Origin of the sequence: Thalassobacillus hwangdonensis (genome assembly GCF_042675915.1) — a bacterium.
In the GTDB taxonomy this organism is placed as follows: Bacteria; Bacillota; Bacilli; order Bacillales; family Halobacillaceae; genus Thalassobacillus_A; species Thalassobacillus_A hwangdonensis.
Window position 1 is genome coordinate 1,205,058 of the sequence record NZ_JBHTKL010000001.1, and the last position, 230,686, is coordinate 1,435,743.

Annotated in this window: 229 protein-coding genes, 2 tRNA genes, 1 other RNA gene and 7 other annotated features (2 of these 239 only partly in view); of the genes, 37 read left to right on the forward strand and 195 right to left on the reverse strand. The window is 44.2% G+C overall.

Annotated elements, in window-relative coordinates:
- The 6 genes from ACFQ2J_RS06465 to ACFQ2J_RS06490 all read left to right on the forward strand — a co-directional run.
- Positions 1–955: the 3' portion of a Na+/H+ antiporter subunit D gene (locus ACFQ2J_RS06465; RefSeq protein ID WP_386057642.1), read on the forward strand. 527 nt of this gene lie to the left of the window's left edge; the window shows 955 of its 1,482 coding nt (coding positions 528–1,482); its start codon lies off the left edge, out of view; it ends in the stop codon at positions 953–955.
- Between the two features lie 6 nt (positions 956–961).
- The gene (locus ACFQ2J_RS06470; RefSeq protein ID WP_386057644.1) at positions 962–1,438 is read left to right on the forward strand and encodes a Na+/H+ antiporter subunit E; all 477 of its coding nucleotides are present in this window, start codon (positions 962–964) and stop codon (positions 1,436–1,438) included.
- A gap of 56 nt (positions 1,439–1,494) precedes the next feature.
- Positions 1,495–1,749, forward strand: a complete 255-nt coding sequence (locus ACFQ2J_RS06475; protein WP_386058369.1) for a Na(+)/H(+) antiporter subunit F1 — start codon at positions 1,495–1,497, stop codon at positions 1,747–1,749.
- Positions 1,730–2,116, forward strand: coding sequence for a monovalent cation/H(+) antiporter subunit G (mnhG, locus tag ACFQ2J_RS06480; protein ID WP_386057646.1), 387 nt, complete (start codon positions 1,730–1,732; stop codon positions 2,114–2,116). The genes ACFQ2J_RS06475 and mnhG overlap by 20 nt, the downstream gene beginning before the upstream one ends.
- A 157-nt stretch (positions 2,117–2,273) precedes the next feature.
- Positions 2,274–3,005 (forward strand): RNA polymerase sporulation sigma factor SigK, encoded by a 732-nt coding sequence (gene sigK, locus ACFQ2J_RS06485; protein WP_386057648.1) that lies wholly within the window; start codon positions 2,274–2,276, stop codon positions 3,003–3,005.
- A gap of 46 nt (positions 3,006–3,051) precedes the next feature.
- Entirely contained in the window at positions 3,052–3,195 is a 144-nt protein-coding gene (locus ACFQ2J_RS06490) for a hypothetical protein (RefSeq protein ID WP_386057650.1), read from the forward strand.
- 57 nt (positions 3,196–3,252) lie between these two features.
- On the opposite strand, the gene ACFQ2J_RS06495 is transcribed toward ACFQ2J_RS06490, so the two are convergent.
- The 3 genes from ACFQ2J_RS06495 to ACFQ2J_RS06505 all read right to left on the reverse strand — a co-directional run bounded on the left by ACFQ2J_RS06495 (position 3,253) and on the right by ACFQ2J_RS06505 (position 4,987).
- Entirely contained in the window at positions 3,253–3,501 is a 249-nt protein-coding gene (locus ACFQ2J_RS06495) for a YrhC family protein (protein ID WP_386057652.1), read from the reverse strand.
- A gap of 67 nt (positions 3,502–3,568) precedes the next feature.
- Positions 3,569–4,258, reverse strand: coding sequence for a 5'-methylthioadenosine/S-adenosylhomocysteine nucleosidase (gene mtnN, locus ACFQ2J_RS06500; protein ID WP_386057654.1), 690 nt, complete (start codon positions 4,256–4,258; stop codon positions 3,569–3,571).
- Positions 4,259–4,294: 36 nt separating this feature from the next.
- Positions 4,295–4,987, reverse strand: coding sequence for a YrrS family protein (locus tag ACFQ2J_RS06505; RefSeq protein ID WP_386057655.1), 693 nt, complete (start codon positions 4,985–4,987; stop codon positions 4,295–4,297).
- Positions 4,988–5,622: 635 nt separating this feature from the next.
- On the opposite strand from ACFQ2J_RS06505, the gene ACFQ2J_RS06510 reads away from it, so the two are divergent.
- Positions 5,623–5,871: a KTSC domain-containing protein gene (locus ACFQ2J_RS06510; protein ID WP_386057657.1), complete on the forward strand. Its 249-nt coding sequence runs from the start codon at positions 5,623–5,625 to the stop codon at positions 5,869–5,871.
- Positions 5,872–5,886: 15 nt separating this feature from the next.
- Here ACFQ2J_RS06510 and ACFQ2J_RS06515 read toward each other — a convergent pair whose 3' ends face one another.
- From ACFQ2J_RS06515 to ACFQ2J_RS06595, 17 genes are all read right to left on the reverse strand, one after another.
- On the reverse strand, positions 5,887–7,620 hold the full coding sequence (locus ACFQ2J_RS06515; RefSeq protein WP_386057659.1) for a peptidoglycan D,D-transpeptidase FtsI family protein: 1,734 nt from the start codon (positions 7,618–7,620) through the stop codon (positions 5,887–5,889).
- A gap of 142 nt (positions 7,621–7,762) precedes the next feature.
- Entirely contained in the window at positions 7,763–8,239 is a 477-nt protein-coding gene (gene greA, locus ACFQ2J_RS06520; RefSeq protein WP_386057661.1) for a transcription elongation factor GreA, read from the reverse strand.
- A 223-nt stretch (positions 8,240–8,462) separates the two neighbouring features.
- A complete protein-coding gene (udk, locus tag ACFQ2J_RS06525; RefSeq protein WP_386057663.1) occupies positions 8,463–9,101 on the reverse strand; it encodes a uridine kinase in 639 nt (212 codons plus the stop codon).
- A 45-nt stretch (positions 9,102–9,146) separates the two neighbouring features.
- Positions 9,147–9,776: an O-methyltransferase gene (locus ACFQ2J_RS06530; RefSeq protein ID WP_386057665.1), complete on the reverse strand. Its 630-nt coding sequence runs from the start codon at positions 9,774–9,776 to the stop codon at positions 9,147–9,149.
- A gap of 159 nt (positions 9,777–9,935) precedes the next feature.
- On the reverse strand, positions 9,936–11,066 hold the full coding sequence (gene mltG, locus ACFQ2J_RS06535; RefSeq protein WP_386057667.1) for an endolytic transglycosylase MltG: 1,131 nt from the start codon (positions 11,064–11,066) through the stop codon (positions 9,936–9,938).
- A 134-nt stretch (positions 11,067–11,200) separates the two neighbouring features.
- Complete coding sequence (locus ACFQ2J_RS06540) at positions 11,201–11,488, reverse strand: DUF1292 domain-containing protein (RefSeq protein WP_386057669.1); 288 nt, start codon at positions 11,486–11,488, stop codon at positions 11,201–11,203.
- Between the two features lie 13 nt (positions 11,489–11,501).
- Entirely contained in the window at positions 11,502–11,918 is a 417-nt protein-coding gene (ruvX, locus tag ACFQ2J_RS06545; RefSeq protein WP_386057671.1) for a Holliday junction resolvase RuvX, read from the reverse strand.
- Between the two features lie 8 nt (positions 11,919–11,926).
- Positions 11,927–12,187, reverse strand: a complete 261-nt coding sequence (locus ACFQ2J_RS06550) for an IreB family regulatory phosphoprotein (protein WP_386057672.1) — start codon at positions 12,185–12,187, stop codon at positions 11,927–11,929.
- A gap of 65 nt (positions 12,188–12,252) precedes the next feature.
- Positions 12,253–14,889: an alanine--tRNA ligase gene (alaS, locus tag ACFQ2J_RS06555; RefSeq protein ID WP_386057674.1), complete on the reverse strand. Its 2,637-nt coding sequence runs from the start codon at positions 14,887–14,889 to the stop codon at positions 12,253–12,255.
- 91 nt (positions 14,890–14,980) lie between these two features.
- Positions 14,981–15,191 (reverse strand) — a binding site (T-box leader).
- A 47-nt stretch (positions 15,192–15,238) separates the two neighbouring features.
- Positions 15,239–16,300 (reverse strand): AI-2E family transporter, encoded by a 1,062-nt coding sequence (locus tag ACFQ2J_RS06560; protein ID WP_386057676.1) that lies wholly within the window; start codon positions 16,298–16,300, stop codon positions 15,239–15,241.
- 7 nt (positions 16,301–16,307) lie between these two features.
- Complete coding sequence (locus ACFQ2J_RS06565; protein WP_386058371.1) at positions 16,308–16,511, reverse strand: hypothetical protein; 204 nt, start codon at positions 16,509–16,511, stop codon at positions 16,308–16,310.
- A gap of 325 nt (positions 16,512–16,836) precedes the next feature.
- Positions 16,837–19,158 (reverse strand): SF1B family DNA helicase RecD2, encoded by a 2,322-nt coding sequence (recD2, locus tag ACFQ2J_RS06570; RefSeq protein WP_386057678.1) that lies wholly within the window; start codon positions 19,156–19,158, stop codon positions 16,837–16,839.
- Positions 19,159–19,189: 31 nt separating this feature from the next.
- The gene (locus ACFQ2J_RS06575) at positions 19,190–19,861 is read right to left on the reverse strand and encodes a tetratricopeptide repeat protein (RefSeq protein WP_386057680.1); all 672 of its coding nucleotides are present in this window, start codon (positions 19,859–19,861) and stop codon (positions 19,190–19,192) included.
- Positions 19,862–19,950: 89 nt separating this feature from the next.
- Positions 19,951–21,057 (reverse strand): tRNA 2-thiouridine(34) synthase MnmA, encoded by a 1,107-nt coding sequence (mnmA, locus tag ACFQ2J_RS06580; RefSeq protein WP_386057682.1) that lies wholly within the window; start codon positions 21,055–21,057, stop codon positions 19,951–19,953.
- Positions 21,058–21,087: 30 nt separating this feature from the next.
- A complete protein-coding gene (locus ACFQ2J_RS06585) occupies positions 21,088–22,227 on the reverse strand; it encodes a cysteine desulfurase family protein (RefSeq protein WP_386057684.1) in 1,140 nt (379 codons plus the stop codon).
- Positions 22,228–22,246: 19 nt separating this feature from the next.
- The gene (gene cymR, locus ACFQ2J_RS06590; protein ID WP_386057686.1) at positions 22,247–22,666 is read right to left on the reverse strand and encodes a cysteine metabolism transcriptional regulator CymR; all 420 of its coding nucleotides are present in this window, start codon (positions 22,664–22,666) and stop codon (positions 22,247–22,249) included.
- On the reverse strand, positions 22,620–23,303 hold the full coding sequence (locus tag ACFQ2J_RS06595) for a YczE/YyaS/YitT family protein (protein WP_386057688.1): 684 nt from the start codon (positions 23,301–23,303) through the stop codon (positions 22,620–22,622). The genes cymR and ACFQ2J_RS06595 overlap by 47 nt, the downstream gene beginning before the upstream one ends.
- 118 nt (positions 23,304–23,421) lie before the next feature.
- Between ACFQ2J_RS06595 and ACFQ2J_RS06600 the strand changes: the two genes are divergently transcribed.
- Both ACFQ2J_RS06600 and ACFQ2J_RS06605 read left to right on the forward strand, forming a co-directional pair.
- Positions 23,422–24,693, forward strand: a complete 1,272-nt coding sequence (locus ACFQ2J_RS06600; protein WP_386057690.1) for a replication-associated recombination protein A — start codon at positions 23,422–23,424, stop codon at positions 24,691–24,693.
- A 111-nt stretch (positions 24,694–24,804) separates the two neighbouring features.
- Positions 24,805–25,485, forward strand: coding sequence for an RsfA family transcriptional regulator (locus tag ACFQ2J_RS06605; protein ID WP_386057692.1), 681 nt, complete (start codon positions 24,805–24,807; stop codon positions 25,483–25,485).
- Positions 25,486–25,545: 60 nt separating this feature from the next.
- On the opposite strand, the gene ssrS is transcribed toward ACFQ2J_RS06605, so the two are convergent.
- The 3 genes from ssrS to hisS form a co-directional block, all read right to left on the reverse strand.
- Positions 25,546–25,738, reverse strand: a non-coding RNA gene (ssrS, locus tag ACFQ2J_RS06610) — 6S RNA.
- A 104-nt stretch (positions 25,739–25,842) separates the two neighbouring features.
- Positions 25,843–27,609: an aspartate--tRNA ligase gene (gene aspS / locus ACFQ2J_RS06615; protein WP_386057694.1), complete on the reverse strand. Its 1,767-nt coding sequence runs from the start codon at positions 27,607–27,609 to the stop codon at positions 25,843–25,845.
- Positions 27,609–28,889, reverse strand: coding sequence for a histidine--tRNA ligase (hisS, locus tag ACFQ2J_RS06620; RefSeq protein ID WP_386057696.1), 1,281 nt, complete (start codon positions 28,887–28,889; stop codon positions 27,609–27,611). The genes aspS and hisS overlap by 1 nt, the downstream gene beginning before the upstream one ends.
- Positions 28,890–28,962: 73 nt before the next feature.
- Positions 28,963–29,188 (reverse strand) — a binding site (T-box leader).
- Positions 29,189–29,376: 188 nt separating this feature from the next.
- Here hisS and ACFQ2J_RS06625 point away from each other — a divergent pair.
- Complete coding sequence (locus tag ACFQ2J_RS06625; RefSeq protein ID WP_386057697.1) at positions 29,377–30,861, forward strand: N-acetylmuramoyl-L-alanine amidase; 1,485 nt, start codon at positions 29,377–29,379, stop codon at positions 30,859–30,861.
- Between the two features lie 33 nt (positions 30,862–30,894).
- Here the strand turns inward: ACFQ2J_RS06625 and dtd are convergent, their stop codons facing one another.
- The 7 genes from dtd to ACFQ2J_RS06660 all read right to left on the reverse strand — a co-directional run bounded on the left by dtd (position 30,895) and on the right by ACFQ2J_RS06660 (position 39,857).
- Positions 30,895–31,341 (reverse strand): D-aminoacyl-tRNA deacylase, encoded by a 447-nt coding sequence (gene dtd / locus ACFQ2J_RS06630; protein ID WP_386057699.1) that lies wholly within the window; start codon positions 31,339–31,341, stop codon positions 30,895–30,897.
- Between the two features lie 13 nt (positions 31,342–31,354).
- Positions 31,355–33,556, reverse strand: a complete 2,202-nt coding sequence (locus tag ACFQ2J_RS06635; RefSeq protein ID WP_386057701.1) for a RelA/SpoT family protein — start codon at positions 33,554–33,556, stop codon at positions 31,355–31,357.
- Between the two features lie 178 nt (positions 33,557–33,734).
- On the reverse strand, positions 33,735–34,247 hold the full coding sequence (locus ACFQ2J_RS06640) for an adenine phosphoribosyltransferase (RefSeq protein WP_386057703.1): 513 nt from the start codon (positions 34,245–34,247) through the stop codon (positions 33,735–33,737).
- Positions 34,237–36,570, reverse strand: coding sequence for a single-stranded-DNA-specific exonuclease RecJ (recJ, locus tag ACFQ2J_RS06645; protein ID WP_386057705.1), 2,334 nt, complete (start codon positions 36,568–36,570; stop codon positions 34,237–34,239). Before recJ ends, ACFQ2J_RS06640 begins: the two co-directional genes overlap by 11 nt.
- Positions 36,571–36,648: 78 nt before the next feature.
- Positions 36,649–36,960: a LapA family protein gene (locus ACFQ2J_RS06650; protein ID WP_386057707.1), complete on the reverse strand. Its 312-nt coding sequence runs from the start codon at positions 36,958–36,960 to the stop codon at positions 36,649–36,651.
- A gap of 110 nt (positions 36,961–37,070) precedes the next feature.
- The gene (gene secDF, locus ACFQ2J_RS06655) at positions 37,071–39,347 is read right to left on the reverse strand and encodes a protein translocase subunit SecDF (protein ID WP_386057709.1); all 2,277 of its coding nucleotides are present in this window, start codon (positions 39,345–39,347) and stop codon (positions 37,071–37,073) included.
- A 216-nt stretch (positions 39,348–39,563) separates the two neighbouring features.
- Entirely contained in the window at positions 39,564–39,857 is a 294-nt protein-coding gene (locus ACFQ2J_RS06660; protein ID WP_386057710.1) for a post-transcriptional regulator, read from the reverse strand.
- A 126-nt stretch (positions 39,858–39,983) separates the two neighbouring features.
- Between ACFQ2J_RS06660 and spoVB the strand changes: the two genes are divergently transcribed.
- Positions 39,984–41,537: a stage V sporulation protein B gene (gene spoVB, locus ACFQ2J_RS06665; RefSeq protein WP_386057712.1), complete on the forward strand. Its 1,554-nt coding sequence runs from the start codon at positions 39,984–39,986 to the stop codon at positions 41,535–41,537.
- Between the two features lie 376 nt (positions 41,538–41,913).
- Here spoVB and ACFQ2J_RS06670 read toward each other — a convergent pair whose 3' ends face one another.
- Positions 41,914–42,561: a DUF421 domain-containing protein gene (locus tag ACFQ2J_RS06670; RefSeq protein ID WP_449343031.1), complete on the reverse strand. Its 648-nt coding sequence runs from the start codon at positions 42,559–42,561 to the stop codon at positions 41,914–41,916.
- A 90-nt stretch (positions 42,562–42,651) separates the two neighbouring features.
- Positions 42,652–43,944 carry an ArsB/NhaD family transporter gene (locus ACFQ2J_RS06675; protein WP_386057716.1) on the reverse strand — a complete coding sequence of 431 codons (1,293 nt, stop codon included), beginning with the start codon at positions 43,942–43,944 and terminating at the stop codon, positions 42,652–42,654.
- A 125-nt stretch (positions 43,945–44,069) separates the two neighbouring features.
- Between ACFQ2J_RS06675 and ACFQ2J_RS06680 the strand changes: the two genes are divergently transcribed.
- Entirely contained in the window at positions 44,070–44,456 is a 387-nt protein-coding gene (locus ACFQ2J_RS06680) for a TIGR04086 family membrane protein (protein WP_386057718.1), read from the forward strand.
- Positions 44,457–44,487: 31 nt separating this feature from the next.
- Here the strand turns inward: ACFQ2J_RS06680 and yajC are convergent, their stop codons facing one another.
- The 47 genes from yajC to ACFQ2J_RS06915 all read right to left on the reverse strand — a co-directional run bounded on the left by yajC (position 44,488) and on the right by ACFQ2J_RS06915 (position 88,891).
- On the reverse strand, positions 44,488–44,751 hold the full coding sequence (gene yajC / locus ACFQ2J_RS06685; RefSeq protein ID WP_386057720.1) for a preprotein translocase subunit YajC: 264 nt from the start codon (positions 44,749–44,751) through the stop codon (positions 44,488–44,490).
- A gap of 15 nt (positions 44,752–44,766) precedes the next feature.
- The gene (gene tgt / locus ACFQ2J_RS06690) at positions 44,767–45,906 is read right to left on the reverse strand and encodes a tRNA guanosine(34) transglycosylase Tgt (RefSeq protein WP_386058374.1); all 1,140 of its coding nucleotides are present in this window, start codon (positions 45,904–45,906) and stop codon (positions 44,767–44,769) included.
- A 38-nt stretch (positions 45,907–45,944) separates the two neighbouring features.
- Entirely contained in the window at positions 45,945–46,970 is a 1,026-nt protein-coding gene (gene queA / locus ACFQ2J_RS06695) for a tRNA preQ1(34) S-adenosylmethionine ribosyltransferase-isomerase QueA (protein ID WP_386057722.1), read from the reverse strand.
- Positions 46,971–46,988: 18 nt separating this feature from the next.
- Positions 46,989–47,189, reverse strand: a complete 201-nt coding sequence (locus ACFQ2J_RS06700) for a DUF2905 domain-containing protein (RefSeq protein ID WP_386057724.1) — start codon at positions 47,187–47,189, stop codon at positions 46,989–46,991.
- Positions 47,186–48,187, reverse strand: a complete 1,002-nt coding sequence (gene ruvB, locus ACFQ2J_RS06705; RefSeq protein ID WP_386057725.1) for a Holliday junction branch migration DNA helicase RuvB — start codon at positions 48,185–48,187, stop codon at positions 47,186–47,188. Before ruvB ends, ACFQ2J_RS06700 begins: the two co-directional genes overlap by 4 nt.
- 17 nt (positions 48,188–48,204) lie before the next feature.
- A complete protein-coding gene (gene ruvA / locus ACFQ2J_RS06710) occupies positions 48,205–48,822 on the reverse strand; it encodes a Holliday junction branch migration protein RuvA (protein ID WP_386057727.1) in 618 nt (205 codons plus the stop codon).
- 141 nt (positions 48,823–48,963) lie between these two features.
- Positions 48,964–49,497: a BofC C-terminal domain-containing protein gene (locus ACFQ2J_RS06715; protein ID WP_386057729.1), complete on the reverse strand. Its 534-nt coding sequence runs from the start codon at positions 49,495–49,497 to the stop codon at positions 48,964–48,966.
- A gap of 77 nt (positions 49,498–49,574) precedes the next feature.
- On the reverse strand, positions 49,575–50,327 hold the full coding sequence (locus ACFQ2J_RS06720) for a YebC/PmpR family DNA-binding transcriptional regulator (protein WP_386057731.1): 753 nt from the start codon (positions 50,325–50,327) through the stop codon (positions 49,575–49,577).
- A gap of 97 nt (positions 50,328–50,424) precedes the next feature.
- A complete protein-coding gene (locus ACFQ2J_RS06725) occupies positions 50,425–51,000 on the reverse strand; it encodes a YhcN/YlaJ family sporulation lipoprotein (RefSeq protein WP_386057733.1) in 576 nt (191 codons plus the stop codon).
- Positions 51,001–51,065: 65 nt separating this feature from the next.
- Positions 51,066–51,809 (reverse strand): NAD(+) synthase, encoded by a 744-nt coding sequence (gene nadE, locus ACFQ2J_RS06730; protein WP_386057734.1) that lies wholly within the window; start codon positions 51,807–51,809, stop codon positions 51,066–51,068.
- 37 nt (positions 51,810–51,846) lie between these two features.
- Positions 51,847–52,776 carry a phosphotransferase gene (locus tag ACFQ2J_RS06735; RefSeq protein ID WP_386057736.1) on the reverse strand — a complete coding sequence of 310 codons (930 nt, stop codon included), beginning with the start codon at positions 52,774–52,776 and terminating at the stop codon, positions 51,847–51,849.
- Positions 52,777–52,795: 19 nt separating this feature from the next.
- A complete protein-coding gene (gene safA / locus ACFQ2J_RS06740; protein WP_386057738.1) occupies positions 52,796–54,217 on the reverse strand; it encodes a LysM peptidoglycan-binding domain-containing protein in 1,422 nt (473 codons plus the stop codon).
- Between the two features lie 278 nt (positions 54,218–54,495).
- Complete coding sequence (gene pheA / locus ACFQ2J_RS06745; protein WP_386057740.1) at positions 54,496–55,344, reverse strand: prephenate dehydratase; 849 nt, start codon at positions 55,342–55,344, stop codon at positions 54,496–54,498.
- Positions 55,345–55,359: 15 nt separating this feature from the next.
- Positions 55,360–55,809, reverse strand: a complete 450-nt coding sequence (locus ACFQ2J_RS06750; RefSeq protein ID WP_386057741.1) for an ACT domain-containing protein — start codon at positions 55,807–55,809, stop codon at positions 55,360–55,362.
- A 25-nt stretch (positions 55,810–55,834) separates the two neighbouring features.
- Entirely contained in the window at positions 55,835–57,115 is a 1,281-nt protein-coding gene (gene obgE, locus ACFQ2J_RS06755) for a GTPase ObgE (protein WP_386057743.1), read from the reverse strand.
- Positions 57,116–57,120: 5 nt separating this feature from the next.
- On the reverse strand, positions 57,121–57,663 hold the full coding sequence (locus ACFQ2J_RS06760; protein WP_386057745.1) for a Spo0B domain-containing protein: 543 nt from the start codon (positions 57,661–57,663) through the stop codon (positions 57,121–57,123).
- A 489-nt stretch (positions 57,664–58,152) separates the two neighbouring features.
- Entirely contained in the window at positions 58,153–58,443 is a 291-nt protein-coding gene (rpmA, locus tag ACFQ2J_RS06765; protein ID WP_386057747.1) for a 50S ribosomal protein L27, read from the reverse strand.
- Between the two features lie 14 nt (positions 58,444–58,457).
- On the reverse strand, positions 58,458–58,787 hold the full coding sequence (locus ACFQ2J_RS06770) for a ribosomal-processing cysteine protease Prp (protein ID WP_386057749.1): 330 nt from the start codon (positions 58,785–58,787) through the stop codon (positions 58,458–58,460).
- 11 nt (positions 58,788–58,798) lie between these two features.
- The gene (gene rplU / locus ACFQ2J_RS06775) at positions 58,799–59,107 is read right to left on the reverse strand and encodes a 50S ribosomal protein L21 (protein ID WP_386057751.1); all 309 of its coding nucleotides are present in this window, start codon (positions 59,105–59,107) and stop codon (positions 58,799–58,801) included.
- Between the two features lie 13 nt (positions 59,108–59,120).
- Positions 59,121–59,191, reverse strand: a sequence feature (ribosomal protein L21 leader region).
- A 36-nt stretch (positions 59,192–59,227) separates the two neighbouring features.
- Positions 59,228–60,613, reverse strand: a complete 1,386-nt coding sequence (locus tag ACFQ2J_RS06780) for a ribonuclease E/G (RefSeq protein ID WP_386057753.1) — start codon at positions 60,611–60,613, stop codon at positions 59,228–59,230.
- A 9-nt stretch (positions 60,614–60,622) separates the two neighbouring features.
- Positions 60,623–61,477 (reverse strand): site-2 protease family protein, encoded by an 855-nt coding sequence (locus ACFQ2J_RS06785; RefSeq protein ID WP_386057755.1) that lies wholly within the window; start codon positions 61,475–61,477, stop codon positions 60,623–60,625.
- The gene (locus ACFQ2J_RS06790) at positions 61,464–62,237 is read right to left on the reverse strand and encodes a peptidoglycan DD-metalloendopeptidase family protein (RefSeq protein ID WP_386057756.1); all 774 of its coding nucleotides are present in this window, start codon (positions 62,235–62,237) and stop codon (positions 61,464–61,466) included. The genes ACFQ2J_RS06785 and ACFQ2J_RS06790 overlap by 14 nt, the downstream gene beginning before the upstream one ends.
- A gap of 224 nt (positions 62,238–62,461) precedes the next feature.
- Complete coding sequence (minD, locus tag ACFQ2J_RS06795) at positions 62,462–63,259, reverse strand: septum site-determining protein MinD (protein WP_386057758.1); 798 nt, start codon at positions 63,257–63,259, stop codon at positions 62,462–62,464.
- The gene (gene minC / locus ACFQ2J_RS06800) at positions 63,252–63,938 is read right to left on the reverse strand and encodes a septum site-determining protein MinC (RefSeq protein WP_386057760.1); all 687 of its coding nucleotides are present in this window, start codon (positions 63,936–63,938) and stop codon (positions 63,252–63,254) included. Before minC ends, minD begins: the two co-directional genes overlap by 8 nt.
- Positions 63,939–63,976: 38 nt before the next feature.
- Positions 63,977–64,504 carry a rod shape-determining protein MreD gene (gene mreD / locus ACFQ2J_RS06805; protein WP_386057762.1) on the reverse strand — a complete coding sequence of 176 codons (528 nt, stop codon included), beginning with the start codon at positions 64,502–64,504 and terminating at the stop codon, positions 63,977–63,979.
- Entirely contained in the window at positions 64,504–65,391 is an 888-nt protein-coding gene (mreC, locus tag ACFQ2J_RS06810) for a rod shape-determining protein MreC (RefSeq protein ID WP_386057764.1), read from the reverse strand. The genes mreD and mreC overlap by 1 nt, the downstream gene beginning before the upstream one ends.
- Positions 65,392–65,403: 12 nt before the next feature.
- On the reverse strand, positions 65,404–66,444 hold the full coding sequence (locus ACFQ2J_RS06815) for a rod shape-determining protein (RefSeq protein WP_386057766.1): 1,041 nt from the start codon (positions 66,442–66,444) through the stop codon (positions 65,404–65,406).
- A gap of 179 nt (positions 66,445–66,623) precedes the next feature.
- A complete protein-coding gene (radC, locus tag ACFQ2J_RS06820; protein ID WP_386058376.1) occupies positions 66,624–67,295 on the reverse strand; it encodes a RadC family protein in 672 nt (223 codons plus the stop codon).
- A 54-nt stretch (positions 67,296–67,349) separates the two neighbouring features.
- Positions 67,350–67,925, reverse strand: a complete 576-nt coding sequence (locus ACFQ2J_RS06825) for a Maf family protein (RefSeq protein ID WP_386057768.1) — start codon at positions 67,923–67,925, stop codon at positions 67,350–67,352.
- 187 nt (positions 67,926–68,112) lie between these two features.
- Positions 68,113–69,012 (reverse strand): SPOR domain-containing protein, encoded by a 900-nt coding sequence (locus ACFQ2J_RS06830; protein ID WP_386057770.1) that lies wholly within the window; start codon positions 69,010–69,012, stop codon positions 68,113–68,115.
- 97 nt (positions 69,013–69,109) lie between these two features.
- Complete coding sequence (locus ACFQ2J_RS06835) at positions 69,110–69,877, reverse strand: hypothetical protein (protein ID WP_386057771.1); 768 nt, start codon at positions 69,875–69,877, stop codon at positions 69,110–69,112.
- Positions 69,858–70,451: a hypothetical protein gene (locus tag ACFQ2J_RS06840; RefSeq protein ID WP_386057772.1), complete on the reverse strand. Its 594-nt coding sequence runs from the start codon at positions 70,449–70,451 to the stop codon at positions 69,858–69,860. Before ACFQ2J_RS06840 ends, ACFQ2J_RS06835 begins: the two co-directional genes overlap by 20 nt.
- A 21-nt stretch (positions 70,452–70,472) precedes the next feature.
- On the reverse strand, positions 70,473–71,441 hold the full coding sequence (pilM, locus tag ACFQ2J_RS06845) for a type IV pilus biogenesis protein PilM (RefSeq protein ID WP_386057774.1): 969 nt from the start codon (positions 71,439–71,441) through the stop codon (positions 70,473–70,475).
- Between the two features lie 15 nt (positions 71,442–71,456).
- A complete protein-coding gene (locus tag ACFQ2J_RS06850) occupies positions 71,457–72,212 on the reverse strand; it encodes a prepilin peptidase (RefSeq protein WP_386057775.1) in 756 nt (251 codons plus the stop codon).
- A 79-nt stretch (positions 72,213–72,291) separates the two neighbouring features.
- Positions 72,292–72,711, reverse strand: coding sequence for a prepilin-type N-terminal cleavage/methylation domain-containing protein (locus tag ACFQ2J_RS06855; protein ID WP_386057777.1), 420 nt, complete (start codon positions 72,709–72,711; stop codon positions 72,292–72,294).
- Positions 72,712–72,882: 171 nt separating this feature from the next.
- Positions 72,883–74,088 (reverse strand): type II secretion system F family protein, encoded by a 1,206-nt coding sequence (locus ACFQ2J_RS06860; protein ID WP_386057779.1) that lies wholly within the window; start codon positions 74,086–74,088, stop codon positions 72,883–72,885.
- Positions 74,088–75,128 (reverse strand): type IV pilus twitching motility protein PilT, encoded by a 1,041-nt coding sequence (locus tag ACFQ2J_RS06865; protein ID WP_386057781.1) that lies wholly within the window; start codon positions 75,126–75,128, stop codon positions 74,088–74,090. The genes ACFQ2J_RS06860 and ACFQ2J_RS06865 overlap by 1 nt, the downstream gene beginning before the upstream one ends.
- 15 nt (positions 75,129–75,143) lie before the next feature.
- On the reverse strand, positions 75,144–76,769 hold the full coding sequence (locus ACFQ2J_RS06870; protein ID WP_386057783.1) for a GspE/PulE family protein: 1,626 nt from the start codon (positions 76,767–76,769) through the stop codon (positions 75,144–75,146).
- Positions 76,770–76,799: 30 nt separating this feature from the next.
- Positions 76,800–78,191, reverse strand: coding sequence for a hypothetical protein (locus ACFQ2J_RS06875; RefSeq protein ID WP_386057785.1), 1,392 nt, complete (start codon positions 78,189–78,191; stop codon positions 76,800–76,802).
- A gap of 33 nt (positions 78,192–78,224) precedes the next feature.
- Complete coding sequence (locus ACFQ2J_RS06880; protein WP_386057786.1) at positions 78,225–78,965, reverse strand: PRC-barrel domain-containing protein; 741 nt, start codon at positions 78,963–78,965, stop codon at positions 78,225–78,227.
- 27 nt (positions 78,966–78,992) lie between these two features.
- Entirely contained in the window at positions 78,993–80,417 is a 1,425-nt protein-coding gene (locus tag ACFQ2J_RS06885) for a hypothetical protein (RefSeq protein ID WP_386057788.1), read from the reverse strand.
- A gap of 25 nt (positions 80,418–80,442) precedes the next feature.
- Positions 80,443–82,020 carry a hypothetical protein gene (locus ACFQ2J_RS06890; protein WP_386057790.1) on the reverse strand — a complete coding sequence of 526 codons (1,578 nt, stop codon included), beginning with the start codon at positions 82,018–82,020 and terminating at the stop codon, positions 80,443–80,445.
- A gap of 5 nt (positions 82,021–82,025) precedes the next feature.
- Positions 82,026–82,532, reverse strand: coding sequence for a prepilin-type N-terminal cleavage/methylation domain-containing protein (locus ACFQ2J_RS06895; protein WP_386057792.1), 507 nt, complete (start codon positions 82,530–82,532; stop codon positions 82,026–82,028).
- Positions 82,529–82,939, reverse strand: coding sequence for a type IV pilus modification PilV family protein (locus tag ACFQ2J_RS06900; protein WP_386057793.1), 411 nt, complete (start codon positions 82,937–82,939; stop codon positions 82,529–82,531). The genes ACFQ2J_RS06895 and ACFQ2J_RS06900 overlap by 4 nt, the downstream gene beginning before the upstream one ends.
- Before the next feature lie 128 nt (positions 82,940–83,067).
- Positions 83,068–84,798 carry a sensor domain-containing diguanylate cyclase gene (locus ACFQ2J_RS06905; RefSeq protein ID WP_386058379.1) on the reverse strand — a complete coding sequence of 577 codons (1,731 nt, stop codon included), beginning with the start codon at positions 84,796–84,798 and terminating at the stop codon, positions 83,068–83,070.
- A gap of 98 nt (positions 84,799–84,896) precedes the next feature.
- Positions 84,897–86,183 (reverse strand): bifunctional folylpolyglutamate synthase/dihydrofolate synthase, encoded by a 1,287-nt coding sequence (locus ACFQ2J_RS06910; RefSeq protein WP_386057795.1) that lies wholly within the window; start codon positions 86,181–86,183, stop codon positions 84,897–84,899.
- A gap of 65 nt (positions 86,184–86,248) precedes the next feature.
- Positions 86,249–88,891: a valine--tRNA ligase gene (locus ACFQ2J_RS06915; protein WP_386057796.1), complete on the reverse strand. Its 2,643-nt coding sequence runs from the start codon at positions 88,889–88,891 to the stop codon at positions 86,249–86,251.
- Between the two features lie 44 nt (positions 88,892–88,935).
- Positions 88,936–89,166, reverse strand: a binding site (T-box leader).
- Positions 89,167–89,302: 136 nt separating this feature from the next.
- On the opposite strand from ACFQ2J_RS06915, the gene ACFQ2J_RS06920 reads away from it, so the two are divergent.
- The gene (locus ACFQ2J_RS06920) at positions 89,303–89,491 is read left to right on the forward strand and encodes a hypothetical protein (protein WP_386057798.1); all 189 of its coding nucleotides are present in this window, start codon (positions 89,303–89,305) and stop codon (positions 89,489–89,491) included.
- On the opposite strand, the gene ACFQ2J_RS06925 is transcribed toward ACFQ2J_RS06920, so the two are convergent.
- The 8 genes from ACFQ2J_RS06925 to hemA all read right to left on the reverse strand — a co-directional run bounded on the left by ACFQ2J_RS06925 (position 89,488) and on the right by hemA (position 97,973).
- A complete protein-coding gene (locus ACFQ2J_RS06925) occupies positions 89,488–90,510 on the reverse strand; it encodes a phosphotransferase (RefSeq protein ID WP_386057800.1) in 1,023 nt (340 codons plus the stop codon). The genes ACFQ2J_RS06920 and ACFQ2J_RS06925 overlap by 4 nt on opposite strands.
- A gap of 98 nt (positions 90,511–90,608) precedes the next feature.
- Positions 90,609–91,568: a LysM peptidoglycan-binding domain-containing protein gene (locus ACFQ2J_RS06930; RefSeq protein WP_386057801.1), complete on the reverse strand. Its 960-nt coding sequence runs from the start codon at positions 91,566–91,568 to the stop codon at positions 90,609–90,611.
- Between the two features lie 175 nt (positions 91,569–91,743).
- Positions 91,744–93,030, reverse strand: a complete 1,287-nt coding sequence (gene hemL / locus ACFQ2J_RS06935; protein ID WP_386057803.1) for a glutamate-1-semialdehyde 2,1-aminomutase — start codon at positions 93,028–93,030, stop codon at positions 91,744–91,746.
- A gap of 22 nt (positions 93,031–93,052) precedes the next feature.
- Complete coding sequence (gene hemB / locus ACFQ2J_RS06940) at positions 93,053–94,030, reverse strand: porphobilinogen synthase (RefSeq protein ID WP_386057805.1); 978 nt, start codon at positions 94,028–94,030, stop codon at positions 93,053–93,055.
- Between the two features lie 6 nt (positions 94,031–94,036).
- The gene (locus ACFQ2J_RS06945) at positions 94,037–94,813 is read right to left on the reverse strand and encodes a uroporphyrinogen-III synthase (RefSeq protein ID WP_386057807.1); all 777 of its coding nucleotides are present in this window, start codon (positions 94,811–94,813) and stop codon (positions 94,037–94,039) included.
- Entirely contained in the window at positions 94,813–95,742 is a 930-nt protein-coding gene (gene hemC / locus ACFQ2J_RS06950) for a hydroxymethylbilane synthase (RefSeq protein WP_386057809.1), read from the reverse strand. Before hemC ends, ACFQ2J_RS06945 begins: the two co-directional genes overlap by 1 nt.
- 17 nt (positions 95,743–95,759) lie before the next feature.
- On the reverse strand, positions 95,760–96,578 hold the full coding sequence (locus ACFQ2J_RS06955) for a cytochrome c biogenesis protein (RefSeq protein ID WP_386057811.1): 819 nt from the start codon (positions 96,576–96,578) through the stop codon (positions 95,760–95,762).
- Between the two features lie 18 nt (positions 96,579–96,596).
- A complete protein-coding gene (gene hemA / locus ACFQ2J_RS06960) occupies positions 96,597–97,973 on the reverse strand; it encodes a glutamyl-tRNA reductase (RefSeq protein WP_386057812.1) in 1,377 nt (458 codons plus the stop codon).
- A 239-nt stretch (positions 97,974–98,212) separates the two neighbouring features.
- On the opposite strand from hemA, the gene ACFQ2J_RS06965 reads away from it, so the two are divergent.
- Positions 98,213–98,695, forward strand: coding sequence for a LiaI-LiaF-like domain-containing protein (locus ACFQ2J_RS06965; protein ID WP_386057814.1), 483 nt, complete (start codon positions 98,213–98,215; stop codon positions 98,693–98,695).
- 78 nt (positions 98,696–98,773) lie between these two features.
- Here the strand turns inward: ACFQ2J_RS06965 and ACFQ2J_RS06970 are convergent, their stop codons facing one another.
- The 24 genes from ACFQ2J_RS06970 to ACFQ2J_RS07085 all read right to left on the reverse strand — a co-directional run bounded on the left by ACFQ2J_RS06970 (position 98,774) and on the right by ACFQ2J_RS07085 (position 121,986).
- On the reverse strand, positions 98,774–99,028 hold the full coding sequence (locus tag ACFQ2J_RS06970; protein WP_386057816.1) for a hypothetical protein: 255 nt from the start codon (positions 99,026–99,028) through the stop codon (positions 98,774–98,776).
- Positions 99,029–99,247: 219 nt separating this feature from the next.
- Positions 99,248–99,970, reverse strand: a complete 723-nt coding sequence (locus ACFQ2J_RS06975; RefSeq protein ID WP_386058382.1) for an amino acid ABC transporter ATP-binding protein — start codon at positions 99,968–99,970, stop codon at positions 99,248–99,250.
- Between the two features lie 35 nt (positions 99,971–100,005).
- A complete protein-coding gene (locus ACFQ2J_RS06980) occupies positions 100,006–100,665 on the reverse strand; it encodes an amino acid ABC transporter permease (protein ID WP_386058385.1) in 660 nt (219 codons plus the stop codon).
- Between the two features lie 75 nt (positions 100,666–100,740).
- Positions 100,741–101,559: a transporter substrate-binding domain-containing protein gene (locus ACFQ2J_RS06985; RefSeq protein ID WP_386057818.1), complete on the reverse strand. Its 819-nt coding sequence runs from the start codon at positions 101,557–101,559 to the stop codon at positions 100,741–100,743.
- A gap of 478 nt (positions 101,560–102,037) precedes the next feature.
- On the reverse strand, positions 102,038–102,622 hold the full coding sequence (gene yihA / locus ACFQ2J_RS06990) for a ribosome biogenesis GTP-binding protein YihA/YsxC (RefSeq protein WP_386057820.1): 585 nt from the start codon (positions 102,620–102,622) through the stop codon (positions 102,038–102,040).
- Positions 102,609–104,942 carry an endopeptidase La gene (lon, locus tag ACFQ2J_RS06995; protein ID WP_386057822.1) on the reverse strand — a complete coding sequence of 778 codons (2,334 nt, stop codon included), beginning with the start codon at positions 104,940–104,942 and terminating at the stop codon, positions 102,609–102,611. The genes yihA and lon overlap by 14 nt, the downstream gene beginning before the upstream one ends.
- A 254-nt stretch (positions 104,943–105,196) precedes the next feature.
- Complete coding sequence (gene clpX, locus ACFQ2J_RS07000) at positions 105,197–106,474, reverse strand: ATP-dependent protease ATP-binding subunit ClpX (protein WP_386057825.1); 1,278 nt, start codon at positions 106,472–106,474, stop codon at positions 105,197–105,199.
- Between the two features lie 413 nt (positions 106,475–106,887).
- On the reverse strand, positions 106,888–108,177 hold the full coding sequence (gene tig / locus ACFQ2J_RS07005) for a trigger factor (RefSeq protein ID WP_386057828.1): 1,290 nt from the start codon (positions 108,175–108,177) through the stop codon (positions 106,888–106,890).
- Positions 108,178–108,349: 172 nt separating this feature from the next.
- Positions 108,350–109,330, reverse strand: a complete 981-nt coding sequence (locus ACFQ2J_RS07010; protein ID WP_386057830.1) for a tetratricopeptide repeat protein — start codon at positions 109,328–109,330, stop codon at positions 108,350–108,352.
- Positions 109,331–109,529: 199 nt separating this feature from the next.
- Positions 109,530–109,606 (reverse strand) — tRNA-Arg (locus ACFQ2J_RS07015).
- Positions 109,607–109,683: 77 nt separating this feature from the next.
- A tRNA-Gly gene (locus ACFQ2J_RS07020) sits at positions 109,684–109,757 on the reverse strand.
- Between the two features lie 330 nt (positions 109,758–110,087).
- A complete protein-coding gene (locus tag ACFQ2J_RS07025) occupies positions 110,088–110,612 on the reverse strand; it encodes a metallophosphoesterase (RefSeq protein WP_386057833.1) in 525 nt (174 codons plus the stop codon).
- A 16-nt stretch (positions 110,613–110,628) separates the two neighbouring features.
- Positions 110,629–111,225: an XTP/dITP diphosphatase gene (locus ACFQ2J_RS07030; protein ID WP_386057835.1), complete on the reverse strand. Its 597-nt coding sequence runs from the start codon at positions 111,223–111,225 to the stop codon at positions 110,629–110,631.
- Positions 111,222–111,995: a ribonuclease PH gene (rph, locus tag ACFQ2J_RS07035; protein WP_386057838.1), complete on the reverse strand. Its 774-nt coding sequence runs from the start codon at positions 111,993–111,995 to the stop codon at positions 111,222–111,224. Before rph ends, ACFQ2J_RS07030 begins: the two co-directional genes overlap by 4 nt.
- Positions 111,996–112,118: 123 nt before the next feature.
- Complete coding sequence (locus ACFQ2J_RS07040) at positions 112,119–113,240, reverse strand: GerMN domain-containing protein (protein ID WP_386057841.1); 1,122 nt, start codon at positions 113,238–113,240, stop codon at positions 112,119–112,121.
- Between the two features lie 138 nt (positions 113,241–113,378).
- Positions 113,379–114,179 carry a glutamate racemase gene (gene racE / locus ACFQ2J_RS07045; RefSeq protein WP_386057844.1) on the reverse strand — a complete coding sequence of 267 codons (801 nt, stop codon included), beginning with the start codon at positions 114,177–114,179 and terminating at the stop codon, positions 113,379–113,381.
- A 26-nt stretch (positions 114,180–114,205) separates the two neighbouring features.
- Positions 114,206–114,658, reverse strand: a complete 453-nt coding sequence (locus ACFQ2J_RS07050) for a MarR family winged helix-turn-helix transcriptional regulator (RefSeq protein ID WP_386057847.1) — start codon at positions 114,656–114,658, stop codon at positions 114,206–114,208.
- A 195-nt stretch (positions 114,659–114,853) separates the two neighbouring features.
- Positions 114,854–115,078, reverse strand: coding sequence for a helix-turn-helix domain-containing protein (locus tag ACFQ2J_RS07055; protein WP_386057850.1), 225 nt, complete (start codon positions 115,076–115,078; stop codon positions 114,854–114,856).
- A 93-nt stretch (positions 115,079–115,171) separates the two neighbouring features.
- Entirely contained in the window at positions 115,172–115,825 is a 654-nt protein-coding gene (locus ACFQ2J_RS07060) for a response regulator transcription factor (RefSeq protein ID WP_386057853.1), read from the reverse strand.
- Complete coding sequence (locus ACFQ2J_RS07065; RefSeq protein ID WP_386058388.1) at positions 115,822–118,137, reverse strand: sensor histidine kinase; 2,316 nt, start codon at positions 118,135–118,137, stop codon at positions 115,822–115,824. The genes ACFQ2J_RS07060 and ACFQ2J_RS07065 overlap by 4 nt, the downstream gene beginning before the upstream one ends.
- Positions 118,138–118,221: 84 nt before the next feature.
- Entirely contained in the window at positions 118,222–118,683 is a 462-nt protein-coding gene (locus ACFQ2J_RS07070) for an acyl-CoA thioesterase (RefSeq protein ID WP_386057856.1), read from the reverse strand.
- 92 nt (positions 118,684–118,775) lie between these two features.
- Positions 118,776–119,540 (reverse strand): succinate dehydrogenase iron-sulfur subunit, encoded by a 765-nt coding sequence (gene sdhB, locus ACFQ2J_RS07075; RefSeq protein ID WP_386057859.1) that lies wholly within the window; start codon positions 119,538–119,540, stop codon positions 118,776–118,778.
- 14 nt (positions 119,541–119,554) lie between these two features.
- Positions 119,555–121,306 (reverse strand): succinate dehydrogenase flavoprotein subunit, encoded by a 1,752-nt coding sequence (gene sdhA, locus ACFQ2J_RS07080; RefSeq protein ID WP_386057861.1) that lies wholly within the window; start codon positions 121,304–121,306, stop codon positions 119,555–119,557.
- Positions 121,307–121,365: 59 nt separating this feature from the next.
- Positions 121,366–121,986, reverse strand: a complete 621-nt coding sequence (locus ACFQ2J_RS07085; RefSeq protein WP_386057864.1) for a succinate dehydrogenase cytochrome b558 subunit — start codon at positions 121,984–121,986, stop codon at positions 121,366–121,368.
- A 291-nt stretch (positions 121,987–122,277) separates the two neighbouring features.
- Between ACFQ2J_RS07085 and ACFQ2J_RS07090 the strand changes: the two genes are divergently transcribed.
- Positions 122,278–122,715: a YslB family protein gene (locus ACFQ2J_RS07090; RefSeq protein WP_386057867.1), complete on the forward strand. Its 438-nt coding sequence runs from the start codon at positions 122,278–122,280 to the stop codon at positions 122,713–122,715.
- Between the two features lie 23 nt (positions 122,716–122,738).
- Here ACFQ2J_RS07090 and uvrC read toward each other — a convergent pair whose 3' ends face one another.
- The 12 genes from uvrC to zapA form a co-directional block, all read right to left on the reverse strand.
- Positions 122,739–124,535: an excinuclease ABC subunit UvrC gene (uvrC, locus tag ACFQ2J_RS07095; protein WP_386057870.1), complete on the reverse strand. Its 1,797-nt coding sequence runs from the start codon at positions 124,533–124,535 to the stop codon at positions 122,739–122,741.
- A 488-nt stretch (positions 124,536–125,023) separates the two neighbouring features.
- Positions 125,024–125,338, reverse strand: a complete 315-nt coding sequence (gene trxA, locus ACFQ2J_RS07100; RefSeq protein WP_386057873.1) for a thioredoxin — start codon at positions 125,336–125,338, stop codon at positions 125,024–125,026.
- Between the two features lie 414 nt (positions 125,339–125,752).
- On the reverse strand, positions 125,753–126,730 hold the full coding sequence (locus ACFQ2J_RS07105) for an electron transfer flavoprotein subunit alpha/FixB family protein (protein WP_386057876.1): 978 nt from the start codon (positions 126,728–126,730) through the stop codon (positions 125,753–125,755).
- Between the two features lie 28 nt (positions 126,731–126,758).
- Positions 126,759–127,532 carry an electron transfer flavoprotein subunit beta/FixA family protein gene (locus ACFQ2J_RS07110; protein ID WP_386057879.1) on the reverse strand — a complete coding sequence of 258 codons (774 nt, stop codon included), beginning with the start codon at positions 127,530–127,532 and terminating at the stop codon, positions 126,759–126,761.
- A gap of 17 nt (positions 127,533–127,549) precedes the next feature.
- A complete protein-coding gene (locus ACFQ2J_RS07115) occupies positions 127,550–128,323 on the reverse strand; it encodes an enoyl-CoA hydratase (protein ID WP_386057881.1) in 774 nt (257 codons plus the stop codon).
- Between the two features lie 17 nt (positions 128,324–128,340).
- Positions 128,341–128,925, reverse strand: coding sequence for a TetR/AcrR family transcriptional regulator (locus ACFQ2J_RS07120; protein ID WP_386057884.1), 585 nt, complete (start codon positions 128,923–128,925; stop codon positions 128,341–128,343).
- 175 nt (positions 128,926–129,100) lie between these two features.
- The gene (locus tag ACFQ2J_RS07125; RefSeq protein WP_386057887.1) at positions 129,101–130,801 is read right to left on the reverse strand and encodes a long-chain-fatty-acid--CoA ligase; all 1,701 of its coding nucleotides are present in this window, start codon (positions 130,799–130,801) and stop codon (positions 129,101–129,103) included.
- A gap of 327 nt (positions 130,802–131,128) precedes the next feature.
- Positions 131,129–131,536, reverse strand: a complete 408-nt coding sequence (locus tag ACFQ2J_RS07130) for a DUF350 domain-containing protein (protein WP_386057890.1) — start codon at positions 131,534–131,536, stop codon at positions 131,129–131,131.
- Positions 131,537–131,562: 26 nt separating this feature from the next.
- Positions 131,563–133,908, reverse strand: a complete 2,346-nt coding sequence (locus ACFQ2J_RS07135) for an endonuclease MutS2 (RefSeq protein ID WP_386057893.1) — start codon at positions 133,906–133,908, stop codon at positions 131,563–131,565.
- Positions 133,909–133,923: 15 nt separating this feature from the next.
- The gene (polX, locus tag ACFQ2J_RS07140; RefSeq protein ID WP_386057896.1) at positions 133,924–135,648 is read right to left on the reverse strand and encodes a DNA polymerase/3'-5' exonuclease PolX; all 1,725 of its coding nucleotides are present in this window, start codon (positions 135,646–135,648) and stop codon (positions 133,924–133,926) included.
- A gap of 81 nt (positions 135,649–135,729) precedes the next feature.
- Complete coding sequence (locus ACFQ2J_RS07145; RefSeq protein WP_386057899.1) at positions 135,730–136,278, reverse strand: CvpA family protein; 549 nt, start codon at positions 136,276–136,278, stop codon at positions 135,730–135,732.
- On the reverse strand, positions 136,271–136,558 hold the full coding sequence (zapA, locus tag ACFQ2J_RS07150; protein WP_386057902.1) for a cell division protein ZapA: 288 nt from the start codon (positions 136,556–136,558) through the stop codon (positions 136,271–136,273). The genes ACFQ2J_RS07145 and zapA overlap by 8 nt, the downstream gene beginning before the upstream one ends.
- Positions 136,559–136,710: 152 nt before the next feature.
- Here zapA and rnhC point away from each other — a divergent pair, with 152 nt between their 5' ends.
- Positions 136,711–137,640, forward strand: a complete 930-nt coding sequence (rnhC, locus tag ACFQ2J_RS07155) for a ribonuclease HIII (protein WP_386057905.1) — start codon at positions 136,711–136,713, stop codon at positions 137,638–137,640.
- Positions 137,641–137,868: 228 nt separating this feature from the next.
- Here rnhC and ACFQ2J_RS07160 read toward each other — a convergent pair whose 3' ends face one another.
- From ACFQ2J_RS07160 to ACFQ2J_RS07185, 6 genes are all read right to left on the reverse strand, one after another.
- A complete protein-coding gene (locus ACFQ2J_RS07160; RefSeq protein ID WP_386057907.1) occupies positions 137,869–139,131 on the reverse strand; it encodes a glutamate-5-semialdehyde dehydrogenase in 1,263 nt (420 codons plus the stop codon).
- A 17-nt stretch (positions 139,132–139,148) separates the two neighbouring features.
- Complete coding sequence (gene proB / locus ACFQ2J_RS07165) at positions 139,149–140,279, reverse strand: glutamate 5-kinase (protein ID WP_386057910.1); 1,131 nt, start codon at positions 140,277–140,279, stop codon at positions 139,149–139,151.
- A gap of 63 nt (positions 140,280–140,342) precedes the next feature.
- Positions 140,343–141,182, reverse strand: a complete 840-nt coding sequence (gene proC / locus ACFQ2J_RS07170; protein ID WP_386057913.1) for a pyrroline-5-carboxylate reductase — start codon at positions 141,180–141,182, stop codon at positions 140,343–140,345.
- A gap of 365 nt (positions 141,183–141,547) precedes the next feature.
- Entirely contained in the window at positions 141,548–143,974 is a 2,427-nt protein-coding gene (gene pheT, locus ACFQ2J_RS07175) for a phenylalanine--tRNA ligase subunit beta (protein ID WP_386057916.1), read from the reverse strand.
- 12 nt (positions 143,975–143,986) lie between these two features.
- Positions 143,987–145,021 (reverse strand): phenylalanine--tRNA ligase subunit alpha, encoded by a 1,035-nt coding sequence (gene pheS, locus ACFQ2J_RS07180; RefSeq protein ID WP_386057919.1) that lies wholly within the window; start codon positions 145,019–145,021, stop codon positions 143,987–143,989.
- 330 nt (positions 145,022–145,351) lie between these two features.
- Complete coding sequence (locus ACFQ2J_RS07185) at positions 145,352–146,089, reverse strand: TrmH family RNA methyltransferase (protein ID WP_386057922.1); 738 nt, start codon at positions 146,087–146,089, stop codon at positions 145,352–145,354.
- Between the two features lie 352 nt (positions 146,090–146,441).
- Here ACFQ2J_RS07185 and sspI point away from each other — a divergent pair, with 352 nt between their 5' ends.
- On the forward strand, positions 146,442–146,657 hold the full coding sequence (gene sspI / locus ACFQ2J_RS07190; RefSeq protein ID WP_386057924.1) for a small acid-soluble spore protein SspI: 216 nt from the start codon (positions 146,442–146,444) through the stop codon (positions 146,655–146,657).
- 70 nt (positions 146,658–146,727) lie between these two features.
- Here sspI and ACFQ2J_RS07195 read toward each other — a convergent pair whose 3' ends face one another.
- From ACFQ2J_RS07195 to ACFQ2J_RS07205, 3 genes are all read right to left on the reverse strand, one after another.
- The gene (locus ACFQ2J_RS07195; protein ID WP_386057926.1) at positions 146,728–147,024 is read right to left on the reverse strand and encodes a hypothetical protein; all 297 of its coding nucleotides are present in this window, start codon (positions 147,022–147,024) and stop codon (positions 146,728–146,730) included.
- Positions 147,025–147,081: 57 nt separating this feature from the next.
- A complete protein-coding gene (locus ACFQ2J_RS07200) occupies positions 147,082–148,167 on the reverse strand; it encodes a M42 family metallopeptidase (protein WP_386057929.1) in 1,086 nt (361 codons plus the stop codon).
- Between the two features lie 81 nt (positions 148,168–148,248).
- Complete coding sequence (locus ACFQ2J_RS07205) at positions 148,249–148,731, reverse strand: dUTP diphosphatase (RefSeq protein WP_386057932.1); 483 nt, start codon at positions 148,729–148,731, stop codon at positions 148,249–148,251.
- Between the two features lie 117 nt (positions 148,732–148,848).
- On the opposite strand from ACFQ2J_RS07205, the gene ACFQ2J_RS07210 reads away from it, so the two are divergent.
- Positions 148,849–149,262, forward strand: a complete 414-nt coding sequence (locus tag ACFQ2J_RS07210; RefSeq protein WP_386057935.1) for a sigma-w pathway protein ysdB — start codon at positions 148,849–148,851, stop codon at positions 149,260–149,262.
- Between the two features lie 269 nt (positions 149,263–149,531).
- Here the strand turns inward: ACFQ2J_RS07210 and ACFQ2J_RS07215 are convergent, their stop codons facing one another.
- From ACFQ2J_RS07215 to citZ, 26 genes are all read right to left on the reverse strand, one after another.
- The gene (locus tag ACFQ2J_RS07215; protein ID WP_386057938.1) at positions 149,532–150,104 is read right to left on the reverse strand and encodes a TVP38/TMEM64 family protein; all 573 of its coding nucleotides are present in this window, start codon (positions 150,102–150,104) and stop codon (positions 149,532–149,534) included.
- A 33-nt stretch (positions 150,105–150,137) separates the two neighbouring features.
- Positions 150,138–150,419, reverse strand: coding sequence for a DUF1294 domain-containing protein (locus ACFQ2J_RS07220; protein ID WP_386057940.1), 282 nt, complete (start codon positions 150,417–150,419; stop codon positions 150,138–150,140).
- A gap of 60 nt (positions 150,420–150,479) precedes the next feature.
- Positions 150,480–150,836 (reverse strand): 50S ribosomal protein L20, encoded by a 357-nt coding sequence (gene rplT / locus ACFQ2J_RS07225; RefSeq protein WP_386057942.1) that lies wholly within the window; start codon positions 150,834–150,836, stop codon positions 150,480–150,482.
- A 42-nt stretch (positions 150,837–150,878) separates the two neighbouring features.
- Positions 150,879–151,076 (reverse strand): 50S ribosomal protein L35, encoded by a 198-nt coding sequence (gene rpmI / locus ACFQ2J_RS07230; protein ID WP_386057944.1) that lies wholly within the window; start codon positions 151,074–151,076, stop codon positions 150,879–150,881.
- Between the two features lie 35 nt (positions 151,077–151,111).
- The gene (gene infC, locus ACFQ2J_RS07235) at positions 151,112–151,615 is read right to left on the reverse strand and encodes a translation initiation factor IF-3 (RefSeq protein WP_386057947.1); all 504 of its coding nucleotides are present in this window, start codon (positions 151,613–151,615) and stop codon (positions 151,112–151,114) included.
- Between the two features lie 69 nt (positions 151,616–151,684).
- Positions 151,685–151,805 (reverse strand) — a sequence feature (ribosomal protein L20 leader region).
- Between the two features lie 142 nt (positions 151,806–151,947).
- Positions 151,948–152,211, reverse strand: a complete 264-nt coding sequence (locus tag ACFQ2J_RS07240) for a CPBP family intramembrane glutamic endopeptidase (protein ID WP_386057950.1) — start codon at positions 152,209–152,211, stop codon at positions 151,948–151,950.
- Between the two features lie 479 nt (positions 152,212–152,690).
- A complete protein-coding gene (gene thrS, locus ACFQ2J_RS07245) occupies positions 152,691–154,637 on the reverse strand; it encodes a threonine--tRNA ligase (RefSeq protein WP_386057953.1) in 1,947 nt (648 codons plus the stop codon).
- Positions 154,638–154,695: 58 nt separating this feature from the next.
- Positions 154,696–154,913, reverse strand: a binding site (T-box leader).
- A 62-nt stretch (positions 154,914–154,975) separates the two neighbouring features.
- Positions 154,976–155,821, reverse strand: coding sequence for a sporulation protein YtxC (gene ytxC / locus ACFQ2J_RS07250; protein ID WP_386057956.1), 846 nt, complete (start codon positions 155,819–155,821; stop codon positions 154,976–154,978).
- Between the two features lie 103 nt (positions 155,822–155,924).
- Positions 155,925–156,863: a primosomal protein DnaI gene (dnaI, locus tag ACFQ2J_RS07255; protein WP_386057958.1), complete on the reverse strand. Its 939-nt coding sequence runs from the start codon at positions 156,861–156,863 to the stop codon at positions 155,925–155,927.
- Between the two features lie 19 nt (positions 156,864–156,882).
- On the reverse strand, positions 156,883–158,241 hold the full coding sequence (locus ACFQ2J_RS07260) for a replication initiation and membrane attachment family protein (RefSeq protein ID WP_386057961.1): 1,359 nt from the start codon (positions 158,239–158,241) through the stop codon (positions 156,883–156,885).
- Between the two features lie 71 nt (positions 158,242–158,312).
- Positions 158,313–158,774 carry a transcriptional regulator NrdR gene (gene nrdR / locus ACFQ2J_RS07265; RefSeq protein WP_386057964.1) on the reverse strand — a complete coding sequence of 154 codons (462 nt, stop codon included), beginning with the start codon at positions 158,772–158,774 and terminating at the stop codon, positions 158,313–158,315.
- 32 nt (positions 158,775–158,806) lie between these two features.
- Entirely contained in the window at positions 158,807–159,211 is a 405-nt protein-coding gene (locus ACFQ2J_RS07270) for a cytosolic protein (protein WP_386057967.1), read from the reverse strand.
- Between the two features lie 239 nt (positions 159,212–159,450).
- Positions 159,451–159,822, reverse strand: a complete 372-nt coding sequence (gene speD / locus ACFQ2J_RS07275) for an adenosylmethionine decarboxylase (RefSeq protein ID WP_386057970.1) — start codon at positions 159,820–159,822, stop codon at positions 159,451–159,453.
- Positions 159,823–160,061: 239 nt separating this feature from the next.
- Positions 160,062–161,096 carry a glyceraldehyde-3-phosphate dehydrogenase gene (locus ACFQ2J_RS07280; protein WP_386057973.1) on the reverse strand — a complete coding sequence of 345 codons (1,035 nt, stop codon included), beginning with the start codon at positions 161,094–161,096 and terminating at the stop codon, positions 160,062–160,064.
- A gap of 204 nt (positions 161,097–161,300) precedes the next feature.
- On the reverse strand, positions 161,301–161,900 hold the full coding sequence (gene coaE / locus ACFQ2J_RS07285; RefSeq protein WP_386057976.1) for a dephospho-CoA kinase: 600 nt from the start codon (positions 161,898–161,900) through the stop codon (positions 161,301–161,303).
- Positions 161,901–161,911: 11 nt separating this feature from the next.
- The gene (gene ytaF, locus ACFQ2J_RS07290; RefSeq protein ID WP_386057979.1) at positions 161,912–162,526 is read right to left on the reverse strand and encodes a sporulation membrane protein YtaF; all 615 of its coding nucleotides are present in this window, start codon (positions 162,524–162,526) and stop codon (positions 161,912–161,914) included.
- Positions 162,527–162,590: 64 nt separating this feature from the next.
- Complete coding sequence (gene mutM, locus ACFQ2J_RS07295; protein ID WP_386057982.1) at positions 162,591–163,415, reverse strand: DNA-formamidopyrimidine glycosylase; 825 nt, start codon at positions 163,413–163,415, stop codon at positions 162,591–162,593.
- A gap of 18 nt (positions 163,416–163,433) precedes the next feature.
- Positions 163,434–166,073 carry a DNA polymerase I gene (gene polA, locus ACFQ2J_RS07300; RefSeq protein ID WP_386057985.1) on the reverse strand — a complete coding sequence of 880 codons (2,640 nt, stop codon included), beginning with the start codon at positions 166,071–166,073 and terminating at the stop codon, positions 163,434–163,436.
- A gap of 399 nt (positions 166,074–166,472) precedes the next feature.
- A complete protein-coding gene (hflC, locus tag ACFQ2J_RS07305; RefSeq protein ID WP_386057988.1) occupies positions 166,473–167,405 on the reverse strand; it encodes a protease modulator HflC in 933 nt (310 codons plus the stop codon).
- On the reverse strand, positions 167,398–168,372 hold the full coding sequence (gene hflK / locus ACFQ2J_RS07310) for an FtsH protease activity modulator HflK (protein ID WP_386057992.1): 975 nt from the start codon (positions 168,370–168,372) through the stop codon (positions 167,398–167,400). The genes hflC and hflK overlap by 8 nt, the downstream gene beginning before the upstream one ends.
- Positions 168,373–168,779: 407 nt before the next feature.
- On the reverse strand, positions 168,780–170,531 hold the full coding sequence (gene pnpS, locus ACFQ2J_RS07315) for a two-component system histidine kinase PnpS (RefSeq protein ID WP_386057995.1): 1,752 nt from the start codon (positions 170,529–170,531) through the stop codon (positions 168,780–168,782).
- On the reverse strand, positions 170,532–171,224 hold the full coding sequence (locus ACFQ2J_RS07320; RefSeq protein WP_386057997.1) for a response regulator transcription factor: 693 nt from the start codon (positions 171,222–171,224) through the stop codon (positions 170,532–170,534).
- A gap of 339 nt (positions 171,225–171,563) precedes the next feature.
- Complete coding sequence (locus tag ACFQ2J_RS07325) at positions 171,564–172,040, reverse strand: MaoC/PaaZ C-terminal domain-containing protein (RefSeq protein ID WP_386058000.1); 477 nt, start codon at positions 172,038–172,040, stop codon at positions 171,564–171,566.
- Between the two features lie 77 nt (positions 172,041–172,117).
- On the reverse strand, positions 172,118–173,056 hold the full coding sequence (gene mdh / locus ACFQ2J_RS07330) for a malate dehydrogenase (RefSeq protein ID WP_386058003.1): 939 nt from the start codon (positions 173,054–173,056) through the stop codon (positions 172,118–172,120).
- A gap of 37 nt (positions 173,057–173,093) precedes the next feature.
- Positions 173,094–174,419 carry an NADP-dependent isocitrate dehydrogenase gene (gene icd, locus ACFQ2J_RS07335; protein ID WP_386058006.1) on the reverse strand — a complete coding sequence of 442 codons (1,326 nt, stop codon included), beginning with the start codon at positions 174,417–174,419 and terminating at the stop codon, positions 173,094–173,096.
- A gap of 102 nt (positions 174,420–174,521) precedes the next feature.
- Entirely contained in the window at positions 174,522–175,637 is a 1,116-nt protein-coding gene (gene citZ / locus ACFQ2J_RS07340) for a citrate synthase (RefSeq protein WP_386058009.1), read from the reverse strand.
- Positions 175,638–175,949: 312 nt separating this feature from the next.
- Between citZ and ytvI the strand changes: the two genes are divergently transcribed.
- A complete protein-coding gene (ytvI, locus tag ACFQ2J_RS07345; RefSeq protein ID WP_386058012.1) occupies positions 175,950–177,068 on the forward strand; it encodes a sporulation integral membrane protein YtvI in 1,119 nt (372 codons plus the stop codon).
- Positions 177,069–177,166: 98 nt separating this feature from the next.
- Here the strand turns inward: ytvI and ACFQ2J_RS07350 are convergent, their stop codons facing one another.
- The 8 genes from ACFQ2J_RS07350 to dnaE form a co-directional block, all read right to left on the reverse strand.
- Positions 177,167–177,559, reverse strand: coding sequence for an FxsA family protein (locus ACFQ2J_RS07350; RefSeq protein WP_386058015.1), 393 nt, complete (start codon positions 177,557–177,559; stop codon positions 177,167–177,169).
- A 106-nt stretch (positions 177,560–177,665) separates the two neighbouring features.
- Positions 177,666–179,426 (reverse strand): pyruvate kinase, encoded by a 1,761-nt coding sequence (pyk, locus tag ACFQ2J_RS07355; protein WP_386058391.1) that lies wholly within the window; start codon positions 179,424–179,426, stop codon positions 177,666–177,668.
- 37 nt (positions 179,427–179,463) lie between these two features.
- On the reverse strand, positions 179,464–180,423 hold the full coding sequence (gene pfkA, locus ACFQ2J_RS07360; protein WP_386058017.1) for a 6-phosphofructokinase: 960 nt from the start codon (positions 180,421–180,423) through the stop codon (positions 179,464–179,466).
- 257 nt (positions 180,424–180,680) lie between these two features.
- Complete coding sequence (gene accA, locus ACFQ2J_RS07365; RefSeq protein WP_386058020.1) at positions 180,681–181,646, reverse strand: acetyl-CoA carboxylase carboxyl transferase subunit alpha; 966 nt, start codon at positions 181,644–181,646, stop codon at positions 180,681–180,683.
- Entirely contained in the window at positions 181,643–182,500 is an 858-nt protein-coding gene (gene accD, locus ACFQ2J_RS07370) for an acetyl-CoA carboxylase, carboxyltransferase subunit beta (RefSeq protein ID WP_386058023.1), read from the reverse strand. Before accD ends, accA begins: the two co-directional genes overlap by 4 nt.
- 94 nt (positions 182,501–182,594) lie before the next feature.
- Positions 182,595–183,197 carry a FadR/GntR family transcriptional regulator gene (locus ACFQ2J_RS07375; protein ID WP_386058025.1) on the reverse strand — a complete coding sequence of 201 codons (603 nt, stop codon included), beginning with the start codon at positions 183,195–183,197 and terminating at the stop codon, positions 182,595–182,597.
- A 77-nt stretch (positions 183,198–183,274) separates the two neighbouring features.
- Positions 183,275–184,513, reverse strand: coding sequence for an NAD(P)-dependent malic enzyme (locus ACFQ2J_RS07380; protein WP_386058028.1), 1,239 nt, complete (start codon positions 184,511–184,513; stop codon positions 183,275–183,277).
- A 169-nt stretch (positions 184,514–184,682) separates the two neighbouring features.
- A complete protein-coding gene (dnaE, locus tag ACFQ2J_RS07385; RefSeq protein ID WP_386058031.1) occupies positions 184,683–188,036 on the reverse strand; it encodes a DNA polymerase III subunit alpha in 3,354 nt (1,117 codons plus the stop codon).
- Positions 188,037–188,174: 138 nt separating this feature from the next.
- Here dnaE and ACFQ2J_RS07390 point away from each other — a divergent pair, with 138 nt between their 5' ends.
- From ACFQ2J_RS07390 to ACFQ2J_RS07400, 3 genes are all read left to right on the forward strand, one after another.
- The gene (locus tag ACFQ2J_RS07390) at positions 188,175–188,507 is read left to right on the forward strand and encodes a YtrH family sporulation protein (RefSeq protein WP_386058033.1); all 333 of its coding nucleotides are present in this window, start codon (positions 188,175–188,177) and stop codon (positions 188,505–188,507) included.
- Positions 188,507–189,004, forward strand: coding sequence for a sporulation membrane protein YtrI (gene ytrI, locus ACFQ2J_RS07395; protein WP_386058035.1), 498 nt, complete (start codon positions 188,507–188,509; stop codon positions 189,002–189,004). Before ACFQ2J_RS07390 ends, ytrI begins: the two co-directional genes overlap by 1 nt.
- Before the next feature lie 108 nt (positions 189,005–189,112).
- Positions 189,113–189,304 carry a hypothetical protein gene (locus ACFQ2J_RS07400; protein WP_386058037.1) on the forward strand — a complete coding sequence of 64 codons (192 nt, stop codon included), beginning with the start codon at positions 189,113–189,115 and terminating at the stop codon, positions 189,302–189,304.
- Between the two features lie 106 nt (positions 189,305–189,410).
- Here ACFQ2J_RS07400 and ACFQ2J_RS07405 read toward each other — a convergent pair whose 3' ends face one another.
- Entirely contained in the window at positions 189,411–190,355 is a 945-nt protein-coding gene (locus tag ACFQ2J_RS07405) for a DHH family phosphoesterase (protein WP_386058040.1), read from the reverse strand.
- 131 nt (positions 190,356–190,486) lie between these two features.
- Between ACFQ2J_RS07405 and ACFQ2J_RS07410 the strand changes: the two genes are divergently transcribed.
- Entirely contained in the window at positions 190,487–190,780 is a 294-nt protein-coding gene (locus ACFQ2J_RS07410; RefSeq protein WP_386058043.1) for a YtpI family protein, read from the forward strand.
- Between the two features lie 97 nt (positions 190,781–190,877).
- Here ACFQ2J_RS07410 and ACFQ2J_RS07415 read toward each other — a convergent pair whose 3' ends face one another.
- From ACFQ2J_RS07415 to ACFQ2J_RS07455, 9 genes are all read right to left on the reverse strand, one after another.
- Complete coding sequence (locus ACFQ2J_RS07415; RefSeq protein WP_386058046.1) at positions 190,878–192,191, reverse strand: DRTGG domain-containing protein; 1,314 nt, start codon at positions 192,189–192,191, stop codon at positions 190,878–190,880.
- A gap of 459 nt (positions 192,192–192,650) precedes the next feature.
- A complete protein-coding gene (locus tag ACFQ2J_RS07420) occupies positions 192,651–193,331 on the reverse strand; it encodes a metal-dependent hydrolase (protein ID WP_386058049.1) in 681 nt (226 codons plus the stop codon).
- A gap of 43 nt (positions 193,332–193,374) precedes the next feature.
- A complete protein-coding gene (locus ACFQ2J_RS07425) occupies positions 193,375–194,925 on the reverse strand; it encodes a polyamine aminopropyltransferase (protein ID WP_386058052.1) in 1,551 nt (516 codons plus the stop codon).
- Between the two features lie 69 nt (positions 194,926–194,994).
- Positions 194,995–195,390: a DUF350 domain-containing protein gene (locus ACFQ2J_RS07430; RefSeq protein WP_386058055.1), complete on the reverse strand. Its 396-nt coding sequence runs from the start codon at positions 195,388–195,390 to the stop codon at positions 194,995–194,997.
- Between the two features lie 15 nt (positions 195,391–195,405).
- Positions 195,406–196,077: a DUF4247 domain-containing protein gene (locus tag ACFQ2J_RS07435; protein WP_386058058.1), complete on the reverse strand. Its 672-nt coding sequence runs from the start codon at positions 196,075–196,077 to the stop codon at positions 195,406–195,408.
- 120 nt (positions 196,078–196,197) lie between these two features.
- Positions 196,198–196,866 carry a PspA/IM30 family protein gene (locus ACFQ2J_RS07440; protein ID WP_386058061.1) on the reverse strand — a complete coding sequence of 223 codons (669 nt, stop codon included), beginning with the start codon at positions 196,864–196,866 and terminating at the stop codon, positions 196,198–196,200.
- A gap of 13 nt (positions 196,867–196,879) precedes the next feature.
- Positions 196,880–197,392 carry a DUF4178 domain-containing protein gene (locus ACFQ2J_RS07445; RefSeq protein ID WP_386058064.1) on the reverse strand — a complete coding sequence of 171 codons (513 nt, stop codon included), beginning with the start codon at positions 197,390–197,392 and terminating at the stop codon, positions 196,880–196,882.
- A gap of 209 nt (positions 197,393–197,601) precedes the next feature.
- On the reverse strand, positions 197,602–198,720 hold the full coding sequence (gene ald / locus ACFQ2J_RS07450; RefSeq protein WP_386058066.1) for an alanine dehydrogenase: 1,119 nt from the start codon (positions 198,718–198,720) through the stop codon (positions 197,602–197,604).
- A gap of 142 nt (positions 198,721–198,862) precedes the next feature.
- Positions 198,863–199,642, reverse strand: a complete 780-nt coding sequence (locus ACFQ2J_RS07455; RefSeq protein WP_386058069.1) for an SDR family oxidoreductase — start codon at positions 199,640–199,642, stop codon at positions 198,863–198,865.
- Positions 199,643–199,696: 54 nt separating this feature from the next.
- Between ACFQ2J_RS07455 and ACFQ2J_RS07460 the strand changes: the two genes are divergently transcribed.
- Positions 199,697–201,019, forward strand: coding sequence for a purine-cytosine permease family protein (locus tag ACFQ2J_RS07460; RefSeq protein ID WP_386058072.1), 1,323 nt, complete (start codon positions 199,697–199,699; stop codon positions 201,017–201,019).
- On the opposite strand, the gene ACFQ2J_RS07465 is transcribed toward ACFQ2J_RS07460, so the two are convergent.
- Entirely contained in the window at positions 201,016–201,165 is a 150-nt protein-coding gene (locus ACFQ2J_RS07465) for a hypothetical protein (RefSeq protein WP_386058075.1), read from the reverse strand. The two genes, ACFQ2J_RS07460 and ACFQ2J_RS07465, sit on opposite strands and share 4 nt — an antisense overlap.
- A 120-nt stretch (positions 201,166–201,285) precedes the next feature.
- Between ACFQ2J_RS07465 and ACFQ2J_RS07470 the strand changes: the two genes are divergently transcribed.
- Complete coding sequence (locus ACFQ2J_RS07470) at positions 201,286–201,741, forward strand: universal stress protein (RefSeq protein WP_386058078.1); 456 nt, start codon at positions 201,286–201,288, stop codon at positions 201,739–201,741.
- Entirely contained in the window at positions 201,741–202,049 is a 309-nt protein-coding gene (locus tag ACFQ2J_RS07475; protein WP_386058081.1) for a hypothetical protein, read from the forward strand. Before ACFQ2J_RS07470 ends, ACFQ2J_RS07475 begins: the two co-directional genes overlap by 1 nt.
- Before the next feature lie 36 nt (positions 202,050–202,085).
- Here ACFQ2J_RS07475 and ACFQ2J_RS07480 read toward each other — a convergent pair whose 3' ends face one another.
- From ACFQ2J_RS07480 to ACFQ2J_RS07510, 7 genes are all read right to left on the reverse strand, one after another.
- Positions 202,086–202,595: a MogA/MoaB family molybdenum cofactor biosynthesis protein gene (locus ACFQ2J_RS07480; protein ID WP_386058084.1), complete on the reverse strand. Its 510-nt coding sequence runs from the start codon at positions 202,593–202,595 to the stop codon at positions 202,086–202,088.
- Positions 202,576–203,424: an EcsC family protein gene (locus ACFQ2J_RS07485; protein WP_386058086.1), complete on the reverse strand. Its 849-nt coding sequence runs from the start codon at positions 203,422–203,424 to the stop codon at positions 202,576–202,578. Before ACFQ2J_RS07485 ends, ACFQ2J_RS07480 begins: the two co-directional genes overlap by 20 nt.
- Positions 203,425–203,639: 215 nt before the next feature.
- The gene (locus ACFQ2J_RS07490; protein WP_386058089.1) at positions 203,640–204,833 is read right to left on the reverse strand and encodes an acetate kinase; all 1,194 of its coding nucleotides are present in this window, start codon (positions 204,831–204,833) and stop codon (positions 203,640–203,642) included.
- A gap of 121 nt (positions 204,834–204,954) precedes the next feature.
- Positions 204,955–205,944 carry a class I SAM-dependent methyltransferase gene (locus ACFQ2J_RS07495; RefSeq protein WP_386058092.1) on the reverse strand — a complete coding sequence of 330 codons (990 nt, stop codon included), beginning with the start codon at positions 205,942–205,944 and terminating at the stop codon, positions 204,955–204,957.
- A 169-nt stretch (positions 205,945–206,113) separates the two neighbouring features.
- Positions 206,114–206,614 (reverse strand): thiol peroxidase, encoded by a 501-nt coding sequence (tpx, locus tag ACFQ2J_RS07500; protein WP_386058095.1) that lies wholly within the window; start codon positions 206,612–206,614, stop codon positions 206,114–206,116.
- A 119-nt stretch (positions 206,615–206,733) separates the two neighbouring features.
- A complete protein-coding gene (gene ytfJ / locus ACFQ2J_RS07505) occupies positions 206,734–207,216 on the reverse strand; it encodes a GerW family sporulation protein (protein ID WP_386058098.1) in 483 nt (160 codons plus the stop codon).
- Positions 207,217–207,234: 18 nt separating this feature from the next.
- On the reverse strand, positions 207,235–207,819 hold the full coding sequence (locus ACFQ2J_RS07510) for a DUF2953 domain-containing protein (protein ID WP_386058101.1): 585 nt from the start codon (positions 207,817–207,819) through the stop codon (positions 207,235–207,237).
- Positions 207,820–207,955: 136 nt separating this feature from the next.
- Here ACFQ2J_RS07510 and ACFQ2J_RS07515 point away from each other — a divergent pair, with 136 nt between their 5' ends.
- Entirely contained in the window at positions 207,956–208,765 is an 810-nt protein-coding gene (locus ACFQ2J_RS07515) for an NAD kinase (RefSeq protein ID WP_386058103.1), read from the forward strand.
- 47 nt (positions 208,766–208,812) lie between these two features.
- Here ACFQ2J_RS07515 and ACFQ2J_RS07520 read toward each other — a convergent pair whose 3' ends face one another.
- The 6 genes from ACFQ2J_RS07520 to ezrA all read right to left on the reverse strand — a co-directional run bounded on the left by ACFQ2J_RS07520 (position 208,813) and on the right by ezrA (position 215,388).
- A complete protein-coding gene (locus ACFQ2J_RS07520) occupies positions 208,813–210,408 on the reverse strand; it encodes an amidohydrolase (protein ID WP_386058106.1) in 1,596 nt (531 codons plus the stop codon).
- A gap of 102 nt (positions 210,409–210,510) precedes the next feature.
- Positions 210,511–210,711: a small, acid-soluble spore protein, alpha/beta type gene (locus ACFQ2J_RS07525; protein ID WP_386058109.1), complete on the reverse strand. Its 201-nt coding sequence runs from the start codon at positions 210,709–210,711 to the stop codon at positions 210,511–210,513.
- Between the two features lie 106 nt (positions 210,712–210,817).
- A complete protein-coding gene (thiI, locus tag ACFQ2J_RS07530) occupies positions 210,818–212,020 on the reverse strand; it encodes a tRNA uracil 4-sulfurtransferase ThiI (protein ID WP_386058112.1) in 1,203 nt (400 codons plus the stop codon).
- 6 nt (positions 212,021–212,026) lie between these two features.
- Entirely contained in the window at positions 212,027–213,166 is a 1,140-nt protein-coding gene (locus ACFQ2J_RS07535; protein WP_386058115.1) for a cysteine desulfurase family protein, read from the reverse strand.
- Between the two features lie 189 nt (positions 213,167–213,355).
- Positions 213,356–213,679 carry a hypothetical protein gene (locus ACFQ2J_RS07540; protein WP_386058117.1) on the reverse strand — a complete coding sequence of 108 codons (324 nt, stop codon included), beginning with the start codon at positions 213,677–213,679 and terminating at the stop codon, positions 213,356–213,358.
- A gap of 17 nt (positions 213,680–213,696) precedes the next feature.
- Entirely contained in the window at positions 213,697–215,388 is a 1,692-nt protein-coding gene (gene ezrA / locus ACFQ2J_RS07545) for a septation ring formation regulator EzrA (protein WP_386058119.1), read from the reverse strand.
- Between the two features lie 154 nt (positions 215,389–215,542).
- On the opposite strand from ezrA, the gene hisJ reads away from it, so the two are divergent.
- On the forward strand, positions 215,543–216,349 hold the full coding sequence (hisJ, locus tag ACFQ2J_RS07550) for a histidinol-phosphatase HisJ (protein ID WP_386058122.1): 807 nt from the start codon (positions 215,543–215,545) through the stop codon (positions 216,347–216,349).
- On the opposite strand, the gene refZ is transcribed toward hisJ, so the two are convergent.
- Positions 216,313–216,948 (reverse strand): forespore capture DNA-binding protein RefZ, encoded by a 636-nt coding sequence (gene refZ / locus ACFQ2J_RS07555; RefSeq protein ID WP_386058125.1) that lies wholly within the window; start codon positions 216,946–216,948, stop codon positions 216,313–216,315. The genes hisJ and refZ overlap by 37 nt on opposite strands.
- A 124-nt stretch (positions 216,949–217,072) precedes the next feature.
- Between refZ and ACFQ2J_RS07560 the strand changes: the two genes are divergently transcribed.
- The 3 genes from ACFQ2J_RS07560 (at position 217,073) to ACFQ2J_RS07570 (ending at position 218,302) form a co-directional block, all read left to right on the forward strand.
- Positions 217,073–217,558, forward strand: coding sequence for a GAF domain-containing protein (locus ACFQ2J_RS07560; RefSeq protein WP_386058128.1), 486 nt, complete (start codon positions 217,073–217,075; stop codon positions 217,556–217,558).
- 85 nt (positions 217,559–217,643) lie between these two features.
- On the forward strand, positions 217,644–217,988 hold the full coding sequence (locus tag ACFQ2J_RS07565; RefSeq protein ID WP_386058130.1) for a DMT family transporter: 345 nt from the start codon (positions 217,644–217,646) through the stop codon (positions 217,986–217,988).
- Positions 217,988–218,302, forward strand: a complete 315-nt coding sequence (locus tag ACFQ2J_RS07570) for a DMT family transporter (RefSeq protein ID WP_386058394.1) — start codon at positions 217,988–217,990, stop codon at positions 218,300–218,302. Before ACFQ2J_RS07565 ends, ACFQ2J_RS07570 begins: the two co-directional genes overlap by 1 nt.
- A gap of 43 nt (positions 218,303–218,345) precedes the next feature.
- Here the strand turns inward: ACFQ2J_RS07570 and ACFQ2J_RS07575 are convergent, their stop codons facing one another.
- The gene (locus ACFQ2J_RS07575; RefSeq protein ID WP_386058133.1) at positions 218,346–220,211 is read right to left on the reverse strand and encodes a sensor domain-containing diguanylate cyclase; all 1,866 of its coding nucleotides are present in this window, start codon (positions 220,209–220,211) and stop codon (positions 218,346–218,348) included.
- Between the two features lie 379 nt (positions 220,212–220,590).
- On the opposite strand from ACFQ2J_RS07575, the gene rpsD reads away from it, so the two are divergent.
- Both rpsD and ACFQ2J_RS07585 read left to right on the forward strand, forming a co-directional pair.
- Positions 220,591–221,193 (forward strand): 30S ribosomal protein S4, encoded by a 603-nt coding sequence (gene rpsD, locus ACFQ2J_RS07580; RefSeq protein ID WP_386058136.1) that lies wholly within the window; start codon positions 220,591–220,593, stop codon positions 221,191–221,193.
- Positions 221,194–221,304: 111 nt separating this feature from the next.
- Positions 221,305–221,691 carry a VOC family protein gene (locus tag ACFQ2J_RS07585; RefSeq protein ID WP_386058139.1) on the forward strand — a complete coding sequence of 129 codons (387 nt, stop codon included), beginning with the start codon at positions 221,305–221,307 and terminating at the stop codon, positions 221,689–221,691.
- A 131-nt stretch (positions 221,692–221,822) separates the two neighbouring features.
- Here ACFQ2J_RS07585 and tyrS read toward each other — a convergent pair whose 3' ends face one another.
- The gene (tyrS, locus tag ACFQ2J_RS07590; RefSeq protein ID WP_386058142.1) at positions 221,823–223,091 is read right to left on the reverse strand and encodes a tyrosine--tRNA ligase; all 1,269 of its coding nucleotides are present in this window, start codon (positions 223,089–223,091) and stop codon (positions 221,823–221,825) included.
- 75 nt (positions 223,092–223,166) lie between these two features.
- Positions 223,167–223,373, reverse strand: a binding site (T-box leader).
- Between the two features lie 128 nt (positions 223,374–223,501).
- On the opposite strand from tyrS, the gene ACFQ2J_RS07595 reads away from it, so the two are divergent.
- The 4 genes from ACFQ2J_RS07595 (at position 223,502) to ACFQ2J_RS07610 (ending at position 229,373) form a co-directional block, all read left to right on the forward strand.
- Positions 223,502–226,540, forward strand: a complete 3,039-nt coding sequence (locus tag ACFQ2J_RS07595; protein WP_386058145.1) for a transglycosylase domain-containing protein — start codon at positions 223,502–223,504, stop codon at positions 226,538–226,540.
- A gap of 358 nt (positions 226,541–226,898) precedes the next feature.
- Complete coding sequence (locus tag ACFQ2J_RS07600) at positions 226,899–227,549, forward strand: GNAT family N-acetyltransferase (protein ID WP_386058148.1); 651 nt, start codon at positions 226,899–226,901, stop codon at positions 227,547–227,549.
- A 1-nt stretch (position 227,550) separates the two neighbouring features.
- Entirely contained in the window at positions 227,551–228,198 is a 648-nt protein-coding gene (locus ACFQ2J_RS07605) for an acetoin utilization AcuB family protein (protein WP_386058152.1), read from the forward strand.
- Entirely contained in the window at positions 228,195–229,373 is a 1,179-nt protein-coding gene (locus ACFQ2J_RS07610) for an acetoin utilization protein AcuC (protein WP_386058154.1), read from the forward strand. Before ACFQ2J_RS07605 ends, ACFQ2J_RS07610 begins: the two co-directional genes overlap by 4 nt.
- Positions 229,374–229,410: 37 nt before the next feature.
- On the opposite strand, the gene motS is transcribed toward ACFQ2J_RS07610, so the two are convergent.
- Together motS and motP are read right to left on the reverse strand one after the other, a co-directional pair.
- On the reverse strand, positions 229,411–230,217 hold the full coding sequence (gene motS / locus ACFQ2J_RS07615; protein WP_386058156.1) for a flagellar motor protein MotS: 807 nt from the start codon (positions 230,215–230,217) through the stop codon (positions 229,411–229,413).
- Positions 230,207–230,686, reverse strand: partial view of a flagellar motor protein MotP gene (gene motP, locus ACFQ2J_RS07620; protein WP_386058159.1) — the 3' portion only. The gene runs 342 nt beyond the window's last position; the window shows 480 of its 822 coding nt (coding positions 343–822); its start codon lies off the right edge, out of view — the gene reads right to left on this strand; it ends in the stop codon at positions 230,207–230,209. The genes motS and motP overlap by 11 nt, the downstream gene beginning before the upstream one ends.

Below are 230,686 nucleotides of genomic sequence, written 5' to 3' on the forward strand. Positions count from 1 at the left end.
CATCTCATTCCTGTACTCCATGCTGGGAACAGTGAATATGGCACAGCTAGGAGAACGGATCCAGCAAGTGGAAGACCAAGGGACATTGACCATCATCGGAATACTGCTTTTCTTCGTCTTTGCTACGAAAGCAGCTATCTTCCCGTTATATTACTGGTTGCCAAAGTCTTATATCGTACCTAACCCAGTCGTTTCTGCCCTGTTCGGTGCATTATTGACCAAGGTAGGAATCTACTCGATCATCCGTGTATTCACAGTGATATTCGTTCACGATCAAGGAATTACAAGTCCGTTATTCATCTACCTCGCAGGATTTACGATGATTTTCGGTGTGATTGGCGCTTTATCTACCAACAACGTAAAGCTGATCATCGCTTACAACATCATTCCTGCAGTAGGCTTCATGTTGATGGGAATCGGAATTTTCACGGAAACCTCCCTAAGCGGAAGTGTCTACTATCTTGTCCATGACATGATCATCAAGGGTGCATTATTCTTCCTTGTCGGTGCACTCGTCACTGTTGCCGGTACATCCGACTTGAGAAAAATGGGCGGATTGATCCATCAATATCCAGTCTTCGGCTGGCTTTTCTTCCTGGCTTCGCTAGTCTTAGCAGGCATCCCTCCATTCAGTGGATTTATTGGGAAACTTCTCCTGCTAAGAGGTGGACTTGCGCAGGGAGAGATAGGAATCGTCATTGTCGGATTGATTACCAGCCTATTGATCCTGTTCTCGATGATCCGTATTTTCATCGGAGCATTCTGGGGCGAAGCTGATGCCTCCCCTAAGAAAACGATCAAACCGATCAACGGATATATGTGGCCGGTAGCAGCATTGCTGGCACTATCGGTTCTGCTGGGAGTCGGCGCAGAAGGCGTTTACCCGACAATCCAATCCATCGCTGAATACTTGATGGATCCAGAACTCTATATTGATTCTGTGTTAAAGGAGTAAATGACTATGCCCTTTCAAATTGTATTAAATATCATTATTGCCCTGATGTGGATGTTCCTGAGTGAAAGTTACACGTTCTCCACCTTCTTCGTCGGATATTTACTGGGGATCATCCTGTTGTTCTTCATGCAGCGCCTGATCCCGGATGCATTTTACATGCGTCGGGTGTTCAAGATCGTTGCATTGATCTTCCTGTTCATCCGTGAGCTCGTGTTATCCAACATCGACATCGTCAAGTGGGTGTACAAACCTAAATTGGATGTAGAGCCAGGCATTTTCGCTCTTCCAACTGAGCTGAAAAGCAATTGGGAAATCACATTGCTCGCAAATCTGATCTCGTTGACTCCTGGTACACTTTCGATTGCTGTCAGTCATGACAATACTACGATCTATATCCATGCGATGGATATCCCGGATGTAGAGCAATCGATCAATGAAATTAAAGAAACCTTTGAAAAAGCGATTATGGAGGTGACACGATAATGGCTGATATTCTGAACACGTCACAATCCGTAATCCATTACGTTTCGATCTTTTGTATGTGTGTCATTTCCATATCGATCATCATGCTTTTGTATCGTGCAGTCAAAGGTCCGACGAATCCGGATCGTGCAGTTGCACTGGATGCAATCGGAATCAATCTGATGGCACTTGCCGGGTTGATTGCAATCAACCTGTTAACGACGCAATTGAACGATGTTGTGCTATTGATCGGTATCTTACTATTCATCGGAACTATTGCCATTGCAAAATTCATAGAAAAGGGTGTTATCATTGAACGGGATCTGGATTAACCTACTAATCGACATCATTGTATGTGTATTCTTATTGAGTGGTACATTCTTCATCCTTTCCAGTTCGATAGGTATTTTGCGATTCCCTGATGTCTATATGCGGCTGCATGCGACGACGAAAGGAGCCACGTTAGGTGTGGCAGGTATCATGATCGGTGCTTTTTTATTCTTGTATCTTGAGCATGACATTGTCAGTGGTAAGCTGATACTTGGTCTGATTTTCGTATTACTGACCGCCCCTGTTTCGGGTCATATGATTTCAAGGGCGGCCTACCGGAGTGGTGTCAAGCTATCAGATAAGAGTGTTAAAGATGATTATGCGGATGCACTAAAAAAAGAGAGACAGAGACAACAGCAGAACAGCTGAAGAAAAAGCAGGATTGCCACATCGGCAATCCTGCTTTTTTTCGTCGCTCCCCCCGACTACAGTTCGTTCCAATTCGCTCTGGACAGACACTATTCCGCATCTCCTCACATAAAGTAAGTAATAGGTGAAAGCCCAATCAATGAGGAGGTCTGAGTAAATGTCCAGCATACTCGGTTCACTGATTTATCTGTTTAAAGAAACATTGGTATTCATTTCCTACGTCAAGAATCAAGCATTCCCTAACCCACTCTCCTCAGATGAAGAAGCGAAGCAGATCGCTTTGATGAATCAGGGAGATGCACACGCGAGAGACCTATTGATTGAGCATAATCTACGGCTCGTTGCCCATATCGTAAAGAAGTTCGAAAATACAAAAGAAGACACAGAAGACCTCATTTCAATCGGAACAATCGGACTGATCAAAGGGATTGAGAGCTATTCCCCAGATAAAGGAACGAAGCTTGCGACCTATGCAGCGAGATGTATCGAGAATGAAATACTCATGCATTTACGAGCGTTGAAAAAGACGAAGAAAGACGTTTCCCTCCATGATCCGATCGGGCAGGATAAGGAAGGAAATGAAATAAGTCTGATCGATATCCTGAAGGCGGAACATGTCGATGTTGTCGAGCAGATTCAGCTCGATATGGAACTGGAGAAAATCAAAGATTTCATCGGTGTATTGGATGGTCGCGAAAAAGAAGTGTTGATCTCGAGGTATGGATTGAACGGAGAAAAAGAAAAGACACAAAGAGAAATCGCCAAAGAGCTTGGTATTTCGAGAAGTTATGTATCAAGGATCGAAAAGAGAGCGTTAATGAAAATCTTCCATGAGTTCTACAAGCATGAACGTGCAAAATTGGGTATCTCCCCTATATCTAATCCATGACACAAGCATAGGATAATGTAAATACCGTAGTCAGGGGGCATTACCTATGTATGGTTACTACCCACCTCCATATCCTCCTTATCCTTATGGAGGAGGACAATGGTATGGTGCACTGATCGTCGTCTTGCTGATCCTGCTAATCATTTTGGGTGGTTTCTGGTTCTACAACAATCACTATAAGTATTTTTAATTGAATATGCTCGCAGAAACCTAGTAGGCGATGCAAAAGTAAAAGCAGGTGAATGATCTATTCACCTGCTTTTTCATCTAGTTCATACAATTGTTTTTGAAAACGGCTCACTTTCAAAGTGAAATAGAACGCAACACCAAGCCCTGTTACCGTAAGGGCCATCATCAGTCCTTCAAGACCGTTCTTATACTCGTACATACTGATCAGCGTTCCTATGAATAAATAACTGCTCAAAATGAGTAATGTCATAATAAATCGTTTGAAATCATCTATTTTACCTTTAAGTTCTTTGACAGGATTCATCATCTGTCCACCTCCTGCAAGTTTCATTGTAACATGGTCTATGAATCTTACAGGTGGTAATTACTGTAAACTACAAGTTTCTGATCATCGTCATGATGATTGTAGCTGCATTTTCTGCGGCTTTGACAAGGAATTGATCAAAGGATAGCGAAGATTCCTTCCCTGCAATATCAGATAACGCCCTGATGACGACAAACGGTGTGCCGTATTTGAAGCATACTTGAGCAATCGCAGCTGCTTCCATTTCAGCAGCAATCATTTCAGGGAATCTTTTTCTAACCATCCCTACCCGCGCTTCTTCCTGCATAAAGGAATCTCCTGTTGCAATGATCCCTTTGGCCGCTTTTGCATCAGTATTCTTAACAGCTTCCATTGCCTTTTCCATCAATGTTTCATCAGCAGCGTACATAGCAGGCATTCCCGGCACTTGACCATACTCATATTTGAATGCAGTAACATCCACATCATGGTGAGTCACTAATGAGGAGATGACCACATCCCCCACTTCCAATTCCTTTGCAAACCCGCCGGCAGAGCCTGTGTTGATGATCTGCTCCGGCTGATATCGTTCATGAAGGACCGTAGCAGCAACCGCAGCGTTCACTTTGCCGATCCCGGATTTCAATAGGACGACATCCTTCCCATGAAGCCTCCCTTTTATAAATGGGGTACCAGCTACTTCCTCTTCCTTCTCTACTTCGATGTTCTGTTTTAATAGTTCGATTTCTTCATCCATTGCTCCAATGATTCCGATTGTCATGTGTAATCCCCTTCCAGTTCTCTGTGTTGTCTGTAATTATTTTTTATCGTTTTCTACGAGTTCTTCCACCTTGGTAGGTTTATAGCCCTGACCATCGACCCACTCGACGTAGACACGGTAAGGCTGCGTTTCAGCACTGTCTGTCACTGTCACATTTACTTTCTGAGGACCCATGCCATCGATCCACCAGACGATCATGTCGCCAGAACTGATACCTGTCGCTTTACTTACTGCCGCCAGCATTTCGTTCCGGTCCTGTGAGCCTTCATCCCAACTTACCGTATGCTCTCCTTGCTGCTCCGTACCTACCGGCTGCCAATCTTTTTTAATGACGCGGGAGACATTTTCGTCGTCACTTTCCTCGATGACCGTCTCTCCCTCTTCTTCACTTCCGGACTCTTCCGCATCTTCATCAGTACCGGCTTCATCTTCTTCATTGGTGCTCTCTTCATCCTCTGAACCCGATTCTACTTCCAGGTCTTCGTCAGCCTCTTCTGTCTGTTCTTGATTTTCATCCTGCGCTGCTTCCTCTTCTTCTTGCTGTTCCGCAGCATTATTTTCGTCTCCTCCAGCAGATGGTGATTGCTCTTCATCTCCATTGACGAAAAACATTCCCAGCAGAACAAGAATGAGGATTCCACCTCCACTAATAATCCATTTCATGAGGATGCTGCCTTGTTTTCGCTTCTCTCTACGATTCATCCGTGTATATGTATCTTTGCGATCCATAACGACCACTCTCCTTTTTTTCCTGATTTCATTATACAAGAATCGAGCGTTGTTACCAATCCTTCAATTCTTACATCTTCTTATCAAATAGACTCTGTAAAAGTCGTTGTTTCATCAAATGTTTATTCAACATTAGTACCGAATATTGGACGAGCCACTTTCGAAAATTATAGATCGGTGCCAAATTACCGGAAAGGGCGGCTGGTAAACTACTCGCTTTCCTGTGGGGGAGCTGGCGAGCCTCCTCGGTCGTTTTACTCCCTGTGGGGTCTCGCCTAGGCCCTTCTCCCACGGGAGTCGAGCAGTTTCCCAGCCGCCCTCTTTGTATTTCGTGAACAACCCTCACCCTGCATGATTTTCAAAAAATTAGTTCCATGTTACGAATGTAGGCACTTTTCAAGATTGAAGAACTGTAAATCGATTTTCCCGTCACCTCCAAGGCTCATACCTGACAAGGAAACAACTTACCTTAAGTCTTCAGCAAAAGGAACCATTACCGGAAAATCTACATGAGATATACCAGTGCCATCATATAAAAATTTCTTTTGTCGATTATTCACTAGTTTTGGAATAGTGGAAGGAAGTTTTACATATCTATCTAATAAATAATTACTAGGATGATGAGGTGATGATAATTGAATTTCGCAACATTCGATTCTGTACTGTGGGGGAATGAGAGCTTTGAGCAGATCGGATATGACAAGACTGGGAAACAGCTACATATTTATTTTGTCAATGGATTGATTGGTCAGTTTGAAGAAGTGGAAGAGATGACAGTTTTCCATTTCCTTATTACGACAGAGAAAGAAGCGTTTATAAAAAAAGTCTTGATGCCAAACTATTCCTATCAACTGATGAACAATCCATTGACTGCGCAGCAATGAACGTACATCCGGCAACTATTGGACGGAATGGTCGTCGGATGTATCTGAAACAGCATGTACAATCTTCGAATATGTGTCGTAAAGGGACTGATCTGCTGGTTTCTGATTCAGTTCCACAAGTGCGAGTGCATATTTCGGGTCTTTCCTCGGAAAGTAACCTGCAAACCAGTAATGGTTTGTATTTTTTTTGCCTGTCTCTGCGGTTCCTGACTTACCTGCCACTTCAACATTTGCCAAGTAAGTGCCCGTGCCTGCATCGACTACCTGCTCAAGCAGCTGCTGCAGCTTAACGGCAGTCACAGAGGAGAAACGCTGTTCTGGTTTCGTTTCGAATCGGTACATCATTGAACCATTATGATAGGCAATTTCATTTACCGCTTTCACATTTTTATAAACTCCGTCTTCAGCGATTGTTGCCATCATATTGGCTACCGCAAGCGGAGTCACTTTCACATTTTTCTGGCCGATTGCTGTCTGTCTGATCGCATCTTCCACTCCTGGGTCATACCCATCCCCCCAAATGGTCCCAGCACCTTCTTCAGGAAGCTGGCGAAAGGCGTCATAGTGAAAGAGCTGACCAGACCAACCCACACGGTCCATCAATCCAAGTTTATCTGCATACAACGAGATTAAATTGCGATCCATGGAAGCAAGTTCATTCGCAACCTGGCCAAACGTATAATTACAGCTTTGTGCAAAGCTGTCCGTGAAGCTTAAAGAACCAAGCTGTCGCTCTGCCCCGGGCTTTCCATATAAATCAAGATTACAATCATACGTTTGTAAAAGGGCTTCAGGATGATTTTCCAATGCAGCAGCTGCAATGACGGTCTTGAATACGGATCCAGGGTTGAATGGCATCAACATCCTATTCGAGGCATTATTATTCGCATATGGGTCCTGTTTGTTAATGGATGGAAGACTCACTAATGCCAACACTTCCCTCTTCTCGACATCAAGAAGTACTGCCCCCCCTTCTTTCATATTAGACTGAAGCACAATCCTCTCCAGCCTTTCCTGAAGGTTCTTATCAAGTGTCGTTCGTAACTCAAGCGGATAAAAGGTATCCTCCATGCTTCTCAGCCTCATATCCATTCCCAATAAAGGATTCCCCATCGCATCCACATGGTATTGCAGGACTTGTTCCCCTTTCCCTGATAGAAAAGGATCAAATGCTTTCTCCAGGCCTGTCAGTCCATACTCAACAGGGGTCTCACCTTTCCGTTCAGGATATCGCTGATCAAACCCCTCTTTATCACTTCTTGTGATACCGAGAAGGTGATCTGCACCACCCTCGTCCACTTCAGACTTTCTCTCGACTGCTATCAGACCAGGCAGCTTCAATTTTTCTACTTCATCATACATCGTATCAGGTATTGCCATCCATTTGTCTGATAGGAAAAACGGCTGCTTCTCATCAGTGAACCAAGTATTCCACTCCTGTTCTGACACGCCCAATCGTTCACGGATGGTATGTGAAAGATCCGTTACCCCCTGAACGAAAGGAAAGACCACTATATCTTTCTTCGAAGTATAGTGAAGCGGAGATCCATTTCGATCGACGAAAACTCCTCTTCCATCAGAAAGTGTAATTTTCGAGGAGCGTTGATTGACACTTTCTTCTAATAAATTGACACTTGAAGGTCCGTAATCCTCTGCATGGAACAATTGGATATCCATCAACTTATAAATCAACCCTGCAAATCCTGCTATTAAACAAATCATCCATATGTATAATCGTTTCCTTCTCATGTCGGATCACCTCCTCTTCTTTAACATTATGGAACGATTTCCCCATAAATAAACCAGAGTGAAGGGTGACCTTTAGATGTGGAGTGAGTAATTTCGACGAAAAAAAGCTGCCAGGCTAGCTGGCAGCTTTCAAGTCATTCCTTTATTTAACACTTACAATTTTCACTTCGATTTCTCCGCCTGGAGTAACTACGGATACCTGTTCACCAATTTCATGACCGATCAGGCTTTTTGCCATTGGAGACTCGTTGGAAATTTTCCCTTCGAACGGATCTGCTTCTGCACTTCCTACAATCATGTAAGTCTCTTCATCACCATCAGGCAGTTCGTGGAAGGTGACTGATTTTCCGAGGGAAACCATATTTGGATTCTGGTTATCATTTTCAATGATGACTGCATTGCGGATCATCGTTTCCACTTGTGAGATCCTGGATTCGACGAAAGCCTGCTCGTCCTTCGCAGCATCGTACTCGGAATTCTCGGAAAGGTCTCCGAACCCACGAGCAATCTTGATTCGCTCGACTACTTCCTGACGACGCTCCGTCTTCAGGTAATGCAGTTCTTTTTCTAGTTTCTCTTTACCTTCCTGGGTCATATAATAACTTTTTTCTTCAGCCATTTAACCTACACTCCTTTTGTCACGAAACTATCATTCCTCATATTCTGCCTTACATACTTCAATGGGTCAAGAAAGAACGCTTTCCTGTATGAAAGTATAAAAAGAGAGGCACATTTGATGTGCGCTCTATAAGGATATATTTCAGTTTATCGTGGAATTGGTTTGTCTAGAACTTCTAACATAAACTATGCCAAATTTCATATGACATTTCAACTCTTTTTTATTATTGCTGCTGGGTTTGGCGTTGAAGGATGGTCTGTATTTTAGTCGTCATCAGATCGATGGCGACATGATTCTGTCCGCCTTCCGGAATGATGATATCCGCATACCGCTTCGTCGGCTCGACGAACTGCAGGTGCATCGGGCGTACGACATTGATGTACTGATCGATGACTGAGTCTATCGTACGACCACGTTCTTTGATGTCACGCATCAAGCGTCGGATGATCCTTACATCAGCATCCGTATCGACAAACACCTTGATATCCATCAAATCACGCAAACGTTCGTCCTCAAGCACCAGGATCCCTTCCACGATGATGACTTCTTTAGGTTCTACTTCGATCGTTTCATCCGACCGCGTATGAAGCTTGTAATCATAAACAGGTTTCTGTACCGTCTCCTCCTCCATCAACTGTTGGAGGTGCTCGATCAGCAAGTCATTATCGAACGCCAATGGGTGGTCGTAGTTCGTCTTCAAACGCTCTTCAAAAGGAAGGTGACTCTGATCTTTATAGTAATAATCCTGTTCGATCATCAGGATCGTTTTATCTGCAAAGTTCTGAATGATGGAACGTGTAACGCTAGTCTTTCCAGAGCCGGTACCACCAGCTACTCCTATTACTACAGGTCTATCAGACATTCTGTATGTTTCTCCTTTCCACTTGCATCCATATGATTGCTAACACTATTTTTTCACACTTATTGCAACACCATCACCGATCGGGACGATGTTCGTTTCAAAATCATCCTGCTGCATAAGCCATTGGTTGTAGGCATCTATTTTCCGGCCGATTTTGTGCATCTTCTTATTGTCGTCCTCCCGGCCATGAACATAACCTTTGAACAGGACGTTATCAGATACAATCATTCCTTTATCCGCCAGCATCGGGGCAAACATTTCAAAAAATGTCTGATACTTCCCTTTGGCAGCATCAATGAATATGAGGTCGTACGGAGCCTGTGCTGCGATTTGCTCTTTCACTTCCAATGCATCGCCGTAGACAAGGTTGATCTGCCCTTCTTTATCCAACGAATCAAGGTAGCGCTTTGCTGTCTCATAACGGTCCTGATCTCGCTCGATGGTGACGATTTCAGTCTCGGGGTACGCTTCTTTCATTCGTAAGGCAGAATAACCGATCGCCGCTCCGACTTCAAGTATTTTATCAGGCCGTTTGATCCTGATCAGCTGCATCAAAAAATGGATGCCTGTCGGTTCCATAATTGGAATATGATGTTGTTCTGCATAACGCTCCATATCTTCAACCCAGGGAGCTCCAGAAGGAAGCAGACTTGCCAGATATTCATTTTGTTCCATGTGCAAGACTCCTCATGTTCTTTTGTCTTCGCTTTTGCAACCCTATTATTTTAACATAAAAACATTGTTCATTTCACCTGGAATTTCAAGGTTGTCAAAGATATCTACGATGGAAAAAAAGAATGTACACGTCTGTCTGTACATTCTTTTTCGTATGAATTAATTGATATGTTCCGCCTTCAACTTGTTATGCTTCTCCAAAGTCTCAGCGTAGTAGACCGTTCCATCTTCACTGCTCGCAAGGAAGTACAGATACTCGTTCTCAGCAGGTTCAGCTGCAGCTACGAGTGCATTTTTGTTGAAGTTGGAAATCGGACCGACCGGAAGACCTTGGATCTGATACGTATTATATGGGGATTCCACTTCCAAATCCTCGTAAAGGACACGGTCTTTATGTTTGCCTAACGCATATAGTACTGTCGGATCCGTTTGTAGCGGCATTCCTTCATCCAGACGATTATAGAATACGCCTGCAATTTTCTTACGGTCTTCTTCACTTCGAGCTTCATTCTCAAGTAAGGATGCAAACGTGATCCCCTCGTGAATGGTCATGTTCTTATCCTCAAAGGCATTCTTGTACGGAACTACCACATCTCTCGTCTGTTCCAGCATCTTTTGGATGATTGCTTCGATACTAGGGTTATCACTGTAGAATTGATAGGTAGACGCGAATAAATACCCTTCCAGTGGATAACGGATGTCTTCCTGCAGAATTTCATCTGTCAATAGACTCGGAAACTGGCTCTTCAATGATTGTACATATTCTTCATCGTTTGCCCTTTCCATGAATTCAGCCTCAGAGAAATTCGTATTTGGAGATTCTGCGTAGATTGCAGCTATTTGCTCCAAGTTTCTGCCTTCCGGTATGGTCACTTTGAATAATGGATCCCTGATGACCTTCCCTGTTTTCAATGATTCAATGATCTGATCGAACGTCATAGCAGCAGAGAAGCTGTATTCTCCAGCCTGGAAGCCGGATTCGTTCTTGAATTTCGTATAAAAACGGAAAATGAGGCTATTTTCAATTACTCCGTTTTCTTCTAGAATTTCAGCTATTTGAGAAGTTGATGATCCCATCGGTACATTGATTGCAATTTCGGAATTATCGGATGCGTCTACAGGCTGCATTGCTGATTTGACATATAGATAGCCTGACACCCCTCCACCGATTATGATGACCAAAAGGATAGTAAGTATAGTAATGACGATTTTTCTTACAAGGCTTGCTTCATCTCCGCGCTTTTTTGCACGGTCTTTATATTTCTTTTCGAAGTTATTTGAATCAGACATAAATGATCCTCCTCACCCGGTACATTATACTACAAATTCCGAGTGCATTTCCATACTATTCAAATTAATTTCACGTTTTCCTTACCTATGTAAAGTGCGCTTCCCAAGTTGGAAAGCGCACTGTTAAAGCGGTGTTACTCTTCTTCTTCCGTCAACGTATTCAGCATTTCTTCGACCATTTCCCACTCTTCATCGGACTCGATCTGGAATAGTGCTAAATCATCTTCATCGCCTTCGCCTTCTTTTTCTTCATATCGGAATGCGAACACTTCAACTTCTTCGTCGTCCTTCTGCTCAGCAGGAACGACTGCCATATAAGAGTTGCCGGTCTGATCCACATCAAATGTGAACAGTACCTCAAATAAATGTTCTTCTTCGTTTTCATCAGGAATGATGATTCTCTCACGTTCTTCGATTGGCATTGATGAATCCTCCTTATTGATTGGCATCCAGATAACTTTGTAAAATCATTACTGCTGCCATCTTATCAATTACTTTCTTCCGCTTCTTGCGGCTGACATCTGCATCAAGCAGGACACGTTCAGCTGCCATTGTGGTCAAGCGCTCGTCCCATAAAGCTACTGGGATGTTGAAAGCAGCTTCCAGCTCTTTTGCGAAAGTCTGACTTGCTTCTCCTCTTGGACCGATTGTTGCATTCATATTCTTAGGAAGACCGATTACTGCCTTTGTGATATCATGCTGATCGATGATCTTTTGCAGTTCATCTTTGGCAGTAGCGAAATCCGGCTCTTCCCATTTCAATGTCGTCAGTCCTTGAGCAGTCCACCCGAGTGCATCCGATACCGCCACTCCGATGGTTTTTGAACCTACGTCTAACCCGATTGTTTTCATAGTTGTAGTTATTTGTTTCCTTCCAAGTAGTATTTGACCAATTCCTCGATCAATTCATCGCGCTCCATCTTACGGATCAGATTTCTCGCATCGTTGTGGCGAGGAATATACGCAGGATCCCCGGATAACAGATACCCTACAATCTGATTGATCGGATTGTAGCCCTTCTCTTTCAACGCTTCATGGACCGACAACAAGACGGACCTTACATCCTGATCGAACGGTTCTTCAGAAAAGTTGAACTTCATCGTTTTATCCATCGAACTCATCGTCAACACCTCGCACCTTTTCAGAGTTTATCTACATTATATACCTTAATTGGACAATTGGAAAATCAAGCGTTTGTTTCGACATATTCTTTTGCAAAATCAAGCGCTTCCTGAATCCTGGATGGATCCTTTCCACCTGCCTGAGCCATGTCTGGACGGCCACCACCGCCACCGCCACAACGGGATGCTGCTCCTTTGACAAGCTGCCCAGCATGGAATCCTTTTTCGACAAGGTCTTTGGAAACTCCTGCAATCAGCTGCACTTTATCACCATTTGGTGTTGCAAGCAGGATGATGCCTGAGCCTACTTTCTGCTTCAGTTCATCCATCATACCACGTAAGGCATTCACATCTTTTACATCCACTTGTTTAGCAAGCACTTTGACTCCGTCCACTTCTTCGACATCATCGAGGATGGAGCTCGCTTCCATGTTCGAAAGTTTTTGTGCAAGTGAATCGTTTTCCTTCTGGAGGTCTTTCATCTCCTGGAAAAGGGTTTCAATTCGTTCTGGTACTTGATCCTGCTTCGTCTTCAGGCGATCTGCTGCCTCTGTCAGGACAGACAGTTTGCCGTTCATGAATTCATATGCACCTTTTCCTGTCACTGCTTCAATCCTGCGAGTACCTGCTCCGATTCCGGATTCAGATGTAATTTTGAACAAACCGATTTCAGCTGTGTTCCGTACATGACAGCCTCCACACAGTTCCAGGCTGTAATCTCCAACGCGAACGACACGGACGACGTCTCCATACTTTTCTCCGAAAAGTGCCATTGCGCCCATCTCTTTCGCTTCTTCCATCGAATGATTGCCGATGGTTACCACGATCGACTCCCATACCTTTTCATTGACGATTGTTTCAATACGGTTTCTTTCTTCCTCGGAAACCGATCCGAAATGAGAGAAGTCAAAGCGAAGACGATCCGGCGCGACAAGTGAACCTGCCTGATTGACGTGGTCGCCAAGTACATCTTTCAATGCCTGGTGCAAAAGGTGTGTTGCCGTGTGATTCTTGACGATGAAGGAGCGGGATTTTGCATCAACCACTGCTGTTACATTTTCCCCTTTTTCTATCGTTCCTTCGACAACAGTAGCTTCATGCATATGCTGGCCATTCGGTGCTTTCTGGACGTTGTTCACTTCTATCGTTGCATTCGTTGCTTTAAGTGTTCCTTTATCTGCAATCTGACCACCACTTTCCGCATAGAATGGTGTCTCTTTCAGGAACAGATAGACCGTGTCACCCTGCTCTGCCTTGTCTGCGAAGTTTTTTCCTTTGATCAACTCCACGATTTCTGTATCTGCATTCAAGCGGTCGTAACCGATGAAGGTGCTTGCCACTTTTACATCACCAAGGACACCTTCCTGAACCTGCATGGAGTCGGACTTTGCCCGTGCGTTACGCGCACGTTCCCTCTGCTTTTCCATTTCTTCCTGGAACCCTGCTTCGTCAATGATGAAGCCTGCTTCATCGACGTATTCCTCAGTAAGCTCCTTCGGGAATCCATAGGTATCATACAGGCGGAACACCTCTTTACCAGGGAAGACATTGCTGCCTTTCTCTGTCTCCTGTTTGATGATATCAGACAGAATAGCTAGTCCATCATTCAATGTTTCATGGAAGCGGTCTTCTTCCGTTTTGATGACATTCTGGATGAAATCATGCTTCTCTTTGATTTGAGGGTAAAAGTCTACCATGACATTACCGACAACACTCACCAATTGATACATAAACGGCTTCTCAATGCCAATCTGCTTCGCGAATCGAACCGCACGACGGAGCAGACGACGAAGGACATATCCACGTCCTTCATTGGATGGAAGTGCCCCATCACTGATGGCGAAAGCAACGGTACGGATATGGTCGGCAATAACCTTGTATGCGACATCTCCCTCGACACTTTCTCCATAAGGTGCAGTTGCGAAAGCTTCTGTTTCTTTGATGATCGGCAAGAACAGATCGGTTTCAAAGTTCGTTGGCGTATCCTGCAGTGCACTTACTACACGCTCAAGCCCCATGCCAGTATCGATGTTTTTCTTAGGAAGCGGTGTGTACGTGTCATCCGGATTATGGTTGAACTGGGAGAAGACGAGATTCCAGATTTCCAGATAGCGCTCATTTTCACCACCCGGGTAAAGTTCAGGGTCCTGTGGGTCATTTCCGTATTTCTCTCCACGATCGAAGAAAATTTCCGTATTCGGACCACTTGGACCTTCGCCGATGTCCCAGAAGTTCTCTTCCAAACGAATGATCTTGTCATCAGCAAGGCCGACATTTTCTTTCCATATGTTCCGTGCTTCATCGTCTTCGGGATGGACAGTGACAAACAGCAGCTCCGGATCAATTCCAAGCCATTTCTCACTCGTAAGGAATTCCCATCCCCACTCGATCGCTTCCACTTTGAAATAGTCACCGATGGAAAAGTTACCAAGCATCTCAAAGAACGTATGGTGACGCGCCGTCTTTCCTACGTTTTCGATGTCGTTGGTACGGATCGATTTCTGTGCGTTCACAATCCTTGGATTTTCAGGAATCACCCTGCCGTCGAAATATTTTTTCAGTGTTGCAACACCACTGTTGATCCATAGTAATGATGGGTCTTCATGTGGAACGAGGGATGCGCTCGGTTCCACGCGATGCCCTTTTTCTTTGAAGAAATCAAGGTACATTTGTCTTACTTCAGATGAATTCAGTTTTTTCATGGTTTCCTACCTCCAGTTACAAGTGATTATCCGTATTCGAAAAGCCTCAAGTCGACGTCGGAACAATAAAAAAATCCCGTCCCTGCTATTAAGCAGGGACGGGATTGAATCCGCGGTACCACCCTGGTTATGGAAGGGAGTCCCTTCCATCACTCCATTTGCGTTAACGGTGCAACACCGGTGGGGATTAGCCACACTCCAGAATAGCTTCGATGACCCTTCATTTGAGTTTCCTTCCAGCCTGATGGGAACCTCTCTCTTTAAATGGTCTGTCATCTACTCGTTTCCTTCTTCGCTTTCATTCGAATGACGTTGATATGCGCTATTATAGATAACTATACTGAGTATGTCAATCACGACCTGTCAATGGCCAGAGGTGCTGAACCACGACTTTTACACAGGTCAAAATCGGTACTGCAACAATCATTCCAAAAATACCTGCCACTTCTTCCCCGACCAATAGAGCGAAGATGATAAGAATCGGATGGATGTGTGTTGTGCGTCCCACAACGTACGGAGAAACAAGATTTCCTTCAGCAATTTGGACGACAACAATGACGATCACTACGAAAAGCACCATCTTTCCAGAAGTGATGAGTGCGATGATCACTGCAGGTACGGCGCCGATCAAGGGACCGAAATAGGGGATGATGTTTGTAGCACCGACGATGACACCGAGCAGAAGCGGGTAATCGATCCCGATCACCCAGAACCCGATGAACGCAAGCACCCCGACGATGAGACATACGAGCAGCTGCCCTCTGATATAGCCGCCAAGGGATGCGTTCATTTCTCGAAGCATGTCTTTTCCTTCAGGCTGGAACCGCTTAGGTGTCAACTTTTTCATCACACGCTTGATCAATTCGAAATCCTTCAGAAAATAAAAAGTCAGTACAGGGATCACTGCTGCGATGATCACTACATCCATGATCCCGGTGAAGCTGGTGATGACTCCATCCAGCCTTGAGGTTGACCACTCCTGCATCCGATTTAATGACCGGTCCAATTGATTGTGAAATCCTTCAGGGAGAGCGGCAGTTTTTTCATAGAGTTGATAGATGAAGGAGCGATATTGCTCCGTCAAAGCCGGAATCTGCTCATTCAGCTGCTTCATTTGCCTGATCATGTGCGGCAGACCTTTGTACAATCCGTAACCGATCAGTCCAAAGAAGGATAGGTAGATGATCAGTATTGCTGTCCATCTCGGCATCGGAAATGCGTGCAGTTTCTCAATTACAGGATGAAGCAGAAATGCGATGAACCCTGCAATGAGAAAGGGCAGGAGCACTCTCCAAATGATGACTAGCAATCCTTTATAATATGGGAACAGTTTGGCAAGAAGGAACAGACATAATAATAATAGAATCGTAAGCAGAATCTTGGAAAATAACTTTTTCGTACGTTCCTCCATCAGTGGTTCATTCTGCTTCCTGGTAGAATAGATCGTTCAGCGAGCTCAAGCTGCCGTCCTCTTCAATCTGGTGGACATTCACCCTGCCGCCTTCCAGCGATAGTTCTATATAGCAATTCCAGCAATAGTATTGATTCGTGCCGACTTTACCGATGTCTTTTCTACGACAATTTGGGCAAATCACTAGAAAAAACTCCTTTTTAGCACGTATGTTGCCCAATCGTATGGAAATATATACAATGTAATCTTTGACAGATATGCCGAATCAGTGGAAAGGGCGGCTGGGAAACTACTTGCTTTCCTGTGGGGGAGCTGGCGAGCCTCCTCGGTCGTTTTACTCCCTGTGGGGTCTCGCCTAGCCCCTTCTCCCACGGGAGTCGAGCAGTTTCCCAGCCACCCCTCCCTGAACGTGCAACTCTAAATCGCTAAATGATTAACCGAATCTAAAAAATAATCAATCATCAAATACTCACAAATCTCTTGTTTTGTTGAGAAATAAAAAACCCGGTTCCTCTTTGGTTTGAGGTTCCGGGTTGTTACATGAAGTCGTATGGGGATAGTTCTTCTTCTTCATTCTCATCGAATGGGGTTGCGTTGTTGTCCATCAGTTTCTCTTTTAATCTTGTATAGCGTGTGTTGGTGTCTTCGGTTTTGATTCCTTCGAGGAATGCCTGTCTGTCACCGCAAATAATTAGCGACTGTTTACTTCTTGTAATTGCCGTGTACAGCAGATTTTTGCGGAGCATTCTCCGGTAGCTGCGGACGACCGGAAGAATGACGATGGAAAATTCGCTTCCCTGCGATTTATGAATGGAAGTACAATACGCATGCGTAATGTTGACCAGGTCTTTTTTCGGATAGACGACTTCTTTTCCATCAAAATCGATGACGACCTGCTCAACCTGGTCGACATTTTCTTCCGCACGGAAAATCGCTGCCACTTCACCAATGTCGCCATTATATACACCTTCCTCCGGCTGGTTGACCAGCTGAATCACTTTGTCCCCTTTACGATAGGTGACATCTTTGAATGTGATGTCCCTTTTTTGATTACTTTTAGGGTTGACCAGCTTTTGGATTTCTTCGTTGAGCCGATGGATGCCGACTTGTGTTCGGTACATCGGTGCAAGGACCTGTACCTCCCTCACTTCAATTCCTTTATCCAACGCCTTCTTCACAATTTTTGTGACGAGATCGACCAATTGGAGTTCTGTTGCAGGTAAAAATGAAAAGTCTTGTGCCTTTTCCAATGAATCAATCGTACATCGGTCGTTTTTAATATCATGAGCCAACTGTATGATCTTGGATCCTTCCTTTTGACGGAAGACTTCATCCAGTTGAACGGAAGGCAATTGCTCTGAGCCGAGCAGATCACTCAGCACCTGGCCTGGACCGACGGATGGCAGCTGATCCTCGTCCCCAACGAGCAATACTTGCATACCAGATGGCACCGCACGCATCAGTTGGTTGGCCAGCCACATATCGACCATCGAGAACTCATCGACGATCAAAAGTTTCCCTTCCAGCTGGTTGTTCTGATTTTTCTCGAACGTCTGCTTACCGTCCCACCCCAAAAGTCGGTGGATTGTTCTTGCAGGAAGGCCTGTTGATTCATTCATCCGTTTGGACGCCCTTCCCGTAGGTGCCGTCAGAATAAAAGGGAAAGGCTCGTCCTGATCGTAATCCTTCGGGTCAAGCGACAAATCGTTCAGCTCTGCATAAGCACGGATGATTCCTTTGATGACCGTGGTTTTCCCTGTCCCAGGACCTCCGGTCAATATCATCACTTTCGATTTCAATGCCTGTTCAATCGCATGGAACTGGTTCTTTCCATAGCTTAATGACTCTTCTTCTTCCAATTGACCGATGATCTTAAGCAGCTCTGCCTGCGTGAAGTTCCCATCTACTTCTGTGCCGGTAATACGATCCAGTTGATGACAGAAACCATTTTCCGCATAGAATAACGACGGTAGATAAACCCGGTCATCTTCGACCATCAACTGTCCTTCTTCGCCCATTTTTATAATTTCAGAAGAGATTACATCATACTGGACAGCTTGTCCATTGGCATTCAATAACCGTTCAACTTTCGTCAATGTATTCTCGGTCGGGAGATAGACATGGCCGGACTGGATGCTTTGCTGGAGTACATAAAGGCAACCTGCACGTATTCTGGTCGGATGATCCAATGGAACTTCATTCACGCGAGCAACTTCATCCGCCCGCTGGAAACCGAAGCCTTCCACATGAAAAACCAGCTGATAAGGATCCTCCTGCAGGATCGTCAATGTCTGGTCTTTAAACACCTTATAAATCTTTTGGGCGAGCTTCAGACCAAATCCATACTTCCCCACATGGATGACCACATGTTCAAACCCCTGGTGTTCTCGAAGCGCAGTGTACAGCTTGTCTGCAGTTTCTGTTTTCAAGCCGGGAACGCTACTCAGAACAGATCGATCTTCAAGAATCTCCGACACTGCCCCTTCACCTAGATGTCCGACGATATTTTCGGCTGTCTTTTTCCCTACTCCATGGAAAAGATCACTGGACAGATAGGCCACAAGCCCATCTTTTGACTCCGGCAGCATGCGTTGATAAAAGTCCACTTCATACTGTTGGCCAAATTTAGGATGTGTTTTTACATTTCCCTTGAACAGGTAGGTCTCTCCCTCTTCCAGTGGAGAAAAGTGCCCCTTTATGACTACATCTTTTTCACCGAAAGTTTCATTGGTCTCCGAGATACGGACGGAAGCTATGGAGAAATGTTCTTCATCATTGTGAAAAATCATCCGATTAAGCTTCCCTTTGATATAGCTAGCTTCTTCTTGACTCTGTTCTACATCCTCCTTCACTTCCATCCGTGTCCCTCCTTTTTATCGAACCAGTTTGTTAATCCTGGTCATTATGAAGCACTTGCTCAATTTGTTTCTTTCCATTTGCCGCCAAGGCATGTTCAGGCTGAATCTCTATTGCCCGATCAAAATATTCCAATGCCTGGATCGGATTTTCTTCATACAGTGCGATGACACCCAGATTGTAATAAGCATCACTATGTTCACTTTCCAGTTCAAGCACCTTCAGCATCGTAGCCTTCGCTTGTGCAATTTCACCAGCTTGGGCAAGGCACAGTCCGTATTGGAATTGGATATCTACATCATCTGAGTCAAGTTCTGCAGCTCTTAACAGATACGGAAGTGCCAACTTGTGATGGTCCTGGTGAACGAAAGTCATGCCAAGCATGAAATAAACGTCTGCTTCCTCAAGACCAGTCTCGACTGCTTTTGAGAACTGCTCCTGTGCCTGTGGATATAATGACTGCTCATAATACGTATTTCCAAGTCCGAAATATGCGGTAGCTGCATGCTCATCAAGCTCGATTGCCCGTTCGAAAAAACGCTGAGCCCTTGAGTAATCAGACATATGAAGAAGGAGATTTCCGAAGTTGATATATCCGATTGGATTTTTCGGTTCTTCATCAATCGCCTCTGTGAAAAGTTTTGCAGCTTCTTCAAAGTTCTGGTTCTGCATTTCCTTGATCCCTTGTTGCAATTTACTCACCATTACTACCCCCTATTTATTATCAAATCGGTGGAAGCACTAAAAAGACCACGCATTTGCATGAACAGATGCCATGGTCTTTTTTGATGCAATCACCCTACATACGTCAACGTTTCTTCATTTTTCAGGATTTCATCGATCGTAGCGCCGCCGATACACACATCCCCTTGATAAAAGACGACTGCCTGTCCTGGTGTTACTGCTCGTTCAGGCTCATGGAATTCCACTTTCAATTTCCCATCCTCCAACGCATGGACCTTCACTTTGCTGTCTTCCTGACGGTAACGGAATTTAGCCGTACATTCCAAAGGCAGGTCGACATCGTTGATCCAATTGACTTGATCTGCAATCAGGCCATCCGAATACAACGCTTCGTGATGGAACCCCTGTCCGACATAGAGGACGTTATCTTCCAGATTTTTTCCGACGACGAACCAAGGGTCGCCTGCGCCACCAATTCCAAGACCTTGACGCTGACCCAACGTATAATACATCAGACCATCATGCGTGCCTTTTTTCTCTCCATCAAGCGTCTGCATTTCGCCAGGCTGTGCAGGGAGGTATTCACTAAGGAAATCTTTGAAATTCCTCTCCCCGATGAAACAAATGCCTGTGCTGTCTTTTTTCTTCGCAGTAGCAAGCCCATGTTCTTCTGCAATCTTACGTACTTCTTTCTTATCCAGATGACCGAGTGGGAACATGACTTTCGCCAACACATCCTGTGAAAGCTGATTAAGGAAGTAGGTCTGGTCCTTATTATGGTCGTTCCCCCGTAACATTTCATATTGATCCCCATCTTTACGGACTTGCGCATAATGGCCGGTCGCCAGATAATCCGCTCCAAGAGACATTGCATGGTCCATAAACGCCTTAAACTTGATTTCTTTATTGCACATTACATCAGGGTTAGGCGTGCGCCCTGCTTTATATTCTTCGAGAAAGTACGTGAATACTTTATCCCAATATTGCTTTTCGAAATTCACTGCATAATAAGGGATGTCCAATTGGTTGCAGACCTTGATGACATCTTCATAATCTTCCGTCGCTGTACATACACCGTTCTCATCTGTATCATCCCAGTTCTTCATGAAAATCCCTACGACGTCATACCCTTGTTCCTTCAGTAGCAATGCGGATACAGAAGAATCCACACCGCCGCTCATTCCTACTACTACTCTTGTATCTTTCGGTTCCTTCATGTTGTCACCTTCTTCCATTAAATTGTTCGCTTACATTAACCGATGAATAATCGAAGCAACCTTCTCTGCTGCTTCTTTCACATTTTCCTCTGTATTTGCCATTCCGAAGCTGAATCGGATCGAGTTTGTCGTCCGTGGATCCCCGGATCCATACATTTCCGACAACACGTGTGACGGCTCAACGGATCCGGCAGTGCATGCACTGCCACTTGATGCAGCGATACCGGACAGATCGAAGTTCGTCAGCAAAGTTTCTACATTCATTCCAGGAAAACTGAGGTTCACGATTGTGTCCACCATCTTATCCGGGTCACCGTTGACAGTAAAGGGAACTTCCCTTTCCTTTAATGTGTGAAGGAAAAGATGTTTGTAATTCTGATAGGAATCTTTTCTCTCTTCCATTTCTTCTGCCATGCGTTCGACAGCCACCTGCAACCCTTTGACTGCCGGTACATTTTCCGTACCTGGCCGACGCTTCCGTTCCTGCTCTCCGCCGAATTGTAAGGTGTTGATCAATGTTCCTTCTTTTATATATAGAAAACCTATACCTTTAGGGCCATTGATTTTATGTCCTGAAATCGACAGAAGATCGACGTTCAATGCTTCCACCTTTACTTCGATCGTACCGAATGCCTGGACAGCATCGGTATGAAAATAAGCTTGATGTTCCTGCAGTAATTCTCCGATTTCGCTGATTGGCTGGATCATCCCTGTTTCATTGTTGACCATCATGATGGACACGACGATCGTCTGATCCGTCAATGCCATTTTGACATCTTCTGAAGCGATCAACCCATTCGAATCAGGCTTAAGATAGGTGACGTCAAATCCGTTCTCCTCCAGGTATTGAGCTGCATGGAGGGTCGCATGGTGCTCCATCGATGTCGTGATGATATGGTTTCCTTTATCTTTATTTGCAAACGCAGTACCGATCAAGGCAAGGTTGTCCGCTTCGGTTCCACCACTAGTAAATACGATTTCCTTATCACTGGTGCCGATTTGATCTGCAACACTCCGCCTTGCTTCGTCAAGGATCCTTCTTGCTTTCCTTCCGAATTGATGGACGCTGGAAGGGTTACCGAACACCTCATGATACACTGGTGTCATTGCTTCAATGACAGCAGGGTGCATTGGAGTCGTTGCTGCATGATCTAAATAGATTGCATTCATAAGCTCACCTCCACCAAAATCAAATGTAGAACATATACGCATCCTGAGTCTGATCATCGACATGATCTTTCAGGTCTTCCAAAGTCGTTGTATCCAACACTTCTTTCACTGCATCTCTGACACGCTTCCAAAGCGCTTGTTTTGCCGGTTCCTCATCCTCGATGCCCTCGACAGGAGTGATTGGTCCTTCCAGTACACGGATGACATCTCCCGCTGTTATTTCAGCAGGTACCTTTGTCAACATATATCCACCGTAGGCACCTCGGACACTCTTCACAAGCCCTGCATTCCTTAACGGTGCAATCAACTGCTCCAAATAATGCTCAGACAGGTCATTTTCTCTGGCAATCTGTTTCAGTGAAATCGGACCTTCTCCGTGCCTTTTTGCTAATTCAATCATGATTGTCAGCCCATAACGGCCTTTTGTCGATATTTTCATTATGTTCACCTTTCTTCATTGAATACTCGAGTAACTTCCTGGACTGAGGTAAAGTGTGACCAACAAGGGTACCAAGGAAAAATGCGATAAATACCGTCCCTGCTCCCAGAGGTCCACCTAGCATCCATCCTAGAAGGAATACTGTGATTTCTATTAGATTTCTAATCGTAGATACTTTAAGCCCGGTAAGATCGGTAAGCACAAGCATCAAACTGTCTCTCGGACCTGCTCCAAGGTTTGCTGCGACATAGATTCCGATTCCGTATGCCATCACTACGGTACCTGTCACGAAAACGATCAGCTCCGCCAAAAGTGTTTCTGGTTCAGGCAGCAGCCAGTTGAATAAATCGATGAATACACCGATTAGGACCATATTCAATATGGTACCGATCTGTGGCCACTCTTTCAGGAACAAGGCCGAAAGCAGAACGATGAGAAGCCCTGTAATGATCGACCACGTTCCTACCGTCAACCCCAACTGCAGGAACAATCCGTAATGAAAGACATCCCATGGACCAATACCAAGATCCTTCGCCTGCATCGTCATTGCTATTCCAAAACCTAAGATGAGCAATCCGCTGAAAAAGAAAGCCCATCTCAAGATATTCTGTTTAATAGTCATTGATTGTTTAGACATGATTTCTCCTACTCTCATTATAACAAACGCTATTATAGCATGAATGTCTAGTTCCTTGCATTTTAGTCGAATCGTGATTAGTCTTAATTCTATAAGTTTATAAAAAGGGGAACTCCACATGAAAAACCAACCGCTCGCATTTCGAATGAGACCAGAAAATATCGATGAAATCATCGGTCAGAAACACTTAGTTTCAGAAGGTAAAACCATCAGGCGAATGGTGCAGGCGAACCGGCTGGCATCGATGATCCTGTTCGGGCCTCCCGGGACAGGGAAAACGTCGATGGCGATGGCCCTCGCCAAAAGCCTTGGACTTCCTTTCAAATTGTTGAACGCGGTGACTGATAAAAAGAAAGACCTTGAAATTGCGGTGGAAGAAGCCAAGATGCATGGCCAGATGGTCATGATCCTTGATGAAGTGCACAGGCTTGATAAAGGAAAACAGGATTTTCTATTACCACATCTCGAAAGTAATCGGATTACTTTAATCGGCTGCACGACAAGCAATCCATATCATTCGATCAACCCAGCTATCAGGAGCAGATGTCACCTGTTTGAGCTTTACAGCCTTGAAACAGAAGATATCAAGGATGCGTTGAAGCGGGCGATCGACGATCAAAAGTCTGGGCTTGGTGACTTGAACATAGAGATTACGGATGAGGCGATGGATCATTTTGCAAATGCATCCAATGGTGACCTGCGCTCCGCAATGAACGGATTGGAATTGGCTGCATTTTCTACTCCAGATGATGATAATGGAAAAATAGAAATCGACCTTGGAACTGCCGAAGAGTGCATGCAAAAGAAAAGCTTTTCCCATGACAAAGATGGAGACGCACATTATGATGTTCTGTCCGCGTTCCAGAAGTCGATAAGAGGAAGTGACATCAATGCATCACTCCACTATTTAGGCAGACTGATCGAGGCTGGCGATCTCGACAGCATTGCACGAAGGCTTGTAGTGATTGCCTATGAAGATATCGGACTGGCAAACCCCCAGGCTGGACCGAGAGCGCTCGCTGCTGTCGAGGCTGCCGAACGACTCGGATTTCCCGAGGCAAGGATTCCGCTTGCGGTGGCGGTATCTGAACTCGCTTTATCTCCGAAATCCAACAGTGCCTACAAAGCCCTTGATGAAGCTTTGGCCGACATCCGAAAAGGCAATAGCGGGGATGTACCTTTACATCTAAAAGATGCACATTACAAAGGTGCAAAAGAAATGGGACGGGGAATCGACTATAAATATCCGCACAATTATGAGAGCGGATGGGTGGAGCAGCAATACTTGCCGGATAAAATAAAACAACGGAAATACTATGCTCCGAAGACGACCGGAAAATTCGAACAGGCGATGAAACAAGTCTATGACAAAATAATGAAGCGTAAATAAAATCGATAGCCAGGTATATTTCCTTTAAACCTTGGTCACAATAAAACTAAAAATTAAAAACTAGTTTTGTTAATTTACTAGAAATGATCAAAGGATAAAGGAGTGAACCCCATGGCTAAAGTAAGACAAGATGCATGGTCACATGAAGATGACCTTCTATTAGCAGAGACGGTTCTCCGTCACATTCGCGAAGGCAGTACACAATTGAGGGCATTCGATGAAGTCGGAGATGCATTGAACCGCACTTCTGCAGCATGTGGATTCAGATGGAATGCGGAAGTAAGGCAGAAATACGATCAAGCGATCGATATCGCTAAGAAGCAGCGTAAAGAAAAGAAGCGGGCAGAGGCACGCGAGCAGACGAACAGTCCTGCTCCAAGCTTTTACAAGGAGACCCCTTCACCTACCACTCATCAGGAAACAAGCGTAGAAAGCCACAACGAAGTGCCTGTCCAAGTGATGCAAAAACCGGAAGAGCCTTCTATCAATTTGAAAGACGTCATTCAATATTTGAAAAACCTTCAGGTGAATATGAATTCTAGTAAACAGGATCGTTCGAAACTTGGTAAATTCGAACAGGAGAATCAACAGCTTCGTGAGGAAAACGATCGACTACAGAAAAACTGTCTTCAGTTGCAAGCCCAGATGGAGACCATGCAGGACGACTATCAAGCATTGATCCAAATCATGGACAGAGCCCGTAAAATGATCGTTTTCGATGAGGATGGCAATTATGCAAAGCCACAGTTCCGCATGGAGCGTAATGGAAATCTGGAGCAGGTAGCGCGTTAAAAGTTAATGGTATAGAAAAAAGCTTCGAGGATAACCTCGAAGCTTTTTTAATATGTACGAACCAATCCCAATCGTGCCGTTGTATCATGAGTTTTGAACCCGCTCCCAGCAGGTGGGTGCCCTGTTTTACACTTCTTGCTTCCTCTTCAACTGTTAAGTAACGAGGCATGCATTCCATGTAAAAACACCAGGCTCCCGTTCAAAAAATGTTCGGTCAAAACGTACATTAGAACAACGAACACATCAGGATTGATTCATTTACTTTGTATCCAAATAATAGCATAGAATCACGGAACATTCAACCGTTTCATTGTATCTAAATGGTTACAATTATTACAGTAAGACTACATAGGTCTATTACTTTTTAGGATTTGTTTTCAAGTGTAGTTCTTCCAGTTGCGCTTGACTGACGCCGCTCGGTGCCTGGGTCATCAGGTCTGATGCGGATGCGGTTTTAGGGAACAGGATCGTATCACGTAAATTGTTGCTGCCAGACAGCAGCATTATTATACGGTCAAGCCCGAGTGCGATTCCTCCATGTGGAGGTGCACCATATTCCAATGCATCCAGCAGGAATCCGAACTGCTCCTGTGCTTCTTCTTCGCTGAAGCCAAGGACTTCGAACATCCGGTCCTGTACTTCTTTTTTATAGATACGAAGGGAACCTCCACCTAATTCATATCCATTGAGCACTAAGTCATACGCCTGTGCGTGGACCTCTCCAGGAGCTGAAGTCAATTTTTCCATGTCTTCCTCCACCGGCATTGTGAATGGGTGGTGGGCTGCAAAATAACGCCCTGCTTCTTCGTCATATTCAAGGAGTGGCCAATCGGTCACCCAAAGGAAATTGAATTTGCTCTCGTCGATCAGTTCAAGCTCTTTTCCTAGTTTCAGTCGCAACGCTCCAAGGCTTTCCTGTACGACGGATACTTGATCGGCTACGAACAACACCAGATCTCCTGCTTCTACCTCAAGTGATTGACGAAGTGCATTTTGTACAGATTCGTCAAGGAACTTGCTGATCGGACCTGCCATTGTGCTTTCCTCTGCCTTCAGCCAAGCTAGCCCTTTCGCTCCGAATCCTTTGATGAAGTCGGTCAGTTTATCCAGGTCCTTACGGGAGAAGTCTGCAGCAGCACCTTTGACATTCAATGCGCTTACCTGACCCCCGGATTCAACTGCACCGGCAAACACCTTAAATCCGGAATCTTTGACGATTTCCGACACGTTCACCAGTTCCATTCCAAAACGGGTATCCGGTTTGTCGGAGCCGAAACGTTCCATCGCTTCTTCATAGCTCATACGTGGAAGCGGCGTCTCCAATTCGATTCCTTTGACCTCATTCATCACTTTCTTCATCATGCGTTCGGTCATGGCCATGATGTCCTCTTGTGTCATGAATGATGTTTCAATGTCGATCTGAGTAAATTCAGGCTGACGATCCGCCCGCAAGTCTTCATCACGGAAGCAGCGTGCTATCTGATAATACTTTTCAAACCCGGACATCATCAATAATTGTTTGAACAACTGAGGTGATTGTGGCAATGCGTAAAATTCTTCGGGATGTACACGGCTTGGAACAAGGTAGTCACGAGCTCCTTCTGGTGTACTCTTCGTAAGAATCGGCGTCTCCATCTCCAGATATTCTTCCTCATTAAGGAAGTTTCGGATGACCTGGTTTGTCTGGTGGCGCAGTTTGAACGTTTCCTGCATCGGTTTTCTGCGCAAGTCAAGGTAACGATACTTCAGACGCAGTTCCTCTGCTACATCCGTTTCATCTTGGATCATGAATGGTGTCGTTTTTGCTTTGTTGATCACTTCCAGGCTTTCGGCGTGAACTTCAATCATACCTGTTGAAATGTTCGTGTTCTGCGTACCTTCACTTCTTGCAAGCACTTCTCCTTCAATTTCCAGCACATATTCACTTCGCACATCCTCAGCCTGCTCCAGGGCAGCCTTGGATACTTCGGGGTTGAAGACGACCTGCACGATTCCTGAACGGTCACGTAAGTCGATGAAGATCAACCCGCCCAGGTCACGGCGCTTCTGCACCCAGCCTTTCAATAATACTTTCTCTCCGATTTTCGATTGTTCTAAGTGTCCACAATGGTGTCGTTCCATCATCATTCTCCTCCTGCCAGTTCCTTTTTCATATGTTCGGTAATGTTTTCAAAAGCGATTTGCACTTGATCGCCGGTGTCCATATTTTTCACATTGATTTTTTGTTCGGCAAGTTCATTCTCACCCAAGATAAGCACGTATTTAGCATTGTAACGATCAGCAGCCTTGAATTGCGCCTTCATTTTCCGCTGCATGTAATCTTTGTCCACTTGAATGCCTGATTTTCTCAGCTCATAAGTCAATTTCAAAGCTTGCTTTTCCGCTTCTTCTCCAATGGCGATAAAATAGCAATCCAACGCATCATCCAATGGTAGTTCGATTCCTTCTGCTTCCAGTGCCATAAGAAGACGTTCGATACTTAATGCAAAACCGATACCCGGTGTTTCCGGACCTCCGATTTCTTCGACAAGCCCGTTATAACGGCCACCGCCACTCAACGTCGTAATTGCCCCGAAGCCTTCAGCATCACTCATGATTTCAAATGCAGTGTGATTGTAGTAATCAAGACCTCGGACAAGATTTTTATCTACAACGTAATTAATGCCCATCGTATCAAGATTCGCTTTCACCTGTTCAAAATAATTCCGCGAATATTCATTCAAGTGTTCAAGAATGGATGGGGCGGTTGCCATCGCCGGATGGTTGCGATCTTTTTTACAATCCAGCACACGTAATGGGTTCTTATCGAGACGGACCTGACAGTCTGCGCATAACTCCTCACGGTGTGGGTCGAAATGATTGACCAGTGCCTGCCTGTGGCTCTCACGGCTTTCTGTATCTCCTAAGCTGTTGATGACAAGCTTCAGTGACTTAAGCCCGAATTCCTGATAGGCACTCATTGCAAGTGCGAGTACTTCTGCATCTACACCTGGATCAGCACTTCCAAGCGCTTCGATTCCAAACTGGACGAATTGCCTCGTTCTTCCCTGTTGCGGTCTTTCATAACGGAACATTGGCCCGATATAGAATAATTTCGTCGGCTGGTTCGGTAGACCGAATAGTTTATTTTCAACAAAAGAACGTACGACAGAAGCTGTTCCTTCCGGTCGAAGGGTAAGGCTTCTCCCCCCTCGATCTTCAAAGGTATACATTTCTTTCTGAACGATATCTGTCGTATCCCCGACACCTCGCTGGAATAATTCCGTGTGCTCAAACAACGGAGTACGGATTTCCTTATAGTTATATCTGTTGCACAAATCCTTCAGATTCTCTTCAATGTATTGCCATTTCTCTGAATTACCAGGAAGTATATCCTGCGTACCTCTTGGGAGTTTCATACTCATTTTTCATATCCTCCTACGAATGAAATGTAACGAATTGGAAACAATTGCATATAAAAAACTCCCGTCCCTAAAAATAAGGGACGGGAGTTATACCCGCGTTGCCACCCTGGTTGAGACGTCGTTCATGACATCTCCACTCAATACAGTTAACGCCTGCATACGTCTGTATCTACTCGGCTTTCGACACAGAACCTAAAGAACGTCTTTCACCGGTGCATCGCGTGGAAATACTTTCAGCCAGTGGCATTTCCTCTCTGGACGGATGGGGTTCCGGTTACTCTTTCCATCATCGGTTTTTTTCGAATCATTTTTTGAATTGATTATTATCATATGACGGACAAAAGCCGATGTCAAGAACTTTACTATTTTTTCTCTCAGCTATTCACTGATTCATCATTTCAACCGATAGATAGATTAAAGGATATTTCATCTGTCCTGTCGAATAAGGGAAGTTAATCAAGTACTGAAAAAAGGAGGTAGGTAATCGTTGTCCCGTTTCAAGTTTCTGTTATCATTCGTAGTTTTTTCTTGTTTATTCCTTGTTGTTTTACAGGAACAGCCTGTTGAGGCGAGTGAAGCCACTGTGAAGGTGGACAAGCTCAATGTCCGTTCCGGTCCTGGACTGAATCATTCACGTATTGGCCAGGTGGAGCGAAATGATACTTTTAAGATTATCAATGAAAAGAACAATTGGGTCCAGCTTCAGCTCCCAGCCAAAACCGGTTGGGTTGCCAAGTGGCTCGTTACCATTGAGGGGACGGAGCAAATCAAATCGGATGTGAATTACTTGAGAGTACGGGCAGATGCAACAACCAGCTCGACCATCCTTGGACATCTGATGAAGAATGAGAAGGTTCACAAGGTTACAGAGAGAGGTAAGTGGCTGCAGGTTGCATGGAAAGGAAAATCCGGGTGGGTACATAGGGACTTTACAAGCTCTGTTTCTAAGCCTGTTCATACAAGTCAACCGTCAACACCAACCCCTTCTCAGCAGGAAGTCATCGGAACCGTAGTCGTGCAGACTCCGATTCTTAATGTAAGGGATGCCGGTTCACTGAAGGGAAAACGGATCAGCCAAGTCAGAAAAGGGGATGAACTTGCCCTTCTAAAGGAACAAAACGGCTGGTACCAGATCAAGCTTTCAAACGGAAGCACTGGTTGGATAGCAAACTGGCTGGCAAAGAAAAAGCCTGCTCAGGAACAGGCCTCAACCTTGTTGACATTGAATTATAATGCAACTAATTTACGGAGCGGCCCCTCAACAAGCTATACCATCGTCGCAAGAGGTAACCAAGGGGATCAGTACCGTGTGATCAGCAAGCATGATGAATGGTACAAAATCCAGCTGACAAACGGCAAAGACGCCTATGTAGCAGGATGGATCGTGTCATTGAATAACGGAGGAAGCTCCTCTCCTGAACCGAAAACAAACGGATTGAAAAATAAACTCATCGTCATTGATGCCGGTCATGGCGGACGGGATGTCGGTGCAATCGGCATCAGTGGAGTGTTCGAAAAAGATGTCACGTTCTCGACCGCTTCCAGGCTGAAAGAAAAGCTGGAACTTGCAGGTGCGAAGGTCATTCTTACCCGTGATTCTGACAGATACCTATCCTTATCAGGAAGATCCGTTCTTTCCAACTTATCGAAAGCGGATGCCTTTTTGAGTCTCCATTACAATAGCGCACCACAATTTCCAAGTGCCAGTGGGATAGGAACCTACTATTACCACAATCACAATCGAGCACTTGCACAGACGCTCCAGACAGAAATGGTCCGAGCTACCGGGCTCCGGGATCGTGGAGTAACACACGGAAACTTCCACGTCGTAAGAGAAACAAGTGGAGCAGCAGTACTACTGGAATTAGGTTTTATTTCCAACAGACTGGAAGAACAACTTGTACAGACATATGGATATCAGTCGAAGCTTGCTTCAGGTATCGTCAAAGGATTGGAAAACTACTTCAACTAGTAAAAGAGGATGGCGGCTGCCATCCTCTTATTTTTATCTTTCATTGCTATCCAAAATGAGTGTTACAGGTCCAACGTTATTCAGACGTACATCCATCATTTCACCGAATACGCCTTTTTCCACAGCCACACCCGCTTCCGTCACCAGCTCATTGAACCGCTCATAAAGCTTAGCTGCTATTTCTGGCTTGGCAGCTGCCATAAAGTTCGGTCTTCTTCCTTTTTTGCAATCACCATAAAGGGTGAACTGCGATATCGATAACACTTTGCCACCGACATCCTTCAGGGACAGATTCATTTTTTCCTGCTCGTCCTCGAAGATTCTGAGATTGGTAATCTTATTCACAAGATAGGTTGCGTCTTCTTCCGTGTCTTCATGTGTTACCCCAAGCAGGACGACCAAACCATCATCGATTTGGCCGCTCACTTCCCCATTGACGGTTACTGAAGCATCTTTCGCACGTTGTATGACAGCTCGCATCGCTCAAAACCCCTTATTGCATCATTCTTCTTACCGTATAGACTTCAGGAATCTGTTTTATTCTTTCAACGATTTTACGTAAATGATTGATATTCTGGATAAGAATCGTAATGTTGATCGTGGCCATTTTGTTACGATCCGATTTGCCTGATACTGCAGTAATATTCGTCTTCGTTTCATTTACAGCCTGCAGCACTTCATTCAACAATCCTCTTCGGTCGTATCCGGATATTTCCAAGTCCACATGGTACTGCTTTGTAATCGTACCGGTACCTTCCCATTCGACAGGCAGCAACCTCGTCTGGGCATCCTCGGTTAGGACATTCGGGCAATCCGACCGGTGGACGGAGACACCTCGTCCTTTCGTAATGTAACCGACGATTTCATCCCCTGGTACAGGATTGCAACACTTTGATAAGCGTACAAGCAGGTTATCGACACCTTTCACCCGTACGCCTGAATCGCGTTTGGATGAAGGTCGATCCTTCGCTTCCGTCTTGACCTCCTCCAATGTCTGTTCAAGGTTCTGCTCTTTTTCCATTTTTTGACGGAGCTTCTCTGTCAGACGTGTCGCAATCTGGGCAGCCGTAATCCCCTGGTAACCGACAGCAGCATACATATCTTCTTCAGTACTGAAGTTGAACTTCTCTGATACGCGCTTGATATTCTCAGGGATAAGCACATCTTTCGGCGCGATATCCATTGCTTTGATTTCACGCTCGACCGCTTCTCTGCCTTTGGAGACATTCTCATCACGTCGCTGCTTTTTGAAGAACTGCTTAATCTTATTCTTCGCCTGTGACGTCTGTGCAAGTTTAATCCAGTCCTTAGATGGCCCATAAGAGTGCTTGGACGTCATCATTTCGACGATGTCACCTGTCTTCAATTTATAATCGAGCGGTTCCATCTTGCCGTTGACCTTCGCACCGATGGTATGATTGCCTACTTCCGTGTGGATACGGTATGCAAAATCGACCGGTACGGAACCGGATGGCAATTCGATTACGTCGCCTCTCGGAGTGAAGACGTAAACCATATCGGAGAAAAGATCCATTTTCAAGGATTCCATGAACTCTTCCGCATCATGGGTTTCATTCTGCCACTCAAGAATCTCACGGAACCAGGTCAACTTATCTTCGAAAGACTTTTTCGTCTGGTTGAGCTGGGAACCTTCTTTATACGCCCAGTGTGCAGCCACACCGAATTCAGCAATTTCATGCATCTCTGCTGTACGGATCTGAACTTCGAGCGGATCCCCTTTTGGACCGATCACTGTCGTGTGCAGCGACTGATAAAGGTTCGGTTTCGGCATCGCGATATAGTCTTTGAAACGACCTGGCATCGGTTTCCAGCATGTGTGGATGATACCAAGTACCGCATAGCAGTCTTTGATACTATTGACAATGACCCTTACAGCAAGCAGGTCATAAATTTCATTGAACTGCTTGTTCTGAATGGCCATTTTACGATAAATACTGTAAAGATGCTTCGGTCGCCCTGAAATGTCCGCATTGATGTTCACTTCGTCCAGACGATCCTCGATTTCCTTCATGACATCTTCGATATAAAATTCGCGTTCGTTACGCTTTTGTTTCATCAAATGGACGATACGATAATATTGCTGTGGATTCAAATATCTTAATGCTGTATCCTCAAGCTCCCATTTGATAGTGGAAATACCGAGCCGATGTGCAAGCGGAGCAAAGATTTCCAACGTTTCATTCGAAATCCTCCGTTGTTTTTCGGGTGGCAAATGCTTCAATGTACGCATATTGTGGAGGCGATCCGCGAGTTTGATCAAGATGACACGCATATCCTTCGCCATCGCGACAAACATTTTCCGATGGTTTTCTGCCTGCTGTGCCTCTTTTGACTTGTACTTGATCTTTCCTAACTTCGTTACGCCATCAACTAGCATCGCCACTTCTTTATTGAACTCTTCCTCAATACGTTCAAGTGAAATCTCGGTATCTTCGACGACATCATGAAGAAAACCACTCGCGATGGTTTCTGGGTCCATCTCCAAATTGACCAGGATTCCTGCTACCTGGATCGGATGGATGATATAAGGTTCCCCGGATTTGCGGAATTGTTCTTTATGTGCCTCTTCAGCAAATTCATAGGCACGACGAATAAAATCGGTACCTTCCTCTGGTAAATACCGACCTGCTTGTTCAATTACCTCTTCCGCAGTTAAAATATTGTCTTTCGACATGTTATCACCCTGGTTTCATTACTTACTTCCATACTCTTTGATGCGCTAAATTAGTAGTTGTCTTCCATTATCGAAAAAAGAATGCCAAATGTAAAGCGAAAAATTTTCCCACATTATGTCGAAACCTGCTGTTTCAATGTATAAACAAGGAGTACTCGTAACGAGCACTCCTCTTTTATCAGTATTGCATCAAAGTAAGGACGTCATGTCCTTCCAGCTTTTCACGACCATTCAGGTAGGTTAGTTCAATCAGGAATGCACATCCCGCTACAACCCCACCAAGCTCTTCAACAAGCTTGATTGTTGCATCAATCGTTCCTCCTGTTGCAAGAAGGTCGTCGATGATCAACACACGTTGACCAGGCTTGATTGCATCCTTGTGAATTGTAAGTACGTCCTTACCATACTCCAGTCCGTAATCCATTTTGATCGTTTCTCGAGGAAGCTTACCTTCCTTACGTACCGGCGCAAAGCCGATTTCCAGTGCGTAGGATACAGGACATCCTACAATGAATCCTCTTGCTTCCGGGCCAACGACCAAATCGATATCTCTGCTTTTAGCATATTCGACGATTTCGTCGACAGCTGCTTTGAAAGCTTTACCGTTATCCATCAAAGGCGTAATGTCCTTGAATTTGATTCCCTCTTTGGGCCAGTCTTCCACTATTGCAATATGTTCTTTAAAATCCACTTGTTACTTCCTCCTTAACGGATGGCTCCGTTTCCTCCATATACTTATCAAACCAAGTCTTCAGTTCTCGATAGCTTGAATAGTAGAGTGTCTTCTCGACTTGAAGTTTCCGTTGTTTGTTCTGATAGGTGATCGATTCGCTAAGATCCTTCTTAGAAGGAGTAGGATGAACCGAAATGAGTCCATTCTCTATTCTAACAAATTCTAAATCAAAAAACACCTTCGAGATGAAATCTATCGTAGATGGACTCCATCCTCTCCGTGCTGCAAGTTTGTCTCCATCCTTTTCTAAATCGAATGATCCTCGTTTCATGAGCATGGCATAAAACCACTTAAAGTGCTCCCGTGTCGGCAATTCATTGAGAAATGCACCATCTGTCACCCGGTAACAGGCATATACTTTATTCGGCTTGTGAGACTGTAGAACGGATGCCAAATCTTCAAGTGAATCCGGCAGGTCAAGTAAAATAAGGCTGTCCACTTCACTATCTATGACAGATTCTTTGGTAAGCACCGGTAAATCCAAAGGAACATGTCCATCATCTTCAAAAATAACAGCGTAATCTCTTTCATCGTCTAGGCCAGGAAGCTTTTTCTCAATATCCCTTGCTCCGCGATGATCGAACAACTGCCATTCTGAAACACGTACATCCTTTATCATGATTTGCGGTTTTCGCCGCCCGTTCCATTCATTTATATTCAACTCACCGATTGCTTCAAGCTTTGAGGAAGGGGCGATACATGTGTAAAGGTCCCCCATCCCGAACGCAATGCCATCAAGCATGCTGCCGTTCTTCGTGAATTGGAACTTCAAATGATTCTTTTTACTGCCAATCTGCCTAACTTCCTTCATTTCATTTTCAATATGAAAGATAGGCTTAGGATTCCCCATACCGAATGGGCTCAGCTTATCGATTTCTTCAATCTCTTTAGTGGATAGGCTTTCGATGTCCACTGTACCTTGAATATCCATCGATTGCTTGAAATCTTCCTCACTGAGCTGCTGCTTTGCGAGTAGGTTAAGCTCATCTCTCAACATATCAACATTTTCAAGGGGAAGTGTCATTCCGGCCGCTTGGGAATGCCCACCGAAATGCTTGAACACATGCCTGACTTTCATGCAATTGACAAACAAGTCGAAGGCATCGATGCTTCGGGCGGAGCCTTTCGCTTCACCTTTCTCCGCATCGAATCCTAATACGATTGCAGGCCGGTCATATTTATTTGTAAGACGGGAGGCTACGATACCCAACACTCCCGGGTTCCATCCTTCTTTGCCTACTACAATAACAGCATCATTATCTCCACTTTGATCGTCATCCATCATCTTCTCTGCTTCTTTGGCGATATCCGCCACAATCTTTTGCCGTTCCTTGTTCAATTGATCAATTTCTGATGCTAATTCCGCTGCTTCTTCAGCATCTTGTGTAAGCATCAAGTCAACCGCTGGCGAGGCATCCTGTAGCCGGCCGACTGCATTGATTCGTGGACCGATCATGAATCCGACCGTTTCTTCACTGATCGGACCGTCGATGCCGCAAATATGCCTAAGCGCCTTGACGCCCGGTCGCTCGGAGTTTGACAAAGCTTTCAATCCAAAGTGTACCAGTACCCGGTTCTCGTCCGTCAACGTGACAAGGTCGGCCACCGTACCGATTGCAACCATGTCCAGCAAATGATGCGGGATCTCTCCTGACAGAGCCTGTGCGAACTTGAATGCCACCCCTACACCTGCCAGCTCCTGAAAAGGATAGCCAGCGGAAGTTTTCGGATGGACAATCGCATACGCATCCGGAAGCTGCTCCTGCACTTCGTGGTGATCCGTGATGATCAAGTCGATTCCAAGTTCTTTTGCAACCGCTGCTTCATCTACAGCTGCAATCCCGGTATCAACGGTGATGATCAATGAGAATCCACGTTCATGTGCAAGTCGGAATGCTTGCTCATTTGGTCCATACCCTTCGGTGAACCGATTCGGAATGTAGAAATCACAATCTGCTCCTGCTTCTCTTAAAGCTTGTACCATTACAGTCGTCGCACTAACTCCATCCGCATCATAGTCCCCGAATACGAGGATTTTTTCTTCCTGTTGAATGGCAAGCCGGACGCGGGCAATCGTTGCTTCCATCCCGTCCATCAAGAATGGGTCATGAAGGTCATCCAGTGATGGAGATAAGAAGCGTCGAACCGCGTCGATATCCCGGACGTTCCTTTGCCATAACAGTCGTTGCGTCATTGGAGAGAGGTTCAAATCCGGTAGAAAGGACTCGGTCTCTATTTCATCGCTATATGTAAATTTCCAGTTCATTTTGCTATTCAGCATACTTTCACCCCTGACCCACTCATTATACTAGAGCAAATCAGGGGTAGCAAATGGGTAATTCCTAGCAATCCACCACGCTTATCCTTCTACTTTTGAATCGTTGATGTCTTTTTCCTTTTCTTCTTTCCCGGAAGTTGGGCGTGCGGTTGGTGTGGTCTGTTGGGACTTGAGTGCCTTCACTTCCCGCTGGAGCCGGAAGACCCGGACTGCCCCGAAAGCTCCTGTTACAAGGCCACCCATAAGCACAGAGAAAAGAATGACGAGGATCAATGGTGCTTCACCAGTGCCGAATAAGTAATTGACTTCCACAGGATCAACATTAATGACAGCAAAAATCGCAATTACAAGCGCAAAAATCAGAGCGAAAATGAAATAGGATTGCCCTTTCATAATAAGATTCCTCCTTATTAAGAGAATACGATACCTATCTATATTCTTACCCTCATTCCCATTTTTCCAATCAAAAAGGCTGCCTCGTGATGAGACAGCCTTTTCATCTATCAGACCTGAGGTCCGGATGGTTTTTTCTTTTTCACAAAACTTAATGGTTTCGTTTTGATTGACTTTCCTCTCCAAACGAGCCACAGCTGAGCTGCGATGAATAGTGAAGAGTAAGTACCTGCAATCAGCCCGACTACCAGCGCGAATGCAAAGTTGGTAATCGAGGACGCTCCGAAGATCAATAGCATCAGTGCTGCAAAGACGACAGTAATGACTGTATTGATACTTCTTGCAAGTGTCTCCATCAAGCTTTTATTTACGATTTTTGCAAGTTCCCCAAAGGACTTGACTCGCTTCTTCAATTTGATATTTTCCCTGATACGGTCGAAGGTGACGATCGTATCGTTGACGGAATACCCGACAATCGTAAGAATCGCGGCGATGATGGTAATGTCGAACTCCAATCGCGTAATCGCAAATAGCGCAATGATAAAGAATGCATCATGCAACAACGCAATGATCGCTGTCAAAGCAAAGAAGATTTCGAAGCGGATCGTCACATAAATGATGATACCGATCGATGCGTACAGGACAGCTAAGGCTGCATTCTTCGCGAGTTCTTCTCCTACGATTGGCGAAACCGTACTGACATTCGGTTCGCTGCCATATTTATCGTTGTAGAAGGATTTGATTTCCGCAATCTGATCCTTGCTGAGTTGGGATTCGAAGCGTACATTGGCAATTTCATTGTTGTCCCCACCATGAACGAGCTGCTTCGGTGTTTCATTGAACTCTTCTTCGAATTCTGTTTCGATTTCTTCCAGCGACACATTGTTTTCAGCAAGGATGGAAACACGTGACCCAGCTGTGAAATCAATTCCCAGATTCAAACGGAAGATCGCCAGTGCCAATGCGCCTGCTGTGATCAGTATGATCGAGAGTGCAAAGAACCGTTTGCGGTATTTGACAAAGTCGAATTTACGATTCATGAAGGTAGCGTCGACTTCATCACCTTCCGCGATATCATTGATTTGTTCTTTCTTGACGCCGAACCAGCCTGGACGTTTATTCAAGTAACGGCTCTTGATCCAGAGACCAAGGAGCAGTCTGCTTCCATACACCGCAGTGATGAAACTGACCAGGATGCTGACGATCAGCATCGTAGCGAACCCTTTTACCGAGCTTGTACCGAAAATGAACAAGACGACAGCCGCAATCAACGTCGTGATATTGGCATCGAGAATTGTGGCAAGAGAACGACTGTTACCAGCTTTGAAGGCAGACATTGGTGTTTTGCCGGCTTTCAGTTCTTCTTTTATCCGTTCATAGGTGATGATATTGGCATCTACCGCCATACCCACACCAAGGATCAACGCAGCGATACCAGGCAGGGTCAGCACGCCATTCATCAACTCGAAAACGAGCAGAATCAAGTAGATATAGACACTTAGAGTCACCGTGGCAATCACGCCAGGGAATCTGTAATAGATCATCATGTAGATGAAGATAATGGCAATACCGATGAACCCGGCAAATACCGTTTTGTCCATTGCCTGCGCACCGAATTGCGCACCTACAGAGTCGGAATACATTTCATTAAGTTCGACCGGCAATGAACCCGCATTCAGAATATCTGCCATCTTTTTAGCAGAATCTACAGTAAAGTTACCGTCGATTTGAACATTCGTACTTCGAATCGGTCCATCTTTAAAAATAGGCGCAGAAACGTATGCAGGGTCTTCTTTTCCATACTCTTCTGCATAGGATGTATCTTCGTCATAATCCAGCCAGATCACCATTGCATTTTCCGGGTATGGTGTCGTAGGATCATCTTCTATGTTATAGATTTCCTTAGATACTTCATAAAATTTAGAAGCACTTTTCAGTTTCATCGTGACCATAGGTTGGTTATTTTGGTCGAAAGACTGTGCGGCACTGCCTCCGACAAGATCCGAACCGTTCAAGTACTCTTTCCCTTGATAATCACGGAAGGACAATTGAGCAGTGGTGGAGAGCAGTTCACGTGCTTCAGACTGATCTTCCACTCCAGCAAGTTGGACTCTGATCCTGTCGTTGCCTTCGATATCAATGCTCGTTTCACTGATACCTAGGACATCGACACGTTCTGTCAATGCCTGGACCGTCGCTTCCATGACGTTACGGTTCACTTCCTGATCATCATTCAGAGGTTCTACCTCATATAGGATTTCAAACCCACCCTGTAGATCGAGTCCGAGTTTGATATCTTTGGTTACTCCTGTGATCGTTGTTCCGATTGTACCAGCAAGTAGCAGTACAATGAGAAAAAATGCAACGATGCGACCTCTTTTTACCACTTCGTGTTCCTCCTTTAATAATGCAACCTCTACTATGTGACGATTTCCTTTAAATCCACCGCAACATAAATAGGGTACAAGGAAGAGCCTCATGTTGTTCTTCATCCTATGTGTAATGGGTTCCTCGTACCTATGGTCTGATTATGTAATTGTTCACCTTTAATATGAACCATTATAGAAATCTTTGGCAACACCTGTCAATGCCAGGCCTTGCAGCTATTCTTCATTACCTTCTGTCAGTGCGGCAATCGACTTCATCAAATCATCGTCTTTATACGCGCTGACCGTCAAATAGCTGATATATGTAGTGGTGTTCAGACGCATGATCTCCTGCGTGATTTCATATAACCGCTTTTCCGGGTCACCTTTCCATACCTTTTGCCGTAAACATTCCCACACGTCCTGTTTCGTCGTTTTCGGGTACCCCATAATTTTGAATTCATCCGCTTTACTTTGTAAGAGCGGGCTGACATGTGCCTTCCACTGACTTACTGTCTGCACCAATTCCATTGACATTGCCTCCTCCACTTGCAGGCCTGTGTACTAGAAGAGAAAAGTGTCATGCTTGTACACCTGCTGTGCATATACATTCATTGTATATGAATTTAATCACTTTGAGAAGGCGGGTCCTATCACATGACCAAGCAAACTTTTCTGCAGGGCACGTTGATTCTTATTGCAGCGGGTATGGTGACTCGGTTCATGGGGTTCATCAACCGCATCGTCGTTGCAAGAATCATGGGTGAAGAGGGTGTCGGGCTCTATATGATGGCTGTTCCGACATTGATCCTTGCCATCACATTGACACAGTTCGGGCTTCCGGTCGCCATTTCAAAAATGGTCGCAGAGGCAGAAGCAAAATCAGATTTGAAAAAAGTGAAAATGATCCTCATCATGTCACTCGTCATAACCGGAATGTTAAGTGTAATTTTTACAACGTTGATGATTCTGTTCGCCCCTTGGGTAGCAACAAATCTTCTGACAGATGAAAGGACAGCAGTACCGCTGGTTGTCATCGCTCCGATCATACCGATCGTGGCAATCTCGGCCGTCATCAGAGGATATTTCCAAGGCAGACAAAATATGAAACCTCAAGCCTATTCTCAAGTCATTGAGCAATTCGTCCGAATCATTTCCGTTGCTTTCCTGACAAAATTGATGCTCCCTTATGGTGTCGAATATGCAGCTGCTGGGGCTATGGTTTCTGTCATACTAGGCGAATTCGTTTCACTGATGTACATGCTTCGGATGTTTTCTATTAAAAAGCGGTTCAAAGTCCGGAAACGTTTCCTTGTCTATTTGCAAAACGGCAGGTCCACGTTACGTGAATTACTATCGATTGCTGTTCCTACGACCGGCAGTCGAATGATCGGATCTGTTTCTTTTTTCCTTGAGCCGATTCTGGTAGCGCAAAGCCTGGCACTGGCAGGGATCACAGCAACTCTTGCGACGAAGCAATATGGAGAGCTGACCGGGTATGTCCTCCCGCTGCTGTTGCTGCCTACTTTCATCACCCATTCATTGTCGGTGGCACTAGTCCCATCAATCAGTGAAGCAGAAGCAAACAAGAATAACAAACTGGTACATTACCGCATTCACCAGTCCATACGGCTTTCTTTCGCTTCAGGAGGACTGGCTACGATCGTGTTGACAACGTTCGCCGCCACCATCTTGCAGTTGATGTACGGGACAAGCCATGCTGCTTATATGCTCGCACTGATGGCTCCCTTTTTCCTTATGCATTATATCCAATCTCCCCTCCAGGCTGCCCTGCAGGCGCTCAATTTTGCGCGAGCTGCCATGTGGAACAGTTTGATCGGCGCTGTCGTAAAATTTGCAGTACTTATCGGATTAGCTTCACAGCCATCTTTCGGAATACAAGGTGTAGCAATCGCCATTGTGACAGGAGTATTGGTAGTCACCCTCCTCCACCTGGCTACATTGATGAAAGCGATCGGTTTCACCATTCCTTGGGCAGATATTATGAAGATGCTCATATTGGTAGCTGCTACCTGGTTCATGGGGGCCCAGTTAAAGTCATTGATCCATTTTGAGATTGGGGAGAGTATGGGATTTGCTCTTATTTGTGGACTGCTGACGATCATCTATATCATTCTTCTATTTATACTCAGGTTCATCACAAAGGAAGAATTGAAACAGCTGCCATTCTTAAAGAAATTCGTGAAATAGAAATACGTTCCTATTATGGAGAAAGACCCGATCAATTCAGATTCGAATTTGATCGGGTCTTTTTATTTTTGATATATTTAAGGGACATTGCCGAATCAGCGGAAAGGGTGGCGGGGGAACTACTCGCTTTCCTGTGGGGGAGCTGGCGAGCCTCCTCGGTCGTTTTACTCCCTGTGGGGTCTCGCCTAGGCCCTTCTCCCACGGGAGTCGAGCAGTTCCCCCGCCACCCTCTATTTGTTTGGTGAACGACCTTGGCACTGCATAATTTTCAAAAATCAGGACTAGGATACGGGCGTGTTCAAAGTAACTATTCTTTAGGTCTACTTTTATAAAATGTTTTCATAGCCTGACAAATATAAGCTTACATATACTGCTACTATGAATATTGATCTTTATCGTCAATGTACAAGTCTCCAGTCTCGTCCATTGAACAATAGGAGATCTCTTTTTCAGAATCGTAGCCTTTTTTCTTCAGCTCATTCAACAGCCAGCTCTTGTTCTTCTTTATCCTCTGGAGGGAATCATACTGGATCAAACCGTCTGCAATGAGTGAAATTGAATAGCCCTGAGAGCGGTCAGGAGAATTCTCATCCTTTTCAAGCACGGACAGCTTGCCGTTCGGCTCAAGGATAGCGTACTCGACATCCTTGATACTGAAGACGCCTTTCTCCCTCAACTGTGTCAGAAGATCATTGAAATTATACCGCTGCTTGCGCATTTCTTCCTCGTCTATTTTCCCGCCTTTTACGATGATTGAAGGTTTTCCATCGAACCAGTCCCTGAATCGCTGGTTTTTCAAAGATAAAAAGGCACTCAATCGTTGAATGATTAAAAGCACTGTCATTGGAACGATTGCATGTACGAGGGATTTGTCGGGTTGTTCAATCGTGAATACGGCAATTTCAGCAAGCATGACAAATACAACTAAGTCAAGAATACTCAGCTCTCCGATTTCCCTTTTTCCCATAAGACGAAATACAAATAAAATTAAAAAATAAGTGAAAATCGTCCGCGCAATGACCATCAATATCTCTACCAAATCCACTTACGTTGCCTCCTCCACTGCCCCTACCTGTTTTAAGCTCTAGACTTAAGGTGTCCAGAAGCTGGAATATTATGATAGGAACGGAACGAGGAACCGGAAGTACACATAAATGGTCGAAATAATTAGTGAAACGAGCAGGACTGGAATTCCATATAACAGGAATCTGACAAATGAAATCGAATGGTTTGCACTTGCTGCAAGTCCAGCTACGACAACGTTGGCTGATGCTCCGATTAGTGTACCATTACCGCCAAGACAGGCCCCAAGCGCCAACGACCACCATACCGGATCCAAGTTCATCATGCCATATCCCTGCAGTTCATGAACGACTGGAATCATCGCTGCCACGAATGGGATGTTGTCGACGATGCCGGAAAGCAGCCCTGAACTCCAGAGTACGATGATCGCTGTAGTGGGAAGGTCTCCGCCTGAAACCCACATCATCCCCCTGGCGATTTCATCGATAACCCCAACTTTGATAAGTCCGCCAACGAGCATGAACAGTCCCATAAAGAAAAACAGCGTGACCCATTCGACTTCTTCGAACACTTTTTCACTTGAGTACTCTTTATCTGTCAAAAGCAGCAACAGCACCGCGGCACACACAGATACCGTCGTCAGTTCCACATGGATGATCGGATGCATGAGGAAACCGACGATCGTCATGCCTAGGACAGCGAGCGATTGGTAAAGCATCGGTGTTCTTTTCAAGTAAGATTCCGGCTCGATCTTCATCAGCTCTGCAACCTTGGTCGAATCAAACTTCAATTGGTTCCGGAATACGAATACCATTCCTGTAATGATGATCGTAAACAGAATAAGGACCAATGGCCCCAGGTTCCAGACAAACGATAGAAATGTAAAGTGTTTGACCGCCTGTCCAATCATGATATTCGGCGGATCTCCGATCAGCGTTGCCGTCCCTCCAATATTCGAGCTGAAAATCGTTACAATCAAAAACGGAAATGCGGGAAGGGAAAGCATGTTCGTCAGCGTAAGCAGGATAGGGACAAACAGCAGCACAGTCGTAACGTTATCGAGAAAAGCAGAACCTACAGCCGTCAAAATAGCTGTTCCGATCAATAATGGTACCGGTCTCCCTTTGACGGTCTGTGCAAACTTTATCGCCACATATTCAAAGACGCCGGTTTTCTTAGTAATGGAAACAAGTACCATCATGGAAAACAGTAAGGCGATCGTGTCCCAGTCAATGTACTTGGTGAACGCTTCCTCCCAATCATAGACACTTGTCAATAATAATAGGACGCCTCCACCTACCGCTACGAGTGCACGATTGAGTTTCTCTGTCATGATCATGATGTAACTGATGAGGAATATCAAGATTGCCATTGCTGTAATCATAACCTGTCCCCTTTTTACCCTTTTCTATGATGTTTATTCAACAGAAGTACCAAATAGGTATGTCTATTTGAGCATTTTGCTTCATATAGATAGAAGGACAAGTACAGGAAACGGAGGGAGAATCGATGGTAAAGGAAAACTGGAAAGCTATGGGGTATGGGCTGGCAATGATCGTCGTTTTAATGTTATCCTGCAGTTTCGTTTTCGCCTTACTTTTGAGATTCACAAGTATTGATACAGGTATCCTGAATTGGATGACATTGATCACCGCTTTGCTTATCCTGTTCATCGGAGGAGCCGTCGCTGCATTCCGCGGGCAGGAAAAAGGCTGGATGTATGGATTGATCACTGGAGGCGCATTTCTATTGTTCGTCATACTTTATCAATATCTCGGACTCCAGAAAGGGATGTCAATCGCTCAACTGCCTTACTTCGCAGGCATGATGGCAGCAGCTCTAATCGGAGGTATGCTCGGGGTGAACCTGAATCCTGCTGCGCGAACAAAAAAATGAGGATGTCGCTATGACATCCTCATTTTTTATGTTAGTTGTTCACGACGTCGCGAATTGCACTGCGATCGAATTTCAGTTTCGTACCATCTTCGATTACGATGACTACAGTTCCCTCATCGAGCGCATTGATCTTACCATGCAGCCCTCCGATTGTCACGATATCATTTCCCTTTTGCAAATCCGCCTGCATCTGTTGAATCTGCTTCTGTTTCTTTTGCTGTGGACGGATAAGCAAGAAGTAGAAAATTACGAACATGGCTACGATAGGTAATAAACCTAATAGGCCTCCTTCCATGTCCTTTCCCCCTCTCTAAAAGTTCTTCGCATTTGGTTTGTTGAAACCATATTGTTCAAAAAATTCTTCTCTGAAATCGCCTAGGCGATCTTCTCGAATGGCTTCACGTACATGCTCCATCAATTTTAACAGAAAATAAAGATTATGGTAAGTAGTTAGTCGGAAACCAAATGTTTCATTGGCTTTGACCAAATGACGGATATATGCACGTGAATAATTACGGCAAGTGTAGCAATCACAATTTTCATCGATTGGACGGAAATCGCGGGCAAACTTTGCGTTTCTCACGACAAGTCGACCATTGGAAGTCATGCATGTACCATTTCTGGCAATCCTTGTCGGCAGCACACAATCAAACATATCAATCCCACGGATCGAACCATCGATCAGTGAATCCGGTGATCCTACTCCCATCAGATAGCGAGGTTTGTTATCGGGTAACAGCGGTGTCGTGAAATCAAGCACACGATTCATGACATCCTTCGGCTCCCCAACAGACAGGCCACCAATCGCATAGCCAGGAAAATCGAGTGATACGAGATCTTTTGCACTTTGGCGACGCAGCTCTTCATATTCGCCTCCCTGGACGATACCGAACAATCCCTGACGGTCCGTACGCTTATGCGCTTCAAGACATCTCTCCGCCCAGCGGCTTGTCCGTTCCACTGACTTTTTCATATAATCATATTCTGCAGGGTATGGAGGACATTCATCAAATGCCATCATGATGTCAGCTCCAAGGGAATTTTGAATATGCATTGCTTTTTCAGGTGACAGGAACAGCTTTTCCCCGCTGATATGGTTGCGGAAGTGGACACCCTCTTCTTCGATCTGCCTTAAGTCACTAAGACTGAAAACTTGAAAGCCACCAGAATCAGTCAGGATCGAGCCGTCCCAATTCATGAAGTCATGCAATCCTCCAGCTTCCTCGACGATATCTTCTCCAGGACGAAGCCAAAGGTGGTACGTATTGGAGAGAATGATGTTCGCCCCCATACGCTCGAGCTCGTCCGGGCTCATCGTCTTCACAGTGGCAAGTGTGCCGACCGGCATGAAAACAGGCGTCTCGAAAGATCCATGCGGAGTGTGGACTTTACCAAGTCTTGCTCCGGTCTGTTTACACGTTTTGATTAATTCATAGGTTACTGCCATTATTTTAAAACCCTCTCTTTTTACCTACTAATATATCCTGCTCAAAGAATCAGCATTGCATCCCCGAAACTGAAGAAACGATAACGTTCATCGACCGCTTCTCTATAGGCTTTCAGGATGAAATCCCTTCCGGCAAGGGCGCTGACCAGCATGATCAAGGTCGATTTCGGCAAGTGGAAATTGGTGATCAGTCCGTCGATCGCCTTCAATTGATAAGGAGGATAGATGAAAATATCCGTCCAGCCTTCCGCTTTGACAAACGTACCATGATCTCTGACGATCGTCTCCAATGTTCTTGTCGATGTTGTTCCTACCGAGATGATCCGGCTGCCTCTTGCACGAACGTCATTCAACTGCTGTGCTGTTTCCTCTGACATTTGATAGAATTCGGCATGCATATCATGCTCCTCCACATCTTCCACACTTACCGGGCGGAACGTACCAAGCCCTACATGGAGGGTGATGTACGCAATCTCCACCCCTTTGTGGCGGATCTTTTCCAGTAATTCTTCTGTGAAGTGAAGCCCGGCAGTAGGTGCAGCAGCTGAGCCTTCTTCTTTAGCATAGACGGTCTGATACCGTTCACGATCAGGAAGCTGCTCCTTGATATAAGGAGGAAGCGGCATTTCTCCCAAGGATTCCAATACTTCAAGGAAAATGCCTTCATATTCAAATTTGACGACTCTGCCGCCATGTTCCTTAAGACCGGTGCATACAGCAGCAAGCTTGCCATCACCAAAAACGATCCTGGTGCCTTCTTTCACTTTTTTCGCTGGCTTGGCAAGCACTTCCCACTCATCCTTTTCCGATTGATGCAAAAGCAGCACTTCCACTTTTGCTCCAGTATCCTCTTTCACTCCATAAAGCCGAGCTGGAAGGACGCGGGTATCATTCAGGACAAGACAGTCGCCTGCATCCAAGTAATCGATGATGTCATAAAAGTGCTTATGATCAATCGATTCTTTCTCTTTATTCAAGACCATCAACCTGGAAGCCGTCCGGTCTTCCAGCGGGGTCTGGGCAATCAATTCCTCTGGCAGGTCGAAATCATATTGCTTGATATCCATAGTAAACTCCTATTCGTGCTAACTTATTTTGCCGATAAAATAAAAAATCAATGATAAGATGATACTCACCACGATGGAGGTCATGATCGGAAAATAAAAGGTGACATTGCCTTTCTTGAAGGACAAGTCCCCGGGAAGCTTTCCAATCACACTCCACAGGATTCCGACAATGATAAAAACAATCCCTATTACAATAAATATTTTTCCGAACCCGGTCAAGCCTCAGGCACCTCCCGGTGGAAGTGCTGATACGCTTTTGGAGTCACGACGCGTCCTCTCGGGGTACGTTGGATGAAGCCCTGTTGCAGCAGGAAGGGTTCATATACGTCTTCAATCGTCTGGGATTCCTCCCCGATCGTGGCCGCAATCGTATCCAATCCGACAGGTCCACCACGGAATCCATCGATGATTCCGAGCAGGAACTTGTGGTCGATATGATCAAGTCCGGCAGGGTCGACCTGAAGCATCTCAAGTGCTTCCTGGGTCGTATCGAACAGAATTCTGTCCATCCCCTTGACCTGTGCCATGTCACGCACCCGCTTTAACAGGCGATTGGCAATCCTCGGGGTTCCTCTTGAACGTCTGGCGATCTCGATCGCTGCATCTCCATCGATACCGATATGAAAAATATCCCCTGTCCGCTGTACAATCGAACACAAATCTTTCGTATCATAAAAATCAAGCCTGCTCAATACACCGAAACGATCCCGTAACGGAGCGGACAAAAGACCCGCTCTGGTCGTTGCTCCGATCAACGTGAATGGTGGCAGGTCGAGACGAACAGATCTCGCACTGGGGCCACTGCCGATTACGATATCGAGACAAAAATCTTCCATAGCCGGATACAACACTTCCTCGACAGAACGAGGAAGACGGTGGATCTCATCGATGAACAGGACATCCCCTGCTTCTAATGATGAAAGGATCGCCGCAAGATCTCCCGCCCGCTCGATCGCAGGGCCGGAAGTTGCACGGAACTGTACCCCCATTTCGTTTGCGATGATCGAGGCTAATGTCGTTTTACCAAGTCCTGGCGGTCCATAAAGGAGGACATGATCAAGCGGCTCGTTTCGCATTTTTGCCGCCTCGATGAAAATCCGCAAGTTCTCTTTCGTTTTCGTTTGACCGATATATTGATTCAGGTTTGCTGGTCTTAAACTGAATTCAATACTTGAATCGTCTTCCTGTAGTTCATTGGAAACCATTCGCTCTTCCATCACTCACAGTCTCCTTCCTAATTTTTCATCATGAGCTGCAGCCCTTTGCGGACATAATCATCCACATTCTCACAGTTTTCCTTATTCAGCTTCGGACGCAGTGCAGTCAATTCACGATCAGAATATCCTAGCGCCTTCATTGCTTCCAGCGCCTCATCGACTGATTTCCGTTTTGCAGAAGAGGATGTCTTATCATCATAGAAAATCGATTGCTCATTCTCTTCATCAGGAAGCCAGACGAGCAGCTTTCCTTTCAAATCCAGAATCATCTGTCGGGCCGTCTTTTTCCCTACACCAGGGAATTTCGTCAGGAACTTCTCATCTTCCTGTTCGATTCCAGTTACGAAATCCGTCACACTGGTCGATGCCAAAATAGCCAACGCCCCTTTTGGACCGATTCCGGAAACATTCAACAGTTTCGCAAACAATGATTTATCTTCTTTCTTTTTGAACCCATACAACGTCTGGGTGTCTTCTCTTACATAATGATATGTATGGACCTGTATTTCTTTATTCATGTATGCCTGAAAAGCATATGGATTTGCGCAAATCACTTCATAGCCTATTCCATTTGTTTCGATTACGACCGATTCATCATCGACGACGGTCAAATTCCCTCTGATATATGCAATCATTGGCTTCGTTTCCCCTCTACCATGTCAAATTCTCCATCTATTGTAACACACAAGCACATGTTCGTATAAGGGCATTTGACTCAGAAATGCCTTGACGCCAAAAGAGCCAAAGGAAGGCGTGCTCCCTTTGGCTGTGTGCATTCAATATTTTTCTTTCTCACCAGAAAATTCAGCATAGGTTTCCATCACGTGCTGGAACTGCTCTTTATCGGTGATTTTGATTCCTTCCTTCAATGCCTTCATCCGCGATGACTCCAGTTTTTCGACAGGTATGGAATAAAAGGATTCGATTACATCTCCATTTGCCGGCTTACCTCTGAAGATGCTCAATTGATTGTTCAAATCGATTCCAAAATATCCATCCTTCTTAACGGAAGGGGAGATGTCAGTGGAGGCTTTTTCGAAAGTGACGAATCCTTCGCCCATCTCTACAAATTGCCAATCACGATATTGAGCCCAGAAATCTTCCATCGACCAGATGGTCTGGACGGTTTCATCCACTTCACTCGTTCCATCGATATAAGTGGTCTTCTCTTTCACTGTCAATTCCATAGGTTCACTAGCAACCGGAGCAGCACGATCGTCTGCATTGACATTGATCAGATCCTGAGGTCTGGTATAGATCAGACAACCGATGACAAGAAGGAAAGTCAATGTATATCTTAAAGGTCTCATAGTTATCACCTCAAATAAAAATAGCTTCCATTTCCAGTTTGCCCAGAAATAGAAGCTATTATTATGAAAGGTGGAAATCAGGACAGTTTCTCAAGCACTTCTTCATTCGCTTCGAAGTTATGATAGATGTCCTGAACATCGTCATCATCTTCCAGCATGTCGATCAGCTTCAGCATCTTAGCTGCCTGCTCTTCATCCAGTTCATTATAGGTCTGAGGAATCATCGTCAATTCAGCCGTCTCAAACGTGTACCCGGCAGCTTCGAGCGCCTGTTTGACCGAAGTGAACTGATCCACTTCTGTATAGATTTCAAAGGTTTCATCGCTGGTTTCCATTTCCTCAGCTCCCGCTTCGATTGCTTCGAGCATCACTTCTTCTTCATCCTGCTCATGCATATCACGATCGATGACGAGATAGCCTTTTCGGTCGAACATATACGATACGCAGCCGTTTTCTCCGAGGTTCCCATCATTCTTATTGAATGCATGGCGCACTTCCGCTGCTGTACGGTTTTTATTATCTGTAAGCACTTTGACCATGACAGCTGCTCCGCCCGGTCCATAGCCTTCATAATAGAACTCTTCATAATTGACGCCGTCCAGATCACCGGTCGCTTTTTTGATGGCACGATCGATGTTATCGTTTGGCATATTGCTCGCTTTAGCCTTATCGATGACCATTCTCAACCCTGGATTCATTTCCGGGTCCCCACCGCCTTGTTTTGCTGCGACAAAGATCTCTCTGGCAAGTTTCATAAACACTTTACCACGCTTGGCGTCCTGCGCATTTTTACGTCTTTGAATATTCTTCCATTTAGAATGACCAGCCATCGGACATTCTCCTCTCCATCAAACAAATGTGATTCCACTTTCACTATATCATAACCATTTGTTTGATTGAAGCAGTGCGGCTAAGGCTGGGTGACAGCTATTCTCCGCCAAAACGGTCGATGAATTCATTGATCTGCTCTTTCACTTTTCCAGGTGCCTGTTCTGCTTTGAGACGAGCATTCAAGTCTTTCATATGATCCCACCGGTTGTTGTTCGTGTATACGTACACTTTTTTTCCGTTGGCCATCTTTTCTACTTTATGTCGGACTTTCTGTGCAACAGAATGATCTCTTTGATCATATGGGTTGATCATCACAGCAACCATGATGCGGTCTTCGGTAGCAATCGCCTGGGTCATCGTCACTTCTTTTATTTCATTGACAGCTTCCGTGATTCTGAGAGATTCTTCATTATAAAAACCGTTATCATGGCTGCGATTGGATTCACCGTATTGGGTGTTCCGGATCTCTCTCGTTTCATCCCGTTTATGATAAGGGCGATTCCCATAATCAGGATCAGGTGTTTCCACTTCATCATTCTGTTCCCCAGATTTCATCGGCTGATATAGATTTTCAGTGTCATTCTGCTGTTTTTCTTGAGCCTGATCGTCCTGTCCACATCCACCAAGGATGAACAAGGAAACAACCATCAATAAACCTATCCATCTGTACATAAAAAAACCTCCTTTGCCTTTAAGATGAGGCAAGGAGGAAATTTTCATTCTGTAAAATTATTTCCTTATTTCAATGGTTCCGGCCCAGGCGCAAGTGAGCGTTTATGTGCTGATTTGCGATGCATCGCTTCAATGATCTCTTTATCTTTTTCAGGGATTTCTTCCCCTTTGATATGCTTATCGATCATATCATAACTTGTTCCCATTTCATTCTCATCGGTCTGACCTTCCCAAAGTCCAGCGCTCGGCTGCTTATTGATGACTGCTTCAGGAACATTCAGATATCCAGCCATTTCACGAACTTCACCTTTCGTAAGGTTGACCAACGGTACAAGGTCCACACCGCCATCTCCATACTTTGTAAAATATCCGGTGTACCACTCAGCAGCATTATCTGTACCTACTACAAGGTAATTGTGATTGGTCGCTATCGTATAAAGTGTACTCATACGCAAACGGGCCCTCAGGTTGGCGTCCGCAAGCTTTTCATTCGCTTCATTAAGCGTACCTGCCGCTTTCAACTGTTCTTTGATTGCTCCGAACATCGTGTTATGAGTGTCGGTCAGATCGACCGTCATATGATCGATCCCACACTCCTCGATGACCTGATGGGCATGATCGGCATCACTTGACTGACTCTTACATGGCATGATGACTCCGAGCGAGTTTTCCGGAAATGCTTTTTTGATCAAATTGGCTACGACTGCTGAATCGATTCCGCCACTAACTCCAACGAGCATCCCTTTTACGTTCGCTTCTTCGCCTTTTTGCTTCAACCATTCTACTATGTGTTCGATTTGTTTTTCCATGTCGTCGTATGCTCTCCTTTTTCACGTATAGGATGTCTTATGATAGCATATCCAGAACTTTCTCAACAAATCTTTTCCTCTCCTGCCACATTTGCTCATATTCCACCAATTCAGCATCCATTCTTCGGTAGTCATCTTTGAACCGTCTAGTCAAATGAATCCATTCCCTCATGAAGTCACTCGGGACAAGGAGTCCTTTCAGCCACTGTTTCTTATTTGGAACATCCCTGAAAAGACTGGTCAGTTTACTCCATGAATGATCGATATGGTGTAAATAACGCTGCCCTAGTTGAATGAACTCATAAACCTCCGGCCCCATTTGCAGAAGGTCAAAGTCAATCAGCTTGATTTCCCCTGTGTCCGTCCGAATGAAATTATGGTGCGCGACATCCCCATGAATCCACGATTTTTCTGTATGCGCTTTTTCATGAATTCCTTTCCAATTTTCATTACGGAACGCTCTTAAGGTGATGTCGCACACTTCCGCAATATCCTCATAAAGGTGTTCTCTACCCAAATTACGGAAAAGCGGACGGGTATCGTTGAACACTTCAGCCCTTCGCTCGAATTTAATATAAAGCGGCGACCGCTGAATGATCGGCTTCGTCGTCCCGCGGCAACTGGTGTGAAAAGCATAAAGAAACTTCAGTGCTTCCTGGCGGTCTCGTTTATACCTGAAGTTCAGTGCTTCTCCATCAATCCATTCAAAAAGCCCCCAATGATCCTTCCCATCTTCTACATACCGCAGACCATTCGGAAAAGCGATAGGTGCTGCACCATACGAGGAAGACGCTTCCCATTCTTTGAAGAAAAGATGTTGTTGTTCGAGCTTGGCAGGGTTACTATACGCTTTAAGTGCAAAAAACTGATTGCCACAACGAATCTTGAATACATGCAATTTCATCGCTTTGATATCATCGATCCCTAGAGCCCCATGTTCATGCATAAAAGAAATGAGGCGATTCATGTAGGAATCGCCCCGCCTCTTAATCTTCATCGCTTTCCCAGTCATAGGAATTGCTCAGCCCGGGATAATTCCCCCACGTTTGCTGGTTCTGTCCCGCAGAACCCGGCATCATTTGCTGCCCGCCTTGACCCCATGGCATCTGTTGTCCGGAGCCCGGCATCATCATTTGCTGCCCTTGTGTACCTTGGTTACCTTGACCTGAACCGGAAGGCATCTGTTGACCCTGACCTGGCATCATCTGCTGGCCTTGGCCCCATGGCATCTGCTGTCCCTGACCCGGCATCATCTGCTGGCCTTGGCCCCATGGCATCTGCTGTCCCTGACCTGGCATCATCTGCTGGCCTTGGCCCCATGGCATCTGTTGACCCTCACCCGGCATCATTTGCTGGCCTTGGCCCCACGGCATCTGTTGACCATAGCCTGGCATCATCTGCTGACCTTGACCCCACGGCATCTGTTGACCATAGCCTGGCATCATCTGCTGGCCTTGACCCCACGGCATCTGTTGACCGTAGCCACCACAGCCACAGTCATCCATTTGTGCTCCTGCTACCTGGTCACCATCGCTGCTCGAATCCCACATTTCCTGCATGCCTGCTACTTGATTATCATCTTCGCACATATACTGGCTATCCACCAACTGGCCTTGTGGCATCATAGGCATCGGTGGACAGTAGACCGGTTGGAACGGCGGACATGGCGGTAGATGCTGAGGCATCATCATCGGCATTGGCATTGGCATCGGCATCGGCTGGTACTGAGCTCCTTGTACCTGTGGCATTTTCTGCTGGGACTGGGTTCCTTGTACTTGCGGTATCTTCTGCTGGGACTGGGCTCCTTGTACCTGCGGCATCTTCTGCTGGGACTGGGCTCCTTGTACCTGCGGCATCTGTTGAGGTTGCATTTGCGGCATTTTGTTCGGCTTCTGCTTTTGAGTCTCTTGCGGCTTTACCGCTTTTGGCGCTTGAGGTTTTTGTACCCCTTTGACTTTTTCTTTCTTTTTCTGCGGCATGGCTGGCATTGGAGGAAGATTGAAGGTGGTGTAGTAATTTTGCAATTGCTGATCGACAACCGGCATATGGAAAGGCATGTTCATTTGGATCGGTTGTTTCGGCTGTACAGGCATCATCGGTTTTTCTTTCGGTTTCACTTCATCTTCAACGACCTTCGGAATCGGCTTCGGTGCTTCCTTTTTATATGGCTGATACTTCGGCATTTCTTTCTTAACAGGCGCTTGGTTATTTACAGGCGCTTCTTTCTTTTTCGGTGCCTCTTTCTTAACTGGTTTCGTTCCTTGAGGTACTTTGATCTTCATGCCTGGCATGATCATGTCGGGATTGGATAATTGATTGTTCATATTCTTCAGCTCGGTAAAATCTACGCCGTACTTCTGGGCAATCTTCCAAAGCGTATCACCTTTTTGTACAATGTGAATTTTCAACTTAGATACTCCCCTCTTTATGCAAATAGACCAATTGGTCAAGATTCTTCCTATACAACTTATGCAACGGGGAGAGAAAGGTTGATGATTTTGCCCAAACTTTTTGTGGGAGGGAGGTCATTTGCTTATATTCGTGGGAATTATGAAGCATAGGTCCAATAATCTGATATTACTTCCGTTTTCGTGTGTTTAGGTTCGTAATGCTGAGATTCTGTTCAAATTCTATGGGATTCCAATCCATAAAAAAAAGCCAGAGCGGCTTCGATGAGCCCTCTGACTTATAGATTAAAACTTGGATAAGTACCCAGCAGCTTCAAGGAGCATCCTAATGCGGTAAGCTCTGCTTCTACTCCTGGAAATAGGATCTGATCATAGGCCTGGTCGACATCGATAATGAAAAAATAATTACCGAGTCCGGTTTTCATCGGCCGGGATTCAATCTTTGACAGGTTCATTTTTCTCCACGCAAAAGCCGCCAGAACCTGGTGCAACGCTCCTGCATAATCCTTCGGCAACGTGACCATGACAGTCGATTTGTACTTGCTTGGTTGAAAATCATTGATTTGCAGTGTCTGCTTCGTTTTCTGGACGACGGCAAACCTTGTATGGTTATTTTCATAGTCATGGATATCCTCCGACCGGATATGAAGGCCATATTCCTTCCCAGCCAACTGGTTGCCGATTGCTGCGCATGCGCCATCCTTTTCAGCTACAAGCTCCGCTGCTCTCCCGGTGGATGAAGTGTAATGCAGCTCCGCATCGGGATAGTGTTGATGTAGGTGTTGCTGACACTGGGCAATCGCGTGACTGTGAGAATAAATGTGCTCGATTTCCCCATCAAGATGATTCTTTTTTACCAGCAGATGCTGGCGAATTGGAACAGACAGTTCTGCGACAATCGAAACGTCTACATGATGAGTCATATAATCTGTAGTTAAATGTACAGATCCTTCGATCGCATTTTCCAATGGTACGACACCTGTTTGAATCTCTCCGGCTTCCACCGCATCGAGGCAGGCTGGAATGGTTTCATAACTGATGAAGTTGCCTTCCGAAAAGAATGCATTGACAGCCATTTTCGTGAAGGTGCCTTTCGGTCCCAAATAACCGATTCGTTGATGTGACAATGGCTAATCCTCCAATCATGCACCTGTGCTTAATAAATCCACTCTGATGATGAAGTCCACTTGATTCAGTCGGTGAATCAGTTCATTGATGGACATCGCCATGCCGGATGTATTCAATGACAAGGTGACGTTCGCTTTCCCCTGTAAAGGGATGGACTGATGGATCGTCAGTACATTGCACCCCGCCTCTGCGACTGCGGCCAATAGGCTCGAAAGCGAGCCGCTCCGATCCTCCAGATAGAAGAAAAGTGTGATCATCTGCTCTTTCACCATTTCATGAAACGGATAAACCGCGTCCCTGTATTTATAGAACGCACTTCTGGACAGATCCACCCGCTTCACTGCTTCAAAGATGGATTCCACTTTTCCAGCTTCAAGAAGTTCCTTCGCATCGATCGTCTTCTTCATCGCCTCTGGTAATACATCACTTCTGACAAGGTAAAATTGTTCTGTCTCCATCCTCATCCCCCCAACACGTGTTGCACTATAATCATTCTACAAATTCAAATTCATGATCAAGCAGTCTTACCGTATCTCCATCCTTGGCACCGCGCTTCCGCAATGCATCATCAATTCCCAACCCGCGCATCTGACGTGAAAATCTCCGGATTGATTCATCATGGTTGAAGTCGGTCATCTTGAAGAGCTTTTCAATGTGATCCCCTGAAAGTACAAAAGCTCCATCTGGATCTCTGGTGATCGTGTAATCCGTTTCATCTTTCTCGTATCGGTAAACGACTCTTTCTTCTTTTTCTTCCAGCGGTGTTGTGTCTTTTGGAATGCGAGCAAGCGTATCTGCCACTTCGAACAGCATTTCACTCAACCCATTTCTCGTCAATGTGGAGATTGGGAAGACTGGATATTCCTCTTCTAATCTTTCCTTGAAGGTAGCTAACTGTTCCTCTGCTCCGGGCATATCCATTTTATTCGCTGCAATGATCTGCGGTCGTTCCTTCAGTCGTTTATCATATTCGAACAGCTCTTGATTGATCGTCAAATAATCTTCATACGGATCTCTGCCTTCCGTAGCTGCCATATCTATGACATGGACGATTACACGTGTACGCTCGACGTGACGCAGGAATTGATGCCCAAGACCTACTCCTTCGTGAGCACCTTCGATCAATCCTGGCAAATCAGCCATGACAAAGCTGCGCTGGTCAGCAGTTTCCACTACACCCAGGTTCGGAGCTAGGGTGGTGAAATGATAATCAGCAATTTTCGGTTTTGCTGCAGATACTACAGACAATAACGTCGATTTACCGACACTTGGAAAACCGACCAGCCCGACATCCGCAATCAGCTTCAGTTCGATCTGAATTTCCCGCTCCTGTCCCGGTTCGCCGTTTTCCGCCATTTCAGGAGCAGGGTTTCTTGCTGTAGCAAACCTGACATTCCCTCGGCCGCCACGGCCACCTCTCGCAATGACCGACTGCTGTTTATGCTCGACCAGGTCAGCAATCACTTCGCCAGTGTCTGCGTCTTTTACTGTAGTGCCTGGTGGTACAGGAATCACATAAGGACTCGAATTCTTTCCATGCTGTCCTTTACTCATTCCATTCTCTCCACGCTGCGCTTTAAAATGACGCTGGTAGCGGAAATCCATCAATGTATTCAGGCCTTCGTCGACTTCAAAAATGACGTCTCCGCCATTTCCTCCATCCCCACCGGCAGGCCCACCCAGTGGTACATATTTTTCACGGCGGAAAGCAACTAATCCGTTTCCTCCATCGCCGCCTTTGACATAAACCTTCACCTGATCGACAAACATGTCCATCACCTCTTAATTTCTACATTCAATTTCATCGACAACTGCTGTTGATGATCTGCGTCTTCCAATTTTGCTGCTGTTAAAAATTCCAATTGCTCAAGCTCTCCGATGATGTTTTCAGTATTTGCATAATTACCCGAGAATACCATCGACACCTCAACATTGGATGGCTGCTGTTTATAAATCACGAGCGTCCCTTCATACAGGGACTCCGGATCACTTTGTGACTCCAGTATCCGGATCGTCTCCTCACAATAAGCAAGTAAAGTTAGATCCTTATAGGAAAGATCTTGAGATTCCATATCAATTTTAAACTCCAGCCGATGATTCTCATGGCTCCAATTAAATGATAGCAGCCAAAGTGTCAGATAAGGCACATTCAGATTCATCAATTTCTGCTCTTCCTGTGATGTCTCAATGGTCTTTTGAATGGTCGCATGTACCTTTTCTGTTTTGCCCATCGTTGTGTACCCTTGAATCAGCTGTAATTGATTCATCCAATCATGCCGTTTATGTCTCAATAATTGAATCACTTCATTGACCTGCATCCCCAACACCGCTCCCTTTTTTATTCAGGTCTTATATTCTCAAATATCTTAGGTTAATTTGATAATGTGAGGTGGCCGAAAACATTGTGGATTTGGGCTGGATGAGAAAAGACTCGCTTTCCTGCGGGGAACTGGAGAGCTTCCTCAGGCTTCGCCTTGCGGGATCTCGCCTAGCTCCTTCTCCCGCGGGAGTCTCGCCTTTTCTCATCCAGCCCACCTGAACACCATGTTTGGCCCGTTTGACCAATCTACCTCTGAAGAAGAATTGGTTCCTATTTCATTAATTGCGGTGTACCTGAATCGTTTATTTGAGAGATGAACCTTACAATGTAATGCGAATCTTTATGAAAAGTATAGCAAACATTACCTGTAGATGTGAAAGATTATCTTGTTGTAGTGGGGATGAGCATTGCTGCATCATTTAACAATGAAAAAACCGCGCATATGCAAATGCACAGCGCGGTTTATTAATTGAATAGGTATCGTTGCTTAAGCTTCTTTCGCAACTGGATAAACGCTAACTTTTTTGCGGTTGCGTCCGTAGCGTTCGAATTTGACAACACCATCGACTTTAGCGAATAGCGTGTCATCTCCACCACGACCTACGTTCTCTCCTGGATAGATCTTCGTTCCGCGTTGGCGGTAAAGGATAGATCCTCCAGATACGAATTGTCCGTCAGCACGTTTCGCACCAAGTCTTTTGGACTCAGAGTCACGGCCGTTTTTCGTACTACCTACACCCTTCTTTTGGGCGAAGAACTGCAAATCTAGACGTAGCATGGGTTTGCACCTCCTTATTTTTCAGAGATGGTAATATATTGACTATAATCTCGTTCAATGGTCTGGAGTGAAACCAGCATCCCTTCAAGAAGCAGTGAAGCTTTATCCAACTGATCTTGTCCCAGATCTTCCGGAAGTTCGATCCGAAGGTAACCGCCTTCTCCTCCTTGCTCGATCGCAGGTTCACATTCACTTAACCGTATGACAGCATTGACTGCTCCGAAAGAAACAGCTGAAACTGCAGCACATACAAGATCATGACCATGAGGGCCACTCTCTGCATGTCCAGAGATTTCAAAGCCAGTCATATTGCCATCTTTACGAAGAATCATTACTCGAATCATACCATCAAGCCTTATGCGTTGATTTTTTCAATCGTCAACTTCGTGTATGGTTGACGGTGACCTTGTTTACGCTTGTAGTTTTTCTTAGGTTTGTATTTGAATACAGTGATTTTCTTCTGACGGCCTTGTTTTTCAACTTTAGCAGTCACTGAAGCACCGTCTACAAATGGAGCTCCGACTTTAGCGTCGTCTCCACCTACGAAAAGTACGTTTTCAAAAGTGACAGAATCGCCAGCCTCGCCGTTGACTTTCTCAACGTAGATGGATTGACCTTCTTCCACTTTGAATTGCTTACCACCAGTTTCGATAATTGCGTACATACTTGCACCTCCTCATTAAACTCAGACTCGCCATCCCAGGTACCTTAAGGTTTAAAAACCTGTTCTGTGCGGTTGTAGCAGTCGGGTGCTACTAGAATAACATATTGATACTATCACAAATCAAAAGCCCTTGTCAATATGAAAACCGCGACTTGCCACTATTTCTCGAACTGTTTCGACCGATCCTGTTTCAAGCGAAAATGTGCTTGAATTGGGGTCGATGTAAAAAAACAGTTCCTGTGGAATTTTACTAGAGATGCCAGAAGAAATCAATCGGTTTTTGAGACATTCCCACTCTTTCGGCAAACCGATCAGAACCGCTTCGTGCGCACTGTTATTTAAAGATAGGATCGCCCGCTCCAGTTGGAAGAATGTTGTCGTATCTGAATAGTGGAAGTCATGCGCACCAAGGAAGCTCTTCCATGATGGCTGCTCTTTTTTCCTAGTTACTTCAAGCAGCCCTAACCTCGTGAAACCATGGACGTTCAGGAACAGACCGTGCTGCTTTGCGGTACGTTTGAATGCTTGGAGAACCTTGGACTCTGATTTTTTGTCATCCATATTAATAAAATCGATCAGAATGATACCAGCAAGTCTCCTTAGCCTGATTTCCTCGACAATTGCCACGACTGCCTTCATATTCGTCTGCAATGCAGTCTGCTGTTTATTCGATTTACCTGTATAAGCTGCACTGTTCACATCAATGACGACCATCGCTTCTGTTTCATCGATGTGCAATGATCCCTCGACGACAGGGTTAACGATTCGTTCCTGAACGCTTTGAACAGTCGTTCCGAGTGCCGCTTCAAACTCTCGCTCCCATTTAATATGATCAGTGTAGGATGGAAAACTTTTTTTCCACTCTTTTGAAGTGGCTGCATCATCTATAATAATTTGATCAAACGTATGGAGAGGGTAGTGTTGCAATACTTGATCGGGAATAACTGCAGTCGAATGGACAAGCCCTGGTTCGTTCCTTACTGTTCGGTTCTTCCACTTGTGCCTAAGATACGTCCACTCTTCAATGAGCGATTCCTTTTGCATATTTACAGCAGCCGTCCTAAGAATGACTCCCTCTTCCCCTTCCAGCATATCTACAAAAAAGCTACGTAATTCCTGCTGTTGATCATCCGTAAGTTTTCTGGATACATGTACTTGCTTCCCAACAGGTAAATAGACGAGATTTGCCGCACCGATAGAAAGATCGGTGGTCAATACAGGTCCTTTACTGCCAATAGGCGCTTTTTTAATTTGAACCAGGATTTTTGCACCTTCGACGGGAGGCTGATTGCAGTCGGAAAGATGCAAAAAGCCATTAGTTTCGGTACCAATATCAACGAAAGCTGCTTTTATCCCTTTTTCAACATTCGTTACCTTGCCTGAATAAATGGCACCCACCTGTGGTGTACGCTCCGGACGTTCGAACCACACTTCGGTAATGCGCCCGTCTTCTTTCAATAGGGCAGTTTTTTCCGTAGGAATGTGGTTGATGAATAACTGTCGCATGGTCGGATCCTACTTTCTATCTGAAATCAGCTCATAAAGAAGTAAATGGGGATTTCCCTGCTGGAAGAAAGAATCAAGACAATCTTTCTCTTTAACGACTTTCCCCTCGTCCACTAGATAGTTGTATTGCCGGTCACTTCTGATATTCGTCAGAACCTTCCAGACTGTCCATTGACTATCTAAGTGGATTGTCCTTACTTCTTTCATGCGTTCTGCCATCCGCTGCCTGAACAATAAGAAGCGGATGAACGTGTAATAGCGCTGCTTCCATTCTAGACGATTTTCGACCAGGAGAAAACAAGCAAGTAGAATGCCGTGCAATGTGAAAAGTCCGGTCGTTGCGAAAAACAGGATCAGACATATGAGAAATCCTATCGAGAATAAGATGATGGTGTGGTGGGCGGTCCGGTAAGGGATCCATCTTGAAAAAAAGTAAAAAGCAAGCTTTCCTCCATCAAGTGGCCAGACAGGGAGAAGGTTGAACCCTAAAATCAGCCAGTTATAAAAAATCGCCAGGTGGATCAGATGATCGACTTGTGGCGATACGAACGGGATAAGACCATATAAAGCCAGAAGCATCCACACATGCTGAAGAGGGCCAGCCAGCGTGACGAGAAGCTGTTCTTTGAAAGGCCTGCTCCCATGCTCATCACACACCATCGTTCCTCCAAACAGCCACAACGTCACTTTTTGAATCCGCCATCCAAATCTTCGCGCCATCCAGAAGTGACCATACTCATGGATGGATACCGTTACAAATAAAATCAGGAGCTCGAAGAAAGCCCCTGTCCAAATCGACGTCAGTACGAACAAAATTAATATAGGATGAAGATGGATGAGCGGATGGAGCTTAAGGTTGTTCATCAACTTGAATCACCTGAATGGGATCGATGAAACGGTCATCCTTTTCAATGGCGAAAAAGAAAGTGCTTGTGCTTCCCTGCTCCGGACTGATTTTGCCGATTGTGGCATTTGCAGCAACGGATTCATAGAGATGTACATCAATGGAAGAAAGGTAACCGTACACACTTTTTGAACCATCCGCATGCTGCAGGATGATCGTCTGATCAGTCTGAGAGTCTTTACCGGCAAATACGACCGTTCCTGAATCCATAGCAACGATGTCCGCAGGCTCATCCGCTGTCATGACGACACCTTTGCCATGAGACTGGAAATTCTCACTGACGGTCCCGTTGACAGGCAATGCTGCCGGCTGACCTGGCGTCGTCTCATCTCTCCGGACAAGTTCAAGCGGCTCCCCGAAACGCTCTTTATACCAGGCTGTAGCGGCTGCAAATGGGAAGTCCTCCTCCATCTTGTCCACCACCCATCCCTTTGGCTTCTCAAGCCATGTTACTTCTGTCTGGGACAGAATGGCGACAACGAAAAATAGGCATGCAGCAATGATTACCCGAAGCAGAAGCAGGTTCAGCCGGTTTTCAGGTGAACGTCGAGCTTGTCCAAGTGTATCGGTTGAAAAGGGAGAGTATCCATGCTTTTCTTCTTCCTGCAGTTGAAAAGGCATACGGTTGTTGTACTTCCCCGAGGAACTACTGCTGAATGATTTCTTGTCTCTTTTACGGTCGTTTATATTCTTACGAATTCGATCAATGTCTCTCCGCATAATGGCTTCCATCCCTTACTTGAGTTTGTACAAGTCTATGACCCAAGCAAAGAATGTATGAATGATAATTGGAGAAGGTCGCACTTCACCGCATTACCGTGGTGAGGGACAGTCCCCCGGGGGTTTAACGCGGTGATGCGGCGGGGGACTGTCCCTCAATGCGTTAAAGTAAAAAAACACTTGGTGCTGTGCACCAAGTGTTTGTGGGTGTTTCTATTAATTTATCATACTCTCAGTCCGAAGAATTTCTTGACCTTTGTAAGCATACCTTTTTCTTCATCCAGGTTCATCAATGGAACAGACTCCCCAAGAATCCGTCTTGCAATATTCCGATAAGCCATCGATGCTTTCGTGTCCGGCTGAAGGGCAACAGGTTCACCATGGTTGGATGCTTTAATGACTTCATCGTCATCCGCTACGATTCCAAGAAGGTCGATGGATAATACCGATGCGATATCTTCCACTTCCAGCATGTCACCATTTTTCACCATATGCGTCCGTATCCGGTTCACAATCAATTTTGGAGGCTCGATATCCTCTTGTTCCAATAGTCCGATGATCCGGTCTGCATCACGCACACTGGATTTTTCAGGAGTGGTCACGACAATCGCTTTGTCTGCACCGGCCACTGCATTCTTATAGCCCTGTTCGATGCCAGCAGGACAATCGATCAGCACATAGTCGAATTCCTGCTTCAGTTCATCGATGATCTTTTTCATCTGTTCCGGATTCACTTCAGACTTATCGCTTGTCTGCGCTGCCGGCAGCAGGCTCAGGCATTCGAAACGTTTATCCGGTACGAGTCCCTGCTTCGTCTTGATTCGGCCATGAGCGACATCAACCAAATCGAAAATGATACGATTCTCCAGACCCATCACGACATCGAGGTTGCGGAGACCGATATCTGTATCGACCAGACATACTTTCTTATCCAACAATGCAAGTGCTGTACCAAGGTTTGCGGTCGTAGTAGTTTTCCCCACTCCGCCCTTTCCCGAAGTAACGACGATTGCCTCACCCATTTAACATTCTCCTTTCAAAACTGCTGATATCCGGCCTGCGCTTAACGATTTCCTGAAGCCGATCCATCCGGATTTTATCTTCTTCCTCATCGAAGTAACCACATTCCATGTAGACACCATCGGATTCATAATCCGGAGAGCGGCTGATATACTCAGCAATTCTAAGTTGATTCGGTTGCATATAAGAGGCGATGATGACCGCATCGCGATTGCCATCCACTCCGGCGTGAGCAATCCCTTTCAAGCTTCCAAGGATGAAAATGTTCCCTGTCGCCATCACTTTTCCGCCAGGATTGACATCCCCGATCAGCAACAGGTCTCCTTCGATATTGATGACCTGTCCAGAACGGATCATCCTTACCATCGATTTGACTTCGGTATTCCGCTGCCATTCGAGCGCCTCTTCCTTGGTGATGACAGCTGATTCGAATGCCTCCACCTTCAGATGCTGTTTTTCTAATATGATCGATTTCAGCTCTTCCTGCTGCTCTTCACTCAGAAGTCGATTCCCCAGCTGGATGGTGACTTTGATGACTTTATCGTCCTTAGAAACAGGATTATTGGATAATTGCTGTTGCAATTCTTTACGTACTTCTGTGTAGGAACATTGGTCGTTGATCTGCAATGTCAACCCATCCCTTGTCCCTTTGATCGTTATGATTTGCTTGTTGGAAATCATCGGTCTCACCCCAAACGTTTGAACCCACTATCGATGGATCAATTTTTTGTAATGGATTCAGACCATTTCATCAATCTGCCTCTGATAAGTGGATATAGAATTAAGAAAAATACGAGGTTTGCTACAACTGTCGGCAGCAATCGGTGGGATAGAAACACCTGCCAACCTGTCGTAGTCACCTGTATGAAATAATAGAGAACATAGAGAATCGTCTCTGTTAGGACCAATGCGAAGATCCCGAGCAATAACGCTACAAAAAGGTTCCCCTGAAGCACTTTCCTGATGCCATGGACTGTATAGATGACGATTCCATACGTAAACATATACACACCTAGAACGTTCGTGTACACAATATCAATCAATAACCCGAAGATGACGGCATATAGCAGTGAATAATATGTACGGTCTTCGTCAAAAAACAAACTGATCAACACAAGAAGTGCAAGTACCCAATGTGGGGTAACGAGCAATTCGGAATAGACGATTTCCGTAGGAAGAAGGCTCATCGCCATCCCTTGGAATACTAACAGAAGAAGAAGGAAGACAGGGAGGAGAATACGTGGCATTATTCCTCACCATCCTTCTCTTCATCGGAAAAATCATAAGTAGGCATGTCGCGGTCGACTACCATGACATGATTCATATCATATAAATCAGCAGCCGGTTCAATATAAGCTGTCTGCGTCAGACCGAATTGATCCATTTCAACTTTCGCAATTTCACCGATCAGCAGATTTCTAGGGAATGCACCGCCTTTTCCTGAAGAAATGACCATTTCCCCTTCTTCGACCTGTGCGTCAAAACGAATTTCCTTCATCAGAAGCTTCTTCGTTTCGTCATCATACCCTTGGATCAGACCGAAGACCTTGTCCTTCTCTTCCTTCTCACTGTGGATTTCGACAGAGATCTGATTGGTGCGGTCAAAACCACTCAGCAGCTTGACCGTTGAATGGAATGCCTGCGTACTCTGGATTTTCCCGACCATGCCTTCACCGGTAATGACGGCCATATTCACTTCCACTCCATGCTCTTCCCCTCGATTGATGATCATCTGGTTGAACCATCTGTCCGAACTCCGGGCAATGACGGTTGCCTCAATCGGGCGATAACCATTCAACGACTGCTTGATTTCAAGCATGGATTGCAGTTTTTCATTCTCTCTTTTCAATTGCTGGTTTTCAATCATCACTTGTTTATTTTCAGCTAAGCGTGCTTTTAGTATTTCATTCTGCTCGTAAGCCTGATGGACATTTTGAATATCATCGACGGTGCCTTGGACAAATCGTACGGGTTTGTTGAAAATAGTCTGGATCCAGCCGATAGAATCATGGACGAATTTCTCTGGAAGGGTGATGTTTTCCCTATCCCTGATGGAAAATCCTATCAGCGCGCCAAGGATGATGATACTTACAAGGATAAGAATCAGGCGTTTTTTCTTGATTACTGGAAACATAAGCTACCTGGTTCAGTCCATCCTTGATCTTAATGCAACGTTCGGCTGCGAACGGAAATGTTGAATGTATTCCAGCGATTTGCCCGTACCAATCGCTACACAGTCCAGAGGTTCATCCGCAACAAACACCGGCATGTTGGTTTCATTACTGATGACTTCGTCCAACCCTCTAAGAAGGGCACCTCCACCTGTCAGAACAATTCCGCGGTCCATGATATCCGCAGATAGTTCAGGTGGTGTCTTTTCCAATGTAACTTTCACTGCATCGATGATCGCATCCACTGTATCTTTCAATGCACCTGCAATCTCGTCTGATGTGATCGTTACCGTCTTAGGCAGACCTGTAAGCAAGTCACGTCCTCTGATATCCATTTCGTCATTGGTCGTCGAATGTCCTGCTGATCCGATTTCCATTTTGATCGCTTCTGCAGTACGTTCACCAATCATCAGGTTATAGTTCTTGCGGATATACTGAATGATGGCATCATCCATTTCATCTCCTGCAAGCCGGATCGACTTCGAAGTGACGATTCCACCAAGGGAAATGATCGCTACTTCCGTCGTACCTCCACCAATATCCACGACCATGCTGCCCGTCGGTTCCCAAACCGGGAGACCGGCTCCGATCGCCGCAGCGAAAGGTTCTGCAATCGGGTAGGCTTCTTTTGCACCTGCCTGCTTTGTAGCATCGACTACTGCTCGTTCTTCCACCATCGTAATACCGGATGGAACACAAACCATCACATTCGGCTTACTTGCAAACCGGCTGCGGTTTTTCATCGCCTTTTTAATATAATATTTCATCATTTCGGCCGTCGTATCATAGTCCGCAATGACTCCGTCTTTCATCGGGCGTACAACGGATATGTTGCTGGGGGTCCGTCCAATCATATTCTTGGCGGAATTTCCGACCGCTTCGATATCACCTGTCGACGCATTCCTTGCAACGACTGATGGTTCACGTACGACGACACCTTTATGTTTAATAAATACCAATGTATTCGCTGTTCCTAAGTCAATTCCTAAATCTTGAGAAAATCCAAATAGCCCCAAATTGATCTCCCTTTCTTCGTTGTCCTGGTGGGTATCGTAAACTGTACGAATTTTATTTGCCCCATCTTATGTAACAACTGGTAAATGAGAAAGAAGCGCCTATTATAAGTTTCGCTCATAAAAGGCGCTTTTAACTTCATCTATTCAATTATACGAGAAAAAAAGAAAAATGAATAGTGTTACAGATATCCTTTTTCCTTAAGGGAGATAAATTTCCTGTCACCGATCACCAGATGGTCGAGCAGCTCGATGCCGATCATCTTTCCGCACTCGGACAGGCGTCGGGTTACGTTGATATCTTCCTGAGAAGGAGTGGGGTCTCCTGAGGGGTGATTATGCGCACAAATGATCGAGGCGGCCGACCGTTTGACCGCTTCTTTGAAAACTTCGCGAGGATGGACGATCGAGGCATTCAGACTACCAATGAAAATGGTCTGTCTGTGAAGGACTTGGTTCTTCGTATTAAGAAAAAGACAGATGAAGTGCTCCTGCTGCAGATCTCTCATTTCTTCCATGACAAAATCCGCACCATCTTCCGGACTACGGATGATATACCGTTCTCCAGGCTTCAGCTGATGAAGTCGTTTCCCAAGTTCAAGGGCAGATAGAAGCAGGACAGCTTTGGCAGTACCGATCCCTTTGATGGCTGTCAGCTCCTCCACAGATGCATCCTTCAATAAACTTAGGCCTTCAAAATGCATCAGCACCCGGGAGGCAACAGTCATCACTGACTCGGACTTTGTACCGCTCCCCAGCAATATGGCAAGCAGCTCCTGGTTGGAGAGATGACCGGGACCAAGGTCGAGCATCCGCTCCCTCGGCCTGTCCTGTTTAGGTACATCTTTGATCATGATTTGCAACTCTGACACACGTTCCGCTTCCCTTCCATTCATTTACCTCACTGGTCAAAGAAGGGTCGGAGCAATTTGGAACTTCGCCAGCTCCCTTACGGTCATCGACAGCGGTAATCCCATCACCGTATAGTAATCCCCTTTTATTCCTTTTACCAACAGCGCACCTTTTGACTGAATCCCGTAAGCACCGGCTTTGTCAAACGAATCTCCAGTAGCCACATATGCATGGATTTCGGGTTCGGATAGCGGCCAGAATTCCACTTCCGTTCTGGAAACGAATACTTCATGCCTTTCGATGTCACGAAGCATAACCGCTGTGTACACTTGGTGGGTGCCACCACTCAGCATCGCCAGCATAGCGAAAGCTTCTTCTTCAGTAGATGGCTTTCCTAATACGGTGTTATTTGCACTGACGACGGTATCTGCGGTCAATAACACTTCATTTTCTTGAACATCCATTGCCATACCTTTTTGCCTGGCTAATTCTTTAACAAGCACTTCAGGCAGGGTTTCCGTAATCGTGGACTCGTCAAAAGAGTTCTTCCTATTCGAGAATGAAAAACCAGCGAGTTCAAGCAGTTCTTTTCGTCTTGGAGAATTGGAGCCTAAAATCAGTTGTTTATCCATGTTGAACGTCCTTTCCTTATTGAACAGTGAGGGTCTATTAAGTGTAATCAATGATGGCTTACGTTGAAACTTCCTGAAATCCAACTTTCAACCATTTTCCAGATAATGAAATTCATGTTTATCCTAACACAAATGGAATAGATCGAGCACCATCCCTGCACCAAATAAAAAAATAGGCATGGTCTGCCTATTTTTTCGACTCTATGATTGTTTGATAGGAATTCCACACTTTCATCAGACTGACATCCAAGGACGCACTTCCAGCGGTCATGTCCGTAATCGAGGTCTTCAATGTTTGATAAGGTGCTTCATCCGGAAGCTTACCGGCAAGAGAACTCCATGCTTCTTTATCGAGTGTCCCTTGTAGCGATGTGTTGAATAATTCAGGTACCTGACTCAAAGCGTTTGCAGTCTCTGAATCGGCCTGGATGGTACCACCTGAAACAGCCCACGGCTTCACAAACGTCTCCAAGCCAGCCTGCTTGATCTCTTCCGCTTTTTGGTCCGCTGCTTGCTCACTTGGAGCTACTCCCGCGAAAACGTAAAATTCGTTCCCCTGCTCCCAAATGTATGTGGAATGACCAGCTGCTTCGTATTGTGTCTGCCAAGTTTCTGCCATTTCCTTTGTAGTAAAATAGCCAGCCTGGACGACAAAGGCTTCCACGCCAGGCAGTTCACTGGCAGTACCCGAAGCAGCATTCGTATCGCCCGAAGCAGGGGTCTCTGTTGTTGGCGTACCTGTGACCGTCTCGCTTCCTGCAGAGGCGGGTGTGTCACCAGTGATACCAACAAACATTCTGAGCAGGACAAATCCTAGCACTAGCCCGGCTACAACCGCAGCAACCACCGAGGCGATCAGACGTTTGACATAAAGAGGTACACCGTTCTTACCGTTCAATTTCGGCGGAAGTTTTTTCTTATTTTTTTTTGAAGAAGCAGCTGGTTTGAATTCGACCGCTTCAAGTGCTGCTGCCTGTTCTTTACGGGAAGCTTCCCAGGCTTCCAGTACTTCATCCCTCTCCGATTGTTCCGCTCTATGCCGTTCTTTATTATCGATGCGAATCGTCACTTTGTTTGACTTGTCCACTCCGCCCATCCCCTCTGTTCTCTTTCCATTCACTCTAGCACAGCACAATAAAAAAAGTAGACGATTGCTGTCGTCTACTTTTTGAATATATTAGCATTTACTGTCTAATTTCTCCTTCCTCATTTTCAGGGAGGATCAAAGTTTCATAGGAAAAAGGATCACTCTTATCAGAAGGCATTCCATAGTAATAATGGGGAGCTTCGTTTTTAAGAATATCGAGACCTTCCATATAATAGCTGGATAGCGTAAGACTGTAATTCAGTTCATCATCGGCGGGCTCCTCGAAGGTGATCGCCTCGATCTGAATGATCCTAGGCAATGACTGAAGCTGTGTCAGGAAATTCCTCATCCCTTCGAAGTCTTTCGAAATCATATTCATTGTAAACGTAACATTGCGTAGTCCATCAATCGCAAAGGTTTGCTCAGGAGGAGGTTCAGTGGTGACCATGGCTTCAGTGTCATTCTGGTCAGGGTTTTCTGTCTCTACTTCATCCACTTCATCAGCTTCTGTACCGGCGAAAACTACCGTTCCTGCTCCATACTCGATTCCGATATCTTCAATAAAACTGTCTGAGCTGTTTTCTGCTCGATCGAATCCAATGAACAACTGATCCAGCATCGGAATGACAGGAAGCTTTTGTTGAAACACACGTGAACTATGCACTTCCTCGACTACGGCAACCTCCGTATTCTTTTCCATTGCATCAAGAATTTTCAATTCCGTTTCCAGGGCTGCTTCCGTATGGACCACTTTTTCTTCGAGTGGAGAAATGACTAGCAAATGACCGAAATAAATGCCTGCAATCAGAACGACAATCAGAAGAGCCGTGATAAGTGCCGTGTTTTTATTCCATTGTAGTTTCATCTATACCAACATCCTCACTCAGCATGGCGTGATCAACTGACAGATAGATTTCCGAAATGTATCTAGGCATGTAATCATACACATCCTCTGAACCATCAACTTCTTCTGCTGTCACATGATTCACTTCGACACCATGTATGTAGCTCTCTTCTTCCAAACGGCTCGTGTATGCAGCTACCTCCTGCATCGTGTCGAACCGGACGACAAGGTTGACCTGACCATTATCCACAAGGGTGAAGGACTGGAAGAATCCACGTTCAGGCAATAAAGCAATCAAGCGATCAATCACGGGAGTAGCCGAAATCCAGGATGCTTCCAATTGACTGGTCGCTTTCACGAGTTCCATACGCTTGGTAATGACATCATCGACCGGCGTTTGCTCATTTTCAGTCTGTCTTGATTGAAGGGCAGCTATCTCTGCTTCTGTTTCAGCTACTTCAGCCTCTAGCTGCTTAGATTGCGTAACAAAATACGCAAACACAATCAAAGCCAAAATCAGAAATACTCCGCCAATCAATAACGGAAGCATATTCCTCTGTTCTTTCTGTTCCAGTAAATTCACTTCTACCAGCATGGATAATCACCCCGCTTCCCTTTATTGCTTTTTAATCGACAAGCCGACAGCTTCAATGAATGAATCAGGAATCGTCCTGCCATCTTTTGTCTGAAGTTCATGCTCCATCTGATCTACGGGCAATTGAAAACGCTCATCCAGATCAAGCCTCACTCTGTTCAAATCAGGCGAATCACCTGTCAGCAAAATGCGGTTGACCCCGCTTTCCCCGTTCATCACGGAAAAACGATAGAAATTCATGATTCGCTCTATTTCACTTAGCTGATCATAGTAATATTCATCGTATTCTGCCTGGTCACCTTTCCAATGAAAGCCGCCTTGTTTATACTTCCATTCGCCGATTGGAAGCGGTGATTTCATATTTCTTACGAAAATCGGCTTCAGTCCATGGAAGACGGTCAGGATACAGCTATCTACATTCCATTGAATGGAAAGCAGGTGATCTTCAGGATTGGAGCGTCCGAGTCGATCATATAATCGATAAACAGCTAACGAGGATATATCAGCGCTTTTCGGCTTCAATTTATGATTGGAGAAAATCGTTGAAAGACTTTCCACCTGATTTTCCGGACTTGCAAACAGCAGCAATTGATAGGTTTCTTCATTTTGATCGATGATATGGAAATCAAATGAAGGAAACTCAAACGGAAGATGCAGCGTATCACCAAGCTGCATGAAGATATACCCCTTGATTTCGCTCTCCTTCAGATTAGCAGGCACCTGATACGGACGGATGACGACGGAAGCGTCCGGCACACAGAAATTCATGGGCTTGTTTTTCCAATCGTTTTCATCCACCAGGTCCTCAATTACTTGGGAAAACACGACATTGTCTGTGATTTCTCCATCTTTGAACACACTTTCAGATAAAGGTTTTTCTCCAAAATCGATGATGCCATCAAGCGAGTTGGATTGACTTTCCACATAACGAACGACATGATTTTTGATGATCAGATTAACTTTCCCTTTTGTTTTCGTCAGTTGAAACATCCGTCAACCCTCCCATTAATAGAAAAATAACCCACTGTACCACTCCAGTAGTGCGTCCCCGTGAAAATAAGTAAGAAGCGCTGCCATGATGATGAACGGACCGAACGGAACCGGCTGCTTTCTATTTACTGTCTTAGTTGCCAGCAGTGCGATCGTGACTAATGCGCCAATCAGCGTGGATAAGAAAAACACCATAATAATCTTGTATCCGAATAAAATGCCGAGCAGGGCAAGCAGCTTCATATCACCACCGCCCATTCCACCTTTACTGATCAAGATGATTAAAGCAATCAAAAGATAAGCACCGATCGCTCCAATGAGTGAAGCATACCAGGGATCAAGCGGAGCTAATACACGAAGAATGATAAAAAGAGGCAGGAAAAAAAGTAACAAACGATCCGGAATGATCATATAAAGCAGATCACTGACTAGTATGATCACAGATAACGAGACTAATAGAATAGCTCCGGCAAACTCTATGCTCCAGCCAAACATGATGTAACTGTATGCAAACAACACACCTGTAAGCAGTTCAATCGTTGGATACAAGGGCGAAATGCGCTGGTGGCAGTTTCTGCATTTCCCTCTTAATAGTATGTAAGAAAAAACGGGAATCAGGTCCCTGTTTTTGATTGGTGTAGAGCATGTTGGGCATTTGGAACGTGAGGTGGCAAATGACTCTTTCTTTGGAAGTCTTCTTCCGACAACGTTGAAAAATGAACCACAGATAATTCCGTATATGAAAATGATTGAAGTTTGTAAAATATTCATTTTGATACCTTCTCAGTATTTGTAATAAAATCAGAAATTGAAGCCTTATTTGAACTTCAATTTCTGATAACAAGCTAATTTAATTGTTAGTTAGATCAGACTTAGTTTCACCGGTTACATAAGTATCTAATGTAACTGTAAAGTCTGACGGATTTCCCGTTACTTCAACATACCCAATGGTATAAGGGCTTCCAGTTGACGGGTCAGTCGGAATAGAGTCAAGGTAGCCCGCAAGTTCAAGAGATGCCATAGTATATCCATCTACATCAGATTCACTTATATCAACTAAAGTCTCTCCACTTACATGGGCAAGTCGAGCTGCTTCCAGTAGTGTAATCGCATTAGCATCGTGAGCGTCATCCTCTGAGTTAGAGATAACATTCCCAATTGCAGGTACAGCAATCGCTGCGATGATTCCCAAGATAACGATAACGGCCAAAAGCTCAATCAACGTGAAACCTTTCTCATTCTTACAAAGCTTTCTGAACTTCTTCAACATAATTCTCTCTCCCCTATAAAAATATTATATATTGCACCTGCCCATTAAAATCGGACAGGAAAATATCCTATAAATCCCAAATTACAAGGATTATTTTACCATGTAAGTTCATTATACCTTCAATATCTACAAGTTTCCATTACCAATCTGTCAGATAATGAACATTTTTCTCTATTGGACCGAATCAAAAATTGAGAACATCGGGATGGCAATGGCGGCTACGATTCCACCGACCAGGATCGCGAGAAACAGAATCATCAGTGGCTCTATCAGGGTCTTCAATCGCTCCGTTGTATATTCGAGCTCCGATTCATAAAAGCTAGCAACTCTTTCCAGCATATAATCCAAGGAACCCGTCTTCTCTCCTACCGCTACCATTTGGATGACGAGCGGTGGAAAGATTTTGTGCTTACTCAATGGATCGGATAGGGAATCTCCACGCTCCAATGAGGAGTAGCTGTCTTTGATGGCCTTCTCTACCACTTTGTTTTCTACAACCTTTTCGGTGATGTGAAGGGACTGTAGAATCGGTACGGAGCTGTTCAGAAGCGAGCTTAATGTACTCATCATTCGCACGAGTGCAGCTTTCTGAATCAAGCCTCCGAATACTGGAATCTTCAGTTTCACCTGATCAAAGGTATGCTGGAATTTCTCCTCTTTTGAAACGAGCTTGAATACAACCAACAGTGCTACCGGGATCAGCATGACGATGTACCAGAAGCTTTGGACAAAACCACTAAGCTCCAACGTCATCTGGGTAATGAACGGCAATTCGCCCCCTAAGGAATCAAACATGCTTGCAAAACGCGGCACAACAAAAGCGAGTAAAAAACATACGATGACCAGCGCAATCACACCGACTATTACAGGATAGGTCAAAGCTGAAATCACTTTCTGCCTCGTGTCGTACTGTTTTTCGTAATAGCTTGCGAGGCGTTCCAGAATTTCTTCAAGCTTACCGCCCGCTTCACCTGCACGGAACATGTTGACGAATAGATTCGAGAACACTTTCGGGTGATTGGCAGCTGCATCAGAAAACGCTTTCCCGCTTTCGAGATTAGCGCCAATGTCATTCAATGCATGCTTCAGCGCTTTACTGTTCGTCTGTTCAGCCAGGATATATGTCGTTTGCACCAGTGGGATACCTGCTTTAATCAACGTCGCAAACTGACGGAGGTAAATGACAAAATCCTTCGGTTTCACTCCACTTCCGATTTGAATATCCTGATAGAACACACTGTCCAGTTCCTTAATTCCGGAAATAGAAACTCCCTGCCCCTTTAGCTGCTCGATCGCTTCCTTTTTGGAATCGGCTTTTACTCTACCTTTAGCCTGCTTGCCTACTCGGTCTCTGCCTTGATACGTGAAATACGCCATCAATATCCCCCTTCCTGTAAGAAAGGTGAGGCATCGGTTTCGCTTATAATTTCTTTTTTGACCAAATCCCTGATCGACATTTCCAGTGTCTGCATTCCTTGAGACTTGGAGGTTTGCATCACATTTGGAATTTGATAGATTTTCTCATTTCGAATCAGGTTTTTGATGGCACTCGTATTCAATAAAACTTCGACAGCAGCTCTCCTGCCTTTTTTATCTTTCCTTGGAAACAATCGCTGCGAGACGATCCCTTTCAGCACTGTAGCTAATTGAATACGAACTTGCCCTTGCTGGTTGGGTGGAAAGACATCTATAATCCGGTCGATTGTATCCGGCGCATTTGTCGTATGTAAGGTACCCATTACTAGATGCCCCGTTTCCGCAGCAGTCAATGCTGTCGATATCGTTTCAAAATCCCTGAGCTCACCAACTAGAATGACATCAGGATCCTGCCGCAAACATGCCCTCAATCCATTTGAGAAGTTTCTCGTATCGAAACCGATTTCCCGCTGATCAATGATGCAATTCTTATGATTATGGGTATATTCGATCGGATCCTCCAAGGTGATGATATGCTTCCTGGTATTGTGATTAAGATAATCGATCATCGAAGCCAGTGTCGTAGATTTACCCGATCCAGTTGGACCTGTTACGAGCACAAGCCCCTGGGCATTCTGTGCGATTTCTTTCAGCACCGAAGGCATATCAAGCTGTTCAATCGTTGGAATTTCCCTTGGTACGATCCGTACGGCAAGTGAAATACAATTCCGCTGGTGATAGACATTGATCCGAAATCGAGATACTCCAGATATGCCGTAAGAAAAATCCACTTCCCCGACGGATTCCAACTGTTCCCACAATACATCACTCAGTATCGCCTTCGTCATTTTTTCTGTGTGGTCCGGTGTGAGCTTGTTCTTTCCGTATTGCTTCAGCTCTCCATGAACTCGGAAAATGGGTGGCACACCTACAGTCAAATGAATATCAGACGCGTTATGCTGATGGGCAGCAATCAATAATTGGTCAAATTGTTCTTTCATGCGAGAACACTCCATTTAGTCTGCTTTAGTGACGCGCAACACTTCGTCGATGGTAGTCAACCCTTGCTTGGCTTTCAACAATCCATCATCGACTAAGAACAGCATGCCACGTTTTCTTGCATGGGCCTGGACGCGGTCCATGGAAGTATTGTTCATCATCAGCTTCTTGATGACCTCATCGATGACGAGTACTTCCTGGATTGCCATCCGTCCTTTGTAACCTGTTTGCTGACAGCTGTCGCATCCTTTCCCTCTATACAGCTGGTCGACGGAAATTCCTCGTTTTTCAAAATGCTGGCGTTCCATCTCAGTCGGTTCGTATGGTGCCTGACAATCACGACAGTTTTTCCTTACAAGCCGCTGGGCTACAACACCTGCCAGTGAAGAAACGACCAGATATGGCTCAATATCCATATCGAATAATCGCGGGATGGTAGCGATGGCGCTGTTGGTGTGCAACGTACTTAACACCAGATGGCCAGTCAAAGAGGCACGAATGGCAATTTCGGCTGTTTCAGAATCCCGGATCTCTCCAACCATGACGATGTTAGGATCCTGCCTCAATATGGAACGAAGACCATTTGCGAAGGTCAACCCGATCTTACTATTGACCTGTACCTGGTTCAGCCCTTCCATCTGGTATTCAACCGGGTCCTCAACCGTGATGATGTTTACATCTTCTTCATTCAAATGATTCAATGAAGCGTAGAGGGTGGATGACTTTCCCGACCCCGTCGGACCTGTAATCAAGATCAGCCCGGAAGGCTGATTGATCATGTCCATATACCGCTGATAGCTTACCTTGTTGAAACCTAGGTTCGAAATTTTCTGGACGGCATTACCTAGATCAAGAATACGTATGACAATCTTTTCACCATACACAGTAGGAAGTATCGAAATACGCAGGTCTACAGGATTCCGATCGACCGTCTGCTTGATACGACCATCCTGTGGAAGACGGCTTTCGGTAATATTCAGATCCGCCATGATTTTGACTCTTGCAGTCAGGCTGTTCTGAAACGTTTTCGGCAGGGTTCTCTCTGTTCGCAGGACACCGTCAATCCGGTAACGGACTAGGACTTTCGTTTCCTGAGGATCGATATGGATATCACTTGCCTTCAGCTGCACACCTGCCTGTAGGAGTTGATCGACGAGTCTGATGGCAGGGGCATCGTCCCCTTCACTCTCTTCTCCATCTCCAGACTCCGTGTCCTTCAGGTTATAGTGGCGGTTGATCGCCTGGAGGATTTCATCCTTTGTAGCAATGACCGGACTGATTTCAAAACCGGTCGATATTTTCAAATCATCGATTGCAAAGTAGTCCATCGGATCCTTCATTGCTACGACAAGCTTGCCTTCTTTTTTCTCGATTGGAATCAACAGATTCCTCACCGAAAATTCCTTTGGAACAATCGTGATCACACTTGGATCGATCGGATAGTGATAAAGCGACACGTGTGGGGTTCCCAACTGGAATTCCAACACTTCAATCAACTGTCGCTCCGTCACATAACCTTTATCTACAAGGACATCTCCGAGCTTTTGGTTACGGTCCTTACTCTCCAATGCATCATTGATCTGCTCTTCAGTCACCATGCCGACATCTTTAAGTAAGTCTCCCAGCCGTTTTCGATTCGCCATACTGCCTCACCCTTTTGCCTTTCTCCCAACTCATTTAGATGGCACACCTTCAGGATCGATTTCCCAAATATATTCAGATTCAGAGGAGTCATCACTTCCCTGACCTTCCTGTTTCTGCTGTTCTTTTTGTGACCCATCCTCATCCTGACTATTTTCATCTGTGTCATTAGAATCCTGATCTACTTTTTCTCTATTTGTTGGATTTTCGCCTGAAGTATCTTCAGATGTGTTCGTGCCGCCCTGTTCATTACTCATTTCACTTTCATTTGAAGACGCTTGTTGCTTCTGTTGTTTCTCACTGCTATGAATCTCAATCGTCGGTACTGCAGGATAGTAATCCTCTGCAATCAATTCTTTGTAATCATCTCCGAGTGAGTAACGATAAACTTCACCAGCAACCCCCGGACGTCCTTCCTGCTCAGTTTTCACTTCATCCACATCTAGTAAAGAAGAAAACTGCATGACGGTATCCGGCTTGATTTCCATCTTGTTTTCCACTTTTACTTCATAATCATCAGGAAGTGGAAATCCTTTGATCTTAACCACCAGCACACCATTACTCACGGAAAGTTCAAGATAATACGGTGCGTCATTCGGATTGTAGAGCTTCAAGTCCTGCCCTTTTTCTAAATGAATGCTCGCTTCCGATCCCAATGTAGCGTAAGCAGGCAATTGGTGGCTGATCGCTCTTTCTTTAACGATGAAATTCGTTGAAAGCGCAGCCCCGTATATACCTGTCGCCATTACATTCAGGACATCCTGATCATAGTAAGCATCTTCCATCAGATGTGAAAGAAAAGAAAAGGTAGCATCTCCTGGTATTTCGATTCCATTCATCTCTTCTGCCAGGCTTAAGATATCCACCTCGTCCGGCACTTTAACCTCGAATTCACTTACCACTTCCCGGAGACCGGCGGCATCTTCAGCCACATAATCATAAAAAGAGTATGTCATCGGCTGCTCGGCCAGTCTGCTGGCAGACCTGCTTACGTCGTTCAAAAATTGTTGCTGCTTGAACTGGCTGAACACTTCCTCACCAAAGCTCTCTTTCAGTACATTCAATTTTTCCGGGTCCACCTTTACCGTGAAAAGTGGGGTTTCTTCTGTTTGGATGGATTGAAGTGTCTGATCGATTTGGAAAGTAATGAAGGACGGATCCAAGATGACTTCTTCCCTTCCCATTTCAATGATCACTGGGTGCTTCTCCAGCCATTCCAGAGAAGCAGCGGTCAACAATTCTCTCGCTTCCTGCTCAGACGTTCCTTCAAGCTGTAAGGTAGCAATTTGTATGTCCTTTTCAATAATCGCTTCATTTCCGCTGATTGCCTTGATGGTTCCGGTACTCACTTGGGACAGGATCAATACCAGTACGGAACTGATAATTACGATGGAATAGAGTTTCAAATTGTTTTTCTGATACAACTTAAGCACTTCCTCTATCAGAAGGAATGGTCATTATCGGACATTCATACTTAAATCCACCATAAGGCTTGGACCGATTTCCCTCACTCGTTTTAAATCTTCTTCAGATAAGCGTGTCCCGGCAGCAACTACCACTTCACCCTGCTGATCGATGATGTCTTTCGTCGCTTCTTTCCCTGCCAATAATTCTGTCTGCTTTTGATCAAATCGATCCAAAGCGATTGCAGGTGTTTCTTGCTGGTACACTTCAGTTGTCGTCTCTTCTGTAGCAGGGATCAGTACATCTGCATCGAATTCACTGGATGTCGTGTAGGCTTCATTCAAGATCAGCAGGTTCTCTCCATATGTAATGATGTCATCCGACTGCAAATAGACCGTTTCCTGATTCGTTTCGATCTGAACGGCAACAATTTCACCTTTTTCTTGTTCGATGTAATATTCATTTGCTTTACCGACAAGCTGACCAAGACGTGTCATCACCTTTGTATCGATAATGCTGATTTTCTGATTGATCAGTTGGTTTGCAATTGGAATCTCATTCAAATCAAGGATGGAAAACTGATTTTCTACTGTGATGGCATATTCTCCGATTCCAACAATCTTCTTGAAAGGAATTGCTTTCATACTGATGTGCCAGTCTTCATGTTCTACCGCAAGGAAATCAACCATTCCTTTTTCAGGATTAACTACAAGGGATTTCACAGAACCGATTTCTTTACCTTCTGTAATACTGATGATTGGCAAGCCGACTAGCTCTTTACTTTTTTTCAACATGTCTTACACACACCTTTTCATGATAGTTTAATATACAGACTCACATAATTCGCTTTGAATGAATGACAATTCCTCTACTATGATTGGATACGGTTCAAACCGTTCCAGAAGCTGATCGATCAAAATGCTTAATTCCTGCCAAGCTTCTTGTTTCATATAATGCTTGATCAATAGTCTTACAAAAGAATAGTATTCCAAATCTGAAAGTTCAGGATGGAAGTGCTGCTTAACATAAAGGACATACTGATCAGACGGGAGCTGCTCTTCGAGATTTTCCAGCTGTTCAACCATAAGGTGCAACATCTGCTCCTTAACTTTTGCATCATTATTCTTTTCAGGTTCCTCAATGGAGGCAAGTCCTTCTTCTTTGTAATCTAATTCCTCTTTAGTTGGAACAACGTCCGAGTCTTCCAAGATTTCATCTGATTCAATAACATGTTCTTCTTCTGGAGATTGTGCTTCTAAGAGGGCTTCTTCGTCATCAAACAATACTTCCAGTTCATCATCTTGGTCGAAGAGGATACCCTCGCTCATGTCTTCATCCAAACTGAATTCTTCCTGATCTGATTCAGGTTCAGTTTCCAGCGTCCGTGCAACAGCCAATTCTTCTTCCGGAGACAGACTCTCCTCTATCTTTTCTTGTTCATTTGATGTGGAAGCTATGTCGGCTTCGTCCTCATTACCGAACTCCTCTATTTCAGCTGAAATCAGTTCTTCGTCCAAGTCGATTTCAAAATTACTTTCTTCTTCCTGATGAACTGAATCGAATTGATCCTCATTACTGTTAAGTAATGCATCGATTTCTTCCTGAGTTACTTCATCCAGCTTGTAGTCATCTTCTTCAGCCTCAATGTCAACTGAATCCTGCTGTGCTCTGGACGTTGCCAATTCTTCTTCAGGTGTGATGGAGTCTTTGGAATTTGACTGCTCACTATCTAATTCATCTTCATCTGAAACCGGTATCTCATTTTCTTCTCTCTGCTCTTCTGCAATATCTGATGGATCTTCGATTATTTCCTCACTAATTAATTCTTCCGATGCTTCTTCATGAGGGTGTTGATCAGCAGGTTCATTTTCTGCTTCAATCGTGTTTTCATTTTCTTCCTCGTCATTTGCACCTGGTTTCACGAAAAGAGGATGATTTTTCAATGATTTAGGAGTAAAAGAGTTCACGCGAGCTACTGCCACATCTCCAGCATCCTCTTCACCATTGGAAATCGAAAACCCGAACCTAGTTAACATCATGTAAGTTACTATAGCGCCTAAAAGTAAGACAAATAAAAGTGCAATCCAGAAAGAATAAAGAATGGTAGTCAACTGCCCGACACTTCCTATAAGAAAAGCTACAACACTTAATGTTACCTTCTCTTTCCTATTCAGACCGAGAGGTAAGGCGAAAATGCATAATGTTACAAGTAGCACTGCTGCCAATAAGCCAATTCCATTTTCCATGACAAACACCTCTTCTCATCAAAAGCTACTCAACAAATTGCGAATCCAACTCTTTCAATGTCACTTTTTCAACTGTAGGAATCCCATCTGGAGGGTTAAGAATCAAATCATCTTTGTAATAGATGGATAACCTCGACTTTTCAGGTGGAATTGAGTCTTGATCCGATTCGAAAATAAGATCCCGATATCCTTCCCTTGTGTCACCTTTTACAGCGTTTAGTATTACCGGATCCCCGTATAGCCCACCATTAATTTGAATATTTGAACCTACTCCAAACATTTCAAGTTCGGAATTCGTATATAAATACGCATCCATCACTTTAGGCTCGGGGTTATAAAGGTTGTTATTTGATACTTGGAGGCTGTCATCACTGATGACAACTAATGTCCCTCCGTTAACATTATTAGATAGATTCCTTATTTCCCCACCGTTTCTTACGTAAATGGTACTATTCGTATTCAATTCATTTTCAATGAGCACCCTGCCATTGATATACATTTTTCCTTCCATATCCAAATTTTCAATATCTGCATTATTTTCAATATATAAATGGTTTTCTTTCTTTATCCTCAACGTCCCGCTTAAATCCGCTGATCCTTTTACCTGAATAGATCCCTCAACAGCTAAGTAACTTCCTTGTTCCATTGTCAATGAATCTTCTACTACCAAATCACCCTTAATTGTAAGGCTCCCATTCCCTTTAACTCTAAGCTCTCGGTATTTCATATCTGAATTAATTACTGTATTCTTATTTTTATTATTATAAGTTCCAACCTGTTTAGAATTAAATTGGTCGTAAGGATCAAGATCATAGTTTTTGCCATTAATATGCTCGATTACATTGATTGGAGTAATAGCAGGTTCTTCTTCGCTAATATTTGGTATAACTGAAAAATACTTTTCTAAGTTGAATGGAACAGGATCAAACTCCCTATACCAATTCAATAGCCATATATATAGGTATTCATAGTTATCTTTAACAGTTAGATCCCCTTCAATAGCGGGCCAAGATGTCTTTTCCCTTTCGTACCCTCCATATATATATTCGGCATAATTATCCAATCGTAAGTTGCCTCCCACATACATATCACCATTGATGTAAGGTGCACCATTTAAATACATATTACCTGGCGATACTGCACTGTATCGAAACACATCTGCGATTGTGGAGAAAGTAAATGTATGTACAAGAGATCTTGATGAGTCTTCCAATGGAATAAAAAGATCAACACGTTCCAGGTAAACTCCCTCGGAACCATCATTTATCAGTCTTCTCTCCAATCGCTGACCATTTGCCAAAGAGGTTTCCAAGTTATTTAACAAGGCGTCAATTTGATTAATGACAAAATCAATATCGGCGACTCCTCTGTCCAGGTTGGAGTTTAAATCCCCAATCTCTTCCTGAATTTTCGCCATTGTCTCGTCAACTTCTTGTTCAGCTACGGTTTTGCTTTCCAGCAAATTCTTATTTGCATTTACAAAATTCATCGAGTTGACGGTCAGTCCCATCAGCCCTAATCCGAGAATACTGATCAAAGAAATCACCAGAAGCACAACGAGTAAAGCGTACCCTTTTTCATTATTCAGTTGAGGGTTGGCCATGTGCATCACTCATTTTTCAGACGATAGATTTTGGAAGATTGATAGGTTTCGTTCGACTCACTATCTGCCACTTCCAATTGGACGTAGAGTTTCTTACCTTCGTACTTGAAAAACGAATCAGTGAACCTCCACTCAGGATCATTCAGAGTGTTACCGTCAATCACAATGTCATCTCCTGAAATAGAAAATGCAATGCGATCCTCTACGAATTCATATCCACCAGATCCATCATTCTTATCCTCAATATGCTCCCCTACACCTGTGAACTGAGTGAATCGGTCAGGTGTACCGCCACCGTCAATTTCGATGCTGTCAACATTCAGCATCGCTTCATCGAATTGATAAAGGATCAGGGCTGCTTCATTCCTCATTTTCGTCTGTGCGGAAGATCGATCAATCGACCCCATCGTAGAAAAAAGGAGGTTGTACGCAATAAGAATGACGACAGTGGACAAAGCCAGGACAGCTAACAACTCTACAAGCGTCAAACCTCTTTCATTATGTAGCTTCATTTCCTTTTTAATCCTTCCAAGGTTACTGAATTATTCGTCGATGATGTTGGAGTTACAGTTATGGTTATCACTAGAAGACGATCCTGCAACTCGGGATTGTCATGCTGCATAATCTTAACGAAGGCTTCATACGGGGGTTCTTCTGTAAGCTCTAAAGAAGTCATGATATCGATACTTTCTTCATTTCCAGTCATGTTTTCCAATTCTTCAAATGAGAAGTTCTGGTACGTATCCAAAAGACTATCGGCCAACTCGACTGCCGAGAATCGATCGTCGATCCTGCTGCTTTGACTGACTGAATTGACAACAAGGCTGCCGATCAGTGAAAAAATGATGATCAATAAACTGAATGCCACTAAAACTTCTACTAATGAGAATCCTCGTTCGTTGTTTACTATAATGAACACCTTCTCACTAATAATTCCATAATTATAGTTAAATTATAACGTATTCTAGTATTTTTGTCCTGAAATTAATCGAAAACGGTCAAAAAAAGTTACTATTTAACGAATAAAAAACAGTTGAATGAATTGAATCATTCAACTGCTACATTAACCTTTTCATAACTGGCCACTTTGTTTCTTCCTTTTTGCTTTGCTCCTACATACATCGCCCGGTCTGCGTGACGGATCAATTCTTGATGTTCCTCACAATGGTTCGGGTATGTAGCAGTACCTATGCTGGCAGTAATACTTACATATACAGGCCCTGCTTCCTCCAGGATATGTTCATGGGAAACAAAAGGCACTGTCGCAACAGCTTTACGAATCTCTTCAGCAATCACTGAACATTTTTCCATGTCTACATATGGAAGCATGATGACGAATTCTTCCCCGCCATACCTTGCAACCGTACCTAGATCACCTATTGCTACACTAAGTCGATCTGCCAATTCACAAAGAATCTCATTCCCGCTCTGGTGGCCATAAGTATCATTGACCTGTTTGAAATGATCGATATCAAGCAAAATCAATGATAGAGGTTCCGACTGTACTTCCATCTCTTTGAAAGTCTTTTCCAATTGATCCTCGAAATAGCGATAATTGTAAAGGTTCGTCAATGGACAACGCTCACTGCGCTTTTTCGTTTCCTCATAGTTTCGAGCATTATCCAGGGCGACGGAAAGATAGTTTGCCAAAATATCCAGTATCATATATTGATAGTTTTGAAATGCATATTTTTCATTCGAGATGACGGTGATGACACCCACGAATTCATCACTTCGCATAATCGGTACAGACAGGACACTCTCTCCATCTTCCGGCGTCACTTTACTGTCCAGGTCCAGCCATTGCTTCCGTGAATGGAAATGGAATCCTTCCTTCTGTCTCCAAACCTCTCCACTGAGACTTTCCCCACGACTCAGCTCGATTTTCGGAAACTCCATATTATTGTTTTTGTCAAAAAAACGGATGAGCTGGATCTTTTCATCATCGACCACTTCATAAATGTACGCATAGTGCAGCGGCAGCAAGTCGCCTAATCGCTCAATAAACAGATCGACAACCTGGTCCACATCCATTCTTTCAGTAAGCTGGTGCCCTATATCCCCAGTATCCTTCAGATAATGGTTCACCTGCTGGCTTGAATGATACATGCTGAGCATGACAGAGATGAAAATGAACGGTGTTCCTACGAGAAAGATTCCAAGTCCTCCAACCTCTGTATATAGCATATACAATACAAAACCGAAAGGAAGGAACATGGTAGTAGTAATCGATTCCCATAAAAAAGCTTTATCAAAAATGATCCCGATTTTACCAATCATAATCAATCTCAAAAACACGATCAGTACTTGATTGACGATGATGAGTGTTGCTACATAACTGACAATCGGAATGATATCGTAAACATTACTTACTGCATTAGCACCGTGATTCCCACCAAGAAGTTCATAAACGATTGCAGCAGTACAACTCGTAATAAGGAAAAGCATGAAGTTGAGTGGAATCCGATGATAATCCTGTTTAGGTATTCGTAAGCGCAGCAATAAGAAGATTACTGCTAGCTGTGTCAGCACAAGCTCAACGAATAATCCAAAATAGATGAAGACAGCAAAGCTGATCCCATGTATGAAGAAAATCGGCTCACCACCGACAATGACTGGGAAGAAGGCGATAGCACATATCAGTATTGCAAAGAAAAAGATATCAAGCTCCAATCCTTGAATGTTCGGAGGGAACTGCTGATATAAAAAGTAAATGCTGACAGGGTAGAATAATAGCCACGTAAGCCATATACCTTTTTTCTTTTTATCACTCACCATGTTCTTCACCCCTCCCAATCTCCTACTACAATATTACCATAATTTTCTTACAATTGTCCTCTATTCGACTAAAAAAATTCAAAAGTAGCAGATTACGTTTAACGAGGTGACTGAAAAGCCTTTTTCACTTCTGATATGAAGTAAAGTGACCCTGAAATGACAATCACTTCTTCTGAAGAGACATCAGCTCTCAATGAAGCTAATTTCCGCCGCCAATCACTGGCTACATCCGCTTCTTCAACATATTTCTCCTTCAATTTTTCTGGAGGCATTGCCCTTGGAAAATCGAATATCGTAAATGTTACGCTCGCAAACCTTCCATGTAAAAGGGCAAGCATTTCGTCCAACGGTTTGTCTTCGAGTGCAGCATACAATAAATGGATATTTCTAGAAGGATAATGGGAGGATAGTGCATCAATTAGTGCTTTAGTCCCTTCTTTATTATGCGCACCATCAAGGATCACATCTGGTTCAGTAGCAACCAGTTCGAATCGACCCGGCCAGTATGCCTTTTGTAGTCCCCCATGCAATAAATCCATATCAATTCGATATCCTTCGCTTTGCAGGACTTCGCATGCTTTCAACGCAAGTGATGCATTTGTCACCTGATGCGCTCCTTTTAATGAACTTACTAGAGACTCAGCTTGAATGGATGCCCCTTTATAGCTGAAACGTTCACCGGATGCCATGCTTTCTTTAGGCTTAACCTGAAAATCCCGATGCAATTCGTATAGCTTTGCCCCCACTTCAGCAGCTTTGTCAGCAATGACGGCTTTTGCTGTTTTCTCTTCTACCCCACTGACTACCGGAGCACCCGCTTTAATGATTCCTGCCTTCTCAGTGGCGATCTTCTCATATGTATCGCCGAGGATGTTCATATGATCCATTCCCACATTCGTAATGATGGAAAGCAGCGGAGTAATGATATTAGTGGAATCATAGCGGCCACCGAGACCTGTTTCAAATATGGCGAAGTCAATCGGATGGTTGGAAAAATAGCTGATTGCCATCGCTGTGATGACTTCAAATTCAGTCGGTTCTCCAAGCTCTGTCTCTGCAAGTTCCTCAGTTAAAGGCTTGATGGTTTCAACGAGTTCGACCCATGCATCGTCAGTAATCGGTACGCCATCCACGCTGATCCGCTCATTGAATTCAAGTACATATGGGGAGGTGAATGTTCCGATACGAAAACCTTGTTCCTGCAAAAGAGCCCGTAAAAAGGTAAGGGTTGATCCTTTCCCATTCGTTCCTGCGATATGAATGGCTTTGATCTTTCGTTCCGGATGACCGAGCTTTTCCATCATCCATTCCATCCGCTTCAAACCAGGTTTTATTTTGAATTTTTCACGGCTGTGAATCCAGTCGATCGCTTGTTGATAATTCATGCGCGCCACCTTCTTTCATAAAAGAGGAGAGCATCTCCTGCGAGATACCCTCCTGCCAAGCTTATTTATGCTTTCAATTCTTTGATTCGTGCTTCAACTTTTGCACGTTTATCCAAATAATCTACTTCTTTCGCTCGTTCTTCTTCGACTACATGATCAGGAGCTTTGCTCACGAATCTTTCATTGGCAAGCTTTTTCTGAACACGCTCCACTTCTTTCTTCCATTTATCGAGTTCTTTATTGAGTCGTTCGATTTCATCCTCAATATTGATCAGGCCTGCTAATGGAAGGTATAGCTCTGCTCCTGTTACGACAGCAGACATCGCTTTTTCAGGTGCCTGAACGTCTGTTGCAATCGTTAGTTCGCTTGGATTACAGAATCGGTCCAGATACTCCCGATTCTTTTCCAATTCTTCCGCAACTACTTCATCCTTTGCTTTGATGACAAGCTGGATTTCCTTGGACATCGGTGTATCCACTTCTGCACGGATATTACGTACGGATCGAATCATGCTCACAAGGCGTTCCATTTCGGCAACTGCCTGTTCATCATTGTACTGCTCCTTCACTTCCGGCCAGGACGCCTGGACGATCGTTTCACCTTCATGAGGCAAGTGCTGCCAGATCTCTTCTGTAATGAAAGGCATGAATGGGTGAAGCATGCGCATGATGTTATCCAGTGTGTAAGCAAGTACGGATCGCGTGGTGTTGATTTTGGCTTCATCTTCTCCATATAGAGGAAGTTTTGCCATTTCAATATACCAGTCACAGAATTCATCCCAGATGAAGTTATACAAGTGACGGCCTGCTTCTCCGAACTCATAGCGATCGATATTTTTCGTAACCTGTTCGATCGTCTGGTTCAAGCGGGTCAGGATCCATTTATCTGCAACGGATTTTTCGCCGCTTAAATCGATTTCTTCGAACTTCATGTCTCCCATATTCATCAATGCAAAACGGGAAGCATTCCAGATTTTATTGGCAAAATTCCATGTAGCCTCGACCTTTTCCCACTGGAAGCGAAGATCCTGCCCAGGCGATGAACTTGTGGATAGGAAATAACGTAGGGAGTCTGCACCGTATTTCTCGATGACATCCATTGGATCGACACCATTGCCAAGCGACTTACTCATCTTGCGCCCGTCAGCATCACGAACCAAACCATGGATCAATACATCCTTGAATGGACGCTCATCTGTAAACTGCAAGGACTGGAATATCATCCGGCTTACCCAGAAACCAATAATGTCATAACCTGTTACAAGGACATCGGTAGGGAAATAGCGCTTGTAATCTTCGCTTGATTCATCCGGCCAGCCCATCGTGGAGAAAGGCCATAGCGCAGAGGAGAACCAAGTGTCGAGTACATCGGGATCCTGCTCCCACTTTTCTTCATCTTCTGGTGCTTCTTTACCTACGTAAACTTCTCCAGTTTCTTTATGGTACCAGGCAGGAATCCGGTGGCCCCACCATAGCTGTCTGGAAATACACCAGTCACGAGTATTCTCCATCCAGTGCAAGTATGGCTTTTCAAATCGTTCAGGAACGAAGTCTACTTTGTTGTCACCATCCTGAAGCTTGATTGCTTCATCTGCCAACGGCTGCATATCTACGAACCACTGGGTGGACAGGTAAGGCTCAACAACCGCTCCACTTCGCTCAGAGTGACCGACAGAATGATCATGTTCCTCGATCTTGAAGAGGACACCCGCTTCTTTCAAATCGGCTACAATCTGCTTCCGGCACTCGAAGCGGTCCATGCCCTGATACTTGCCGGCATTTTCATTCATTGAACCGTCTTCATTCATGACGAGAACGCGTTCCAGATTGTGACGATTACCAATCTCGAAGTCATTCGGATCATGGGCAGGAGTGATTTTTACTGCACCGGAACCGAATTCCATATCGACATAGTCATCGGCAACAATTTCGATTTCACGGCCGACAATCGGAAGGACGACTTTTTTACCGATAAGGTCTTTATAGCGTTCATCTTCTGGATGAACTGCGACTGCAGTATCTCCAAGCATCGTTTCCGGCCGAGTCGTTGCAATTTCAATATGACCGGATCCATCTTTCAATGGATATTTCATATGGTAGAAGTGACCTTTGACATCTTCATGGATGACCTCGATGTCAGAAAGAGCTGTCTTCGTCTGAGGATCCCAGTTGATGATATATTCACCTCTATAAATAAGCCCTTTCTCATATAATTTAATGAATACTTCTTTTACAGCTTCAGACAGCCCTTCGTCCAATGTGAAACGTTCACGTGAATAGTCCAGTCCAAGACCGAGTTTTTCCCACTGCGCACGAATGAATGCAGCATACTCATCTTTCCAGGACCAGGACTGTTCAAGAAACTTCTCACGCCCCAAGTCGTAGCGGGATGTCCCCTGCTCTCGCAATTTAGCTTCGACCTTTGCCTGAGTAGCGATTCCGGCGTGATCCATTCCTGGGAGCCATAAAACGTCGTATCCTTGCATACGCTTAGTACGAGTGATGATATCCTGGAGCGTCGTATCCCATGCATGACCCAAATGAAGCTTACCGGTTACATTCGGAGGCGGGATGACAATTGTAAAGGGCTCCTTATTCTCATCTCTTGTCGCTTCAAAATACTTTCCGTCCACCCAAGCCTGGTAACGATCCTTTTCTACTGCATGAGGATCATACTTCGGGGGTAGTGATACTTCCTGATTACTCATAGCTTCATTTCCTCCTTTTTATATAACAAAAATCCCCTTCATCCAAAAAGGACGAAAGGGATTGATTTCCGTGGTACCACCTTTGTTCACAGTACTGACTAAAGCGATACTGTGCACTCATAGGAAATAACGGCTTCTAACCGGCTCTTTCTACTCATTTCAAAAGAGCTGCATCCGGGGCGACCTTCCACATTGAACGAACCTGGAAAACTTTCAGCTCAAGGTTTTCCTCTCTGAAGGGTTCAATCTGTACTCTTCCCCATCGTTGCATTTCACGTCTTCAATTATAATTCATATTGTATAAAGAAAAGCGATATAAAGTCAATAGTTACTTAACCGCTATATATAAAATCCGCATTTTCACTAGTTTACCATAGATGATTCCATTTTATACAAGTGAGGTGAATGAACATGAGTCGTCTCTATCGTTACCGCTTACCCCCGTGGTGCAGGCAATGGTTATATATCATCGAAAAAGCACTGATTCCACTTTGTATCTTTCAAGTCATCCGTACGTTGCTATTCCCTACCACGCTGGACGTATTATTGCTTGGAATATTCATCGGGCTTTGGATCGCGTTTTACAGTAAGTGGATTTAAGTTTCATCCATTTCCTTTTCTTCTTCTGCCAGCTGCTGCGATGTGAAAGTATCGAACAAAGCTTCTGCTGCAACTCGTGAGTAGATCACCCTCCTATGGCTGGTGGCAAGGCGCTGCACTTTTTCCAGCTCACTGATCCGTTCATTCGCCATCAGCCTTTCAATCCTTTTTAAATAATGTTCCGTATCCACGAGATTGATCGCCAACTGCAGTCGTTCTTCATTCGTGAAACCATAGATGCGTTCATAGATATGGAACTTATTCATATAATCATCAACCGGACTGTCATGATAACGAAAATCATGCATGAAGAACCTTTGGAGATCATGATGCGGAAGGCCGGTGTGCATCCGTTCCCAGTTAATGAAATAACTCTGGCCATAGTATTGGATGATATGGCTGTTACGTAAATTCCCATGACATACGACAATGGGAATTTTTTGTTCTTTCGTACTCTGTTCCGGTAATTCATTACTGAAATCTTTCATCATTTCCAGTGAGTAATGAAGATCTCGGTATTGAGAACACACAGCCAGCCCGAATGGTGAAGTGAAGTGCCGCCTTTCGAAGGACTCGATGCGAGCCAAAAGCCGTTCATGAATCTGCTCCGAAGCTTCTCTTCTTCCGCGGTAACTGTGCCATATATCCGGGACAGAATGATAGTTCTTCGTTTGTTTATGCAGGTTACCAACACTGTAATAAAAACTTTCAATATCGTGACTTGGATAATTGTCACGGGTATGTTCCACCCAAGGAGTCATATAATAGAGAGCACCATTGGTAGATACAAAGGACTGGCCATTTCTCGTTTTCGTAATCGGAGGTGCGATGGAAAACGAATGATGATCTAGCCAATGTACGATCCGCTCCCATTCGCGATTCTGCTGTGTATCATACTTGGACTTTTTAAGTGCGAATGTCCCGTGATGCGTATGAATCCGAAAAACGTTTTCCGAAATACGATCCATATTCAATGGTTCTAATCCATAGGCGGCAACAAGCGAAGTGACGTCATTCATATTGATTCCTCCCCATTGCAGAAGACGTACCCTTTACATGAAAAATGCGCTGCTATGGAAATTCAGCAACGCATTTATTTCGACACGAATACATCGAGTCAGGATTGCGGAATATAAATGATTTTACCTGGAGTCAAATCCTCTTCTTCCACGTTATTCACCTTGCTCAAGGTATGCCTGGTCACTTGATACTTTTCTGCTAAGCCATCGAGCGTATCCTCTTCCTGCACGATGCACAGCTTCATTTTCGTATAAGATTCCGCGGTTTCTCTTTCACTGAAAATGTTGAATAATAGCCGATTCCCCGCTGTCCTTTCACTGGAAGGGGACGATTCCATTTCCTCTACTGTTTCCTCTTGTACATAATCCGAGGTAGACATCTCACTAGATGATTCTTCTGCCTGCTCATGATGGAAAAATTCCTGGAAAGACTGGACTTTGGTATACTTCCAACGATCACTGCTGGATTCCTCTTTCGCTTCCCCAGCAATCGAAGAAGATACAGAAGACGATTCAAATGTCTCTGGAGAATAATTCACCTCGAAGGTCTGTGGAGCATCCCATTGTTCGTTTCTGACTGGCTCACTAGTTTCCACTACCGCTGCCTGCACTTCATCTTCCAACCCTTGAATTCCATGAATGGCCACGGTCGCATGAAGTTTCAATTGACCAGCCGAAGGCAGCTCATAATCGAAAGCATCAATGCTGACTGACACCTCATCCAGATCATTCACTCTGTTTCTCGGGATAGACACTTCCACCGGAAATTTGTGAGAAAATTGACTCGCACCTTCCGCCGATCGCTCCACCTGATCAATCGTTTTCCTTGATGGAAACGGAGTGACTGTATCATAAGCGGAGGCTTCGTCGGGATCAAGAGCGAAATACTCGCCCGAAAGTTCGATCATTCCTTTAACCAGTACGGTCTCCTCAAAAGGCTGGATTGCGATTTCCGGCTCCAATGAGATTCCCATCAGTTCTTTGACTTCCTGTCCCCTTTCGAACCAAAGGGCTTCATCAAGATAAAAAGAGAATACATTTTTATTATCATTCGTCACGTACTTTCCTCCTCCCTTAAGACGCAACATTCATCTCTGTTCCAATCTATGCAGGGGGAGGTCAAACTATACATAAGAAAAAGCGAAAACGCCCAGAAACCCGGGATGCATAAACGAATCGTGCTGTTTATGTCCGGGTAACTGGACGCTCTAAGTCGTCAAAAATTGCTGACGTTTATTTGATTTCCGAGAAAACTTTTTCCGCAGCAGCAATGGTGCGTTCGATATCCTCATCGGTATGCGCAGTAGAAAGGAAAAGCCCTTCAAATTGAGAAGGTGGCAGGAAGACACCTTCCTGGATCATCCCTCTGTAATATTTCGCAAACAAATCAAGATCGGATGCACTTGCTGTATCGAAATTATAGACATCATCATCATTGAAGAAGAAGCCTACCATCGACCCTGCACGATTTACAGTGAACGGAATATCATATTTTTCTGCCGCTTGACTGAAGCCTTCAATCAATCGGTCTACTTTCTTGTTGATTTCTTCATAGGATGCTTCATCAAGCGCACTCAATGTTTCATATCCTGCGGTCATCGCAAGTGGATTTCCGGACAATGTACCTGCTTGATAAATCGCACCGGTCGGAGCAACTTTCTCCATGATTTCGCGTTTTCCTCCATAGGCACCCACAGGCAGGCCACCACCGATGACTTTACCTAAGCATGTCAAATCTGGAGTAATCCCAAAGTGTCCTTGGGCACAGTTATAGCCGACACGGAAACCGGTCATGACTTCATCAAAAATCAGCACGGTTCCGTTTTCCTCGGTAATACGGCGTACTTCTTTCAGGAAGTCATCCTTTGGTGGTACGACACCCATATTACCGGCCACCGGTTCAACAATCACTGCTGCAAGATCATCACCGAAGCGGTCAATCGCATATTGGAAGCTCTCAAGATCATTGAATGGGACGGTGATGGTGTTCTCTGCAATCCCTTTTGGCACACCAGGTGAATCCGGGAGACCTAATGTCGCAACACCGGATCCTGCTTTGATCAGCAAGGAATCCCCATGGCCGTGATAGTTCCCTTCAAACTTAAGGATTTTATTACGACCTGTATAGCCTCGTGCAACACGAAGCGCACTCATGGTTGCTTCCGTACCTGAGTTGACCATTCGCACCATTTCGATGGAAGGAACGCGGTCGATGACAAGCTGTGCCAATTCGTTTTCGATTTTTGTCGGCGCACCGAAGCTTGTCCCCATCTCTGTGACCTTCTTCAATTGCTCAACAACACGGTCATCTGCGTGGCCGAGAATCAACGGCCCCCAGCTTAAGACGTAATCGATGTACTCATTTCCGTCGACATCGTAAATCTTAGAGCCTTTTCCACGTTCCATAAAAATCGGGTCCATTTCAACGGAACGGAAAGCCCGGACTGGTGAGTTGACCCCACCTGGCATCAAATCCACCGCTTCTTTGTATGCATCGATTGAACGTTCGAAATTCCTCATTTATCTTCACTCCTTCTACAGGTTATTCACTTAGCCATTGGGCTGCATCTTTCGCATGATACGTAATGATAAGATCCGCTCCAGCGCGTTTCATTGAAGTCAATTTCTCCATGACAATTTCTTTTTCATTGACCCAGCCGTTTTGTGCAGCTGCTTTGATCATGGAGTATTCTCCACTCACGTTGTAAGCAACAAGCGGCGCATTGAAACGGTCTTTCACTTCGCGCATGATGTCCAAATAAGATAGCGCAGGTTTCACGATTAAGAAATCTGCTCCTTCTTCGACATCCGATTCTGCTTCACGAATCGCTTCCAGTCGGTTTGCAGGATCCATCTGGTATGCTTTACGATCACCGAACTGCGGGGAGCTGTGTGCTGCATCGCGGAAGGGACCATAAAATGCAGATGCGTATTTTACCGCATAGGACATGACCGGAATATCTTTGTAGCCATGTTCATCCAAACCATGGCGGATGGCAGCCACGAACCCGTCCATCATATTGGAAGGAGCAATGATATCTGCTCCTGCTTTCGCCTGACTGACAGCCGTTTCTACTAGTAATTCAAGCGAAGGGTCATTCAAGATTTCACCGTTCTCAACAACACCACAGTGACCGTGATCCGTGTATTGACAGAGGCACGTATCAGCTATCACCGTCAAGGAAGGCACATATCGCTTGATTTGTCTAATCGCTTGCTGGACGATACCAGTTTCACAATACGCCTGTGAACCATGTGCATCTTTTTCTTGAGGTACACCAAAGACGATGACAGAGCGGATGCCCAAGGTTTCCAACTGCTGCATTTCTTCTGTAAGGTGATCAAGCGACACATGATAGACCCCTGGCATCGAAGGTACTTCTTTGCGGATGTCTTCTCCTTCTACAACGAAGATCGGATAGATCAGATCATCTTTGCTCAGTTTCGTCTCCCTGACTAACGCGCGCATAGATTCTGTCCTGCGTAGTCGTCGATGTCTTTTGAAATCGTAATTTACCATGTTATCTTATCCCTTCTGATTGAAATACTTACGTAGCGCATCCACCATTCCTTCGACGGTGTATAGTGAGTCAGGTGTGATGATTTCTTTGAAACCAGTACGCTCTGCCTCTGAAGCAGTCGTAGGGCCGATGCACAGACAAGGAAGGTGTAACCAATCCTCGAACTGCTGCTCTCCTTCACAAAAAGAATGGAATGCTCTTATCGTTGAAGGACTCGTAAACGTTAATCCATCCATCGGCTGGTCATTCATCTCCTGTAACAGTTGTCTTTTGTTTTCTTTCATAGGTAGCGTATCATACACCGTAATCGTTTGAAAAAGGACATGCTGTTCACGGAAAGCTTCCGGCAGGACATCTCTGGACAGGTTGCCTCGGACCACTAGAACCTTCCCCGGGTCGGGATCGACTTGCCTGAATTCATCTGCCATCACTTCTGCAGTATATGTAGAAGGCATAAAGTCAGCGGTATGATTATGTTGCCGCAGTGCTTCATCTGTCTTTTCACCGACCGCTGCAATTTTTAAATCTTTCGGCCACTCTTCTCCGTGCTTATCCCATAAATCGAAAAAAAACTTCACGCCGTTCGAGCTCGTGAAAATCATCCAAGCGTACTCGTGAAGTCTTGCTATCGTAGTTATATTCTTCCCATCGTTCCGCGGGTAAAAACCTAGAAGGGGGACCTCCACAGGCTCCCCTCCCACCTTCTTCAATTCTTCAGATAGCGAAATCGCCTGATGTTCAGCTCTCGTGACAAGGATTCGCTTTCCTGCCAGGCTGGACATTATTTTTCCAGCTCCTCAATTGCATCATCAACGATTTTCTGTGCCCCACGTTCTTTCAGACGATCTGCAGCTTCTTTTCCAACCGCGACAGCGTCCGTGCCTCTCACAGTTTCCTTAAGAATTGTCTCACCGTCAGGAGTACCGACAAGTGCAGTCATTACGATTTCATCCCCTTCAAGGTGGGCGAAGCCTCCGATTGGAACTTGGCAGCCGCCATTCAGGTCATGAAGGAATTTACGCTCCGCAGTAACGGTCTTTTCTGTATATTCATCATTGATTTGAATCAATAGATCCCTTAATTCTTTATCGGATTCACGGCACTGAATCGCAAGCGCACCCTGTCCGACTGCAGGGACACATAGGTCAGGTTCCAGATATTCTGAAACAACGTCATCGCTCCATCCCATTCGCTTCAGCCCAGCAGCTGCAAGCACGATGGCATCGAACTCTCCATTTTCAAGCTTTTTCAAGCGTGTATCGATATTTCCGCGGATCCATTTGATTTCCAAGTCAGGTCGGGCCGCTTTGATTTGCGCACCTCTCCTGAGACTGCTCGTTCCAACAACAGAGCCTTCAGGGAGATCCATCAGTTTGGTGTGCCCTTTCGAAACGAATGCATCACGGTAATCTTCACGCTCTGGTACAGAAGCAATCATCAGACCCTCAGGAATGACAGCTGGCATATCCTTCATACTGTGGACTGCCATATCGATTTCTTCATCATACATCGCGTTTTCAATTTCTTTGACGAACAGACCTTTCCCACCTACTTTGGACAACGTGACATCAAGGATCTTATCACCCTTTGTCACAATACGTTTTATCTCAAAGTCATAGGAAGGATCGACCTTCTTCAATTGCTCGATTACCCATTTCGTCTGTGTAATCGCTAGGTTACTTTTACGGGAACCAATGATTATTTTACGCATGCTCCTACCCCCTGGCATTAGAAATGAAAATTGGACAATGATCCAAATAAAAAGAAATTGACTAGTAAAAATAGAAAGGCTGCTGTGTTATAGAGTGCAATTGCCCGCCCTTGATAGCCTTTGACGATCCGTAAAAACAAGAAGATGATGTAAACACCAAGCACAAGGAGTGACCCAAGTGTCTTCGAGTCATACCAGTAGAACTCATCACCAGAACTGTAAGCCCATATGACGCCAAGGATGATTCCCATTGTAAGCAATGGAACCCCAATGGTCACAGCGATGTAGGCGAAACTGTCCAATTTGTCCAGATCACCGATTCTCCTGAGCTTCTGGTTCCACTGTTTCTTTTTCAAAAACCTGTACTGCAGTAAATACAGGAGAGAAAAAATAAATGAAAAGGTAAAGAAGCCATAAGAGATGAGAGCCATTGAAATATGTGTGATGAGCAGCTCATCGACAAGTCTTACTCCATTTTTAACGAGCTCACTTTGAGCCTTCGTCGTAATGTGAAGCACCATCACGAAGAACCCGACCAAATTCGTAAAGAACACAAGGAAATCGACCATGAACAGCCGATTGATGATCAATGAAAAGGTGATCAGGATCCACGCATAAAAAAATAATCCGTCATAGACCGTCATCACTGGAAAATTGTCTTTAACGAATACCTGTGACAATAAAAAAAAGGTTTGCAAAGTCCAAACCAAACTAAGTAACCAGAAGGCGATCTTATTCACCTTCCGGTTATGTTGAATGAAATCAATGAAGTATCCAAAAACACTTAACGCATATAAAATGATGATCAGTTCATAAACCCATTTTGCTGCAAGCATATCAGGACCCTTCCCTTATCAGTTTGTTGATACGTTCTTCAGCGTAGGAAAGGACAATTTACCGTTGTTCGGGTCAAACGAAATCACTTTATTGTTTTTCTGTTGCTGTTCCATGATTTCTTCCTGGACATGTTCCTCGATTCCAAAAATCTGCATGAACAGTCGAAGCGACTCATCCGCATCCTCCTGCGCGGCTAGTTCCTTTGCCTGAAGGATCGGCTCTTTCAACAGCTGGTTGATGATGCTCTTCGTGTGTTTATTCAGGACTTTCTTTTCTCTTTCAGTCAGATCAGGCATTTTTCGCTCGATACTTTTCATCGTATCCGCCTGAATGTTCAGTGCTTTATTTCGTAATGCCGAAATGACCGGCACTACTCCAAGCGTCTGGACCCAATCTTTGAATTGGACGATTTCCGCTTCGATCATAAGTTCAATCTGCTCCGCAGCTTCCTGACGGACAGAAAGGTTCGCATCTACGATTCCCTGCAAGTCGTCGATATCATAGAGGAAGACGCTCTCCAAATCAGAAATGGCAGGATCAAGATCCCTCGGAACTGCGATGTCGACCATGAACAAAGGTTTACCTTTTCTTGCTTTATGAATCGGATCCACCAATTCACGTGTCAATACGTAATCCTTCGCACCTGTCGAGCTGATCAGAATGTCCGCATCACTCAAAGTCGATGGCAGGTCTTCCATCGTTTTGGCATCGCCATTGAATTGGTCTGCAACAACCTGCGCTTTTGCCAGTGTACGGTTGACGACCGTCACTTTCTTCACACCGGAACCGTGAAGATTCTTCGCGGCAAGCTCTCCCATTTTACCTGCACCCAGGATGACGACATGTTTGTTGACCATATCCCCGAAGATCTTACGGGCAAGTTCAACAGCTGCATAACTTACAGAAACAGCATTCTCACCGATTTCTGTTTCTTTATGGGCACGCTTGGCGAAAGTTACCGCCTGTTTGAACAACTCATTGAATATCGTTCCAGTTGTTACAGACTCCTGTGCTGACATGAACGCCTGCTTCACTTGGCCAAGGATCTGCGTTTCACCAAGGACCATCGAATCCAGACCACTTGTTACACGGAAAAGGTGTTCAATTGCTCCATCCGTTTCGTAAATGGAAAGGTACGGAGAAAAAGACTGCTTGTCCATGTCAAACCAGTCAGCTAGAAATTGCTTAATATAATAACGGCCAGTATGGAGCTGATCCACGACCGCGAAAATTTCTGTACGATTGCATGTAGAAATAATCACATTCTCCAACACACTTTTTTGCTGCTGCAAGGCAACCATCGCTTCCGATACGTGTTGTTCTGAAAATGTGAGCTTCTCCCGAATTTCTACAGGGGCTGTTTTATAGTTTAATCCGACAGCTAGAATATGCATTACATCTACCCCCAAATAAAGCATTCCTGACGAAACATCTTAATAATTATTATAACATGAGAAAAATAACTTACTTATGGAAAAATGTGAACAGATTATGAATCTCTATGGTAGGATAAGAATAAATAACCAACATTTGAAATGATTCCGAAACATTTTTATTCCGATTGTACTCTATCATATAGAGCGACAAATCGCAAGAAAACGACATTTTCTGCTACTTTCGTGAGGTGTTACAAATGAAGAAACAAAATTCTTTCCTCGGATTTGTTCTTATAGGCATTGGAGCCTATTTTTTATTGAGACAGTTACATATTCCCCTACTCACCGATTTTTATTCGTGGCCTACATTGCTGATGGTGATCGGTGTAGCATTTTTGCTCCATAGTTATATTGCTAAAGAATATCAGAACATATTTACAGGTGCATTGTTACTAGGTCTAGGGATTCACTTTCATGCAAGTGTACGGTTCGTCATCTGGCCTGATCACTGGGGTATGTATCTCATCATTATCGGTATCGCTTTTCTACTTCGCTATCAAAAGACTAGAAACGGCCTTTTCCCGGGACTTATTTTAGGTGGACTTGGAATCTTTGCCATTTTCTCTTCCACCAACCCTGGATGGTTCTACTGGATCCACCAGCTGTTTGCAATCATTGAAAAGTTCTGGCCGCTTGTACTTATCGTAATCGGATTCTATTTTTTGAAAAAGAAAAATTGACGTAATGAAAAACCCTGTGGAATGACAATGTTGTCAGCTCTCCACAGGGTTTTATTTTGGTATTCTCAAGACTGTTGGTTATCTTTTCAGACTATCCAATAAACTATAGCCAAGCACGATGCCTGCAATAATGGATAACTCCTTCTGCCCATTGATCAAAAGTCCCGGAACGCTAATACCCAATGCAGTAAGCGGTGTGGATATATTGGTGGAAAGGGAAACTGTGAGCATAAAAATGGCAGGGACAGCTATCGGAATGAACTTAGCCCAATCAAAGCACCATGTTTTTCCTTCTTTTATTTCAATCACTAATCTAGGTGTCCGAAGAAGCATTCCGACACCTACTGGAAACAATGTAGTAAACCACGCATAATCGGCATAATCATACGTGTCATGCAAATAGCGATCAATATGTAACTGATAGTTCAACCCAACAGCAAGAACTGAGCATACGACGATCGTCCATATAAGATAATATAGAAACCTTTTGATACTGGATCCCTTCCTCTTTAATCAAATAAGGGCCCGTTCGATACGGGCCCTTGGACTTCATTATAGTATGGAACTTAGGAATTCCTGTGTACGTGTTTCTTTCGGGTTATCGAACAGTTCATTCGGCTCCCCGGTTTCTACGATCCGTCCGTCGTGCATATAGACGACCTTATCGGCAACTTCGCGGGCAAATCCCATCTCGTGGGTGACGACCACCATGGTCATCCCTTCTTTAGCAAGATCCTTCATAGTAGCAAGCACCTCACCGACAAGTTCAGGGTCAAGCGCGGAGGTAGGTTCATCAAACAGCATGATTTCAGGTTTCATCGCTAATGCACGGGCGATGGCCACACGTTGTTTCTGTCCCCCTGAAAGCTTGGAAGGATATACATCCGCTTTATCCGCTAATCCAACCTTATCAAGAAGCTTTTTCCCTACTTCAACCGCTTCGGGCTTTTTCATCTTTTTCACTTGGAGTGGTGCTTCAATTACATTTCCGAGCACCGTCTTATGCGGGAAGAGATTGAAGTGTTGGAAAACCATCCCTACACGCTGACGCACTTTGTTCAGGTTTTCTTTCTTAGGATTGATATCTTTATCTTCAATGATGACTTTCCCGCTGTTTTTCATTTCCAGGAAGTTCAAGCAACGCAGCATTGTACTTTTACCGGAACCACTGGCACCGATCAGTACGACCACTTCACTTTCCTTTACTGTAAAATCGATGTCCTTCAATACATGTAGGTCACCAAATGATTTGTTTAATTTTTCAACGCGTATCATATCTTTTCTCTCTGACAATGTTCTGCCTCCTCACCTTAATCGCTTGCAGCTAGTTTCTTTTCAAGTAATCCAACCAGAATGGTAAGTACGGCTACAAGAAGCAGGTACCAAATGGCACCGACAAGCAACCAGGTCATGTAATCGAACGTATTCGCACCTTTCGTGGTAGATAGACCGAAGAGTTCGGTCATACCGATGAAAGCTGCCAAGGACGAATCTTTCAAGCCAATTATAAATTGGTTACCAAGTGGTGGCAATGCGCGACGAAATGCTTGAGGTAAGATGATTCTTCGCATCGTCAATGTTTGGGTCATTCCTAAGGACCGACCAGCTTCTGACTGTCCCTTACCGATGGATTGGATGGATCCACGGAATATTTCAGCTATATATGCACCATTATGGAATGCCAGACCGAGCGTAGCTGCCCAGAACCCAGAAATCATAGCGATTTCGGTCAATCCATAGTAGAACACGAAGATTTGTACAATCAATGGAGTTCCTCGAACAATGTAAATATAGAAGCTTGCAATCCATTCAAGAGGTTTAATGTTGGAGATTTTCATTAGTGCAAAAAACAATCCGATAAAAATCGCAATGAAAATAGAGACTGCTGTCAGGGACAAGGTAAGTTTTGTAGCTTCCCAGAAAGCACCTCTACTTTCAATCAATGAGTTAAAAAAAGATACCGTATTCAGATTCAAGTACAATGTTTTCAGCTCCCTCTAATTTGAAAAAGAGCACGCATCATGGCGCGCTCTTTTATTTCAATTTTACTCCGGTTGTTTCGTGATATCGTCCTGGCTCTCGAAGTAGGTCTTACTGATCTCTTCAAGTTTTCCATCTTCACGGAGTGTCTCAAGAGCTTCGTTGATTGCTTCTAGAAGTTTGTCGTTTTCTTTATTTACAGCAATAGCCTGTTCACTGTTATCAAGACGTTCCTTCGCCTCGATTTCCAATCCTCCATCTTCAATTGCGATCGCACCTGTCAGGAAGTCAGTGATTACTGCATCATGGCGACCTTTTGCTAGTGACTGAAGTGCAACAACATCACTATCATAAACCTGGATGTTATCTGTCACTTCTTCTGCAATTCCAGCATAAGTAGAACCTTGAGATACAGCGATTTCTTTTCCTTCTAGATCATCCAATGATTCGATGTCACTACCTGGAGCAGTGAAGATCTGCGCTCCTGAGTAGTAATAAGGCGTAGAGAAATCAACTTGTTCTGCACGTTCTTCCGTAATCGTATGTGATGCTACAGCAGCATCGAAACGTCCTGTTTTTACACCTTCAACAATTGAAGCGAATTTAAACTTTTGTGGGTTCGGTTCAAGTCCAAGTTCCTCTGCAATGGCAGTACCTACATCAATATCGAATCCTGCCAGGTCACCAGAATCATTCGTCATACTGAACGGCTTGAATTCACCAGATGTTGCGAAAGTGAACTTGCCTTCTTCGACCAAGTCATACTCGCTGTCTCCAGACGATTCTCCACCATCAGAGGCATTCCCGTCATCATCCGATCCTCCGCAGGCAGCAAGTACCAAGATAAGTAATGTGCTAAGTATTAACGTTAGAAATTTCTTCATTGTGACTAAATCCACTCCTTCAATAAGTATATGGTGCCTGAAATCGTTCGCAACTTTAATGATACCAATTTACCAGATAATTCTCAAAATTCGAATTATGGTATATCCATGGAAAATATCTATCATGTTGTACTAGGTATCATATAGAGCTAGCATGCTTGGAATTACAGACATATGCTGATAAAAACAAAGAATTTGGCCAGATTCATTGTCTCTACCTCCTTGTTCATTACCCATATATTACAAACTATAAACAGAATTTAGGAAGAAAGTAGCATGAACTTCTATTATAAGTATCTGAGCGGGGAGGTTTTTACGAAATGGGAGGAGTATTAAACAAAATCGATCAGTTATCAGGAGAATCGACCTGTTATTATACAAATTCACAAGCTTATTACACAAGCTCCTAAGAGTATTATACAAATCCCAAAAAGATCCTAACAAAAAAAGCTGCCAAATGAATGGCAGCTTTCGTCAATCATGATATATGATTCAGCATCGTTCTCCATGCTAGCTCTTTGCCTTCCCCGGTTTCAGAAGAAAATGGAATGACCGTATCTTCCTCTTCCACCTGAAGCACTTTTCTCACATTTTTGATATGCTTATCCCGTTTGTTTTTAGGAATTTTATCGAGCTTCGTGGCAATGATCATGACTGGTAATTCAAAATGTTTAAGGTAATCGTACATTAGAATGTCATCTTTGGTAGGGTCGTGACGAAGATCGACGACGAGAGCAGTTGCTCTTAAGTTTTCGCGCTCGGCGAAATATTCTTCCATCATCTTGCCCCATTTTTCCCTTTCCTTTTTGGACACTTTTGCGTATCCATATCCCGGTACGTCCACAAAGTAGAAAGTATCGTTGATCTTATAAAAGTTGAGCGTTTGCGTTTTACCCGGCTTGGATGACGTTCGGGCAAGTGCTTTACGCTGGATCATTTTATTGATGAACGATGACTTTCCTACATTGGATCGTCCTGCCAAAGCAATTTCAGGGAGCAGGTCGGAAGGATATTGCTTCTGGCTTACGGCGCTGATCACCAATTCTGCATCAGTTACTTTCATTGTCAACCTCCGCAAGTGCATGCTCAAGTACTTCATCCAAATGCTTGACCATTACGTAATTCAAATCGTTTCGGACACTGTCCGGGATATCTTCCAGATCCTTTTCGTTTTCATGAGGGATGATGATTTTCGTCAAACCGGCACGGTGTGCACTGAGCGATTTTTCCTTCAGTCCGCCGATTGGAAGCACACGGCCTCTCAAAGTGATTTCACCGGTCATCCCCACTTCTTTCCTTACCGGACGACCAGTAAGTGCAGAAACGAGAGCTGTTGCCATCGTGATACCTGCTGATGGTCCATCTTTAGGAGTTGCTCCTTCAGGTACGTGGATGTGGATATCGTTCTTTTCCACAAAATCAGGGTCGATATCCAGTTCCCCTGCTCTTGAACGGATATAACTGAAGGCAGCCTGAGCTGATTCTTTCATTACATCGCCAAGCTTACCGGTCAAGGTGAGCTTCCCTTTACCTGGGTAGATGGAAACTTCAATTGACAACGTATCTCCACCTGCTGATGTGTAAGCCAATCCTGTTGCCGCTCCGACCTGATCCTCTTCTTCCGCACGACCATATCTGAATTTCGGCTTTCCTAACAGCTCTTCCAGCATCTTTTCCGTAATGACGACGCGCTTCTTATCACCTGCAACAATGATTTTAGCGGATTTACGGCATAAGGAAGCGAGCTGGCGTTCAAGATTACGTACTCCGGCTTCCCGGGTGTACGTACGGATAAGACGCAATAATGCTTCTTCCCTCATTTGAATCTGACCTTTTGTCAGTCCGTTCTCTTTTATCTGCTTAGGTAATAAATGCTCTTTAGCGATATGGACCTTTTCGACTTCTGTGTAGCCGGCAATCGTAATCACTTCCATCCGGTCTAGCAACGGGCCAGGTATGGAAGCAAGGTTATTGGCTGTTGCGATGAACATGACCTTGGAAAGATCATAGCTTTCTTCGATGAAATGGTCACTGAACGTACTGTTCTGTTCCGGGTCCAGCACTTCCAGCATTGCGGAGGAAGGATCCCCTCGGAAGTCACTTGCCATTTTATCAATTTCATCCAAAAGGAAAACAGGATTGATCGTCTCAGCTCGCTTCATTCCTTGAATGATTCGACCAGGCATTGCCCCGATATATGTTCGTCGGTGTCCCCTGATTTCTGCTTCATCTCGTACACCACCTAAGGATATACGGACGAATTTACGATTGATCGCTCTGGATATCGATTTTGCCAATGACGTTTTACCGACTCCCGGAGGGCCGACAAGACAGAGAATCGGGCCTTTGATGGATTGAGTCAGCTTCTGGACAGCAAGGTATTCAAGTACCCTTTCTTTCACTTTCTCCAGTCCATAGTGATCTTCATCAAGGATTTTCTCTGCATGATGGATGTCAAGATTGTCTTCCGTTTCTTTCGTCCAAGGCAAAGCGACAAGCCATTCCAGATAATTACGAATGACCGAACTTTCTGCTGAGCTTTGAGGAACCTTTTCATACCTTCCTAGCTCTTTCAATGCGACAGTTTCAATTCGCTCCGGCATGTTCGCTGCTTCGATTTTTTCCTTTAACTGATTAACTTCTCCGCTCTTTCCATCCTTGTCACCAAGTTCCCGCTGAATGGCTTTCATCTGCTCGCGAAGATAGTATTCTTTCTGTGTTTTTTCCATCGACCGTTTCACTCGCTGGCCGATTTTCTTTTCGATTTGCAGAACTTCTTTTTCATTACTGATCTGCTCGATCAGTTTTTTCAAGCGTTGCTTGACGTTAATCGTCTCTAGAACTTCCTGCTTGTCTTTCAGTTTCAGAGGAAGGTGGGAAGCGACCATATCCGCCATCCGCGCAGGCTCATCAATGTCAGAAACCGTGTCCAATGTCTCCTGACTTATTTTTTTGGAAATTTTGATGTATTGTTCGAATTGCTGAAGAAGTGTACGCATCAACGCTTCTTCTTCATTATGATCCTCATGTTCATTGTCACGCTCTTCAATTGTGACGAGGAAATAATCATCATGATCGATGAATTCATTCAGCTTGGCACGGTGCAAACCTTCTACCAGCACTCGGTTTGTACCATTCGGCAATTTCACCATCTGTTTCACATTTGCAACTGTTCCAAATGTATAAATATCGTCCTCTGAAGGATCATCTATGTTCATTTCTTTTTGAGATACTAAAAAGATCTGATTATTTTCCATCATTGCTTGTTCAAGCGCCTTGACAGATCGATCACGACCAACATCAAGGTGCATGACCATGGATGGGTAAATCAGTAAGCCTCTTAATGGAAGGAGGGGAATCTGTATCTTCTGTTTTTCGGTCATTAACGTACACCTCCGATAATAGTTGCAAGTCCTCTTAACTGTATATACATCATAAGTAAAAGCATGGCCAATGTAAAACCATACGTATGTCATTCAGCCTATTCAACTGTACATTATTGTTGCCTATGTAAGTCGTTTCATCCGATTCAGATGTTGGAAGCAAATAAAGAATTTCCTGAAAATGAATGAGGCTACGCTACATCATGTGCAGCGCAGCCTGAAGACAGCCTTCAAATGGCCGACCAATTATTTAATCATGCACTCTCTTTTGGAGATTCTTTGTTATCATCCTGAACTGTACCATCTTTCAGTACCAGCTTAGGACGTCCATTCTCGTTAGAGACGGTTTCATCTGTAATAACACATTTATCGATGTCGTCACGTGAAGGTAAGTCATACATCACATCGAGCATGATTCCTTCAATGATGGATCGAAGTCCACGGGCACCCGTTTTACGTTCAATTGCTTTTTTGGCAATTTCCTTAAGTGCTCCATCTTCAAACTCCAATTCCACATGATCGATTTGTAAAAGCTTCTGGTATTGCTTGACCAGTGCGTTTTTAGGTTTTGTCAGAATTTCTACCAACGCTTCTTCATCAAGTGGTTCCAAGCTACCAATGACTGGCAAACGTCCGATGAACTCTGGAATCAAGCCATAACGTAACAAATCTTCAGGGAGAACTTTCGTCAGCAATTTACCTTTATCCAAATCATCGTTCACTTCTTCAGATCCGAATCCGATCACCTTTTTACCTAGACGGCGTTTGATGATCTGATCAATGCCGTCGAAGGCGCCACCAACGATGAATAGCACGTTGGTTGTATCGATTTGGATGAATTCCTGATGAGGATGCTTACGGCCACCTTGAGGTGGTACGCTTGCTGTTGTACCTTCAAGAATCTTCAACAGTGCCTGCTGGACACCTTCACCTGAAACATCACGAGTGATGGAAGGGTTCTCAGATTTACGTGCTACTTTATCGATTTCATCGATGTAGATGATTCCTTTTTCTGCTTTCTCCACATCATAATCAGCTGCCTGAATCAGTTTCAACAGGATGTTCTCCACGTCTTCACCGACATAACCAGCTTCCGTCAAGGAGGTGGCATCAGCAATCGCGAATGGAACGTTAAGAATGCGGGCCAATGTTTGAGCTAGAAGGGTCTTACCGCTTCCTGTAGGTCCAATCATACAGATGTTACTTTTGGACAGCTCTACATCGTCATTTTTCTGAGTAGCATTGATACGCTTGTAATGGTTATAAACCGCAACGGACAGGTTCTTCTTCGCCTGATCCTGACCAATTACATAATCATTGAGGATTTCACGGATTTCCTGAGGCTTTGGAACTTCTTTGAATTCCACTTCTTCCTCATTACCTAACTCCTCTTCTACGATCTCCGTACATAACTCGATACATTCATCACATATATAAACACCAGGTCCGGCGACAAGCTTCCGAACTTGTTCTTGGCTTTTACCACAGAAAGAACATTTCAATTGTCCTTTTTCATCATTAAATTTAAACATTCGATTCACCCCTTATTAATCTGACGAAAAATATCTATGTTCAGTTTCATGATTCACGGAATAATCAAACTGCACCTTTAGGTAATCATAACAAATATCAGACCTCTAAAAAAGTAATAACTTTTGGATTTCCTGTTTGCATTCGTCAATAATCATTATGTAGATACCTGCTGAATAAGTCAAACGTTAGACGGCACTTTACTCAAGGCTGATTGCGGCAGATTTTCTGATCATGGAAAACGATATACAGCTCCTGATTCACAATCGATAACTTCTATAGTATATGTAACAGCCTCCCGCCTTCATTCGATCTGTTACAAAATAGTCTAGCATTTTATTGGCGAATCTATACGTATGTAGATGAGAAAACAAGGCGCGAATATAAATTCACGCCTTGTCATATTTCAATCTTATTATTCAGCTTTTTTGCTGTTATCAACCAATACATCAATTGCTTTGCGCACTTTAAGATCTTCTTTGATCATATCTGTGTTTCCGCCAAGCATTTGCGTCAAGTTGTCGACATCTGTCTGGTACATGGAAGCCATTTTTTCAAGCTCAGCATTGACATCTTCTTCTGTAACTTCGACATTCTCTGCATTAGAGATCGCTTCAAGTGTCAAGTTCGTCTTCACACGTTTACCAGCATCTTCTTTCATCTGCTCGCGAAGTGCATCTTCGTCTTGACCACTGAACTGGAAGTACATATCTTTTGTCATGCCTTGCATTTGAAGACGCTGTTCAAATTCCTGAACCATACGATCCAATTCTGTATCGACCATAGCATCCGGAATTTCTACTTCTGCATTGTCAGAAGCTTTTTGAACTAGCGTTTCACGCTTGTTGTTGTCTGCCTCAGATTTCTTCTGCTCTTCCAGACGCTCACGTGTCTTCTTCTTAAGTTCGTCAAGTGTTTCAACTTCTTCGTCGACATCTTTTGCGAACTCATCATCAAGTTCAGGTAGTTCTTTACCTTTCACTTCATGGATTTTTACCTTGAATGTAGCAGCTTTACCTGCCAACTCTTCTGCATGGTATTCTTCAGGGAAAGTGACTTCTACATCAAGTTCTTCTCCTGCTTTTTTACCTGAAAGCTGCTCTTCGAATCCAGGAATGAATGTGCCAGAACCGATTTCAAGAGAGTAGTTGTCTGCCTGACCGCCTTCGAATGCTTCGCCATCAACGAATCCTTCGAAGTCCATGATGACAGTATCGCCATCTTCTACTGCTCCTTCTTCTTTGACAACCAATTCAGCCTGCTTCTCTTGAAGCTGCTTCAATTCGTTATCAACATCTTCGTCAGTCACTTCTGTTTCAAGCTCTTCAACTTCAAGACCTTTGTACTCGCCAAGTTTAACTTCCGGCTTGACAGTGACTTCTGCAGTGAAGACAACGCCTTTACCTTTTTCAATTTCTTTTACGTCAACTTCCGGACGATCAACTGGTTCAATTTCAGTTTCCTGAACTGCTTGCATATAAGCTTCAGGAAGAACGATATCAAGCGCATCCTGATATAGGGATTCTACTCCGAAACGCTGTTCAAACATTTTACGTGGCATTTTACCTTTACGGAAGCCAGGTACCTGTACTTGTTTAACAACCTTTTTGAATGCTTGATCCAACGCAGCATCAAATTGATCTGCAGGAACTTCTACAGTTAATAGTCCCTGGTTTCCTTCTTGCTTTTCCCATTTTGCTGACATAAAATTATTCCCTCCAACATCTATTGTTCCATTCCGCCTGGACAGGCGTGATAGACTTTTAATTTTCATCGTTTATACGAATCTAATTTTGCAACCACTATATTATAACATAAATGCCGTACCTTTCAACAGAAGGAATTCAGCACCCTTTCCATCTTGATGAATCTATCAATCATTCACCGAGGATCAAAGCATAATGCTGCTCACAAAGCTGAATTTCCTGTTTATACCGTTCCACATCCTCGTCATTCATGTCCTCAGAAATCGGCAACTGTAAATATTCATGACCAAGTTCCTTCAATGCAGCGACGATTTTCTGCACTTCCTCTTCATTCGGCAGCAATGGGTAGCGAACGAAAAGATAACGGTATAACAACTTCTGCAGCATGTCGTACATGGTTGGATTCTTCTGTTCCAAGTCCCCTAATCTCAATTCGATCTGTTGCATGACATAATTCGAATGAAGATCTTTCAACTTCGATGGGTTGATTAATTCTTCCACTCCAAACTTATGTATGAGTATGTTCCGGTCTACCTGGTATTCCTGAAACCATTGCACAATGCCGGTTTTGATGATCGGGTGTACCTTTGGCTGCTTCAGCCGATCCACGAATTGATCGAGAAAAGGATGAGGGTCCTGCCTGCGCAACTTAACGATATTCCGCCATTGGGCTTGGACATCGTCTCGATCAAGGCTTACTTCAAAATCCTCCACAAGCTTATTCCCTGTCTTTTCGTCCTGGTCCTCAGCAAGTTTTCTACTTACTTCATATAATTGCCAGAACTGGGTACGCATCTGTTGGGGGATATTTTCCTCTTCGAAGATTTCTTCCAATAAACTAACGAGTTCTGCATACCTGCTTGTCTGAAAAAGGATGGTCAGATAGATATGTAGGTATTGATAATAGTTATCTGTATCATGTTTCATCAGGTACTCACAAAGATCCTCCGCCTGCTCCAGCCTGCCTAGTTCCATCAGGCTTACAAGCTTACCAGTAATCACATCCTGCGATGCAACATCATGTTCGAACAATGGTTCAAATCGTTGAAGCGCTTCTTCGTATTTTTTCTCTTTAATCGCTTGTAAACCTTCGTCTTCCAGTCTTTGTTTCCATTTCGGGAACATCACCACATTCCCTTGTTTCTTGTCCATACGGCACCCTTCCCACTCAAATGATATGTATCGTTCTATATCTTTATATCATTCCCAACTTTCAGTATAACAAACCTGTTATAAAAAACATCCTCAAGGGGTGGCAGGGAAACAACGCTCTTCCCTGCCACCACCTCTTGTTAATTGAGAAAAACAAAAAAAGCCTTGGTATCAACCAACGCTTTGTATGTATAAATAATGGCGTCCCAGGAGCGATTCGAACGCCCGACCGACAGCTTAGAAGGCTGTTGCTCTATCCTGCTGAGCTACTGGGACTTAGATAATAAATATTAAATTGTGGATCAATTTTCGTTGAGTGCAACGGAACAACTCGATGTTATTCAAATATTAAATGGAGCGGGTGAAGGGAATCGAACCCTCGTCATCAGCTTGGAAGGCTGAGGTTTTACCATTAAACTACACCCGCGCGATATATAGGTGGAGAATATTAATTTTGAACACGCTCTATAGTTTTGTGCCCCTTCCTCTACTAGATTATTCGAAGAAGAAGATCCGTCCGTCGGGGCAACTCGTAGCTTACTTGGTGGATGTTTCGCTCGTCACTACACCCGCTGGTGCTCATCTGTTTTTTTGAACATTGTCCGGTTTTATGTCCCTTCCTCTACTAGATTATTCGAGGAATTTGAGCCAAGTCACTGCTTACTTGGTGGAGTTTTGCTCGTGGGAATTGTTTTTTGAGACAAGTTATATTATATTAACTGATTTTATCTTTGTCAACATCTTTTTTGGCAGAGGATCAGTCCTCTGCCAAAAAGGAAGTTTGGTATTTTAAGTCAAGCGTATTTCCCTGGATATCATAGTATTGTAAAGTGACTGCCTCACGTGACTCCCAGGAAAGGATTGCATAGGTAGGCTCAACCCTGTTCCTGGGCAGCCTGGCACTCCCGGGGTTGATGAAAAGACGGCCATTGACATGTTCCGCTCCAGCCATATGAGAATGGCCGAAGCATACGACGTCCGCTCCTGCCTCTTCCGCGCGGTAATTGAGTGGCATCAAAGTCGATTTGATCTGGAACAGGTGTCCGTGTGTCACGAAAAAGTTCAGTTCACCGACTGTGATTGACTGCTCTTCAACCATTTCGGGATGGAAATCACAGTTCCCTTTCGCATAATAGAACCCTTCCAATTCGGGTGCATTGGGGTCGAGTTCAGAATCACCACAATGGATCATTGCATCGACACTTGATTGATGTCGTTCTTTTACCGCCTGCAACTCCTTCGTAAGTCCGTGTGTATCACTGATAATAAGAACGCTGGGCATGCTTCTCTCCCCTTTGTTAACTGTTCTGGTTCTTAAGCCACTCCTCCACCTTCTTTATGGCATTGCGCCGGTGGCTGATCGCATTTTTTTCAGATGGATCATGTTCTGCCATTGATCGATCTGCACCTTCCGGATAAAAAATCGGGTCATAACCGAATCCATTCGTCCCCCTAGGTTCACGACCAATCGAACCTTCACACGTGCCTCTTTCTACAAATGTCGGATGGCCAGGACGTGCAACCGCAACACTGCAAACGAATCGTGCAGTACGCTGTTCATCTGGTACTTGTTGCATTTCCTCGAGTACCTTCTCCATATTTTTCACATCGTCTTTTTCTTCCCCTGCATATCGGGCAGAATAGACACCTGGTCTTCCGTCAAGCGCATCAATCTCCAACCCGGAATCATCTGCAAGTACAGGGATGCCTTTCCATTCTGCAATCGTTTCCGCTTTGATCGTTGCGTTCTCTTCGAATGTTAGACCATCCTCAACGATGTCCCCTTCAAAATCAAGGTCAAGCAGTGATTTGACTTCGATCCCGAAGTCTTTCAACATTTCCTTGAATTCTTTCACTTTTCCTGCATTTTTCGTGGCAATGACTAATTCTTTCATTGAGCTTCCTCAGCAGGTTCGGCATTGATTTTTTTATCAATGTGATTGGCAAGCTCGCCAATTGCAGTTTTCTGAATCTCGAATAACTCCTGAATTCCATCTTGACCTAGTTCAAGCATTTGCTGCAACTGCTTCATGGAGAAAGTAGACTCTTCTCCGGTGCCCTGCAATTCTACAAATTCACCGTCACCTGTCATAATGATGTTCATATCCACTTCTGCTTTGCTGTCTTCCTGATAACAAAGATCCAGCACTTCGCCTTCATTGGCAAGTACACCTACAGAAGTAGCAGCCAAGTAGTTCTTTATCGGTAACTCTTTCAGTACTTTTCGTTCAATCAACTTTCCGAATGCCAGGACTACAGCAACAAATGCGCCTGTAATCGAAGCAGTGCGCGTACCGCCATCTGCCTGTATGACATCACAATCTACCCATACCGTACGTTCACCGATTTTGTCTAAATCGACGACAGCCCGTAGAGAACGTCCTATCAAACGCTGGATTTCCATCGTTCTTCCTGACACTTTCCCTTTGGAAGATTCACGTATATTCCTTTGTTCAGTTGCGCGTGGAAGCATCGCATACTCAGCTGTGATCCACCCTTTACCTTGACCTCGCATAAATGGTGGAACTCTATCTTCAACACTTGCGTTACAGATGACCTTCGTATCACCCACACTGATCAGTACAGAGCCTTCTGGGTGCTTGACGTAGTCCGTTTCTATTGTTGTTGGTCTCAGTTCATTTGCTTTTCGTTCATCCACTCGCATAAGTGACGTCCTCCTTTTTCCATATCCTTGCCCATCTTAACACAAAATATAAAAAATGCGTAGCTAACCAAATCCCAATTAAATAAGCCTCGCCGAAGAGCGAGGCTTGTCATGATTGAAGGATCAGAAACTCTCTACACCAGTGACATCGGATCGTGTTACTGGCTCTGCATAAGAAGTTCCATCTTCACTGAATACTTGATCTACACCTTCCACATTCACCTGAATGGCATCCACGCCATTCTGTTCTGTCAACGTCATGACCAGGCTTTTCATGACATGTTCAGAAACGGATTTCTTTTCAAAGTTGGACAAAAGAGCCTCGTTGAATGATAGCGAAAGAACTCCTTCATCAAACTGCACTCCTTCCAACTCCGCCTTATCATTGAATGCGTTCAGAAGCGGAAGGTCGAAAGCCGGACCTTTCAATAAAGCTTGTACAACTGCCTCGTAATTATCGCTGCCTTCATTCTCGATCATGGTCGTAACAGGTACATAATAGAAGTCCTGACTCTCGGTTTGAGCTGGATAGTAAAGCGTAACCGCTTTACTATCCATAAGATCCCCTACATCACCAGGGTGTACATTGATTCCATTCGACCTTGATACACCGTCGGATATAGGTGTTCCATTAACAGGCATGACATCTTTTTCATACCCATTGATCCAGAGCTTGATACGATCGACACCTTCAAACTGAGTCAATGTGAATGTCATTGCCTGGAGAATCTTCTGCTCATCTTCCGGGCGGTAATTAGCAAACTCTTTGGAAACATCTACAACCAGCGTTCCATTCGCTTCAGGATTCAACCCAAGGATCTGTGTCCCCGCAGGTAATACCGCCTGGAAGCCATTTGGCAGAAGTTCGGTCACAGGACCATCTTTAACGAGATATTCCAATGCCTGCCTTGCTACCTCTTTGGAATCCGATTTAGGTATCTCCACTGTTTGTGGCACGACCATTCCGTTGGCATCCATTAAGAACAACTGGCGTTTCACTGTTTCTTCAATAGCTACTTCTTCACCAGCACCTTCTTCTGAAGTGTTTTCCGTTGTATCTTCACCTGTCACTTCAGCTGTATCTTCCGCATCTGCTTCAGGTGAGTTGCTGTCGTTTTCTACATATTCTACATCTTGAGGTGAATCGATTTCTTCCAGGCTCTGTTCACCTTCAAATAAACATCCTGTCAATAACACGATGCTGGAAAAACCGATAATAACCGGGCCAATCACACGCTTTTTCATGCTTTCCCCTCCTATGATGGTTTGTACTACTATATATACGAGCAGTTGAATGATTTAGACCATCTTTCATTAGAAGGAAATTTATACATTTATGAAAAAATAAAAACGCATGGGAGCTCCATGCGCTTCTTTCATCCGTTATCCAAGCTCAATCGAACGTAGAAATTCGATTGGCTCATCGAACCATGCATTTGCAATGCGTTTGAATTTTTCCTTATCACCCGTTGTGAAAAATTCGTGCACGGGTAATACATCTTCTTTATTCAGTAGATTCTGATAAGAAAGGATGAGACTGACTTCTCGTGCAGTTTCTTCCCCTGAACAGATCACCTGGATATGGGAACCCATTTCATTCTCAATCAATGTCTTAATCAGAGGGTAGTGTGTACACCCTAGTATCAGCGTATCAATATGGTTCTTCTCTTTGAGAGGCTTTAGGGCGTGATGGACGATCTGGACTGCTTGTTCTCCCTCAATATCCCCAGACTCGATCATCGGCACTAGGCTTGGACAAGCCAAATCATTCACTCGAATACGCCTGTCGATCATTTCAAGCGCAGTAGGGTATGCCCCGCTGGCAATCGTACCCTCCGTCGCGATGACTCCGATCCGTTTGTTGTGACTTGCTTTGATGGCAGCCCTTGACCCAGGCTGTATAACTCCAATGACCGGGATATCCAGCTTATTTTGCAAGTCTTCGAGAGTATATGCTGTGGCAGTATTACACGCTACTACCAACAGTTTAATATTCTTTTCCAACAGGTAATCGACCATTTCCCAGGTGTATCTGTACACTTCTTCTTTCGGTCTAGGCCCATAAGGACATCTGCTTGTATCTCCCACATATAACAATTGCTCATATGGTAGTTGACGGATCAATTCTTTGGCAACCGTAAGTCCGCCCACCCCTGAATCAATGACTCCAATCGGTCGTCTCAATTTGAACCCCTCAATCTTTGTGGTATCTATTCTTCTTTATTCACCTGCATATTCAGATGCAGTAACTGGAGCAGTTCATTTAACTGGTCCACTTTCTCTGATGGTACGTCTTTCAGTACGTCTTCCAAATACGCCTGTCTTTTCTCAACCACTTCATGTATGATCTTCTTTCCTTTATCGAGCACATGAATTCTCACCACTCTGCGGTCTTTCGGATCCCTTACCCGTTCGACAAGTTCATTCTTTTCCATGCGATCGACAAGGTCGGTGGTCGTACTGCAGGCTAAATGAATTTTATTCGAGAGTTCTCCAATCGTCAAATCCCCTTTTTCCATCAGCCACTGCAAGGCGACGAATTGTGGTGCTGTAATTGGATAATGATTCAGGATTTCTCTTCCTTTTTGCTTGATGATTCCTGATATGTATCGCAATTCTTTTTCGATATCAGCGATTTTGGATGGTGCTGAAAGCTTCGTCACGTTCCCTCACTCCTCTGTTTTCTTTCCATTATCACTATTCTGTTGGTTTTTGCTTCGGATTTCAAGCAGTAGGGTCAATTATTCTATATAAAAAAACTTCCAGCCAAGAATGAAAATTCAAGCTGGCTGGAAGGATCACCTCATCCACTGGGGTTGCCTAGGTCGTTTATTGCATGTATAGAAGCAATCTGCCGCTTATAGCTTCAGCTCCCCCATACGCAGCAGCTCAATGACCGCTTGTGACCGCCCCTTGACACCCAATTTCTGCATGGCATTTGAAATATGATTTCGTACCGTCTTCTCAGAAATAAATAGTTCGTTGGCTATCTCTTTTGTTGTTTTGTCTTGGACAAGGAGCTCAAAAACTTCTTTTTCGCGCTTTGTCAGAATTTGTTTAGGTTTGTAGTCGCTCTCCTTCAAATGTGTACCCCTCCTTGCTGTCTGAGCTGCGCTTAACGAGGGAATTATCTAGTCACCTTATCGTATGAAGGGAAAGCGGTCCCTGTGCCGGTTCTATGAAGATTTTGATATCAAACCTAATTCTTGTGCTGCAAGCAGCGCTTCGGTTCTTGAGCGGACATTCAATTTATTGAAGACACCGGTCAATGTATATTCAACACTACGCTGTGACATGTGAAGCTGTTGGGCTATTTCTCGATTCGTCAGCCCATTGGCAACCTCCTGCAGAATGGATTGTTCTTTCTGGTTCAGTGATATATTCGCCCCATCAGGGGAATCTACCTGATGACTGGCAGAAGCTTCTGCACGGCGCAGCTGTTTGAACAGGTGCAACGGGATGACAACTTCGTCCCTCAATGCACATCGAATTGACGTGACTAGCTGCTCCTTCGTTGCCGTCTTGCTGACGAACCCAGCAATATCAGATTCTACAAGCAGGTTGAAATGTGTATTGAGATCAAAGCCTGTGTAGATCAGGATCGTAATATCCGGATAGCTCTTCCTGATTTTTTTGGCCAATTCAATACCATTCATGCCAGGCATGTACATATCCAGCAAAAGGACATTATAACACCCTTGATCCAACACTTGTTCCGTTTGGCAGCTGTCCTCGATGACGTCTACCTGAATATCCGCTTCCTGTTCAAGCATCGCCCTTGTGCCTTCACCGACTGCCGGGTGATCATCTACAATCAATATCCGAATCATGATACGACCCCTTTCCTATAGGTTAAAGGAAGCTCAACTTTCATCGTAAACCCTTTTCCAGGGGAAGAATTCACCTGATAATTCCCATTCAACCCGTTTACTCTCTGTTCAATTCCAGATAAGCCGATGTGTGAGAATAAATCCTTTTTCTCTTCATACTCCATCCCGATTCCATTATCAGAATAGATCAAGTTGATTCCATTTTCATCATTATATAAACGTAATTTTACAATTTTAGCATAGGAATGCTTCATCGCATTGGATAACAGTTCCTGCACAATTCGATAAACAGCCAGTACCCTCTCCTGATCGAGATCTTCCGAGAAACTCGAGTCATCGAAATACACGGTAAAATTGGAACGCAGCTGATATTGCTGAATCAAGTTCTGCAACGATTGGACAAGTCCCACTTCCTCGATGAATGCCGGACGTAACTCGTTGCATGTCTCTCTGATAAGATGGATGCTGTCCAATAAGGATTCTTTGAACATGTCAAGCTCCGAACGGGTAGAAGCAGCCATATCCTGCCTGTTTTCAAGCATATCGTCCAATCTGCGATAAAGGAACAGCTGCTCCTGGAGCACCGTATCGTGCAAATCGATCGACAACTGCTTCCGTTGATTTTCTGCAATTGTAAATAAAAGTCTTGATAGCCATGCAGGGTAACGCTGCGTTTGATCACTCTTCAAGTCTTTCAACTGGTTGAAGAGATCTTCGATTGTATTCAAATTTTCAAGTGCGATATTCGTATTGTGAGCAATGGTCTGAAGATAGGTCTTCTCATCCCGGTTCAGGTTTGTGAAGTCTTTCTTTCCTGCACACCACATCAACGTGATTTTATTCAATGAATAACCGATGATTACACCGAAACCTTCCTCACTTTCAATGATGGTCCCAATTTCTCCATCGGTATTGGAAATGGCATCATCCAGCTTCTTCAGTACGTGAAAGGGCATTTCACTATGCACACAATACATCCCGGAATTGAAATGCTTGGAATACATCCGCACATCTTTTACATTGAGGACATTCTTAATTTCATAACGGATCCGCTTCAGTAGATCGACGACATTCTTCTTTTCTTTCATTTCCTGAGATAGTCGGTGCATGCTTTCCTGGTAGCTGTATTTGGCCGCGAACAATCGCCTCTGTAAGCGGAAATCCAATGTCTCTTTCAGTGACAGGAAAAGAATCAGCAAGCCGTGCACACTTAGATAAAGCTGGCTCATTTTAATCAGTGAAAACGTTTCATCTCCAAGGTACATGACCAATAATAGGATGAAAATGCTCGGCAGGAAACTGATCAGAGCATAATACCTTAAGCGGGTCATGACGAACGTAATATCGATCAATCGCTGCCTTGTAACTAGATAAAGAAACGTAATCGGCAAGGCGATGATTGATAGTGCCGCCACATTCAGCGGAATGATATAATCGCCGACCACCAGTGTAGGTGCAAGATAAAAGAAAATATAAGGGAAGAATGCAACACCTAGACCGAGATTGATATATTTGAATATAGGTCCGTAGCTTGAATCCTTATACTTTCTATATCCAAGGCAGATCACAAGGAACATTAAAGCCAGTAATATGAGAAATGAATAATGAGGAACGACAGCCAGTATGCTTGGCGCATCATTCGTCTGCATGTTGTAAAGTTCAGTCAAAGATACGGCAATTACGAAGCCATAAAGGACGATATACACCTTTCTTGAATACCATTCGACATCAAGCTCTTTGAAGTATTGATGCAGGAAGTGAATCATGATCACTGGAACAAGCAGAAATAATGCCCGATTCAGGAATAGCGCATAAAGATCAAGACGAGCCGCTCCACTATTGGACATATAAGCCAAAGCAATCGTCATGAAAAACAGGATCAGCATGTTGATGGATGGGCGCTTTGCAACAAATTGAAACAATATATATGCAATTCCCAAAATCAACACGAAGAACCCTGCCGGCAGAATCGTAGATAAAACCCAATCATGCATTCCGGTTATTTCGATATCTTTGTACCCATTTACAGTCCCGTTCAATTGTAATGTTAGATTATCAACTTTCTCTACTGCATTGAAATATTCCACCGTGTAATGTTCACCAGGTGGCCGGTCTTCAATCCATTTGATTTCTGCACCCGGCTGGATGCCTTCTCGATCAGCCCAACTCTGCTGTGAGACGGAATTGATGACGTAGCGGTCACCATCCTGCCTTACATCGATTCCCATATATGGATAAGCAATGGACAGGTAGGTAAAATACCCTGCGGTTGTCAGAAAAAATATTAGTATCAATACAGCTTTCCAGTACATATTCTTCACGTGTATCACCCTTGAAAAAGAAGTCAGTGGTTAACTGACTTCTATTATACTACGTATTTACTATTTTTTAAGTTGTTAAATATCAACAGTGGAACTCGCAATCAAACGTTCCCTTACGTTTTCTGCTAATGGTGCTGGTCTTCCATCAGCAGGATTGACATGTACAATTCTACCTCGCCCTGTAAAACAAACCTCTTCTTTTTCATTTACACCGAGGTAGTGCAGGTCATAAGAAGTACTCCCCACATGATTCGCTTTAACATATACCTTCAATGCATCATCAAAAAAGACTTGTCTATGAAAATCGCATTGAAGATCTCCTACGACCGGAATCGTGTCAGGTTTAGCCTGCTTGACTGAAAATAATTCAAGGTATTTCATGTATTCGATCCTAGCTTCTTCAAAGTAGACAAACGGAGTCGTATTGTTCATATGTCCGAACATATCCGTCTCAGAAAACCTTACGGTGATCGGTACGTGAAACTGAAACCCCGCTTTCCAAGTTTCGATATCTTCTATGTATGCAACCTTTTTCATGCTTCTCTCTCCCATTCATTTACAAAATCCATTGATTGTTTTTTAATGATTAGTAAAAAGAGCCTCCCTTTTCAGGTGAGGCTCTTTGATCTTTACAGTTTGTTGTCGCTTCCGAAGAAACTCTTGAATGATTCGATTGCTGTGTCACGGTACATCGCCGCAAGTGAAGTCGTCAAAGGAATTCCCTTCGGACAGGACTGCACACAGTTCTGCGCGTTTCCACAGCCCATGATTCCACCTTCATCCATGATGGAATGAAGACGTTCGCTCTTATTCATTTCTCCAGTTGGGTGAGAGTTGAACAGGCGAACCTGCGAAATGGCTGCAGGGCCGATAAAGCTTGATTTACTATTGACATTCGGACAGGATTCCAAACATACACCACATGTCATACATTTGGAAAGTTCATATGCCCACTGGCGTTTGCTCTCTGCCATACGAGGTCCTGGACCAAGATCATACGTACCATCAATCGGCACCCATGCTTTCACCTTCTTCAAGGAATCAAACATGCGACTGCGGTCGACTGCCAAGTCACGCATTACAGGGAAAGTAGTCATCGGTGCCAGACGGATCGGCTGTTCCAGCTGATCTACCAGTGCTGTACATGATTGACGAGGTTTCCCATTGATGACCATGGAGCAGGCTCCACAGACTTCTTCCAGGCAGTTCATATCCCAATATACCGGTGATGTAGGTTCCCCATTCGCATTGACCGGGTTACGTCTGACTTCCATCAATGCAGAAATGACGTTCATATTTTCACGATATGGAATCTTAAAAGTTTCCTCATACGGGGCAGAATCAGGGCTGTCTTGACGTGTGATGATAAACGTAATCGTTTTGTTTTCGCTCATGATTTATTTCCCCCCTATTTACTCTTAGAATAGTCACGTTTTCTCGGTTCGATCAAGGAAGTATCCACTATTTCGTACGAGAACTCCGGTTTATTCTCCTCTTTATTGTACGTGGCGATGGTCGTTTTCAACCATTCTTCATCATTACGTTCCGGGAATTCCGGCTTGTAATGTGCTCCACGGCTTTCATTACGGTTATATGCACCTTGCGTAATTACGCGGGCAAGCTGCAGCATGTTCCACAACTGACGTGTGAACATCGCACCCTGATTACTCCAACGGGAAGTATCATTGATATTGATTCGCTGGAAACGTTCCATCAGTTCCTGAATCTTTTCGTCTGTCTTAAGCAGGTTTTCGTTTTCACGTACGACGGTAACGTTATCTGTCATCCACTCACCTAGCTCTTTATGGATCTGGTAAGCGTTCTCGTCTCCGTCCATGTTCATGATCGTTTCGAATTTATCCTGCTCTACTTTCAACTGGTCATCAAATACATTGGACGAGATATCATCAATTGTTTTTTCAAGACCGTCAATATATTTCACTGCATTCGGACCAGCAACCATTCCACCGTAAATGGCAGATAACAGGGAGTTAGCACCAAGACGGTTTCCACCGTGCTGAGAGTAATCACACTCACCCGCTGCGAAAATACCAGGAATGTTTGTCATCTGATCATAATCTACCCACATTCCCCCCATAGAATAGTGAACGGCAGGGAAGATCTTCATTGGGACCTTACGAGGGTCTTCGCCAACGAATTTCTCGTAGATTTCAATGATACCGCCTAATTTGATGTCGAGTTCTTTGGAATCTTTATGGGAAAGATCCAGGTAAACCATGTTTTCACCATTGATTCCAAGCTTCTGGTTGACACACACATCAAAGATTTCACGTGTAGCGATGTCACGCGGAACCAGGTTTCCATATGCAGGATATTTTTCCTCAAGGAAGTACCAAGGTTCTCCATCTTTATAGGTCCAGACACGTCCACCTTCTCCACGTGCAGACTCACTCATCAGACGAAGCTTGTCATCACCCGGGATTGCTGTAGGGTGGATCTGAATGAATTCACCGTTTGCATACTTGACGCCCTGCTGATATAAAGCACCAGCTGCAGATCCAGTATTGATAACGGAGTTCGTAGATTTTCCGAAGATGATTCCAGGACCACCGCTTGCCATGATGACTGCATCGGATTTGAAGACTTTGATTTCATGGTCGCTCAAATTCTGAGCTACGACACCACGAGCGGTTCCTTCTTCATCAAGAACTGCTGAAAGGAATTCCCAGTTTTCATACTTCGTTACAAGTCCATTCACTTCATGACGACGAACCTGCTCGTCCAAAGCATAAAGGAGCTGTTGGCCGGTCGTTGCACCTGCAAATGCTGTCCGGTGGTGCTGTGTACCACCGAAACGGCGGAAGTCCAATAGACCTTCCGGAGTACGGTTGAACATAACTCCCATACGGTCAAGCAGGTGGATGATGCCAGGAGCAGCTTCACACATCGCCTTGACAGGGGGCTGGTTAGCAAGGAAGTCCCCACCATATACCGTGTCATCAAAGTGTTCCCAAGGAGAGTCTCCTTCACCTTTAGTGTTGACCGCTCCATTGATTCCACCTTGTGCACATACAGAGTGAGAACGTTTTACTGGTACGATAGAAAGCAAGTCGACGTGTACACCAGCTTCTGCTGCTTTGATGGTTGCCATCAATCCAGCCAAACCACCGCCGACGATAACGATATTTCGGTTACTCATGTTCTTACTCACTCCCTCTAAGTACTTCTATAAAAATGTCAGATTATGATTATGTTTGATTATCCACCGTATGCGAATGTAAACAATGTACGTACTCCGACAAAGGAAAGTGCCAGGAAGACGACGATTGTTGCATAAGTCATAATGCGCTGTGAACGTGGAGTCATAGTGATACCCCAGCTTACACAGAAGGACCACAACCCGTTCGCAAAGTGGAATGTAGTAGAAACCACACCGATTACATAGAACCAGAAGAAGAACGGTTCAGTCAGAATGCTTTCCATCAGCTGATAGTTCAACTCAGCCCAGCCGAATCCGATAGCAATCCTTGTTTCCCATACGTGCCACGCGATGAATACCAAAGTGATGATTCCAGTCAATCGCTGAAGCATGAACATATAATTTCGGAAATAACTGAAGTTTCCAATGTTATGCTTAGCTGTGAATGCAATATACACACCGTAGATTGCGTGGAAAAGAATCGGTAAGAAAATGATGAAAGTTTCTAATACATATCGATACGGCAAGCTCTCCATAAAGTGAGCTGCTGCGTTGAATGCTTCCGGTCCACGAGTTGCAAAATAGTTTACAGTCAAATGCTGGATCAGGAAGATCCCGATTGGTACTACCCCTAGTAGTGAATGTAGTCTGCGATTAAAATATTCACGATTTGCTGCCATGATTTACCCCCCTCAAGTTGAATGACATTTATTGTTGTTTGCACAGTTTTCAGAAATTAAAGCGCTTTAAAAAAGCAAAAAAAAGAGAAAATCCCCAATTTCTCCATTTCACTCTGAAATTGTACAATTTGTGACACGTCTATTTTACTGCTATCAGTTACTACCGTCAAGAAACAGCCTCAAGAAAATCGCTAAAAAGGAACATTCTAAGATATAAAGGAAAATCGTCAAAATCTGTTGCACATGATTTCAATTCAAGCGATAATATTCATGTAGAAAGGATTGACTTGAATGAGCAAAAAAACAACGATGATCGACGAAAATCAATTGCAATCTTTAGTTCATACTGGAGCGGGATTCGATTTGATCCGCTACTCCTCACTTCCCGAACTTCTAGGTAAGGATGCACCGTTCATCCTGTACTATATGGGAAAGAACCTGGCTCGCAAAAGCGAGTTCAATGAAAAGGAATCCATCATCTCCTTTTTCCAGTATTTTGGATGGGGCCAGTTGTCCCTCGTTAAAGAAAAGAAAAAAGAAACATTCTTTGAATTAAGTGGACACGTCATCGAAAAGCGGCTGCATAATCCCTCGCTTGAAGTGGATTTCCGTATGGAAGCAGGATTCATCGCTGAAGCCATCCAAATTCTCAAAGACACTCCCTGCGAGTGCATAGAAGAAATCGATAAGAAAAACAATCTCGTTACTTTTCATGTCATGAATACATAATGTTTCATTATAAGAGAGCCAGCCTATTCCTCGGCTGGCTCTTCTTTATCTTTATTGAGATGGATCAGAATTGTACGTGCTACCGGCGCAGGGATGCCAAGCTTGGTCAAGTCACTTTCGTCAGCATCTCGAATCTCTTTTACAGATTTAAAGTGACGAAGTAACGAACGCCTGCGATTTTGTCCAACACCAGGAATGTCATCCAGTTCGGATTGGATCGCCCCTTTGCCTCTGAGTTGACGATGGAACGTGATCGCGAAGCGGTGGACCTCATCCTGGATGCGTTGTATCAGGTAAAATTCCTGGGAATTCCTGTCCAGATCCACAATTGTGGGAGGATCTCCGTATAGCAATTCGCTCGTCTTATGCTTCTCATCCTTAGCTAGTCCGCACAACGGAATATCCAACCCCAGTTCATTCTCCAGCACATCAAGCGCTGCACTCATTTGTCCTTTCGAGCCGTCGACGAGGATTAGATCCGGTAAAGGCAGTTCTTCCTTCAATACCCTTGTGTAACGTCTGCGGATGACTTCCCGCATCGTATCATAATCATCCGGGCCTTCCACATTCTTAATCTTATATTTGCGGTAATCTTTCTTTTGTGGCTTCCCATCTACGAAAACGACCATTGCTGATACAGGATCCGTCCCTTGTATGTTGGAATTGTCAAAAGCTTCGATCCTTGTCGGAGTTTCTACATTCAATTTTTCGCCGAGCTTCTCTACCGCCTTTATCGTACGCGCTTCATCCTGTTCAATTAACGCAAACTTTTCTTTGAGGGCAATGTCTGCATTCTTCATCGCAAGTTCAACGAGTTCTTTCTTGCGCCCTCTCATTGGAATGTGCACCTTCGTTTCCAGTAGCTCACTTAACAAATTGACATCAGTTGCAACAGGAACGAGTACTTGTTTAGGGTAAGGGTGGTTCTGATGCAGATAGAATCTTCCTAAATAACTATGGAACGTCTCTTCTGGATCATCAAAAAACGGGAACAGCGCGATATCGCGCTCAATCAATTTACCTTGACGGATGAAGAATACTTGTACACACATCCACCCTTTATCATAGGCATAGCCGAAAACATCGCGGTTCACCTGATCGTTCAAGGTCATTTTCTGCTGTTCCATCACCGATTCGATGTGCTCGATCTGGTCGCGCAGTTCCTTTGCACGTTCGAAATCCAGTTCCTCCGAAGCCTGCATCATCTTTTTCTTCAAATCTTTTTTGATTTCTTTATGTCCACCACTTAAAAAGGACGTGATGTTCTGCACGATGCTCTGGTTCGTTTCCTGCGTTACTTTGAATTCACAAGGTCCAAGGCACTGGTGCATATGGTAATAAAGACAAACCCGATCCGGCATCGTTCTGCATTTACGCAATGGATATAGACGATCGAGCAGCTTTTTGGTTTCTCTGGCTGCTAAAACGTTCGGATAAGGGCCAAAATATTTCCCTTTATCTTTCTTCACTTTTCTCGTAACAATCAAGCGTGGATGCTTTTCAGGTGTGACCTTCAAATATGGATAGGTTTTATCATCTTTTAGTAAGACATTGTATTTTGGATCATATTTTTTGATTAGGTTCATTTCGAGAATCAATGCTTCGATTTCGGATGAAGTGACGATGTATTCGAAGTCGATGATTTCTCTTACCAGCCGTTGGGTTTTACCGTCATGGGCACCGGTGAAATAAGAGCGCACACGATTTTTCAGCACCTTGGACTTACCAACGTAGATAATCGTGCCATTTTTATCTTTCATCAAATAGCACCCAGGCTGGTCAGGCAAAACTGCAAGCTTCTCTTTGATTTTTTGATTCATGTGCCTTCCACCCCATTATTTCAATGATATGTTAAAGCTATCATATACGAGCCGCTTTTTGAATAAAGACGTCTTGGCAAAAAATCAGAAATTAAATCCCTAGTTGATTTACCTGTAAAGCCATTTCAAGGGGACGTTGCCTAATCGGCGGAAAGGGCGGCTGGGAAACTACTCGCTTTCCTGTGGGGGAGCTGGCGAGCCTCCTCGGTCGTTTTACTCCCTGTGGGGTCTCGCCTAGGCCCTTCTCCCACGGGAGTCGAGCAGTTTCCCCGCCACCTTCTTACTGATTGATGGAAGAACCTGATCCTGGATGAATTATAAAAAGATCTGTGTTAAAAAGCTAGGGTAAAGCAAATTTCTTAGCGAGTAATTCCCCTACCTCCTAACCCCTCATTGCTCTTACCCAGCTCTGAAACAACGATGCTTAATAGTGCCAAATGAAAAAAGCCACACTGCGCTCGGCAGTGTGGCTTTCTGTAGTATTCAGATTATTGGTGTTTGTTGATCAAGTCAACAAGTGCTTCTTTCGGTTGGAAACCGATCACTTGGTCTACGACTTTACCATCTTTGAAAAGCAGTAGTGTCGGAATGCTCATTACTCCGTACTTTCCTGCAGTTTCCTGGTTTTCGTCAACATCCAATTTTACGATTTGTACTTTGTCGCTCATTTCTTCATCAAGTTCTTCTAGAACTGGAGCGATCATTTTACAAGGGCCACACCAAGGTGCCCAGAAGTCAGCAAGTACTAGGCCTTCTTTTGTTTCTTCAGCAAAGTTCTGGTCAGTTGCTTTTACAATTGCCATTCTATATTCCTCCTACAACAATCATTTTCAAAATCTGTGTAAAGTATATCATGTAATATTTTTAGTGGCTAATAGTTTGTTTATACACAAAAAAACACTCTGATTGGTTTCGTTACATAGCGTAGGTGGCAGGTATGGAGGAAAACAACTCGCTTTCCGTGGGCGTCTGCTGAGCCTCCTCAGGCATAAGCCTTCCGGGGTCTCATCTAGTACGCTTCCCCCACAGGAGTCTCGCTGTTTACCTCCACCCCTGCAAAAATTGATTAACAAATCCACAATAAATGATTTTTACGTAATTCTTCACCCAGTATTTTGTGGATTAAACCGCCAACATCATTGTATAAGCTACGCTCAGACACCGAAAACCCGAACAAATCAGCTAAATTTGTTCGGGTTTTCTTCTATTACATCTGATTATGCGTTTACGTTTACTTTTTTCAGTTCTTCAATCAGCTTTGGCACTACGTCGAAGAGGTCTCCAACGATTCCGTAATCGGCTACATTGAAGATGTTCGCTTCCGGATCTTTATTGATGGCTACGATTACTTTGGAGTTGGACATACCAGCAAGGTGCTGGATCGCTCCAGAGATTCCTGCCGCAATGTACAGGTCAGGTGTTACAACTTTACCAGTTTGACCGATCTGCAACGAGTAATCACAGTATCCTGCATCACATGCTCCACGGGATGCTCCTACAGCACCACCAAGCACCTCTGCCAGTTCTTCAAGTGGTTCGAAGCCTTCTGCGCTCTTCACACCACGTCCACCTGCAACGATTACTTTCGCTTCTGAAAGGTCGACACCTTCTGAAGTTTTGCGGACGACATCCTGGATGATGGTACGCAAGTCTGCAACATCTACATCTTTAGATGTTACTTCTCCAGAACGAGATTCATCTTTTTCAAGTGCTGGAATATTGTTCGGACGGATGGTTGCAAAAATAAGACCATCTGTAATGATTTTCTTCTCAAATGCCTTACCGGAATAAATCGGGCGTGTGAAGACAATGTTACCGCCTTCTTCACTGATTTCTGTCGCATCTGAAATCAGTCCGGACTCAAGCTTACTTGCAAGCTTCGGTGTCAAATCTTTACCGATGGCTGTATGACCCATGACAATCCCCTCAGGATTCTCATCATCGATGACCGCTTTGACAGCCTGTCCATAGCCTTCTGATGTATACGTTTTCAATTTATCGTTTGATACAGTAATGACTCGGTCAGCACCATAATGGATCATTTCATTACCCAGTTCACCCAAGTCTCCTGCTCCACATAGGACACCGACAATCTCTCCATCACTGATGGATTTCGCTGCTGCAATTGCTTCAAACGTTACATTACGCAGGGAGCCGTCTCGTGCTTCCCCGATGACTAACATTTTCTTACTCATACCGATTCTCCTTTCTGTTCATCCCGAGTTAAAGTACTTTTGCTTCGTCTTTTAATAAGGATACAAGTTCTTTCACTTGATCGTCGATTTCACCTTCAAGTACTTTCCCAGCTTCTTTTTCAGGAGGCAGGAAAATATCGATCGTTTTAGTTTTTGCTTCTACATCATCTTCGTCCAGGTCAAGATCATCCAATTCAAGCTCTTCCAAAGGCTTCTTCTTCGCTTTCATGATACCCGGCAAAGAAGGATAACGAGGCTCGTTCAAGCCTTGCTGACATGTAACAAGCAATGGCAGGGAAGTTTCGACCTTCTCCACATCACCTTCTACATCGCGCTCGATGTTCACTTTCTCACCATCTACTTTAATATCTGTAATGGTAGTTACGTAAGGAATATCAAGGCGCTCTGCAAGACGAGGTCCTACCTGGCCACTTGCTTCATCAATCGCTACATTTCCTGCGAGGATGATATCAACATCTTTCTCTTCGAAGAACGCTTCAAGGATTTTGACTGTAGAGAACTGGTCACCATACTCAAGGTCATCTTCTGTATTGATCAACACTGCTTTGTCAGCTCCCATTGCGAGGGCTGTACGAAGCTGCTTCTCGGATTCTTCTTCACCAATAGTGACAACTGTAACTTCACCACCGTGCTCATCACGAAGGTTAATCGCTTCTTCCACTGCATATTCGTCATATGGGTTGATGATGAATTCTGCTCCATCATCTTCAATACGACCATTGCTGATCGCAATCTTTTCTTCTGTATCGAATGTACGCTTCAATAATACGTAGATATTCATATTAGAAACCTCCTAGTCTATTGATCTTTGAAATTAGGCTTGCGTTTTTCTATGAAAGCTTGAATTCCTTCTGTCGCATCATCCGTACCAAAAATCTGTCCGAATGCTTCAGCTTCCGACTCTACTCCAGCCTGGAATTGAGTTGTTTTAGCGTATGGCACAAGATTCATAACATGATGGATGGTCGGTCCGCTTTTTGAAGCGATTTTGGAGGCAAGCTTTTCAACTGCCGGAAACAAGTCTTCCTCAGGAAGACTTCTATTCGCCAACCCTAAAGCAGCAGCTTCCTGACCGGAAATCGGATCCCCGGACAACATCATTTCATATGCTTTCGGTGCGCCGACATAACGCGGTAAGCGCTGCGTTCCAGCGAAGCCAGGTATGATTCCCAGGGACAATTCCGGCAATCCAAGCTTAGCTGTATCTGTCACATATCGAATGTGACAAGCCATCGCCAATTCCAATCCTCCACCTAATGAAGCACCATGGATGGCAGCAATGACTGGGATATGGAAGTTTTCCACCCGATTGAAGAGCTCCTGCCCTTTGCGCGATAGCGCGGCATAATCGGATTCATTCTGAAGGGAAGTGAATTCTTTGATATCTGCTCCCGCAGAGAAGAATTTTCCTTCTCCTTTAAGAATGATCGCTTTGATGGAAGAATCCTTTTCGATTTCATCCATTCTGTCTGATAGCGCTTGCAATAAAGTGCTGGACAAAGCATTCGCAGGTGGGCTCTTGATCGTGAGCGTAGCGATGTGCTTGTCTACATGTAATGCAATCTCTCCCATTCATTTCTCCCCTTTCTTCATCTTACTGACAATCCGGAAACAAGAAGTTTCTGAACTTCTCCGGCTTGCTTGACGAGATCATATCGCTGATCTTTCATTACCCAATTTGTTACCGTCTCATCTAGTGTACCAAAAATCATCTGCCTGACGAGACGTTTATCCAAATCTTTTCTGAAAATTCCTTCATCGATTCCTTCGCCGACGATGGAATCGATGACTTCCAAATATCGTTTCAATACAGCATTGATCTTCTGCCTTAAGTCTTTATTGGATTGTCGCAGCTCCAACTGTGTTACGATTGCAAGATGATGATCTGCTGTCAGCTGATCAAAATGTACTTCAATCAACCGCAGCAGTTTTTCGTCCGCTGATTGTCTCGAAGTCGTTTCCTGTTCAATCTTCTCAATGAACATTCCCATCTTTTCCTGGAACAAGGAAACGAGGATATCTTCTTTATTTTTAAAATACAAATAGATCGTACCATCCGCCACTCCTGCTTTCTTGGCAATCTTCGAAACTTGTGAGGAGTGGTATCCATTTTCAGCAATCACTTCGACAGCTGCATCAATGATTTGTTTGTATTTCGGTTTATTTTTCTTCATGGTTATCGCCTGCCTTATCAATTGTGAAAATGAATGAATGGTCATTCATTAAACATTTTACATTCTCGCAAGCTACCTGTCAATAACAAAAGGACAAGGCACCTGCTTAACCATCCGGTTATGCGGAGCCTCAGTGGTCAACCTTGCTCTCTTTTTCATAGGAAAGACGTTCCCTTCAAACCGAATTCTGTTCAAGCTTCTGTTTTTCTTCTTCTACAAGGTTTCTGCGAAGAATCTTACCTACTGCTGTTTTTGGCAATTCATCACGGAATTCATAGATCTTCGGTACTTTATATGCCGCCAGATGTTTTCGGCAAAATTCGTTCAATTCTTCTTCTGTTACGTTGGCGCTTTCTTTTTTGACGATGAATGCTTTCACTGTTTCCCCACGATAAGGATCAGGGATACCTACGATAACGGCTTCCTGTACGGCTTCATGTTCATAGAGTACTTCTTCTACCTCTCTAGGATAAATATTGAATCCTCCAGCAATGATCATGTCTTTTTTCCGATCCACTACGTAAAAATATCCTTCTTCGTTCATATAACCAAGATCTCCGGTACGGAACCAGCCATCTTCGCTCAGTACTTGTGCAGTTTCTTCTTCTTTATTCCAATAACCCCGCATCACCTGAGGGCCCTTGACCGCGATTTCTCCAACTTCGTCCACTTCAACTTCTTCTCCAGAATCCATCCCGATGATCTTGGCATCCGTGTCCGGCCATGGAATACCGATGCTGCCATTCACTCTTCGATGCCAAACGAAGTTCGCATGTGTGACTGGTGATGTTTCTGTTAATCCGTACCCTTCCACCAGCTTACCTCCGGTCACTTCTTCAAACCTTTCCTGCACTTCGACTGGAAGCGGTGCAGATCCACTGATACAGGCTTCGATGGAGGACAAATCGTACTTTTTCAAATCCGGATGATTCAATAGGGCAATATAAATCGTCGGTGCACCCGGGAATAACGTAGGTTTGTGCTTATCGATCGTTTTCAAAACATCGGTTGGCTCGAACTTCGGAAGCAGAACCATTTTGGATGCCATCATAATGGAAAGGTTCATCACTGCAGTCATACCATATACGTGGAAAAATGGCAGCACACCCAGTACGATTTCCCTTCCTTTTTCACACTTGTATAACCATCTCATCGACATTTGCGTGTTGGCAACGAGGTTCATGTGTGTCAACATGACACCTTTAGGGAATCCAGTCGTACCTCCTGTATATTGCAGTAATGCAAGGTCTTCGTTAGGGTTCACTTCTACTTCATCGACCTCCATTCCCGCATTGTCCATGATGTAATCCCACAGATGTGTGTCATGGGACTGTTCCGGTTTTACTACGATTTTGTATTGACGTTTTTGAATGAAAGGATAGATTTTGTTCTTTGGAAATGGAAGGTAATCTTTGATGCCAGTAACAATCACTTGCTCTACGTCTGTATTCTGCTTGACGTTCGTTACTTTAGGATAGAGGATATCAAGACAAATGATCATCTTTGCACCAGAATCTTTCAACTGGTACTCAAGTTCACGCTCCATGTAGAGCGGATTGGTCTGTACAACAATGCCGCCGGCTTGCAATATTCCGTAATAAGCAATGACGGACTGTGGACAGTTTGGAAGCATTACCGCGACACGATCACCCTTTTCAAGGCCCAGTCCCTGAAGGTAACTTGCAAATTTCCTCGCTTGCGTGTACACCTCATCATAAGTAAGCTCTTTCCCGAGAAAATGAAGCGCTTTCTTTTCTGGGTAAGCTTCTGCACTTTCTTTCAGAAATTGGTGCAATGGCTTTTCGTCATAGTCAATGGTGGTGGGTATTTCTTCCGGGTAAAATTGGTGCCATGGTCGGTTTGCAACATCTGCCATTTGAATTCCCCCTTATATCGATATACCTACATTATAACTACTTTGGTTCAAATATTAAAATATTATTTGAAATATTTCGACATTTAGGTGCAGCTATCGCCTGTTCGAAGGTTGTGCACATTCTTATTTATTATATGTATGGTGGGATTGTCCTAGTAAATGAATCTATAGTTACGTCGCCTTAAAAAGTCGATGAATACAAAAACGCAGGGGTAGATCCCCTGCGCTCCATTGGTCAATATACGAAAAAGAATACGATTCCGGCAATGACAAACAACGCCGAAATGACTCCCAGAACTTTGGCTAAAGTTTCCATCGATTCTCCCCTTAAATGATATTCGCTCCGATGACATAGGACAACCCGATCGATATGATCAAAGAAATGAAACCTACCGCTCGATTATCCTGTTCAATCTCTTCGTCAATCTTGAAGGAAGGAGTCAGGAATTCAAAAATGAAATATCCGGTCAACAGAAGGATAAAGCCATAAAGCCCCCACCCCATCGAACTTAATAAAGAGTCATTATGTTCAATCGAAAAGCGGAAGATGTTGGCGATACCGAACATCTTACCACCTGTAGCCATTGCTACCGCGAGATTTCCACGTTTGATTTCCTGCCAGTTATTATATTTCGTGACAATTTCAAAGATTGCCATGAAAACTACGAGGCATAGGATAACAACACTATAACTCGCAGCTGTCTCTATTAATGGGTGCTCCCAAAAATTGTTCACTTTCCAATATCCCCCCAACAAATCGGTCACTTCAATTCAAGAATGGTAACGCCGCTTCCACCCTCATTCATTCCTCCGGCGCGTTGCGAAGAAATGGAAGGATGTCGATCCGCGAACTGCTTCACTCCAGTCCTTAATGCCCCTGTACCTTTCCCGTGGATGATGGATACTCTAGGATAGCCTGCCAGCACCGCATCATCGATATATTTTTCAAGGCGATTAAGGGCCTCTTCATAACGTTCTCCTCTTAAATCAAGCTCTGTTTTCACATGAAAATCTTTCCCTTTTACGGTAGCCATCGGTTTTTCCTTCAATGGCTGCGATGACTTCACGAATTCAAGATCTTTCCGTTTCGCCTTCACTTTCATGATTCCAAACTGAACTTGGAATTCCTTGTCACTTATTTTTTCTAGGATGGTGCCAGTCTGATTGAGCGTGAGATGCTTCACTTCATCCCCAGCTTTTAGTTCACGTGCTGCTTTATTTGGTTTAGCGGTTTCTTCTTTTTGCTTCTTTTTAAGCTCAGGAGTTGCTTCATCGAACATTTTTCTTGCTTCGATCCATTCATGCTCTTTCAATCCACTCTGGCTTTTCATTTTCCGAAGCTCACTGACGATCAATTCCGCTTCTTCCCTTGCTTTATCAATGGCTTTTTGAGCCTTCTCTTCCGCACGTTCATATAGTTTTTCACGCTTGTCCTCAAACTGCTTCCATTTATCTGTCAGCTGATCATATAACTGTTGTGCCTGGTGAAGGATTTCTTCTGCTTCTTCATAATCTTCATCGGCTCCACGCTTGGAAGCTTCCAGGGAAGCAATCATTGTCTCAACACTTTTCGAATCCACGCCGACATGGCTCTTCGCTGTCTCGATGACATGTTCCTCCAAACCGAGTCGTCTTGAGATTTCAAACGCATTGCTTCGGCCAGGTACACCGATCAATAAGCGATAGGTCGGTTTAAGCGTCTTAATATCGAATTCGACAGAGGCGTTGATAACTCCTTCCCTGTTGTAGCCGTATGCTTTCAATTCAGGGTAATGCGTCGTTGCTATCACTCGCGCATTCCGCTGTACGACTTCATCAAGGATAGACATGGCAAGAGCTGCACCTTCCTGAGGATCCGTACCTGCGCCTAACTCGTCAAACAATACAAGCGTCCGGTCGTTCACCTTCTTCAGGATATCCACGATATTCGTCATATGAGAAGAAAACGTACTGAGACTTTGCTCGATTGATTGTTCATCACCGATATCTGCAAATACTTCTTCGAACACTGCCAGCTCACAGCCATCCAGGGCTGGGATTTGCAGTCCTGATTGAGCCATCAGTGTACAAAGGCCGACCATTTTCAATGTTACTGTCTTACCACCCGTGTTCGGACCGGTAATGACTATAGAGGTGAATGATTCCCCCAGTTCGACATCATTTGGGACGACTTCCTCGTCCGTAAGCAATGGGTGCCTGGCTTGCGTCATCTTGATGATACCCTTGTCGTTCATCGTCGGCATTGAGGCTTTCATTTGCTGACCTAGCTTCGCCCTTGAGAACATGAAGTCGATTTGACCCAGCACCTCTACATTTTCACGCAGAAATGCTTCATCTGCAGCAATTGCCTGTGATAATTCATTAAGGATCCGATCCACTTCATGTTTCTCCTGTACACGTGCTTCCTGAAGGCTGTTGTTCAGATCTACAATTGCCTGTGGTTCGATGAATAACGTTGCACCTGAAGAGGATTGATCATGGACAATTCCGCCGATCGCTCCTCTGTACTCCTGCTTCACCGGTAGCACATAGCGTTCGTTACGGATGGTAACAATCGCATCAGAAAGCATCTTACTTTTCGATTTGGTGTACGAATCCATCTTATCCCTGACTCTGCTTTCGTTTGTGCGGATACTTGTACGAATGGAGCGCAGGCGGTCCGATGCCCCGTCCATCACATGGCCATGATCATCGATGCAGCTTCTGATCTCGCGTTCCAACTCGTTTAGCGGGACGATCCGGTCCACCAATTCCCTCAGCAATGGTAGTTCCGGTTCCTCCATATCCTGGATGAAGCGTTTAATCTGCTTTCCGCCATAGATGGTGGAGGCAATATCGAGACACTCAAGCGCACTCAGTGTGCCTCCGATGGTCGTCCGTTTAAGACTCGGCCGGATATCGAAGATTCCACCTAACGGAACATTCCCCTTTAACCTAATGATTTGTGCTGCTTCATCCGTCTCGTTCTGCAGTTGGATTACTTCTTCAAGGTCAGTGGAGGGTTTCAGCTGTTTCACCCTCACTTTCCCAAGTGAAGACGCAGCTTTCTCCTCAAGCATTTCTAAAATTTTATCATATTCAAGCACGCGTAAAATACGTCCATTCATATAACCGTTACTCCTTTACTTATTGCCCTTCTCCTGGAACAATTTGATCAATTCATCTTTCTTCCAGGTGTTGATTACCGTATCTTTATTGAGCCACCCTTTTCGACCGGCCCCAATTCCGATCTTCATATGATCGAGCATCCCGAAATTATGGGCATCGGTGTTGATGGCTATCTTCACTCCGGCTTCCTGGGCTTTCATCAACCATTGCCAGCTTAGGTCAAGCCGGTTCGGATTAGCATTCAGTTCTAACACTGTACCTGTGTCTTTCGCTTTTTCAATCAGTGCATCCAGATCCACCTCATAGCCGTCCCTGCGTCCGATCAGGCGTCCCGTAGGGTGAGCAATCATATGGACGTGGGGATTCTGCAATGCCTGTTCGAGTCGGTGCATGATCTGATCTTTCGATTGGTTGAAGCTTGAATGGATGGACGCAATGACGAAGTCCATCTCCTTAAGAAACTCATCATCGAAATCGAGTGAGCCATCCGGCAAGATGTCCATTTCGATTCCAGCAAAGATGTGGAAGTCATCCATGGAGGCATTCACTTTTTCGATCTCTTCCCTTTGCTTACGAAGACGGTCTTCATTCAGTCCATTCGCGACCCGCAAGAATTTCGAATGATCCGTGATGGAAATATACTCATACCCCATCTCTTTTGCCTTCATTGCCATCTCTTTGACAGTCTGAGCACCATCACTCCAAGTCGTGTGCATGTGAAGGTCTCCACGGATATCCGAGAGTTCGATAAACGAGAGCGGCTTTTTGAACGCTTCTACTTCACCTTTGTTCTCTCTAGCTTCAGGTGGAATCCAATTCAAGCCAAAGTGAGCGAAGAATTCCTCTTCACTCTCAAACGTTTTCATTTTACCAGTTTCGCTATTTTCAACTCCGTATTCACTGATCTTCTCCCCCTGCTGCTTCGCCAGTTGACGCATCGTTACATTGTGGTCTTTCGATCCAGTGAAGTGATGAAGAGTGGAAGCAAATGCCTCAGGTTCTATAATACGAAAATCAATGCTGATATCATATCCTTCATTGACGACGATGGATACTTTTGTTTCACCAGAGGCGATTACTTCCTGAATATCAGGGTAGTCAAGAAGCTCATCCCGTGTTTTTGCAGGCTCATCAGATGCAACGATAAAATCAAGATCTTTGATCGTTTCTCTCATCCTGCGAAGACTCCCCGCACGAGAATAGCGACTGATCGTCTTTTTCTCCGCCAGGAATGCCTCTACTTTTTCAGCTAATGGAAGCATGATAGCAATCGGAAGGCGCTCAGGTCGACTGCCCGCTTCATCCAACGCTTTAATGATTTTTTCTGCAGATTTCTTTCCAAAGCCGCTCAGTGCTTCCACCTTGCCGCTTTCACAAGCTTCTTTCAAAGAAACTGCATCCGTCACACCAAGTTCCTGGTACAGCTTGGACAGCTTCTTTCCGCCAAGGCCAGGAAGGTCAAGCAATGGGATCAACCCTTGAGGCACTTCCTCCTGCAATTGAGTCAATACGTCCGAATGTTCGTCTTCTACATATTCCTGAATGACTGCTGCAGTTCCTTTGCCGATCCCCTTCAGCTTTGTAAAGTCTTCGATCTCGCCAATGGAACGATCGTCCTGCTCCAATGCCTGCGCAGCTTTTCTATATGCAGATATTTTAAATGGGTTCTCCCCTTTAAGTTCCAAGTAAACAGCGATTTTTTCAAGCAGCTTGATTACATTTTTCTTATCTACTGCCATATCCCTTTCCTCCCTCATGGGCTACAAGCCTAGTATTTCCTTTTACTAAAGAAAAAACTTCTCTGGAAAACAAGAGAAGTTTCATACTCGTGTGGCGATATACTCGAACCATAGTGTTTTTAGTTGCTCCGAAAACATTGGCGTCCGTTCGATAATTACCTGGGCAATAATCGAATCTTCCAATGCAGATTGTACCGAACTGATCGGGGCGAGTGCCGCAATATAAAGAATGACGAATAAGACCAGGTAGCTTTCGATAAAGCCCAGTACAGCACCGAGTATTCCATTCAATGTGTTCAGGATCGGTAAGTCCGCAACGAAGTCCAACATCGATGCAATGATATGCAGGATGATCTTCACTGCGAAAAATAGAATTGCAAACGCGATTGCATTATAAAATGCATTTTCCAATGAGTCTGAATTGAGAAACATCGCCCACTGAGATCCTTCAGGTAATTCAGGGTAAGGAATCCATAACGTCAATTTCGGTGACAGATCGTCATAATAGAGAACTGCTACGATAAACGCCGCGATGAATCCGATCAGGTGAAAGAGCTGGAGGATGAAACCTCTCCTCAACCCATTCAGTAATCCGATTATTAGTATGATGACAAGCAACAAATCAATCATTTTTACCTCGTTCCTTTTCTTCAAGCTTATCAAGATAGTCCAACAGCTCGTTGAACTGTTCTTTTAATTCAATATAGTCGTTCATCGTATTTACTGCGGTAAGTACAGCCAGTTTCGTAGTGTCCAGCCTATTGTTCGCTTCATGTATTTCATGCATTTTCTGGTCGACAAGACTCGCCACCATTCGTACACGATGGGGTTGTTCGTTGCCTACGATTGTATATGGTCGGTTATGTATTTCAACTGTAATCCTTGATTTATTGTCTTCCGATTTGGACACACTAGAACCCCCTTGCTTTTGAATCCTAAACTTAATATTAACATGAAGCCTTAAAATAAGGAAACCATTCCTATCGTTTTCATAAAATGTTCTGTCAAAGCCTGTCGTTTGCTATACTAATAATAGAATTACCGATCAGAAGGGAACGAACTATGCCACAAGTCGTATTGAAACTTTCCAAACAGAAAATCACAGAAATGAAAGAGCATTACAGGAATCAACTGAATCCGAAGACACCTCAATCAGCTGTCTTTGCTGCAAAAACTCCGAATAGCTCCATCACCGCCTATCAATCCGGCAAAGTACTCTTTCAGGGTAAAAATCCTGAAGCTGAGGCGAACAAGTGGGGGACGGCAGAACCAAAAGCTGAGAGCCCTGCTAAACCTAAGAAGAAGCATGCCTATCACCCACCGGAGTCCTTATTCACCTCCTCCCACATCGGATCTGATGAAGCGGGGACAGGAGATTACTTCGGACCGATCACTGTTGCTGCTGCCTATGTGCGAACAGACCAGATACCTTTGCTTAAGGAACTGGGCGTCAAAGATTCCAAACACCTTACGGATGAGAAGATTCTTGCGATTGCGAAAGACCTCGTACATCTGGAAATGCCGTTCAGTCTTTTGCGACTGCCGAACAAGAAATATAATCAGTTGCAACGGAAAGGCTGGAGCCAAGGAAGGATGAAAACTGCACTTCACCATCGTGCAATTGAAAACCTATTGGCAAAGATCGAGCCGGAACAGCCGGAAGGCATTTTGATCGATCAGTTTTCCCAGCCGGACATCTATCAGAAACATTTGGCCACGGATGGGAATAAACTGCAGCAGCATGTCTACTTCATGACGAAAGCGGAGAGTTACTCGATTGCTGTAGCAGCAGGCTCCATCCTTGCTCGTGCCACCTTCGTCAAGGCGATGGACGATATTGCTGAAAAAGTGGGGATGGAGATTCCAAAAGGCGCTTCTGCTAAAGTCGATCGGACAGCGGCTGCAATCATGAAGCGTTATGGTAGAAAGAAACTGGAAGAGATAGCGAAAGTTCATTTTGCAAACACAGAAAAAGCTACCAAATATCTATGAATGAATGAAAAGCTCCACTCTCGGTATGAGAGTGGAGCTTTTGGGGTTCCGTTTCTGGTATGGTTGTGTGCTATGGTTTGACTGTGTGCTCTGATTTGGTTGTGTGCTCTGATTTGGTTGTGGGCGAAATTCTGGATTTGTGAGCGAAACCCTGGATTTATGGGCGATTTCCGCAGATTTGTGAGCGAAAATCGAAATTTACGGGCGAAAATCAGAATTTATGAGCGATCAGCGAATCTGACCGGTTCCACGCATCAAGTATTTCACTGTCGTAAGTGCCGGCAAGCCCATCGGTCCACGCGCATGCAATTTCTGTGTGGAAATTCCGATTTCTGCACCGAATCCTAATGCACCGCCATCCGTAAAGCGTGTGGATGCATTATGATAGATTGCCGCTGCATCAACAAGGTTCAGGAACGTAGTAGCGATAGCATCATTTTCTGTAACGATCGCTTCGGAATGCTTCGTACCGTACTCTTCAATATGATCCACTGCACCTTGGACATCACTGACTGTTTTGATTGCGATATCAAGACTCAAGTATTCATTCTTCCAATCTGCCTCTCCGGCAGGTACTGAGCCAGGAATCATTTCTACAACAGTGTCATCACCATGGACAGTTATGCCATTTTCATTCAAAGCTGCAATCAATGCATCTTTATTTTCATTCAACCAAGCTTCATGGACAATCAGTGTTTCCGCTGCATTACATACAGCTGGACGGTCCGTCTTCGCATTGATCATAATGTTCAGTGCTTTTTCCACGTCTGCATCAACATCAATATAAATGTGGCAGTTACCTACGCCGGTTTCCAATACGGGTACCGTAGCATTATTTACGACGGCCTGGATGAGTTTACCTCCACCACGCGGAATCAATACATCTACATGCTCTTTCATCGTAAACAACTGTTGAGTTGCTTCACGATCAGTACTGTCGATGAACTGTACAGCTTCTTTTTTAATCGCTGTTTTTTCCAGCCCTTGGTGCATGACCTCAACGATCGCGCGGTTGGAATGGATCGCATTGGAACCACCTTTTAGCACAATTGCATTTCCGGATTTCAATGCAAGACCGGTTGCATCCACGGTTACATTCGGTCGTGCTTCATAAATCATTCCGATTACACCGAGCGGAACAGTAACTTTCTGGACATTCAATCCGTTATCCAATGTCCAGTCAGATAGTGCATGCCCTGTCGGATCTTCCAATTCTGCTACTTCTCGAAGTCCTTTCGCAAAATCGAATACGCGCTCCTTCGTCAAAGCCAGACGATCCATGAACGCATCCTCAAAGCCTTTTTCCCGACCATTTTGCAAATCGGCTTCGTTCGCTTTCAAAATCGTTTCGAAATTTGCTTCGATAGTATCTGCAAGCGTGATCAGTGCCTGATTCTTTTCTTCCGTAGTTAGGGTAAGCAGCGCTTTCGCTGCTTTCTTCGCTTCAATCGCTTGTGCTTCCACATTTACTTTTTCTAGAGTTACAGTCATCCAATACCTCCTGTTTTTTATAGTCCTACCGGAACTTTAATATCTAAATGACAAACGAGATCGCCGCTTTCTACTGCGACTTTTTTCAGATCCAGCTGTTCATTGTTCGTTTGATTTACGACATCCTGCAACTTTTCAGAAGAGTAATTGACAACGCCTAGTCCGATCTCTTCACCGTGTAAATCTTTGATTCGGACGACAGCCCCCTTACTGAACCTTCCATCAACATGATGGATATCGGATAGATGCAGGCTCTTCTTTTTCTCTACAATGGAGACTTCTGCCTGTCGATGAATCGTAACTTCGCCCTGCGGTCCCGAGTTGAAAGCGATCCATTGTTTTTTCTGATTCAGATTGTCGTTATCTGGTTTCGGTGAAAAATACGTACCCGTCGCATCTCCATAAACGGCATCGTACACGATGTTTTCCGTCGCCGCTTTGCCCAAAAAGGCATCGATTCCGGAAGCCATGGTGATTTTGAATGCATCGATTTTAGATTTCATACCACCAGTGCCAACCGCGCTTCCTGGGTCGCCGGCAGCTGCTTCGATATCTTCTGTTATCTCATCCACTGTTTCCAGTAATTGTGCATCCGGGTTTTTTCTTGGGTCTGAATCATACAACCCGTCGATATCGGAAAGGATGATCAGTTGATCCGCATCGACAAGCCCCGCGACTTTTGCAGACAACGTATCGTTATCACCGAATTTCAAGCGGTCAATAGTAATCGTGTCATTTTCGTTTATAATCGGGATGATTCCTCGTTCAAGCAATACGTTAATGGTATTTCTTGCGTTGTTGTATCGATTTTCATCAGAAAAATCGTTTCGTGTAATCAAAATTTGGGAACCGATATATCCATGAGATAAAAATAGGTCAGAATAAGATTCAATCAGTAGTCCTTGACCGATAGAAGCTGCCGCCTGCTTTTCAGGAAGTTCATTCGGACGCGTCCAGCAGCCGAGCTTACGATATCCTGCCGCTACAGCTCCTGAGGATACAAGTAATACTTCATGTCCGTCATCCTTCAGACGTACGACTTCATCAACGATCTTCTCCAATTTTCTGCGACTGATTTCTCCTTGCATGCTCGTTAATGAACTGCTTCCTATTTTTATGACAATACGCTTTGCTTTGTTTGTTGACACCTTATCACTCCTGATTTAAATAGTTGCTGTAATGGTTGCCTCGTTAATTGCTCTTACTGGTGATTATTGAAGTACTGGCTGTTTTTCAAGTTGTTTACTCATTTCACGGGAGCGTTTTGCTGCGCCTTTGACCGCTTCTGAAATCGCTTTACCGCCACCATGATCACTTAGCGCATCAAGGCCCGCGGCTGTAGTACCGTGCGGAGAAGTAACATTCTCACGCAGCTGAGCAGGGCTTTCTTCTTGCTCCATCATCATTTTTGCTGCTCCTAGAATCGTCTGGGCACCGATTTCCTTCGCTGTTTCTTTGTCCAACCCTGCTTCTACTCCTGTTTTTTCGATGTGTTCCATCAGATAGTAGAAATAAGCCGGTCCGCTGCCTGCGATTCCTGTAAATACGTCCATCTTATCTTCTTCGATTACATAAACCTGACCGATACTTTCGAGCAATGTCTTCGCATCGAGAATGTTATCCATCGCCGCGTGTTTTCCTGGGCAAATAGCGGTTGCAGATTCACGCATCATGCTTGAAGTGTTAGGCATTGCACGAATCACCTGCTGGCCATCGTTTAATCCTTCTTCCATATAGGAAGTCGAAATGCCAGCCAATACTGAAATCAACACTTGATCTGCATGAATGTTTTCCTTAATAGAGGAAAGGACACCATCGATGTCTTTCGGCTTCATCGCCAGAATGAACACATCAATTTCTTCATAATTCAATTGATCTTTTTGCGCAGTTCTTACACCGTACTTTTCATTTATTTGCTGAAGTCTTGCTTCATTGCTTCTATTCGTTACAGTGATTTGTTCAGCAGCTACGTTCCCAGATTCGACCATACCGGAAATCATCGCTTCTGCCATCGATCCTGCTCCTAAAAATGCTACACGTTTATTGAACATGGAATCATCTCCTTTGTTTGTGAACTCAACTGTCATTTTCAATGTTTTTCATACTAACATTCCGAATGATTAATTCAAGGGGTTTTCAGGAAGTCATGTGTATACGTGCGAATTACCCTATGTAAACGATTACATTGACATTTATTTGCGTGACATGCTGACTGACGGTGGTCAAATGCCATCTCACGCGAGTATATGAAGATTTCATTTGCGTAAATTTTGCCATTTTTCACTTTTATAACATTCTGAATATTCCTTATAATTGTAGTTATGACAAGGGTTTTAGGGATTATCAATCATACTATTTATCATGCTGCATCTAACAAAAAAAAGAGCAGATCCAGTTCGGATCTGCTCACCTAAAATCAACCTCTTAATTCTGCTTCATGTTCCTTTTGTACTGCTTCAAGAATCGCTTCGTGCGTCTGCTCGACTTCTTCATCCTTCAATGTCCGTTCAGGATCCAGATAAAGCAGGTTGAAGGCAATCGATTTTTTGCCTGGTGTCATGTGCTCGCCTTGATAAACATCAAATACCTGCACTTCTTTAACAAGTGGTGCGCCTGTGCGGCGAATGGTAGAAGCAATGTCTCCCGCTTTCTTATCCTCGTCGACGACCAATGCGATATCTCTGCTGACAGATGGATATCTAGGGATGACCTCGAAGGTTTCTTCGATTTCATAAGCTTCCATCAATGCCTCCAGGTTCAAATCGAACACGAACGTATCCTTCAAGTCCATTTCGTTTTGCAACTTCGGATGCACCTGCCCGACAAAACCGATCACGTTTTCATTGTGATAAACTTCTGCAGTTCTGCCTGGGTGTAGATCATCAAGCTTTGCTTGCTTATAAGTGAATGTGACGTTCAACTGCTGAGCGATTCCTTCAACGATTCCTTTAGCAATAAAGAAGTCCGCCGCTTTCTTTTCCTGCTGCCAAGGGTGGACATGCCAATCACCTGTAATCGCTCCTGACAAACGTAATTGTTCGTACGGCTGTTTTGTAACACTTTCCTCTTCACTGATGAACACAGAGCCAGCTTCATAATAACCAATGTCCGTCTGCTTCCTTGCCAGGTTGTAGGAAAGAGACTTCAACAATTCAGGTAGTATGCTCAAACGCAAGTGACTATGTTCTTCACTCATCGGCATTGCAAGCTTCACTGCACTTGCCGCATGCGCTTTTACCTCAGGGCTTACTAGTCGATACGCGTCCTTTTCTGTAGTCAGGGAATACGTAATCGTTTCATTTAGACCTGCGCCTTGAAGGTACGCTTTCAGCCTACGTTTCAACTGTTGTTGCAACGTAAGTCCTCCAGCTTGGGAAGCACCTTCCGGCAATGTGAATGGAAGATTGTCGTAACCGAAGATACGAGCTACCTCTTCCAGCATGTCTTCAAATAAGCTGACATCCCCACGTCTCGTTGGAACTGTAATGGTGAATCCGCCTTCCACCTGTTCGTAATCGAATTGCAGGCGACGAAGGATATTTGCAATTTCATCGTCCGAAATCTCTGTACCGAGACGATCATTGATACGTGCCGTTTCGATCTCTACTTTATTAGGAGTGCGGTCAAGCTTATCGAATTCAACGATGCCATTCAGTACTTTTCCACCTGCATATTTCTCGAGTAATTCACAAGCTTTCTTACCTGCACGAGCCACTCGGTTCGGGTCGACCCCTTTTTCAAAACGAACACTGGATTCACTGCGAAGACCGTGGTCTTTCGAAGCAGTTCTAACTGCAGCAGGTGCAAAATACGCAGCCTCGAGAAGGATGGTGGATGTGCCGTCATGGACTTCCGAATTCGCTCCACCCATCACACCTGCGATCGCAACTGGCTTTTCACCGTCGGTAATGACGAGGTGTTCTGCAGATAACGTGCGCTCCTGATCATCCAAGGTGGTAATCGTTTCTTTATCGTGCGCTCTTCGTACAACGACCTGGTCGGAACCGAATCGATCGAAATCGAACGCATGAAGCGGCTGTCCGTATTCAAGCAGGACGTAATTGGTAATGTCGACAACATTGTTGATCGGACGGATTCCCGAAGCAATCAGACGGTTCCGCATCCATAGCGGAGAAGGTCCTACTTCAACATCCTTGATGATGAACGCTCCATAGTATGGATTCAATTCCTCATCCTCCACATTGACAGACACAAGATCTGCTGCAGCTTCACTCGCTTCACTGTAGGATTCCTCTGCTGGTGTATAAGGCTGATCCAAAATCGCCGCAACTTCATAAGCGACGCCCATCATGCTTAAGCAATCGGAGCGGTTCGGAGTCAGACCAAGTTCGATGATGATATCATCTAGATTCAGCAATTCAATTGCATTCTGGCCAGCTTCAACGTCTTCCGTGAAGTAGTAGATGCCGTCTTCGAATGCTTCTGGTACATTCTTTTCCTCTACTCCAAGCTCCTGAAGGGAACAAATCATTCCGTTCGATTCCACACCACGCAATTTTGCCTTTTTGATTTTGAAGTTACCAGGAAGGACTGCGCCAGGCTTTGCTACTGGCACATAAAGTCCCTCAGCGATATTCGGTGCACCGCAAACAATCTGCAGTGTTTCACTTCCAACATCGACCTGACAGACATTCAACTTATCTGCATCCGGGTGCTGTTCACAGGAAGTTACGTAACCGACTACAATATCGTTCATTTTTTCAGCTACGGGTTCGACGCTTTCAACTTCGATTCCCGTCTTCGTTATAAGATCCGCAAGCTCTTGCGGTGTATGTCCTTTGATATCCACATAGTTTTTCAACCAATTCAATGATACTAACATGGTAGTTCCCCCTTACGCTTTATGATACTGCTTCAAGAATCGAATATCGTTCGTATAGAAATGACGGATATCATCCACTCCGTATTTCAGCATGGCGATCCGTTCAGGTCCCATTCCGAAAGCAAACCCTGAATATTCCTCCGGGTCATATCCAGCCATTTCGAGGACGTTCGGATGAACCATTCCTGCACCGAGGATTTCAATCCATCCTGTTCCTTTACAGATGGAACAGCCTTCTCCATTACAAACCTTACAAGAGATATCCATTTCCACAGACGGTTCAGTAAATGGGAAGAAACTTGGACGCAGGCGTATTTCACGTTCATCTCCGAACATTTGCTTGGCGAATTTATCCAGCATCCCTTTCAAATCACTCATTCGAACATGTTTATCGACAAGAAGCCCTTCTACCTGGGTGAACTGGTGGGAATGCGTCGCATCATCTGTGTCTCGACGATACACTTTACCTGGGCAGATCATTTTAACAGGTTCTTTACCATCCTTTTTGCCCATCGTACGTGCCTGGACAGGAGAAGTATGGGTGCGAAGCAGCAACTCTTCAGTGATATAGAAAGAATCCTGCATGTCTCGCGCTGGGTGCCCTTTCGGGAGGTTCAATGCTTCAAAGTTGTAGTAATCTGTTTCCACTTCAGGACCTTCTTTGATTTCAAAGCCCATCCCGATGAAAAGATCTTCGATTTCTTCAACGATGCTTGTCAATAAGTGTGGGCCGCCGACTTTAACGGGGCGGCCCGGGAGAGTGACGTCGATCGTTTCTTCTTCCAGTTGTTTTTCCAAAGCGACTTCTTCGAGTTTTTCCTGCTTTTCCTGGATTGCATTTGCAATGTCTTCCCGAATGTCATTTGCAAGCTGACCGATGACCGGACGCTCTTCTTTCGATAATTTGCCCATTCCTCTAAGTACTTCTGTGATTGGTCCTTTTTTCCCTAAATAAGCTACGCGCACGTCTTGCAGCGCTTTGACATCTTCTGCAGCTTCCACTTGGTTCAATGCTTCTGTCTGCAGCTCTTTCAAACGTTCTTTCATCAAAGGTTCCTCCTTGTTTGTGAAAAATAAAAAAAGCCTCCTCCCTGGAAAGGGACGAGACTTGGATAATCGTTTCGCGGTACCACCCTTGTTGACACACACCTACGTGTTGTGTCCACTTTGAGAATGATAACGGATCTTGATGGATCCGGACTCCTGGTAAGGCGTCAGCTCCAGAGTGAAAGTTCAATGAATTACCACGATGACGGGCTTCCAATCTAAGGCACCGTCTCCCTGTATCGATGTTGTAATCATCTACTGGTCTCTTTCTGCGCTTTTCACTTATAACTATTTACTAATTATATAAAAAAACAGCTGGAGAGTGCAAGCTTAATCGATGAAATGATACATTAATATCCCTGCCGCGACAGCGACATTGAGTGATTCTGCTTTACCCCTTATCGGAATATACACTCGTTCATCTGCAATTTCCAATAATTCAGGTGAAATTCCTGCACCTTCATTACCTACAATGAGCGCGGTCTTTTGGGGATCGCTACTTGAGTTATAAGGCTGAGCCCCTTCAAGAGCTGAAGCTACGACCTGCACACCATCCGCTTTCAACCGCTCCGTCCATTCTGTCAGGCTCCCCTGTAAAATGGGAATATGGAAGATGGATCCTTGTGTCGCCCTGATGACTTTATCATTATAAGGGTCGACCGTACCATTACCAAGTATGACTGCATCATATCCAGCAGCATCAGCAGTCCGGATCAATGTTCCTAAATTACCAGGGTCCTGGACGGCATCCACCATCAGCACTCTTCCGAAATCAATCTCAGGTTCTTGCCGAAGTGCAATGACAGCCGCGATGCCTTGTGGTGTTTCTGTATCTGCAATCGCGGAAAAGACTTGATTGGAAACTTCCGTTACCGTAGTATCTGCAAGCCAATCAGGAGCTTCAACATCTTCACGCAAAATGACTTCGCGCACTTCCCAACCACCATTGTATGCTTCTTCAACAAGATGGAAGCCTTCCACGAGGAAGCTTCCTGTCTGCTTTCTACCTTTTCTCTTTTTAAGTTTGTTCCATTCTTTCACACGTGTGTTTTGAATCGAAGTAATCATCGTTTTTTTACCTCATTTATCTAAATTGTATTTCGTTGATAGCATACTCAGGAGTAAAATAGGTTAGGAATTCACTCGCTTTCCGCGGGCGAACGGTCAAGCCTCCTCGCTTCGCTGCGGGGTCTCTCCCGCCCGTTTTTCCGCAGGAGTCTCATGAATTCCTTACCTATTTTAACCAATAGCTGCTATCGTTTAAAACTATCTAATGGTTAACTTCAGTTAATATTCATACTTCCCCTATAACCATCATCAAAATATTGAATAACTGAGCCTTTTTCTTAACCCATCATACATATTTATAATTCCTGAGGTCAAACTATAAGAAGAAAAAAATCATTAAGGAGTGACAACGATGAACTTGAATTTGCGTCAGGCGATTCTTTCTAATGTAAGTGGAAACAACATGGATCAACTAGAAGCAACAATTGTGGATGCAATTGAAAAAGGGGAAGAAAAAATGCTTCCAGGTCTAGGTGTGTTGTTCGAACTTATCTGGAAAGAGTCAAATGAAAGTGATAAACAGGAAATGTTGGAAGCTTTGGAACAGGCTGTTCAGCAACAAGGCTAATAAATGGTTAACACCAACGCTCAGAGTGATGGAGATTCACGCTCAGAGCGTTTTTTATGTGGGCTTTTCCCTAAAGGATCAAATAGAAGAATAATGTAATTATCGTAAAAAGGAAAGCACTAATCAAAGGTGTTTTATCAGTGGTCTCTTCCTTTACCTTTGGAGCATCATGGTCGTACATAAGTGTCTGTGTATCCACATTACTGCTTGAGCTGAAAGAAAACGTAAAAAAGAGTAAAATGACTCCAGCGATTGCTCCGGACAGGATTGCCATTTCTACAAATGAAGCTTGGAATCCAACAGAGGCACCCAAACTTATTACTCCTAAAATGCCAACAGTACTGAGTCCTTTCAACACCTTTATCAACTTGCTCACTCCTTAAATGAAAAAGTCGAGCATGAAAGACATGCTCGACTGGATGGATTAGCTGAATGTTACTTCTTTTACTGTATCTGCGTCTAGCTTCTTAATGACTTCTACGATCAGTTTAACCGCATTTTCATAGTCATCACGATGAAGCATTGCAGCATGAGAGTGGATATAACGCGTTGCAATCGTGATTGACAGAGCCGGAACACCGTTAGCAGTCAGATGGATGGCACCTGAGTCCGTTCCACCACCAGCAATCGCATCGAATTGGTAAGGGATTTCTTTTTCATCTGCAGTATCTGTAACAAGATCACGAAGACCTTTGTGGGATACCATAGATGCATCATACAAGATGATTTGTGGGCCTTCACCCATTTTACTCTGTGCATCGCGCTCGGATACTCCTGGAGTATCTCCGGCAATACCCACGTCAACACCGAAAGCAATATCCGGTTTGATCGTATGAGCGGATGTACGCGCTCCACGAAGTCCAACTTCTTCCTGTACAGTACCAACACCGTACACGACGTTCGGGTGCTTTTCTCCTTTTAGCTTTTTAAGCACGTCAATAGCGATGGCACAGCCGATACGGTTATCCCATGCTTTTGCCAATAGCATTTTTTCGTTTTTCATTTGCGTGAACTCAAAGTAAGGAGTGATGGAATCACCCGGGCGTACACCGAACTCTTTCGCTTCTTCTTTACTGGAAGCTCCGATATCGATGAACATATCTTTGATTTCCACTGGTTTCTTACGTGCTTCCGGTGGCAGGATGTGTGGAGGCTTGGATCCAATCACTCCAGTTACGTCGCCAGAACGTGTAGAAATCGTTACACGTTGCGCAAGCATAACCTGGCTCCACCAGCCGCCTACAGTCTGGAAATAGACGAAACCTTTGTCATCAATTCGCGTTACCATGAAGCCTACTTCATCCAAGTGACCAGCTACCATGACTTTCGGTCCGTTTTCGTCTCCGGACTTTTTGGCGATCAAACTGCCAAGGTTATCCGTATATACTTCATCCGCATAAGGAGTGATGTATTTGTTCATCACGTCACGAGCTTCTTTTTCATTTCCTGGAATGCCTTTCGCATCTGTAAGATCCTTGAGCATCGTCAATGTTTCATCTAATTTAGCCATATGTATCTTGTCCTCCTTCAAAATTTCTCACTTCTTCATTATAGCGTTTTTGTTCGGAATTAACAAAATATTAGGTCTTTATTAATAATCATTCTGCTGCCGTTCGTAATTCACTTTGTTCTTCGCGTCATATGCATCCACTATATCTTCTTCACTAAAACCAAGCAGTTCTCCAAGGTACAGATAGTCCTGGAACAATTGTTGATATGTTTCTTGATCCTGTTTGTTTTTCAGTGTGACGATCCCTTCATATACTTGATGGAAAGCATCCGTCAAATCCTCAGGTCCGCTCAAGGCTGTTGAATCATAACGATGACCTAGCTCCAGACCTAGGGACATCAAGAAATGGATACCATCCACATATTCCTCCAATATGACAGCTCTCTCACTTGCTGGTTTCTTACTCCAGAATTTAAACGTGCGGGTTTCATTTGCGAGTTCGCCTACTTCTACCATCAACGCGAGCGTCTTTTTGTTGAACAAATCGTCCTTTTCCACCTGTTGATTTGTTTCGATATACCGATCTAGCTCGTACTGCATCTGAAATAAACGTGTCCAATCCATAGTTGATGCTCCTAACTCATAATAAATTTCTATAAATAATGTATCATTAATTGAAACCTTTGTGGGGTATCGTACGTAAAAGAGAGTAATGAAACCGTATGCAGGAGGAGAATGACCATGATCGTCATCTTATTCAGGCTCTTGATCCTGATCGCAATTGCCTTCTTGATCTATACTGCTTATAAATATATCATCAATCCTCGGAGAAAACTGGACTTGGCTAGAGAGCAGAAAAGCTTTTATTTTCATGATGATCCATCCAATACAAAACAGAACTTTCTGATGACATATAAAGGCATTCTTTTTGAAGGTGAAAAATACTTAGGCACGACTGAAAATGCGTTCGAGGTAGTAAATATCAATGTGTCCACTCCTGATCCCCAAGGATTGAAGGGACTTGAGCGGAACGATATCTATTTTCTTGAAAAAGAAATCCTGATCCATTACCCTCATGCCAAAATCAATTGGAAGTACCCGTTAAATCGTTTGTTCATCAAATCTGTTGATAATGAAAACAAACAACCCGAGTGAACGAAATCATCGTTCACTCGGGTTTTCTTTTTTAATCAGATGGACTATTACCTTTAGTAGATCAGGTGCGTCTGAAAAACGACTCGCTTTCCTGCAGGGATGACGGCAATCCACCTGAGTTCGGGAAGGGGGAGACTCTCGTGGGAGAAGGAGCTAGGCGAGACCCCGGAAGGCGCAGCCTGAGGAGGCTTGCGAGTTCCCCCACAAGAAAGCGAGCCCTTCCCGAACGTAGGCACGTAAGTTTTTCCAATATCTCGAAACCTAACTTTTCACCTCGCAGGTTGAAAAAATTCGTTCCAAGTAAGTGTGTATTGCTTCTTTCTAAGCATAAATGTCAGTAAGCCCAATAGAAGGAGGAATACAACCATAAGCGGTAGCGATATTTTTGAAAGCCATTGGCCGACAGTCGTATAGACGAACGCTAACGGTAAATTTGAAATGAAAGAAGCCTTTACATAGTCTTTGAAATCTACACAGATTTCTATCAGGCACAGGGATAATAAATGAAAATGGATGAATGGCACCAGTCTCAATACTGCCACTTGTTTGACAGTCAATGAGGACTTTTGTTTGATCACTCTCTCTTTCAATCGGTACAACCGTTTCAGCACCCCAGGCACCATTTTTATGACCCGGTAGAAAATCGTACTCGATAAGGTAATTCCGATGACAGAATAAACCGTCCCTGCAAAAGCCCCGAATAATACGCCTCCGGATATGCAGATGAAGACGACAGGCAGGAATAAAAGCGGTCGCAATAAATGAAGTCCTATGAACAGAATCGGTGCAAACCAGCCACTCAATTCCATCCAACCCATGAAGCTGACGGCGAGCTGTTCCATACAACCCCCTCCCTGTCTAATTCTATGACAAAATCAGCCCAAATATAACTTTTGGACAACGTATCCGACAAGAAGAACATGGATAAGCAGCAGAACCGGCATCCCTATTTTGAAGCTTGAATGTTTTGTCTTATGCCGAAAAACTTTCATCCCCATTACTCCGCCTAAAGCGCCGCCTAATAATGCCAGCAACCATAGTCGTTTTTCTGGAACCCTCCATTGATCACGCCTGGACTTACGTTTATCCAAGCCCATGAGAATAAAAAGGAGAAGATTCACTACTAGATAATAGCCAATCAACATCTGGATGGTCATTTCAGTCACCCCTCAATATGTAAAAAGACCATTTCCAGACAGGAAATGGTCTTCAATCGCTTATTTCAAAGCTGATTTTGCTTTTTCTGCTAGGCTTGAGAAGCCTTGAGCATCGTTGATTGCTAGTTCAGCAAGCATTTTACGGTTTACTTCAATACCTGCAAGCTTAAGACCGTGCATTAGACGGCTGTAAGAGATATCGTTCGTACGAGCTGCTGCATTGATACGAGCGATCCATAGCTTACGGAAGTCGCGCTTACGTTGGCGACGGTCGCGGTAAGCGTACTGACCTGATTTCATTACTTGTTGTTTTGCAGTCTTGAATAGAGCATGTTTTGAACCATAATAACCTTTTGCTAGTTTAAGGACACGTTTACGACGTTGGCGTGTCACTGTTCCACCTTTTACACGTGGCATAAGAATTCCCTCCTATATTCAATGAATCTTCGTTGTTGTCAATTATTTTTTCGGTAGCATTTGAGCGATACGCTTCAAATCGCCTTTGGATACAAGCGTCGCTTTACGAAGCTTACGCTTAGCTTTCGTAGATTTGTTTGCGAACAAGTGGCTAGTGAACGCGTGGGAACGTTTCACCTTTCCAGAACCTGTCTTTTTAAAACGCTTTTGAGAACCTTTGTGGGTTTTCATTTTTGGCATGGGTAGTTCCTCCTTCTGCTTAATACAATGTCTGCTTATTTTTCAGCTAATGGAGCCATCATAAGAAACATGCTGCGGCCTTCCATTTTTGGCTTCGTTTCCACTGTTGCAATGTCCTTGCACTCTTCCGCCATACGCTCAAGAACTTTTCTACCAAGATCCTTGTGCGTAATTGCACGACCGCGGAAACGGACAGAAGCTTTCACTTTATCGCCTTTTTCGAGGAATTTACGAGCGTTACGCAGCTTCGTGTTGAAGTCGTGCTCTTCAATTCCAGGGCTCAAGCGTACTTCCTTGACTTTGATCGTCGTCTGCTTTTTACGAGCTTCTTTATCTTTCTTCTGCTGCTCGAAACGGTATTTACCGTAGTCCATGATACGACAGACCGGTGGTTTGGCATTCGGTGCCACCAAGACTAGATCAAGATTAGCGTTTGCAGCAATATCAAGCGCTTCCTGACGTGTTTTCACGCCCAGCTGATCTCCATTGCTATCAATGAGTCGCACTTCACGTGCTCTGATTTTCTCATTAACGTTCATATTATCTTTGCTAATAACCAGTCACCTCCGTAGTGATTTAGAAACGATCCTTCATCGACAAGGTTTTATCCATTAAAAAAAGCGTCGGTACACATACTGCACCCACACTTATCCATTCAAAAGGATTACGTGACCTGCCAACTGCATATTGCGTCGATCAGGTGAGAAGCGGGTGCTTCTACTTGTCTCAGATCCGTTCATTAAGTTTACCTTAACTATAGTAGCATGCGCGACGATCTCTGTCAACCAACGAAAAAGCATTCATTGCCGACTACAAAATGATAATACATTTCTTAGGCTATTTCAATAATAATTTATAGTGGACAAGATGATCACATTGAAAAACTTGAAATTAAATTCCACAGCATATGTAATAGGATTGCAGCTGAAAGCGATCGCTTCAAGTGATAGATGAATCCGAATGCAATCCCCATCGTCATACCGAAGAGCTCGTAATCACCGTGCATCCATCCGAAAAGGACCGAAGTAATCAGAATGGCCACTATACTTCCAACTTTGTTAGTCAACCAATGCTGAACCATTCCCCGGAATATCACTTCTTCATAAATGGCTACTAAAACAATTACACTAAACAAAAATATGTAAGACTCGTGACGGTCACTGTAATTATACAAATATAAAAATCGTTGGTCGACCAAGATTTCATATCTAAATATAATTTCCCTGCTTATATATAGAAACACCAGAAGCATCAATATCCATATGTAAGTAGTGTAATCTTTTAAAACAGATGGTACTAAAACTGAAAAAATGTGAGTTCGTATTGATGGAAGTATCAGGAAAAATAGTGAGACAATGAGAAATTCTGCAACATAGCGAAACTCTCGATATACAAAAAAGTCTGAGGAAACACCAAACAAATGTAGCAGGTAAGATTCTAAAATCAGAAACAGGATGAAGAATGATATGTACTGAATCACTTTCGTTTTTTCCACATAAACACCACCATTGTTAATCAAAATCACAACCACTGGATGATTTTCCCATTATATCATAAGCCAAGTTAGATATAATCAAAAAGAAAAGCTGCCCATCTCTGGACAGCTTTTCTCCTTTATTTATTCAACAAGCGTTGATCTATTTCATTTTTGATTTCGGATTTGAAAGTTTCGACAGACTTCGTCTCCGATTCTTTCTGACCGTAACGGCGTACATTGACTGCGTTCGCTTCCACTTCCTTATCGCCTACGACAAGCTGGAACGGAACTTTCTGAACTTGTGCTTCACGGATCTTATAGCCGATTTTCTCATCGCGTTCATCAACTTCTACACGAACTCCAGCCATACGCAGCTCATCTTCCAGCTTCTTCGCATATTCAAGGTGCGCTTCTGCCGAAACTGGAATGATTTTCGCCTGTACAGGTGAAAGCCATGTAGGGAAAGCTCCTTTGTATTCTTCGATAAGGAATGCCACAAAGCGTTCCATTGTGGAAACAACTCCCCGGTGGATGACGACTGGGCGGTGATTATTCCCGTCTTCTCCAACATAAGTGAGGTCAAAACGCTCAGGAAGGTGGAAGTCCAGCTGTACAGTGGAAAGTGTTTCATCCTTTCCAAGTGCTGTTTTCACTTGAACGTCAAGCTTCGGACCGTAGAATGCCGCTTCTCCTTCAGCCTCTACATAATCAAGGTCCATGTCTTCCATCGTTTCCTTCAGCATCGCCTGTGCTTTGTTCCACATCTCATCATTATCTACATATTTCTCTTTATCTTCTGGATCACGGTAAGATAAGCGGAAGTAATAATCATTGATGCCGAAGTCTTTGTACACTTCCTGGACGAGACGGACGACGCGGATGAACTCATCCTTCAACTGGTCCGGTCTTGCAAAGATATGAGCATCATTCAATGTCATCGCACGGACTCGCTGCAACCCTGCAAGTGCTCCTGACATTTCGTGACGATGCATCGTACCTAGTTCAGCAATACGCACCGGCAGGTTACGGTAGCTGTGCAGCTGATTCTTATATACCATCATATGGTGCGGGCAGTTCATTGGACGAAGCACTAGATCTTCATTGTCCATTTCCATTACCGGGAACATGTCGTCCTGGTAGTGATCCCAGTGGCCACTTGTCTTATATAGATCAACGCTTCCTAAAACTGGCGTATAAACATGATCGTAACCAAGCTTCTCTTCCATATCGACGATATAGCGTTCAATTGTGCGACGCACTGTTGCACCTTTCGGAAGCCATAATGGAAGACCTTGTCCAACCTTCTGATTGACGGTGAAAATGCCAAGTTCTTTCCCTAGCTTACGGTGGTCACGTTCTTTTGCTTCTTCAAGCAATCGCAAGTGTTCATCAAGGTGTGCTTTCTTTTCGAATGCAGTCCCGTAGATACGCTGAAGCATCTTGTTATTGCTGTCACCACGCCAGTAGGCACCGGAAATACTCAATAACTTGAAAATCTTGATTTTACTTGTCTGCGGAACGTGGATTCCTCGGCAAAGATCGAAGAACTCCCCTTGCTTGTAAATCGTGATCGGCTGACCTTCAGGGATGGCATCAATCAGCTCATCCTTCAGGTCATCCCCAATTTCTTCAAACATACGCTTCGCTTCTTCACGAGAAACTTCCACGCGTTCGATTTCAAGGTTTTCATCTACGATGCGCTTCATCTCTTTTTCGATTTTCGGAAGGTCTTCCGGCGTCAATGACTCATCCATATCGATGTCGTAATAGAAACCGTTCTCGATGACCGGACCGACCCCAAGCTTCACGTTTCCGAAAAGACGCTTGACTGCCTGAGCCATCAAGTGTGCAGTTGAATGACGGAGCACTTCCACCCCTTCAGGATTCTTGTAAGTAACGATCTCAATCGCTCCACCTTGTTCGATAGGACGACGTAGATCATACAGCTCTCCATCTATTTTGATTGCTAATGCCTGCTTTTTCAGACCTGGGGAAATATCGAATGCGACGTCTTCTCCAGTTGTACCATGTGGAAACTCTTTGACATTTCCATCTGGAAAAGTCAGCTTAATCTGATCTGACATAGAAAACTCTCCTTTACCTCTTTAATGAATTAAAAAACGCCCATCCCTCTGCATCATGCAAAGGGACGAGCGTGTTCGTCGTGGTTCCACCCTAATTCCCACAGAAAAAACTGTGGCTCTGAAATCTTTAACGCAGATGTACGTCTTCAGCTACGTTCAGTTCACTGAAGAGGTTCAGAGGTGGTAAACATCCGTACGTGTGCAGGAAGCTTCCAGCCATGGCTTCCTTCTCTGTATCACCGTCTCCGAAGTTCGTGTCCTCGTCTTAACCTTTTGTGATTGAAGTTATATGTACGTATTATAGCGATAGACCACACATAAATCAAGCGAGAAACGAATTAATTCAAACCAGGTGATGTGAACGGAAATTGTTCCTTAGGTTTATACAATGCTTTTTCCTGAAAGATATTGATGATGGTCTGGACCTTGGGATCCGATGGGTCTGTACCATAGATGAATAAACGTTTTGGGGCGTAGATGAGCAGTGGAGAGATCATTCCATCTTCCCTGTCTCCTAAAAACAAGTGGACTGGCTCTTTGTTCATCTGGGCTTCCAGTTCCTCTTTTGCAATTCGTTTACCGTTTTTCTCAAAGAAATAAAAGCTTCTGCGATGCAATACATGCATTTCTTCGACCAATGATTCTTTTTTAGTCATGTACGTCCTCAACGAATCAACCCAACTCTGATAATCTTCCTCACGTTTGAACTCGTCGATCGCACTGCCGATATAATCAAGCAGTAGCATGCGGTGGTGCTTGAAACAGAAGCTCATCATATCATCGAAGGATAGCGCGGCTTTCAATTGAATTCGATCGCGAAGAAACTGCTTGATGGAGGCTTCCAAATCCGGATGCCTCACTCCTAGACGTTTTCGCTGATCACTGTCCCGAAGCCAGTCACATATATCGATGATCCGGTCGACCTCCTCGTTATCCTGATAGTAATAACTGCCCCGGATCAGCTTGTCCAGCCATAATCGGAGCCGATGCTTATGAATGAGCTGAACGAAGATATTCAACAGGAAATCGATTTCCTGGTGCTTCATATCGCTTGCGACAAGTGACACTTCATTCCTGCCTTTCTCATCCCCTCTCCACTGGACCTGATATTTCGCCCCTTCCTGCATGATAAAATCACAAAAAGACACCGTCTCTTGTCTTGATAAAAAAAAGATTCGTATCATATCAGAACCGTTCCCCCTAACAACAATCGATCTACTCTAACTATATGGGGGATTGTATAAAAAAATGCTTATCCAGATCGGAAGTCTGGATAAGCATATAAAGTCAATCCGCATTTCTTCGGTTATGGCTGTATAATGGGACGTCCTTGCTCACTTGTTTGATCCGTTCGATGATCCTTGACGCTTTCACACGTTCGATTTCGCCTCTATTGCTAGTCGCAAAAATTTCCTCGAGCTGCTTCAGATTGTAATTCGAACTGAAAAAGACAGGCAGTCGCTCCATCATCCGGTACTGCAAAATCGATCCGAGGATTTCATCCCTGAACCATGCAGATTGTGACTCTGCTCCAATATCGTCAAGCATCAGGACAGGAGCTTTTTTGAAGGCATCGATTTTAGTACTGATGGAATCGTCCTTGATCGATGATTTCATTTCCCGGACAAATTCCGGCATGTAGATGATCATCGATGGGATTCCTTTTTCACTAAGTCGATTTGCAATCGCCCCAAGAAAATAGGTTTTCCCTACACCGAAGGGGCCATGAAAATAAAGACCTTTGGAAGGAAGCTCTTCCTTGATGTCTTCAAGATAAGCGACCATCGTTTCGATTGCATTTGATCGGTTCCCATCCTCCAGGTCGATTCGCTCGAGCTTGGCTTCAAGTATTTCTCTTGGCATATACAGACTTTTGATCAGCGATTGTTCTTTCTTCTGACTGTCATCTGCCACTTTCCGATGGCATTTATCATAGGTCAGATGGATGTTCTTCCCTTCGACCTCCATTGTAGGTGTAAAGCCCTTCATGATATTGATGCAGCCATCAAGGGATGGGCAGCTTTCACATTCTTTCGATTGTGTATGGTATTCATAGAGCTTCATTAATTGTCGATCAATGGATGCCTCATCCAGTGAAGGATTGTTTTTCAGCAGACTCTTTACTTCATGAGAATTCAGAAGTTCATGTCTGATCTTTTTATAATTACTGGCAAAATCTTTATTTTCACGCATCCACTTTTTCAGGGACGTTTGTATGGAATCCATCGTTCACCACACCTTTTGGTCAAATTCCTTTATTTGTAATCCGCCTTATTCTAGCTGCGATTTCTTCTTTATTCGTCGGGCGCTGTGTTTGAGGCTGCTGATTGGTCATCTGCTGTTCTTTCTGGTTTTTGAACCAGTCCGGGATGACTTCTTTCTTCCTGCTGGAGGAGCGGACATTACGCTCCTTGCCCCATTGCTGATATTTTTGATGCTCAGCCTTAGCAAGTGTCATTGCCTGTCGCACTGTGGTGACATTTTTCCTCGCCCAGTGACTGGCGATTTTACCCATATAACTTTTGGAAAGCTTCATATCCGTCTTCAGCATTACATAATGCACAAGCACATTCATGACGCCAGGGGATAATCCCTGTTCTGTCATAATATCACGGACAAGCTTCAGATCCTGATCAGATGCATCATTGCCACCTGAAAGGTCTTCCAGCAGTTCCCGGGGTGATATACGCTCAAGCCTTGCAATCAATTGTTCTTTTTTAGATCCTTCATTTACAGCTTCCTGCTGGCCGGTTTTCACACGCTTATCTAAAACGTCCTTCGCGTCCCCTGTGGAAGGCGCCTTTGTTTTGGAGAGATCATGACAAGCTTCTTTGAACTCTCCTAAAACGAGCTGATTTTCTTCGTTCAAAGCCCAGCCGATCGCCTTCTCAATGTCTTGACCAGAAAGATTGTACAAGGCTGCCATTTGATTGATCACTTTTTTATTCCTGACGGAAAGGATCATTTGAGCTGGGTACATTTTTTCTTTCAAGGCTTGCTCTATCCACTGGAAGTCGATTCGCTCTTCCCCTACGTTCGGACCTTTTGCAGCATGCTCCGCTTTTTCGTTGGACGCCTTCGGTACGATGCGCATGGATCTACCATAGCCATGGAATACCTCCTCGAAGGTAGCAGTCACATTCACTTTATCAAGCATATGCTGCTGCGGATCGATGAACTTTTCGTGCAGTTTATTGTACTTCTCCCCACCTAGGGCGTGGCGGAGAAGGGCAGTCAGCATGTCATCATTGAAGAATTGTTCCGGTGAGAATGGCGACTGCAATTCATAGATATAGACAGTCTGTTCTTCCACTTGGGTTACGTATGTTTGAAGCAGACCGATCGCTTCAAGCTTCCGACGCCCTTCATAAATCTGATCAAGCGGAAGTGAAAGATGGTTCATTAATGTATGATGGGTTTTCATTTCCGAAGGGTCGGATAACTCATATTCATTCAAAAGTGTATGGAAAAGAGAAACCGCATGAATGCCGAGCACAGGTTGATACAGATGTGTCAGCGACTGGTTGTATTTCCGTGGTATGATTCCATTCAGCTGTAACATGAAACCATCAACCGGAAACAATTTCCCTATTGATTCATGCATACATGTCCCTCCCTTCAACTTTGCATTTATCACTATCATTAAAAGAGTCCGGACATTTATTCTTCCCGGACTTAGTCATCTTCACGTTTAATAAGCTCTTTCAATTCATCAAGGAATACATTGATATCTTTGAACTGCCGATAGACCGATGCAAACCGGACGTAGGCCACCTCATCGACATGGGATAGACGATCCATCACCATTTCACCAATCGTATCACTACTTACTTCTGCGTTTCCGATATTGCGCAATTCTTTCTCTACATCAATCGTGATCGATTCAATCTGTTCCAGAGCAACAGGTCTCTTCTCACATGATTTGATCAGACCGCGCATCAATTTCTCCCTGCTGAATTCTTCCCTGGTTCCTTCTTTCTTCACGACAATCAAAGGTACCTCTTCAATCCGTTCGAAGGTGGTAAATCTGAAGTTACAGGACTCACATTCACGGCGTCTGCGAATCGCTCTTCCTTCCTCGATCGGACGGGAATCCAACACTTTCGTACTTTTATATTGACAATTTGGACATCTCATAATCGCTTCACTCCAGGGGTGGCGGCAGCCTTTTATTCAGAAATTCGATCTGCCATCGATGTTTCGATATAAGGCAGGTTCTTTTTCAATTCCGTGTAGATATCGATAATCGTCCGTCTGCTGAATCCGAAATCGAATGGTCCGCCTGATTCCGTTGTGACGTTGAAATCGATGGCAGTCCTGAACGGTTTGACCATGACGATACTTGTGACAATGAATGCCTTCTTTTTTCCCTTGAAGTTCACACTGATTTCTCCACGTTCTTCCGATGAGGAGAGAATCGTGTACCCTTCGCGTTGAAAAACAGCTTCAGCAGCTTTATAGGCTTTTTGTTTCGTAGTTTTAAAATAATGCGTCTGCAGAGCAGCATCCTCATGATGCTCCCGCGTCTCCGATTGATTCGTCAAGTTTCTATTTATGAATTTCTTCAACTTCATTTCCTCTTTTCCGAAACGGTCAAAAAATATACTACCCCTATTTTAACACGGAAGCGATCACGGTTAAAACGGACTTTGCAAAAAATGTCGGAAACATATAGTGCGGAGTCGCCCCAGGAGCCCCGATACGCATAAGCAGAACAGCGCAAGTAAAACGAATTCCTAAAGTTAATCAACCACATTTCAGAAGAAAAATAAAGACCACACGGAAAATTCCGTGTGGTCTGTTGCGTCCGATTTTATAGTGCTTGCTTCACTTCCACAGGGCCCATGCCTCGTGGTACTTCTACACTTTCATTCCGTTTGGCTTCCAATGATTCTGCAATGTAATCTGCAGCAACATTTGGATCGATACGATCGCCACATGTATATACGTCAATGCTGGCATAACCATGCTCCGGAAAGCTATGGATCGTCAGGTGTGATTCTGAAATGATGACCACTCCGCTGACACCATGTGGAGCGAATTTATGGAATGCGACTTCCCGAACTTCAGCACCAGCTCGCAAAGCTGCATCTACAAAAACCTTTTCGATATATGCCATATCGTTCAATTTATCATTGTTACAATTCCATAGTTCTGAAATTACGTGTCTTCCCATTGTGTCCATTTTAATAATCCCCCTCGTACAAGATAAGTGACTCCCAAAGACTTCGAAATGTGCTACCACGGGGGAAAGTTAGTCCAGAGAGGTCCTAACCCTTTGAGTAGACATCTAATTGCCAGAATTCAGAAGTTCAAAAAAAGTATAAACGGTTTACCCCACTTTTGCAAGAACCATTTTTTATATTTCAAATGGGGCTGACTGTTGAATTATCTTTTCTTTAAGGTGGGGGAATATTCAATTATTTACGAAACACGTGCTGTTGATTTTTCACCTAATTTACTACCGACAAACTTTACGAGATCCACGACGCGGCAGGAATACCCCCACTCATTATCGTACCATGCCAGCACTTTCACTTTTCGGTCCTGCATGACGATGGTGGATAGCCCATCGATGATCGTAGAGAATTCAGATGTCGTGTAATCAATAGATACCAAAGGCTCATCGCTATATTCCATGATGCCTTTCAAAGCGTTTCCTGCCTCGTTTCGGAATGCTTCATTCACTTCCTCTGCAGTTACATCCTGTTTCAAATCGACGACTAGATCCACTAATGAAACATTCGGCGTCGGCACACGCAATGCCATTCCGTGCAGTTTACCGCTCATATGCGGTAGTACTTCACCTAACGCTTTCGCAGCTCCTGTGGAAGTCGGGATGATCGACTGTGTACAGCCTCTCGCACGTCGTAGATCCTTATGTGGATTATCGAGATTCTTCTGGTCGTTTGTAAAGGCATGGACAGTTGTCATCAAGCCGTTTTCAATTCCGAATTTATCATCCAGCACTTTAACGACGGGTGCCAAACAGTTCGTCGTACAAGATGCATTGGAAATGACATCATGTTCTTCAGGTTGATAGGTTTCTTCATTCACACCCATGACGATGGTTGCATCCACTTCCTTACCTGGTGCTGTGATGACTACTTTCTTAGCACCCGCTTCAATATGAAGTCCTGCATCCTCTTTCGTCTTGAATTTACCTGTTGCTTCTACAACAACATCGATATCGTATTCTGCCCATGGAAGTTCGCGAGGATCACGTGTAGAACAAAGCTTCACTTCTTTCCCGTCAATTTCCAGTCCGTTGTTAAGCGCTTTCACATTTGCGTTCAATTTACCATGCACACTATCATATTTGATCATATGAGCTAAAGTTTCCGGTGGATAGCTGGCATTGATTGCTACTACCTCCACAGTGTCATCCAGAATGGCTTTGCGAAATACCATTCTCCCGATTCTTCCTAGCCCATTGATGGCAATACGTGTCTTGTTCATAAAGCGTGCCCCCTATATATGATATACTTTTCATTCGAATTATCACGATTAGTATAACACATTAAAATAGATGTTGGTCAACGAAAGTATAACATTTTACAAATTTTTTTCTTTTTCCACTACTACCCATCCACTTAAGTGATGAAACCCTAACGTAAATAAACAAAAAGCCTATCCACTTCAAGAGTAGAATAGGCTTTTCATTCAGATCACATTCCATTGTATAAGTATCTCTTCCAGCTGCTTATAGGAATCCTGCTTACTTCCATTGTTATCAATGATTGCATCAGCCATCTCCGCTTTTTCCGAGATCGGAATCTGTGACTGGATGCGCTGCATTGCTTCTTCCTTAGTAGACTCATCTCTTTCCACTAATCGGGAAAGTTGTACGTGCTCGTCCACATAGACGACCAAGGTTTTATCAACAAAATGAGTCAACTTGCTCTCAAAGAGTAATGGGATATCCATCACAACAGCGGGAACATTTTTTTCTTTCCATGAATCTCGCTTCTGGAGCATACGCTCCCTTACTGCTGGATGGACGATGGCATTCAACTCTTTACGTTTGGATTCGTCAGTAAAAACGATACTCCCTAGTTTCTTTCGGTCAATCGTTCCATCTTCTCTTAGAATTTCCTCACCGAAAACCTCCACGATTTGATAATAAGCAGCTTCCCCCGGAACAACTACTTCACGCGAAAGCTTATCTGCATCGATGACAGGTATATCGTAATCATCGAACATAAGGGAAACTGTACTTTTCCCTGTGGCGATACTTCCTGTCAATCCAATGACCAAAGTCATCTAACCCCTCCTTACACCAATTTGAAAATGCCGATCAGAATCAAAAGTATTGCAGGCAGTACAGATGCCTTATCCATCCACTCGGAACGCCCGACTCTACCACCAATCTTCATTCCTCCAAACAGCAGAAAACTCGTCATGAACCCAATTGCTATAGATGTAAACAATGGAGGTATATTCAAAAATGCGGCACTTACTCCTGCTCCAACCGTGTCGAATGAAAGCGCCAAAGCAAGCAACACAGCTTCCCATCCTTTGATGGATCCAGAATCGTCCATATCTGCAAGCTCTGGACTCTTCAAAATATCCGAAGGGGTGGACCATGATGCTTCTTTCTTTTCTTTGTGATTCCTTTCGGCTGGTTTAAACAACTGAGCAAAAAACCACAACCCCAGGCCTATCAGAATGATCGCTCCGATTCTTTCTGCAATGTGTTCCGAAAGATAACGGGTGAGCATGCTTCCTAAGCTGACAGAAAGATAAAAGATTGCACTTGATAAACAGGCGATCAACAGCAAAGCCATCTTTGGCAATGCAATTTTTTTCAATCCATAAATGAATCCAAGACCTAAGCTGTCCAGACTGACAGCGGTAACAAGCAGAACGATGGTGGCATAGACTCCCATACTCGATCTCCCTTACATCAAAAGGTATGGGATAGTATATGGGAGTCTTAGGATGATGTGTATGTCAATGCTGGCATGTACGACAATAATGGGTGCCGCGACCTCCATGTTTCATCTTCTCGATTAAAGTACCACATTGTTGACACGCTTCATTTTCTTTCCCGTAAACATAAAGCTTTTGCTGGAACATCCCGATCTGCCCTTGGCTGTTCACGTAGGTACGGATGGTCGTTCCACCCTGCTGAATCGCTTCGTTGATTGTTTCTATTGCTGCTATCCTAATTGCCTCGACCTGGGCTTCTGCCAACTCCTTACCTCGCCTCTCCGGGTGTACACCCGCCCGGAAGAGAGTCTCATCGACATAAATATTCCCTAAACCGGCAACAACAGACTGGTCAAGCAGCACAGCCTTTATCGACCTTGTCGTCCTTTTCACTTTTTCATAGAAATAAGGCAGGGTGAAGGACGGATCGAACGGGTCAGGCCCTAACAGCGTCAACGGCTTGTTTTTTCTTTCTTCTCCCTTAGGGAAGGCGTGCATGGTACCGAACTTACGAACATCGTTGTATCGTAATTCCGTGCCATCTGTAAAATGGAAGATGACATGGGTATGCTTTTTCATAGGTTCCTCACTCGGATGAACGGCAAACTTCCCTTCCATCCGAAGGTGGGAAACCATATGGACATCATCGAATTGGAAAATCAGGAATTTCCCCATCCGATCAATATCATGTAACGTCTGATCGATCATCACCCGTTTGAAACTCTCAGGTTCAGCGGGCTGTTTGATGATATTGCCCCAATGAATGGTGACATCATTTATCGTCTTTCCTAGTACAAGCTGTTTCAACGTTTGTCTTACTGTTTCTACCTCTGGTAGTTCTGGCATACTCATCCTGCTCCTATATCATTTTGCTTCGTACCAAGTGTCACCGAAGGAAGAATCCACCTTCAGCGGAACATCCAGTTCTACTGTATGTTCCATTACATCAGCTACGATTTCTTTCAGCTTATCCACTTCATGTTTCGGTGCTTCCAAAATCAATTCATCGTGTACCTGAAGAAGCATGACTGCTTCTAGTTCTTCTTCTTTCAAGCGAGCGTGAAGATCGATCATCGCTTTCTTGATGATATCTGCTGCACTTCCCTGAATCGGTGTATTCATCGCTGTCCGCTCAGCAAAACCGCGCTTGTTGAAGTTTCGGCTCGTAATATCCGGCAAATACCTTCTCCGGTTCATCAATGTAGTGACAAAACCTTTTTGCTTCGCTTCCTGAATGGAACTGTCCATATAGGCTTTCACGCCAGGGTAACTTTCCAAGTATCGGTCAATGAATTGCTGTGCTTCTTTCCTTGTGATTCCAAGACTCTGAGAAAGTCCGTAATCACTGATTCCATAAACAATACCGAAGTTTACTGCCTTCGCCTGTCGTCGCATATTCGCATCAACTTCATCCGCTTCTACATTGAACACTTCCATCGCTGTCTGCGTGTGGATGTCATCCCCAGAGTTGAATGCCTGGATCAGCTTTTCGTCCTGGGCCATGTGGGCAAGTACGCGCAGTTCAATTTGGGAATAGTCACTCGCGAAAATGATCCAATCCTTTTCAGATGGGATGAAGGCCTGACGGATTTTACGTCCTTCTTCCAAACGGATAGGAATATTCTGCAGATTAGGGTCCGTGGAACTCAACCGTCCTGTCTGGGTCAGTGCCTGGTTGAATCGGGTATGGATCTTATTCGTGTCGTTCTTCACCACTTTCAACAATCCTTCAATGTAGGTGGACTGTAATTTACCAAGCTGACGGTACATCAAGATCTTCGAGATGATTGGATGCTCATTCTCCAATTGCTCCAGGACATCCGCAGAAGTGGAATAACCGGTTTTTGTTTTCTTGATGACTGGAAGCTCCAGCTTTTCAAACAGAATCGGGCCAAGTTGCTTAGGAGAATTGAGATTGAACTTTTCTCCAGCTGCTTCGTAAACCTGAGCTTCAATTTCTTCCAACCGCGTTTTCAGCTCTTTACGCATTTCTTCAAGGCGTTCGACGTCCACATGCACACCAGTATGCTCCATTCCACCAAGGATCAGAGCCAAAGGAAGTTCCAAGTCATGATATAAATTGAATTGATCATTCTGCTTTAACTGCTCTTCCATATTCTCCTTCAATTTATACAATGCAGCAGACTTTCTTGCCAGGTGCTTAGCAAGTATTTCAGCTTCTGGCGCCTTCATTTTTGCGCCCTTTCCATATACTTCTTCGTCATATTGGATATCCGCTTCACCCATCCGGTGGCTGATTGCCGGAATATCGTGATGGTTGTCAGAAGGATTGATCAAGTAAGATGCAAGAAGCAAATCGAATTCGATTCCATTAAGTTCCACTCCGTGGCGGAGGAGCGCAACGTATGTCTTTTTGGCGTCAAACACCCACTTTTCCATGGAGGCATCCGCCGCCCACACACTGAATGCTTCAGAGTCCTTCGCGACTTCAATCGGAAGGTGGAAGTTTCCATTTTCGTTCGTAATTGATACTCCAATGATATCTGCTGAATGGTAATTGTCTTCGAGCATTTCAACGACTACTGCTTCTTTTCCAGTGAATAGATCATCAGGTACAGCATCAAGTTTTTCCACCTCGACTTCTGTCAAAGCAGATTCAACTTGAGCATCAGCATCGTCTCCCCCAATCCTTCCGAGAAGAGACTGGAAGCCTAAGTCTTTGAATAAGGAGCTAACATTTTTGTGCTGATAGCCATCATAATCAAGATCTTTCAATCCAACTTCAATTGGGGAGGCCGTTTCAATCGTAACAAGTTTCTTACTCATGAATGCGTCCTCTTTATGATTACTGAGCTTTTCTTTTAATTTCTTCCCGCTCACTTCTTCAAGGTTTTCATAGATATTCTCAAGCGTGTCGAACTGTTTAAGCAGTTTGACAGCTGTTTTTTCCCCTACTCCAGGTACACCTGGAATATTATCCGAACTATCTCCCATCAATGCTTTTAAATCGATGATCTGGTCAGGACGAACTTCCATCTTTTCCAGCATGAAGGCAGGGTCGTAGGCTTCTACATTTGTAATACCTTTTTTGGTAAGTGTCACTTTCGTCGTGTCGGAAACAAGTTGAAGCAAATCTTTGTCACCGGAAATGACAGTCACATCAAGTCCGTCTTTTTCCCCCTGTTTTGCCAGGGTACCAATGATATCGTCCGCCTCGTATTCGTTCAGCTGGTAATGCTTGATACTGAATGCGTCCAGCAGCTCTTTCAGCACAGGGAACTGCTCGGAAAGCTCGGGTGGAGTCTTCTGACGGCCACCTTTGTACTCTTTATACGTCTCATGTCGGAACGTCGTTTTTCCTGCGTCGAACGCTACCAGCATGTGTGTCGGTTTTTCTTCCTCAAGAATTTTCAGCAGCATCGTTGTAAAACCGTAGACCGCATTGGTATAGACCCCTTTGTCATTGTTCAAAAGCGGCAATGCAAAAAATGCACGGTAAGCGATACTGTTTCCATCAATCAGCACCAGTTTCTTATCAGCCATCTTCCCACTCCTCAATATTGGTTTTATGTAAATAATTCGTTCATTCAAGTTCACTCTGCTTTATTATTCTACCATGTTTGACTTTCATAAGAAAAAACCACACATACAGAGCTTAAGTTAAGAGCATTACATAATGTAGGAGTGGGTATGATGTAGCGAGGCGTTAATCAAACCATGATGCTGGGAAACGGCGAGACTCCCGCAGGAGAAGGAGATAGGCAAGATCCCGCAAGGCGTAAGCCTGAGGAAGCTTGCCAGGTCCCCTGCAGGAAAGCGAGTCGTTTCCCAGCATCCTCAAAAAATAGTAATGCAACGCCCAAATCCAGTTACCGGTTTACATATAAAAACTCAGTAATGGTGTGGGGTTACACGCCATTACTGAGTTATCTTTACTTACGGTTATTCATAAAAACCTAACAATAGTTCTGCATAAGGTGAGTTTTGAGGTAAAATGATGGTCGTTTCTCCATCGACCGTCGTTTTGTACGATTCAAGGGTACGGTAGAGTTGATAGAACTCCGTATCCTGGCTGAAAGCTTCATTGTATAACTTTGCAGCTTCCTGTTCCCCTTCTGCACGAATCTGTGCTGCATCGGCATTTGCTTTCGCAAGCATCTCGGTGACATTACGATCTGTCTGGGCGATAATCCGATTCTTTTCTGCCTCCCCCTGTGAGAGATACTGCTGTGCCTTGGATTCCCGCTCGGAAATCATTCGGTTATAGACTGCCTGTTCATTCTCTTCAGGCAAATCGGTACGCTTGATCCGGATATCATCCACTCTGATTCCATAACTGTTCGCTTCGAGAAGCTGATTGGCACGATCTTTGATCCGCTGATGCAAATCTCCCCGCTCATGCTCTTCATCATTGATAATTTCCTCGTAGTTCAGTTGACCAAGCTCTGACCGGATGATTGAGAAAATGAATTCTCCCATCCTAGCTTCGGCTTTCAGGACTGTTTTTGCGTTACGAATCATATTTTCCGGCTCTGTCACATGCCATACTGCGTAGTTATCAATGATGATCCGTTTTTTATCGAGCGTATTGATTTCCTTTTGCTCTACGTCATACACCATTTTCTTTTTAGGCAGCGTGGTTGCTTCCTGCAGGAGTGGCACCTTGAATTTCAGCCCTGGTTCGGACTCGATTCTTACGACTTCACCAAACTGACGGATCACTTTGTACTCGCCTTCCTTAACGATGACAATCGAAGTCAGTGCAAGCAATAAGAGAACAACGATACCGACAATGACAAGGCCAAGTTTTACATATTTCTTGAAATTGATCGGATCTTTCTTTTTCATATCAAAGACGTTACCATTCTCACTCATTGTTGTTCTCCCCCTCTTCATCTTCTGTTTCTTCACTTGCAGGAGGAACCACTGTACGTGCATTTTCCTGACCTAACGGAAGGTATTTCAATGTATTTCCATCATCATTCATAATATACACATTTGCTGATGGCAGGACTTTCTCCAACGTTTCCATCACCAATCGTTGTCTAGTGACTTCTTCGTTATTTTCATATTCTGCAAGTAATGCATTGAAACCAGCAATATCTCCCCTTGCCTGTTCCATACGAGCTACCTTATCCCCTTCTGCACGCTCGATGATGGCATCTTTCTCCCCTAATGCTTCTTCTGTCTGCTGGTTCTTATATTTGTTCGCTTCGAAAATCTTTGTATTCTTTGTTTCCCTTGCGTCCGTTACTTTCGTAAATGCTTTCCGGACATCTTCATTAGGTAAGTCGACTTCCTGAAGTTTTACATCACTGATGGAGATTCCGATGTCATAGGTTTCCATTCGGTTGATCAATTGTTCACGTACATCATTTTCAATCTCTGCCTTACCGGATGTAAGCGCGTCATCGATCACCGTCGTACCGATGACTCCTCTTAAAGAGGCAGAGGTGGCATTGAATAATACTTGGTCCGGATCCTCTGCATTGAATAAGTATTTTTCCGGATCGATGATTTTCCATTGGACGACCAAATCCGCTTCTACGATAAAGTCATCACCAGTAATCATCCGTGCAGTATCCTTGCTCTTGGACCCATCTTCTGAATATCCGAAGTCCAGGCTGAACGTCTCTTTTGATAGTTTTTCAACCTCCTGGACGGGCCAAGGCAATTTAAAATGAAGACCAGGCTCTGTAATGGCATCTTCTGCTTCCCCGAATGTCAGGATGACCGCTTGTTCGGATTCGTCTACAGTGTACCAGGACGTAATTCCGACTATGATCAGAATGATTCCGATGATGATCATTCCTGTCCAGCTGTATATCTGTTTCAGGCTCATTCTCATTCTCCCCTTTTTTATGTAGTCACAGTATTTATACGGTCGAAGCTCATAGAACGTTTCAGTTTTGTTACAATTCTTTTACGAAAAATTAATCATTAATTAGTGGAAAGGCGGCTGGGAAACTACTCGCTTTCCTGTGGGGGATCTGTCGAGCCTCCTCGGTCGTTTTACTCTCTGTGGGGTCTCGCCTAGCCCCTTCTCCCACGGGAGTCTCGAAGTTTCCCAGCCACCCTAAGTGTGATTGGTGAACGATACTGGACATGTATGATTTTCAGAAATCAGGGCGTAGACAAATAAAAAAAGACGGAAGCGAGGGTTGCTTCCGTCAAACAAGAAAACACCTTGGATGAAAGGGTTTCGAGAATATTTTACCAATTATTATTAAACGTAATATGAAAAGAGTATTAAGATTGTGTAAATGATTTGTGAAGGATAACCTTAAAGGTCGTACCTTTCCCAATTTCACTTTCCACTTCCACTTTTCCTCTATGCGCTTCGATTATATGCTTGACGATTGCGAGGCCGAGCCCTGTCCCACCTGAATTCCGGCTTCTGGCTCGATCGACACGATAAAAGCGCTCAAAGATTCTTGGTATCTCTTCTTGTGGTATCCCGATGCCAGTATCACGTACAAGGATGATCACATTCTCTCGTTCCTCTGACAGGGAAACATTGACTTTTCCACCTTCAGCTGTGTAATTCACTGCGTTCAGCATCAAGTTCACGAACACCTGCTTCAGTCTTGGCGCATCTCCCTCCACCACTGTTTCACCATCTATACTCATATCTAATTCGATCTGTTTTTGGTCTGCTGCATGCTGAACAATTGGAACGATGTCTTTTAGTAGATCTTGAAGATTAAACTCAGTCACATTCAATTGGAAGTTTGACTTCTCCAGTTTTGAAAGTTCAAGCAAGTCATTAATCAATGACTGCAAACGTCCACTTTCTTTCAAAATGATGTGCAGGAATTGCTGCAGAAGTGCTTCATCCTTCATTGCCCCATCCAATAATGTTTCTGAAAATCCTCGAATCGATGTGATCGGTGTTTTCAATTCATGCGAAACATTCGCCACAAAATCTTTCCGCATTTCCTCGAGGTGCTTCATTTCTGTAATGTCATGGAAAACGAGCACCACTCCTTTCCATTTACGTGATGCCGTAAAGATAGGAGCACCGGTAACTTCCAGATGTCGACGTTCAATATTGATCGGCAATACAAATGTTTCCCGTACAGTCTCTTCAAGCATGAAAATATCCTGGACTGCTTCATGGATTGCCTCATGCTTGATTGCATCGTAATATAAGGAGCCTACATAATCTTTGCTGTTACCTCCAAAGCTGTCCAGAAAAGCTCGATTGACTAGATGGATGTATCCTTTTTCATCAATAAGAATCAATCCGCTCCCCATATTGTTGATGACCGCTTCAAGTCGCTGTTCCTGCATCCCCTGTTCCATCGACATCGTCTGAAGATTACGTGCAAGCACATTGATGGAGTTGCTCAATTCACCTGCATCACCGAAATATCCATCATATGTTCTTGCTCTGTAGTTTCCCTTTGCGAGTTCTGATGCTGCATCAGAAGCTGATCGAATCGGTTTGATATACTTTTCGAAAATATTGTTGCCAATAACGAGAACTGTAACTAACAAGAAGACGAGCATGATGCCTATCAACAGCCAGATGTTCTTGGAAATGTTCAGGATGGAATCCACAGGGGAAACGATGACTAGTGTCCCGCTCAACCCATCGATGTCCACCGGAATAGGATAATAGAAAATATGCCCTTCCCATTTACCTTCATTTGTCTGATTCAATCGCCCCTCAGCATGTGCTTCTACTAAGGATTGCTCTTCAGAAATGGATCCCAATGCCTGTGTCGTATTGATGATCAGTTCATCTTTTTCATTAAAAAAAATCAGTCCCATCTCAACATCACGACTGAACGCTTCCAGATCCGTTTCATCAATCTCTTCATTTTTGGCGTATTCTTCTAAGTAAGCGAGAATGATGCTACTTTCATTCTCCATCCGTTCTTCAAAAAGGCTGACAATGTAGCCTTTGGTCAATTGTCCAAGAACGATTCCCAGGCCTACCATTACTATGATGACCAGAATCATATATGGTAGAAGTATTCTGGAATTTTTCTTCATTTACTTAGGTTCCTCCATTTTATAGCCTAAGCCACGGATGGTTTTGATGTAGACCGGCTTTCTCGTTTCCGGTTCAATCTTTTCTCGTAAGTGGCTGACATGTACATCCACAATCCTGGTGTCGCCTGCGAAATCATAGTTCCAAACGGCGCTGAGCAACTGATCTCTTGAGAGTACACGGCCTTTATTCTTAGCAAGAAACAGGAGAAGCTCGAATTCTTTAGGTGTGAATGTCAACGGCTGCTCCTTGATGGTAGCTTCATACTGTTCAGGATAGATCGTCAAATCTGCTATTACCAGACGATCACTATCTTCCTGCTTGGGTTCTCTGGTGGATCTTCTCAGAATTGCTTTGATTCTAGCCACCACTTCTCGAGGACTGAATGGTTTGGTCAAATAATCGTCCGCCCCCAATTCCAATCCAAGGATCTTATCCAGTTCATCATCCTTTGCAGTAAGCATCAGTACTGGTGTATCCACCTGTTTCTGACGCATCTTTTTACAAACTTCCATTCCATCCATTTCCGGTAGCATGACATCCAGGACGATCATGTCATAGGAATTCTGTTCTGCTTTTTGCAAAGCAGTTGCCCCATCATAAGCTACATCTGTCTGAAAGCCTGCCTGCTCGATATTGTATTTCAGTAACGTTACAATTGATTCTTCGTCATCTACGATCAGTATCTTTTCCATCTGAACTCACCTCTCACGACTATTACTTCAATCATACAATGCAGGTGGGACAATAACCAATCTCATTTATGTAATCTTTACAAATAATTAATAATTAACCAAATCAGACGCCTTTAAAAGTGTTGCGTGTCGTGACTGGAGAAATGGCTCGCTTTCCGCGGACGAACGTTCGAGCCTCCTCACTACGTTGCGGGGTCTCTCTCGTACGTTTTTCCGCAGGAGTCTCACCATTTCCCCCAGTCCCTCCATGATTTTTTAAGCTTTATGCAGCTTAAAGTTAATCTCTTTGTCTAATTAAACATAAGAAAACCAAGCTCTTGTTGAGCTTGGTTACATATCTTAATAAAAATTTTCCAACGATCTTGCATTCATGGATTCTGGTTCATATGGAGGAACGACGGTCAATGTTCCTTTGACCACTTCTGCCCCTTCTTCATCATATCCATGTACGAGCACTTCAACTTCATGCTTCGCTTCGTCGATGCCGGAGATTTCAAGTGTGAATTTCACTTCTGCATAATGATAGACCGGTTTGTCGAATTCCAATTCCTGACGCTGGATATGACTACCCGGACCAGGGAGGTGCATGGAAACCAAAGAAGTGACCATCCCCACAAGCATTACAGTTGGTACGACCGGACGCTTGAATGGTGTTTGTGAAGCATAATCATGTTGAATATATAGTGGGTTGGCATCATCAGATAACCCTAAGTACATAAGAAGATCACGATCTTCCACCGTTTTGGATGCGGTGTACGTATCCCCGACTTTTAAATCGTGCAGCTTCTTTCCCAGCTTTCTCTTTTTACCTAGCATATTCCCACCCCTTCATGTAAGCGTTTTCTTTCAAGTGCGAAAAAGGATTCGAGGTATTCCCCCGAATCCCTTCTTCTTTATTGTAATACATTCATGACATTCTTAACAGACTCGACTGATTTATCAAGGGAAGCTTTCTCCTCATCAGTCAGATCCAATTCAATGACCTCTTCGATCCCATCAGCACCAAGGATTGTCGGTACTCCAAGGTAAATGCCGTCGTAGCCATATTCCCCTTCAAGGTAGGCAATTGCAGGTATCACACGACGCTGATCCTTGAGAATCGCTTCTGCCATCTGCGTCAGTGATGCAGCCGGGGCATAATAGGCGCTGCCGTTACCCAACAGGTTGACGATTTCGCCTCCACCTTTTCGTGTGCGTTCAACAATCGCTTCCAAACGATCGTTGGAAATCAATTTTTCAAGAGGTATTCCACCTGCAAAAGAATAGCGGATCAATGGAACCATATCATCGCCATGCCCTCCAAGCACAAAACCTGTAATGTCTTTGACAGACAAATTCAGTTCCTGTGCTACGAAAGTACGGAAACGAGCCGTGTCCAACACTCCGGATTGACCGATCACCCGGTTTTTAGGAAAGCCGGATGTTTTGAAAACGGTATATGTCATTGCATCAACAGGATTTGTCAAAACAACGATATGACAGTCCGGAGAGTTCTTGACGATCTCTTTCGTCACGCTCTGCATGATCTTGGAGTTCGTCTTTACTAAATCGTCTCTGCTCATTCCAGGCTTACGGGCAATGCCTGCTGTGATGATGACCAGGTCGGAATCTTTCGTATCCGCATAATCGGAAGTTCCGATGATATTCGCATCGAATCCCTGCACAGGGCTCGCCTCAAGCATATCAAGCGCCTTGCCCTTAGTAGGGTCCTCCATGTCAGGGATGTCAACAAGTACAACATCTCCCAGTTCTTTCTGAGCTAACATAAGCGCGGTAGTCGCGCCTGTGAAACCAGCACCGATCACTGAAATTTTGTTGCGTTTAATTGCCATAATGATCCCCTTTCTTTTGCATCAGTTTGAAATGGAATTAGTCCATGTTTTTGATTAGTGCATCACCGAACTCAGAACATTTAAGTTCTGTAGCGCCTTCCATCATACGAGCAAAGTCATAAGTGACCGTTTTATTTCCGATCGTCTTGTCCATCGCTTTCGTAATCAGATCAGCAGCTTCTCTCCACTCAAGGTGCTCAAGCATTAGTACACCAGAAAGGATGACAGAAGATGGGTTTACTTTGTCCATACCAGCATACTTAGGTGCAGTACCATGAGTAGCTTCGAAGATTGCATGTCCTGTTTCGAAGTTGATGTTCGCACCAGGTGCAATTCCGATTCCGCCTACTTGCGCAGCAAGTGCATCAGAGATGTAGTCACCGTTCAAGTTCATAGTAGCTACTACGTCGAATTCTTTCGGACGAGTCAGGATCTGCTGAAGGAAGATATCAGCAATCGCATCTTTCACGATGATTTTGCCAGCTTTTTCTGCTTCTTCCTGTGCTTTGTTCGCTGCATCTTTGCCATCTTTTTCTACGATGCGGTCATATTCTGCCCATGTGAATACTTTATCGCCGAATTCCTCTTCGGCAACTTCGTAACCCCATGCTTTGAATGCACCTTCAGTGAACTTCATGATGTTTCCTTTGTGAACCAACGTCACGTTTCTGCGTCCTTCGTTCAGCGCATATTCAATTGCAGAACGCACAAGACGTTTCGTACCTTCTTCAGAAACAGGCTTCACACCAATTCCGGAAGTTTCAGGGAAACGGATATTTTTAACACCCATTTCATTTTGAAGGAATTCAACTACTTTCTTCACTTCTGGTGAACCTTTTTGCCATTCGATACCAGCATAGATGTCTTCCGTATTCTCACGGAAAATGACCATATCAGTGTCTTCCGGGCGTTTTACCGGGGAAGGTACACCAGTGAAATAACGTACAGGACGAAGACATGTGAACAAGTCTAGTTCCTGACGAAGTGCTACGTTCAATGAGCGGATACCGCCACCGATTGGTGTAGTCAAAGGTCCTTTAATTGCAATCTTATATTCACGGATGTTATCCAATGTATCAGCCGGCAGCCATTCTCCGAATTTATCGTAAGATTTCTGTCCAGCATAAACTTCTTTCCAGTCGATGCTTTTCTCACCGTTATATGCTTTTTCAACAGCCGCTTCAATAACGCGCTTTGCTGATGCCCAAATATCCGGTCCAGTTCCATCACCTTCAATGAAAGGGATGACCGGGCGGTTTGGTACATTAAGTACTCCATTATCTACTGTAATCTTTTCTCCTTGTGACAATCTGATTACCTCCTGTTTACTGGTTTGGATGTATTTGTTCCACTTTCCTATCATACGATAAATTAAACTGAATAAAAAGGATGAGCCTTAACCGAGCTGCATCAAAGTGCTGCAACTGCTCGATAGACATGATAGAAGCCGGTCTCCCGGCTTTTATCAGCGTTGATCGATAGGTTTATAACTCTGTTTTTTCGGTCCGACATATTCTGCACGTGGACGGATCAGACGGTTGTTATCAAACTGTTCCAGGATGTGTGCAAGCCATCCGGAAACACGGCTGACAGCAAAGATCGGTGTGAACAAGTCATGATCGATGCCCAGGCTGTGATAGACAGAAGCAGAATAGAAGTCTACGTTCGCCGGAAGACCTTTCTCTTCTTTGATATAGTCTTCAATTTTGATAGACATGTCATAGTATTTGGAATGACCTGTAAGCTTGGTCAATTCTTTGGACATTTCACGCAGGTGCTTCGCGCGCGGATCACCTTTACGGTAAACACGGTGTCCCATACCCATGATCTTCTCTTTCTTCTCAAGACGTTCCTTGATGTAAGGAATCGCATTGTCCACTTCGCCGATTTCAGACAACATCTTCATCACGCGCTCGTTCGCACCACCGTGCAAAGGTCCTTTCAATGCACCGATGGCAGCAGTTACGCCGGAATATACATCGGACAAGGTCGCTACACATACACGCGCTGTGAATGTCGATGCATTCAGCTCGTGGTCAGCGTGAAGCACCAATGCTTTATTGAATGCTTCTACCTCGATATCTTCTGGTTGTTTCCCGTTCATCATATAAAGGAAGTTCGCTGCAAACCCTAGATCACTTTTCGGTGATACAGGATCCTGTCCATTGCGGATACGTGCAAATGCTGTCACAACAGTAGGAATCTTTGCTTGAAGACGAAGTGCTTTACGCTTATTGGCTTCTTCTTCCATAACATCAGATTCCTCATCATAGAGACCGAGCATGGAAACTGCTGTACGTAGAGCAGCCATCGGATGAACCGTTTTCAAATCGTAGGATTTCAAATGAGTGATGACTTCTTCAGGGATTTCCATGCTGGAGACAAGCTCCTTCTTGAAGGAATCCAATTCATCTGAAGTAGGGAGCTTAAGGTTCCAAAGCAGGTAGATGACCTCTTCGAAACTGGAGTTTTCTGCTAAATCGTCAATATCATAACCGACATATGTCAACTGATCGTCGATGATGGAACTGATCGAAGATTGCGTGGCTACTATACCTTCTAGACCTTTTGTTGCTGTCATTAAATCTCTCTCCTTTATAAAAATTGTGACACTTATGTTGGATCGAATAAGGTTAGAAAACGCTTTACCTTCATCCATATAACTGTACAGGAATAAATCCCCACAGACAATTATAAAACAATCTGAAAAATATGTGAATTGAAACCGGTTAATTTAAGGATATTTTATCATCCTTATTGGCGATTCCAGTCGAAATCGGATCTGTGTATTGAAATCGATTTCAAAATTGAACACATAGATGTAAACTAACCTATCCGTCTTACACTATATCACAATGACAGGAAAAATTCCCTTAGTTAGGAGGCATTAACTATGGATCTTACGATGGTTTACCGTACTATGCGATTACTTTTAGTTGCTGCTGCTATTTTTGGAGGGTTATTCATTGTATATTTCGCCGCCCAATATACCTATCCATTCATCATCGCACTGATCATCGCCTTCTTCATCAATCCGGTCGTTGACATGCTTGAAGAGAGAGTGAACATGCCTCGCGGGTTAGCGGTCTTCCTTGCTATTTTGGCTATCCTTGCTTTGATTGCCGGAATCATTACATTACTAGTCGTAGAACTTGCAAATGGTGCTTCCTACCTTGCAGATGAAGTGCCTGAACATTTCAAATCACTCGTCAATTATATCCAGGTGTTGATTTCATCCACGATCGTTCCTTTTTACGAAAGGATTTTGTCAATCCTGAGCAATCTGGAGCCATCCCAGCAGCAGACAATCATGGACCATGTCCAGAACGTCGGTGAGAACATCGCTCAGGAAGGGGCTTTGGTACTTCAGGAGATTCTGCAGAAGATTCCTGTCCTGCTAAAAGGGCTGCCTAATTATGTAACCATCCTCGTTTTTTCACTTCTGGGAACATTTTTTATCAGTAAAGACTGGTACCGGCTTGGAGACAAAGTAAAGTCAATCGCACCTCAACGCATCCTGACCTCATCCATGAATATTCTGCAGGGCCTTAAACAAGCGTTGTTCGGATTCGTAAAAGCTCAATTGACGCTGATTTCCATTACCGCTGTCATCGTTCTGATCGGCCTGCTCGTCCTCCGCGTCGATTATGCGGTTACCATCGCCATCATCACTGGCGCAGTCGACTTGATGCCTTACCTTGGTACCGGACTCATCTTTGTTCCTTGGATCATTTATATGTTTTTTACCGGAAATTACTTTTTGTCCATCGGGTTATCTGTCCTTTACATCATCGTTGTCGTTCAAAGACAAGTGATGGAACCGAAAGTGTTATCTACAAATATTGGTGTGGATCCATTAGCTACGTTGATCGCATTGTTCGTCGGCTTCCAGCTTCTCGGTTTTCTCGGACTAATCGTCGGTCCGGTCACTCTTGTAATCCTCAACACCATTCACCGTACCGGGGTTGCAAAAGAAGTCTGGAACTATATCCTCCAGCCAGATCGGAAATAGGGAGGAATAATGAATATAATAATAGCCCCGAAAAATTCATTCGAATTTAATCGGGGCTTTCTCGTATTTTACTATCACAACTTATAGTATAAAACTCATCATGGGCGATAAATGGTTATATTGCCATTTTCCATCATTCTTCGAACCCACTTGCTGATCAATGCTTTAATTGGAGTCCTTGTAGCTGGAATCAACAACATAAATCCTATTGCATCGGTTATAAATCCTGGGGTGAGTAATACTGCTCCTCCTACAAGGATACAGGCGCCATCAAGGAGCGTTCCCTGGGGCATCTGTCCCATCGAGACGGATTGCCTGAAACTGTAGATGGTCTCAAGACCCTGCTTTTTCGCAAGCCATGCACCGACAACACCGGTGGCAATGATCAATAGAATGACCCATAACGGTCCGATAAGGGAACCTGCATAGACGAGGATGCCGATTTCAAGTGCAGGAACGATGATGATGAGTAATAATAGCCAACGAAACATGGAGACCCTTCCTTTACTGAGGTTTGTCTTTTATTATACGTCAATCGCACTTAAAGATAAAAGAAAAGGGTGAGGCCATTAGCCTTCACCCTTTCAAAACATTACATTATAGAACACTGGCATGTCCAAGATAGATGTCTCCACGTGAACTGTCAATGGTAATCTCTTTACCGTCTTCAATGATGGTAGTTGCATCATTTACTCCTACGACTACCGGAATGCCAAGGCTCAGGCCGACAACAGCTGCATGAGATGTCAGTCCGCCTTCCTGTGTTACAATACCACCTGCTTTTTCAATGGCAGGCATCATATCCTTATCCGTACCATAGGTAACAAGAATGTCGCCTTCTTCGACTTTTTCGATCGCTTCTTCAGCATTTTTAGCAATTACTGCTCTGCCATAAGCGCTGCTCTTACCGATTCCTTGTCCTTTAGTAAGCACATCTCCGATGACATGCACTTTAAGCAGGTTGGTTGTACCGCTTTCTCCGACAGGAACACCAGCTGTAATGATGATACGGTCTCCTCGTTTCACAAGACCGGATGCAAGACCTCGGTCAACTGCGATATCGAGCATATCGTCAGTTGTGGACGCTCTTGAGCCCAATTCTGCGTGCACACCCCATACAAGTGAAAGCATACGTAGTACACGTTCATTTGAAGTAACAGCAACGATCGGTGCTTGTGGACGGTATTTAGAAATCATTCGTGCAGTATGACCACTTTCTGTAGGCGCAAGAATTGCTTCTACATCAAGATTGATGGCCGTATGCGTCACGGATTGGCTGATTGCATCGGTAATCGTCAAGTCGCTCATTTTTGAACGATCTTGAAGCAGACGTTTGTAATCAAGTCCTGTTTCCGTCTTCTTGGCAATATTATGCATCGTTTGGACTGCTTCAACAGGATAGCTACCTGCTGCAGTTTCACCGGAAAGCATGATTGCATCTGTACCATCAAAGATAGCATTGGCTACGTCTGATGCTTCTGCTCTTGTCGGACGTGGATTACGTTGCATAGAGTCGAGCATTTGAGTTGCTGTAATGACTGGTTTTCCTGCAACGTTACACTTTTTGATCAGCATCTTCTGCACCAATGGTACGTCTTCTGCAGGAATCTCAACTCCAAGATCACCACGGGCAACCATCAGGCCATCACTGACCGCAAGAATTTCATCGATATTATCGACGCCTTCCTGGTTTTCAATTTTAGGGATGATCTGGATGTGATTCGCATCATGCTTTTCCAGCAATTCACGGATTTCCAACACATCGGATGCACGACGTACAAAGGAAGCCGCGATGAAGTCGACCCCTTGTTCGATACCGAATTCGATATCTGCAGCATCTTTGTCAGTGATCCCTGGAAGTTTGACACTTACATTCGGAACATTGACACCTTTTTTATTTTTAAGTATGCCTGAGTTCAGGATGGTCGTTTTCAATTCCTGGCGATCTTTGAGTACTTCCTCGACTTGAAGTTCAATCAGACCATCATCCAGTAGGATTTTGGACCCTTCATGCACATCATCGATCAAGCCTGGGTAAGTGACAGAGAACCGCTCTTTCGTACCTTCCACTTGCTCCATACTGACGTGGATCGTATCTCCTTTTTCAAGTTCGATTTCTCCATCCTTCATTTCACCAGTACGTATTTCCGGACCTTTCGTATCAAGCAGGATTCCAACTGTACGACCTGTATTTTCAGCTGCTTTACGGATGTTTACAATACGCTGGCCATGCTCGTCGAAATCGCCATGGGAAAAGTTCAAACGAGCGACATTCAAACCTGCTTCAATTAGTTCTGACAACGTTTCTACCGATTCGGAAGCTGGTCCGATCGTAGAGACGATTTTGGTCTTTCTTATCATATTATTTCCTCCTTGTTTCCTAACCATCGAAAAATTAAATTGAAAGTTCTTTTGAAAGCTGATACATCTCCATATCAACGGAGTGCTTCTTACTCAACGCTTCGATAATATCGTGATCCACCAATTTATTATTCTGAATTCCTACCATACGACCTGCTTTTCCATGCAGAAGCAAATCGACAGCTTTTGCACCCAGGCGGCTTGCGAGCACTCTGTCTGCTCCTGAAGGAGATCCACCACGTTGGGTGTGGCCTAGAACAGTGACACGTGTTTCCAAGTCTGTAGCTTCCTTGATACGCTGACCAAAGTCAAAGCCGCTTCCGACTCCTTCTGCCACAATGATGATACTATGTTTCTTTCCACGATCATGTCCTCGCTTCAAGCGATCGATGACGTCACTGAATTCATCTTCTTTCTCAGGGATAAGAATACTTTCAGCACCATCTGCAAGTCCTGCCCAAAGTGCAAGGTCTCCTGCATCTCTGCCCATTACCTCGATAACGTAGGTACGCTCGTGAGAAGTAGCAGTGTCTCTGATTTTATCGATTGCATCAATTACAGTGTTCAATGCAGAATCGAAACCGATGGTGAAATCCGTACCAGGGATATCGTTGTCGATCGTACCAGGTACACCGATACAAGGGTACCCCTTTTCCGTCAGTTTCTTCGCACCCATGAATGAACCGTCTCCACCTATTACGATCAGGCCTTCGATCCCATGTTTCTTCAGCTGCTCGATGCCTTTCTGCTGGCCTTCTTCTGTTTTGAACTCTTCACATCTTGCAGAATATAACATCGTACCACCGCGTTGGATGATGTCTCCGACAGAACCTATTTCCATCTTCTCGATATTTCCATCGATCAAGCCCTGGTATCCGTACTTGATTCCATAGACCTCCACATCATGATAAATGGCTTTCCTGACAACGGCACGAATGGCCGCATTCATACCAGGTGCATCTCCACCACTGGTTAACACTCCGATTTTCTTCAACCTCATCACCTCAAAAGTTCTATCTATATTTGAATTCCTCCCCATACTTCATGGAAATTAAACCTTCTTTCCACTGTATGAAAGGAATAATCAACGTTTTTTACATTCAATGCCACAAAATTATACGACATGTATAAACGGATAGCAAACATGAAAGTGGACGTGAAAATCCGTGAAAGCGCTACCTTCCTTTAAAGATGCGAAAAGTCGCACGACATTTTAGTTTGTGCGACTTCTGCCAATAGATTCTAATTCAATTATAGGGGAATCTCGCTGTAATCTCCAATTTTACTATACTTCTCCCAGCGTGCATCAAGGAGTTCTTCTTCATGCAGAGATGTCAGTTCTCCCATGCTTTTTTCAAGCACCTCATCGATATAGGTCGCTTGTTCGAGAATATTGCGGTGTGCACCTCCACGTACTTCTTTGATCACTTCATCAACTACGCCCAATTGCTTCAAGTCGTAAGAGGTGATTTTCATCGTCTCTGCCGCCCTTTGTGCCTGGCCTGAATCCTTCCATAGTAGCGCTGCAGCACCTTCTGGAGAAATGACAGAGTAAGTGGAATTCTCAAGCATGTGTATTCGATCGCCGACACCTAGAGCCAGCGCACCGCCACTTCCTCCTTCTCCGATAACAATGCAGATGATCGGAACACGTAAGCCAGCCATCTCTTTCAAATTCCTGGCGATCGCTTCGCTCTGACCCCGCTCTTCTGCTGCTCTTCCGGGATAGGCACCCTTCGTATCAATGAAACAGATGATCGGTCTGCCGAATTTATCTGCCTGATACATCAATCGTAATGCTTTTCGGTACCCCTCCGGGTGAGGCATCCCAAAATTACGTCTGATATTTTCTTTCGTATCTTTCCCGCGTTGATGCCCGATCACTGTAACCGGAGTGCCTTTATACCTTGCGATTCCGCCTACGATCGCTGCATCATCTCCATACTGACGGTCTCCATGAAGTTCAATGAAATCCGTGAAAAGCGCATCGATATAATCCTGGGTCGTCGGTCGGTCGGCATGACGAGCCATCTGCACACGATCCCAAGGTTTCAAATGCTCATATACGTCTTGTTCAAGATTTGCCAGGCGTTGTTCCAATGTCTCGATTTCATTGGTCAAATCCATTTCACTTTCACTCGTAAGCCGTTTCAGTTCATCGATCTTACCTCGCAATTCGATTACAGGCTTCTCGAATTCCATCACTTGCTGTTTCATGAAGATTCCCCCCTTTGGTGCATGTCTATGATTGTGTGCAGCATATCTTTCATTTCGTGACGATGGATGACACGATCAAGCTGTCCATGTTTAAGTTGGAATTCCGCGGTCTGGAAATCTTCGGGCAGTTTTTCACGAATGGTCTGCTCAATGATCCGGCGGCCAGCGAATCCAATCAGTGCTCCCGGTTCTGCAAAATTAAAATCGCCAAGTGACGCAAAGCTTGCAGATACTCCACCGGTAGTAGGATGGGTCATAATCGAAATCATCAATCCTTTATCGGCATGAAAACGCTGGATGGCGACTGAGGTCTTCGTCATTTGCATCAGACTTAGCACACCTTCCTGCATCCGCGCCCCACCTGAAGCAGTGAAAATGAGAAAAGGTATCCCTTCTTTACGAGCCTGCTCGATTGCATTCGCTATTTTAGAACCTACCACTGCTCCCATGCTCCCCATACGGAAGCGTGAGTCCATGACCGCGATCGCTACAGGCAGGTCCTTGATGGTACCTTTACCAGTTACTACCGCTTCATTCAAACCCGTTTTCTTTCTATCCTTTTCCAATTTCCCTTCATAATCAGGAAAATCGAGTGGATTGTTCGAGACCATCTGCTTGTCCCATTCCTCGAAGCTTCCTTCATCGAACAAGCTGTCAATGCGTTCATATGCAGTCAACTGATGATGATGCCCGCAATGCGGACATACATTCAAGTTTCTGTTCAATTCTTTTCTATAGAAAATCTTCTGACATCCCGGGCATTTTTGCATCAAGCCTTCTGGCACATCTTGTTTCGCTTCCTGGCTCGGGATCGTAGCGTATCGTTTCTTTTTAGTGAATATATCTCTAAGCAAGGCTATTCCTCCTTCGGGACAATGCTTTATCCATTAAATGTAACGGAAGTCTATTAAAAAAATCGTCAGAACATGTCACATTACGTTCGACAATTCATCCTTTCAATCGATATAATTCCCTTACATTCTCACACTCATCGTTTTTAAGTGCCTCCAGCAATTTTTCATAGAATGCCTGATCGAATGTAAACTGATGGATCGTATTTGCAAAACCGTCGATGAGCTGCCACATTTTGTGCAGCAGATCATTGTCGATGATATTGAAAAGATATTGGAATAGATCATAATGAATGCTTTCATCAAATGCTTCAATCATATCCTGCAGTACCGCAAGCTGATCTGTAGTGATATGTTTGGCAGCCACTTGGACTACCTCCACCTCCAGCATGATTTTTGCAGCATACAACTCACACTTAGTCCGGGCTTCATGAAGTATGAATGTGGATAGCAATTCCACCATGTGATAGGGACGGTATGAACGCATGAACGTACCTTCCCCACGTCGTGTTTCAATCAGACCTAAAAGCTCCAGGGCCCGGAAAGCTTCCCGGATTGATGACCTGCCGACATTGAGCTGTTCACTCAAATCCCGCTCTGAAGGTAATTTATCCCCAGGTCGAAGCTTATGTTTTTCGATATAGTGTTTTATCTGTTGCAGCACTTCTTCATATACTTTTGACTTCTGAGGAACGGTCACAGCTCGAGGTCACACTCCTTTACCTTCTTACCATATGTAAATAGAAGGGAAAAACCGGTTCCCCCTTCTATCACGTATTAATTTTCATCGATCAACGTCAGTTTGCGTGTCTTTTCAGCAACCTGTTCAGGGTCGACACGATGACGCGCAACTCCGGAGTCCATAGCGGCTTTCGCTACTGCTGCAGCCACCGCAGGAGCTACACGCGAATCGAATGGAGCAGGAATGACATAATCCTCATTCAATTCTTCATCAGACACTAGAGAAGCAATCGCTTCAACTGCCGCGATTTTCATCTTTTCATTGATGCGTGTCGCTCTGACATCCAATGCACCACGGAAAATTCCCGGGAAAGCGAGGACATTGTTGACTTGGTTCGGAAAGTCGGAGCGGCCTGTGCCGATCACTTTCGCTCCTGCTTCTTTCGCGTCTTCCGGCATGATTTCCGGTTCAGGATTCGCCATTGCGAAAATGATGGAATCGTCGTTCATACGTGCAACCATTTCCTTCGAAAGCAAACCACCAACGGAGACACCGATGAACACATCCGCACCTTCCATCACTTCTTCAAGGTTTCCTTCCTGCTTATCTTTATTCGTAATCTTAGCGATTTCATCTTTGACATCGTTCATTCCGTAGCTGCGTCCTTCAAAGATCGCACCTTTGGAATCACACATGATGATGTCACGTACTCCGAAATGATACAACAGTTTGATGATGGCGATTCCTGCTGCTCCCGCACCGTTAGCAATAACTTTAATGTCGGAGAAGGACTTGCCGGTGATTTTCAAGGCATTCATCAATCCTGCCACAGTAACGATGGCAGTACCGTGCTGATCATCATGGAAAATAGGTATATTCGTTTCTTTTTTCAATCGTTCTTCAATGATGAAACAGTTTGGAGCAGCGATATCTTCCAGGTTCACTCCGCCGAAAGTCGGTTCCATCAACTTGACTGTCCGCACGATCTCATCGATGTCATTCGTATCTAAACAGATTGGGAACGCATCGACGCCAGCGAAGCTCTTGAACAAGGCTGCTTTTCCTTCCATTACAGGTAACGATGCTTCAGGACCGATATTACCGAGGCCCAATACAGCAGAACCATCTGTTACGACAGCCACCATATTTCCCTTCATCGTATAATCGTAGACAGATTCTTTATGGTCATATATTTCTTTACACGGTTCGGCTACTCCAGGTGAATAAGCCAAACTGAGATCTTTAGCATTTCGGACTGGTACTTTCGAATGCGTCTCAAGCTTTCCTTTATTTACTCGGTGAATGTGCAATGCCTCATCTCTCAAATTCGACACCAATAACCCGCTCCTTTAGCTTACATTTAACTGTTCAAGTGGTCAGACCACCGTAATAGACTACTTAATTATAACAGATGAGTCAAACGTGTAAAGTAAAGGCTGTCCTCCTTTCGTTAAAAGAAAAAATCCAACATACGGCTGGTCGTATGTTGGACTTATTCCCTGTCTATAGGTTTTTATTCGAACGAAGCGCCACTGAATCTTTCCCAAAATAATCAGTCAATGCTTTCAAGCAGTCTCTGGAAGGTTGGACATAATGATCCTTTGAAAGCTGATACGTTTTCTTTGATTGGGAGTTATGGACGATGACCGGGGTATTCCCTGGAAAATATGCAGCAATTTGGCGAATTGCTTGCAATGCATCATATTCTTCCTGTTCTGTGATCCGAATGAATAGCTTCTGGGACACGTTTTTGTCCAGCTTTTTTTCATCAAACGGTTCCATCGAAGCCAATAGCCATTGTAATTGGCCGTTGCGTTCTTCCACTTTTCCTTCAAAGCTAATCAGCATACCTTCACTTAGCCAGCTCCGTACATCGCGATACAGCTCAGGAAAAATGACGGTTTCCATTTCTCCGTGTTCATCACTGACACTCATGAATGCCATCGGATCACCGCGCTTCGTTCTGATTTGTTTGATATGATCGACGACTGCACAAGCTTTCAGACGATTCCGTTGCTTAGTCATTTCAAGCTGGGGAAATGCGATGAATCCATTTTCCCTCAAACTCGCTCGGTACGTCTCCAGCGGATGACTGGACAGATAAATCCCCAACACTTCTTTTTCCAAGGCCAACTGCTTCAACTGTGGGAAAGGCTCTGTTTCAATATAGCTTACATCCAATTGGACTTCATTCTGGAAAAAAGATGGCTGGTCATCAAATTCTCTGAACAATTCACCCTGTTCGATAGCCTGATCGATGCTTGCAAGCAAGCTTGCTCTATTCGGATTGGTATCATCAAACGCACCTGCGAGAATCAGAGATTCCATGACAGAGCGGTTCACTGTTTTCATCGGAACACGCAGGCAAAAATCGTACAGGTTTTTGAAAGGTCCATTCTTTCTTGCTTCAAGTATGGACTGGATCGCCTGGTAACCTACTCCTTTAATTGGAAGAAGGCCAAGTCTGATGTGACCTTTCTTCGCTTTTGAAACCGCCAGGCTCGCATTGATCGATGGCGGTAAAACGGTGATCCCATTTTCTTTTGCTTCCTGTACATACATCGAGAGTTTTTCCTGACTTCCCATCGTACTGTTCATCAATTCCGCAAGAAACTGTGCGGGAAAATGCGCCTTCAAGTACGCAAGCTGATAAGAAATCATACTATACGCTACCGCATGGCTGCGGTTGAATCCATAGTTGGAAAAGCGAACGATCCAGTCATAGAGTTCTTCAGCTACATGGTCTGGATAACCGTTTCCCCTGCTTCCTTGTAAAAATGATTTGCGCTGTTCTTCGATTAACCCTTTTTTCTTCTTGCTCACTGCCCGCCGCAGTAAATCTGCTTGTCCAAGTGAAAATCCGGCGATTTTACTTGCAACCTGCATGATCTGTTCCTGATAGACTAGTACGCCAAATGTCTTTTCCAGTATCGGCGCCACATCGGCATGGGGATACTTGACGCTTTCTTTTCCATGTTTCCTATTGATGAATGTTTGAATATATTCCATCGGACCTGGGCGATAAAGCGCGTTAACTGCCACAATATCCTCGAACCTGTTAGGCTTGAGACGTTTGAGTACACTCTTCATCCCCTGTGATTCCAGCTGGAAAACACCATTTGTTCTTCCATCACGTAAGAGCCGGTACGCCTCCTCATCATTTTCCGGAATGGACTCAACCAGGAAAGACGATTGCCCTTGTTTTTGAATGCTCGCTTCGATACGTTCAATCAGTGAAAGGTTCCTCAATCCGAGAAAATCCATCTTTAACAAGCCGATAGCTTCAAGGTCACCCATTGGATACTGGGTTAAACGCACCTCATCATGTCCCGGCATGGTTGCCACATCATCGATTAATGGTCTGTCACTGATAATCACGCCTGCAGCATGGGTCGAGGCATGCCTAGGCAACCCTTCGAGCTTAGCAGCAATCGCAAAAAGCCGCTTCAATTTCGGCGATTGACGGATGTACATAGCAAGCTCCTCAGACGTTTTAACAGTCTCTACAATTGACCGTCCTCCCGTTTTCGGGAATTCCTTCATAATGAATGCGATATCTTCCTGGTCGATCCCGATCGTCTTGAACAATTCACGGAGTAAACTCCGCGCAGCGAATGTACCAAATGTGACGATTTGAGCTACCCTGTCTGCTCCGTACATTTCATTGACATAACGAATGACTTCGTCTCTCCTGTGGTCGGAAAAGTCGATATCGATATCAGGCATCGATACCCGTTCAGGATTGAGAAAACGCTCGAACAGAAGGTCATACTTCAATGGGTCGACATCGGTGATACCTAATAGATAGGCGACAATTGATCCTGCTGCAGACCCACGACCAGGACCTACCATGATCCCCTGGTTCTTCGCATAGCTGATAAAGTCCCAGACAATCAGAAAATAATCACTGAACTGCATTTTGGTGATGACCTTCAGTTCATATTCCAATCGCTCTTTTGCTTGTCGATGGTTATCAGGGTATTTGTTTTTCATCCCTTGGACACAAAGTTCTCTAAGGTATGATTCTGATCCTTTGTTGTCCGGGCACGGATATTTTGGAATTCTCTGGTCCTCGATTGGAATGTCCACGTTGCATCGGGAAGCGATCTGCACTGCAGATTCCAGTGCATCTGGCCATATCTCTCCGAAAAGATCTTCCATTTCTGCTGGGGAGGCTAAATGATGGTTCTTCCATTGGCTTAGCTCAGGTTCTGGTGACCATCTTCTTCCATCCTTCATTGCAAGCAGGCATTCGAATGCCAAGTCATCCTTCTCATCCAAATACCGTACATCCTGTATTGCCGTCACTGGTACGTGATAGGTTTCCGCAAAAGGTTTGATTGCCTTAAGTGCAACCCTTTCTTTTTCATTCCCATGGTGATGGATACCGATATATGTGTCATTGGACATGTTCAGATTGCGCCATAATTCATTCGCTGCTTTGTAATCCTCTGACTCCAGTAGATGTTGGAGCGGTGAACCGATCGCGGGGATGATTGTTACTAAATCATTTATGTATGCTTCCATTTCCCCCCACTCAAACGGTTTGGAGGTGTCCTGTTGATACAAAGAACTTATTTTCAGCAAGTGTTTGAATCCATTATGATTTTTCGCAAGTAAGGTAACCGGGAAAGTGTGATCGCTCCACTGCACCTGGAGGATCATGCCAAGGATCGGCTTCAGTCCCCGCTGTTTACATTCTAAATAAAAACGAAGTGAGCCGTGCATGACGCCTTCATCAGTCAATGCTACTGACTCGAAGCCTTTTTCCTTCGCTTCTTCGACTAACTTATTGATTGTTATGGTACTTTTCATAAAACTGAATCCGCTTCGCACCTGTAAATGTGTAAAAGCCATGCCACTCACCTTCTCTCTGTTCTCATTATAGCGGATACCGCCTTCCGGAAGAAACCTATCCGCATACCTTGTCCATTTCTTACATAGATATTAATGATACCTGTAACCAGGATCGGGTGTGGATAAGGAGGGCATTCCATGGAAGAACGATTGATCGTTTCGATGATCCATTGTTTTTTTATTGCTTTTGGAGTCATTATCGGAGGAGCATTCATCGGAAGCCTTGGCAGTTTATTGACTGGAGAGCCGCCGATTACCTCAATGGTACGCATTTCGAAGGGGTTGCGCATCTGGGCAATCGTTGCGGCTATTGGAGGAACATTCGATGCAATTGCCAACTTTGAAAAGGGAATTCTGGATGGATCTACTTTTGATATATTCAAACAGGTAATGATCATCGTTTCTGCAATGGGCGGGGTAAAGGGAGCTTTATTATTTTTGCAGTGGACATTGCAAGAGGAAATCACATAATGCATATTCCTCCATATTATAAGAAAGGCAGCTGGCAACGCTTTTTTGCAGGAATGCTTGCAGGAGCTTTCGTAGCATATGCCCTTTTCATCTATATCAGCGGAAACCTGCTGGAGCATTGGGTGGAAGAAAATATCACTTTGCGCGGGGAACTATCCGAATTGGAATCCACCTACAACAATTTATTGGAAACGCACGAAAAAGAAAAAGACCATTACATCATCCAGGAAATGGATGTCATCTTTTCGAGCTCCCGGAATTTATCGATCGATCGTCTGACACGTCATCAGCTCGAAGGACTGATTAAAGCAGAGATCCAGGACACGATCGGGAAAGGGGTCGAGGAGGTTTCGAATAACAGCAATTTATTGATCAAGACGATTGAAAACAAACGATATAAAGTCTCCGACCTTACGTATCAAGTGGATGTAACAGAACTGACGATCTCTCAGGTGCTGGTCATAAAAGTCAATATTAAACAAGGCAATTCATCTTAGAATTAAATTGTGACAAATATATTAAATATTCTGAATGATTATAGTAGAATCGTGCATTTTGTAATAAAATAGAAATAAGAAAAATACTTTTATAAAGGGGTGAGTAGCATGTTGATTATGGACCGTCATCGAATGTTGGAAGAGAAAGTTGGTCAACTTATGAATGGCCATACCGCTTACGCTGAAACAGATGAACTCATCCGACTCATGAAAAGGGAAGTCGCCAAACACGAACTTGATGTGTACCTTGACCAGACCGAAGCAGGCTGTTGGTTTATTCCAATCGACCAGCACGTATAACAGATAGCTTCGGCTAAAAAAAGGTCTGTCCCCACTGCAGGATCCATTTCAAGCGATTCACGAATGCGGGAACGGACCATTTATTTTTTTAGGTGCTTTTTCATTTTCATCTGAATTCTAAACAAGCCTTTTCCAATTCTTCTGCGATTTGTTCTGTTTCTTCCCAGCTCTTAGCTGATGCACCTGCCGCCATCGGATGACCGCCACCATCGTGCAGCGCCGCGATGCTGTTAACTACAGGACCCTTCGAACGCATCCGCACTCGAATTAGATCGTCCTCCTCGACGAAAAATGCCCATGCGAGGATTCCTTCTATATCCCCAAGCATACTTACCAACTGACTGGTTTCCAACACGGTTACATCGTACTGTTCCATGATTTCTTTTGTCAGTTTCACCGTACAGGAACCAGAGGCAGAAACAGTAAAATTCTGCAGGATGTAGCCTTTCAGGCGAGCTACGTTCAACTGTGTGTTGTACATACCGTCGTATAACTCAGGTCGATTGAATGGATATTGAACAAGATCGGCTGCAAATTCCAACGTCCGTGCAGTAGTACTTGGGTATAGGAATCTCCCCGTGTCTCCCACAATCCCTGCATAAATCAGTCGTGCAGCAGCTTCTGTCAATTTATATCCGTTATCTTTCATTGAGAGATAAAACTCATAAATCATCTCACATGTGGAACTGGAATCTGTATCCACCCATTGGATATCCCCATATTCATCTACATTCGGATGATGATCGATTTTAATAAGCTCTTTCCCCTGCTTATAACGCTGATCATCGACCCTTGCCTTGTTTGCCGTGTCGCACACAATGACAAGCGCTTCCTTATATGTAGCATCATCCACTTCATCCATCACAGTCAGGAATTCAAGAGATGGATCTGCATCCCCTACCATGCGCACCTCTTTGTCAGGAAAAGTTGCTTTTATGATTTCAGCAAGCCCCGCCTGCGAACCTAATGCATCTGGATCAGGACGGACGTGACGATGTATGATGATCGTATCATATGCTTCGATTTTTTTCGCTATTTCTCGTTTACACATAGCCTTCACACCTCTCGTAAGCTCATCTACTATCTATTTAATCATAGAATCAATCTGATAGGTAGCGGAATGGATAAAAACAAGCTACAATGGAAAATGGTCAATCAATATAGGACAGGAGTCGATCGAACATGTTCATTTTTGCAGCACTTATATTAATTTCTCTTGTATTATACATCTACTATAAAGTTGCGATTATCCGCACCTCTGAGCCGCTGATTCAACATTTACATAACAGCAAGGCCAGGATTCTGCTGGGAAGCTTCATTTTTTTCTTCGGAATCAACCAGTATCTTTTTTATGAGACACAGCTTTCATTATTCGTTGCAATCATCTTTATTCTGATAGGAATCTTCCAAATGTATTCAGGCTGGAAACGTCTTCGTCATTATCAGAATGAATACAGTAAGCACGACTGGAATTGAATGATAGCACATCATAAACTAACTTTATCAATAAATTATGATAGCCCCGAACAGGTTCATTTGTTCGGGGCTATCTTCGTACATCTATCACAGTCGATTACCGATCAATCAATTGTGCCATCAGCAATGCTTTACCTACCAATGATTTTTCATGGTAAAGTTCAACGTCGACTTTAGCGAATTTCCGTCCTACCTCAAGAATCTTCGGCCGTACTTCAACTTCGCTCTCTAACTGGACTGGCTTGATGAAATATACGGAGAGATTTTCTACGACCAAATCTCCTTTTTTATATTTACGCAACAGCCTGCTGCTCGATTCTGTTATCAATGAAGCAAACACACCATAGGAAAGAGTGCCAAGCTGATTGGTCATTTGTGGCGTGACTGCTGTCCGGAAAATGACCTCATTCTGCTCCGACGTATCTTCTACCATCTGCTTACTGACAAGGTCGTCAATGGTTTCGCCCACTTGAGGCTGCCGTTGAAGGTGTTGAAGTGCTTTCAGAACATCCTGTCTGGAAATCAGCCCTTGAAGCTTATGATTGGGATCGATCACAGGCATGACTTCGATGCCTTCCCATACCATCATATGGGCTGCATTTGCGAGGGAAGTTTTTGTTTGGACAGTCATCGGATGCTTGGTCATCACTTTATCAATCGGCAAAGATTCATCCCTGCCGATGACATCCTTAGAAGTAACCATCCCTACCACCCGGTTCGTTTCATCGACAACCGGATACCTGCTGTGGAGGGTCTTGCTGTTCAATCGATACCAGTCAGCCACCGTTTCCCCGACTTTCAGGAAATGAGACTGATCGAACGGGGTATAGATGTCATCGACTAACACGATCTCTTTTTTGATCAGTTGGTCATAGATAGCACGGTTGATCATTGTTGCAACGGTGAATGTGTCATAACTGGTAGAAATGATCGGCAACTTCTTTTCATCCGCAAGCCTTTTGACATGTTCATCTGTATCAAATCCACCAGTGATTAGCACAGCCGCTCCCTCTTTTATCGCCAGCTCATGGGCGTTCGTGCGGTTCCCGACGATCAAAAGCGAACCCGCTTCTGTATAGCGCATCATCGCTTCCAATTTCATTGCCCCGATGACGAACTTGTTCAAGGTCTTATAGAGACCTTCCCGTCCTCCCAGCACTTGCCCGTCCACAATATTTATAATTTCAGCAAATGTAAGTCGTTCAATATTTTCTTTTCTCTTTTTTTCAATCCGGATGGTGCCCACACGCTCAATCGTACTGACAAGGCTCTGATTTTCGGCTTCTTTGATGGCTCGGTATGCAGTTCCTTCACTTACATTCAGTTCTTTAGCGATTTGGCGAACCGAAATTTTGCTTCCCACGGTTAATGTTTCAATAAATTGTAGAATCTGTTCATGTTTTGTCGCCATGTGTCTCACCAATCCTTCTAACTGTACTAGTAATTATGTAACTTATTGTTATTATACATATGATACAGATCAGGTGCAATTTTTTCCAGAATACTTCCCCCCTATTAAACTGCTTGCTTTCATTCGTTAAACTTCGGTGCGTATTTATACAGTGGTCTATACTTAGGGAACGTAGCCGAAACAGTGGGAAGGGCGGCTGGGAAACTACTCGCTTTCCTGTGGGGGAGCTGGCGAGCCTCCTCGGTCGTCTTACTCCCTGTGGGGTCTCGCCTAGGCCCTTCTCCCACGGGAGTCTCGCAGTTTCCCAGCCACCCCTGTGTATTTGGTAAACCATCACTGCCTTGCATGATGTATCTTGACTATAGACATGAGGTCCTTAAAATCAACTATTTAAAATGGTCAGAATTCCTAAAAAAAACTGTGTTGCCACTTGGGACAACACAGTTTCTTATGTTCTACTCAGAGTTGCAGGGATTCGCCGACTTCCAGTGCTTTCCCATTTCCAGGTTTCACTTTTTCGGCAAATGCTCTACCATCCTGAGCGATCAGATCGAATGTATCATAATGGATTGGTACGACTGTTTTTGCCTTCAGCCACTCTGCAGCGACCAAAGCATCTTCAGGGCCCATCGTAAAGTTATCTCCAATCGGCAGTAATGCGAGATCGATTTCGTTCATTTCTCCAATCATCTTCATATCGGAGAATAGTCCGGTGTCGCCTGCATGAAACAGTGTTTTACCATCAATCGTCAGTAAGATCCCGGTAGGCATACCAGTATAGACGATCGTTCCGTCTTCTTCTTCATAAGAAGAACCATGAAACGCTTGTGTGAATTTCACTTTTCCGAAATCAAATTCACGTGAACCGCCGATATACATCGGATGTGTATTAATTCCTTTATTACCTAGATACGAGGCAAGTTCAAAAGGTGCTACAACCAATGCATCACATCGTTTCGCAATTGCTTCCGTATCTCCGACATGATCATTATGACCATGTGTGAGCAGGATGACATCTGCTTTAACCTCATCTGCATTCAAATCCGTGTTACCATTCCCGGATATGAATGGGTCAAACAAAATCGTTTTTCCATTCGCTTCCACTTTCACTACAGAATGTCCATGATAAGTTACTTTCACATTACCACTCCTTCTTCGATTTTGTCGTTCAGATTTCCCTCATCTAATAGTTTTCCCATGCTTTTTCATACTTCTCTATGAGATGAGGATCGATCAATGTATTCGGTTCCAGGGAAACAAGCTCTCCCTCACCATTGAGAATTTCCCTATCTTCATCTTTTCCAAACACTTGAAACGCCTGGATGGCATCTGTTGTAAGGAATTCCGTATCTACTCGAAGGTCGATCGTTTTTAAGTCTATATTTCTACGGCTTGCCATAACAAATCCCCAGTTTCCAAAGCTCGGGACATCGACGTGCAGATTATTCGTTAGCATTCCAGTCGAGCGAATCGTCGTATCAATAGTCCAGTACACCTCGGTGGCAAACACCGGGCTCGTCGCCTGCACCATCATTACACCATCCGCTCGTAAATGATTACGGACAAGAGAATAAAACTCTTTCGTGTACAACTTATTCAAGCCTTCGTTATTCGGATCCGGCAAGTCCAGTATAATCACATCAAAGTTGTGGTCCGTGTCTTCCAAGTATCGAAAAGCATCTTGATGGATGATGTCCACCCGGTCATCCGTGAGAGAACCTTCATTCAACTGGAGCAGATGATAGTTCGTATTGGCAAGCTTAGTGATAGCAGGATCAAGATCTACCAATGTCACTTTCTTCATACTTTCGTACTTCAATAATTCTTTGACTGCCAGCCCATCTCCTCCACCTAGCACGAGGATGTCTGCAGGCTGTTCGACCGCCCCCATCGGAACATGGACAAGGGTTTCATGGTAGCGGTATTCATCAGTTGAACTGAACTGTAAGGACCCATTCAGGTAGAGACGAGTGTCCCCCTGTTCTTTAGTAAGGACGATTTTCTGATAAGCACTCTCTTCCATATGGATGATCGGATCTTTATATAATTTCTGTTCAAAGGAGAAAGCCATCTCTTCACCGAAAAACAGACCCACAATCAACAATAAACCGATTGCTACTCCAGGAATGGCGTGCTTTGTTACATTGGCAATTTCATTACGGAATAAGTACAGCACAGTCATCGCTACAGTGAGGTTGATGATACCTACGAGAAAAGCACTTTTCACCATTCCGAGCTCCGGTCTAAGAAGAAAGACGAATAACAGACCACCGATCAATCCCCCTGCATAGTCGGAAAAAAGTACACGAGCAGTACTGCGGTTCAACTCAACTCCGATTTCATTTGCTTTCCGAATCAAGATCGGCAATTCCAACCCTGTCAGTGCTCCGATGGTAAAAGTGATCAAGTAGAGGAACAGCGCATCCGATCCTGACGGTGCGAAAGCAGTCATTCCGAACATTGCAAAGCTTGAAAATCCGCCAATCAACGCGACCATGAACTCGATCCAGACGAAGGTAACCAGAAGACGTTTCATCACCTTCTCACTGATACTTGCCCCTACACCCATCCCTGTCAGGAATAGACTGATCGTCAAGGTGTATTGTTTTACTCCATCTCCAAGTATGTAAGAACCGAGTGCCCCGAACAGCACTTCAAAGATGATTCCGCAGATGGACACGATTCCTGAAGCCCAATATATGAAATTACTCTTTCGAATTCCTTCCTTATTCATGAAGATCCACTCCAGCTGTATGGTCTAAGAAATGAAAAAGCGTTGCCGCATAAACAACGCTTTTCTTTCTCAGGTGATTGATGCTCCTATGACGAATGCCAAACCGATGGACACCGCCATCGAAATGATTCCTACAGCGACATTGTTGCTTTTCAGCATTGTCTCTACAGAAAACTTTCGTGTCAATAACTCGAACAACAGGTATGCAATCATCTGAAGAACGACTCCATATGCACCCCAGATCAACGTATCCCAAATCGTGAAACTATGATAAATGGCAAAAGCGAGTACAATACAGATACCGATGATCTTTCCTGCGATCGATAAAGCCACCGCATGATTCCCTGCCTTCACTTCGTCCCAATCTTTATACTTTCGTGTTAATAATTCAAAAATAACCAAACCGATCACTACAACGACAATCGCCATTGCAAAATAGGCAAGTGTAGCAACAAATGGTCCCATTCTGACTCCTCCTTATTATTTTCCTGTACCTGGTCCGCCTCCACGACTGTCATATCCTCTCAGACCGCCTGAATCTCCTGAGCGGAAACTGCCGCCATACATCGTATAACCTCCATAACAATTACCATTCTTACATTGATTTCTACGCTTCTTGTGCCAGTCGTCTACATCCAGTACATCATCAAGGATGCGGTAGGCCAGCATCCCGGTAAAGAAGCCTGGTGCGTAATTATTCCTAACAAAGTCATCCGATGCTACTTCAATCAACACAACATCTGGTTCTTCCGTGCTTTCTTTCAAAATGATGAATTGATCTGGATAGATAAGCGCCTGCTTGCCTTCCACACGCTCACTGATTTCATCCGGTTCAAGCTTCTCACTGATCAGTTCGGTGAGTTCTGGGATCTCGAATTCACGAGTCATATAGACATTTGCAAGCCCATTTTCACCACGGACCTTATCAAGCAAAGGGAAATTCTCCTCTATCAATGATTCAATGTTCGTTGCAGATGACTGGGAAATAGACTGAGTGATCTCGCTTTTTGATGGTTCATCCGGTAATTCTCCATATGTAGCTTCTTCGTAAGCACCACTCATACCTTTTGAAGCATCATCCCCACCGAAGGCGTTGAAGACAATAAGGATGACAATGACACCAGCAGCAAGCAGTCCCAATAAGTCTTTCATTTCTTTTTCCTCCTTTCTGAAAGAAATGAAGCAAACATCACCTTAAAAGAGCCTGATTCTCCCCTTCACTTAAAGGAGAGACCAGACTCTTTCATTGCTGGTGATGTGGTTCATCGTGGGTTATTCTTTCCCCATTTTCTTCTTCAATGCTGCAAGTTCATCATCAACATCATTCTTTTCCAGTGCTTCGAATTCATCATCCAATGAACGGCTGGACTGGGACATGTCTTCACTAGTTTCAGCTTCCGCTTCAAAATGAAGTACTTTCTCCTCCATTCGCTCAAAGCCTTTACGGGACTCATCCCCACCGATAGAGGACATTGTACGGTTCATTTTCGTACGGGTCTTGGCAGATTCGGCACGTGCTTTCAGCGAGTCCTTCTTCAGCTTCATTTCCTGGTATTCCTTCTTCATTTCATCCAGCTTCTCACGCAATGAATCTGCATCGGTCTTAGCTCGCTCCCACGATGCTTTCAACTGATCCGCTTGTTCCTGCTGCGCATTCTTATCTTCCAGTGCGCGACGTGCCAGATCTTCATTTCCTGCATCAATCGCCTGTTCAGCCTGCTTCATACGTTTTTCCACTAGTGCCTGGGCATCATCGTGCTTCCGCTTCAGCATTTTCTCATTAGCAATCTGCTTCGCAACTGCACTTTCCGCTTCCCTGATATCATTTTCCATTTCTCTCATGAACTGATCCAGCATTTTCACCGGATCTTCTGCTTTGTCCAGCATTGCATTCAACTCTGAACCTACTACTGTCTTCACTCGTTTAAAAAATTGAAACATGTGAACTCCTCCTTTAATGGGATCCTGCTATGATTTTTATTTCATACTCCTCAATATCGTGACCAACACTGACTTCCGTTTCACTTCCCCATTCTTCAATGCTGAGATAGGAACTCTCATCGGATGAAATATAATCAGCGTAATGGGTCGTCCTGCCATTGATGTTCCTGCTTCTTCCTTCTCCAGTTACAGTGGCATTTCCCTCTTCATCCTTATGGTAGGTTACACCATCATGGGTAATCGTTTTGGGGTATGGTTGGGAGACCTGGATATTCACTGGTTTGTAAATGCCCAATTCCAATTCATCATCCATCTCCGCTGCCAGCCAAATTGTCGATTGCCCTTCCAATAACTGATAAGCGAACCACTCATAGGATTGTTCCCGATAGGTGATCTTTCCAACCACTTCATAATCGACAAGATCATAAGTGACGATATCCCCTATTTGTATGCTCAATACAGTTCTTTCACGCACCGTAGGAGCATGTGCTTTTTTTGAAGAAAACAATTTTGAAAATAACCCCAAGTGCTTCACCTCACCTTTCTTGCTCGGGTTATAGTCTATTTACGGACCATAAAGCTCGAACGTTTCATTTTTTATAAAAAAATTTCAGAAAAACTTGGCTTGATTGTTAGTCTTCGCATAACGGGAAATCAACAATGTGATTTACCAAAGCTTGAGTATAAAAAAGCAGGGGGAATACCATCCACCCTGCTTGTGTATGTTTATATTAATCAGTTTTCGAGTAATGAGCGGACATCGGAATATTCTAATCCATGTGCTTCAGCAACTGCCTCATACGTTACATATCCATCCAGCGTATTGATCCCCTTCATCAATGGAAGGTTGTCCAGGCATGCTTTACGATAGCCTTTATTTGCAAGTTGAAGTGCATAAGGAATCGTCACATTCGTTAGTCCGATCGTTGATGTACGTGGTACAGCACCAGGCATGTTGGCAACTGCATAATGCAATACCCCATGTTTCTCATAAGTAGGATTGTCATGGGTAGTGATTCTGTCAGTCGTCTCGAAGATTCCACCTTGGTCGATAGCAACATCGACAATGACAGAACCTTTGGTCATCGATTGTACCATTTCATCCGTGACAAGCTTCGGTGCTTTTGCCCCAGGAATCAGAACAGCACCAACGACTAAGTCGGACTCACTGAGACATTCATGTATGTTCAATGGATTCGACATCATCGTATTGATGGAAGAACCGAAGATATCATCCAACTGACGCAGTCTTTCCGGATTCAAATCGATGATAGTGACATCTGCGCCTAATCCCATAGCAATTTTAGCAGCATTCGTTCCTACTACTCCACCACCGATTACGGTAACCTTCCCTCTCCGTACACCAGGAATGCTTCCAAGCAGAATCCCTTTACCACCGTGTGATTTCTCAAGGAATTGCGCTCCGATCTGAGATGCCATACGTCCTGCAACTTCACTCATCGGAGTCAGAAGTGGAAGTGACCCGTTATCAAGCTGTACTGTCTCGTATGCGATTGCCACAACTTTATTGTCGATCAATGCTTTCGTCAATTCCGGTTCAGGCGCCAAGTGAAGGTAGGTGAAGAGGATCAACCCTTCATAGAAATACCCGTACTCTTCCTGAAGCGGTTCTTTGACCTTCATTACCATTTCCTGTTTCCATGCATCAGCAGCTGTTTCTACCATGACAGCTCCCGCTTCTACATATTGTTCATCTGTAAAATTGGATCCAAGTCCAGCTCCCTTTTGGACGTACACCTCGTGTCCTGCAGTTTTCAGTGAAATGACCCCAGCTGGCGTCATTGCGACACGATTCTCATTGTTCTTTATCTCTGTAGGTACTCCTATTTTCATACCTTCCTACCTCCCAATCGATGTTTCTCTAGGACGCTCGTCCTCCCCTTTACTCCTACAATATACCACCAATCCAACATGGTGGGTACCCTTATTTTTGTAAGCCTTTTCATTGTAACAAAATCGCCTGAGGTTTTCACTCTCATCGGTAGCGGTGAATGACGTCAAGACCACCTGTCACTTCGTAGACAGCTCCTGTGATCATATCTGAATCATCCTGACATAGGAAATCGATTGTCCTTGCGATATCTTCCCCGGTTCCTGACCTGCCGATGGGCGTATTTTCATCTGGAAGGCTTCTGCTTTCTTCTATAGTAGCTTCTTTCATTTCTCCAATGATATTCCCCGGACAAACCATGTTACAGGTGATGCCATGTTCCGCTTCTTCAAAAGCGATCGTTTTAGTAAGCGAAACAAGCCCAACTTTTGCAGCCGCAAAGGCGGAGCGGTAGATCCAGCCTGATGCTGCACCTGCGCCTTGAAAGCCATAATTGATGATCCTGCCGAAGCCATTCTCTCGCATCGATGGAATAACTCCTTTATAAAGCTGGAAGACAGCATCCAAATTCCCACGGATCATCGCATCCCATTCCTCATCGCTGTAATCTGCAAGTTTCTTCCTTTCAAAGATATATGGGCCTGCATTGTTTATTAGGAAATCCACTTTACCAAAGCGTTGGAACGTCTGCTCGATCAACTGTTTCACATCTTCTTTACGTGTGACGTCCGTTTGTACCAGCTGGATCCTGTCCCTTGCTTCAGGCCAGGAATGGAGCAGATCCTGTGCCTTTTCTTCATCACTTCGGTAGGTTACGGTTACGGAATATCCTTGTCTTAAAAATTGATCAGTCACTTTCCTTCCCAGCCCTTTTGTTCCGGCGGTGATCAGTGCGTGTCGCATATCGATTCCTCCTTTGATCATTTACTTCTTCCTCTGGCTTATGTAAAATTATCCCGGGAGGAAGGGGGCCAGCTTATGCAAACTGCTGGGGTTAAACGAGAACGTTTAGAAAAATTCGGATTGGAGTCTGTACCAAGAGAACTGCAACGTACACCATGGTACAGATTTGCATTCATACAAATCGCCATATCTGCAAACGCAGGAAACTTCCTGGTTCCTGCACTCGCTGTAATACAGGGAGAACTATCTTTTATTGCAGCAATCCTGGCTACGTGTCTAGGTGCGTGGGTCGGCTTTGCCTTTGTATCTATTTTATCGCTACCGGGCGCTCGACTGGGTCTGCCAGCCCAATATGTGATCCGATCGATGCTGGGAGTCCAGGGTGCCCGTTATCTTTCATCACCAATCAGAAGCTTGACATCGCTTTACTGGTTCAGTGTCCAGACAATCGGAGGAACGGTTGTACTGCAGCAACTGATCGTCAGAGCTACCGGCGAGCAAATACCTTTCCTATTATTGTCGATTCCATTTTCCATCATCATGGTGATGCTGGCATTAGTCGGTTTCGAAGCTGTAAAACGAGCAACGACTTATTTTCTGCCAATGCTTTTGGCAGGTGAAATGATTATGCTCTACATATACTTTACTACAAATTCAGGTGACCGTTCATTATTGATGCTCTCATCTGAAACGTCTCATGGAAGCTTTTCGATGATGCTTTTTTATGCAAGTCTCGCATTTGTCCAATATGTATCCGGGGTCAGTGCTTCTGCTGATATGACAAGGTATGCAAGAACGCCTAAAGAAGGGGCGTGGGGACTGTTCATCGGCAATGCACTCGGTTTCACATTAACTGCTGTCATAGGTTGTGCTTCTGCTTATTTATTCCATGAACTCAACCCATTCGTATCATCAAGTGCACAAGTCCAGTCACCTCTCATCATCGGGATCATCACACTGACTGCCGTCATTTCGATGATTTCCATCAATATCAGTAATGCTTATACCGGCGGCTATAGCCTGCTGAATACATTTCCACGGTTGAGCCGTATTCAGAGTGCTGTCTTATTCGGAGCTTTGGGTGTCTGCTTCAGTTCCATCCCCGCGCTCGTATATGAAGCAGAAGTATTCATCTCAATGTTAGGTGGGTTCGTCATTCCCATCTCTGCAGTGATTTGTGCAGATTATATTTTCATCAAAAAAATGAAACTGGATGAAACAGCATTGATTCATCTTACCAAAGCAAGAAGTATCAATGCTGTTGCCATCCTATCCATCGGAATAGGTGCTGTCCTATATTTCTTGATTCCAGGGGGATGGTCACCTGGATTCATCGCATTCGTACTCACCTTCAGCTTGTACACATGGATTAAACTTATAGAGCAGCGCCGCACTTAGCGATCTTTTCTTCGTCGGTCTTTTTTCTGATTGTGGTCATTCAGTTCAGCACCAATCACTCCTGATTGATAACTTTCATTAATCATCGCGGAAATTTCTTCTTCCTGCTCAGCGTTTTGAAGCTGCTGTTTCGGATGTTTTTCCAATGCACTCACCTCCTATGCTTAATGTTCACAAAAACAACAAGATTGCTCATGGGAGGTGCTGCCAATACTTGCCGGTTGCATGATATAATAGAAGTAACAAAAAGGAAGGGAGCATCATTTATGAAATTCGAATACAAGCATATTGTCGTTGCTATCGATGGATCCAATGCAGCTGAGTTCGCCTTCAAGAAAGCCATTGATATTGCCAAACGTAATGATGCACAGCTGATTCTTTCCCATGTCGTTGACACACGAGCCTTCGCCACGGTCGAAGCTTATGACCGTTCCCTCGCCATGCGGGCGGAAAGCTATGCCTCTGAATTACTCAAGGAGTATGAAGAAAAAGCAAAAGCTGAAGGTGTACAGGATATCGTCATCAATGTGGAATATGGTTCTCCAAAAATCAAGATTGCAAAGGATGTCGCGCCCAAGTACAACGCGGACCTGATCATCTGTGGTGCAACCGGATTGAACGCAATGGAGCGGTTCTTTATCGGAAGTGTATCTGAGCATATTACCAGATATGCGAAATGTGATGTACTGGTTGTAAGGGCGACAGATCAAGCAAGCAGCTAGTGGAAACCGACCGCTTCTTCACTTTTGATCAAAGACTTCAAATCCATATTCCAGACGCACCGGATCCTTGGGACAGTTATTCCCGTTCAGAACAGGCAGCTATCCTTAACGAATGGGAAAATCACCGCGGCTCTATCCCCGACCGAATCAAAAAGATTGAGCAGGAAATAGAAATCCATCAGGAAATGCTATATGAAGAAGAGAATTTCGAAGCTTCCTGTGAGCTGAATGATCACATTTGTGAACTAGCCTCCCAGATCAATGATTTATGGATCTGGTATCGAACAGGAGTAACTGTTGAGGCATAACAAGTAACGCTGTCCCACTTAAGGACAGCGTTATTTTTATGATTTCCTTATTTCCCTTACCACGTGTGCCATCTCTGGCAGAATCAGCTTCTCCATGGCAAGTTTGACGGCACCGCTTGAGCCTGGAGTAGAGAAAATTGCTGTATCTCTGCTCACCCCTGCGATTGCACGTGACAGTATTGCTGCAGACCCGATGTCTTCCGTGTAACTTAGCATCCGGAAGATTTCCCCGAATCCGACCAGCTCTTTATCCAGCAGCCCTTGTACAACTTCGATCGTTACATCACGGGGAGCAATCCCTGTCCCACCATTTGTCAGCACCACATCCACCTCTGGATTTGTAAGGGCGGCTTCAATTGCAGATTCAATCTGATCTTGTTCATCTTTGACGATGCGGTAGGAGATGACTTCATGCGAAACGTCTGTAATATAATCCTTCATCAATCGTCCGCTTTTATCTGTCTCTTCATTCCGTGTGTCACTGATGGTAATCACGGCACATTTCACTCTGTCAGGTGCTTCTTTCTTATGTGTCTCTACGGACATTCATTTCTCCCTCCTGATTTGTAATCAAGTGACGATACTGATAGAACCTCAAGGCGAAATCAGTCACCTGACGTGTCAGATTATAGTTGAACACAGCTCCAACTCCCATACTGATCAACGGTAGTCCCTGAATTAACTTCTTTCTGAACATCTGCATGAACAGTGACTTGAAAATGTGCTTCATCGGCTGCTCTAGCCATGTTTCATCTGTCAGTTCGTCCGTACCTTCATAAATATAAGGATGGTTCTGATTCTTGATATCACGTACAAGCGCATTCCACGCATCATATTGAAGGCGTTTCGGAAGGGTCGCTGCATGGAAGACTCGTAAGGAAATCATCATTTCGTATGGATGGTTCATTTCATGTCCGAATGTGAGACCAGTCAACTGGACGGCACGAAGGTTCAGTACGACCATCATCGGGAAGTCGATACCTGAAAGCAGCAAGCCACCAGTCCCTGTCAGGCCTCCTTGCGCAAACGAATAAAGTCGACCTCTTGAAATTTGCTGCTGTGCAATGTATGTAAGCTGGTCGATCGATAATTCCTTCATGTCCATGATATGGTCGATATCATCATTGAACACTCTTCCTACGGTCAAAATCCTCTCACGAGCTTCATTCTGAAAGGAACTTCCTTGCAAGAAAGCATGTGTATGGAAGAGCCAGTTATCAAGCCGGTTGAAAAATTTATGTTTCAATGATGGGTTCAATTCCTCGAACGTCTTAGCCATCCATTCATCATAAATCATCTCGAAATCGTTCGGCTGGTATTCTGATTGGAGTTTCCTCCACTTTTTAATATCGTTAGTAACCTTTGTTTTACTCATCTTCCATCCTCCCGTTCCATAATCCTCTTCCTTCAGTTTACCTTTCTCGGTGAAAAAAGAAAATCAGGAAGTAATGATAGGTAGTGCTTAAATCACCTTCTTTTCTATGCCAACACCCTATTTTTATGGACTACTTTCTACTTTCAATACTTCATCGTACAATCCCTCCCAAAATTGCAAACAAAAAAGCAGAGGTGCTGCCCTCTGCTTTACCATTAACCGATATCGGAAAGACGTACCGTGTCTCTCGCGATCATCACTTCTTCATTTGTAGGAATGACCATTACTTTTACTGGAGAATGCGGATAGTTGACGAATGCTTCTTTCCCGCGAGTCTGATTCAAGTAAGGATCCCAGTAGACGCCCATGAACTCAAGACCTTTCAGTACGCGTTCACGGATAGACGTACTGTTTTCACCTACACCTGCAGTGAAGATGATGGCATCGATACCGTGCATGCGAGATGCGTAGGAACCGATATATTTGTGGATGCGGGCAGCAAATACTTCAAGCGCAAGTTCCGCACGCTCGTCCCCTTGTTCTGCGCGTTCCTCGATATCACGAAGGTCACTTGAGAATCCGGATAATGCGAGCATTCCGCTTTCCTTGTTCAATACGTTCATCACTTCTGCAGCACTCTTACCTGTCTTCTCCATGATATATGGAATAAGCGCAGGGTCGATGTTACCAGAACGCGTTCCCATCGTCACACCTGCAAGTGGTGTGAATCCCATGGAAGTGTCGATTGATTTTCCGCCTTCAATCGCTGCGATACTCGCTCCGTTACCTAGGTGGCAGGATAGCAGTCGCAGCTGCTCGATCGGAAGCCCCATCATTTCTGCAGCACGTTCGGATACATATTTATGGGATGTACCATGGAAACCGTATTTACGGATGCCATACTTTTCATAATACTCGTATGGCAGGCTGTATAGATAGGATTGTTCCGGCATGGACTGGTGGAATGCTGTATCGAATACCGCTACAGAAGGCACATTCGGTAGTACTTCTTTGAACGCTTGAATTCCTGTCAGGTTCGCTGGGTTGTGCAATGGTGCTAAATCGGAAACTTCTTCGATTTCATGGATGACTTCATCTGTGATAAGAACAGAGTCACTGAACTTCTCTCCTCCATGAACGACACGGTGACCGATACCGTCAATCTCATCCAAGGATTCGATGATTCCTGTGGAGGTCAATTTATCCAAAAGGATTTTAACTGCTTCTGCATGATCTTCAAGATCTGCAACCGTCTTATCCTTTTCTCCGTTTACTTCAATGGTGAATATAGAATCCGAAATTCCAATGCGTTCCACTAGACCTTTCGTAATGACCTTTTCTTCAGGCATTTCGATCAGTTGGAACTTCAATGAGGAACTTCCGGCATTGATTGCTAAAATATTACTCAAGGTTTTCATCCCCTCAACTAGGTTCTTTAGTTATACCATTACCATTTAATCACCAGCACAACCGATTTTCAAGACGTAAAGAGAATGACAGCGTTTACCTTCCGAATTCTTTATTTTCTCACTATTTTCGCGCGTTATAAACGTCGAACCAACTGTTTAACTGGGTAAGGATATCCCCCATTGCATTTGGATTCTTGAAGGATGGAAGCTTTGCAAGCAATGCTTCTTTCGGAGCCTTTGAACCTTGTCCTTTTTTCTGAAGGATCAGGATGCTCTTGGCATGCTTTTCGTCTTTGAACAGACTTTCAGGCAGCTGAAGCATTCCGACTATATGAGCGTGCTCTCGAAGGAAAGCATTCAACTGAGCCGACTGATCACTGTCAAAAAGGAAGTTCGGCACGATGAACATCAAATACCCGGACTCTTTCGTGTAATTGAGTCCTTGCTCGATAAACAAGTGATGGGCATAGGAATGACCTTCTTCCGCCTGCAGCTTGAAATTGGAGGCCTGTACATCATCCGGATAATAGCCAACAGGAAGGTCAGCAACAACAAGATCGACAGGCTCCATCAAGAATGGGCGCAGACTGTCCTGGTGAAAGAATTCGATTTCATTCTTCTGTAGATTGGCATTTGCTAAAGCAAGCTGGAGTAATGTTTCATCCACTTCACTTCCAAATACTCTCAGCTCTTTCTCCATCTGGTTCATGATAGCAGACAACAGATTAGCCGTACCACATGCTGGATCGAAGATGGAAAGCTGCTGCTGTTCCGGATAGAGCCTTTGGGTTAAGTATCCCATAAACATTGCTACCGTATCCGGAGTGATCAAGTGCTGCTGTTGGGTAGCACCTTTCATCCCTTTGAGGATAGCCAATTGGGTCGCTTTCCTGATTTCATCTTTTTCGTAGTCTTCTAAAGAAATTTCTTTTACGTGCTTTTCCATCTGTTGTTTTAAAAAGTCACCCATATCTTCGAACGGTGCCTGGTTGAAGAGGATATCCATCGCATCTGCTACTGCATTCAGATAACTGGAATTTTCCTGATGCTCAATGGTCGTCGCTGCTTCATCAAGCCATTCGAAAAGTTTCTCTACATTTTGTTGATTCATCGTACATCTTCTCCTATCTCCCATTTAAAATGAAACAGGGCTGTCTCAAAACGATCAATGACACCTCTGTAATAAAGCTTCCATCCTGCATGGATTCTCTATCTATCAGGTGCGTACGATCATTTTCAAGACAACCCCACGTGTTATCCATCCATGAAGGATCGTTGGATTATTCGGCTCTTGCCGCTGCGTTTATTGCAGATTCATAATCCGGATGGTTTGTTGCTTCACTCACATACTCTACATGTGTAACCTTATCGTTGGAATCAATGACAAAAACTGATCTTGCCAGCAAACGAAGCTCTTCAATCAATACACCATACTTTTTACCGAAGTCACCTTCACGATGATCGGAAAGTGTATCGACATTTTCAACTCCTGCCGCACCGCACCAGCGTTTTTGCGCGAAAGGAAGATCCATGCTTACAGTAAGTACCTTCACATTATCCAACTTGTCCGCTTCTTCATTGAAGCGTCGGGTTTGTTGGTCACATACCCCGGTATCAAGCGACGGAACGACACTGATAAGCTTGACATAGCCATTGTAATCATTCAATGTCACTTCACTAAGGTCGTTTGCCAGCACCTTGAAATCTGGTGCCTGATCCCCCACTTTCACTTCTTCCCCCAACAATGTTACAGGATTTTCTTTAAATGTAATTGATGCCATCCTGAATTCCTCCTTCTCCTCTGCAAGTTCTAAATCACTTCATCATATAGGGCCTTTATGGTCCATACAAAAAAGCTGCCTATCAATATTATGAAGGCAGTTTTCTGTATTGTCTAACGTTATCCTCCTTGTTCTGAGGAATATTTTCGAACCCCACGTTGACTGCTGCTGCTTTTTCCGCTTCCATTGTTCTGCAGCATCTCCTGGATCTTTTCTATGATTGCTGGTGCCAAGTCCAGCATCTTTTCATATAGATGCGCCTGCTCATTCAAATGAATCATCTGAACGCCAGTCTTCTTGACGATAAGGAATGCAATCGGTGTAATCGAAACACCACCACCGCTTCCTCCTCCAAATGGTAATTCTTCCCCACCCTGGCCTTGACCCTGGCTGTTGTTCCCTTGATTCCCCTGCCCATTCGAACTTGCAGGGTAAAACTCACTACCACCGGCAGCGAAACCGAACCCGACTCTGGATACGGGAATGATGATACTGCCATCTGGAGTCTCGACAGCCTCTCCCACGATCGTATTGACATCGATCATTTCTTTCAGGCTGTCCATTGCTGTTGTCATAAGTCCTTGGATTGGATGTTCACTCATCTTGTAACCTCCTGCTTGTCATCCGGCGTTTCGGGATCTTTGATTCACGTGTCTAAACCATACATACATAGCCTTACCGATGCGAAATGAAAATATACCGTCTGCCTGCACACGAAAACATTTTTCCTGAAAGGACGGTGTAACTTTCAGTTGAGGGCGGGATTTGACGATGAATAATTCTATGAATAATAGCTCAAGCACCCCGGCCAGACCCATCATAAGTCCACTGATCGTTCCTGTCGAAGAAGCCATTCCTGTCCCGATGATCATACGGCTATCCAACTGATGAATGGTGAATACGTTGGCCATTCGCTTCATATCATTCCAAAGCCGGTGGTCGAGAATCTCTTTTTTTAGTTTTTCATTGTCTGGTTGACCGCCTTCAGAACTTTTATCATCATCATCTTTACCTGAAAGGAAATCAGCTTTATCTTTCAAATCGAATTGTTTGTGATAAACAGGTAGGAAACCTAAATAAACGGCTACTTGGAAAGCTTTTTTCTCTTCCCAATAATCCAGCCGGAAGTCGATTGAAACTTTTATAATAATCAACAGGAGGAGTAAGATAACAAGTAATGCCACTACAAGCAACAGCCATTTCATGTTTATCACCTGAGATTAGTATTTTCAGGAAATGCTTACACTAAACGTTCGAATTCAAAATTGACTGGTAATTGCTATTATTGGCGAAAATAAGATGGTAAGATGAACGTACATAGAAGCCATAGGAGGAGTAGTTATGTCAAATAACCGCAGAAATCTTTATTTTTATTACCCGCCGAATAAAGAGCTTGATGATAAGCTTGCCCCTTTGCGTGATCTTGCTTCAGAGAACGGATTCAATATCCAGGAAGAACCGGAACAAGCGAATATCATCATCAGTGTCGGTGGCGACGGCACGTTCCTGCAGGCAGTCAGAAAGACGGGATTTCGACAGGACTGCTTATACGTAGGGATTCGTCGTGAAGATGAAGCAGGATTATATTGTGACTTCAATCTGGACGACTACGATTCCATGGTCCATTCGATGCTGCATGCAGATCTGGAAGTGCGGAGATTCCCGGTCATCGAAGCTACAGTTAATGGGGAAGCATCGTTCTTATGTTTGAATGAATGCAGTCTGCGCTCCACCCTGATCAAAACCATCGTTGTCGATGTATTGATTGATGACCTTCATTTTGAAACCTTTCGAGGGGATGGACTTGTAGTTGCTACCCCGACTGGAAGCACCGGATATAATAAATCGACAAAAGGAGCAGTCATCGACCCAAAACTACCATGCTACCAAGTATCTGAAATCGCTTCTTTGAATAACAACCGTTACCGTACGCTGGGCTCCTCCTTCGTATTAAGTTCAGAGAGAAAACTGACATTAAGTGTCCAGCAGGATGGAAATGATTATCCCATCATAGGGATGGACAACGAAGCTTATTCCATTCGTAACATAAAGGAATTGTCCATCAAGCTGAGTGATTCGGTAGTCAAAACAGTCAAAATGAAAGACAATACTTTCTGGGATCGAGTCAAGCGTACATTTTTAGATGAGTAGAATAACAAAAAGCAGCACATACGGAATGTGCTGCTTTTTCCTTATCGTCAGGTTGTACGGTGGTACATGATTTCTCCATCCACGACTGTCATCCACACGTTGGCATCGGCAACTTCATGTGGGGCTACAGTGAACAAGTCCCTGTCCAAAATCGTGAAATCTGCAACGTAGCCTTTTTTGATCATTCCCTGCTCGTCTTCGCGATTGATTGCGTACGCACTTCCCTTCGTATATAAAGCAATCGCTTCATACATAGAGAGGCGTTCCGACTCCCCATAGACGTTCATATCGTAACTCGCCCTTCTGTCGACAGCCGCACGAATCCCAAGCAACGGATTAACTTCCTCAATCGGTGCATCCGATCCACCGGCACATGGAATCCCTTCATCGATAAGTGTCTTCCAAATATAAGATGTTTTCAGACGTTCCTCCCCAATTCGATCGATCACCCACGGAAAGTCAGAGGCGACAAAAGTAGGCTGGAGATCCAGAATTGCATTCACGGTCTTAAGTCGCTCCAACAGGTCCTTTCGCAAAATCTGAGCATGAATGATCCGGTCACGAAAACCATTCTCCAAAGGATACATCTCAATTGCGTGCAGCGTGGCCTCTACCGCCTTATCCCCAATTGCATGAACGGCTACCGGCATATCATAGCTTCTCGCCTTCTTCACAAGATGATGGAGGTTTTCCTCTGTATGAATGGCTACACCTGTATTTCCCGGGTCATCTGCATAGTCTTCTGACAACCACGCAGTTCTTCCGCCCAGTGCACCATCGGAAAAGATTTTCATCGCACCAAGTTCGACGAAATCCGTCCCGCTTCTGAAGCTAAGGTTTGCGTCTGCCATATCATCCACCACTTCATGATGAACAAGTAAATGTGCCCTGAATTTTGCATCCTTTCCATTGATTACATTCAAAAAGGCATGCAAAGTCTTACTGAAACCTCCATAGTAGTTCAAATCTTCACTATGACCACCGACAAGTCCGAGACGGTACATATCATTAAGCGCAAGTTCAATCGCCCGGTTCAAGTATGCATGTGTGTATTCTGGAAGTGCATCTTTGATCAGTTCCTGTGCAGTATCGTGAAAAAATCCCTCCGGCTCACCTTGGTCATCTTTTACAATGACACCGCCTTGCGGATCAGGAGTGGCGGCATTGATATTAGCAAGCTTCATTGCAGTCGAATTTGCGAGCAGTGCATGCCGACATACCCTTGTCAGCATAATCGGGTGCTCAGAGGAAATTTCATCCAATTCATCTCTGTGAAGAATCCTAGGGTTATCCCATTGGTTTTCATTCCATCCATCACCGATGATCCATTCCCCTGGCTCCAGCTGTTCCGAATATTTTTTAAGTGCCTCTTTCACTTCCTCTGCCGACTTCATGAATGAAAGGTCTAGTCTTAAAAGCCTTTCACCATGTCCGATAATATGCAAATGGCTATCGACAAAACCGGGATACATTACATGCCCACGCAGGTTGTACTCTGCAGTAATATCATCTTTATACTTGTCGAATAAATCCTGTGTGTCCCCGGTATCGATTATGGTGCCATCTTTTGTAATTACTGCCTCGACCGAATCCCCTTCGTCTATCATGGTATAGATTTTCCCACCATACCAAAGCTTGACCATATGTACTCCTCCCTACCCTTTGGATATTATCTCCATTCTATATTGAAACCAATATGAAGAAAAGCCCCACTGCTCAGCAGTAGGGCTTTTTTAGCCATGTTATTAACGTTGTTGTCCACCGAATTGCTGCTCAGCTTGTTGAACCAAGCGCTTAGTGATTTCTCCACCTACAGATCCGTTAGCACGGGAAGTAGAATCTGGACCAAGTTGAACACCGAATTCTTGTGCGATTTCGTATTTCATTTGATCCAAAGCTTGCTGTACTCCAGGTACAACCAATTGGTTTGAGTTGTTGTTCGCCATTGTAAGTCACCTCCTCGTACTACTAGAATGCGTAATGAGGAGGATAACATGCACTACTTAGGACTGGTATTTGTTGCTATAACTTACAATGATTCATTGAATATAATCAGAATAAGTCCTCGAATTCCTGCTTCGGTTTACTCTGTGCTTTTAATTCAATGATTTCTCGCTCGCTGACAGCTTCGAGAATATCTTCCGTAAAATCTGAATTGGATTCATAAAAATTCGCCTTTTCGCGCTTCGGTCTTGTTTTTGGCGCTTTTGGTACGAACACGGTACAGCAATCCTCATACGGTCGTATGGAAATATCGTACGTTCCTATTTCTCGGGAAATATTGATAATATCCAATTTATCCATTGCAACCAACGGACGGATAATTGGATAATTGGTGACTTCATTGATCGTACTCATGCTCTCCATCGTCTGACTGGCGACTTGACCAAGGCTCTCACCGGTTGTCATCGAAAGGATTTCCTGTTCTTTGGCAACTTCTTCACTGATGCGTAGCATCATCCTGCGCATGATGGTCATACTGTACCCTTCAGGCATTTCCCTGTGGATTTTCTGCTGAATTTTAGTGAATGGAATGATATGGACCTTGATATCATTGCCATACTCTGTCATTTGCTGCGCCAAATCCATTACCTTTTGTCTCGCTCTGTCACTGGTATAAGGTGGCGAATGAAAATGAATCGCTTCAAGCTGGACTCCACGTTTCATAGTCAAATAACCAGCAACCGGGCTATCAATTCCTCCAGAAAGCAGCAATAATGATTTACCAGTTGTCCCAACCGGCAATCCGCCTGCTCCAGGATAATTTTTTGAAGTAATATAGGCTGCGTCCTGCCTTACTTCCACTTTGAGTTCCACATCTGGGTGGTGTACATCTACTGTTACATCTTCTGTATTCACTAAAACATGCGTACCGATAATCCGGTTCAAATCCTGAGAACGCACAGGAAATTGTTTATCTGTCCTTTTTGCAGATACCTTAAATGTTCTCGCATCTTCCGCATCATTGAACGCATATAGGGCAGCTTCCTTGATCAGCTCTTCATCTTTTTCTGTACGGATGGCAAAGCTGAGGCTCTGGATCCCAAACACTTTCTGACATTCCTGCATGATCTCATGGGCATCTTCTCCGTTAAGCACCACAAACATATGGTCACGCGTCTTCTTGATCTTGATTCCTGCATATCCACTAAGCTTTTTCATCAAATTTCCTTGCAGACGCTGTTCAAAGAGCTTTCGATTTTTCCCTTTCAACGCCATCTCACCGTATCGTATCATGATTTGATCAAATTTCATTTTTATCTACCCCATCACTTCGTGTAATTCATTGATTGTTTGTTCTAATTGTTCGCAAAAAGTCCTGACTTCATCAATTGAGTTCTCATAAGATAAGCTTACTCTTAAAGCACTTACCGTCCGGTCGTGCTCCATTCCACAAGCGGCAAGGACTGCACTTTCATCCGCATCTTTGGATGAGCATGCCGATTTTGTAGAAATGAAGATCTCTTTTTTACCCAGAGAATGAATGATGACTTCAGGTTTCAGTCCCGGCACAGAAAAATTCAAAATATGAAGTGCAGCTTCTTCGGGCGAGTTGAGAACCACACCACTCATTTCATTAATCTTCTCTCTTAAGAATTGGTTCATCTCAGTCATTTTATCGCGATTCGTCTTTTCCGCTTCCAATATGAGTCTTAACGCCTTCACAAACGACACGATTCCCGCCAGGTTTTCTGTCCCTGACCTTAAGGATGCTTCCTGTGAACCTCCGTGCATCAATGGAAATAATGTCGTCCCGTTCTTTACATATAGAGCTCCGGTTCCTTTCAGGCCATGGATTTTATGGCCGGAGAAGGTGCAAAGGTCGATTCCGTGACCCTTAATATCCAATTGATGCTTGCCAAGTCCTTGGACATGGTCCACGTGAAAGAACAATTTGTGGTGGGAGGAAGCAATCTTTCCAATCTCCTTGATCGGCTGTATCGTTCCTATTTCATTATTCACTGACATGATACTGATCAGGATCGTATCATCTTTTATTGCATTTTCCACATCGCTTGGGGAAACTTCCCCGAACTCGTTAACAGGAAGATAGGTAACTTCAAATCCAAGTGATTCCAGTGAACGACATGCTTCCAATACGGATGGATGCTCGATGGAAGATGTGATGATGTGCTTTCCTCTATTCTGGTGCTGAAGCGCAATTCCTTTGATTGCCATATTGTTCCCCTCTGTACCACCAGAGGTGAAGATGACTTCTTCCGGTTTTACGGCCAGCAATTGAGCTGCCTGTTTCTTGGACTGCTGCAGCAATCGTTCTGCTTCACTACCAAAATGGTGAATGGAAGAAGGATTGGCGAAATACGTTTCAGCAACCTTATGAAAACTGGCAAGCACTTCTTTATGTGGTTTTGTTGTCGCACTGTTATCCAAATAGATCATCGTACTATCTCCTTTTACGTTTTTGCAATCTTAGATTTTATCATACAATGAATGGAAAATAAATAAACCTGACCAAAAGAGGATACTCAGTCAGATGATCCTCATAGGAAAGCCCGAACAAAGCATTGCTTTTGTCCGGGCTTGGATTCATCTTATTCAATTATTCTTTCCTTCCAGGGGTTCAGCCCTCTATTCATTACCCGATAACTCAAGGGAGGCAAGCAGTGTATCAATGGAAAGCTTTCCGTCATCAGAAACATCTGTCACCCACTCAGGTGTCACGGCGGTTCCGATAACGGTCGGAGTGGAAGATTGTTCAACTTCATTTACAACTAAGTCCCATCTTCGGGAAAAAGCGATTTGCCCCTGACTTTTCGTTTTGTCGTAAGTGAAGTTCGCAGAATGATCTGTTGCGGTCCGACCTTCATCACCGACTTGTATGAATAACACAATTACAACTGTCCATACAGCTATTGTCGTTACACCTGCGACGTACATCATCCACTTTCGCACCTGAAACACCACCTATATCACACTGTCACTTTTTCGCTATATTCCAATCGTTTCAGTAAGTTCGGCTCAATCTGATTGATTGCTTCCGTAGCAATCTCCACCGCAGCTTCATATTGACATTCTCTGAATTCGCGTTCAGCCTCAGCTAATCTTGCTGCAAGCAGTGGGTACTTACTTCGGTAACGATTCCCACATTGAATGACTTGTTCTGCAAGCATGGACTGTTCGATTGTATTTTCGGCTGATTCGTGGACGCGTTCCACCGTATGGATGGCATCCAGCAAACTTGAATTCAATTCACTGATGTCCAGCGGTTGTCGATCCAATCCTGCGTTCACTTCGACCAGTTTGCTCTGTGCGTTATGCAGATCTTCCAAAATGTATTCTGGAACACCAGGCATATTGCTCTTAACAAGTTTGCGGTTCGTCTGCATCAATTTCTGCTGCATTTCCGCTAACTTTTTCTTCGCCTCATGTTCGTCTTTTCGAAGGCTGCGAATTTTTTCATTGAATTCACTGTGTTGTACTTGCAGTGCCTCAAGCTGCTCCTGGTTCTGCTCAAGCTCCACTCTCAATTCACTGTATGGAGATTCTTCGTCAGAAAGTTTCGCTTGGAATTCAGTGAATTGCTTCTTGATTTTGGTCATCCATTTCTCAAGACCTATGTGCTCTTCCATATCTTTATCGTCAAACTGGTAGGAGATCTGCAATTCTTCTACTTCCTGTTTGGTCGCAACAAGAATCTTTTCTGATTCATCCAGCAATTCCTGATATGGTTCTTTCTGCTTCTCGACAAAGTTGCGATCGATCGCTTCTTTCTCTAGGAGATGATACATTTCATTGATACGATTCTCTGTTTCCTTGACGATTTCTTCTATTCCTTCAAGCTTACCTTTTTCCAATTGCTTCACACAGAAGACCAAGCCTTCTTGATGTTTATGTACTTCCTTCTCAAATCCGAGGTGGCTGAGTCTGAATCCATCTGCATTCATACCTTGAATACCTGTCAGGATATCTGATAATTGGCCAGGCAGCTCATAGGATGTTTTCTTATAAAGCAGCGGAAATGCCTCTACGCGCTTCGTCCAAATCGCCATTTCCTGCTTGATTTCTTCTACTAACTGGTTCGCTTCAAGGTAGTCCCCTTGTTGTACCATGTCATGATACTTCTCAAGCTTCCCATCCAAGTAATCCAATTTGTTATCAAAAGATTTTTCTGCTTTGCCGAACTTATAATTATTCTGAAGGAGTTCTTTTCTCATCGCTTTCAATTCAGGCTGGATCGTCTCAATCTCTTTACGGCTCGTTTCTTCAGAATCCATCAACTGATCAAGTTCATGGAACATCGCTTCAATATCCGCTTCGATTTCCTGAAGTTTGGCTTCCGTGTGGTTAAGGATCGCTTTAGCTTTCTTGAATCGATAACGATCAGCAGCTTCCTCCACGTCAAACAGATCCTCTTCAAGGTTGGGCAGTTCCTTCATCAATATCTCATCCCAGCGCTCCCGCCAGGTTTCGAACTTTTCCTGCGTTTGACCTAATAGGTTCAGACTTTTGATTCTGGAAAGTTCCTCTGTGACTTTCCTGTTCATAATATCCAATTTCCATGACTCCAGTCGATCCACTTCGTCATAGATTCTCTTGCGAATGATCAGCCCGGTTATGATCAGTCCGATCAATAGAACGATAGTCCCTACTATGTATTCCATAGACAGCCTCCTTGCCACAATGAAAAAGGGATGAAAATACCTTAGAAAATTATGTTTTATTGTTATAATGATACCATGTATTCGTGTATTTTGGCTAAAATATTTCAAATTATTTAACAGTTTTACAAAAACTAACAGGTCAAGGGGGACTTTCATGATAATCGATGGCCATGTCCATACACCTTTTTGCCCACACGGAACTACAGATACCCTAAAATCATATATCGAAAACGCGATTTTAAAAAATTATCAGTCGATCACTTTTGCAGAGCATGCACCACTTCCTCCATCCTTCAGCGATCCGGCTCCAGATAAAGACAGCGGGATGGATTCGAATGTTGTCGAAGCCTACTTCAACGCGATTACCAAAGTCAAAGAGGAATATCGAGGACAAATACGAGTACTCGCCGGAATGGAAGTCGACTTCATTGAAGGATATGAAGAGGAGACGGCTCACCTTCTAGATACTTATGGTCCACAGCTGGATGATGCTGTTTTATCTGTCCATTTCCTTAAGTCATCTGAAAGGTACCACTGCATCGACTTCAGCCCAGAAGCATTTGACGTTGCAGTAAAGGACTTCGGATCCACACAGGAAGTGTATGATGCATATTTTTCCACTGTGACCAAGTCGGTTGAAGCGGATCTCGGAAAATACAAACCAAAAAGAATCGGCCACATGTCCCTGGTCAGGAAATTCCACAAGCAATTTCCTTCACCAGAAGAATGGACAAGACCGATTCCTCAATTATTACGTCTAATCAAACAAAAAGGCTATGAGTTGGACTACAATGGTGCAGGAATGATCAAACCTCTCTGCGGAGAGACGTATCCACCGCTGCACATTGCAAACGAAGCACACAACATAGGCATACCGTTAGTATATGGATCTGACGCCCATGCAAGCACTGCAATCGGGCAGGGTTATGACGGCTTGGACAGTAAGTTGATCAACGGCTGATCGGCCATCATTGTCACCCATCTTTGCACAGTCCTGCTGTAATGCGTCGCAAAATAATGATGGGATTGATCGAATGTTACGAAATCTTTCCAATCATTCGGCATCGCATAAGGTGCCTGCAGCATTCCTTTCAGCTGCAGAAATAGAAATTTACTTTCACGTGAGTCGGCAACTTTTTTAGAGACGACTTTTTTGAACAACGAATATAATAAATGATTTTCTTTCGATAGATAGGTCACCAGCATTTCACGAACAAACTGATTGTCCATGGACAACTCTCTCTGGATAAGGCATGTGAGTTGATGATGTTCCTGCTTGTAATGTAGAATATCATCAATCAATCGGCAGATCTGATCCAGGGGATGGCAGTCCTTCGTTTCTTTCATATTCTGTTCGATTCGTTCCAAATATAGTTCATAGTAATCGACAATGAGCGTTTCAAGTAACCCTTGCTTACTTTTGAAATGGTAATTGATCAGTGACACGTTCACATTGGCTTGTCCAGCAATATCACGGACAGAAGTTCCGTGATACCCTTTCAAAAAAAACAAACGACAGGCAGCATTCATCACAATTTGTTTGGTTGTTGTTTTTTTCAATTGGACCAACTCCTCTTAACTAAAAATTCTAGGAGGATTCGCTTTTCCCTGCTTCAATCGTTCGTCAATAACTGATAGGCACACAAGAAAAATAGCGTAATATAGCTAATAAGGAGGAATCCCCTTGTTCCAGACGATCACTTACAACGGTACCCGTGAAGAAAATTATGACCTTTTACTGAAACAACTGCATGCGTTGCTTGAAGGTGAAGAGGACCTGATTGCGAATTTGTCCAATGCAGCTTCCCTTCTCAATCAATTCCTTGATGATGTGAATTGGGTAGGCTTCTATCTGTGGAAAGAAGCGGATAACCAGCTGGTACTTGGACCTTTTCAAGGGCTTCCGGCATGTGTCAGAATCCCATACGGAAGAGGAGTATGCGGTACTGCAGTGAAAGACGGAGAGACACAATTGATTGAAGATGTGCATCAGTTTGAAGGGCATATTGCCTGCGATGCCGCTTCCCAGTCCGAAGTTGTTGTTCCGATTTTCAAAGATACTAAGATATTCGGGGTACTCGATATCGACAGTCCTTCCAAAAATCGCTTCGATGAAGTGGACAAGGAATATTTAGAGAAGTTTACAAGAGTCCTGGAAAAACACATTTAACTTTTTCAGGAATCGGATAGGCCTGGGAGCTTTGAGTCTCCCAGGCCTATTCCTATGCTGGTAGTTGAACCAAGGAGTGTTTTATATGAATAAAGAATGGTTGAAGATATTTATTGCTGCTTTCTTCGAGGTTGGATGGGTCATCGGACTGAAGCACGCGGATGACCTTCTCTCATGGGTAGCGACTATCATAGCGATCGCGATCAGCTTTTACTTGTTGATCATGGCTGGGAAAACCCTCCCTGCAGGTACTGCCTATGCTGTTTTTGTCGGGCTTGGTACCGCAGGAACAGTGATCAGTGATCTCTTTCTGTTCAACGAACCGTTCCATTTCGGGAAAGTGACGTTGATTTTTACGCTACTGATCGGAGTGATTGGTTTGAAGCAGGTTACTGGAGAAGGTCAATCGAGTAAAGGAGCTGATGCATGATGCCATGGGTCGCACTGCTTATTGCGGGAGTCTGTGAAATGTTCGGCGTACTGCTGATCAATCGCCTCCATGATAAAAAGAACTGGCAGTCATTGTTTCTGCTTGCCCTGGCATTCAGTGCCAGTTTCATATTCCTTGCATATGCACTGGAGCACCTGCCGATGAGCACAGCCTATGCGATTTGGACTGGTATCGGCGCATGTGGAGGGGCAATCCTCGGGATGATTTACTATGATGAACCAAAAGAATGGAAACGACTTCTATTCATCGGAGTCATTCTTGCATCGACATTAGGATTGAAACTATTGGAATGAAAAGAAGCTGCTTGGCATGTTATGCGAAGCAGCTTCTTCTAATTTAATGGAGTTTTGCAAAACGATCTTCAAGAAAAACCTTATTCTTGCCTCTATCTTTAGCAGTGTATAAAGCCTTGTCCGCCTGACGGATGACAAACGTCGGATCCAGTTCCTCTTCCACTCTCCAGTAGGATACACCACAGGAAACCGTAATTCCAGGCTTCGTACTGGCCTGTATCTCTTCCCGAATAGCATTTGCTATTGCTTCAGCATGTTCCAATGAAGCATCAGGCAGGTAGATTGCCAGCTCTTCCCCACCCATTCGAGCAGCGAATGCTTTTCCTGTCAGTTTGCCTTTCATGATAGATGCTACTTGAATGATGATTTCATCTCCGACTTGATGGCCGTATGTATCATTGACTTTCTTGAAGTCATCGATATCAAACAGCAGGAAGGCACCTTGTTCATCTTTAGCCATATGCTCCTGCACTTGCTGGTCCAGGTAACTTCTTGAGTATAGTTTCGTCAAGTAATCCGTTATGACCGATTTTTCCAATTCTTCTCTCAGCATGGCATTTGCAAACGCTAGTGTAGAATGATGTACAAGCGATTGGAGCAATTTGAATGATTCGAACGGGAAAAAGTAAGGTCGTTCGTGAAGTACGATGACAAAACCGATCGTCCGATCCTGTTCCAGCATTGGGATTGCCATCATGGACTGGAATGGGAACGCCTCGTCGTTTGTTTTCATTCGGTAATCCCCGATGAAAACTGCATCCTGCTGAGTATCGATCATCGCTTCTGTTTGTTTAATGAAAGGAAAGACAGCTTCATTCTTAAAAAAACCTGTACTTCCATCGAGAACTTGATAGCGCTGGTAAGATCCCTCATTAAGCAGGACAAAGCCGACCTCATCCGCATGAAACGATTTCCGAATCTGTTCTGACATATAGATGATCGTGTCTGCCAATCTCAGGTTTGAATTTAGTCGATGAGAGGTTTCATTCACAAGCTGCAAGTCGGAAACGAGCTTTTTCGATTGTTGATAAAGCCTTGCATTTTCCAATGCATTCCCTGCTGTGTTTGCCAGGAGCACAATGAATTCAACATCTTTCTCAGGGAACAGCATCGCGCTGGGGGCAATGACTTCAAGTACTCCATACACTCCCTGTTTACCTTTTAACGGAGCGTATAGACACGACTTCTTGTTTTCTAACCGGTCTTCCATTTGTACTTCCCCTGTCAAATATGCCTGTTCACTGGCTGGGCAATTGCTGTCATTTCCGTATGTAAGTTCTTTGACCGGCAGTTCATGCTTACCGGTAAAATCCTGGGATAAAAGAAGGTGATAATCAAATGAAGGATAAATCTTCTTCAACGTCCGGATGATTTCATACAGGACTTCTTCCATATCCATGGAGGAATGGAATTTCGAAGTGACACGATAAAGCAGTTCGTACTTCCGCTCTTCTTCCAACGTTTTATAATAACTTTCCATTTTTAATAAAAAGCGTAATACTTGGAAAGCAACTTCACTGACCTCCTGATCCTCTGGCGCCCACGCTTCTTTGAATGCCAGCATTATATATCCGTAATTCTTCTGTTCAATTTGGAGAGGAACAATGTAAGAAAACAATTCTCTCTTCTGCTTGAACAAATGTGACGCTTCCATGTAGTAGGAATTTTCATCTTTAAAATCTATAGCAGAAATACGCTCCATCAGCACTTCTTCTCTGTCACTGTAAAGTTCATAATCACCTTTCCATTCATCATAAAGGTAAAAAGAACACATTTCGGCACCAAAAATACGCTTCATTTCATATGACATCGTAGCAATAAAGCCGCGGTATGAATAATCACTTATTCCCGTAAACATCTCAAACAACCGATTTTGTAACGCATTCAACAGTAATCGCTCATTCCCCATAAACGCTTTGGCACCTCACCTATTTTAATCGATCAGGATATGACCACATTTTTCCAAAAGGTATAAAGAACTAGTTACATCTAGGTATTTTAATCCATAAATGTATTGTATCACCATGTGTTATATTTGAACAGTAGAAAAACGCATCGAATCTTTCGATGACTCTTGACTTCTTCCGCTATTAAACCTATAATAGCCTTTGTGTAAAATAAATGGCAGCCTATGTGAACCTACGGTGTTTTCATTTTGTTCCTCGATACGAGGTGCATCGTGTAACTCTCTGCTGCTGGAGCGATGGTGCATGAAAACATAATGAGCATCGAGTCTGGAACACACTGTTCTTATTTTATGCAAATAAAATATAAAGGAGGAAATACCTATGGCACGTTTTACAGGTTCAATTTGGAAAAAGTCTCGTCGCCTTGGCATTTCTTTGAGCGGTACAGGTAAGGAGCTAGACAAGCGCCCTTACGCACCAGGACAACATGGTCCAAACCAACGTAAGAAAGTATCAGAATATGGTCTTCAATTGCAAGAGAAGCAAAAGCTTCGCTTCATGTATGGCCTTAACGAGCGTCAGTTCCGTCGTATGTTCGACGAAGCTGGTAACATGAAAGGGATCCACGGTGAGAACTTCATGACACTTCTTGAATCTCGTCTGGATAACCTTGTTTACCGTTTAGGTTTGGCTCGTACTCGCCGTCAGGCACGCCAATTGGTAAACCACGGTCACGTAACTGTAGATGGAGGTCGTGTTGACATCCCATCTTACCGCGTGAAGCCAGGTCAAACAATCGGTATTCGCGAGAAATCCCTAAACTTGAACATCGTTAAAGAAGCGGTTGAAGTGAACAACTTCGTTCCTGAATACCTTGCTTTCGATGCTGAAAAGCTTGAAGGTACGTATAGCCGTCTTCCTGAACGTTCTGAATTGCCTTCAGAAATCAATGAAGCACTTATCGTTGAGTTCTACTCTCGTTAATAAGCTTCATGAAAAGCCATCCGATCTCATTCGGATGGCTTTTTTTATTATCTATAGCATTTCTTTACATACTAAGCGACAATAATAGTGAATCGGAAAGGAGAACTTGCGATGCTTCATCATGTTGAAATCTATGTGTCGGACTTGCAATCCTCCAAAGCATTCTGGGGATGGCTGCTTCCTGAACTTGGCTATTTTGAATATCAGAAATGGCATGAAGGGATCAGCTGGAAGAAAGATGACACGTACCTCGTATTTGTACAAGCGGAACAACGATTCCTGCATATCCCTTACCATCGGCAGCGGGTCGGCCTGAATCACCTGGCTTTTCACGCAGAATCTCGGAGCCATGTCGATAAGATTACAGATGCTTTCAAAACGAAAGGGATTCGTATTCTATACGAAGACCGCCACCCTTATGCTGGTGGAGAGGATTATTATGCCGTCTATGCAGAGGACCCTGATCGGATCAAAGTTGAAATCGTCAGTCCAACATAATTTAGAAAAACTTGGCTTGTCGCTAAGCACTTATGGCGAAAGCCTTAGTATTTCTTATACTTTATTCCTCTAATGAACTTAAACTTTATTAAAGTATAAAAGAGGCAGCCGACCGGCTGCCTCTTCTGCTATCAGTTGAAACGGATCATAAAGTATTTTTTCTTTCCGCGACGAATGATGGTGAATCTGCCATCAATCTTATCCGCTTCTCCAAGCTCATGAGTCATTTCCTGATTACGGTCTCCATTGATGTAAATCGCACCATTCTTGACATCTTCACGTGCCTGACGCTTAGATGAAGAAATTCCAGCTTCGACAAGCAGATCAACCAGTCCGATCGATGCTTCAGAAACGGTATGGGTCGGTACATCCTTGAATCCAAGCTCGATTTCATCTGCTGAAAGCGATTGGATATCCCCACTGAACAATGCTTTCGAAATACGCTGCGCCTGCTCGACTGCACTTTCTCCATGAACCATTGCAGTCATCTCTTCCGCCAGTCGTGTCTGTGCGACTCGTTTATGAGGCTGGGTAGCTACTTCATTTTCCAATTCCGCGAGTTCTTCCATGCCAAGGAATGTGAAGTACTTCAGGAATTTCACTACATCACGATCATCTGCATTGATCCAGAACTGGTAAAACTCGTATGGTGATGTCTTTTCAGGATCGAGCCATACTGCCCCACCTGCCGTCTTACCGAACTTCGTACCATCCGCTTTCGTGATGAGCGGAACGGTCAATCCGTAAGCTTCAGCCGCTTCTTCTCCTACTGTACGTCTACGGATCAATTCCAATCCAGCCGTAATGTTCCCCCACTGATCACTTCCACCGATTTGCAGGGTACAATTTTCTTTCTGATTCAGATTGTAGAAGTCCAGCGATTGCAAAATCATGTAACTGAACTCTGTGAAAGAAATCCCTTGTTCAATCCGTGATTCAACTGAATCTTTTGCAAGCATGTAATTGATGCCGAAATGCTTGCCGGTATCTCTTAAGAACTCAATGACATTGATTTGAGACAGCCATTCAAAATTATTACGAGCAACTGCTGCATTTTCACCGCTGTCAAAGTTCAGAACACCTGCAAGCTGTTGCTTGATGCTTTCGCTGAACTGTTGGACAACCTCCGCATCATTCAGCTGACGCTCAGTTGAACGTCCACTCGGGTCACCGATCATTCCTGTACCTCCACCTACAAGTGCAATCGGTCGATGCCCTGCCTGCTGGAATCGTTTCAACATGGTGATCGGAAGTAAATGACCAATATGGAGACTATCTGCAGTCGGGTCGAATCCACAGTATAGCGTCACCTGCTTTTCATTAAGATGTTTTTCCAGGCCTTCCTTGTCGGTAATAGAGTGTATTAACCCTCTTTGTTCCAAGTCGTTTAGAATTCCCACGAATACCCACTCCTTCTTTTTGCATGTATTTAGTGTTAGTAGAAAAAAATGAAAACAAAAAAACCTCCCCCCTAAAAAAGGGACGAGGTTGTTGTCGCGGTACCACCCTTGTTGCACATTTCGTGCCACTTGTATCGATAACGGCTTGATGTAAACCGCTTCTGCCTGCACAGAAGAAAGCTCCCGATCGTAATTCGCTCCTGGATATGTACTGCCTTTCACCTGCCGGCAGCTCTCTTGAACAGGGATCCATTAGCTACTTCAATCCTTCTTCGCTCCAATAAGTATTTTACTGTGTATTATTTTTATCATAAACGTCAGGGAAAATCAATCTTTTTTACAAGTTAGTATATGTTCCCAAAAATATCTCTGTGTTATAATTGAAAGTGGATTTTTTAGGAGGTTTGAATATGTCAGAAAACCAGAAATTCAATGGCTTCATGACGAAACTGAAGGAGATTTGGCGTAAAGGTACGTTCCAGAAATCCGGACGGATCACGTATGATGTCGTTTGGAATATTATTTTATTTTTTATCATAATCGGTGTTGTCAGTCTATTTTTTGCAGGTGGTGTTGGAGCGGGATATTTCGCATCCCTTGTAAAAGATGAAAATATCCGTTCAAAAGCACAGATGGAACAGGATGTCTATAATTACACCGAAACATCCGAGCTGTACTTCGATAATGAAGAATACTTAGGTAAAATCCGCTCCGACCTCTATCGTGAAGAAGTTGGACTCGGGGAAATTTCTGAGCATTTGAAGAATGCGGTCATCGCAACGGAGGACGAATTTTTCCATACTCATAACGGTGTAGTACCGAAAGCGATTGCTCGTGCGATTGTCCAGGAAGTGACCAATTCGAACGTCAAAACTGGTGGTAGTACTTTGACACAGCAGTTGATCAAGAACCAGATCCTGACGAATGAAGTATCTTTCGAACGTAAAGCGAAAGAGATCCTTCTTGCCCTGCGTCTTGAGCGCTTCTTTGAAAAGGACGAGATTCTTGAAGCCTACTTGAATATCGTCCCGTTCGGACGTAATGCGAATGGACAGAACATTGCAGGCGCACAGACGGCAGCTGAAGGAATCTTTGGTGTGGAAGCGAAAGACTTGAATCTGGCACAGGCAGCATTCATCGCAGGTCTTCCCCAAAGCCCGACCTACTACTCCCCGTTCACCAACGGCGGAGAAGTGAAAAGTGAAGCAGGGCTTGAACCTTCCTTGAATCGTATGAGAGAAGTACTTTCACGTATGCTGGAGAACGAATATATCAATCAAGCAGAATATGAAAAAGCACTTGCTTATGATATAAGAGAAAACTTCACAAAACCGACTGATTCCTCGATTGCGAATTATCCTTGGCTGACTTTCGAACTTGAAAAGCGTGCGATGGATAAGCTCGGTCAATACTTGGCAACGCAGGATGGTCATTCAGTGGAAGACTATGAAAACGATGCAGACTTGAATGAAGAATACAAGATTAAGGCTGAACGCGAGCTGCGTAGAGGTGGCTATAAGGTACATTCGACCATCGATAAAGAAATGCACGATATTGTACAAAAAGTGAAGAACGAATATGAGAATTATGGCGCGGATCGTACACTGGTAGAAACAAATGAAGAAACTGGTGAAACCACCGAAACCGTTCTTCCTGTACAAGTCGGAAGTACAATCATTGAGAATAAAACCGGTAAAATCAAAGCATTCATCGGTGGACGTGACTTTGATAAAAGTCAGGTGAACTACGCAACAGACTCCCAACGTACCAATGGTAGTACGATGAAACCTGTTCTGGTTTACGCACCAGCAATGGAACTGGGTGAAGTACAACCTGGTTCCGTAATTGCAGATACTTCCATGTACTATACTGGCACGGATAATGAAGTTACCAACTATACGATGCGCTATCACGGTTTCACCTCCGCAAGGGAAGCGCTAAAGAAATCTTATAACGTCCCAGCAGTTAAGACTTATAAGAAAATAATCAATAAAAATCCGAAGCAGTTCATGGATAAAATGGGCTACACCACAATTCCTGAAGCAGCTTTCTCATACGAATCTTCCGCTATCGGGACCACCTTGGTCACAAATGAGGAAAATACGAATGCCTATGCAACTTTTGGTAACATGGGTAAATTCGTTGATGCTTATATGATCGATCGTATTGAAACGAAGGATGGAAAAATCATCTATCAGCATGAAAGTGAAGCAGTCGACGTTTTCAGTCCTCAAACAGCTTATTTGATGGTCGATATGATGAGGGATGTCCTCCGCTCAGGTACTGCTGCAGGAGTGCCGCCACAACTGAAATATTCTGGAGTTGACTGGGCTGGAAAAACCGGTACAACGAATGATTATAAGGATACATGGTTCATCGCAACGAATCCTAATGTTACAGTCAGTATGTGGATGGGGTATGATCGGAAATTCAGCTTGAATAAAAATGGATACAGTAGCAGAAATACGACACTATGGTCAAAAGTAGTCAACGCCCTTTCCGATGTACGACCGGAACTGATGGTTCCTGACAGCGGCTTCCAAAGCCCTGGAGGACTGGTTACTCGTTCCTACTGTGCATCATCCGGTATGGCACCTTCTGAGCTTTGCTCGAAAGTTGGCCTAGTTGAGTCAGACATATTCAATTCGAAATTCGCTCCAAACAAAAAAGATAACAGCTTGATTGGCGGAGACTTCGTCAAAGTAAAAGACAGGATGGTTGTAGCAGGCGCCAAAACACCAAGTGAGTTCATCATTGAAGGTGGCGGAGTCATGCTGAACCCTGCTTATCTGAAAGAGAACAATTTGAACAAGCCTGAAGTGCTGAAAGATCTGATTCCTAATTCAGCACGATGGGATAAAGTAGCCTTGCCATCAGGTGATTCGATCGCTTCATCTGTAGCAAGTTCTGATGAAATCAAAGATGACGGAAAGAATCCAGCTGCTCCAGGCGGTATTTCTGCAAGTGGATCTGCCATCAGCTGGTCAGCATCAGGATCCAATGATGTCGTAGGCTATCGCATCTATCGCTCCGCCAAGTCAGGCGCAAACTTCAGCCTGCTGGGAAGTACAACTGACTTATCCTACAACTTCTCAGGTAAAGACGGATATTATGCAGTTCGTGCAGTCGACTATTTCGGAAGGGAATCTTCCTTATCCAAGCCTGTTAAAGTAGGTACACCGGATAAAAAAGAAGAGAAACCGAAACCTCCGAAAAAGGATAAACCGAAAGAAGATCCTAAACCTGACGATCCAGAGCCTGAAGATAACGATGATAACGAAGGCGATAACGGAGGAACCGATGATGGTGGTGACTCTGGTGAAGGCGGATCAGGCGGAAACGACGATTCAGACTCTGGCGGAGATGATGAAGCTGGAGGAGACTCTGGAGGCGGAGAAGCCGGAGGAGATTCTGGAGATGGAGAAGCCGGAGGAGACTCCGAAGAATAATATTCAATAAAAAAAAGATGTAGAAGTATCACTTAATTTATATAGCGTAGTCAACATACGCAGACTCCTACGGGAACAGCACGAGTCCGAAGGCCCCACAGGAAAACGGTCTGTGTTTTCCGAGGAGACTGAGGCCGTGCCCGAGGAACGCGAAGTATGTTGACGGAGCTATGCACGCATCATCAATATTTTTAAAAGATCCGATAAATTCGAATGAATTTTATCGGGTCTTTCTTTTTTTCACCAACCTCCATACAAATTTCAAGTGATTTGTCACACATAGGACCTTTCAGAAGATTTCAATAAGACTGGATTCCTGTATAATGGAATTAACCCTTTTTAAACAGGTGGTGTATCAATGAAGCATGTGAAGACATACCATTCCATGGAAGTGGAAACGGAAAATAGTTCCTTGATCGTAGAAGGTCCATTAGCCTCAGAAGAACTCTCCAAATATGAATTCCATCAAGGACTGACAGCATTTCGTCCACCTTTTAAACAGTTCGAAGCGGTGAAATCGATCGCCGACTTCGACGAAGGACGCATCATCATTGCAAGGCACAACGAAACCATCGTCGGCTATGTCACGTACCTCCACCCCGACCCGCTGGAAAGATGGTCACACTTCAATATGGAAGACCTGCTTGAGTTAGGTGCTATTGAAGTTGCTGATGGTTACCGGGGATACAGAGTCGGCTCCCATCTTCTCCGGGTAGCGATGATGGATGAATTCATGGAAAACTATATCATCATTTCTACAGAATATTACTGGCATTGGGACTTGAAAGGAACGGGCCTCAGTATCTGGGATTATCGAAATGTCATGGAAAAAATGATGGCCGCAGGCGGACTGACCCCTGCCCCCACAGATGATCCTGAAATTGTTTCCCACCCGGCTAACTGTCTGATGGTTCGCATTGGTGATAATGTCAGTGATACATCGATTGAAAAGTTTGATGAATTACGCTTCTTGAAGCGTCACGCATACCGTAAACAAAGGAGGTCCTAGTATGATTGTCGAAGAGATCATGAAAACAGAGGTCATCACCCTTTCCCCGACAGATACGATTGAGCGGGCACTCACACTTCTGAATGAAAACCATATACGTCATTTACCTATCGTCGATAAGGATCACTGTGTTATCGGGATTGTATCTGATAGGGATGTAAGAGATGCGAGTCCATCGACATTCGATGATGATCCGAATCCAGCAGAACTGAAGAACGAAATCCGTTCAATTATGACATCACCCGTCATAACGGTGCATCCTCTGGATTTCGTTGAAGAGGTTGCCGGCATTTTCTACGAGCATGAAATCGCCTGTGTGCCGGTAACAAAAGAAGACAGGCTTGTGGGAATCATTACAGAGAAAGATATGCTGTACACCCTAATACAATTGACAGGAACGAATGTTCAAAGTTCCCAGATCGAAGTGAAAGTCATCAATAAACCTGGTATCCTTCCTCAAGTGTCCCAAGTGTTAGGAAAACGCAAAGTGAATATCAGTTCTGTACTGATCTATCCTTACAAGGAAGATGCCAACTACAAGATCATCGTTTTCCGTGTCCAGACGATGAATCCTATGCCGATCATCAATGACTTGAAAGAGGCAGGCTATGAAGTGTTATGGCCTAACATGCCGGGGATGTCACCATGACCTGTAAAGCAGCTTTCATTTTTGCCGATGAATTCATGAATTACCGATTCCGGGATGATCACCCTTTCAACCAGCAGCGCGTCCGGATGACGAAGGAACTTCTTGAGGCGGAAAATGCGCTGCACACTGACAGCATCATGGCTCCTCGTGCTGCTACAGATGATGAACTCTTACTCGTACATAGCAGAAAATACGTGGAGGCAGTGAAAAAAGCCGGGCAAGGTTTATTGAAGGAAGATGAAGGACTGGAATTCGGAATCGGCACAGAGGACACACCTATATTTGAAAACATGCATGAAGCTTCATCTTTACTTGTAGGCAGTACGCTGACAGCTATCGATGCAGTGCTTGAGGGAAATTATGACCATGCATTGAACCTTGGCGGTGGACTGCATCATGGGTTCGAACGGAAGGCTTCAGGCTTTTGCATCTACAATGATGGCGCGGTCGGAATCAAATATATAAGAGAAAAATATGATTATAAAGTGTTGTATGTTGATACCGATGCACACCACGGAGATGGTGTCCAGTGGGCGTTTTATGATGATCCGAATGTGTGCACCTTTTCCATTCATGAAACGGGCAGATACTTATTCCCCGGTACAGGAAATGTGAATGAACGCGGATTGAAAGAAGGCTACGGTTATTCGTTCAACCTCCCCATCGATGCATTCACGGAGGATGAATCTTTTCTTGAATTATATGAATCCGCTTTCAGAAAAATTGTTGAATTTTTCAAGCCAGATGTCATTGTTACACAGAATGGTGCGGATGCCCATTATTTTGACCCTCTCACCCACTTATGTTCAACAATGAAAATATATGAAGAAATCCCCCGGCTTGCGCATGAACTCTCCCATGAGTTCTGTGAAGGACGATGGATTGCTCTTGGAGGCGGTGGATACGATATTTGGCGAGTGGTGCCAAGGGCTTGGGCACAAATTTGGCAAGTGATGAATACCGGTAAACCATTCGAAGGAAAGCTGCCTCCAAACTGGATTGATGATTGGAGCAGCGCATCACCTGTAGAATTGCCATCGACCTGGTCGGACCCGGAACCTCTTTATAAACCTATCCCGAGAAAAGCGGAGATAACCGAAAAGAACAAGAAGGTTCTGGAAAAAGCGATGCAATTCATAGACAACCAAAATAAATATAAGCCTCAATCCATGTAAAAAGAGGGTGCCCGGTAAAGCCGGACACCCTCTTCTCTTATGTCTGATCATATGTAGGATCAAGTATGACGATCTCAACACGTCTGTTCTTCTTCAAGTTTTCAGGCGAATCATTTGGCACATTCGGTCGAGTATCCCCATATGCAACAGCCGAAAAGCGTGTCGCGTCCAACTCCGTAGCTGATGAAATATAGCGTATGACACTGCTTGCCCTTGCACCTGACAACTCCCAATTCGATGGGTAACGGAAGGTGGAAATCGGTCTGCTATCCGTATGCCCCTCCACTTTGATATGGTTGGGGATATTTTTAAGCAGTGTGCCCACTTTGACAAGAAACGGTTGTCCGGACTCCAGGATTTCAGCTTCTCCTGATTCAAACAATAATTGCTCCTGGAGGACAAGGACGACACCTCGATCCGTCCTGGAGGCGGAAATTACATCATTCAATTCATTTTGCTTCAGGAATTGCTCCACTTCGTTCACCAGTTGCTCCAGGCTCTCTTCCCCCCGATCATTCCCTTGCGTTTGCCGGGATTCGGCATCATAATCGGTGGAATTCGTCTGATTCGTCGGTGTTTCGAATTCATTCGAAGTTTTGCCATTTTCCTGCGGACTGGATTGTTCAGTCGGATTCTCCATTTCCACTGGTGATGGATAGAAATCAAAAATCATCCGGTTACGGAAAGATTCAGCGATGGCTTCAAATTTGACTAAATCAATTTGTGACATGGAGAACAAAAGAATGAAGAAAACCAGAATCAACGTCATCATGTCTGAATAGGTCACCATCCACTTCGGTGCACCTTTGTCTTCCCGCTGTTTCCGCTTATTCCTACGCTTCATTGGCTGCTTCCCCCAAGTAAGCTTCTTCTTCTTCGAACTCCTCCTGTCTATCTTCATTCGATAAGAAGGCACTCAGTTTCTCTTCCAATATCTTAGGGTTCTGTCCGGATTGTACACCGATGACGCCTTCGATAATGATCTGACGCAAAAAGATTTCCTGATCGGTCTTATTCGAAAGCTTTCCAGCCATCGGGGTGAAAACCAGATTGGCGAGAACCGTACCATAGAATGTCGTCAGTAAGGCTACTGCCATTTTAGGACCTAGTGTTGTAGGGTCACTTAAGCTGTTCAGCATCAATACAAGCCCGATAAGTGTCCCGATCATCCCCCATGCCGGCGCATACTCTGCCGATTTAATAAGGATGGATCTTCCCCGCTCATGACGTTCTTCCAATGCATCGATTTCTGCATTCATAATGTCATTGATGACATCAGGTTCAATTCCGTCCACCGCAAGCAGGATGCCTTT

Bases quoted from the DNA above. Each gene is read 5' to 3' on its own strand.
- ACFQ2J_RS06770 (WP_386057749.1), bottom strand. From the start codon at position 58,787: ATGATTCGAGTAATGATTCTTCGTAAAGATGGCAATATGACTGGCTTT.
- rpmI (WP_386057944.1), bottom strand. From the start codon at position 151,076: ATGCCAAAAATGAAAACCCACAAAGGTTCTCAAAAGCGTTTTAAAAAG.
- mutM (WP_386057982.1), bottom strand. From the start codon at position 163,415: ATGCCAGAACTACCAGAGGTAGAAACAGTAAGACAAACGTTGAAACAG.
- minD (WP_386057758.1), bottom strand. From the start codon at position 63,259: ATGGGTGAGGCAATCGTCGTTACTTCGGGAAAGGGCGGAGTGGGGAAA.
- radC (WP_386058376.1), bottom strand. From the start codon at position 67,295: ATGATCAAAGATGTACCTAAACAGGACAGGCCGAGGGAGCGGATGCTC.
- ACFQ2J_RS06855 (WP_386057777.1), bottom strand. From the start codon at position 72,711: ATGTTGAAGAAGTTCAGAAAGCTTTGTAAGAATGAGAAAGGTTTCACG.
- ACFQ2J_RS07260 (WP_386057961.1), bottom strand. From the start codon at position 158,241: ATGCATGAATCAATAGGGAAATTGTTTCCGGTTGATGGTTTCATGTTA.
- rph (WP_386057838.1), bottom strand. From the start codon at position 111,995: ATGCGAGTGGATGAACGAAAAGCAAATGAACTGAGACCAACAACAATA.
- ACFQ2J_RS07440 (WP_386058061.1), bottom strand. From the start codon at position 196,866: ATGTTTCAATTTTTTAAACGAGTGAAGACAGTAGTAGGTTCAGAGTTG.
- yihA (WP_386057820.1), bottom strand. From the start codon at position 102,622: ATGAAAGTAACTGATGCAGAATTGGTGATCAGCGCCGTAAGCCAGAAG.
- ACFQ2J_RS07410 (WP_386058043.1), top strand. From the start codon at position 190,487: ATGTTCATTTTTGCAGCACTTATATTAATTTCTCTTGTATTATACATC.
- ACFQ2J_RS07510 (WP_386058101.1), bottom strand. From the start codon at position 207,819: ATGAAATGGCTGTTGCTTGTAGTGGCATTACTTGTTATCTTACTCCTC.
- udk (WP_386057663.1), bottom strand. From the start codon at position 9,101: ATGTCTGATAGACCTGTAGTAATAGGAGTAGCTGGTGGTACCGGCTCT.
- rpmA (WP_386057747.1), bottom strand. From the start codon at position 58,443: ATGCTACGTCTAGATTTGCAGTTCTTCGCCCAAAAGAAGGGTGTAGGT.
- ACFQ2J_RS07110 (WP_386057879.1), bottom strand. From the start codon at position 127,532: ATGAATATCTACGTATTATTGAAGCGTACATTCGATACAGAAGAAAAG.
- ACFQ2J_RS07515 (WP_386058103.1), top strand. From the start codon at position 207,956: ATGTCAAATAACCGCAGAAATCTTTATTTTTATTACCCGCCGAATAAA.
- ACFQ2J_RS06760 (WP_386057745.1), bottom strand. From the start codon at position 57,663: ATGCAGGTCAATGAAGTGATTCAATTATTGAGACATAAACGGCATGAT.
- ACFQ2J_RS06595 (WP_386057688.1), bottom strand. From the start codon at position 23,303: ATGTCTAAACAATCAATGACTATTAAACAGAATATCTTGAGATGGGCT.
- ACFQ2J_RS07030 (WP_386057835.1), bottom strand. From the start codon at position 111,225: ATGAAAGAATTAGTCATTGCCACGAAAAATGCAGGAAAAGTGAAAGAA.
- ACFQ2J_RS06540 (WP_386057669.1), bottom strand. From the start codon at position 11,488: ATGCCAATCGAAGAACGTGAGAGAATCATCATTCCTGATGAAAACGAA.
- ACFQ2J_RS06975 (WP_386058382.1), bottom strand. From the start codon at position 99,970: ATGATACGCGTTGAAAAATTAAACAAATCATTTGGTGACCTACATGTA.
- rnhC (WP_386057905.1), top strand. From the start codon at position 136,711: ATGCCACAAGTCGTATTGAAACTTTCCAAACAGAAAATCACAGAAATG.
- ACFQ2J_RS07025 (WP_386057833.1), bottom strand. From the start codon at position 110,612: ATGCCCAGCGTTCTTATTATCAGTGATACACACGGACTTACGAAGGAG.
- ACFQ2J_RS07085 (WP_386057864.1), bottom strand. From the start codon at position 121,986: ATGGCAGCAAATCGTGAATATTTTAATCGCAGACTACATTCACTACTA.
- ACFQ2J_RS06650 (WP_386057707.1), bottom strand. From the start codon at position 36,960: ATGAAAGGGCAATCCTATTTCATTTTCGCTCTGATTTTTGCGCTTGTA.
- obgE (WP_386057743.1), bottom strand. From the start codon at position 57,115: ATGTTTGTCGATCAGGTGAAGGTTTATGTCAAAGGCGGCGATGGAGGA.
- ACFQ2J_RS06475 (WP_386058369.1), top strand. From the start codon at position 1,495: ATGTGTGTCATTTCCATATCGATCATCATGCTTTTGTATCGTGCAGTC.
- ACFQ2J_RS06635 (WP_386057701.1), bottom strand. From the start codon at position 33,556: ATGTCGAAAGACAATATTTTAACTGCGGAAGAGGTAATTGAACAAGCA.
- ACFQ2J_RS06720 (WP_386057731.1), bottom strand. From the start codon at position 50,327: ATGGCTGGTCATTCTAAATGGAAGAATATTCAAAGACGTAAAAATGCG.
- pilM (WP_386057774.1), bottom strand. From the start codon at position 71,441: ATGTTTCAACTGACGAAAACAAAAGGGAAAGTTAATCTGATCATCAAA.
- mtnN (WP_386057654.1), bottom strand. From the start codon at position 4,258: ATGACAATCGGAATCATTGGAGCAATGGATGAAGAAATCGAACTATTA.
- ytvI (WP_386058012.1), top strand. From the start codon at position 175,950: ATGGATCTTACGATGGTTTACCGTACTATGCGATTACTTTTAGTTGCT.
- ACFQ2J_RS06785 (WP_386057755.1), bottom strand. From the start codon at position 61,477: ATGAACAACCTTAAGCTCCATCCGCTCATCCATCTTCATCCTATATTA.
- cymR (WP_386057686.1), bottom strand. From the start codon at position 22,666: ATGAAAATATCGACAAAAGGCCGTTATGGGCTGACAATCATGATTGAA.
- ACFQ2J_RS07390 (WP_386058033.1), top strand. From the start codon at position 188,175: ATGGAAGAACGATTGATCGTTTCGATGATCCATTGTTTTTTTATTGCT.
- ACFQ2J_RS07210 (WP_386057935.1), top strand. From the start codon at position 148,849: ATGATCGTCATCTTATTCAGGCTCTTGATCCTGATCGCAATTGCCTTC.
- ACFQ2J_RS06925 (WP_386057800.1), bottom strand. From the start codon at position 90,510: ATGAATGACGTCACTTCGCTTGTTGCCGCCTATGGATTAGAACCATTG.
- ACFQ2J_RS06840 (WP_386057772.1), bottom strand. From the start codon at position 70,451: ATGCTGGTAGAAGTGAATTTACTGGAACAGAAAGAACAGAGGAATATG.
- ACFQ2J_RS06495 (WP_386057652.1), bottom strand. From the start codon at position 3,501: ATGATGAATCCTGTCAAAGAACTTAAAGGTAAAATAGATGATTTCAAA.
- dnaI (WP_386057958.1), bottom strand. From the start codon at position 156,863: ATGGATTCCATACAAACGTCCCTGAAAAAGTGGATGCGTGAAAATAAA.
- ACFQ2J_RS07415 (WP_386058046.1), bottom strand. From the start codon at position 192,191: ATGGCGACAAAACATGAACAGATTCTACAATTTATTGAAACATTAACC.
- ACFQ2J_RS06505 (WP_386057655.1), bottom strand. From the start codon at position 4,987: ATGGATCGCAAAGATACATATACACGGATGAATCGTAGAGAGAAGCGA.
- ACFQ2J_RS07430 (WP_386058055.1), bottom strand. From the start codon at position 195,390: ATGGGACCATTTGTTGCTACACTTGCCTATTTTGCAATGGCGATTGTC.
- nadE (WP_386057734.1), bottom strand. From the start codon at position 51,809: ATGGAAAAACAAATCGAACACATAGTAGAATGGTTGAAGCAAAAAGGC.
- hisJ (WP_386058122.1), top strand. From the start codon at position 215,543: ATGATAATCGATGGCCATGTCCATACACCTTTTTGCCCACACGGAACT.
- alaS (WP_386057674.1), bottom strand. From the start codon at position 14,889: ATGAAAAAACTGAATTCATCTGAAGTAAGACAAATGTACCTTGATTTC.
- ACFQ2J_RS07185 (WP_386057922.1), bottom strand. From the start codon at position 146,089: ATGATTACTTCGATTCAAAACACACGTGTGAAAGAATGGAACAAACTT.
- coaE (WP_386057976.1), bottom strand. From the start codon at position 161,900: ATGACTTTGGTCATTGGATTGACAGGAAGTATCGCCACAGGGAAAAGT.
- motS (WP_386058156.1), bottom strand. From the start codon at position 230,217: ATGAAGCGTAGGAATAAGCGGAAACAGCGGGAAGACAAAGGTGCACCG.
- ACFQ2J_RS06825 (WP_386057768.1), bottom strand. From the start codon at position 67,925: ATGGATAAACAACTGATTTTAGGCTCCAATTCTCCAAGACGAAAAGAA.
- ACFQ2J_RS07320 (WP_386057997.1), bottom strand. From the start codon at position 171,224: ATGGAAAAGATACTGATCGTAGATGACGAAGAATCAATTGTAACGTTA.
- mltG (WP_386057667.1), bottom strand. From the start codon at position 11,066: ATGTCTGATTCAAATAACTTCGAAAAGAAATATAAAGACCGTGCAAAA.
- ACFQ2J_RS07120 (WP_386057884.1), bottom strand. From the start codon at position 128,925: ATGAAGAAAAATAAACCGAAATACAAACAAATCATTGATGCAGCTGTC.
- greA (WP_386057661.1), bottom strand. From the start codon at position 8,239: ATGGCTGAAGAAAAAAGTTATTATATGACCCAGGAAGGTAAAGAGAAA.
- ACFQ2J_RS06725 (WP_386057733.1), bottom strand. From the start codon at position 51,000: ATGTACAGATGGATAGGTTTATTGATGGTTGTTTCCTTGTTCATCCTT.
- thiI (WP_386058112.1), bottom strand. From the start codon at position 212,020: ATGAAATTTGATCAAATCATGATACGATACGGTGAGATGGCGTTGAAA.
- ACFQ2J_RS07425 (WP_386058052.1), bottom strand. From the start codon at position 194,925: ATGAATAAGGAAGGAATTCGAAAGAGTAATTTCATATATTGGGCTTCA.
- ACFQ2J_RS07160 (WP_386057907.1), bottom strand. From the start codon at position 139,131: ATGACTGTAACTCTAGAAAAAGTAAATGTGGAAGCACAAGCGATTGAA.
- ACFQ2J_RS06560 (WP_386057676.1), bottom strand. From the start codon at position 16,300: ATGGAGGAACGTACGAAAAAGTTATTTTCCAAGATTCTGCTTACGATT.
- ACFQ2J_RS06515 (WP_386057659.1), bottom strand. From the start codon at position 7,620: ATGAGAAGGAAACGATTATACATATGGATGATTTGTTTAATAGCAGGA.
- mreC (WP_386057764.1), bottom strand. From the start codon at position 65,391: ATGTTTCCAGTAATCAAGAAAAAACGCCTGATTCTTATCCTTGTAAGT.
- queA (WP_386057722.1), bottom strand. From the start codon at position 46,970: ATGGATATCAAGCAATATGATTTCGACCTGCCAGAGGAATTGATTGCC.
- polA (WP_386057985.1), bottom strand. From the start codon at position 166,073: ATGGCTGATAAGAAACTGGTGCTGATTGATGGAAACAGTATCGCTTAC.
- ACFQ2J_RS06680 (WP_386057718.1), top strand. From the start codon at position 44,070: ATGGTAAAGGAAAACTGGAAAGCTATGGGGTATGGGCTGGCAATGATC.
- mdh (WP_386058003.1), bottom strand. From the start codon at position 173,056: ATGGCAATTAAACGCAACAAAATTTCAGTGATCGGTGCTGGTTTCACA.
- ACFQ2J_RS07470 (WP_386058078.1), top strand. From the start codon at position 201,286: ATGAAATTCGAATACAAGCATATTGTCGTTGCTATCGATGGATCCAAT.
- ACFQ2J_RS07065 (WP_386058388.1), bottom strand. From the start codon at position 118,137: ATGTACTGGAAAGCTGTATTGATACTAATATTTTTTCTGACAACCGCA.
- recD2 (WP_386057678.1), bottom strand. From the start codon at position 19,158: ATGGAAGTGAAGGAGGATGTAGAACAGAGTCAAGAAGAAGCTAGCTAT.
- ruvB (WP_386057725.1), bottom strand. From the start codon at position 48,187: ATGGAAGAGCGAATGGTTTCCAATGAACTACAGGAAGACGATTCAAGT.
- ACFQ2J_RS06530 (WP_386057665.1), bottom strand. From the start codon at position 9,776: ATGGAACAAAATGAATATCTGGCAAGTCTGCTTCCTTCTGGAGCTCCC.
- ACFQ2J_RS06915 (WP_386057796.1), bottom strand. From the start codon at position 88,891: ATGAGTAATCAGGAAGTATCACTACCCCCGAAGTATGATCCTCATGCA.
- aspS (WP_386057694.1), bottom strand. From the start codon at position 27,609: ATGATGGAACGACACCATTGTGGACACTTAGAACAATCGAAAATCGGA.
- sigK (WP_386057648.1), top strand. From the start codon at position 2,274: ATGTCCAGCATACTCGGTTCACTGATTTATCTGTTTAAAGAAACATTG.
- ACFQ2J_RS07115 (WP_386057881.1), bottom strand. From the start codon at position 128,323: ATGGGAGAGATTGCATTACATGTAGACAAGCACATCGCTACGCTCACG.
- ACFQ2J_RS06575 (WP_386057680.1), bottom strand. From the start codon at position 19,861: ATGGTGAGTAAATTGCAACAAGGGATCAAGGAAATGCAGAACCAGAAC.
- nrdR (WP_386057964.1), bottom strand. From the start codon at position 158,774: ATGAGATGTCCAAATTGTCAATATAAAAGTACGAAAGTGTTGGATTCC.
- ACFQ2J_RS06885 (WP_386057788.1), bottom strand. From the start codon at position 80,417: ATGGAAAATGGAATTGGCTTATTGGCAGCAGTGCTACTTGTAACATTA.
- lon (WP_386057822.1), bottom strand. From the start codon at position 104,942: ATGACCGAAAAACAGAAGATACAGATTCCCCTCCTTCCATTAAGAGGC.
- ACFQ2J_RS07220 (WP_386057940.1), bottom strand. From the start codon at position 150,419: ATGACCATCCAGATGTTGATTGGCTATTATCTAGTAGTGAATCTTCTC.
- accA (WP_386058020.1), bottom strand. From the start codon at position 181,646: ATGAAACAGCAAGTGATGGAATTCGAGAAGCCTGTAATCGAATTGCGA.
- ACFQ2J_RS06790 (WP_386057756.1), bottom strand. From the start codon at position 62,237: ATGCGGAGAGACATTGATCGAATTCGTAAGAATATAAACGACCGTAAA.
- tpx (WP_386058095.1), bottom strand. From the start codon at position 206,614: ATGGCATCAATTACATTTAAAGAAAATCCTGTAACATTGTTGGGGGAA.
- ruvA (WP_386057727.1), bottom strand. From the start codon at position 48,822: ATGATTGCATATATCAGAGGGAATTTGACCGTCGTCGATGATGAATCG.
- ACFQ2J_RS06920 (WP_386057798.1), top strand. From the start codon at position 89,303: ATGAGTCGTCTCTATCGTTACCGCTTACCCCCGTGGTGCAGGCAATGG.
- hflK (WP_386057992.1), bottom strand. From the start codon at position 168,372: ATGAGCCTGAAACAGATATACAGCTGGACAGGAATGATCATCATCGGA.
- ACFQ2J_RS06965 (WP_386057814.1), top strand. From the start codon at position 98,213: ATGAAGAAACAAAATTCTTTCCTCGGATTTGTTCTTATAGGCATTGGA.
- citZ (WP_386058009.1), bottom strand. From the start codon at position 175,637: ATGACAGCAACAAAAGGTCTAGAAGGTATAGTAGCCACGCAATCTTCG.
- rplT (WP_386057942.1), bottom strand. From the start codon at position 150,836: ATGCCACGTGTAAAAGGTGGAACAGTGACACGCCAACGTCGTAAACGT.
- pnpS (WP_386057995.1), bottom strand. From the start codon at position 170,531: ATGAAGAAAAATTCCAGAATACTTCTACCATATATGATTCTGGTCATC.
- uvrC (WP_386057870.1), bottom strand. From the start codon at position 124,535: ATGAATCAAAAAATCAAAGAGAAGCTTGCAGTTTTGCCTGACCAGCCT.
- ruvX (WP_386057671.1), bottom strand. From the start codon at position 11,918: ATGAAAACAATCGGGTTAGACGTAGGTTCAAAAACCATCGGAGTGGCG.
- sdhA (WP_386057861.1), bottom strand. From the start codon at position 121,306: ATGAGTAACCGAAATATCGTTATCGTCGGCGGTGGTTTGGCTGGATTG.
- spoVB (WP_386057712.1), top strand. From the start codon at position 39,984: ATGACCAAGCAAACTTTTCTGCAGGGCACGTTGATTCTTATTGCAGCG.
- polX (WP_386057896.1), bottom strand. From the start codon at position 135,648: ATGGCAGTAGATAAGAAAAATGTAATCAAGCTGCTTGAAAAAATCGCT.
- ACFQ2J_RS07480 (WP_386058084.1), bottom strand. From the start codon at position 202,595: ATGTCCGTAGAGACACATAAGAAAGAAGCACCTGACAGAGTGAAATGT.
- ACFQ2J_RS06970 (WP_386057816.1), bottom strand. From the start codon at position 99,028: ATGCTTCTTCGGACACCTAGATTAGTGATTGAAATAAAAGAAGGAAAA.
- tig (WP_386057828.1), bottom strand. From the start codon at position 108,177: ATGTCAGCAAAATGGGAAAAGCAAGAAGGAAACCAGGGACTATTAACT.
- ACFQ2J_RS07070 (WP_386057856.1), bottom strand. From the start codon at position 118,683: ATGAAAAAGGTTGCATACATAGAAGATATCGAAACTTGGAAAGCGGGG.
- ACFQ2J_RS06865 (WP_386057781.1), bottom strand. From the start codon at position 75,128: ATGAAAGAACAATTTGACCAATTATTGATTGCTGCCCATCAGCATAAC.
- ACFQ2J_RS06860 (WP_386057779.1), bottom strand. From the start codon at position 74,088: ATGGCGTATTTCACGTATCAAGGCAGAGACCGAGTAGGCAAGCAGGCT.
- thrS (WP_386057953.1), bottom strand. From the start codon at position 154,637: ATGTCAGATCAGATTAAGCTGACTTTTCCAGATGGAAATGTCAAAGAG.
- ACFQ2J_RS07455 (WP_386058069.1), bottom strand. From the start codon at position 199,642: ATGATCAAAGGAGGAATCGATATGCGACACGCACTGATCACCGCCGGA.
- ACFQ2J_RS07600 (WP_386058148.1), top strand. From the start codon at position 226,899: ATGAAGCATGTGAAGACATACCATTCCATGGAAGTGGAAACGGAAAAT.
- mnmA (WP_386057682.1), bottom strand. From the start codon at position 21,057: ATGAAGGAACCGAAAGATACAAGAGTAGTAGTAGGAATGAGCGGCGGT.
- ACFQ2J_RS06490 (WP_386057650.1), top strand. From the start codon at position 3,052: ATGTATGGTTACTACCCACCTCCATATCCTCCTTATCCTTATGGAGGA.
- speD (WP_386057970.1), bottom strand. From the start codon at position 159,822: ATGGACACAATGGGAAGACACGTAATTTCAGAACTATGGAATTGTAAC.
- proC (WP_386057913.1), bottom strand. From the start codon at position 141,182: ATGTTCAATAAACGTGTAGCATTTTTAGGAGCAGGATCGATGGCAGAA.
- ACFQ2J_RS06780 (WP_386057753.1), bottom strand. From the start codon at position 60,613: ATGCGACAGTTATTCATCAACCACATTCCTACGGAAAAAACTGCCCTA.
- ACFQ2J_RS06585 (WP_386057684.1), bottom strand. From the start codon at position 22,227: ATGAATGCAATCTATTTAGATCATGCAGCAACGACTCCAATGCACCCT.
- pheS (WP_386057919.1), bottom strand. From the start codon at position 145,021: ATGAAAGAACGTTTGAAAGAGCTGCAGACAGAAGCATTGAACCAAGTG.
- ACFQ2J_RS06895 (WP_386057792.1), bottom strand. From the start codon at position 82,532: ATGAAGCTACATAATGAAAGAGGTTTGACGCTTGTAGAGTTGTTAGCT.
- ezrA (WP_386058119.1), bottom strand. From the start codon at position 215,388: ATGGAATACATAGTAGGGACTATCGTTCTATTGATCGGACTGATCATA.
- hemC (WP_386057809.1), bottom strand. From the start codon at position 95,742: ATGCGTAAAATAATCATTGGTTCCCGTAAAAGTAACCTAGCGATTACA.
- hemL (WP_386057803.1), bottom strand. From the start codon at position 93,030: ATGAGGAATTTCGAACGTTCAATCGATGCATACAAAGAAGCGGTGGAT.
- ACFQ2J_RS07145 (WP_386057899.1), bottom strand. From the start codon at position 136,278: ATGATTGATTTGTTGCTTGTCATCATACTAATAATCGGATTACTGAAT.
- ACFQ2J_RS07520 (WP_386058106.1), bottom strand. From the start codon at position 210,408: ATGGTCAAGCTTTGGTATGGTGGGAAAATCTATACCATGATAGACGAA.
- ACFQ2J_RS07200 (WP_386057929.1), bottom strand. From the start codon at position 148,167: ATGGCTAAATTAGATGAAACATTGACGATGCTCAAGGATCTTACAGAT.
- infC (WP_386057947.1), bottom strand. From the start codon at position 151,615: ATGAACGTTAATGAGAAAATCAGAGCACGTGAAGTGCGACTCATTGAT.
- hemA (WP_386057812.1), bottom strand. From the start codon at position 97,973: ATGCATATTCTAGCTGTCGGATTAAACTATAAAACAGCCCCTGTAGAA.
- ACFQ2J_RS06905 (WP_386058379.1), bottom strand. From the start codon at position 84,798: ATGGTGAGTGATAAAAAGAAAAAAGGTATATGGCTTACGTGGCTATTA.
- ACFQ2J_RS07215 (WP_386057938.1), bottom strand. From the start codon at position 150,104: ATGGAACAGCTCGCCGTCAGCTTCATGGGTTGGATGGAATTGAGTGGC.
- mreD (WP_386057762.1), bottom strand. From the start codon at position 64,504: ATGCCACGTATTCTCCTCCCTGTCTTCCTTCTTCTTCTGTTAGTATTC.
- ACFQ2J_RS06870 (WP_386057783.1), bottom strand. From the start codon at position 76,769: ATGGCGAATCGAAAACGGCTGGGAGACTTACTTAAAGATGTCGGCATG.
- trxA (WP_386057873.1), bottom strand. From the start codon at position 125,338: ATGGCAATTGTAAAAGCAACTGACCAGAACTTTGCTGAAGAAACAAAA.
- ACFQ2J_RS07485 (WP_386058086.1), bottom strand. From the start codon at position 203,424: ATGAGTAAAACAAAGGTTACTAACGATATTAAAAAGTGGAGGAAACTC.
- ACFQ2J_RS07280 (WP_386057973.1), bottom strand. From the start codon at position 161,096: ATGAACAAGACACGTATTGCCATCAATGGGCTAGGAAGAATCGGGAGA.
- ACFQ2J_RS06750 (WP_386057741.1), bottom strand. From the start codon at position 55,809: ATGAGGATGGAGACAGAACAATTTTACCTTGTCAGAAGTGATGTATTA.
- recJ (WP_386057705.1), bottom strand. From the start codon at position 36,570: ATGCTGAATAGCAAAATGAACTGGAAATTTACATATAGCGATGAAATA.
- ACFQ2J_RS07610 (WP_386058154.1), top strand. From the start codon at position 228,195: ATGACCTGTAAAGCAGCTTTCATTTTTGCCGATGAATTCATGAATTAC.
- ACFQ2J_RS06835 (WP_386057771.1), bottom strand. From the start codon at position 69,877: ATGAAACTACAATGGAATAAAAACACGGCACTTATCACGGCTCTTCTG.
- ACFQ2J_RS07435 (WP_386058058.1), bottom strand. From the start codon at position 196,077: ATGAAAGACTTATTGGGACTGCTTGCTGCTGGTGTCATTGTCATCCTT.
- ACFQ2J_RS07135 (WP_386057893.1), bottom strand. From the start codon at position 133,908: ATGAATGGACGTATTTTACGCGTGCTTGAATATGATAAAATTTTAGAA.
- minC (WP_386057760.1), bottom strand. From the start codon at position 63,938: ATGATTTCCAACAAGCAAATCATAACGATCAAAGGGACAAGGGATGGG.
- dtd (WP_386057699.1), bottom strand. From the start codon at position 31,341: ATGCGAGCTGTCATACAACGTGCGAAAGATGCTTCAGTAACCGTCAAT.
- ACFQ2J_RS07325 (WP_386058000.1), bottom strand. From the start codon at position 172,040: ATGCTAGGTAAAAAGAGAAAGCTGGGAAAGAAGCTGCACGATTTAAAA.
- ACFQ2J_RS06675 (WP_386057716.1), bottom strand. From the start codon at position 43,944: ATGATTACAGCAATGGCAATCTTGATATTCCTCATCAGTTACATCATG.
- ACFQ2J_RS07575 (WP_386058133.1), bottom strand. From the start codon at position 220,211: ATGGGGAATGAGCGATTACTGTTGAATGCGTTACAAAATCGGTTGTTT.
- ACFQ2J_RS06945 (WP_386057807.1), bottom strand. From the start codon at position 94,813: ATGTCCAGCCTGGCAGGAAAGCGAATCCTTGTCACGAGAGCTGAACAT.
- ACFQ2J_RS06850 (WP_386057775.1), bottom strand. From the start codon at position 72,212: ATGAATATTTTACAAACTTCAATCATTTTCATATACGGAATTATCTGT.
- ACFQ2J_RS06735 (WP_386057736.1), bottom strand. From the start codon at position 52,776: ATGAATCGCCTCATTTCTTTTATGCATGAACATGGGGCTCTAGGGATC.
- ACFQ2J_RS06550 (WP_386057672.1), bottom strand. From the start codon at position 12,187: ATGAGTTCGATGGATAAAACGATGAAGTTCAACTTTTCTGAAGAACCG.
- ACFQ2J_RS07270 (WP_386057967.1), bottom strand. From the start codon at position 159,211: ATGAAGTTGAAGAAATTCATAAATAGAAACTTGACGAATCAATCGGAG.
- ytfJ (WP_386058098.1), bottom strand. From the start codon at position 207,216: ATGAGTGAACATCCAATCCAAGGACTTATGACAACAGCAATGGACAGC.
- ACFQ2J_RS07460 (WP_386058072.1), top strand. From the start codon at position 199,697: ATGCAAACTGCTGGGGTTAAACGAGAACGTTTAGAAAAATTCGGATTG.
- pheT (WP_386057916.1), bottom strand. From the start codon at position 143,974: ATGTTAGTATCATTGAATTGGTTGAAAAACTATGTGGATATCAAAGGA.
- sspI (WP_386057924.1), top strand. From the start codon at position 146,442: ATGAACTTGAATTTGCGTCAGGCGATTCTTTCTAATGTAAGTGGAAAC.
- ACFQ2J_RS07535 (WP_386058115.1), bottom strand. From the start codon at position 213,166: ATGATCTATTTGGATAACAGTGCGACAACAAAACCACATAAAGAAGTG.
- ACFQ2J_RS07605 (WP_386058152.1), top strand. From the start codon at position 227,551: ATGATTGTCGAAGAGATCATGAAAACAGAGGTCATCACCCTTTCCCCG.
- ACFQ2J_RS07565 (WP_386058130.1), top strand. From the start codon at position 217,644: ATGAATAAAGAATGGTTGAAGATATTTATTGCTGCTTTCTTCGAGGTT.
- ACFQ2J_RS07570 (WP_386058394.1), top strand. From the start codon at position 217,988: ATGCCATGGGTCGCACTGCTTATTGCGGGAGTCTGTGAAATGTTCGGC.
- ACFQ2J_RS07595 (WP_386058145.1), top strand. From the start codon at position 223,502: ATGTCAGAAAACCAGAAATTCAATGGCTTCATGACGAAACTGAAGGAG.
- ACFQ2J_RS07090 (WP_386057867.1), top strand. From the start codon at position 122,278: ATGAGCAAAAAAACAACGATGATCGACGAAAATCAATTGCAATCTTTA.
- ACFQ2J_RS07040 (WP_386057841.1), bottom strand. From the start codon at position 113,240: ATGAAAAAGCGTGTGATTGGCCCGGTTATTATCGGTTTTTCCAGCATC.
- hflC (WP_386057988.1), bottom strand. From the start codon at position 167,405: ATGAGTGAGAATGGTAACGTCTTTGATATGAAAAAGAAAGATCCGATC.
- rplU (WP_386057751.1), bottom strand. From the start codon at position 59,107: ATGTACGCAATTATCGAAACTGGTGGTAAGCAATTCAAAGTGGAAGAA.
- ACFQ2J_RS07405 (WP_386058040.1), bottom strand. From the start codon at position 190,355: ATGTGTAAACGAGAAATAGCGAAAAAAATCGAAGCATATGATACGATC.
- ACFQ2J_RS07350 (WP_386058015.1), bottom strand. From the start codon at position 177,559: ATGTTTCGTTGGCTATTATTACTCATCATCATCGTTCCTGCACTTGAA.
- ACFQ2J_RS06715 (WP_386057729.1), bottom strand. From the start codon at position 49,497: ATGAGACCTTTAAGATATACATTGACTTTCCTTCTTGTCATCGGTTGT.
- ACFQ2J_RS06955 (WP_386057811.1), bottom strand. From the start codon at position 96,578: ATGCTTGCAGCAAAATGGGTTTATGAACTGATCATCATTTTATATGCG.
- ACFQ2J_RS07010 (WP_386057830.1), bottom strand. From the start codon at position 109,330: ATGGACAAGAAACAAGGGAATGTGGTGATGTTCCCGAAATGGAAACAA.
- rpsD (WP_386058136.1), top strand. From the start codon at position 220,591: ATGGCACGTTTTACAGGTTCAATTTGGAAAAAGTCTCGTCGCCTTGGC.
- ACFQ2J_RS07105 (WP_386057876.1), bottom strand. From the start codon at position 126,730: ATGAGTAAGAAAATGTTAGTCATCGGGGAAGCACGAGACGGCTCCCTG.
- icd (WP_386058006.1), bottom strand. From the start codon at position 174,419: ATGATAGGAAAGTGGAACAAATACATCCAAACCAGTAAACAGGAGGTA.
- ACFQ2J_RS06880 (WP_386057786.1), bottom strand. From the start codon at position 78,965: ATGTTGAAAAAAAGTAAAGAGCTAGTCGGCTTGCCAATCATCAGTATT.
- yajC (WP_386057720.1), bottom strand. From the start codon at position 44,751: ATGGAAGGAGGCCTATTAGGTTTATTACCTATCGTAGCCATGTTCGTA.
- ACFQ2J_RS07125 (WP_386057887.1), bottom strand. From the start codon at position 130,801: ATGGCAGATGTTGCAAACCGACCATGGCACCAATTTTACCCGGAAGAA.
- ACFQ2J_RS07400 (WP_386058037.1), top strand. From the start codon at position 189,113: ATGTTGATTATGGACCGTCATCGAATGTTGGAAGAGAAAGTTGGTCAA.
- ACFQ2J_RS06985 (WP_386057818.1), bottom strand. From the start codon at position 101,559: ATGAAGAAATTTCTAACGTTAATACTTAGCACATTACTTATCTTGGTA.
- ACFQ2J_RS06670 (WP_449343031.1), bottom strand. From the start codon at position 42,561: ATGGTCATTGCGCGGACGATTTTCACTTATTTTTTAATTTTATTTGTA.
- ACFQ2J_RS06890 (WP_386057790.1), bottom strand. From the start codon at position 82,020: ATGGCCAACCCTCAACTGAATAATGAAAAAGGGTACGCTTTACTCGTT.
- ACFQ2J_RS06660 (WP_386057710.1), bottom strand. From the start codon at position 39,857: ATGGAATTGGTGCAGACAGTAAGTCAGTGGAAGGCACATGTCAGCCCG.
- ACFQ2J_RS07205 (WP_386057932.1), bottom strand. From the start codon at position 148,731: ATGGATTGGACACGTTTATTTCAGATGCAGTACGAGCTAGATCGGTAT.
- ACFQ2J_RS06605 (WP_386057692.1), top strand. From the start codon at position 24,805: ATGGCTAAAGTAAGACAAGATGCATGGTCACATGAAGATGACCTTCTA.
- ACFQ2J_RS07495 (WP_386058092.1), bottom strand. From the start codon at position 205,944: ATGAATCAACAAAATGTAGAGAAACTTTTCGAATGGCTTGATGAAGCA.
- ACFQ2J_RS06910 (WP_386057795.1), bottom strand. From the start codon at position 86,183: ATGAATTATCAACAAGCGATCGACTGGATTCACAGCCGTGAAAAATTC.
- ytrI (WP_386058035.1), top strand. From the start codon at position 188,507: ATGCATATTCCTCCATATTATAAGAAAGGCAGCTGGCAACGCTTTTTT.
- ytaF (WP_386057979.1), bottom strand. From the start codon at position 162,526: ATGGGAGTCTATGCCACCATCGTTCTGCTTGTTACCGCTGTCAGTCTG.
- ACFQ2J_RS06600 (WP_386057690.1), top strand. From the start codon at position 23,422: ATGAAAAACCAACCGCTCGCATTTCGAATGAGACCAGAAAATATCGAT.
- dnaE (WP_386058031.1), bottom strand. From the start codon at position 188,036: ATGGCTTTTACACATTTACAGGTGCGAAGCGGATTCAGTTTTATGAAA.
- ACFQ2J_RS06470 (WP_386057644.1), top strand. From the start codon at position 962: ATGCCCTTTCAAATTGTATTAAATATCATTATTGCCCTGATGTGGATG.
- ytxC (WP_386057956.1), bottom strand. From the start codon at position 155,821: ATGATACGAATCTTTTTTTTATCAAGACAAGAGACGGTGTCTTTTTGT.
- ACFQ2J_RS07525 (WP_386058109.1), bottom strand. From the start codon at position 210,711: ATGGCGAACAACAACTCAAACCAATTGGTTGTACCTGGAGTACAGCAA.
- hisS (WP_386057696.1), bottom strand. From the start codon at position 28,889: ATGAGTATGAAACTCCCAAGAGGTACGCAGGATATACTTCCTGGTAAT.
- ald (WP_386058066.1), bottom strand. From the start codon at position 198,720: ATGAAAATAGGAGTACCTACAGAGATAAAGAACAATGAGAATCGTGTC.
- clpX (WP_386057825.1), bottom strand. From the start codon at position 106,474: ATGTTTAAATTTAATGATGAAAAAGGACAATTGAAATGTTCTTTCTGT.
- hemB (WP_386057805.1), bottom strand. From the start codon at position 94,030: ATGGTAAATTACGATTTCAAAAGACATCGACGACTACGCAGGACAGAA.
- ACFQ2J_RS07060 (WP_386057853.1), bottom strand. From the start codon at position 115,825: ATGATTCGGATATTGATTGTAGATGATCACCCGGCAGTCGGTGAAGGC.
- sdhB (WP_386057859.1), bottom strand. From the start codon at position 119,540: ATGAGCGAAAACAAAACGATTACGTTTATCATCACACGTCAAGACAGC.
- ACFQ2J_RS07585 (WP_386058139.1), top strand. From the start codon at position 221,305: ATGCTTCATCATGTTGAAATCTATGTGTCGGACTTGCAATCCTCCAAA.